A 230686-nucleotide genomic window follows, 5' to 3' on the forward strand; every position below is an offset into this window, starting at 1 on the left:
GGGCCCGGTGGTGGAACTGTCCAGGGTGTCGAAGACGTACCCGGGTGGGGTCAACGCTCTGGTCGACGCGGACCTGGACATCCGGACCGGAGAGCTGGCCGCGATTGTCGGCCCGTCCGGATCTGGCAAATCCACACTGCTCAACCTGGTCGGGACGTTGGACCGGCCCACGTCCGGCGTGGTGCGGATCGCCGGCCACGACGTGACAACGCTGTCCGACCGGCAGTTGTCCGCGCTCCGGGCGAGAACGATCGGATTCGTGTTCCAGCAGTTCCATCTGGCCGCCGGGGTCAGCGCGCTGGACAACGTGGCCGACGGGTTGCTGTACGCCGGGGTGTCCAGGACGCGACGGCGCCGGCTGGCCGGCGAAGCCCTGGACCGGGTGGGACTCGGCCACCGGCTGTGGCACCGTCCGCACGAGATGTCCGGCGGCGAACGCCAACGCGTTGCCATCGCCCGAGCTGTCGTCGGTGCTCCCGCCCTGCTGCTGGCCGACGAACCCACCGGCAATCTGGACACTGCGGCGGGCGAAGGGATCGCCGTTCTGCTGCGGGAACTGAACACCGCCGGGACCACCGTCGTGATCATCACGCATGACGTGGAACTCGCCGCCGGCCTCCCCAGACAGATCAGGGTCCGCGACGGACGCGTTCACGCCGGCACGTCGAATCGGCTGCCATGCGGAACGCAAGAGGAGGCGGTGACCCCGTGACAGGTTCCGACACCCGTGAACGCGGTCACCCGGACAGCTCAGCGTTGTCGGTCAGCCGGCTGACCGTTGGTGACGTGCTGCGGGTCGGGGCGACCGGGCTGCGTACGCGGCCGCTGCGCGCGGTGTTGTCCGCACTGGGCGTCGCGATCGGGATCGCCGCGATGCTGTGCGTCGTCGGGATCTCCGCCTCGGGTCGGGCCGACCTGGAGCGCACTCTCGACGCCCTCGGCACCAATCTGCTGGTGGTCCAGGGCGGCAAGAATGCCGACGGAGACACCAGCCGGCTGCCCGACGCGGCCGTCGCGATGATCGAGCGGGTGGGGCCGGTCCGCGCCGCCGCCTCGCTGAGCAGGCTTCCCGACGACATCCACGTCTATCGCAACGACCACATCCCCGCCGAACGCACCAGTGGCGTCATCGTCTACGCCAGCGACCTCGACCTGCCCACCACGACGGGGGCGGCGATCGCCCACGGCGCCTGGCTCAACCCCGCCGCTGCTGAGCACCCCGCAGTCGTCCTCGGCGCCGAAGCCGCCCGACGGCTGGGCATCACCACTGCCGGGCCGGACGTCCTGGTCCAGATCGCTGACGAGCGTTTCGCCGTCATCGGCATCCTGCGACCAGTGCCGCTGGTGCCCGAACTCGACAGCGCCGCCCTCATCGGTGCCCGCGCAGCCGCCGACTATCTCGCGGCCGACACCGACCCGAGCATCATCTACCTGCGCGCTGCCGAGCATCAGGTCACCGCGGTCCGCGATGTGCTCGCCGTGACCGCCAACCCGGCCGCACCGTACGAGGTCGTCGTTTCCCGACCGTCCGATGCCCTCACCGCGAAACTTGCCACCGAACGAGCCTTCAACGGGCTCCTGCTCGGCCTCGGCGCGGTGGCACTGCTCGTCGGCGGCGTCGGCATCGCGAACATCATGATCATCTCTGTGCTCGAACGACGAACCGAGATCGGCCTACGTCGCGCGCTGGGTGCCACCCGCGGCCAGATCCGCCTCCAGTTCCTGACGGAGTCTCTGCTGCTGTCCACCCTCGGCGGCATCGCCGGTGCCATGCTCGGAGCCACCATCACCATCACCTACGCTTCCCTCCAGCAGTGGCCTCCCGTCACACCCGCGTGGGCGATCGTCGCGGGCATCGGCTCGACGATCACCATCGGTGCGGTCGCCGGCATCTATCCAGCGGTCCGGGCAGCCCGCATGCCTCCCACCGAGGCGCTCGGCAGCGTGTGAGGAAACCTCCCGGCCGGGTGTCCGTCTGATCGGCAGGACGACCTCGCGTGCTGGGTCGACAGCGGTGATTCTCGAGCCCGGTCGGCCGTCCGTGGCGCAGCGGTGCCGAGGAGAACCACCGGGCGCGTCACGGAACGGCCTGGAACGTCCTCGGAGCAAGGGGACGAAACCTTGAAAGGACCTCATGAGAAGGATGCGATTGGGCTTGGCCGCGGCTGTGGCAGTGGCCCTGCTCGCGGTGATGCAGCCGGCAGCGACGGCAGCCGAAGCGTCAGCGGTCGGGCCAGCCTGGACGGCCTCGGACCTGGACTACCACTGGCGCGGCCTCCCTACCTGGAGCCAAGGCTACGGGCCGATGAGAAACCTTGCCCGACAGGCATACAAGAACGACGACTCTCTGCACTATGAGACCCGTAGATACGGGATCAACATCGGTTGGACCGACTGGCCGAGGTCGCAGATCTATGTGTACGGTGAGGGGCTTCCCCGTGATGCGCCGATCACGCCGACGACCAGGGTCGCCCTGTACTTTCCCGGCGGCGGATATCTGAAGCACGGCGCCCGGGAGTGGGGCATCGGGCTGGTCTGGTCAAGCACCCCCGTGTACGAGTGGCTGATCGAGCCGGCCGGATCGTCCGGCGATCAACTGGTTCACAACATCGGCACGCCTGATGCGACTATCGATGCGTATCTGGCGATGGGTCCGGACACCGGCGAGGGGCCGATGCTGCGGTGGGGTCCCGGGCCCGTCCGGTACTAGGAACGGCGTGTTTGTCCACCGGCACCTCGTCGGGTGTTGACGGAACTATAGGAGCAAAGCGTGATGATGGCGCTGAAGCGGTTGGGTGCCGTAGCGGTGGTTGCCGTGACTGCCGCACTGCCCGCCGTGCCTGCGAAGGCGGCCGGCAGTTACGGCCCCGGTTATTGCGAAGCGGAAGATGGCAAGTACTGGCACGGCCTTCCCACCTGGAGTGGGGGCTACGGGCCCATGAGAATAAGCGAGGGGCCCGGCGACAACGCCTTCAAGTACGGCAGCCAGCCCAAGGGAATCAACATCATCCCGACCGAGTGGCCACAATCGCGGGTAACCGTGCTCGGCGAAGGCCTGCCTGATGACGGCTGGGTCAGCCCGGAGACGAATGCTGCGATCTACATGCCGGGGGGAGGTTACCTGAAGTACGGCGTGCGCGAGTGGGGCATCAATCTGGTGTGGTCGGCCACGCCTGTGTATGAGTGGCGGATCGTGCCCCACGAGTGTGGTCAGCGGATCTTCAACCTGACGAGGGGTGCCTACCTGGTCAGTCAGATGCAATACGGCGTCGACTGGGGCTGGGGACAATTCGAGGAGTGGGAGGGCTGACCACGGCCGCCTGCGCCGTGCGGCTCCATGTGCTGCCCACGATCGCCAGGGTGGTCAGGCAGCTGCGGTGGGTGGGCGTCCGCCCCGGCGGACGCCCATCTCGCTGTGGACGCGGACGCGTTCGCGGCGCGGGGCTGGTGCCGTGACCACGAACGTTCAGGGTGCGGGATGACATGCCGTCAGCCCTCGTGGGCCGGGCGACGTCGCGGCGGTCAGGCTGTGGCGGTGGCAGGACCTGTACGCGGGCGGCCGCCGAGCGATCAGAAAGGTCAGCACCTGCGGTGAATCATCCGCCGGGGAACCGCTTCACCGGCGGGTGATGGCCGTGCTCGCTCGGCGGCGGGAACACAGTGCTGGTTGTCGCCCGTCTCGTTCGAGCCGATGAGGACACGATTCGGCAGGTCATCCACCGGGCAACGAGATGGGGATGAGTCACCGGTCGGAGTGCTGCGCTTCGCGGCGCCGTAACCGGCACGGGCGTGAGCGGACGCTCACCGGAACCTGCGGGCTCACGCCCCGGTCGGCGGCCGTGCCGTGATGAGCTCGGCGAACAGCTCGGCGGCGGCGTCCAGGACGTCTCGGTCGCCGGTGATCAGCAGATCCAACAACAGGCCACGTGTCGCGGCGAGACTCAACCGGGCCCGCCGCCTGGCCTCCGGGCCGGCCCAGCCGAAGTGGGTGAACAACTCCTCGACGGGGCCCGCCCAGGCGGCGATGACCGAGGCGCGGAATGAGTCGGTCCAGGACTTCTCGAACAGCGCGTGCGCATAGATCTCGAAGAACAGCCGCTCCGCCGGCGCCAGGGCCGGGTCGGCCAGGCGCCGCCAAAAACGGCGGCTCACCTCGACCGGGTCGTCAAGCTCTGCGGCGAGGGCCGCAAGCGCGGCGCGTTGCTCCGCCTCGACCCGCCGGACGACCTCGGTGAGCAGGCCCTCCCGGCTGCCGAAGTGATAGAGCAGCATGCGATGGCTCGTGCCCGCGCCGGAAGCGATGTCGCGGAGGCTGAGCTGGCTGAACCCGCCCTCCTTCAGGAGACTGACGCAGCGGTCGAGCAGCGCCTCCCGGGCATCACCAGCCACCGGTGCGGCGCACCCCTTCGTCCATGATGTCCCCGGCGGCCTCGTCGGCCGGGGCCGGCGACGGGATGGTCCCTGACTCCGCGGCCGCCTTCAGTGCGGCCGCCTCCATCCGCAGGTACCGTCGCGTCCGCGCCGCGGTCAACAGCGCGACCAGCCAGGCGAGGGCCCCGCTCTGCTCGATGCCGATGCTGATCCGGGTCGTCCCGTCGGGCTGGGCCTCCACCCGGTGATAGGCGAAGGTGTGCACCCCCGGCGCGTGCGCCTCCCAGGCGAACGACACACCCGGTTGCAGGTCGTAGACCCGCCACACGGTCGTGGGGAAGCCGGGTTGGCGGATGCGGAACCGGCTGCCCACGCCCAGTGTCGGCCGGTCGAGCGGCGCCACCTCCGACATGGAGGCCGTCCATTCGGGCCAGCCCGTCACGTCCGCCACCGCCGCCCAGGCGGCCGCGGTCTTCGCCGTGGTGATGATCGTCTCTCCGTAATTCATGTACCAGATGGTACATGCCATTCCGCGAATGGGAAGACCGGGAGCTGGGAAATTTCGCGTATCGCGGGACCGACCGTAGCCCACGGATTGCCGTCGGATACCCCTCCACAACGAGGCCCGACGCATCGTCCCGATCGCAATGGTCGACGCGAGCCCTGTCCTTGCCGCGTTCCATCCTGTTCCACGCAGTTCCGCCCGGTGGGTTCGGCTATCGGTGGCGCGAACGCCCGTGCGGCTGGTCGACGGCGGACCCGGCTGCTCTCCGCGGCCCTCGGCGGCCGATCTCATCGCCGATTGATGCTTCCGTTCGCTGCGAGCTGAGAAGGCATACTCGCATTTGTCGGCAAGGGTCCTCAAATATATCGTCGCCGGTTATGGACGTCATGCAACTGCTACCGAATCTCTACATGTTCCGCTTTCCCGTGGGCCACGCGTACCTGTGGCGTGGTGCGGACTGGCTGACGCTGATCGATTCCGGTGTTCCGGGATCGGCACCCGCCATCGCGGCGGGGATCGAGAGCCTCGGTCATCGACCGGCCGACGTGCGGCGCCTGCTACTGACGCATCATCACGTCGACCACGCCGGCTCGGCGGCGGAAATCACGACGTGGGCGGACGTGACGGTGTACGCACATCAGGCGGACACCCCGGTGCTCGAGGGTCATGAGCAAGGCCGGCCGCCGCTGCTGACCGACTGGGAACAGCGCCTCTGGGACGAGGTCCACGGCGGGAAGCCCCCGCAACCCGCCGCCCCGGTGGTGGTTGACCACCGGCTTCACGACAGTGACGTCATCGATCTCGGTGGGGAGCCGGCCGTCGCGGTGGCGGTGCCGGGGCACACCGCGGGCAGCGTCTCCTTCCACCTGCCCCGGTCAAGGGTCCTCTTCACCGGCGACACGATCGCGCGACTGCCCGACGGGACGGTGATCCTCGGGGTGTTCAACGTCGATCCGGAGCAGGCGACCGAGTCCATGAAGCGGCAGGCCGACCTGGATGTCGAGATCGCCTGCTTCGGGCACGGGGAGCCGCTGACCCACGGGGCGTCGGCTCTGCTGCGCGCTGCTGTGACGCAGCTCGGCGATCGCCGCTCGGGATGACCGAGGCCAGGCCGTAGCGCAGTCACGCATCCGCGCACCGGCGGACCGGGCGCTGGTGCGGAACCAGCTGGAACGGACCGGCACGGCATACCCGAGACATGCAACGTGCCTGGAAGGAGCCGTTAGTGAAGATGCCATCGCACTCCGCCGAAGACAGGGTGAGGCGGTTCCCCCGCCTCCTGATTCTCGCGGCGCTGCTCGGAGCGGGCGCAGTCGCGGCCTACGTGGGCGACACCTCTCCCGTCGAGGCGGGGACGCAGGCCCTCCGAGACTCGTGCCCGGATTGGGCGTGCGGTCAGAACCACAACCAGGTCCTCCTGTGACCGATCCCGACAGCACACCGACAGGGGAGTCATGACGAGGATGTACATGGCGATGCTGACCGGCCTCGCCGCGCTGGCCCTGGTGGTCGGCGCGGTAGCCGTCCACGCCGGCGGCCCGGCCGGCACCGCGCCGACGCCGACCGCCGCCGGAGGGCTCTATATCGGCCCGCACCCGGCCGGTCCACCGGGACAGGCCTAGCGGCGCAGGCGCCGCGGAGATTGTCGTGCCGGCGGACCCGGTCCGCCGGCACGACGTCATGCGCGGCCCTGCAGGGAGACAGCCGTGGATCAGAAGGCAGACAACGCGCTGCACGCCGTCCGCCGCCATGCGGCTGAGGGCGACTACGCCTCGGCCGTATCGACGGCGGCCGCCGCGATCGAAGCCCTCGACGCCGGCCCCGGTGACCGCGACCTGCTGGTGGTGATGCTGAACGAGCTGGGCATGCTCTTCAAGTATCTCGGTCGCCTGGACGAGGCGGAGCACCTGTACGAGCGGTCGCTCTCGCTGCTGTCCACGCCCCCGACGAGGGCAGGCGATCTCGCGGCCGTGTTGCACAACCAGGCGGGATTGGCACACGTGAAACGGGACCTGGGTCGCGCTGAGCGGCTGGCCCGGCTGGGCATCGCCGTGCGGACCGCCCAGCCGCGGTTCGACCGTCGGGCGCTGGTCGCGGACGAGGCGGCGCTGGCGGCGATCCTCATCGACCGCGGTTCGTGGGACGAGGCGGAACGGCTGCTCGAAAGCTGCCTCGACCACCAGCGCCGCGAGTACGGTCCGGTGCACCACGAGGTGGCCGTCACACTGCACAACCTGGGGTCCCTCCTGTTCCGTCAGGGCGATGCCGCAGCGGCGAGCATCGCTCTGCAGGAGTCGCTGAGCATCAAGGTGACCTGTCTGGGCGAAGACCATCTCGACCTCACTCCGACCCTCTACAACCTCGCCTCCTGCTGCGAGGCGGTGGGCGACCTCGCCAGCGTGCGACACCTGCTCACCTGGGCCGTGTCGATCCTGCGGCCCCAGGTGCAGTCGTCGCAGGCGACCTACGCCGCGTGCCTGCGGAAACTGGCGCAGCTTCCGGCCGAGATCCCGGCCGGAAGGAACGGCGTGGAACGCGTCGGCCACGACCGGACAGGCGTGACGAACGCCAGTCACCCGGCGTGACTATGAAGCATCTAGAGAAGGGCTCACGTGAAATCGTCGGAAGTGCGAAGAGGCGCACGTCGTGTCACCACGGCGGTGGTTGCCACGATGATGGCGCTCACGATGGCGACGCCCGCCCGGGCGGACACCCTCGACAAGCTTGAGGAGTACGCCAAGTACGCCGGCTACGCGAAGACCGCATACGACGTCTACAAGACCCTGCTGGGCAACGAGATGACGCTCGAGCAGGCGGTCAACGAGCTGCAGGCCTCGATCGCCCAGGTCGGCGAGCAGGTGGCCGAGGTGCTCGACGAGATCGGTGAGATCGCGGCGGCCGACGTGGAGACCTGCACCCGCAACGCGGTGATCACGTTCGCCGACATCGAGGCGCTCAGCCCCGACAACGCCCAGGCGTTCGCTATTCAGGCGACCGACTGTGTGGCCAAGGCCAGGGCGTACATCAACGTCGTGGACAACCGGGCTGCGGTCGACGTCATGGGATTCGCGGTGAACACGGTCGGACCGATCGCCCTCTTCGCCAGGGCGAACGCCGGCTTCAGCACCAACCTGCTCAAGGACGAGATCATCACGGCGAACCAGCGCAACATGGAGAGGCTGGAACCGACGTGCGGGGCGACGCCGCTGTGGGGTGACCGGCCCGTCGACCCGAATCCGCAGCCGGTGGAGGTGCAGCTGCGCTGCACCGCCTTCAACCACGAGGGCTACGACTTCGTCACCACGGAGTTGCGACGCGGCGATCCGCTTCCGGCGTTCGACTACAGCAAGGCGCGGGACCGCGCCATCGAGGTGAGCAGCTACCCGACCTCGCGTGCGGCGTTGGCCTCGCTGCTGGGGCCGGGCCCGGCCAACGGATCCTCGATCGCGGCGGCGGTCGGCGGCGACGGCCTCGTCCGGCTCTGCGGCGCCTCGATCCACGACTCGGTGCACTGCCGCGCGCAGCAGCAGCCCGGATCGGCGACCTGGAATGCCTGGTCTCAGCTCGACGGGCAGCTCAGGTCCATGGCCGTGGAGAAGAACGACGACGGGCGGCTCGAACTGTTCGGCGTGAACAAGGAGGGCACCCTCTGGCACCGCTGGCAGACCACGAGCGGATGGTCGGCCTGGGCGTCGCTGGGTGGTCCGTTCACGTCTGTCGCCGTGGCGCGCAACGGCGCGGGTCGCCTCGAGCTGTTCGCCACGAACCAGGACAGCCAGGTCAGCCACCGCTGGCAGAACACCAAGAACACGACCAGCGACTGGTCCAACTGGTCGACCCTGGGGATGACCGCTCGCTTCGTGGCCGCCGAGGCGAACGGCGACGGACGCGTGGAGGTCTTCGCGCTCAACGCGTCGGGCGAAGTCTGGCACCGCTGGCAGGTGCTTCCCAGCGGCTGGTCGAACTGGGACCGGCTCGATGGCACACTGAAGACCGTCGCGGTGGCTCGCAACGCGCAGCAGCGGCTGGAGATCGTCGGCACCAACGCGCAGGGGATGCTGTGGACCAGGGCGCAGCGTGCCGATGGCAGCGGCTGGTCGTCCTGGAGCCAGCTGAACGGGACCTACTACGGCGTCGCGGCCGGGTCCAACGCCGACGGCCGGGTGGAGCTGTTCGCGGTGGACGCTGCGGGCAAGGTGTCCGGTAGCCACCAGACCGCCTCCGGTTGGAGTGGCTGGACCGCTCTGGACAACGGTCTCAAGATCAGGCCCTAGGCCGGACACGACCGCCCGACCTTCCTCGACGTGCGGCGCCCGTCTGGCACCCGCTGCCACGGAACGCGATGGAACGTCGGTTGGGTGAGCGAGGACAACCGTGACAAGGCCCTCGGAACACTGTTCCGAGGGCCTTGTCACGCCGTCCCTGAGACAGCACGACAGCCGGCGGCGCGTGGTCGCCCGCCGGGCTCAAGGAGGCAGAGATGGCAAGTCTGCGGGCAAGGGTCCGTGGCTCGGCACGTTCAGCAAGACGGTGTACGGGCTGGGCCGCGGCTGCGGTGATGGTGGTGGCGACCGCGGTGTCGGTGATCGCCGCGCCCGCCTCGCCGGCCCTCGCCGAGCCGATCAGCTTCGACCTCGGTACGCCGGCGCTGACCAGGAACGCGTCGGGCGCGATGGAGCTGTTCGCCACGGACGGTGCCGACCGGGTGTGGCACCGCTGGCAGTCCGGCCCTGGTTCGGCCTGGAGCGGCTGGAGCCAGCTCGACGGGTCACTGCGCTCGGTCGCTGCCCAGAGCAACGGCACCAACCACGTCGAGCTGTTCGGCATCAACGACCAGGGCCTGATCTGGCACCGATGGCAGCTTCCCGCGGGCGGCTGGTCGTCCTGGACCTCGATCGAGGGCGAGCTGACGTCCCTGGCCGTGGCCCGCAACCAGGACAACCGGATGGAGCTCTTCGGCACCAACAACCTGGGCCAGGTCTGGCATCGGGCCGAGACGACCGCCGGGTCGCACACCTTCGGCCCGTGGGCGCTGTTCAACGACGGCCTGATGCGGACCGTCGCGGCGGAGACCAACGAGGACGGCCGGGTCGAGCTGTTCGCACTGAACGACGCGGGTGAGATCTTCCACCGCGCGCAGACGCGCCCCGCCGGCTGGTCGGCGTGGGCCAAGCTCGACGGCACGCTGAAGTCGCTGGCCGTGGCGAAGGCGGCGGACGGCCGCCTGGAGCTGTTCGGGGCCAACGCGGCCGAGCAGATGTGGCACCGCCGGCAGATCGACAAGGGCGGCGCCGAATGGACGGGCTGGGATTCGGTGCCCGGCCAGGCGCGCACCATGGCGGCGGAGACGGACGCCAACGGGCGGATCGCGCACGTCGTCATGAACGGCGCCGGCGAGAGCCTGGTGCGCGTGCAGCAGCAGGACGGTTGGTCGGACTTCACCAAGCTCGCGGGTGACCTCGCCCCGCTGTACTGGATCACCCACAACACTCAGGCCGAGCTGTTCGCGAACGCGGTGACCGTGCCCAACGCGATCATCAAGATCGTCGGCGACGTGAACCTGGACCTCAGCGGCCGCGAGTTCATCCGTATCGCGGCCGGCGTGCAGATCCTCGGCGACACCTCGGTGCATCCGCGCGGTCCCCGCCTGTTCACCACGTCCTTTCCCCGAGTGCTGTTCCAGTTGGGGCACGATCCGGCCCAGGTGACCTCCGACAACGTCCGCATCAGCGGCATTCGCCTCGACGGCGGTCAGGGCGAGGAGCCCGCGGAGACCGAGGAGGAGGACAGCGACGCCATCCGGATCTTCTCCAGCCGCAACGTGCAGATCGACCACAGCGAGCTGTACGGCTGGCGTGGGGCGACCGTCCTGGTCGACGACGGCCAGGGGCGCCTCGGCCGGGACGACGACCCCGCGACCATGGTCCGCGTGGTGGACAACTACATGCACCACAACCAGCACCAGACCGGCGACGTCATCGGTGGCGGTCATGGGGGCGGGTACGGCGTCGCGGTGCGCAACGGCGGCTTCGTCCTCATCGAACGCAACGTGTTCGACTGGAACCGGCACGCGGTGGCGGGCGACGGCCGCGAGGGCAGTGGCTACCGCATGTACAACAACCTGGTCCTGCCCAACGGTGGCTGGAACACGGACGTCTACCACACCCACATGATCGACATGCACGCCCGGGACTCGTGCGGCCTGGGTAGCTACAACTGCGGGCTCGCCGGTGAGTTCATGGACATCAAGTACAACACGATCCTGTACAGCGCGGGCACCGGTATCAAGCTGCGCGGTACCCCGAGCGTCGGCATGTACGTGTCGAACAACGTCTTCACCCATCGCCAGGAGTTCGGCAACTCGATCGACGACGCGGCGATGGTGCAGAACGAGACCGGACTGCACGCTTCGGCCAACGTGTTCGGGTTCACCGCGACGACCGGCACCAGGTCCAACGTCTGCGACTTCGACGGCGACGGCACCAACGACACCTTCCTGGCGTCCGGCGCGAACTGGTGGTACCAGTCCACGACCCTCGGCTGGCACCACCTGCGCCAGTCCACCATCACGGCCGACAAGGTGACGGCCTTCGGTGACCGCAACGGCGACGGCCGCTGCGACGTGACGGCGAACGGCACCGTGCACCCCACCGCGGGCTGACCGCTTTCCGGGCTGGCCCGGAGCCGCACCGGGACCGCCGGGGGTGGCTCCGGGCCAGCTCTCCACGCGTTTCTAGAAGGGAGACAGGGTGAGGAAGTCCATCCGAGGGTCGCGTCGCCTCGGGTCGCTGGTCCTGGGCGCGGTAACCGTCCTGGCCGCTGCGGTGACCATGGTGCCGGCTGCCACGCACGCCGCTACCGACCGGGTTCTCGGGAACGGCACGCTGGCCGTGGCCCGGGACGCGAGCGGCCGGCTGACGTTGTTCGGAAGGGACGGCACCGACCACCTCAGCGTGCGCACGCAGTCCGCCTCGGACGCGCAGACGTGGACCGCGTGGTCGTCGCTGGACGGCACACTACGTTCGATGGCGGCGGAGGCGAACCAGGACGGCAGCGTCGAGCTTTTCGGTGTCAACGCCGAGGGCAAGGTCTGGCACCGGCGGCAGGCGGGCAACGGCTGGTCGGAGTGGTCCGGGCTCGACGGCACGTACCGTTCGCTGGCCGTGGCCCGCAACACCGACGGCCGCCTGGAATTGTTCGGCACTGACACCAACGACCGGGTGTGGCACCGCTGGCAGACCGCGGCCGGGTCGACGACGTGGTCGCCCTGGGCGCCTCTGGACGGATCGCTGCGCTCCGTGGCCGTGGAGGCCAACGCGGATGGCCGTCTGGAGCTGTTCGGGCTGAACGCCGAGGGCCAGGTCTGGCACCGCTGGCAGCAGGCCGGCGGCTGGTCGGCCTGGGCCGCACTCGACGGCACGCTGGCGTCGCTGGCGGTCGCGCGCGACCGCACCGGCTCCATGGTGCTGGTCGGCACCAACACCCGCGACGAGCTGTGGCAGCGCAGGCAGACGACCGCCGGCGCGAACAACTGGTCGTCGTGGGCGGCGCTCGACGGGAGCCTGCAGTCGGTGGCTGCCGATCGCCGCAGCGACGGTCGCATCGAGCTGGTCGGGGTCAACGCCCAGGGCAACGTCTGGCACCGGTGGCAGAGCGACGCCGGCGACTGGTCGGCGTGGGCCGCCCTGCAGGGCGACCTGCCACCAGTGCCGCCGTCGCCGCCGATGTCGAGCCCGCCGAACTGGCGCGCGACGACGACGGTGGACTTCAGCAACGAGGGCTGGACCGAGGAGGCGCAGGGCCTGACCACGGACGGTGTGAACTGGTACGTCGGCAGTAACGACTCCGATCACCGCAGGCTCTACAAGTTCGGGCCGGGCTTCCCGCAGGGTGACGATCGGGTTCTCGGCTACCTGGCGCTGCCGGCCAACAGCGGCAACCACCTGGGTCCGCCGGTCTGGGATCCCGTGCGACGTCGGATCGTGGTGGCCGTGGAACCGACCAACGTGTGGGTGGTCGATCCGGAGACGATGCGCACGGAGTTCATCGGTCCGCTCGGCGGGGACGGGTACCGGCCGCAGGGCACGTCGATTCCCTGGGTCGCGATCAACCCGCGGGACGGTCTGCTCTACAGCTCGGCGTTCGGGCGGAGCGACCAGCCCATCAAGTCCGTCGACCGGGTGAACGTCTACGACCCGGCCGATGGATACCGCTGGCTGCGGTCGATCCCGCTGTCCCGGGAGATCAAGGAGGTGCAGGGCGGCCACATCTCCGCCGGCGGCCACCTGTACCTGACGTCGAACGCGACGTTCGACATCAGCGCCTACGACCTGGCCAACGGCGCGTACGGCGGACGACGTGTGGTCGACTTCGACCCGTCCGACGACGACGAGATCGAAGGTCTGACGCTGGGCCGCTACGAGTGGGACAGCGGAGCCGAGTCGGACGTCGCCGTACTGGTGCTCGAGAACGACATCCTGAGCGAGGACGACGTCGAGCTGAGGTTCTACAACTCCGGCAGCGGCCTGTAGCAGCCGAGGAGCCGAGGGCGGTGGGGCCGTCGGCCCCACCGCCCTCCGTCTTCCGCGCGGGCCCGCGGTCGGGCCGCCTTCCCGGGTCGCCCGGCATCCGTCCCCGGTCCGCCACCTCCGCCACACGCACTGCGGGCCGCTCCCGGAGGGGAACGGCCCGCGGTCGACTCGCGTCAGGTCTAGCGGCTTCCGCCCGAGTACGCGCCGTAGACGACGCTCACCGCCGTGCCACCGGGAACCTGCTCGCCGGCTCTCGGGTTCTGGGACAGTACCCGGCCGCTGTCGTACCGGTCCGGCACCGACGACGGCACCTCGGCACCCAGCAGCAGGCCAGCGCTCAACAGGGCGTTCTTCCCGTCGATGAGTATCTTCCCGACGATGTTCGGCACCGTGACCGACTGTCCCACCGGCTCGGCCGTCCGGGTCCAGGCCGACCACCCCGAGCTGGTCTGGTAGCGCCGCCACACCGCCCCGAGCTCGCTGGTGCCCTCCACCCGGGTGCGCTCGGTGGCGTACACCTCCATCACCCCGGCCGTCGTGGTCGACGCGGCCAGGTGACTCATGGCGCCGATCGATCCGCCGAAGTGCTCCCAGCTCGTCCAGGTGGGGTTGGTGGCGCTGGTGTGGTAGCGGTGGAGGATGGCGCCTGTCCGGTCGACGCCGAACAGTTCGAGACGCCCGTCGCTGTTGGTGGCGGCGGCGATGGAGGCCACCGGGGTGCCCAAGCTCAGGTCGATCCAGCTCGACCACCCGCCGGTCGGCTGCTGCCAGCGGTGCCACACCTTGCCCGCCGCGTTGACGCCGAACAGTGCCAACCGCTTGTCCTTGAGCCGGGTCATGGCCACCTGACGCAGTTCGCCGTCGAAGCGGACCCACGGCTTCCAGGTGATGTCGGTGGGACTCGTGTGGGTGGTCTGCCAGATCTGGCCGTCGATGTCGGTGGCGATGAGTTCGAGCCGACCGTCGCCGTTGCAGCCCGCGGCGACCGAGGTCAGCGGCACGCTGTCGATCTTCACCCAGCCGTTCCAGCCGCCGGTCGTGCGCTGGGCGCGGCTGAACAGCTCACCGCGGCGGTTGATGCCGAAGATCTGGGTGGTGAGCGCGGCGGTCTGCACGGCGCTGACCGAGCGGAGCGCCCCGTCGAACTGGGCCCAGGGAGACCACCCGCCGGAGGTCTGGGTGGCGTGCACGACCTCGTCCCGCCGGTTGACCGCGACCAGTTCCAGGACACCGGACGTGTTGGGCGCGGCTGCCAGCGGGGATCCGTAGGTGGCCGTCATCGGGAACGGCGCCTTCACCAGCAGCTCGGTGTTGCGATCCTCGGGCGTGCCCTCCCGCGCCAGTTTGCCGTCTTCCAGCTTGGCCTGCGGGTCGTTGGCGGCCAGTTCCCGACCCAACGATGCCAGACCGGCCGGGGTGCTGAGGTCGCCACCGTGCTGGAGCGGCGCGTCGATATCGATCATGGTGGTGAAGATCGAGATGGTGCCCGCCTGCTCGGCGACCTCGATGAGGCGGCTCTGGATGGGCCAGTCGATGTGGGAGGGTGTGGTCACCTCCCAGAAACCACCTCGCCAACTGCTGTCCGGGCGAACCGCTTCCGGCCGGGCATGGGGGAGGATGCGGTTCTCGTGCGTGTGCCCGTCCACCATCAGGATGACGTTCGGGTAGCACAGGAGCAGTTCCCGAAGCTGGTCGCCGTTCATGAACGGCGTGCCGGTCGGATAGTCGAAGTCGTTGGTGATGGTGTCCAGCGTGTGGTGGCAGTAGACGACGATCAGCTTGTCGTCCACGTTCGGACGCGTCTCCACCGTGATCCGCTGGTTGGGACTGTCGAAGGGCTCGAAGGAGAGCCACTTCTTCAGATTGCGGGAGCTGTAGGATTGCAGCTTCGACAGGAGCCACTGCCACTGTTCGCCGTCGATGGCGCCCTGTGCGCCGGGAAACTGGGTCCGGCTGGTGTCCAGGCAGAGGAATCGCAGCCGGTCGTCGGCGAGCGCCGGAATCTCGTAGTACACCAGGTCGCTGCCCTGCGTGAAACCGTGTCCGACCGGTAGGCCGGTGGTGTTGAAGTGCTCCTGCACGAACTGCGCCCGCTCCAGCAGCCGCCGGTCGGGATCCGGCGTCACCGTCTTGCTGTGGAAACCGGTCTTCAGCAGCCCGAGGAAGGTCACGAGGTTGGGATCGTCGGGAAGCGGCGCGACGGGCGTCGTCGGCTTGGAGTTCCCGACCGCCATGTCGCTCAGGAAGCCGAGGCCGGGGAAGTCCTTCGGCGCGTTGCCCTGGACCAAGGCGTCGTGGTTGCCGTAAGCCGCGTACCACGGCATGCGGATGCCGTGCGCCTGGAACTCCCGCCGCGCGTTGGTGAAGAGCGTGGGCAGGCTGGGAAAGACGCGCGTGTAGCCGGGGGCGTGACCCATGTAGTAGCGGTCGAGCGTGCCGTGGTTCTCCTCGTACGCGCGCATCGTGGGGTGCCAGTAGTCGAGCAGCGGCGGCCACTGGTCGCCGGAGACGCTCTCCTCCTTGGTGGGGGAGCCCGAGTTCGGGCGGACGGTGTTGCCGTCCATCAGGTCGATGTACCAGCGGAGTTCGTTGTACTGGGAATTGTCCACCGAGTCGCCCGTGACGACCGTGAACGCCAACGGCAGGTTCGTCACCGGACCCTTGCCGAACTTCTGCACCGCACGGATCGCGGCGTCGCTCATGTGCGCCGACAGCATCTCCTGCGGCCGGTACGCGCTGTTGGTACCCCAGTGATGCTCGTCGTCGGGGGCGTCCAGGAACTCGACCCGCACCGGCGACTTGTCGTCGATGATGTGCATGTCGCTCATCTGCGCGAAGGCGATCAGCGGTCGTTTGTAGCCGGGCTGCGGGTAGAGGGCGAGATCGTCGCGGACGAGGTGCGGCTCTCCGGAACCCTCGGCGAGGGGGCGGTAATCGTCGGTGACGAGGTACGAAACGGTCCGGGTGAGAGTCGTGACGACCTCTTGGGTGCTCGCGGCGGAAGCCGGAGTGCCACTGTCGCGCAGGAGTCCCAGGGGGTCCAGCGCGGCCGCGATCACCCCCAGGCCGCCAGCGGCGAGCAGATTCCGACGGGACAGGGACACTTTTGATCCTCCGAGTATTGCCGACGTGTCGGCTCGGAGTGCGTTCCAACCCGTTCCGCTGAGTGGGGCGGGCGGGTGATCAGCCGGTGCGCAGCGCTTCGAGGATGGGCTCGGTCTCGACGTACATGTCCAGGCTGATCACGAGGCCGTCGCGGATCCGCCAGACGTGCACCTCGCGCGCCTCGAACGGCTTGCCGGTCGCCCGCACCACACCGCGGGCCCGACCGCTCTGCACGACCCGGTCGCCCGCCTGGTAGAGCTCCTCGATCTCCACGCGGCTGTCGAGTGCGCTGCCCAGGGCCTGCGCGAAGCGCTGGAAGCCCTCGCGGCCGGTGTAGCGGCCGCCCCACGGCAGCTGCTCCGACTGGTAGACGCTGATGTCCGGGTGGGCTGTCGCCGCGCCCGCCGCCGCGGCCCCTGCGGAGCCCAGCATGGCGTAGATCCGACGGACGAGGTCGAGGTCGGTCGACCCGGACGGGTCGGGCTGCGGTACATCCGATGTCATGTCGGTCCCCTGGGTGCGACGGGCAACTGGCGGGATTGTAGGGCGGCGGCGCGGGGTCCCCGGGGGCGGAACGCATCGGAACGTCCCAAGCGCATCAGGGCCAGGTTCGCCCTCCGTACCGCTGACCGGCACAGTGCGCGGCCCCGGCTTCGGGACACCCGGACATGAAGCGCACATCAGGGCCGAATTCGCCTCAGCGGTACGTCAGCGCGACTTCAGCGGGCTGAGCAAGGGTGCATGGAAATAACGATCGTGGGCCGGCCCTGAACGCCCCTTGTCTGGGACTTCGTACGGGCGGCCGCGACTCCACCGCTGGAGAAGATCCTTCATGGCGCCACCGCAGACGTACCATCACCCCGGCCTCAGCCCGACGCGCGCAGGCGTCACGGCTGCCACCGGCCCACGACCGTGAGCGTAGGAGCCGCTGACGTTCGTCTGCCTGGCCGACGGCTGTCGCCTCATCGCCCGCCCCGGCTTCCGGGCGGCGGACCCCGTGGCTGTCCCACCGGGCGATCGTCCGCAGCTTCCTCCTTGGCCCCCGATAGGGCTCGCCTCGCGTCTGCCAACCGCCCGCACCATCCGAACGGACTGATGATGTATCGCCCACATGTAATGCACCGAATCGCCGAGGTCGCCCTCCGGCCCGAGGAACGGGCAGGCCCAGATGTGGGCCAACTGACAGCTCTCGTCGCCTTCATGGAGCAGCATCCCCGCGTTCACAGGGAGCAGGAGGACGTCCGGTGATCGCCCGTCTACCGTCGCCCCGGTTGGCCGACCGCAGCCGTCTGGCACTCGCGGCGGCGCCCGTCCATGTCTCGGCACAGCGTCGTCCCGCCGCTGGTGAGCTGCACTCGGCGCTGATCAACGGCACGCGTGCCCTTCACCACGACGGCAATCTCGTGGCCAGCCGGGAATGGTTCGACCGGGCCTTCGAGGCGGCCGAGCGCGAGCACGACGGCCCGGGCCAGGCGCTGGCCGCTGTGGGCTACGGGGGCCTGTGGGTGCACGAGCACCGCAGTGTGGCCACGAGGGCGCTGACCGAATCGCGCCTGCGCCGCGCACTGACCCTGGTGGACGACGACTCGCCGCTGGCGGCTCGGCTGCGCGCCCGGCTGGCCGCCGAGGCCGACTACCGCGAAGGAGCACACGGCCGGGTCTTCGCCGCGGTGGAGCACGCGCGCCGGCTGCAGGACCCGGTGGCGCTGGCGGAAGCGCTGAGCCTTGCCCATCACTGCGTGATGGGTCCCCACCAGGCCCACCTCCGCACGCGGCTCGTCGAGGAACTGATCGAGACGAGTCTGCGCACCGGACGTCGCGGCGATCTGCTGGTCGGCCTGCTGTGGCGTACATCGGACCTGCTGCTCGCCGCCGACAGCCATGCCGAACGCTCGTTGCGGGAGCTGCAGGCCATGCTGCAGAACCAGCCGCATGCGGCGGTCGGATTCATCGTGCAGGCCATGGAGGTGATGCGCACGATCCGCTCCGGCGACCTCGCGGCCGCGGAGGAACACGCCAATGCCTGTGCGAAGACCGGGCAGGCGGTGGGCGACGTCGACTCGATCGGCTGGTTCGGGGCCCACATGATCACGATCAACTGGTATCGGGGCAACCTGGCGGAACTGATCCCCACCCTCCGCGAACTGGTCAACTCGCCGCTGCTGAGCACCGTCGACAGTTCACACCTGGCGGCGCTCGCGGTAGCGGCCGCCAGCGCCGGCGACGAGCGGCTCGCCCGTGGCTCGCTGGCCCGGCTCGAGGGCGCTTCGTGGCACCAGCTACCGATGACCAGCAGCTGGCTCGCCACCATGCACGGCGTGATCGAGGCGGCGAACCTGCTCGGCGACACGAGGACGGCAGCCGCCGCCTACGACCAGCTGCGACCGTTCGCGCATCTGCCCATCATGGCGAGCATGGGAATCGCGTGCTTCGGCTCGGCGGAACACGCGCTCGGTGTCGCGGCACTGACGATGGGGCGCGACGACCAGGCCGTCGCACACCTGGAGGTCGCTGTGCACGCCAACCACGCGCTTCAGCACTGGCCGGCAGCGCTCCTGTCGCGCGCCCGGCTGGCCGAGGTGCTATGGCGACAGGGCGAGCACACTCGGGCCCATGAGCTGCTCACCCTGGCCCGTGAGGAGGCTGAGCGGCTGGCGATGGCGCTGCCTCGATCGGTGGAGCACATAGCGCAGCGACCGGTGACAGCGGTCGGGAGAGCAGCCGGAGTGCTCAGCTGTGAGCGGCGCGGACTGCGCTGGCATCTGCGGCTCGGCGACCACCTCGCCGTGCTGGACGGCAGCAAGGGGATGATCTACCTCGCCAGTCTGATCGCCAACCCGGGGTTCGAGATCTCGGCGGTGGAGCTGGCCGCCGGCCCGGGCACCGCAGCAGAGTCGGTCAACGGCAGCCTGACGGCCGGCTCGTCGCAGCCCGTCCTGGACGAGGCCGCGAAGCGCGCCTACAAGGCCAGGTTGTCCCAACTCGACGATGCCATCGAGGAACACGAGGCGAACAACGACCTTGTCCGAGCCGAGCGGGCCAGGGCGGAGCGCAGCTGGCTCATCGAGGAACTGGCGGCCGTGACCGGGTTGGGCGGGCGTACCCGCAACTTCGCCGATGCCGCCGAGCGTGCGCGCATCTCGGTCGGCAAGGCGATCAGGCGTGCCATCGCGCAGGTAACCGCCGTGGATCCGGTGATCGGTGACCATCTTCGTTCCTATGTGCGGACCGGCATGCGCTGTTGCTACATGCCGAGGTGACAGGTCGCCAGGAGCGTGAGGGCCGAATATGCCGTAGTTCGGCGTCTCACGCTCCTGGCGGAAACGACGAGAACACGGGGGAGTTGCTCGCCGTTCGACATCTTCCGGTCGAGACGCCGTCGCGCAACCGTCATCCACCGCTGCGCCGCGTTCTTGCGGGGTTGCAAGAACGGTCCCAGAGCCCGCTGAAGTTCAGCTGACGGGTCGCTGAGGCCCCACGTACCCCTACGACGACCCGTGCGCGCAGATGACCGTCGTCCGTCCAGGACTTTTTTGTGAGGAGCAACAATGCAGACGCACGAATCACCAACAGTTCGACTGAACCGGGTCACCGAGCAGCGCTATTCACCGGTGGGGCCGCCGCGCGAGAGCCGCATCGGGTCGTGGTACCCGCTCGCCAGCACCTACGGCTCACTGCACGAGGGTCTGCTGGTCAGAGGGGCGCCGTTGGCTGATCCAGCTTTCGCCCTTCGGGTGAGCACCCATGTCCGTCAGATCATGGCCGCCCGCGTCCCGGGACTCGTCAAGATTGTCGACTGCCTGTACGACGAGCAGCAGATGTGGCTCATCACGGACACGCCACCCCAGCCGACTCTCGCGCAGTTGGCGACGGCGGCCGGCGCAATCCCGGGACCGGCTGCGATCGCCGTCGCGGCCGCCTCGGGCCATACGCTCAGCGCATTGCACGCCGAGGACCTCAGGCACGGGGGTCTGCACCTGGAGTCGGTCAGCATCGCTCCCTCGGGTGACGTGATGCTGCTCGAGGTCGGTCTCGCCCGCGCCTTCGCGGGCACCGCGCTTCGCGCCGACGACGACGACGCGCGAGGCTGGGCCCGGCTGCTGCGCGAGATCAGCGCCCTGTGCCCGGACCGGCATGTGGCGGCTTCGCTGCGCGCCTCGGCGACCGCCGCCGAGTCGGCGGTCGGGGCCGAGGGCATCCACGCGGGCCTACGCACGCTCGCCGCCGAGCGTATTGCTCGCACGTGGGAGGCCGACCTGGACGCGGCGGCGCGGTTCGTCGGCGGGACGGTGCGGACACCCCTGCCCGGCGTCAACCGTCCCCCTGCGGCAGGGCTCCAGCGCTACAACGCCGCGCCCGGATACCGCAGCTCCGGCGCCACCTACCGACAGGAGATCACCTTCCCTCAGAATGCCGGGCGGGCCCGCGTGGAGGTGATGCCACCCCAGGGGCACCGTCGCACGATCGACCGACCCCTGGTGGCCCCGCCTCAACCGGCGGTGGCGGTCCGCACGGACCCGCGTCGTCGGCGGAGGACGCTGCTCAGGTACGGCGCCCGGCGGATCGCGCTGACGGACCTCATCGCGACCGGTGTTGTCACCGCGACTCTCATCCTCGGGCTCCTCTACTGGATCCAGTCCGGCTGAGGGTGCCCGACATCGTGCCTCCACCCTGGAACGTGACGGAACGCATCCTCTGAGGTGACCCGCGAACGGCAGAGTGCCGACGGATCTTGTGAGAGGAAGTGTCTGCATGAGCACCATCGAATGGCTCTCCGCGAGGGCGATCCGGGTCGTGGTGCCCTGCTCCGATCCCGAAGCGATCCGCGCTCACCTGAGCGACCTGCTCGGCACCCATCGCCTCACGTTGTGCCGTCCGCCCGACATCCACGTGCACGAGGCCGGGCAGGGCGCCGTGACGGCCGAGGTGCGGATGGCCGTCCCACTGCCTGAACTGACGGGGCTCGAGGTCACCGTCGATGCGATGCCCGACGACAGGACCGTCGAGGGATATCTGGCTCACCTACGCGAGCACGCGGCGATCCTGACGCCGCTGCAGCGACCGGCCCGCAGCGGTGACTTCGTGACCGTCGACCTCAGAGCCACCGTGGATGGGCGGGACATCGAGCGGGGCGAGTGGCATGGGGTGGTGCACGAGGTCGGCGCGGGGCACGCCCTCGATGGGCTGGACGAGACACTGCTCGGCATGAGCGCCGGTGAGTCCACCACCTTCGGCACGACGCTTGTCGGTGGCCGGCACCGCGGGCAGGTTGCCGAACTGGCCGTCACCGTCACGCAGGTGTCCAGCCGGACCCTGCCGGAGCTGGACGACTCCTTCGCCGGCTTGATGGGTGACTTTCAGACCCTGGACGAGTTGCGCTCAGCGCTAGCCTGGCGGCTGGCGGCGCGGGCCGCCGCCCGCCATCGGGCGGCGGCCTACGAGAAGGCGGTGGCCCTGGTGGCCGCGAGGGCTGGCATCACGGCGCCGGACGACCTCGTGCAGCGGCTACTGAACGAACAGAAGCGGCACATCTCGCAGTCGCTGGGCGCCGTCGGGGTGGCCCTCGAGGACTACCTGGCAGCCGAGGACACCGCGGAGGACGACGTGGACGCGGTGCTGCGTGCGGCGATCGCCAGACGAATCGAGGCGGAGATGCTGCTCGATGTCATCGCCGGAGAACCGGGCTTCGACGGGCCGGTCGGCGAGCCTGCGCAGCCCGGTCCGGAGGCGCCGTCGGTGGCCCCCGCCGAGGCGGGTACGGCGCGGCGGGGCAGGGCGCTGGCCCACCTCATGAACACGATCGTGCTCAAGGACGGCAACGGTGACCTGCTGTCGGCCGAACAGTTGGCCGACCCCCGAAGGTATGCGGTCGCCGGCTGACGAAAGCACTTGTCGGCACCTTCGGGGCCGGCTGGTGGTCGATCACCGTTTGATGCTTGTTCGAGGCTGTCAATGACCAGCGGAAACGGTCTGTGCCGAATGGGAGGAGACGCATATCAGCGTAGAATTCCCACGGTGTCAACACCGGAACGGCGGGGCCGAGTGGTATGGAATTCCTCCAGACGCGAGCGGGTTCGGCGGTTTGACTGATGAATGCGAGACGGATGATGTCGCCCCTCGAAGGGGCCGATCTGTCGGGGCGGCGGGGTTCTCGCGCCGTCATTGCCGGCGCCGGGTCAGTGGAGCGTGCAGAGGCCCAACCCACCGCGTGGCCGTGCCCCCGGTTGGCGGCCAAGGCCGAGGGTGGACATGAGCGCTGACGTCAGGGTCCGGCTGTTGGGCCCGATCGAGGTGGTGGCCGACGGGCTGCACCGGCCTGTCGCCGGTCTGCGCAAACGTGCCGTGTTGGCGGCATTGGGACTACAGGTCCGGCAGGTCGTCTCCGCGGACGACCTCATCGATGTCGTCTGGAACGGCGCGGGTCCCGTCACCGCCCTGAACGCACTGCAGAGTCACGTCTCGTCGTTGCGTCGAGAGCCGGGGTTACGGGAGGCGATCCTGGCCCGTGCTCCGGGTTACGTGTTGGACCTGGGCGGCGGGTGTACGGACGTGGAGGTGATGGAGGGTCTGCTTCGGTGCGCCGCGGAGGAGGCGGATCCGGCTCGCAGGGCCGGGTTGCTGAGGTCGGCGCTGGGCTGGTGGCGTGGTCCGGCCCTGGCCGGGCTGGCGGATCTGACGTGGTTAGCGGATCAGGCGACGCGGTTGGAAGGGATGCGCCGAGGGGCGTTGTCGTCGTTGACGGAGGCACGCCTGGCGCTGGGCGAGCACGGCGCCCTGGTGGGGGAACTGGAGCACCTGGCGGAGCGCTATCCCTTCGACGAGGAGTTGCACCGGCAGTTGATGTTGGCGTTGTACCGGTGCGGTCGGCCCAGTGACGCGCTCGCGGTCTTCGGCAGGCTGCGACGTCGGTTGGCCGACGAGTTGGGAGTGGATCCCGGGCCGGTGTTACGCGGGCTGCAGTCGTCGATCCTGCGTCATGACGAGGCGTTGACTCTCACGGGGACGACCGAGCCCGGTGGCGCGGGGCGCGTGGTGCTGCCGGCGGCACGGGAGGGGGCGTTGGTGGAGCGCGCGGCGGAGATGGGCCTGGTGGAGCAGGCGCTGGCGGAGGCACGCGCGGGAATCGGGTCGGTGGTCCTGTTCGAGGGCCCCGCCGGTATCGGTAAGTCGGCGCTGCTGGGACACGCGCGGGCTCGGGCCCGGGAGTTGGGGTTCAACCTCGCCGCCGCCGTCGGTCGGCAGTTGGAGACGACATATGACTGGGGGTGCGCGCGCCAACTTTTTGAAGGCTCGCCGACACCGCCAGGCAGTCAGCCCGAGCCGGACCTCGAACGCCCGGAGATCCACGCGTTCTATCGACTGGTGGTCAAGTCGTGTGAGCGGGGGCCATTGTTGGTGACCCTTGACGACCTGCAGTGGTGCGATCTTCCTTCGGCGCGGATGATGGCCTACCTCGCCGCGCGGGCCTACGGCCTGCCGATGGTCCTGCTGGGGGCATCGCGCCCGGGCGTGGCGGAGATCGATCAGGTCCTGGCGGGGCTTGCTCGGTTCACCCGGGTCTTGGCGCCGCTGTCGGTGAATGGTTGTGCTGCTGTGTTGGGTCACGTGGGGGAGGAGTTGGCGCAGCAGTGTCATGAGTTGACTGGCGGTAGTCCGCTTCTGATCCGGGAGATCAGCCGTCACCTGGGCGGGGAGAGTGTGCTGGAGCGGGGCGCGGCGGGCGTACGACGGCTGGTTCAGGCGCAGGTGCGCCAGTTGCCGCCGGGAGCAGCCGGGGTGGCGCAGGCCTTGGCGGTGTGGCCCGGCCCGGCCGGTGCAGAGGCGGTGGCGTCGACGGCCCGGATCGATGTGGCTGAGGCGATGCACCACCTGGCCGCGCTGCGCGCGAACCAACTGGTGGTCGCCAGCGACGGTGGTCGGCGATTCGCGCCGGCGCGTCCGTTGATTCGTGAGGCGGTGTATGAGGGGGTGGGGCCGGGGGTGCGGGCGGGGTTGCATGTGCGTGCGGCGGGGGTGGCGTTGCGGGTTGGTGATGTGGTGGGTGCGGGTTCGCAGTTGTTGCGGGTGCCGGCGGGGTGGGGGGGTGAGGTGGATGCGGTGAGGGTGTTGGGTGAGGCGGCGCGGGTGTGTCTGGCGCGGGGTGCGGTGGATTCTGCGGTGGCGTTCTTGCGGCGGTTGTTGGAGGAGGATCTGGGTGCGGGTCGGGGGGGTGTGCTGACGCGGTTGGGGATGGCGGAGTATTTGGTGGATACGGGTGCGGCGGTGGGGCACTTGACTGCCGGGTTGGCGTTGGAGACCGATCCGGAGACGCGAGCGCGAACCGCCCTGACATTGGCTGCGGCGCTGCACGCCGACGGTCAGCCCGCCGAGGCGATGCAGGTGGCGCAGGACGCCCTGCACCACAGCCCTGACCCGCTCAGCGGCACACACCGAGCGCTGCAGGCCATGCTCGTCGACACTGCTGTCGCTGCTCGTCGACTTCCGCACATCCAGCCACTTGTGAGGGAGTTGCGGGACTGCCCGCCGGGTTCGACATCCGGCGACCTGATGGTGCAGGCCACCCTGGCTCTCCACGATGCCCTTCGCAACGACCGCGTCTCGGCTCTGAACCGGGCAGGCGCGGTGGCGACGGCAGCCGATCTGGGCCGCCAGCCCTTCGCAGTGGCCGCTGCCGCGCGAGCCTGGCAGGTGCTCACGATGTGCGACGCCGCGGAGGCTCTGCCCGCCATCGACGCCTTCCTTGCCCACGTCGGGACGCCCGGCTTCCGGTGGGGGCAGACGCTGGCCAGGTGCCACCGGGGTGCCGTCCTGCTGGCCCACGGCGACGTGCGTGAGGCTGTCGACGAACTGCGCCTCAGCTGGGAACAGGCAGTGCGGCACAAATTGCGGCTCGGCAAGATCCTTGCCGGTAGCCATCTGATCATCGCCTTCCTGCGGCGAGGCGACGTCGAGGCCGCCGACGCCATCCGATCGCAGTTGGCGGACGGCCCGGGGCTCGACGTCACGAACGGCTTGCGGGCGTACGCCGAGGCGAGCCTGCTGCTCGCGCAGGGCAGGACGACCCTCGCCCTGGCCAGGGCCACCGCGCTGCGCGACGAATGCCGCGTCAGCGGCATCACGAACGCGGTGGACCCGGACTGGCGGACCCTGATGATCCGCTGCCTCACCGATCTCGGCCGGGTCGACGAGGCGTTGGAGACGGCCCAGGAGTTCATCAGTTCGGCCACCGCCTGGGGCACCGCCCGGGCCGTCGGGCGGTCCCTGGCGGCCATGGCTGACGTGGAGCACGGACGGCGGAGTACGGAACTCCTGCACGAGGCGGCGAAGCACTTCGAGGCTGCTGAAGCCCGTTGGGAGCTGGCCCAGACCCTCTACCGGCTGGGTGAGTCGATGCGCCAGACCGGGTCACCGACGGAGGCGCGTGAGCACCTGCGCCGAGCGCACGAGATCGCCGTCGCGTGCGGCGCCGAAGCGTTGGCGCGCGATGCCGCCGGTAGCCTGCGCCTGCTGGGCGCCCGCGTTCGCGCGGAGCAGGAAGGCGGCTCGGACCGCCTGACCCCGGCCGAGGAGCGTGTCGTGGAACTGGCGACGGCGGGCCACAGTAACCGCGAGATAGCACAGAGCCTGTTCATCAGGTTGAAAACGGTCGAGACCCACCTCACCAGCGCATACCGGAAGCTCGGTGTCTCCGGCCGTGGGCAACTGACCCGCGCATCGCACGCGTCGGACTCGGAGACCCCGGCACCTGCCGGAGTCGACGACAGGCGATACCGGTAGGCCTGAGGTGACCCGCATGCCACCGACGCCGAGGCGGGCCGTCATTCCCGAGGCTGCTGATCGCACTGAGGTGATGCACGGCCGACCGTGCTGGCACCTGCCGGAACTGCGCCCGAGCATCGTCGGCCGCTTGCGGGCCTCGAATCACCTTCATGGCGCAGCGTCTTTTTCGGTGAGCGGAGCCGTTGGTGCCCAGCCGTCCTTCCGCTGAGGGTGGCCTAACGCTGCAGAGTCTTTCGCGAACCCGAGCCGGTTGCCCGGCAACTCCACGGGGCCTTGACGTCGGTGTGCCACTGGCACAAGATGTCGTCGGTGCTGCCAGCACGTGTTCGGGAGCAGCTGTCGATGGGAGCGCGATGTCGCCAGTCAAGTCGCCTAACGAATCCTCGAATGCGCCGGCGGCCGCGACTCACCGCGCCGGTGCACACCGGAAGCTCGGGGTTTCCGGCCGTGGGCGACTGACCCACGCGTCGGACTCGGGGACCCCGGCACCTGCCGGAGTCGACGACAGGCGATACCGGTAGGCCTGAGGTGACCCGCGTGCCGCCGACGCCGAGGCGGGCCGTCATTCCCGACGCTGCTGATCGCAGTGAGGTGACGGAGGCGCGCACACCACCGGCAAGCCGGGTCAGGCTTCTCGGCGCCCTGGAGGTGGTGGTCGACGGCGTGCCCCGTCCCGTCGGTGGCCTGCGGCGACGCGCCCTGCTGGCGGCGCTCGCCCTGCAACCCGGTGACGCCGTCAGCTCACGCCGGCTGTTGGAGATCGCCTGGCAAGGCCAGACCGCCGCAACCAGGATGAACACGCTGCAGAGCCACCTGACGCACCTGCGCCGGGAGTACGCGCTACGTGGTCTCATCCTCGCCAGAGGCTCCGGTTACGTACTCCAGCTCAGCGATGAGTTCACCGACCTGCAACTCGCCGAGCGGCGAATTCACGACGCCATGCTCGCCGATGATCCCGCGAAGGTCATCGTCGAGCTGCGGGAAGCGCTCGCCGCCTGGCGCGGCCCCTCCCTCAGTGATCTGCGGGACCTCACCTGGTTCAACGACCAGGCCATACGCCTCGACGGCATCCGCCGAGCCGCCACCAACGCTCTCGTCGAGGCCCGGCTGGCAGCGGGCGAGCACCATCAGCTCGTGGCCGAGCTGGGACACGCGATCGAGCAGCAGCCGCTCGACGAGGAACTGCACCGGCAGTTCATGACCGCCCTCTACCGCAGTGGGCGGCAGAGCGACGCGCTGTCGGTCTACCAGCGCCTCAAGCGAACTCTCGCGGCGGACCTGAGTACCGCGCCGCAGGTGGCGACCAACGACCTGTACACGGCGATACTCCGGCACGCACCCGAACTCGACCTGTCCCCGGCGGGCACCACAGCCTCCCTCGGCGGGAAGCTGCCGGCCGCACCGGACTCAGCTGGGGAGGGCCGGGACGAACTCGTCGACCGTGATCATGAGACTGGCCTGATCGATGAGGCGATTCGGGCCGCGACTGCCTCTGCCGGCACTGTTCTGCTCTTCGAAGGGCCCCCGGGAATAGGGAAGACCTCCCTGCTGGAGTACGCCGAAGGGCGGGCCCGGCAGCGCGGTTTCACCGTGCTGAGTGTCAGTGGATGGCCGGTGGAGAGCGAGGCCGCCTGGGCCGGGGCGCGGCAACTGCTCCACGGCGAGACGCTTGCCCTTCGCGAGTCCGGTCGTTCCACCTCCGCAGGCAGCGCACTGGCGCGCGAGGCGTTGCTCGGCTGGGACCAGGAACGTGCAGAGCGCGCCGTCGGCGAGTACGCCCTGCTCGACTCGCTGTACTGGCTGGTCGCCGACGTGGCAGAACACGCCCCGGTCGCACTCATCGTGGATGATCTCCAATGGCTGGATGTGCCCTCGGTGCGCTTTCTGGCCTATCTGAGCGCCCGGTTGGAAGCCCTACCGATCGTCCTGGTCATGGGCCTTCGCAAGGGGGACGACCATCGGGTCGAGCCTCTGCTGTCGGCCTTCACCTCGGTCACCCACGCCCTCGCACCACTGACCGTCTCCGGTTCGGCGCGCCTCCTGACGGCGCTGACGAGCCTGCACCCCGACGATCCGGTGACAGCCCAATGCCGTCGGCTCAGCAGCGGAAACCCGCTGTTGCTGCGGCAGCTCGCCAAACGCATCAACGGCGCCGTGGCCAGCGGAGAGGATCCGGCGTCGGCCCTGGAGGCCGGCTTGCCGGTCATCTCGATGCTGGTCAGAACCCAGTTGGACCACTTCCCGTCCGCCGCCGCGGTAGCGGCCCAGGCCCTGTCGGTGGTGGGTGAGGGCGCCTCGGTCGACGCCCTGGCCCAGGTCGCACAGGCCCGGCCGCAAGAGGTTGTGGAAGGGCTGAGCATCCTTCGCGACAGCGCCTACGTCACTGAGACGGCAGAAGGCTTCGGGTTCGCTCACCCGTTGATCGGTGAGGCGGTGTATGAGGGGGTGGGGCCGGGGGTGCGGGCGGGGTTGCATGTGCGTGCGGCGGGGGTGGCGTTGCGGGTTGGTGATGTGGTGGGTGCGGGTTCGCAGTTGTTGCGGGTGCCGGCGGGGTGGGGGGGTGAGGTGGATGCGGTGAGGGTGTTGGGTGAGGCGGCGCGGGTGTGTCTGGCGCGGGGTGCGGTGGATTCTGCGGTGGCGTTCTTGCGGCGGTTGTTGGAGGAGGATCTGGGTGCGGGTCGGGGGGGTGTGCTGACGCGGTTGGGGATGGCGGAGTATTTGGTGGATACGGGTGCGGCGGTGGGGCACTTGACTGCCGGGTTGGCGTTGGAGACCGATCCGGAGACGCGAGCGCGAACCGCCCTGGCACTGGCCGGAGCCCAGTTCTTCGCGGGTCACGCAGCGCAGGCGGTCGCCGTCTGCCGGAAGGCGCTGGCAGACGGCAGCATCTCGATGTCCGCCCGGCAGGGGCTGGAGTCCTGCATGATCGATGCCGCCTACCCCGCCCGCGATGCTCTCGGCCTGACGCAGATGATCGAAGCACAACGCGAGGTACCCGGCGACGACAGCGAAGGCGGGCTGATGCGCGACGCCGCGCTGTCGCTCTGGGACGCCTGCCGCAACGACCGTCGATCCGCTCAGCAACGCGCCGCGCGCGCCGTCGCCGGCGACGTGCTCATCCGCCAGCCCCTGGCGGAGAGCACCCTGGCCTGCGCGTGGCAGGTGTTGGACGTCTGTGACGCACCGCAGGCGCTGCCCAGCGTCGATGCCGCCATCGCGCACGCCCGGCGCTCCGGTTCACTGCGTGCCCTCGCGCCGGCCATGTGCTTCCGTTCGGCCCTGATGCTCAGCCGAGGCCACCTCGCCGAGGCCGTCTCCGATGGCCGGGCCGGTTGGGAAGCCGTGACGACCTCGTCGATTCACGTCGGTCTTCCGTACATCGGGAATTATCTCGCCCTTGCCCTGCTGCACCGCGGGGACGTCACCGGCACGCGGAAGGTCCTCGCCGACGTCCAGGCCGCCTGCCCCGCGGACATCAGCACCCGGCTGTTCGGCGAAGCACTCATCGCCCTGGCGCTGGCCGAGGACGACATCCCCGAGGCGTACCGCCTCGCCGGCGCCCTGCGGGACGAGTGCGACAACCTCGCCATCGAGAACCCGATCCTCGCCGACTGGCGCTCACCGATGATCATCATCCTGGATACCCTCGGCCGGCGGCGTGCGGCGGAGGACGTCTCCGCGCAGTTCATCGACGTGGCGCGGACGTGGGGCACGCCCCGGGCCGTCGCACGCAGCCTGCGCCTGAGCGCCACCGTGGCGCCCGTCCGGAAGCGACCAGAACTCCTGTCGGAAGCAGCGGAGCTGCTCGGCGGTACGGAAGCCCGCCTCGAACGCGCCCAGACGCTGCACGCACTCGGCGGCGCGCTGCTGCGTCTGGGGTACACGGACGACGCCCGCGAACGGCTGCAGCAGGGTCACCAGATCGCTACCGCATGCGGGGCGATCCCACTACGTGACGCACTTGCTGACCGGTTGCACGAGGTGGGCGCCCGCCCCCGCAAGGGCGACGTGACGGGCAGACGCGGTCTCACTCCGAGTGAGGCGAGAGTGGCCGACCTGGCGGCGCACGGTCTCACCGACAAGGAGATCGCGCAGCAGCTGTACCTGACGACCAGGAAGGTCGAACTTCACCTCACTTCGGCCTTTCGCAAGCTGGACGTCACCACGCGGACCGAGCTGCCAGGGGTGCTGACGCCGGAGCGTCCCTGAGAGCGGTTTGCGCGACGTGAAGCGGCTGCCGGGTGAGCGGTGAGAGCGCGTACCCGCGCCGAACTTCTGGCGGTGACCCGCGCCTGCCTCGTGTTTTCCCCCGCAGCCGACCAGCGGATAGGCCGGTCTGCGGTGTCCCACCGGCGGCCCGGGCGGTCCCACGCCGCGTGGTGGTGGAACTTCACCGGAACCAGGCGGAACGCGAGACGGCATGACAGACCCTGAGAGATTGGGAAAGCATGAAAAGAGGACACGCCAGCGGGCACCGTTGGCGAACGCCCAAGTGGCGCAGCGTCGTGGCCGCCGCCGTCGGCATTCTGGCGGCGGTTCCGGCACTGTCGCTGCTCCCGCAGTCGCAGGCCGCCGCGGTGAGTGGCGACCTGTCGACCAGCTTCGCGTCGAGGACACCTGCACTGGCGGCCAACTCCGACGGCCGGATGGAGTTCGTCCTCACCGACTCGTACGACACCGCGCTGAACCGTTGGCAGTCCACGCCGGGCGGTAGCCAGTGGACCGGCTGGAACGCCTTCAACGGCCAGGTCCGATCCCTGGCCATGGAGGCACGTCAGGACAAGGCGCTGGACCTGTTCGGCCTGAACAAGAACGGTGACATCTGGCACCGTTGGCAGCAGGTCGGCGGATGGACCAACTGGGCCCAGATCGATGGGAACCTGAAGTCGATCGCGGTCGCTCGCGCCGGCAACGGACTCCTCGAGCTGTTCGGCACGAACGCGTCGGGCACGGTGTTCCACCGGTCGCAGGCGAGAGTGAACGCCAACGAGTGGGGCTCGTGGCAGGCCTTCGACGGCCAGCTCGTCTCGGTCGCCGCCGAGACGAACGCCGATGGGCGCCTCGAGGTGTTCGGCGTCAACAAGCAGGGCACGGTGTATCACCAGTGGAAGCAGACTGACGGCACCTGGTCGGGCTGGGCGGCGTTCGACGGCAACATGAGCTCCGTCGCCGTGGCCCGCAACGGCGCGGGACGGCTGGAGCTGTTCGGCACGTCCGTGCGGGGCGAGGTCTTCCACCGCTACCAGGTGGCGGCCGGCTGGTCGCGCTGGGTCAACATCAGCCACACGACCCGGCTGCGGTCCGTTGCCGCCGACGCCAGCATCGACGGCCGGGTGATGGTCGTCGGTGTGAGCACGAACGGCGACGCGTTCTACCGGGAACAGCTGACCGGTGGGGGGTGGTCGACGTGGACTCAGTTGCCCGCCGGCGTGACCCCGCCGTTCCGTGCCGGCGGCAGCATCAGCACCGCCGACGCGCTGCAGACCGTGGGAAGCGCTTCCAGCACCATCGGCTTCGACGGGCTGCCGCTGACCGTGCAGCGGTCGGGCAACTACGCGCTCCGCGCCACCCACTGCAACGATGCCGCGTGCACCACGAGCACCACCGCCGATATCGCGGGTACCCAGAGTTCGGGCACTGTCGCGGCGGTGGAGACCGGGTGGGACGGCCTGCCCGTCATCGCCTTCACCCAGTACGTCAGCTCGGCGCAGCCGAAGGTACTCAAGATCGCCAAGTGCCGCGACCTGGCCTGCACCGCCAGCACGATCTCCGTGATCGACAGCAGCGCACCGGTGCACCCGCAGCTCGACCTCACCATCAGCGGCGACGGCATGCCGGTCGTGGTGTACGCCATCAACGACCCCAACGGTGACGACCCCGTCAAGATCGCGCGATGCAACAACGAGTCCTGCACCAGCGCCACGGTCACGGCGAGCGGGCTGACTTCCGCAGGCGCCGTTCCGGTGCTGACGATCAAGAGCGGCGCCGACGGCCTGCCGAACTTCGCCTTCCAGGGCAGGGCGAACCTCCTGCTCGCGCGCTGCAAGAACGTCGTGTGCAGCTCCTTCGAGAACATCACGATCGAAGCAAGCAACCCTGGCGAACCGCTCGCCGTCAACATCGCCCGTGACGACACGAGCGACCTCACCTATGTCGCGTGGAGCAAGCGGAACTTCAGCAACGGCCAGGCGGAAATCGTCATCGCCCGCTGCAACTTCCGGTTCTGCATCAGCGGTGACCGCAAGACGCTCGTGCCCAGCGGCGAGGTCGTGGACGGAACATTCGGACTCGCATTCGGCGACGACCGCAAGGTCATCGCGTCCTTCAAGGGGACGGGCAACGATCTGAAGGTCGCGCAGTGCGCGGACCAGTTCTGCACCTCGGCCAGCACCTACACGGTGGCGAACGGCGGGAACCAGGGCAACCTCAACTCGGTCCTCATCGGGGCCGACGGACTGCCGATCATCAGCTATCAGAACGGCGACAACAGCCGCCTCCAGCTGGCCCACTGCGACAACCCGAGCTGCTCCGGCTTCCCGAGCACCGGTGAGCCGACCCCGAACCCGACCCCGACGCCGACCCCGACCCCGACGCCGACCCCGACGCCCGGCGCCGGCTACAAGTCGATGGTGCTCTACAACTGCACGCCGTCGGAGTGGACCGTCAGCATCTGGACCCGCGACCTCACCACGGGTGGCGCGTGGCAGAGGAAGACGAGCCTCGACCCGCAGTGGACCTCCGGCGGGACGTGCGGACCCAACGGCTACACGGGCACGCCCTACACGTTCACCATGGAGACCAACCACTACTACGACATCAAGGCGGTGACGATCGAGGCCGCCGGCTGCCCGGACATCCCCGACGGCAACTCCTCTTGCTCGGCACTGGACCTGAAGTACGTACTCGGCAACACCAGCGGTCCCGTAGGCCACCAGATCATCGGAGGCTGAGGCTCACCTCTGCCGGGCGCCGCGGTACCTGACGACTTGTCTGGTGCCGCGGCGCCTGTCGCGTGGCGGCGGATGAGGCGCGCCAACACCTGTGGGTAGTTCGTCACGGTGGCAGCTCATGCCGTGGCGGTCCGACGAGGCACGGCGGCGGATTTCCTCGCCGCGGCTGTTGAGGCGCAAGGCGACCGACCGTAGGCCCACACCGAACTGCGGTACATCAACAGCGAGACCAAGGTGACGATCATGTGGGTGGCCGGAACAGCCGATGGATGTCCGCCTGGCGGTGCCTCGGCGCTGCTCAACATGTCCCATGACAGGTTCACCAACGGGCGTGTGCGGACCGAGGTCGCCGGCGTAGCAGGCAAGCTCAACGTCCTGGTAGGACACCATCGATCATGGTCACCATCGTTACGCGTACGTACTCCGGCACCAGACGACGGCGGCGTTCAGGCGGCCTGCTCATCGTGATGCCGCTCTGACCGGAGTGCAGGTCAAACGAACCCGAGCGGGCACCCGGTACACCTACGATAACTGTGGGGTGTCGCGGGAGGGATCATGACAGACGTTACTGGCGACTTTTTCGCTTCGCTGCCACGGAGAGCAGCGACACTGTGGCTCGCGCCGGTCGAGGGCACCGTGCGATTCGACCTGACAAGCGACGGTCAGGTGGATCACTGGTACGTCACTTTCGCCCGTGATCATGTCGCCGTTACTGCGGAGAACAAGCCGGCCGATCTGGTGTGGGAGTCCAGCCGTTCGTCCTTCCGAAGGATCGTGTCCGGTGCTTCGCCCGCAGCGGCGATCCTGCGGAACGAGGTGCAGATCCAGGGCAGCCTGGACCTTTTCGTTCACCTGGGGGCCCTCTTTCCGAGCGCTCCCGGCTCCCGAGATCCCCGCGAATTTGCCCAGAATTCACGATCTCGCGGTCAGGAAGGAGCCGAGGAGTGAAAGAGCGAGTCAGCATTCTTGACGGAAACAACTTCCTGGTGAGTTCTTCGACCGGTGACGTCGACCCTGACCCGAAGTTTCCGACCGGCCTTTTCTCCTACGACACCCGCTTCTTGTCGACCTGGCAGCTCATGATCGACGGCGGTCGGCTGCACGAACTGTCCGTCGACGACCTGCAGTATTTCGAGGCCCGGTTCTTTCTGGTCCCTGGCGAACCCACCCACTACACCGATGCGCGTACCTCGGTGATCCGTCACCGCACCATCGGTGCCGCCTTCGACGAACACCTGACCGTGCTCAACCACGATGACCGTCCGGTTGACCTGACCCTGCGTGTCGAGATGGCCAGCGACTTCGCGGACCTCTTCGAGATCAAGGACCCGCAGGGGAAGAAGGGCCGCATTTCGGCGGAGGCCAGTCACAACGAGCTTCTGCTGCGCTACCGACGGGACCTGTACCAGCGGGAGACGGTGATCAAGACCAGCACCCGCGGCGCGATCGACCGGCGAGGGATGACCTTCGACATACAAATACCACCGCATGGTCAGTGGGAAACCCACTTCCGGGTGGACATGAGGATCATCGGCGCCAAGGGTAGAGACTTTCGAGAGAGCTTGGCCGCCGCCGGCACTCGGACCACGCAACAGGTCCGGAGCGAACTCGACTCGTGGATGGCATCCGCGCCACGACTCGTGTGCGACTATGAGCCACTGGTCGTGGCCTACCGTCGTAGCCTGATCGATCTCGCTGCCCTGCGCTTCACCTCCACCGTCGGCGGTCTTCAGACGGTGGCGGCCGGACTGCCGTGGTTCATGACCCTGTTCGGTCGGGACAGCATCCTGACCTGTCTGCAGATATTGCCGTTCCTACCCCAAATCATCGCTCCTACCATCCGGCTGCTGGCCGCCAATCAAGCCGTGCGACTTGACGACTTCCGGGACGCCGAGCCAGGAAAGATTTTGCACGAAGCCCGCTACGGCGAGTCGGCCGGATTCGAGGAACAACCCCACTCCCCGTACTTCGGCGCTGCTGACTCCACTCCACTGTTCCTTGTCCTGCTGGACGAGTACGAGCAGTGGACCGGCGACATTCAAGCGGTAAAAGAGGCTGAGCCGTTCGCCCGCGCCGCCCTGGCGTGGATGGATACCTACGCCGATCTTCTCGGTACCGGCTACATCTGGTACCAGACCCGGAACGCGGAAACGGGGCTCGTCAACCAATGCTGGAAGGACTCGCCCGACTCCATCTCGTACCACGATGGGCGAGTGCCCGACTTCCCCCGCGCCGTGTGCGAGCAGCAGGGCTACGCCTACGACGCCAAGATTCGTGCTGCTCGGCTGGCCCGATCCTTCTGGAACGACCCGGCATACGCGGATCGGCTGGAACGGGAGGCCGCGGACCTCAAGGAACGCTTCAACCGCGACTTCTGGATCGAGGACCGAGGGTTCTATGCCCTCGCCCTCGACCCGGACGGCCGGCCCGTCGACGCGCTCTCATCGAACATCGGCCACCTCCTGTGGAGCGGCATCGTCACCACCGATCGGGCCCCCCTGGTGGCCGAGCACCTGATGGGACCGGGCCTGTTCTCCGGCTGGGGTATTCGCACCCTCGCTACCACCGAGAAGCGGTTCAATCCCATCGGGTACCACGTCGGAACCGTCTGGCCGTTCGACAACTCGATCGCGGCCTGGGGGCTGTGGCGGTACGGGTACCGCGCAGAAGCCGCCACCATAGCGAAGGCGATCATTGACGCCTCGCACTGCTTCGGCGGCCGCCTACCCGAAGCATTCGCCGGATACGACCGTGGCCAGACCAAGTTCCCCGTCCAGTATCCCACCGCCTGCAGCCCGCAGTCATGGTCGGCCGGCACGACGCCACTGCTGATCCGCATCATGCTCGGACTCCAGCCCGACCACACTCGTCTCAACAGCGATCCGCACGTGCATCCTGACATCGGCAGCCTCGGGCTTCTCGGGATTCCCGGACGATGGGGGCGGGCGGACGTGCAACCGGCGGCTCAACCCTCGACGTGAGGCCGATCAGCACGAGTCGATATCCTGACGTGCTGCAGGCCTTACCCAGCCGAGCCCACCCGGTGTCCTGGGTCGTCACACGGCCGCAGCATGCGGCGAGGCAGTTCAGGATCTCGTCCGCGGTCCGGGTCTAGACGAACGGCCTTGGCCGGTGTTCCATGCCTCGATCCAGCTCTATACGCCGGATTCGACGTCGGCGAGGCTGCGGCGGCTGGACCGACCGAGCTTGCGGTTGGTCAGCATGGCGAACCAGTGCTCTACGAGGTTGAGCCACGACGCTGATGTCGGGGTGAGTGCAGGTGGAACCGGGGGACGCGTGCCCAGCCAGCGGTGAATGGCCGGTCTTGCGACGCCCAGCGAGACCGCTGCTGGTTCTTGTCAGGGGGCAAGGCCGGCCTGGAGCGCCAGGATGGCGGCTCGTACGCGGTCGCGGCTGCCGGTCTTGGCCAGCACATTGGTGACGTGGGTCTTGACGGTGCTCATGGAGAGGTAGAGGCGTTCTGCGATCTCGGTGTTGTTGAGTCCGGCACCGATCAGGGCGAGCACGTCGGTCTCCCGAGCGGTCAGTTGGTAGGCCGCCAGTTCCACGCGGGTGGCCGGCCCGGTCGCGCGTATCCGGTCGAGGACGGCGCCGGTGACCTCGGCGGAGAGGATCGCCTCCCCGGCCGCGACGGTGCGCACCGCGGCGATCAGGTCGCGGGCGCTGCCCCGCTTGAGCAGGAATCCGCGCGCGCCGGAGGCGATGGCGTCCAAGACATAGGCGTCGTCGTCGAAGGTGGTGACGACGATCACGGCCGGGGCGTGCGGGATCGCGGCCAGCTCGCGGGTGGCTTGCAGGCCGTCGAGTACCGGCATGCGGATGTCGACCAGGGCGACGTCGATGCGGGAGTCGTGACGCACGGCGTCGAGTAGTTGCCGACCGTCGGCGGCCTCAGCTGCGACGTGGATGTCGGGTTGGGAGCGCAGGATCAGGCTGAAGCCGTCGCGGATTAGCTGCTGGTCGTCGGCGATCGCAACGCGGATCACGGGTTCGCCACCGGCAGGTTGGCCTGAACGATGGTGCCGCCGCCCGGTCGCTGGCTCAGCTCCCAGCTCCCGCCGCGAGCGCGCACGCGCTCCTCGATGCCGAGTAGGCCCGAGCCGCGCGTGGGTGCACGGGGCGGCCCGATGCCGTCGTCGCTGACCCGCAGACGGGCGCGGTCGCCGATGCGGACCAGTTCGACGCAGGTGGCCGTGGCTTTCGCGTGGCGGGCGATATTGGTGAGGGCCTCCTGGACGATGCGGTAGACGGTCAACACGCCGATCTCGTCCAGGCCTGGCTCAGGGTCCAGACGTACCTGCACCGTCACGCCCTGCTGGCGCAGCGGCTGCGCGAGTATCTCGTCGATGTCGGACAGGCGCGGCGGCGCGCTCACCGCGATCGCCGCTTCCGGGTCGCGCAGGTGCACGACGAGCGTGTCGAGCTCGCTCAGTGCGGTGCGTCCGCTGTCCGCGATCGCCCGCAGCGCCGCCCCCGGATCGTCACTGAACTGGCCCGCCTCGGCTTGAACCACCATCGCGGTGACGTGGTGGCCGACCACGTCATGCAGCTCGCGGGCCAGGTTCGTGCGCTGCTCGAGCCAGGCTGCCTGGCCGCGCAGCTCGCCTGCTTCCCGGGTGAGGGCGTAGCCGCGTGACCACGACCGGATCAGGATCGCCAGGAGGTAGCCGGCCGTCACGAAGACGATCGGCTGCTCGTACAGCCCACGCTGGTCAAGCAGCGTGACAGCGAGGGCGCCGGCGGCGCCGGTCAAGCCAGCCACCCACCCCAGCCACGGGCGTCGGGCCGGGTCTTCGCAGGTCGAGACGAACACGAGGCCGGCGGCAGCGAGGCCCAACTGCACCGACTCCCCGGTGCTCACTACCGCCACGAACCCGGCGCAGACCGCGAAGACCAGGGCCCGGTAACGGGGCCGCAACGCCACGGCCCCGAGGCCGATGGGCAGCACCAGCGGCGCCCAGCCCGCCGGCACGGAAACGCCCCCCTCGACGGTCGTGACCACGACGGCGACGATCAAGCCCGCGGCGCCGTAAGCGAGCCGGCGCACCCGCTCGGGGTCGCGCCATCCTTCCCGGTTCCTGGTCCTCACCTGCATAGTCTCGGCGATCAGCCCGGTAGCCGGCCAGGTACTCCGGTACCAGATCGGCCGGCACCCCGGTGCCTCCCCCCGCCACCAAATCGGCACCTCGGCACGTTCCGCCCGGAACGCTCACCGCACGATGCTGCAGAGGTGACTCTTGTTGAGCCCCGCACCGCTGTCACCGTCGGCCCTCTCCGTACGGTTCCCAACTACATCACGGCCATCCGCACGATCGTCTCTGTCACCGTCGGTGTCGTCGCCCTCGTCGCCGGCTCCGTCGTACTGCTGGCGGTGGCGTACGGCATCTACTGGCTCGGCGATGTGCTTGACGGCTGGGCCGCCCGCAGGCTCGGACAGGAGACCCGGGCGGGGGCCGTCCTCGATATCGTGAGCGACCGCGCCTGCACCGCGGTGCTCTGCGTGGGTCTGGTCTCACTCGTGCCCGACGTCGCGGTCGTGGCCCTGGTGTTTCTGCTCTCGTTCCTGGTGCTCGACACCATGCTGTCGCTGGCGTTCCTGTGCTGGCCCGTGATCAGCCCCAACTACTTCTACCTGATCGACCGGCGGGTATGGGCGTTGAACTGGTCGCCCATGGCGAAGGCCGCCAACACCGCCGGGGTGATAGGCGCCATCGCGTTCGGGCAGTACCGGCTCGCGCTGGCCGTCGCCGTCGCCGTCGTTGCGGTCAAGCTGTGGTCAACCGCGGCGATGATCCGGCTCCTCGAACGGGACGGCCGGGCATGAGCACCCTCGCCGAGGCGGTGCTGACGCTCGGGTACGGTCTTGCCTCGGCCCTCGTCCCGATCGTCAACGCCGAGGCCTACGCCGTCGTCGCCGGAAACCGTGGCGGCCACGCCCTGGTCGCCGTCCTCGCCCTGGCGCTCGGGCAGACCACCGGCAAACTGCTCCTGTTCGAAGCCGCGCGTCGCGGAACGGGGCGGCTGGCCCAGAAACTCGCACATCGGGGCCGATCAGGTCGCGTTGCGGCCGGGGGCACCCGTTGGGCCGGGCGGATCCAGCGCTGGCTCTCCCGCCGGCGCACCGCCCTACCGATGGTGCTCGCCTCCGCCACAGTCGGGGTTCCACCGCTGGCCGTAGTCAGCCTCGCCGCCGGCACCGCGGGCCTTCGACGGCGCGAGTTCGCCGTCGCGTGCCTACTCGGGCGAGTGCTCCGTTTCGCCCTCCTCGTCCTGCCAGCGGCGTTGGCCTAACCCCCGCCTGTCGTCGAGCACCCCGAAAGAAATGTCGCCGAGGTGCGGAGCTGTCACGGTAGCGGCACCTCTTTGGGTCGAGGCGTCGGCAGCAGAGAGGTCTCCAGCTCAACGCCGCCCTGCACCGCATCGCGATGATCCAAGCCCGCTGCCACCCACCGGCCCGAGAACTCGTCGCACGTTGCAAAGCCGGCGGCGACGGCGGTCTCGAGGCCCTCCGCGTCCGCAGCGGCGTCTCTCCGACGTCATCTACCACGCGCTACGCGCCGACCTCGTCACCCGCCGCCATCTGAGGGTGCCCGCGTCTGTCACAAGGAACGGGCCGCCTGTCCCGCCCCCTCAGTGGGCTCGGGACAGGCGGCCGCCCGTCGAGCGCTCAGTCTCGAGGACCTGTGGAGCGTCCGGGAGATGTGCGGATCGCGATGGCGCAGGCCAGCCCTGCGAGTACGGCTGCCAGCACGAACCCCCGGGCGAAGCCTGACATCACCGCATCATGAACGACTGCCTCAGCAGGAAGACCCAGGGCCGTGGCATCAGCGAGCTGGTCCTCGGTGACCCTGGCTGCCACGGACGCCAGCACCGCCACTCCCACCGTGCCGCCCACCGCCTGGAACGTGCTCAGCAGCCCTGACGCGATGCCCGCCTCATGTTCGGGCACGTCGGTCATCGCGGCAGCGGCGTTGGCCACGAAGGTCGTGCCCACCCCTGCGCCCAGCCCGACGAGACAGGGCAGCAGCATGGTCACATAGGCATCGCCCGCATCCAGCTGGACGAGCCACAGCGCAGCGAGCATGGCGGCTACCGTGCCGCCGACCACCATCCGGCGCGCGCCGTACACCGGCACGAAACGGCGAGTGGCCAAGGCGAAGATGAGCACGCCCACGCCAATGGGGAGGAACTGGAGTCCGGTTTCCATGGGCCGTCGCGCGAAAACGTCCTGCAGCGCGCGGGTGAGGAAGAAGAAGGAGGGGTAGAGGCAGGCGAAGAGCAGCATGGCGATCAGGTAGGCGCCGAGCCGCGTGCGGTGCCGTAGCAGGCCCAGCGGGAGCATCGGCTCTGCGACTGCTCGCTCGACCTTCACGAACACACCGAACAGCAGGACTGACAGCACGAGCGCGGTGTGCGCGGCCGGGTCGTCCCAGCCTTCGCCGCCGGCGCGGATCACTCCGTACACGAGCGAGGTCAAGGCGGCGGTGCCCGAAAGGGCGCCGAGGAGGTCGAGCCGCCGCCGACGTCCGGCGGTGTCGGGCAGCACCTTCGGTGCGGCGACGGCGAGAAGCAGGCCGATCGGCACGTTGACCAGGAACACCCAACGCCACGAAGCCGCCTCCGTGAGGATGCCCCCGAGTACGAGTCCGAGAGTGATGCCGAGTCCCGCCATCGCACCGTACGCGATCATCGCCTTGTTCCGGCGCGGTCCGGGCGGATGCAGCGTGGTGATCAAGGACAGTGTCGTCGGTGTGGCGAGGGCGGCGCCAAGGCCCTGGATCGCGCGCGCGGCCAGCAGCACCGACTCATCCTGGGCCAGGCCGCCGAGCAGAGACGCCGCAGTGAACAGCAGCACCCCGACGACCAGAGTCCGCCGGTGCCCGAAGAGGTCGCCGGCGCGGCCGCCGAGCAGCAGCAGTCCGCCGTAGGTGAGCGTGTAGGCGTCGATGACCCAGGCGAGCGACGCGTTGGACAAGGCGAATTCGGTCTGCACGGCTGGCAGCGCCAGGTTGACGATCGTGACGTCCAGCGTCGCCATGAGCTGCGCCACGCAGATCAACGGCAGCGCAAAGGCGCTCAAACGCGAGGTCGTCACGGAATGACGGGTGGACACGATCACTCCCGAGTATGGATGGCGGCGGCTGAACTGCCGGTATGGCGTTCCGTGATGTTCCGGTCGAACGTCTCGTCCGACCGGCAGCACCTGCCGGAACGCCTGACCAGGCGGCACACTGCCGCTTCATGAGGGAGGAAAGCCGGCATGGCGTTTCGGTTTCCGGACTTCGCTGACCTGTGTTGTGCACGGACGCAGGGGAGATGGGAGGCAACGTTCGACAGCTACGATCAGCGAAACGAGGACGTGTACTACTGGCTCACGCCGCACGAGGCGAGTGCGGGCGAGGAGATCGTCGTGCGGGTCGGCCTGTACTGGGCCGGGGCCGACTGGACGACTCCGCACTTCCGGCTCACGCTGGAGGCTCGTCTCCTGGACGCGTTGAACCGGTCTTGCTGAGGACGGGCGACCTAGCGGTCCGTGCGCGGGTCAGAAGGAGACGACGAGGTCGCCGGTGCGGTCGCTGCTGGCTGCCGACCCGCCGATCAACGAGCCTTTGCAGATCTTGTCAGTGTCGATGTCGGCACGTGCCGATCACACTTCCCGGGCTGTGGTGAACTGCGGCACGAGCGGAACGGTGGTGACCACGTGCAGCGTGGCGCCCGCGCTGAGGCACTCCACCTGGTGGCCGGCGTCGCCGGGAAAACGCGCAAAGTCCCCCTCCGCGAGCACAACTAGATCCTTGAGGGGGCCGGCGCGCACCTCACCCTCGATGACGTAGAGGTGGTGCAGCGTTCCTGGCGTCCCAGCCTCGAAGGACCGGCGATGTTCCTTCTGTGAATGGCGCAGCCGCAGGATCATTGTTCGCACATAGCCAGAGCCGTAGACCTGGTCCATCGCCCGCACCGCCCAAGCCGGATCGACGTTCTCCCAGCCAGCCGCCGCGCCCCGTTGGACGAACACCGGCGTCCCCCATTCGGTCAGGAGCCGCCGGACGGTGAGCTGCAGGGCGTCGGCTATCGCACCAAGCGAGTCGACGGTTGGATTGCCGCTGCCCTGCTCGATTTTTGACAACGTCTGCTTCGAAAGACCGGCGCGCCGGGCTAGGTCGCCGAGCGAGAGTTGACGCTCTTGTCGGAATCGTCGGACGTTGCGAGCCACCATCCGGTTTGTCTCACTCACTGCCCCTCCGTCTGTCACTTTTAATTGCCCTATCGTCATTCTTGACTGGCGACCGAGCGGACGTCAATGATAGTCACCCAGGCGAAACGTCTCCGTCATTAGCCGCTCAGGAGAGGGCATGACCAGCACAGACCTGATTCCCCAAGCCGAGCGGACCGCGGTGGACAAGGCGCTGAGCCTGCTGACGGCGTTCGGGTCGCAGTCGGGTGCGGGACTAGGCGTGTCGGAGCTTGCTCGCCGGGCGGGCCTGACCAAGTCCACGGCCTTCCGCCTCCTCGGCGTCCTGCAGCGCAACGGAGTCGTGGAGCGGGTCGGTTGCAACTACCGGCTCGGCCGAGCACTGTATGAACTCGGCGGTCACCTCTATTCGCCTGCGCATGAACGGCTCGGTGCGCTGCTGACGCCGTTCGTGGTCGAGCTGTACGAGCTGACCCATCAGACGGTCCACCTCGGAGTGCTGCGCGGCACTGATGTCATGTACGTCAATCTGCTCTACGGCCACCAGCGGGTACCGTGCCCGTCGCGACTCGGCGGCGTCGTGCCGGCCTATTGCACCGCCCTGGGAAAAGTGCTGCTCGCCTACGACGCCGATGCCACCGATGCGACCCTCAGCCGAGGGCTGCAATCCTTCACCGAGCAAACGATCGTGGTGCCGGCCGAGCTGCAGGCCCGGCTGGCCGAGATACGTCGGGACGGAATCGGGTTCGACAACGGCGAGGCGCGTGTGGGGCTGACGTGCATTGCGGCTCCTGTCTTCGGGCCGAACGGCCGGCCTGCGGCCGCGATCTCGGTGTCCGGAGCAGCAGGGCGGTTCAATCCACGGATGCACGAAGCGGCGCTGAGGCGTGTCTGCTACGCCGCGAGTCGAGCCCTGGCAGCCGCTCGGGCTCCGCGAGTTGGGGGGGAGTATCCCTCTGGGGTTGGTCAAGCGGCGACCGGGTCGGTTGGGCTTGGCTGACAGGGGATCGTGTCGCGGAGCATGGTGTACAGGACGTCGCATCGGTGGCGGGCGGACGAGGGCCGGCGTTCTGGCCTTTGCGACCAACCTCCCTGGGAGTACACCTAGGCCGCTGGACCAGGCGTCGGACTGCCGGCAGCCTCGTCACGAAGAGACCAACCCCCAAGGGGTGGGACGATCATCTCAGGGCCCAGGTGCCTTACGCCGGGTTCGTGGACGAACAGGCGGAGAGCGGCGTCGCGCAGGTCGACGTCGACGACATAGCGAAAGCCGGCCTGTTCGGCGGCCACGGCGGCGGCGCCATCACCTTCGGCTGCGGCGAAAACGAGCCGCCGGCAGTGTGGGTTGCTCGCCTTGATCGTGGTGATCGCCTCAGCCAACAGTTCTCTGGTTACCCTGCCGGAGACGCGGACCTCGACGTCGTGTGCGCCGACCGGGTAGGCGGCTCGGAGGCGTCCTTCGGCGCACCGCTCTAGCGTGAGCCGTACGTCGCTCACCCTCATTCGGCGTCCCCAGAATGGGTGACGAGCTGGCGGATAGCCTTCTTGTCGAATTTTCCTGACGCATTGCGCGGCATGTCCCGAACAACGGTCAGTCTGGTCGGCAGCTTGTATCGGGCGAGCTTCGGCGCGGCGTGGTCGCGGACATCGTTCAGATCGGCCGACGCCCCGCTGGCCATGGACATCACGGCGACGACGCTCTCACCCCACTGCTGGTCCGGGATGCCGACAACCGCGACATCAAGGGCGCCCGGGAAGTCGGCGAGCACCGCCTCGACCTCGGCCGGGTAGACGTTCTCTCCACCGGAGATGATCATGTCCTTGAGTCGGTCAACGATGAACAGGTAGCCGTCCTCATCGACATAGCCGATGTCGCCGGAGTGGAACCAGCCGTCCGAGTCGAAGGCGGCCGAGGTCGCCGTCGGACTCCGCCAGTATCCCGGTGTCACGTTCGGACCTCGGACAACCACCTCGCCGGCTATACCCGAGGGCACCGGCCGGCCGGTCACCGGATCGACGACGCGGACCTGGGTGTAGGGCATCGGAATCCCGGCGGAGCCGAGCTTGTCGTGGGTCCGTTCGACCGGCAGGTGTGTCGCGAACGGTGCCGTCTCCGTCAGACCCCAAGCCTGCTGCAGCAGGACGCCGTGCCGGGCGAATTCAACGAGAAGGCTCGGCGGCACCGGCGCACCGGCCACGATGATGGACCGCAGGGCCGTAAGATCGGCGTCGAAGAAGCCCGGGACCCGGGCGAGAGCTGCGAACATCGCCGGCACGCCGAACGTCGAGTTCACCCGGTAGCGCACATAGTCGTCGATGGCCTGGTCAGGCTTGAAGCCGCGGCGGACCACGACGGTTCCGCCCCGCACGAGATTCCGCAGGGTGAAGGAATTCAACGCGCCGATGTGGAACAGCGGGGCGGCGGCGTGCGTCACGTCGCCGCGGCGGGTGTCAACCATCGCGTCGACGTTGACGGCGTTCCACCAAGCGTTGCCGTGCGTCAGGATCACGCCTTTGGGCAGTCCGGTGGTGCCGCTGGTGTACATCAGGATGGCCGGGTCGTCGAAGCCGCGATGTGCGATGTCCGGGTACGGGGTGGTGGCGGCGATGGGCCCGGACCACGGCTGCCAGGGGCCGGTCGTCTCCCCGACCGGCACGCAGGGGTCGTCGTCGACGAGGAGGAACTGCTTGAGCGCGGTTCGGGCAGCGACGGCCGCAATGACCTGACAGTGCCCGGGCTCGGCCACGATGACGCGGGCACCGCCGTCCTCGAGGATCTGCTGCAGCTCGGGGCCGGCCAGCCGGAAGTTCAGGGGAACGAAGATGGCGCCGAGCCGGAGCGTGCCGATGAGCGTCACAAGGAAAGCGGCACTGTTCAGGCCGGCATAGGCGACCCGGTCTCCCGGCTCGACCCCCTTGGCCGCGAGGACCGCGGCGAGGCGGGCGGCCCGGTTGTCGAGTGCGGCGGCGGTCAGGTCGCCGCCCTCGTAGCGGATGGCCACCTCGTTCGGAAAGTAGCGGGCGCGGCGGGCGACACCGGCGGCCGGATTGATGTTGACGAACTCCATCGGTGTCCTCCTCACAACTGGCCGCCGCCGGCGGCGGAAGCGAAGCCTCGCACCCCGATGCCACCATCAGCCTGAATGGCGTGGCCCGTTATCGTGCCGCTCTGCTTCCGTGATGCGAGCAGTACGTATGGGCCGGTGAAGTCCTGCGGGTCGGTGCTCGAGTCGTACAACGGGATCGGCGGAGGCGGCGCATCGGCGGCCCGACGGTCGAACGATGCCGCGATCATTCGCTCGGCGAGACCGAGTGCGGCCGGGCCGCGCAGGTCCGTGCGCATCCCACCGCAGGCGACCCCGTTCACCCGGACCTTGGGGGCCAGCTCAAAGGCCAGTTCGCGCATGAGGCCGAGGCAGGCGTGCTTGCTTGCCGTGTAGACCGGGCCACCACCGTTCACGTAGAACGACGCGTTGGAAAGGGTCATCACGATACTGCCGCGGCTGGCGACCAGCTGTCGCCAGGCGGCCTCGGCGGCTAGCAGGTAGCCCTTGACGTTGGTCGCGAAGACCTCGTCGAACACCGCCTCCAGGTCCGCCGCCGACAGGCGGGTGAGCGCGCGCTGGTAGTCCCAGATCCCCGCATTCGCGACGAGCGTGTCGAGCCGGCCGAATCGTTCCACCGTTTCGGTGACCGCCCGGTGCAGGTCCTCACTGGACCGGACGTCACCGACGACACCGTGGATGCGCTCGGGGAACCGTGCGCAGAGCCTCTTGAGCTTGCTGGCGTCGCGACCGAACACGACCACCGAGGCGCCCTCCGCGACGAAACGCTCGGCGACCGCAGCGCCGATGCCAGCTCCGCCGCCGGTGATCAGTGCTACATCCCCCGCCAGCCAGCCGGTCATGAGCCGGCCTCAAGGAAGTCGGTCACCAGGCGTTCGAAGTCGGCCTGCCGTTCCAGCTGGACCCAATGGCCGCAGCGGCCGAAGACGTGCAGCTGCACGTCGCGGAGCTGCTTCAGCATCAACTGGGCCCCGTCGAGGGTTATGGTGCGATCGTCACGGCCCCACAGCAGCAGTGTCGGCGCCGATATCAGGTGGAGGTCACGCCAGAGCGGATCCATGCCGCCGCGTTTGGCGAATGCGGCGTTGTAGTGGTGGTAGAAGGCAACGTGGCTCTCGTCGAGGGACGCCTCGTATCGGGCACGGATGACATCGGCGCCGAACTGCCGATGGTCGAAAACCATGGTTCGGATGAAGTCCGCCATCTTCTTCTCGCTCGGCCCGGTGCCGTTGTAGTACCGGAACATCGCTTTCTGCCCCTCGGTGGGTGTGGGACCGAAGGGCAGCCATCCCCCGCCCGGTGCCATGAGCACAAGTCTGTCGACGCGATCGGGTCGCTGTTGTGCCATCGCAATCGCGGCCGCACCGCCGAGGCTGTTGCCGAGCAGGTGAAACTGTTCGATCCCGAGCAGGTCGAGCGCCTCGAGCAGGGCCTCAACGGTGATCTCGGTGATCGACCGCTCGTCGAGGTCGACACCGGTGGGCCGGTAGCTGCCGCCGAAACCGGGCTGGTCGGGCAGCACCACCCGGAAGTGGCGGACCAGCGCGGAAAGGTTCTGATGGTAATTGCTGACGCCGGAAGCCCCCGGGCCGCCGCCGTGGAGCATGACGAGGACCGGCCCCGCACCAGCTTCGGCGACCGCGATCTCGCCGAGGGACGTCAGCGCTCGTCGGGTGTTCAAGGCAATTGCGCTCGTCACGGTGCTTCCTTCTAGAAAAAAGTGCTGATGTTCTTGGCCAGCAGAACGTTCTGGTCGAGCAGGATGGTGCGGCGCGCGACCAGCAGCGTCCCTTCGGTGCGGCGCAGGACATCGCTGCGCTCACCCGCGAAGACGTTGTTTTCCCGTTCGAGGCGGTTGCGGTAGAGCAGAAAATTCGACCGCGCGGCATACTCGCCTTCGGTTTCCGCATGCCGGACCCGCACATTGGTGATTAGGTGCCGGGTACGTGACGGCGGGTCCTCGGCCCAGGCCATGCCGGAGTCCAAACGCCGGATCCGCCAGGCGAGGCTCTTCTTGGTCTCGTCGTAGAAGGCTGCCTCGCCGGGCGCTGCGACCGACATGGCTTGCTGGCGCCGTAACCGATTACTGCGGGTCGGCATCCAGTAGACAAGGTCTTCAGCGAACAGGTCGAGCCAGTCGGCAAAACGCCCCTCGTCGAGTAGTTCGGCTTCCCGGTAGTAGAGCTGCTCAACCTCGAAGTGGGTCGCCGCGTCGGCGCGCTGCTCCACGCCAACCGCTGCCGCTGCGGTCTGGTCGGTCACGGTGCTCACGGCTCATTCCATCCCTTCGAGAGATGTTCGGCGTAGGGTTCGTGCCGGAGTGCGGCACGTCAGGAGCGCAGCAGGCTACGCAGATGCACGGAGGGGTCCGCGAGCTTTCGCTGGTCCACCGGGACGGCTCGGTCGATCAGGCGGCGGGCGGCGCGTGCCGCGTTGCTGTCGTCGACCGTGGCGGCGGCGATCACGCGGTCGCCACGCAGGCCGAAGACGGCGAACGGTGGATGGTCGAGGACGCCACGTACGACCGTGTGCATGGCGTCCGCCATGCGACCGACCACTTCGAGGTGGTTGCCGTACCGGTCGGACCAGTACCAGGGGGCGGCCGGTGCGGGCCCGGCCCGGTCGAGCAGCGTCGCGGCGGCCCGGATGCCGTCGAGTTGCGCGGCCTCCCAGTGCTCCGCCCGGCCCGCGCCGTTGCGCGCTGGGTCGCCGACGGCGAGCACCGCCGGATTGGAGGTAATCTGCCCGGCGTTGACCAGGACACCGCCGTCGACGGTGAGGCCCGCTGCCTCGGCGAGCGTCGTCTCCGGGACCATCCCGACACCGATCACCACCACGTCGAAGACGCGGGCGTGCTCCTCGCCTGTCAGAACTGCCGCTGTCGTGGCAGGAAAGGCGCGCAGTGAAACCACCCGGGCGTGGATGGTCGTGACGCCATGGACCCGGTGCCGGTCGTGCAGCCATTCCGCGAGCTCAGGACCGACCGCGTGGGCCAGCGGGACACCGATCGGATCCACGACGACCACCTCGCATCCCAGCCCTGCGGCGGTCGACGCGACCTCCGCGCCGATGAGGCCGGCGCCCACGACGAGGACTCGCGCACCCGAGACGAGCACGGCACGTAACCGGTCGGCGTCGTCAACGGTCCGCACAGTGTGCACCTGTACAGCGTCGATGCCGGGGATGGGTGGACGAGCCGCCCTGCCCCCGGTGGCGAGCACCACCCGGTCGGCGGGCAGGGATCGTCCGTCGGCGAGTTCGACGCGGCCTTCGTGTGGGCGCAGCGCCGTTACCGAGGCTCTGGTGAGAAGCTCGACCGAATGTCGGCTGTACCATTCGGGCGGTTGCAGGGCGATCTGTCCGTGATCGGACCGGCCGGCCAGGAAGCTTTTCGTCAACGGCGGTCGATCGTGCGGAAACTCGCCGGCGTCGACGATGGTCAGGCCTCCGTCGAACCCACAGTCGCGCAGCCCCGTGGCGGTGCTGACCCCGGCGATGCCGCCGCCGACGATCACCACGTTCATCGCGGTTCCTCACCCGGGGGTACGCCCGGGAAGAGGTAGACATCGTCGCCGCGGACGACCACCCGATGCGCGACGGTGTCGCGGGTCGCCGGTAGGCATTCCACTACACCGGTGCGAAGGCAGAATCGGCTGGAGTGCAGCGGGCACTCGACCCAGCCCTTCTCGACCCAGCCATCCGCAAGGGACGCTGTTTCATGGGTACATGTGTTATTGAGCGCCCAGACGGAGCCGTCCTCGTCGCGCAGTAACGCTATGTCGTCGTCGGTGCCGGTGACAGCGCGGTTGACGGTGATGCCTGCGCCCTCGGGGATGTCGTTGAGATCCGCGACCCGAATGCCGTCGCTCATGTCTGCTCCTCATGCCAGGCTGGGGTATTCATCAGCTGCTGCCAGCGGCCATAGAAGGCACGGCCGGCCGCGTCGCTGTACAGCTCACTCGTCGTGCCGGGATGGCGGCCGTCCTCGCGCTCGGAGCCGAGGCCCATCTGATAGTTGAGCGCGACCCGGTTGGTGACGAAGCCGTGAGCTATCGCCTGCACTTCGCTCCAGTTCTCGCCGTCGTCCTGCTCGAAGATCCCGCTCGGACCGAAGGTGCGCAGGTTGTACAGGCGCTGCGCCTCCTTGACCTCCTCGGGCCAGGATTTGTCGACGATGGTCCAGGCCCAGACCTCCATCCGGTCAGGGCCTTTCGGGTGCCAGATGCGGAGACTGCCAACTACCGGCAGATAGGAGAAGTTAGGAAAAACGGTGGCATGGCCGTTGGTCAACGGCCCCTGGACTCGGGCCGCACCGAGCCGCTCGTGCAGGGCGGGGTAATCGGTCCACTCGTGCACCGGCTGGGCGTCGAAGCGGTTCTTCGGATGCACCGGGAATCCGGCGCCATGACCCTTCGGGTCGACGTACTGCCGGCCGGTGCGGTGCACGATCTCGTCCTTGGGCCGCTTGCCCGCCGGTGTCAGCACCATGAGCGCCGACGCGTGGCTCATGTTGACGTGGTACCAGTCGGTGGCGAACTGTTCCGCGGCCAGCTTCCAGTTGCCTTCCAGGACCCACTTCTGGACGCCCGCGACGACCTCGGTGCCCTCGTCGTCATGGTCGAGAAGAGCGTCCATGTACCACGTCATCGCGCCCAGGGCCTCGCGCAACGGCGGCGCCTGCGGGTTCCACGTACCGAAGATCAGCCCACGGTAGGTGTCGAGCTGGGCGACCTCGACCAGTCCCCAGTCCGCGGTGTCGAACCCGTCCGGGTAGCCGGTCCTGTTCGGCACGCTGATCAGCGCACCGTCGAGGTCGTAGGACCAGCCGTGGTAGGTGCAGGTGAAGTTGCGGGTGGTTCCGAAGTCGGCACGGCATACCCGAGCGCCGCGATGCCGACACGAGTTGAGGAACGCGCGGATGGTGCGGGTGCGGTCCATCGTCACGATCACGGCGTCCTCACCCATGTACGTGGTGAAGAAGTCGCCGGGCTTCTTGAACTGGTCGGTGTGCGCCAGAAACAGCCAACTCGGCGCGAAGACGCGACGTAGCTCCTGCTGGTAGATCTGTGGGTCGGTGAAAATGATCCGGTCGAGCAGCCCACCGGCAGCGTCGACGAGTCCAGACACGTCGACGGGGCGCGCCAGCCCCTGCGGCCGTGTCAGCGCCCCGGCCGGCTGCCCAGACCGGCCTCTGGGTGCCATGTTCGACGTCATGTGCGCTCCTTGAGTCATCGGACGAGCGGGTGCTGGGGCGAATCCGGATGCCGATGCCGTCGGCGGTGTGCCGGGTGCGATGCCCCCAAGCAAACGGTGCCGGCCGGGCACCCCGCCAGCGGTCGTGCCGTACGTCGGCACGGGCGCTGTCCCACCCGCCGTCGGTTCCGGCACGGTGCTCGCATGCTCGCAGCCAGCGCCGTATCCCAAAGCCCTGTCGATCCCCTCGCGGGTCTCGTGGTCGGCGACGTACCGCCACCGAAGCCCAAGGAGGGCTGGTCGGTGGTTCGCGTTATCGCGTCCTCGCTCAACATGCACGACCTGTGGACCCTGCGGGGCGTCGGTCATCCGGCGGAACGCCTGCCCGTCGTGCTCGGCTGCGACGCTGCTGGGATCGACCAGGATGGCAACGAGGTCATCGTCCACCCCGTGCTGGCCGACCCTGACGCCGGACGCGGCGACGAGACCCTCGACCCCAACCGAGCCTTGCTGTCCGAACGACACGACGGCGCGTTCGCGCAGTTTCTGTCCGTCCCGACGCGCAACCTGGTGCCCAAACCTGACTGGCTGACCTTCGACCAGGCCGCATGCCTGCCGGTCGCCTGGACCACCGCGTACCGAATGTTGTTCACCCAGGCCCGGATCACCGCCGGCGACCGGGTCCTCGTGCAGGGCGTTGGCGGTGGTGTCGCCTCCGCCGCCATCAGCCTCGCCGCTGCGGCCGGCGCTGTGGTCTACGCCACGAGCCGCAGCGAGGCCAAACGCGCCGAGGCGCTCAAGTGGGGCGCCAAGGCAGCGCTGGCAGTCGGCGAGCGGCTGCCCGAACGGGTGGATGTGGTCATCGAGACCGTCGGTGAGGCGACCTGGGCGCACTCGCTGAGGGCGCTGCGTCCCGGCGGAACGGTTGTCGTCGCGGGCGCCACCAGTGGCACCAACCCGCCAGCCGATCTGAGTCGCATCTTCTACCTGCAGCAACGGATTCTCGGCTCGACCGGCTGTACCCGCTATGAGCTCGAATCGATGCTGCGCATGATGAAGGCCACCGGGGTGCGCCCGGTGATCGACCGTGCCCTACCGCTCGGCGAGATCACCAAGGGCTTTCAACTCATGGTTGACGGTCAGCTCACCGGCAAACTCGTCATCCACCCGCCGCAGCCATGAAAGGATCCGATTTGCCCGCCGCGCTCGTGGGCCTGTCCCACTCCCCGCTCATTGGTAGGAACGACCCAGCACCGGACGTGCTCGCCGCCGTCGACGCTGCCACCGCCGATGTCCGCAGCTTTGTCGAACGATTCGCCCCGGACCTTGTCGTGCTGTACGCCCCGGACCACTACAACGGCTTCTTCTACAAGGACATGCCACCGTTCTGTCTGGGCACCGCGGCGAGCGCGGTCGGCGACTTCGGGTCCGCCTCAGGCGAACTGTCAGTCGATGGTGACGCGGCCTCGGCGATCGCCTCGGGCGTGCTTGATCGCGGGGTCGACCTAACCATTTCCGCGCGGATGACCGTCGATCACGGGTTCGCGCAGCCCCTCGAAGTTCTTTTTGGCGGCATCGACAGGGTCCCAGTGGTCCCCCTCTTTATCAACAGTGTCGCCAGGCCACTTGGCCCGGTAGCCCGTATCCGTAGCCTCGGCACCGCCGTCGGCCTGGCCGCCGCCGAACTCGACCGCCGTGTGTTGTTCGTCGGCTCCGGGGGCCTGTCGCATGACCCGCCCGTACCGGTGCTGCGAGGCGCCCCACCCCGCGTCGCCGCCGCGCTCATCGACGGTCACCATCCGACGCCGGAGCAACGGGCGCGCGGCGAGGCGCGGGTGGTCCAAGCCGGCCGGGAGTACGCAGCCGGGCAGACCGGCATGGTTCCCATCAACCCGGCGTGGGACAACCTGGTCCTGGACACGTTCGAGCGTGGCGTCCTACAGGACGTCGACGGGTGGACCGTCGACTGGATGGGCGCCGAAGGCGGTGGCTCCGGGCACGAGGTGCGTACCTGGATCGCGGCGTACGCCTCCCTCGCTGCCACCGGCCCGTACGCCGTCACATCGCGGTTTTACCGCCCCATTCCCGAGTGGATCGCCGGATTCGCGATCACCACCGCGCTGCCGACGTGAGAGGGCCCGGCCCGAGCGAATGGTCGGTAAGCGAGACACGGACGAGGTCAGATGCCTGGTGCAGGCGGAAGGAGTTGCTGCGCAATGTCACCAACAGTGGTCGTCACCGGGGGAGCGCGGGGAATAGGTCTCGCCTGTGCCATGCGGCTCGCTCGGCAGGGCGTGCACGTCGAGTTGTGGGACACCGACCAGCCCGGTCTCGACCTGGCTGGCGAACAGCTTGCCTCTCTACGGCTACCGCATTCAGCGGCGGTGGTGGACGTGGCAGAACGCGACGCGGTCACCGACGCCGTGGCGACGCTGACGGGCCGACGGGGGGCACCACTGATTGTCGTGAATGCCGCTGGCATTCTGCGCGGTACCCGAATCCTGGAGATCACCGACAGCGAGTGGGCCGCCGTGCTTCGTGTTTGCCTCACGGGCGCTTTCGTAGTCTCGCAGGCATGCCTGCCGGCGATGCGCGCTGCGGGATTTGGACGCATCGTCAACATCTCGTCGACCGCCGGGAAGACGGTTTCTACGTTAGGCGGGGCCCATTACACGGCCGCCAAGTCCGGGTTGCTCGGCCTCACCCGTGCCATGGCCAAGGAAGCAGCCGGGTGGGGCGTCACCGTCAATGCGGTCTGTCCTGGCCTGATCGGGACGGAAATGGTGTATTCGTCCATCGACTCCGAGGTTGTTCGAGGATATGCCGAATCTTTTCCCATTCCGCGCCTCGGCACGCCTGACGAGGTAGCGGCCGTGGTGGATTTCCTGGTGAGCGAGGACGCTGCGTACGTCACCGGTGCCGCTGTCGACGTCAATGGCGGCGACCTCATGGTCTAGCCGGGGGTGCGGGCGGGCGGCGACAAAGGGAAACGCTCTCATGCGGAGGTTGTCGGATGTTTGGAGTAGTACAGGAGCAGCTGCGGCAGACCTTGGAGGAGATCCGGGCAGCTCGGCTGTACAAGCATGAGCGGCCGCTTGCGTCGCCGCAGGCGGCCCACGTCTTCGTGGACGGAGCGGAGGTGCTCAACTTCTGCGCGAACGACTACCTCGGCCTCGCCAACCACCCGGCAGTGGTCGCGGCCGCGCACGACGCGCTGGCCCGTTGGGGCTTTGGTATGGCATCGGTCCGATTCATTTGTGGGACCCAAACCCCGCACACGCAACTGGAGGAGCGCTTGTCTCAGTTCCTCGGAACCGAGGCGACAATCCTGTTCTCGTCATGCTTCGACGCGAACGCCGGACTGTTCGAGGTGCTTCTCGATGAGCGGGACGCGGTGATCTCGGACGAGCTCAATCACGCATCGATCATCGACGGCATCCGCCTGTGCAAGGCCCAGCGGCTACGCTACCGAAACCGGGATGTGGCTGATCTCGAGGCCCAGCTCCGCCGGGCTGCGAATGCCCGGAGGAGGTTGATCGTCACCGACGGGGTCTTCTCGATGCACGGCTACCTGGCGCCGCTTGACGCAATCTGCGATCTCGCCGACCGCTACGACGCGATGGTGATGGTGGACGATTCGCACGCCGTCGGCATGCTCGGGAACTCCGGCGCTGGCACGCCCGAGCTGTTCGGCGTGCAGGATCGCGTTGATATCAACACCGGTACCCTGGGAAAGGCGCTCGGTGGCGCGTCTGGCGGATATGTGAGCGGACGGGCTGAGATCGTCACGCTGCTCCGTCAGCGGGCCCGTCCGTATTTGTTCTCGAATTCGGTCGCGCCGGCGGTTGTGGCCGGCTCGCTCGCCGCACTGGACCTGGTGATCGGAAATCAGGCCGATCGTGGCCGGCTCTTTCGCAATGCCGCGCTCTTCCGGCGGCTGATGACCGAAGCCGGATTCGAACTGCTGTCCGGCGCGCACCCGATCGTGCCTGTGATGTTTGGAGATGCCGATCTCGCGGGTCGGATCGCAGAAGAGATGCAGCGCCGGCACGTCTACGTGACCGCCTTCAGCTTCCCGGTGGTGCCGCGGGGAGAGGCCCGCATCCGGGTCCAGCTGTCCGCAGGTCATTCTTCGGACGACGTCGTGAGCTGTGTGCAGGCGTTCGTCGACGCTCGCTCGACCGCGCGGAGAGCACTGGCGGCCGGCCACGACACTCACGATTGACTGTCGCAATGGAGCAAACGCCGCTGGGGGCGGGCCGGCGGCTACCGGCGGCTGCTCGAACCGTGCCCGAGCCTCGGCGCCGCCTGCCGGCACACGATGACTTGAAATCATTTTCATGGCGCAGCGTCCCTTTTGGTGACCGGCGACGCCCGGTGCGGTGGTCGTTCTTCCGCTGTCGTGTCGTGACCTGTAGATCTTTTCGCGCCGAACGGCTTACCCAGCAGTCTTGACACCAGTGTGCCACTGGCACATAATTCCCGCAGTGCCGCCAGAACGCGTTCGGCAAGATCTGATTTCGATAGGAGCGCGATGTCGTCGGTTAGGTCGCCTAAAGAAAACCCGAACGCGTCGGCGCCGGGGCGCAATCGATTTTTGTCCCTGGCCTCCGACGCTGCCGAACTATCGCCGGAATTGGTCGCGCTTCGCCATAAGCTGCATCGTCAGCCGGAGGTGGGACTGGATTTGCCGCAGACTCAGCATGCTGTTCTTGAGGCACTCGCCGGGCTGCCGGTCGAGACGTCCGTCGGTCGGTCGCTCTCGTCGGTGATCGGTGTGATCCGTGGGCCGCAGGCTGCCGACCACAACGCTGACGCCGTTATTCTCCGGGCGGACATGGACGCCATTCCGGGGGCGGAGAAAACGGCCGTCGAGTATGCCTCCACGAATGGCCTGATGCATGCTTGTGGACACGATCTGCACACCGCGATGCTTGTCGGCGCCGCGCACCTTCTCAGTGCACGGACCGCTGAGCTGGCTGGCGATGTGATCCTCATGTTCCAGCCCGGCGAAGAGGGGCATCTAGGCGCACAAACGATGCTCGCGGAGGGGCTTCTTGATTCCGTCCCGGGGTCAGTGGTGGCCGCCTACGCTATTCACGTTTCGTCCGCGCTTATTCCTCGCGGCGTTTTCGCTTCGCGCAAGCACTGCATGATGTCGGGTCTCACATCCATGCGGGTGAGACTCGTCGGGACTGGCACGCACGCTTCGACACCGCACCTGGGCCAGAACCCGGTGCTCGCCGCGTCCGACATGATTCTCAGCCTCCAGGCGATGGTCACGCGTCGGTTCGACGTCTTCGATCCCGTTGTTCTGACCATTGTGAAGATCGAAGGCGGGCAGGCGTCGAACGCAATACCTGAATGTGTCGTGTTCGAAGCGTCGGTACGCGCCTTTTCTGAGAGGTCGATGCTTCAAGTAATTGCAGAGGCTACCAGCGTAATCAAGGGGATCGCGAGCTTGCATGGGGTGGCGGCGGACGTATCCTGCGTTGAAACCTGCGGTCCAGTGATGAACGCCGAGTCGAGCGTCGAACTCGTCGAGAAATGTGTTTCGGAAATCTTCGGTCCAGCGCGGTATCAGGGCCTGCCGAGTCCGCTCACTGCTTCAGAAGACTTCTCTGAAGTTCTCGAACGCGTTCCAGGTGCAATAGTCCTGTTGGGCGCGCATCCTTCGAAATACGCCACCGAGGACGCACCGTTCAACCACTCGCCAAGCGCGGAGTTCGACGATGGAGTGATCGCTGATGGTGCCATGTTGCTCACTGAACTTGCCATTCGCACCCTAGCCGACTCGAAGTCGGCCTGAAAGATAATGGGGAAGTGCGCCGGGCGACTGCACTACGGGCCGACGAGAAGAATCTTCAAGAGAACCGAGGGATACCGATGAGATTCAACCGAAATGCTTCGCTGGTCGCGGCGGTGGTCGCGACAGCCGTTACGGCGGCGGCGTGCACTGCACCGGGCACGGGCTCCAACGGGAACCCAGGGGGCGTGTCCGGTACTGTGCGCATCGGGATCGGGTCCGATCCCAGTACCTTGGACCCGGCTTTGATCAACAACATTCAGGATGCGTACGTCGCCAGTCCGGTCTACGAAACCCTCGTCCGCCGGACCGATTCAGGACAGGTCGTGGGCGGCCTTGCCATAAACTGGGATGTCAAACCCGACAAAGCCACCTTCACGCTGCGCGACAAGATTTTCTGCAGCGACGGCACACCGCTTTCTGCCTCTGCGGTGGCAGCTTCCCTCAATCGGCTCGTCGCGCCGGGCACAAAATCGAACAGCGCCCGCTTCTCGTTCGGAACGGGTACGGCGACGGCGCAGGGCGACGACGCCGCGAACACGGTGACGGTATCGCTATCAAAGCCCTGGTCGGACCTGCTCGTCGGTGTGGCCATGCCATGGACGGCCATTATCTGCCCCGCCGGACTGGCCGATCCGGCCTCGCTCGCTACTCGCTCAGCCGGCACCGGCCCCTACATCCTCGACGGTGCGACACCTGGGCGGAGCTATACGTATGTGCGGCGATCGGATCACACGCCGCCGCCTGATCCCACGGTCACCAGGTCCGGCAAGACGCCGCAAAAGCTGGTCTATGAGGTGGTCAACGACAGCAGCACCATGGCCAACGCACTGCAGACCGGCCAGTTGGATGCGGGGCTGCTGACGGATCCAAACGTCGAACGCTTCTCAGGCGCCGGCGGATTCACCGTCGAGTCGAAGAATGTGGGAAGCTCGCTGCTCATCTTCAACCAGGCCCGCGGAAAGCCAACTGCCGACCCGAGCGTCCGGCGGGCACTGATGGCGACAATCGACAAGAACGCCTTCAACCGCGCCACTTGGGCAGGCAAGGCCGAGGTGATCTCAAGCCTCAGCCCGGCTGGCCCTTCATGCGCTGACAGCTCCAAGGCCGACGCGGGACCCACCTTCGATCTGGCCAAGGCCAAGGAGGACCTTGCCGGGCAGAAACTGAAGATCCGCGTCGTGGGCACCACCCAGGCGGCTGGCGGCGCCGGTACGGCGTACGTCCAGGCCGCCCTGAAGGAGGCCGGAGTGGACGCCACACTGGCCAACACCGACACGACAACCTGGGCGACGACCCTGTTCGGTGGCACCAACAACTGGGACGCGACTGTCCTCTTCGCGATCAACCTGGCCGGAACTCTCGCTGCCGTCGGCGGATACCTGCTCGGTCCGCCCCCACCCGCCGGGGTGAACTTCGCGAATATCGACAACGCGAGCTTCTCCGGCCACTTCGGTGAAGCTACGACGAAGGCCGGGAACGCGTCGTGCGGCGCATGGGCCGACGCCCAACGGGACTTGATGGGCAACTACGACGTCCTGCCCCTCTCCGGTGTGCTGTTCCAGCTGGTCTGGTCGGCGAAGGTCAAGGGCAGCGCGCCGAACGGTGTCATCGACGGGACGTCTCTGCGGTTGCAGTAGAGAATTCGGAGGCGACCTGTGGTGAAGTACATGGCACGTTTGCCGGGGCGCCGGTACGTGGTCGCAGCACGGCGGGGACCCGCCGTGCTCCGGGCCAACCCGTCGCTGCGGTTCTGGGCTACCCGGCTGGCGTTCCTTCCAGGGATCTTGGCCATCTTGCTGGTGGCGACGTTCTGCATTGTCCACCTGATCCCCGGGGACCCCGCGCTGGCAATCCTGGGTACCTCCGCCACACCCGCGCAACTGGCAGAGGTCCGGCACGCGCTACGGCTGGACGAGCCGCTCACCGCCCAGTTCCGGGACTATGTCATTGGCATCGCCAAGGGTGATCTGGGCGTGTCCTTCCGCAACGGCGAACCGGTCGCCCAGGTGATCCTGAAGCGCCTGCCCACCACGCTGGCCCTGGCCGGCTTCTCGCTGGCGCTCGTACTCCTCGTCGGGGTGTCCGCCGGCATCGCGGTGGCGGCCGTCGCTGCCCGACGACCCTCCGTCGACAGCGCCTTCGGGGCCGCTGCGAGCATCCTCGGCTCCCTACCGGAGTACATCTCGGCGACATTGCTCGTGTTGCTGTTCGCGCTCTGGCTGCGGGTTGCTCCGGCCGCCGGCATCCAGAGCTGGGACTCCTACATTCTGCCGGTCATAGCACTGAGTATCGCGCCCACGGCGCTCATGGCCCGCGTCGCCAACCGGGAGGCGTCGGTGGTCCTGCGGCAGGATTACCTGCGGGCGGCTCGTGCCAAGCATCTCTCGCTCGTGCGTATCTATCTTCGTCACGTGCTGCCGAATGTCATGACCGGCGTCCTACCCTTCGCCGGGTTGCTGGTGACCGGGCTGGTGGGCGGCGCAGTCGTCGTAGAGAGCGTCTTCAACCTCCCCGGACTGGGTTCCGTCGTCGTGGCCTCCGTCCAGCAGCGTGACTACCCCGTGATCCAGGCCGCCGTACTGGTGTTGGGAGTTGTCGCGTCGGTCGCCAGCGCCGTCGTTGACGTCGGCCTCGGAGCTCTGGATCCGCGCGCCGCGGAAGGAGAACGCCCGTGAGACAGCATCGAGTTCGGCCGCGCCAGCGGAGACGATGGTCCGCCCCACTGCGTGTGGGCTGCGGCATCCTGCTCGCGGTGGTGGCCGTTGCGATGGTCGCCCCGCCGACCATCGGAGCCGGGGCTGATTCGCTCTCCGGCCTTGCCCGCTCCGGCCCGACCGCCCACCACGTGCTTGGAACCGACGCGCTCGGCCGGGACAACCTCCTGCGCACTCTGGACGCGGCCCGTCTGACCCTGCTCATGGCAGTCGCCGCCACCGCGCTCGCCGCGATCGTCGGGGTCAGCGTCGGCGCGGGCCTGGCCCTGGGTGGGCGGCGTGTCAGGACCATCGGTGGCCGCTTCATCGACCTGCTGATGGCGTACCCGCCGATTGTGGTGGCCGTGCTCGTCACCTCGATCCTGAACCCGGGCGTGACCACCTCGGTCTACGCCATCGGTGTCGCCATGGTGCCGGCCTTCGCGCGGTTGAGCCTCCGGCTCGGGTCATCCGTTGCCGGGCGCGACTACGTCGCCCTTGCGCGACTTGCCGGTGTGGGTCGCGGGCGGATACTGGTCCGACACATCCTTCCCAACGTGGCTGAGCCGCTGTTGGTGTTCACCTCGGTCGCGATGGGGACCGCGGTGCTGGCGCTGTCCGCGCTGAGCTTTCTGGGGATCGGCGTGCAACCGCCGGCGTACGACTGGGGACAACTCCTCAACGATGGTCTGTCCGCGATGTACACGAATCCGGTGCACGTCGTTGGTCCGGTAGTGGGCATCACGCTGGTCGGCCTGGCGTTCGGCCTGATCGGCGAGGGCCTCGCCGCACGATCTGAGCGCCGTCCGCAACGCCGAGCCGCCCTGCCGGCCAGACGTCGTACTCGATCGCGCCAACTCGCCCCGGCGACGCCGTCCGGATCGTCGAAGGACCTCGTCCGGATGCGAGGACTGGTTGTCGAGACGGACGGCGCCTCACCGACCCCGATCGTTGACGGCTTGAACTTGACCATCGGGCACGGAGAGATCGTCGGAATCTGTGGCGAGTCCGGCAGCGGTAAGTCGTCGGTGGTGAACGTCATCGCGGATGTCCTGCCGCCTGGCCTCCGGTCGCAGGCGGCTGAGCTGGCCCTCTTCGGCGTCGACGTCCGGGCGCAACGCTCCACCGCGCTGTCCATGAAGGTTGGCCTGGTCTTTCAGGACCCGTTGGCGGCACTCAACCCGACCATGCGAATCGAGGGGCAACTGACAGAGGCTCTGCTTCGGCATCGGCGGTGCGGTAGGGCCGAGGCGCGCTCGGAAGCACTGGCCCGTCTGACCGAAGTGGGTGTCCCCGACCCCGCTGCCGCGTTACGGCGTTATCCCCATCAGTTCTCGGGGGGCCTGCGCCAGCGAATCGTCATCGCGATGGCGTTGATGATGAACCCGTCGATGCTGATCGCCGATGAGCCCACCACGGCTCTCGACGTGACAACACAGGCAAACGTCCTTCGCCTTCTGGGCAGGTTGCGACGTGAGCGGGACATGTCAGTTCTGATCGTTTCGCATGATCTGGGGGTGCTCGCCGAGATCTGTGATCGCGTCCTGATCATGCGCCGCGGGTGCCTCGCCGAGGAGCTGACCGGTTCGGACCTGGCAGCTCGTCGGGCGTCGAGCGCCTACACCAAGGCGTTGTTCGACGCCACCCCGAGCTTGAGCCGCGCAGATTGGGGCACAACCACGATGGTCAGTTCAACACGACAGGCGTCCCTCTGATGGCTGGCCACGACCTGCGCGTATCGGACCTGACCACGTCGTACAGCAGGGGAGCGCCGCCCATCCTGTCCGCCCTCCACCTCACCTTTCCTGCCGGGGAGAGTTTCGCCATAGTGGGTGAGTCCGGGTCCGGCAAGACGACGCTGGCGCGGGTCATCTCCGGCCTCATGCGTCCGCTGAACGGTGAGGTGACCCTGGGCGGAGAGAGCCTTTGGGCGGACGGTCGTTGGCGGGGCACCAGGCGAGTCCAGTACGTCCCCCAGGACCCGTCATCCTCGCTGAACCCGAGGATGACGGTGGGTGAGGCGATCGCCGAGGTGATCGACCCACGTCGGCCGGGTAGGGCGCGGACGCAAGCTGTCGAGCTGCTCCGGTCCGTCGGACTCTCGGGCACCGAGTACGCCCGCTATCCGCACGAGCTCTCGGGCGGCCAGCGCCAGCGGATCGCGATCAGCCGGGCGATCGCGGTACGGCCGGAGGTGCTGGTGGCGGACGAGATCACATCAGCGCTGGACAGTACGGTGCAAGCCGAGGTGCTGAGCGTCCTGGCCGATCTGCGGCGCACGATGAATCTGTCCCTTGTCTTGATCTCCCACGATCTCGCCGTGGTAAGCGTTGCGTGCTCTCAGGCGGCTGTCCTGTATCGGGGAACCATCGTCGAGGCGGGTCTGACGGCAAACCTGCTCGGCCGGCCCCGACACCCGTACACCCGATTGCTGCTCGATTCCGTGCCGGGCGCCGGACGCAGGCGCCAACCGCCGGTGGGCCCATCGGCGCGCGGGCATGACGACGGGCCGCCGGGCAGGGGCTGTGTGTTTCGGGCACGCTGCTCATCGCTGTATCCCGGTCGGCAGACCACCGCCTGTGAGCGGGTTCGACCTCAGCTAGTCGGTTCCGCGGAGTCGAGAACGGCATGCCACGTTCCGCTCCTGCCCACGATGGAGACCAAGATGGAGGAAAATCGATGAAGCCGCCGGCTCGACCAGAGGACGTGCTGGAGCTCCGCTTCCCGATGGCGGCCACACTCAGCCCGGAGGGTCGTCGTCTGGCCCTTTCGCTGGCCGCCACAGATGCCGCGGTTCCGGCTGACCGGACCTCATTGTGGCTGTTGGACCTCACCACCGACGAGATGAGTCAGATCGATCTGTCGGCGGTGTGGCTGTCCGCGCCGGTGTGGTCACCGGACGGCGGTGCCCTGGCGGTCGTCGCGTTGGTGTCCGGAGTGCCACAGGTCTGCGTGATCTCCGTGCGGGAGCAGCCGGCCACACTGCGTCCTGTGACGACGCTGCCGATGGGTGTCGGAATGGTCACCCCCGACTGGTCACCGGACGGAACGCAGCTGACGTTCTCCGCGCCGGTGAAGCCGCCCCGCAACCCCGGCGCACCATACCGAGTGACTCAGCCGTTGTGGCGCCTCGACGGAGTGGGCCTGATCGACGATTTACGTCAAGAGATTCATCTGGTGGACGTGGACACGTGCCTTGTCCGCCAGGTCACGTCGCACGGCGGTGTGAACGCGGCAGTGTCATTCAGTTTTGACGGTGCTCGGCTGCTGTATACGGCATTCGACACGGATGATCGTAGGCAGCGCTTTGTTGTCCGCTCTGTCGATCTGGCCAGCCGTGACCAACGGACCTACTACGACGAGCAGTTCTACGTGTTCGCGCCCGCGGCGGCATGGCTCGCTGACGGTTCGGTCGTGTTCACCACACTCAACAGTGGCGGTCTGGAACGGATGAGCCTTCTGGTCGAGCGGCCGGACGGGCGCCGTGCCGTTTGCCCGCTCCCGTCCGACGGTTGGCTGTTTGGGATGGTGCAGGGCGACTTCCCGTTCTTCAATCTGCAGTCACCCCGAATTGTCGTCGGTCCAGGCGGCAGGGACGCCTTCGTGCACGTCCAGCACGGCGGGAAGGTCAACGTCTACCGTACCTCGCTGGTCGAGCCCGGGGATTGGCAGCTCGTGGTAGACGACGACGCGGTCAGCGTGCCGTTCGCAGCGACCGCGGACTTCCTTCTCTATGCACGGACGACGATGACTGATCCGCCGGACTTCTGGACGCTGGATCTGCGCGACGGGACGCGACTTCGTCGGACTGCCCTAAACTCCGGCGTCCCCTTCCTGGGCAGCTACGAGATCCACCCGCTGACCGTACAGTCACCGGACGGAACCCCGGTGGAAAGCTGGTACCTGAGGTCGGTGGATGCAGCCGGTCCCTTGCCGACGGTCGTGTCACTGCACGGCGGTCCATCGGTCGCATGTTGGGGCCACGCGTACAGCTTCGATCACCTCCTGCTTGCGGACGCCGGGTACGGGGTGTTTCTTCCGAACACCCGCGGCTCGTCCGGCTACACCGCCGAATTCGTCAAGGCCAATCACGGCAGGTGGGGACAGGCGGAGTTGGCGGACCTTATGGCGGCGGTTGACGGGGCCGTCGCAGCGGGGCTTGCCGACCCGGACCGACTTGCCGCGTTCGGGATCTCGGCCGGAGCGTTTCTCGCCGGCTGGGCCGTGACGCACACCGATCGGTTCGCCTGTGCGGTTCTGGACTCTCCGGCGCTGGACTGGGCGGCGATGATCGGTTCCGACATCGGCCCGCTCTTCATGCCGTGGATCGGCGCGACGTACGGGGCGGGTGAAGCGGCGGCGGGCGTCTACGCTCGGTCGTCGGTGACCACCTACGCGGCCAACTGCCGCACTCCGGTCCTGTTCATTCAGAACGAGGGCGACCAACGTACGCCGGCGAGCCAGTCGGATCAGCTGTACGCGGCACTGCATATCCATGGCTGCGTTACCGAGATGCTACGGGTGCCCGGTACGCCGCACGCGGCGTCAATTGGCTTCGGTCACCCACGTGCCCGAACGGCTCAGAACGAGGCGTTGCTTGACTGGGTGTGCCGATACCTGCCCCCTCACGAGGCGACCGACGGGGCCACCATCCGCAACAGCGCCTCGAACGCCTGACGAGCGGCAGCCTGGTCGCCGGTAAGAAACATGTCCAACAGCAGGCCACGGAACGCCGCCACGAGTAACCACGCCTCGCTCTGCGCGTCATGGTCCGAAAGACCCTCTGCCCGGCCCAGCGCGGCGAGAGTCGGTGTCCAACCAGTGACGACGGTACCGAGAAATGCCGAGTGAGCCTCGAGGTCCTCCATGGCCGCGCCGGCAAGCGAGAAGAACAGCCTGCTTTGAAATTGGTGACCCGGGGTCAGATACAGCTCCCAGGCGCGTCCCAGAAAGTCGGCACGGCTGGTTGCCGACGCGCTCAGTTCCGCAAGGTCGTTTTTCCGCAGCCTCAACATGACCGCGCCGAGCAGCTTCTCGCGTGTGCCGAAGTGATATTGGAGCATTCGGTGGCTTGTGCCGAAGGCGGCGGCGAGTTGTCGGAGAGACGCGTGCGTCGCGCCGGTGGCCTGCACAAATTGGGTGGCTTTGGTGAGGATGCCATCGGCCGGTGTTCCGGGCTCCGGGAGCAGCGGTTCGCTGTGTACGGCAGCAGCCATCGGGCCACCTCGAATCACTCGGCGTCGGGCTGTGGGCAACGTGCTGCACCTTACCCGGGCCGCTATTGGGCAGGTGTCGGCAGGATCGCTGCGGGTCCTCCAGCGGGCAGGTCCTCACCGATCCGTGATCACAATCCCCGGGCAGGAGCGCTAACTTGATCTTTAACCTCCTGAGGTCCCGCGGGGACCCCGAACGCCAATGGAAACAGCCCTTGGTTGATGATCTTCTTGTCCAAGGGACGTCTCGTAACTCGGGGCAGCTCAGACGGGGTGATCCCGGAGCTCCGGGATCGATGGTTGCTGTGTGTTGCTGGATGAACGTGACGCGCGAGGAGACGTCGCTGCGGGGCAGGGTGCTGAGCTGGCTGGCGGCACGCCGCAGCCTGTCGATCAGCGTGGTTTTTGCCGGCTCCGGGTCCGCCGGTGATGACGATGTACTGGCTGCTCACGTCGTCCTCTCTGTGATAGGCGTGTACTCCTCGTGGCCCCGGCGTCTGTCCGTTGGGGATGATCACCGAGGATGCGTGGGTGCAGGTGATCTCCCGTAGCCCGCCAGGAGTGGATCCTCCCTTTCACGGGGGCTGACCCCGCCCAGTTCAGCAAGCTGGTCCGGCTGGTCGCCGAGGTTGGCGGAGACGGAATCGCTGACGGTCGGCCGGGCCGGCAGTGGGCCCTCGACCTGGCCGACCGGGTGCTGCTGGTGGCTGTCTACCGGCGCACGAACCTGACGATGCGGCAGATCGGCCCGCAGTTCGGAGTGTCGCATTCCGCCGCGCACCGAGTCATCGACACTCTCGGTCTATGCCGACACCAATACCGCGCCAGAACAACCCACTACCAGCGGCGACTTCGCGCGTCGCGCCGAAGCCGGCGCCAAGGAGTCGTAGCCGCGCCGGGCGACAACGTACTTGTCAGGTCGTTGGTGGGTGCCGCGGTCGGCAGGTCTACGGGGCTCGTATCGCTCAGCGGTACGCCGCTGTTGCCTTCGCCCGAGCACGACCTCGATCGTGAGGGACGTGGATAACCTGACGACATCAACCGCGACCACCCGGACGGACGACGCCGTGCTGCTGGCGGCGGACCGACTTGCTCGGGCATCGGCCTCCGGCATCGCGTGTGCACCCGTGCGCGATCTCATCGGGCGGGGCGACGTGGACGCGGCGTACGCCGTCCAACGGATGCTGGTGGCACAGCGGATCGCGGCTGGCGCCCGGGCCGTCGGGCGCAAGATCGGTCTGACCTCGCCGGGGGTGCGGGCCCAACTGGGGGTGGACCGGCCGGACTTCGGGGTGCTCTTCGCCGACATGCAGTACGCCTCGGGTGACATCGTGCCCGCCGACGCCGTGCCGCAGCCACGGGCTGAGGCCGAGATCGCGTTCGTTCTCGGGGCGGACCTCGCGGACGGCAACCTCGACGCGGGCCCGGTACGGCAGGCCATCGACCACGCCGTCGCTGCTGTCGAGATCTGCGGCAGCCGGATCCAGGACTGGGACATTACCTTCGCCGACACTGTGGCGGACAACGCCTCAAGCGGTGCCTTTGTCCTGGGCTCGGTGCGACGGGGACTTGATGAGTTCGAGCCCCGTGACGTCTCGATGACCATGTCGGTCGAAGGCGAGGAGGTCTCCGCCGGGTCAGGGGCTGCTTGCCTGGGGGACCCGATCACCGCTGTGGTGTGGCTCGCGCGCCAGCTGCGCGATCTGGGTTGCCCGCTGCGCAGCGGTGAGCTGGTGCTCTCCGGCGCGCTCGGTCCCATGCGTCCGATCCGATCCGGCCAGGTGGTGAACGCCGAGTTCTCCGCGCTCGGCTCGGTGTCGTTCACCTTTGGCGGGGTGGCCCGATGAGGGCGAAGGTGGCGATTATCGGGTCCGGCAACATTGGCACCGACCTGATGATCAAGGTGCTGCGTCTCTCTGAGCACCTCGAGATGTCGGCCATGGTCGGCATCGATCCGGCCTCCGATGGGCTGGCGCGAGCTCGCCGGCTCGGCGTACCCACCACCTCAGATGGTGTCGAGGGACTGTTGGAGATGCCTGACTTCGACGGGATCCGGATCGTCTTCGACGCCACGTCGGCCAAGTCCCACCAGGCGAACGCCGCTCGGCTGATGCCCTTGGGGAAGAGGCTCATCGACCTGACACCTGCGGCTATCGGGCCGTTCGTGGTGCCGGCCGTGAACCTGGCGGAGCACAGCGACGCACCGAACGTCAACATGGTCACCTGCGGCGGTCAGGCCACGATTCCGATCGTCGCCGCTGTCACCCGTGCCGCCCACACGCCGTACGCCGAGATCGTCGCCGCCATCGCGTCGAGGTCCGCCGGCCCGGGCACCCGAGCCAACATCGACGAGTTCACCGAGACCACCGCTCACGCCATTGAGATCGTCGGGGGTGTGGCGCACGGCAAGGCGATGATCGTGCTGAATCCGGCCGAGCCGTCCATGATCATGCGCGACACCGTCTACTGTCTGGTCGACGCCCCACACCCCGGCCAGCACAACGACATCGTTGCCTCGATCGAGTCGATGGTTGCCGAAGTCGCTGCGTACGTGCCCGGCTACCGGCTCAAGCAGCGGGTGCAGATCGCGCAGGTGCCGTCCGACCAGCCGGTGCACACCCTTACCGGCGGTGTGCCGGTGACCCACCAGGTCTCGGTGTTTCTTGAGGTTGAGGGAGCTGCCCACTACCTGCCGAGATATGCCGGGAACCTGGACATCATGACAAGCGCGGCACTTCGGGTGGCCGAGGAGATCGCGCGGGCGACCGCGGGCAGGGGAGCGCTCGCATGACCCGCCTGTTCATCCAGGACGTCACGCTCCGCGACGGTATGCACGCCATCCGGCACCGGCTCGCACCCGAGCAGGTCGGCCGCATCGCCGCCGCGCTCGACCGCGCCGGCGTCGATGCCATCGAGGTCTCGCACGGCGACGGCCTGGCCGGGAGTTCGCTGAACTACGGCCCCGGCTCGCACACCGACTGGGAGTGGCTCGAGGCCGCCGCGGCGAACATTCGCCACGCCCGACTCACCACCCTGCTGCTGCCCGGCATCGGGACCATCGCCGAGTTGCGCCAGGCGTACCGCCTCGGTGTTCGCTCCGTCCGGGTGGCCACCCACTGCACCGAGGCGGACCTGGCCGCCCAGCACATCGCCACCGCCCGCGACCTCGGCATGGACGTTTCCGGGTTCTTGATGATGAGTCACCTGGCGCCGGCTGCCGAGCTCGCCCGCCAGGCAGCCCTCATGGAGTCGTACGGCGCGCACTGCGTCTACGTCACCGACTCCGGTGGCCGGCTGCTCATGGACGGCGTCCGCGAGCGCATCCGCGCCTACCGGGATGTCCTCGACCCGTCCACCGAGATCGGGATACACGCCCACGAGAACCTCTCGCTCTCCGTCGCGAACTCCGTGGTCGCTGTCGAGGCCGGCGCCAACCGGGTCGATGCCTCCCTGGCCGGCCAGGGCGCCGGCGCGGGCAACTGTCCCATCGAGCCCTTCGTGGCCGTTGCCAATTTGCAGGGCTGGAAACACAGGTGCGACCTGTTCGCCCTTCAGGACGCCGCCGAGGAGATGGTCCGCCCGCTCCAGGATCGCCCGGTCCGCGTCGACCGGGAGACGCTGACGCTCGGGTACGCCGGCGTCTACAGCTCGTTCCTGCGGCACGCCGAGGCCGCTTCGCAGCGGTTCGGAGTCGATGTGCGGGAGCTGCTCGTCGAAGCTGGCCGTAGGCAGCTTGTCGGCGGCCAGGAGGACCTGATCGTGGACATCGCCCTCATGCTGGCGCCTCGGGATGACGAGCCGGCCGCCATCCGACAAGGCGGACCTCGGTGCCATGAGGAGTGACGAGGACCAGGCGACCGCGGTCGGTGTTGCGGGGCCGGCCGTCATCAACCGCGTTGATGGTGCCCGGGCTCCGGAAAGCCAACCAGCGTAGGTGGTCGATCGAGGACCGGCGCTCGCCGTGTCACCCAAGATGTCGGGCATGCGCCGGGCGCGGGCGGCGAGGTCTGCCGTGGGTGTCGTTGACCGATTCGCCGACCACGTCATCGACCTCGGACCCGGCGCCTTCAAGTGATCACCCGATGCCGACCTAGTGATCGGCGGCCTGCGGCAGCGGGGCGGGCTCGCCATCCGTGCTGTTCGTGCCCCCCTGAATGCCTGACGGGCTTCGTGCGCCGGACGGATGCGCGTGACTGCCGAGGGAGGGCAAGCGCTCGACGTTGCTCCTCCCTCGGCAGACCTCAGGCGGACTCGGTGGGGAGCCCGGCCTCCACCCAATCCTGGATGCCCTCGCGGTACTTCCGCACGTTGGTGTAACCGAGAGCGGTGAGGCGGTCGGCGACCTGTCCGCTATTGGGGCAGGCCGGGTTGGAGCAGTAGGTGACGATTGCGGCGCCGCGGTCGGGAAGCAGGGCGGACGCCTCGGCTTCCACGTCGGCCAGGACCAGTTCGATGGCGCCGGGCAGGTGCTGCTTGGCGTAGTACTCGCCGCCCAGCGTGTCCAGCACAGCCACCGAGCCGGCGTCGATCGCTGCCTTCAGTTCGTCGCGGGTGATGAGTGCGGTCATGTCACTACCTTCCGAGGGATATGGACTATAGTCCGGTTGTGCTTCACCACGATAGCGGACCGCAGTCCGTTTCTGCAACGCCTCTGGAGTTCCTGCGCACCCCACCAGCCAGGGAGCGCGCGGACGCGGCACGTAACCGCGCCGCCGTGCTGGAGGCCGCGAGCAGACTGTTCGCCCAACACGGCGTCGAAGCGGTATCCATGGACCAGGTGGCGGCAGCCGCCGGTGTCGGCAAGGGCACCTTGTTCCGCCGCTTCGGCGACAAGTCCGGGCTGGCCGCAGCGCTGCTGGACTCCCGGGAGTCCGTGCTGCAGGAGGCGATCCTGCACGGGCCGCCGCCCCTCGGCCCCGGCGCACCGGCCGAGGAACGCCTGGCCGCGTTCATCGAGGCCTACCTCGATTACCTGCTGGAACACCTGGCCCTGATCCGAATGTCAGAGACCTCGACACCCGGTGCCCGGTACCGGATCGGCGCCTACCGGTTCTGGCACCGCCACATGTCAATCTTGCTCGGCCCCACACCCGACCCCGAACACACCGCCCACGCCCTACTCGCCGCCCTGGCCGCCGAACACGTAGCCGCACTCCTGCCGGAACTCGGCGAACAACGGATACGAGCTGGCCTTACCCGCCTCGCCCACGCGGCGATGCGATCCAGCCCGTAAGAATCCGGCCGTGCCCCTGGGTGCCCCGATTCGTCGTACGCGTCAGCGCGCAGGATCGCCCGCGCAGGTCAAAGGCCACTTCTCGGAGACGGGAGGTAGCCTTTCTGCTTCCGCACACCAGCCTGGTTCCTTGGCGTCCCCGACATGGGAGGTGCCAAGGGATTCCTGGGAACTGCGGCGACAGGCCCGCTCGCCGATTTCTATCACTCGATCGCCGGCGTCGGCCTGACCGATGTCCCGTTCATGGGCGCCCTGCTCGCCATCGGCCTCGCGTTGGTCCTGGGCGTGGCGATGCGGCTGGCGGCCGGAGCCGGAGCACTGCTGACCCTGATGATGTGGACCGTCGTCCCCCCGGCGAACAATCCGTTCATGGACGACCACCTCGTCTACGCCGCCGTGCTGGTCGTCCTGGCCCTGTCGGGCGCCGGCAACACTCTCGGCCTGGGCACCTTCTGGGCCCGGATCCCGCTGGTGCGACGCACCGGCTGGCTGAAGTGGACGACGTCAGGTGACGGACGGCCGAGAGGAGTTCGACATGACGGACCAGGCCGAGGAACATGACCGGCGCATCGTGGTCGGAGTCGACGGATCACCGGGCTCACGGATCGCCCTGCGATGGGCGGTGACCCAGGCGGAGCTGAGCAACGCACGGGTCGTCGACGTGGTCGGCGCGTGGCACGACCCGGCGGAGTACGCATTCGCCTACGGGTGGTCGCCGGCGGTGTTCGAGGATGTGAGCATCGCGGCGATCACCCGAGAAGATGCTGGTGGAGGCGGTCGCGGACGTGGCCAGAGGTGGTGCGCCCGTCCAGTTCACCACCCAGGTGGTACGAGGGCATCCGGCTCAGGTGCTGCTGGATGCCGCGGACGGGGCGCAGTTGCTGGTGGTGGGCAGCCGGGGACACGGCGCCTTCGCCGGGATGCTGCTCGGCTCGGTCAGCCAGCACTGCGTACAGCACGCGTCGTTCCCAGCCGCTTCGAGGTTCTCGTCGCGGCCGGGCACGGTGACCGGGCCCGCGCCGTGCACCCAGTGCGCGGCGCGGCAACCCGGCACCGCTGGCCGCACCGGCACCGCCCGCGACGACCCGGGAGGGAGGTCGCGGGCGGCCTGCGCACCGCTGCCACGGCGGTCGTCAGCTCCGGCTGAGGACCACCTTCGATGGCCGGCGCGATGGCGTAGGGTGGGGCGGAACGGCCGCCCTGGTCCCTGGTGGTGCCCCAGCCGCAGGCGCACCACCAGGAGCATCGGATGCCTGTTTCCCCTGTCTATGTCGTCCCCGGCCCAGAATCCGCGAACGACCTCGTCAAGCGGGTCGCCGACCGTGACCGGGCCGCCTTCGGTCGCCTCTACCGCCGTCTCGTCCGCGTGGTCTTCATCCAGGTGTGTGAGATTGTGGGCCGCCCGTCGGTCGCCGTCGCGGTGACCCGGGCGGTGTTCGTCGAGGTGTGGCAGCTTGCGCCGAGGTGCGCCGTTGGTCAGGTCGATGGTCTCGCGTGGGTGGCGGCCATCGCGGATCGCCGGGCTGCGGAACGGCTTCGTGAGATCGATGGCCCACCTCGCCCCTCGGCACCGGATACGACGAGTTCGTCGGTCGCGAACTGATCGCCGCGCTGGACGGAGAGCCGCCGGCACTCCTCGGCGCGTCGGTTCCACCCACCACCGGATGACCGTCCGCCGACGGGCCTCGGCCCGGTGACCGAAGCGGTCACCGGGCCGAGCGTTCACGCTCGGCCTCGGCCTGGCGTGACATGGAGCGTTTCATCGATTCGGGCAGCGCGACGTCCTTGACCTCGAGGCGTTCGACCTTGACACCCCACGGGCCCTCGGTGGGTGTGTCGATGATGCCGGTGGGTTCGGCGTTGAGCTTGTCCCGGTCGGAGAGCAACTCGTCGAGGTCGGCGCGGCCGATCACCGCGCGCAGCGAGGCCTGTGCGACCTGGGAGACGGCGTACAGGTAGTTCTGCACGTTCACCAGTGCCTTGACCGGGTCCACGACGCGGAAGTACACGACCGCGTCGACGCGTACGGAGACGTTGTCGCGGGTGATGCCGTCCTGCGCGGGCACGCTCATGGTGGTGATGAGGCCGGGGCCACGGCTACCCTCGCGCACCCGGCCGAAGCGGAACACCACCCCGAGCTCGTACTGCTTGACGACCCGTACCGCTCGGGCGGCGGCCGATCGGAGCGATGCTGCCGCCCTCGTTGTCCCACACCGCGTCCGCAGCGGAGCCGGTCGCCGCCGCGGCCCGGAGCCCGCCCGGTGCGCCGGCCAGGATGTCGGGCGCGCGCCTGAGGTTGGTCGGGTCGGCGGCGGTCGCCATCGCCCACTCGGCTGCCGCCCGTGGCGTGGCGGGCGGCACCACCAGCAGATCGACCTGGACGTCGCGCCCGGTGGTGACGACCAGCAGGGCGGGGTCGAGGGTGTCGAACCAGCCGATCCGGATCACGTCCGGTCCGACGGTCAACCGGCGGATACGGCTTTCCCAGGTGCGGAGGTTGAGCATGAGATGCCGGATCCGGCCGTGGCGTTCGGACAGGGCGAGGACGAGGCCGGGAAGTTCGGCGGCCGGGTTCCGGGACCGCGGCCACCACCCGCCGTCCAGGACCGCCCGATCCCGGGCAGGGGCGAGGACGAGCCGAGGCGCGGACGGCACCGGCGCGGGGGTCGTGGGGGCTCGTCGCGGGGTGACGGACATCGCTCAACCGTCCTCACGGGATGGGCGGGGCGGCAGCGGGACGCTGGCGACGCCGGTCGTCGACGGGGGAGTCGGGCCGGACCCGGCCGGGCCGCCGAGCTGTGTCCGGGGCCGGCGGTCGAGCATTCTCAGCTGCACGATCCGGGCGGTGCCGGGGAGGGCGACGAGCAGGACCCCGAAGACCGCGGCCAGCAGCAGCGCCACCCCCATCGGCAGGGTGCCGTGTGCGCCGAGGAACGACACCTCGGCACGTTGCCCGTTCTGCAGTACGAAGATCAGGAGCAGCAGGAGGACGAACGCGAACACCACGGCAGCGACCCATACGCCGCCGACCCGTGAGCGCTTCACCGCTGGCCGCCGGGGCGTCGCACGAGAAGCCTCGGTGCCGTCGCGGCCGTCCGGCGGGAGGGGGCGAACATGACTGTTTCGGGGTGCGGTCATCACGAACCGCCGCCTTCCGACGAGGATGTCGCGCGCCCGGACGTCGTGGTCCGTAGGCGCGCCTGGATGAGTGGCGGGCCTGCGACGGGCCGTCGCGGTCCGACGTGCCGCTGCGAGGGAGGCGCCGGGCCAGGACAGCGTCGGAGCTCCGCCGACCTGACCGGTGGATGCGGTGTGGTGAGTGGCCGACACGGGGGGCCTCGATCGGTGGGGTGCGTCCGCCGACGGCGAACTGTCCGCCACCGGGGTCCCGAGCGACACCGCAAGCGTACGCCTCCGCGACCGGCTCGTCAGCCGCCGGAGCCGTCGCGGTCCGGTGGGCCGTCGATCGTGCGGCGGTGTCACGCGGGAGTACGGTGTGATCGTCGCCCGGGACCTCGGCGCGGTATGACAGCGCGTCCGTTCGACTGATCCGGGTCGGAGTCGGCAGTGGGCAAGGACAACCCGGGTCGCGGCGATCCGGTGAACGTCGATCGTCGGCTGCGGCTGCGGGCTGCTCTCGTCGATGCCGCCCGGGGCGGAACCGTCGCGGTCGATCATGTCTGCGCGGCGGCGGTCTCGGTTGCGAGCGTGGACTCCGCCGCCGTCGCGGTGGTCCTCGACGCCACGCCGCGCGAACTGGTGTACGCCACGGACCGGACCGCGTCGGAACTGGAAGAGCTGACCCTGACCCTCGGTGAGGGGCCCTGCGTGGACGCGACCACCGGTGGACCTGTCCTGGTCGCCGATCTGACCGTGCCGGAGTGCCGGAACCGCTGGCCGGTGTTCGCGCCGGCCGCGGTGCTCGCCGGGGCCGGCGCGGTGTTCGCGCTGCCACTACGGGTGGGCGGGATCCGCCTCGGTGTCCTGGACCTCTACCGGGCCCGCGCCGGTGACCTCGGGGCGGAGCAACTGGCCGACGCGCTGGTCCTGGCGGACACGGCATGCGCGGTCCTGCTGGACGACGCGACGCGCCACGGGGTGGACCGGGACGATCAGTGGCCCGAGGGGACCGGCCTGCACCACCCCGAGGTGCACCAGGCGACCGGCATGATCACGGTCCAGCTGGGAGTGACCGCGGCGGTGGCGCTCATCCGGTTACGCGCCTACGCGTACTCCCGGGACCGGCGCCTCCGGGACGTGGCAGCTGACGTCGTCGCCCGGCGACTGCGTCTCGGACCGGCCGGGACACCTGGTGACCGGATCGGGTGAACAAGCAGACCGGCGCCGGGACGGCGCGTTACGGACCATCCCGTCGGGCGACCGGCGGAACCCCTGATTGCCGAGGTGACTGACATGGCCGAGACCCCGCTGGCCGACGTTTTCGTGGAGATGGCCGACACTCTCGTCGACGACTTCGACGTGATCGAGTTCCTGCACGTGCTGACCGAGAGGTGTGTCGAGCTGCTGGGAGTGTCGGCGGCCGGGCTGCTCCTGACCGACCAACGGGACACGCTGCAGTTGGTCGCCGCCTCCTCCGAACGCACCCGACTGCTGGAGCTGTTCCAGCTCCAGACCGACCAGGGGCCCTGCCTCGACTGCTTCCGTACCGGGCAACCGGTGTCGGTCGCCGACCTGAGCCTGACCACTGCCCGATGGCCGAGGTTCACCGCCGCCGCGGCCGAGGTCGGCTTCGCCGCGGTGCACGCCCTGCCCATGCGCCTGCGCTCCGAGGTCATCGGCGCGCTGAACCTCTTCGACGTCCGGCCGGGGGCCCTCGACGAGGACAAGCTCCGCATCGGTCAGGCGCTCGCCGACGTGGCCACCATCGGACTGCTGCAACACCGCGCCATCCACCGGCGTGACATCCTCACCGAACAGCTGCAGACCGCCCTGAACAGCCGCGTCCTGATCGAACAGGCCAAGGGCGTTCTCGCCGAACGCCTACAGGTGGACGTGGGCCAAGCCTTCGCGATCCTGCGCGACGGTGCCCGCAGCCGCAACCGGCGACTGTCCGAGCTGTCCCAGGCGATCGTCGACGGCTCCGAGCAGCTCGCGCCAGGCCCGGTCACCCACCGGTCCGGCTGACGGCCGGGTTCGACACCCGAGTGCGCTTCCCAGAGCCCATCCGGGTGTCGGTCGGGGGGATGAAGGCGTACGGTTACGGTGTCGCCCGGGTCCCCGGTGGCCGCCAGTCTCGCCGCCACCAGCCCGTTAGGGGCATTGGAACAATGGTCACCTCCGCCGTGACATCCACAGCCGTTTCGTCCCCTCCACCGCTGAGCCCGGCCACGGGGGACAGCGAACAACTGTTGCGTCAACGCGCAGCCCTGAACGCCGATGATCCCGACCGCGCACGGCTGCGGAACCGGATCATCGAGGCGAACCTGCCGATGGCGGGTCGACTCGCCCGCCGGTACACCGGTCGCGGGGAGTCCTACGACGACCTGGCGCAAGTCGGCGCGCTCGGCCTGATCAAGGCCGTCGACGGATACGACGGCAGCCGGGGCGTGCCGTTCGCCGCCTACGCCGTCCCGACCATCCTCGGCGGCATCCGGAAGCACTTCCGCGACACGGCCTGGGCGATCCGGGTCCCGCGGGCGGCCCAGGAACTGGGTGCACAGGTGCCCGAGGCCCGGGGCAGGCTGGCGCAGCAACACGGCCGCCAACCGACGGATCGAGAGCTCGCTGACGACCTGGAGGTGACCGTCACCCAACTCGGGGCCGCCGTCGCCGCCTTCGGTGTCTATCGCCTGGCGTCGCTGAACGAGCCACGGCCCGGTGCCGACGGCACCGATCGCCGGACGCTCAGCGGCGCAGCCGACGCGGGATACACGACCGTGGACGATCATCTCACCCTCAGGCTGCTTCTCGCGGCGCTTCCCCCACGCGAACGCCGGATCCTGACCATGCGGTTCTACGGCGACCTGACCCAGGCGCAGATCGCCACCCGGGTCGGGCTGTCCCAGATGCACGTCTCCCGGCTGCTGAGCCGTTCGCTGGCCCAACTGAGAGCCGGGATGCTCCGCTGACCGTTCGCCGGCCGGACCGCTCAAGCAGTCAGGCCGAATCGTCGAGATCACCAGGAGACGATGACGTGGCCGTTCGTCCGATCGCCGCTGCCGGGTCGTCGCCGCCGGTCAGCGGGACATCCACCCCCATGACCTTCGGGGGGCGGGTCAGGCGGGCCCTTGACGTCCGCGCGCTCCGCCTGCGGGTGTTCCTCCTGGTGGCCGTCCTGCTTCTGCCCCTGGTGCTCGTCACGACGTTCGCCGACCGCTGACCACGACCGTCCCGAACGACTGATCGAGGGGATAGACGATGAGGATCGCCAGACACCGGATCGTTGCCGCGCTGCGCGAGCGCGGACAGCAGACCAGAGCCGAGTGGGTCGAGCGGGAGCTGCCGGAGCGGGTGGACCCCGCCAAACACGCGGGGCTGCTCGCCACCCTGCGTCTCGATCCGGCCGACCTCGCCGACGCGCCGTCCCGGTGAGGGTTGCCCTGCTCGGTCCGGTCGCCTGGCGCACGCCGCCCCACCACTACGGTCCCTGGGAGCAGGTGACCGGTCTGCTCGCCGAAGGGCTGGTCACCCGTGGCGTGGACGTGACCCTCTTCGCGACGCTCGACTCCGTCACCTCCGCCGACCTCGACGGCGTGTGCCCCCGGGGGTACGCCGACGATCCGGACCTGGACGGTCGGGTGTGGGAGGCGATGCACGTCTCCCACACGATGGCCCGCTCCGGAGAGTTCGACCTGGTCCACAGCCACCTCGACTGGCTGCCGCTGGCCTTCGCCGAGCACTGCCGCGCTCCGCTGCTCACCACCGTGCACGGCTTCTCCGGCGCGGGGATCCTCCCCGCGTACGCCCGGGCCCGCTCGTCCTACGTGTCCATCTCCGACGCCGACCGCAGCGCCGAACTCGACTACGTCGCCACGGTGCACCACGGAGTCGACCTCACCGGGCTGCCGTTCACCCGCGACGCCGGTCCCGGACTGGCCGCCTTCGGCCGGATCCATCCCGACAAGGGCACCCACACCGCCATCGAGATCGCCCGCCGTGCCGGTCGGCCGCTGACCATCTGCGGCATCGTGCAGGACGAGCGGTACTTCGCCGAACTGGTGGCCCCGCACATCGACGGCGACCAGGTCGTCTTCCTCGGCTCGATCGGCCCTCGCCGTCGTGCGGAGGTGTTGGGCGCGAGCACCGCGCTGCTGCACCCGATCGCCTTCGACGAGCCGTTCGGCCTGTCGGTGGTGGAGTCGATGGTCTGCGGCACGCCGGTCGTCGCCTACTCGCGGGGATCGATGCCGGAGGTCGTCGACGACGGGGTGACGGGGTTCCTCGTACAGGCCGTCGAGCAGGCCGTCGACGCCGTCGCCCGGGCCGCCGGGCTGGACCGGGCCGCCTGTCGGACCCGGGCCGGGCAACGCTTCGGCGCGGACCGGATGGTCACCGACTACCTCGCCGTCTACGACCACCTCACGCGCCGATCGCACCGCTGAACCCGATCACCGCCCACGAACCCGTTCCGCCGGCCACACACGCTGGCCGGCGTGCGCCGACACCGCGTGAGGCCGTCCCCGCACCTCGGGGCGGCCGACAACCGGAAGGCCCGACACCATGCACAGCTACGGATTCCTCAGCACCCACCCGCCGACCCGGTGCGGACTGGCCACCTTCAACTCCGCCCTCGCCGCCCAGCTGACCGCCGGCGATCCGCGCTCCGGCATCGTCCGGGTCACCGACCGCGGCGACGACCTGCGGGCCGGACCCGGGGTCGTGCACACCTGGTCGACCCGTACCCAGGCCGGTTGGCGGGACGCCGCGGCGGCCCTGAACGCCTTCGACGTGGCCGTCGTCCAACACGAGTACGGGATCTACCCCGGCGCCGACGGCGAGGACGTCCTGCCGCTGCTGCGCCGGCTCACCGTGCCGAGCATCGTGGTCCTGCACACCGTGCTCCGCCGGCCCTCGGCCCGGCAGAAGTCCCTGCTGGAACAGATCGTGACCGCCGCCGGAGCGGTCGTCACGATGACCGACACGGCGCGCGACCGGCTGCTCGTCGGCTACACCGTACGTCCGGACAAGGTGACGGTCATCCCGCACGGCGCCGCCGACCATGTCCGCGTACCCGCCGACCGCCGTGCCCGGCCCCACCTGCTGACCTGGGGACTGCTCGGCCCCGGCAAGGGCATCGAGTGGTCGCTGCGGGCCCTCGCACGGTTACAGGACCTCGAACCGACCCCCACCTACACGGTCGCCGGCCGGACGCACCCGAAGGTGATCGAGCACCAGGGGGAGGCGTACCGGGCGGGGCTGCACCGGCTCGGCGCGCAGCTGGGCATCGCACACGCCGTGGACTACCAGGACGTCTACCACGACCAAGCCGGCCTCGGCCGGCTGATCCGCTCCGCCGACGTCGTCGTCCTGCCCTACGACTCCCGCGAACAGGTCACCTCGGGCGTGCTCATCGAGGCGGTGGCCGCCGGGGTGCCCGTCGTGGCCACGGCCTTCCCGCACGCCGTCGAGCTGCTCACCGGCGGCCCCGGCCTGGTCGTACCCCATCAGGACCCGGCGGCGCTGGCCGACGCGATCCGGCGGATCCTGACCGAACCGGGCATGGGCGCGCGGCTGGCCGGCCGCATCCGGCCGCTGGCCGCGGACCTGCGCTGGCCGGCGGTGGCGGCCCGCTACGCCGCGCTCGCCGAGCGGCTCGTTACCGCCCGCCGTCCCGCGGTCAGCGCGGTGCCGGCGTGACCGCGACCACCGGGCTGTCCAGCCTGCCGGGCAGCGGCCGCCGACATCCGACGCCCCGGCCCAGCTTCGCGCACCTGAGCCGGTTGAGTGACGACACCGGCCTGTTCGAGCACGCCCGGCACGCCATCGTCCGGCGCGAGCACGGCTACTGCACCGACGACGTCGCCCGCGGACTGGTCGTCACCAGCCGCGAGCCGGAGCCCGCAGCGGAGGTGCTCCGGCTGGCGGAGCGCTACCTCGCGTTCCTCACCCACGCGCAGGACACCCGGGGCGCCTTCCGCAACCGGCTCGGCCACGACCGGCGCTGGGCCGACGAGCCCGGGCTCGGCGACTGGTGGGGCCGCGCGCTGTGGGGGCTCGGCACCGCCGCGGCCCGCAGCCCCGCGCCGTGGATCCGCGAGGAGGCGCTCGTCGCCTTCAGCCGGGGTGCCACCCGACGCGCCCCGACCCCGCACGCGATGGCCTTCGCCGGGCTCGGCGCGGTCGAGGTGCTGCGCCGCCACCCGGCCCACGCCGCTGCGGCCGCACTGCTGGCGGACGCGGCCAGCACGATCGGCGCCCCCGGAGCCGACCCGCTCTGGCCCTGGCCACAGGCACGGCTGACCTATGCCAACGCGGCCCTCGCGGAGGTCGTCATCGCCGCCAGCCAACTGCGCCACGACGGTCCGTCCCTCGACGGCGGCCTGCGGATGCTGACCTGGCTGCGCGACCTCCAACTGCGCGACGGGCGGCTGTCGGTGGTACCCGCCGACGGTTGGGAACGCGGTGCGCCGCGGCGGCGCCACGATCAGCAGCCGATCGAGGTCGCCGCGTTCGCCGACGCCTGCGCCACCGCCGCCGACGTCACCGGCGATCCCGCCTGGGATGCCGGGGTGCGGCAGGCGGTGGGGTGGTTCCTCGGTGACAACGACGTCGGCACGCGGATGTGGGATCCGGCGACCGGCGGCGGCTACGACGGGCTGACCGCGCACGGACCCAACCTCAACCAGGGCGCCGAATCCACCCTCGCGCTGATCTCCACCCTCCAGCACGCCCGGCGGTGGTCGTGACCGGCCCCGGGGCCGCCCGGCACGGCGTGACCCTCGCCCCGGATCCGCGCCGCGTCGTCGTCAAGCTTCGTCCCGGTTGAGGACGCCGCCCTGGTACGCACCCGCGCGCAGGCGCTCATCGACCGCGCGCCACCGCGCTGGACGTCCTGCTCGACCTGCACCGACCGGAACGGGTCGTCGCGCGGCTCCCCGGCGCGCTTCTGTCACCCGACGAGGCCGACCGGGACGGATACGTACCCAACGTCGTCTACTCCTGCGGCGGGCTCGTCCCCGCCGGCGGGCTGTGGTTGCCGTACGGGGCCCGTGACGCCCGGGTCGGTTTCACCACCGTGGCGGTGGCCGCGCTCACCGGGGCGATGGTGCGATCGCCGGAGCGCCCTGCCGCCCGGGCGGCGGAGTAGGCTGGAGAGACGTCTGCTCCAGACCCCGGCGACGTGCTGAGCGTCCACTGCCGGGAGGATCCATGAGCATCATCGACCAGACCATCGGAGCGGCGCCGCCAGGGTCGCAGCGCCGTCGCGGCAGCGACTACGCCGAACTGTTGAGCCGGGTGCGGCAGGCGGGCCTGCTCGAGCGGCGCCCGACCTACTACCTGGTCATGATCGCCGTCAACGCCGCGCTGGTCACCGCGGGCTGGACGATCTTCGTCCTGGTGGGGGACTCGTGGTGGCAACTGGCCACCGCCGTGTACCTCGCCGTGGTCTTCACCCAGAGCGGTTTCCTCGGCCACGACGCCGGCCACCGGCAGATCTTCCGGACCCGGCGCGCCAACCACCTGGTCGGGCTGGTGTACGGCAACCTGGCCATCGGGCTCGCTTTCGGCTGGTGGGTCGACAAACACCATCGCCATCACGCCCACCCCAACACCGAGGGCCGCGACCCCGACATCGCGGGCGAAGCTCTCGCGTTCACCGGGGCACAGGCCCGCAGGCGGCGCGGCGCGGGACGGCTGCTCGCCCGCCACCAGCGGCTCCTGTTCTTCCCGATGCTGCTGCTGGAAGGCGTGGCCCTGCACGTGGCCAGCGTCCGAGCGCTGTCCCGGTCCACCTACCGGGAGCGCGGCCGGGAGGCGCTCCTGCTCGGGCTGCACGCCGCCGCATACCTCATCGCGGTCTTCGTGGTGCTGTCCCCGCTGCGCGCGTTGGCCTTCGTCGTCGTGCAGCAGGGCCTCTTCGGGCTTTACCTGGGATGTGCCTTCGCCCCCAATCACAAGGGCATGCCGATCCTCGGCGCGGACGAGGAGGTGGACTTCCTCCGCCGCCAGATCCTCACCTCCCGCAACGTCCGCGGCAACCGGCTGACCGACTTCCTGCTCGGCGGCCTGAACCACCAGATCGAACACCACCTGTTCCCCAGCATGCCCCGCGCCGCACTGCGCCAGGCCCGGCCGATTGTCCGCGCCTTCTGCCGCGAGCACGACCTGCCCTACGTCGAAACCGGCCTGCTCGACTCATATCGGCAGGCGCTGCGCCACCTGCACAGTGTGGGGCGCAACGCCCGGCCGGCCGGAGAAACCGCGTCATCCGTCGAGCCGGCGGGACCGGCGGCGCGGCTGCGCGAGGTGGAGAACGTCGATCTTCGATGACGTACCCGTCCAAGTTCCGCTTCAATGTCTGAGGCTGCCCGGCTCGGCGCCCATCACTTCCGCCTTGCGGGCCATGCGGCCCACGCCGCTGCTGTCGCGCAGAGCATCAGGCAACTGAAGCCGCCGCAGAGCACCAGGCCGAGCGCCCAGAGCCCCGATTCCATCATCGGTCAGGATCGTAAGCGGAGTCTGGACCGCTGCTGCCGACAGCAACGGTGACAGCAACGGGCCGGAACTCGGACAGCCGTTGGTGGCCAGACCAGGACAGCCATCCGAGGTCGCAGATGGGGGCGCACTTCACCGGACGATGCGCCCAGAACTCACAAGCGAGGGGTCAAGGGCTCCCGGACAGCGGCGACCTACGTCGCCGACGTGTTGTAGCGGGCAGGTCGTGGCCGCCGTGTTCGTCGTCGGTGACATGCCCACCGGGCACCGCGGCGAAGCCGAGCAGTGAGATGGGTAGCCCGGTGACGACCTCCAGGGCGCGGGCGTAGACGGGGCGGGGCGCGGTGATTGCGCCGGACTCCCATCGCTGGACGAGTCAACGAAGAGCAGTTCATCGTCGAGAGGGCCAACACCCGCCCCGAAACGCTGGGGCGTCTTGCGCTGCCTGCTCCAGAAGCGGCCCTGACCAGCGTCTCCGCTGGTCAGGGCCGCGATCTCAGGTCGAGGCGGGGCCGGTCCGTCGACCGCCACGACGGGACGCGGTGAAAGTGTTACCTCCTGGTCCACTTCTGGTTCGGTTGGCCGTTGCAGGTCCACACGATCAGCGCGGTGCCGTTGCCGGTTCCCCCGCCGGACGCGTCGAGGCACAGCCCGGACCGGGCGGAGACGATGGTGCCGTCCGGCTTGAGGGTCCAGCGCTGGTTGGTCTGGCCGTTGCAGCCCCAGATGCCGACCGTGGAGCCGGGCGTGGTGCCCTGGTTGAGGACGTCGAGACAGACGGACCTGCCGAACGCGCGCAGCTCACCGGCGGAGGTCGGCAGCCACTGCTGGTTCTCGCCGCCGTTGCAGTCCCAGAGTTCGGCCAGCGCACCCCAGGTCGACGTGTTGTCGGTGACGTCCAGGCACCGGCCGGACTGGTCGCCGACGAGCGAGAAGCTGACCGGTGCCCAGTCACCGGTGGCCGTGTCGATGCTCCAACTCTCGTGGAACGACGGCATGGCGGCGCTGCCGGCGGTGAAGGTGATCGGCAACCAGATCGGCAGGGAACTGTTCAGGTCGGCGGCGTTCCACCGGTCGCCGAGGTAGACGTGGCTGGTCCGGGTGCTGCCGACGACCGGGAGGATGAACGACGTCTGCGAGTTGAACGTCTTGCTCCCGGCGGGCGCGAAGGTGGCGTAGCTGCTCCACGGCCCGCTGAGCGAGGTGGCCGAGGCGTAGCTGTTGTCGTTGCTGGACCAGCCGGTCAGGTGTGAGCCGAAGATGAAGTACCGTCCGGCGACCTTGACCATGGCGGGGGATTCGAGCGTCGGCAGCAGCGCTGTCGCGGCGACGGCCCTGGTGTAGTCGGTCGACAGCCGGTCGATGCGCAGCCCGTTGGCGCGGTCCTCGGTCAGCAGGTAGGCGGTACCGTCGTCGTCCTTGAACAGCCCCAGGTCCCGGCTCTGGTAGCCGAGCGGGCGGGACGACCCGAGGTACGTGTAGGGGCCGCACGGGGTGTCGCTGACGGCCACCCCGGCGCGGGCGTCGCCGTAGCTGCTGTTGTCGATGTGCATCCACATGACGTACTTGCCGGTGCCGCTGTTGTAGATCACCTTGGGCCGCTCGACGATCCGTCCGGCGGCCAGATCGCCGCTGCCGTTGTCCGCCTGGCCTCTGACCAGGGCGTTCGATCTGCGGGTCCAGGTGACCAGATCGGTCGAGGAGTAACAGGCGACGGCCGTGAACGTGGAGCCGGCCGTCTTGTCCTCGCCGACCAGGTAGTACAGCGATCCGACCTTGAAGATGCCGGCGCCGTGTGCCTGGAGGCGGGCGCCGCTGGTGTCGTACCAGATCGCCCCGGGGGTGAGGGTGGCGGGCGCGGCCAGTGCCGGGCTCGCGGTGAGCACGGTGACGAGCGAGACGAGTACGGCGGTGACCGCCGCTGCCCATCGTCGTGTTCCTGCCATGGACGGTTCCCTTCGAACGGTGGTGGTGGGTGGTGGTCGGTGGCGCTGGTTCATCTCCCGTCGGACACGGTGGGTGAAGGACCGGAGTGGGTACGGCCTCAGCCGACCCGGACGAGCTGCCAGTGCTGTTGCGGGCCGCCGTTGTCGGTCCACTGGACGGCCCAGCTGCCGTCGCGGTCGGTGTTGCCGTTGTCGAGGGCCTTGCCGCTGCGCTGGCAGACGAGCTTGTGGTAGCCGCCGCCGACGCCGGTGATGGTCCAGTGCTGCGGCCGGCCGCCGTTGTCGGACCACTGCACGACGGTGCCGCCCTCGCCGTCGGTGTTGCCGTTGTCGAGCACCTTCGCGCTCTGCTGGCAGGTGAGCTTGTGGTAGCCGCCGCCGACGTCGGTGATGGTCCACCGTTGCGGTGCTCCACCGTTGTCGGCCCACTGCATCACCGGTGCGCCCTCGCCGGCGGTGTTGCCGTTGTCGAGGACCTTGCCGCTGCGCTGGCAGATCAGCTTGTAGGAGGCGCCGGAGACGATGGCCGGGGTGGCGGCGGGCGCCGGTACCCCGTCGACCTCGACCACCACGACACCGTCGTGGGCGTTGGGGGCGGTGGCGGGAACGGTGACGGTCAGGTAGTTGCCGTTGACGGTGTGGCCGAGTGCGGTGGTCGGGGCGTTGAGCAGGTAGACGCGGCGGATGGTGTTCTGCAGCCGGGGAATGTTCAGTCTGCCGTCGGTGGGCCAGGTGAACACGTGGGCGTAGAGCCTGCCGGGTTTGGCGGTGAACCGGCCCCACCATGGTTCGAAGGTGAACGGGTTGCCGGTGGTGGCGTAGATGCTGTCGCCGTGGGCACCCATCCAGGCGCCGACGGCGGTCAGGATCGTGGTGGAGCCCGCGGTGACCGTGCCGTCGCCGCGAGGGCCGATGTTGAGCAGGTAGTTGCCGTCGCGGCCGACGACGGTGACGAGTTCCTGGATGATCGTGGTGGGGGAGCGGTAGGAGTTCTCGCGGCTCTCGGTGTAGCCCCAGGCGCCGTTCATGGTGCAGTTGGTCTCCCACGGGCGGGCCAGCGCCCGGGGTGGGACCCTCTCCTCCGGGCATTCGAAGTCGCCGAGGCCGAGGTCGCGCTTGACCCGCTCGTTGACGATCAGGTTGGGCTTGCGGGCCAGCAACCAGCTGTAGAGGTCGCGGCCGTCGGCTTCGGTCCACCAGTCGTCGGCGGTGGGGGAGGCGGGGTTGTCGCACCAGTCACCGTCGAACCACATGATCGCCGGGTCGTAGCGGTCGAGCAGCTCCTGGAGGTGGGCCTTCATGTCGGCGAGGTACGCGGTCCGCGCCCCGGGTGAGGCCATGGTCGAGAAGACGGTGCCGGTGCGGCGGATCGTCTGCGAGGGGTGGTTCCAGTCCAGGATCGAGTAGTAGAGCCCGAACCGGATGCCCTGCCGGTCGCACTCGGCCTTGAGCGCGGCCAGCAGGTCGGGCTGGTGTCCGGCGTAGTCGTGCAGGTCGTAGTCGGTGCTGCCGGTGACGTCGGTGAAGCCGGCGACGGTGGAGTTCCACATCGCGAAGCCCTCGTGGTGCTTGGCGGTGATGACCAGGTACTTCATCCCGGCGGACTTGGCCAGGCCGACGATGGTGGCGGCGTTGAACGCCGACGGGGCGAAGTTCGCCGAAACCTGGGGCTGGTAGTCGGCCTTGCTCCAGTACTCGTTGTTGAAGACCCACTCGCCCCGGCCGAGGTAGGAGTAGCTGCCGAAGTGGATGAACATGCCGAAGCGGGCGGCGTACCACCAGGCCATCCGGGACGGCACGGAGTACGCCGAGGCCGGCTGGGGGGTCAGTAGCGCCGGTGCGGCGGTGGCGGCGGCTACGGTCAGCGCGGTGCCTCTGAGTAGTTGCCGACGGTTCAGGTACGGGTTCACGATGACTCCTCCTGGGCAGGCTGCCCGGGGATGCGTACGGCGCCGGGAGGTCGGGCCGTCGCGGCGGGCGGCTCCCCGCCGCGACGGCCCCGTGCCCGGGTGGGTTACGACCGGGCGAGCTTCCACAGCTGGTTGGGGTAGCCGTTGCAGGTGTACTGGACGATGTCGCCGCCGGGACCGGTGGCGGCACCGGCCACGTCCAGGCACATGCCGGTGGCGTGGCTCGGGGTCGCCCGGTAGTAGCCGTCGCGCGCGTACGTCAGGTTCCAGACCTGGTTGGCGGCGCTGCCACAGGTCCACTGCAACACGTTCGCGCCGGCGGAGGTGGCGCCGCCGGCCACGTCCAGACACATGGTGCTCGCGTGTGAGGGCCGCAGGCGGTAGCCGGCGGTGGCCTTCTCCAACGTCCACCGCTGCTCGCTGCCACCGGTGCAGGGCCACTGCACGACATCGGTGCCGGCGGCCGTGCCGCTACCGCTGACCCCGGCGCACTGTTGGCTGTGCATCGCCACCAGTTGGGTGCTGGACACGTCCCGACGCCAGCAGCGTTCCGCGCCCGGCGTGGTGTGCCCGAACACCGTGCCGGTGCAGGCGACGCCGCCGGTGTGCACGCCGCGCACGTAGTCGCCGTCCGCGCCGTAGCGGACCTCGGACGTGCCGCTGAACGCGCAGGTCTGACCATCGGCGGCACAGTCGGTCCAGGCGGAGTCCTCCACCACGAGCCGGTCGACGTTGCCCCACACCCCGCCGCCGGACGTGCCAGGCTGGCCGAGGACCCGTACCCGCACGGTGTGCCGGCCCGCGGTGAGGGCGGGGCTGCTCCACACCTGCACGCCGTCGAGCCGGACGGTGTTGTAGAGGTTGAGGGTGGTCTCCGCGCCGCCGTCCACCGAGACACCGACCCGGCCGCTGGACGGCGCGAGCGTGCCGAACAGCGTCGCCTTCGTGCCCTGGAACGTGTAGGTCGCGGTGGCGCCGATGCTCTGCGACGAGTGCTCGTCCTGGTCCCACAGCCCGTACGCGCCGACGGCGCCGCCGCTGTAGCCGGCGTCCTGCCACGAGCCGGAGTAGGCGGCGGCCGAGTCGTTGACGATCTCCGCCGTGCTGGCGGCGGCGCTGTAACCGACGTTGCTCAGCACGTACGACACCACGGAGTTGGCGGGCACGGAGGCGGCCAGCGTGCCGGCGTTGACGGTGACCGGGGCGAGCTGGGCGAGGTTCTCGGTGGCGGAGGTGCGCCACACCTGTGCGGTGGCGCCGCTGGTGGAGAACCGGTTGAGCTGGAAGTTCACCGGCAGCGTCTCGGTGGTGTCGTTGTAGGTGACCAGCACCAGCTTGCGGCTCGCCGGGTCGTACGCGGCCACCGACTTGCCGTTGCCGGCGTCGATGATCTGGTAGCCGGGCTTGATGAACTTGCTGTACTGGCCGAGGGTGTAGAACTGCTTCTGGATGGCGTAGGTCTGCGCGGACCCGTCCAGCGGGGCCTGGATCAGCCCCCAGTAGCCGGGGCCGCTGCCCCGGGAGCTGTCCTCGACGGCCTGCCAGTAGAGCCAGCCGTTGGCGCCGACGTACGACAGGTCGTTGGTGACCCGGGTGGCCAGTTCCAGCCCGGCGTCGAGTTCTGAGGTGATGTCGTAGCCGCCCCAGCCGGCGGGGCCCCACTCGGACTGCCAGAAGCGCAGGTCGCGGGCGCGGACCCGGTCGCGGATCGGGGCGGCGTCGGAGCCGGCGTACCCGTGGGCGTTGACCTGGCCGAGTTCGGCGCGGGCGGCGTCGGACAGTGCGTCGTACTCCGACACCATGCCGGCGTAGTTGTTGCTGTCGGTGGCGGCGATGTCAGTGTTCATGCCGCGGGTGCGCAGCGCCGACCGGAGGTTGGTGATGATCGAGCTTTGCTCGGCGGCGGTCAGATAGGTGCCTTCCTGGTTGTTGCCCCAGCACCACCAACCGTTGGACGGTTCGTTGAACGGTTCGATGGTCCGGAAATTGACCTTGGGGCTGCCGGAGCCGTTGACGCCGACGGTCGCGAAGCGGTCCGCCACGGTGGCCAGGTAGGCGGCGAAGTCGTCCTGGTACTCGGGTCGCAGGTTGCTGTGCGAGCAGCCCTCGGGGGAGTTGTAGGAGTACCGGCCGGCCGGGTGTCCGCTGTAGGTCATCCACCAGGGTGCGGAGTTGGCGAACAGTTCGAAGGTGCCGACGCCGCGCTGTGCGGCCTGCGCCAGCACCCACCGCTGGTTGGCGTCGACGTTCCAGTTGTAGCTGCCGTCGGCCTGCACGAGGCTGTCGATCCAGGCGCCGTTGCGCGTGGGCAGGTGCGGGTCGACGACCGGGTAGCTCACCCCTGGCTCGCTCGCGCCGACGTTGTAGCGGGCGATGCTGAGGTCGATGCCCTGCACGGTCTGCCCGTCCCTGGTGAACGAGTCGGTGAACAGGTAGTCCATCAGCTGGGAGCGGGCGGGCTCGCTCCACCCGCCGACGACGTCGCTCCACCAGGCCAGCGAGGTGCCGAAGCCCTGGAATTCGTCCTGTAGGACCAGGTTGGGGTTGACCGGGGAGGTGATCGCCGTCGACGCCATCGCGGGGGACGGGGTGAGGGCGACGGCACCCGTGGTGACGGTCAGGAGCAGGGCGCCGAGTAGTGATCGGGTCGTGGTGCGTCTCATCCATGCCTCCGTCAGGAGTTCTGCGTCCGATCCACGGGTGCCCGAGGGCTACGGAGCCGGTGGTCGGGGGATCGGACGACCGCCCGGGTGGGTGGTGGGCGCTGCGGTGCGCGCCGGGGCGGTACGAAGCAGGGTGCATTATTACGACTCAAATAACTAGTCTTGACAGTAGTATTTCCGGTACTCAGAATAAGCAGCCGAACATCGATCAACCGGGAGCCACCTTGCGCACTGCCGCAGACATCCGTCGACGCAACTCGTTCGCCGTCGTCCGGTCGATCCACGCCCACGGCGACGCCAGTCGTCGCGAACTGGCCGAACTGACCGGCCTGAGCTTCGCCACCGTGGCCACCATCTGCTCCGCCCTGCTGGAGCACGGGGTCATCGCCGAGGTGGCCCGGGAGCGGGCCCCGGCGGGCCGCCCGACGGCGAAGCTGTCCCTCAACGGTGAACACGGGCTCCTGCTGGGCATCGACATCGCCGAGACCTACGTGCACGCCGAGGCGTTCGACGCCGCCCTCGAACCGATCTCGTCGACCGAGTGCGACATCGACGTGCACGAGCGAAGCCCCGACCACGTCGTGGAGCGGGTCAAGCAGGTGATCGCCGCCGAGCGCGCCCGGCACGAGGGGCGCCCGCTGCTCGGGGTCGGCGTCTCCGCACCCGGTCAGGTCGACCCGGTCGGCGGCACCTCGGTGTTCGCCCCGAACTGGGACTGGCACGACGTACCGCTCCGCGCCCTGTTGGCCGACTCCGTCGATGCGCCCCTGTTCCTCGACAACCCCCTGAAGTCCCTGGCCATCGCCGAGATGTGGTCCCACCCGGAACGCCGTGAGCAGGACTTCGTCGTGCTCAACCTGGGCACCGGGGTCGGCGCGGGCATCGCGCTCGGTGGCCGGGTGCTGCGCGGGCGCATGAACAGCGCCGGAGAGTGGGGGCACACGGTCGTCGTCGCCGATGGCCGGGCCTGCCGGTGCGGCTCACGCGGCTGCGTCGAGGCGTACGTCGGAGCCCCGGGCATCCTGCAGTCCCTGCGGGAGACGTCCCCGGACAGCCCGCTGCTGCACGGCGACGACCAGACCAGCACGGTCACCGCGATCGCCGAGGCCGCCGACCAGGGGGACCCGACGGCGCTCGAGGTCGTCGAGCGCACCAGCCGCTACCTCGGCGTCGGTGCCGCCTCGATCGTCAACCTGCTCAACCCGGACATCGTGCTGCTCGGCGGCTGGGTGGCCGGCCTGCTCGGCAAGCACCTGCTCGAACGGGCCCGCGTTCACCTGCGGGCCCACGCCCTCGCCGTTCCGATGACGGGACTCGCCCTCGACCTGCAACACCCGCGCGGCAACTCGGTCAGCCTCGGCGCCGCCGCGTTCGCTCTGGAGGGCTACCTCGAATCGATGCCCGACGGCGCGACGGACACCCCGACCTCCTCCCGCCGGCAACCGGCCGGCTGAGCCACCCCCACCACCACAAAGGAATCCGCCGATGTTCGCACCACCGACTGCCCTCCGCCGGGTCGTCGCGGCGCTGCTGGCCGCCGGCCTGGCCGCCGCCGGCCTCACCGCCTGCGGCTCAGACGAGCCCGCCGCCAGCGGCACCACCCTGACCCTGACCATCCGCGGCAACGAGAATGACAAGGCCGTCTTCGAGCAGCGTCTGGCCCAGGCGAAGAAGGCGCTACCCGGAATCGACGTCAAGCTCGTGCAGATCGACAACGACAACTATGACACCAAGGTGCAGACGATGTTCGCCGGCGCCCAGGCGCCAGACGTGCTGATGATCGACGAGGCGGTCAACGTCTACTCCAGCAAGGGCCAACTGGAGGACCTGAAGCCCCGGCTGGCCAGCGCGGGTGTCGACCCGGTCGGCCGCTTCGGGCAGGGCGCCCTGGACACCTACTCCACCGACGGCAAGCTGTGGGCGGCGCCCGACCGTGGCGGCGCGATGGTCGTCTACTACAACAAGGACATCTTCGACGCCCAGGGCGTCGCCTACCCCGACAGCACCTGGGACTGGACGCGGTTCCGCGAGGCCGCTGCGAAGCTCACCGTCCGTGATGGCGGCAAGGTGAAGTCCTGGGGATACGCGGCCGGCGACTGGTGGCCCTGGACGATGACCTGGATGTACCAGAACGGCGGTAGCGTGCTCGACGCCTCCGGCGCCCCGGTGGTGAACTCGTCGGCGAACGTCGAGGCGCTGCAGTTCTACAACGACGTGGTGCTCAAGGACCACTCCGCGCCGTCGCCGATCGACTACGCCAACGCCGGTCTGGACAACGGCAAGCCCGACGCGCTGTTCGAGCAGGGCAAGCTGGCCATGGTGACGACCGGGTTCTGGAACATCGCGTCGCTCAAGGAATCCAGGATCAAGTGGGACATCGCCCCCCTGTGGCATGGCAGGAAGAGCGCGGTGCCCGCCTTCGGCAGCGGCCTGGCGGTGTCCAGCCGCAGCAGGCACAAGGACGAGGCGGCGCGCCTGGTGGCCTACCTGACCTCCGCCGAAGGGCAGTTGCCCATCGTCACCAGCGGTCTCGACGTGCCGGCGAATCTGGAGGCGGTCGCCTCGGAGGCGTTCAAGAAGCCGACCTGGAACACCCGGGGCGTGAACCTGGCGGCGTTCGCCGAGTCCGCTCCGGTGATCTACAGCCCGCCGTTGGTGCCCGAATGGAAGGAAATGCAGAAGGCGTTCACCGACGGCATGACGCCGGTCTGGAAGGGCGAGGACTCGGTGCAGGCCGGCCTGGACCGCGTCCAGAAGTCCCTGGAACGCATCCTCCGCTGACATCGCCATCGATCGGGGGCGGGCAGCGTCCCTGCCCGCCCCCGGACCGAGAAGGGACCATCATGGCGATCGTCGCCGCACCCCCCTCGCGCCGGCCCGTACGACTGCGGCGACGTCGCGAGAAGTGGATCTTCTACGCCTTCGTGTCACCATGGCTTCTCGGGTTCGTGGTGTTCACCGCCGTGCCGATGCTCGCGTCGCTGTGGCTTTCCTTCACCGACTGGGACTCGTTCTCCACTCCGAGGTTCGTCGGGCTGGCCAACTACACCCAACTGTTCACCGAAGATCCGCTGTTCTGGCCGGCGCTGCGGCACACCCTCTACTTCGCCGTGGCGTCCGTGCCGCTGTCGCTGCTCATCGCGCTGGCCCTGGCGAATCTGCTGAGCCGGCCGATGCCTGGAGCGCGCTTCTTCCGCACCGTCGTCTACCTTCCGGCCCTGGTGCCGCTGGTGGCCTCGGCGATGATCTTCCGCTGGCTGCTGGCGCCGGAGACCGGGCCGGTCAACGGCTTCCTCTCCTGGTTCGGTATCGACGGGCCGGCGTGGTTGCTCGACGAGGACTGGGTCATCCCCGCGATCGTGCTGCTGTCGCTGTGGCAGGTCGGTGCCGGCACCATCCTGCTGATCGCCGCCCTGCAGAGCGTGCCGCCGGAGCTGTACGAGGCCGCCCGCCTCGACGGGGCCGGCGGCGCCCAACGGTTCTGGCGCATCTCGGTGCCGCTGGTCACGCCGGTCCTGTTCTTCAACCTGATCACCGGCATGATCGCCGCGTTCCAGGTCTTCTCGCAGGTGTACGTGCTCACCGACGGCAAGTCCGGGCCGTCGAACGCCAGCCTCATGCTCGTGCCCTACGTCTACGACAACGCCTTCCGCTTCTACCACATGGGCTACGCGTCCGCGCTGGCATGGGTGCTGTTCCTCATCATCATGATCTTCAGTGCCGGAGTCCTCCGCTCGTCCCGGGCCTGGGTCTTCTACGAGTCGGAGGTTCGCTCGTGAGCGTACGAGCAGTTCGGGCGAGCCGCGCCGCGACCCGGTATGCCATCCTCACCGTCGTCTCGGCGGTCCTGCTGGCGCCGCTGGTCTTCATGGTGTCGATCGCGTTGTCCAGCGATCAGACCACCCGCGAGATGTCCTTCCGGTTCCTGCCCACCGAGTTCGAGTTCGGCAACTTCGTCCGGGCCTTCACCGCCGACATCCCCATCGGACGGTTCCTGCTCAACAGCACGGTGATCGTCGTCGTGTCCTGCGTCGGCATGACCCTCTCCAGCGCGCTGGTCGCCTACGGCTTCGCCCGGCTGCGGGCACCCGGAAAGAACATCCTCTTCGGCGTGCTGCTGTCGACGATGATGATCCCGGCCGAGGTACTGCTGATTCCCCAGTTCATTCTGTTCCGCCACCTCGGCTGGATCGACACCCTGCTGCCGATCATCGTGCCGAACTTCTTCGCCAACGCGTACAACGTCTTCCTCATCCGGCAGTTCATCACCCGTATCCCCGCCGAACTCGACGAGGCGGCCATGCTCGACGGCCTGGGCCACTTCGGGCTGTTCCGCCGGATCATCATGCCGCTGATGAAGCCCGTCCTCGTTGCCGTCGCGATCTTCACGTTCACCTTCAACTGGGGCTATTTCTTCGGCCCGCTCATCTACCTGAACAGCGAGGAGAAGATGCCGCTCGCCCTGGGCATCCAGGTGCTCTCGGCCACCAGCTCCGGCGCCCAGACCCCGCCCTGGAACATGGTCATGGTAGGCGCGCTGATCCTGATCCTGCCGATGGTGGCCGTCTACTACTTCGGCCAGAAATACCTCTACGAGGCCGGTGTCGTCAGTGGAAGCGCGGGTCTGAAATGAGAAGCATCGAACTTGCCGGCACCGAACTGCGGATCGACGGCGTGCCCCGGGTGCTGCTGTGCGCCTCGCTGTTTCCCTTCCGGGTGCCCCGGGAGCAGTGGCGCGACCGGCTGGCCGCCGTCGCCCGGCTCGGTTACCACGCGGTCGACGTGTACGTACCCTGGAACCTGCACGAACCCGAACCGGGGCAGTGGGACTTCACCGGGCAGCGCGACATCGCGCACTTCCTCGAACTGGCCCGCGACGCCGGGCTGTTGGTGCTGGCCCGCCCCGGCCCCTACATCTGCTCGGAATGGGACGGTGGTGGCCTGCCCGCCTGGCTGACGCTGACCGAAGGGCTACGCGTGCGGCAACACGAGCCGCGCTACCTCGCCGAGGTGGACCGGTGGTACGGGCAGATCATGCCGATCCTCGCGCGGCACCAGTACCCCGACGGCGGCGCCGTGCTGCTCGTGCAGGTCGAGAACGAGCTGGACTTCTTCGACTGCGACGACCCGGCCGAGTACCTCGACGCGCTCGTGCGCTCCGCCCACCGGCACGGCGTCACCGTCCCGCTCGTCGCCTGCGCCGGCCAGGGCGACATCGAGCGTGCCGCCGGCGGCGCAACCCATGCCGTCCCGGCGGTGAACCTGTACCCCGACGACGAGGCGACCGACGTCGAGGCGCACGCCGCCTACTTCGAGGCCGCGCTGCGCAAGCAGGACCTGCCGCTGCTGGTCACCGAGACCAACCGGTTGCACCGCACGCTCAAACGCCTGCTGACCAGCGGTGCGCGTCTGCTCGGCCCGTACCTTCAGGCCTCGGGCTGGAACGGCGAGTACGGCACCTCAGTCAACAACTGGGGCGACCTGCTCGCCTTCATGACCCACGACTACGACTTCGGTGGCGTTCTCGACCCCACCGGGGCCGAGCGGGCCGACGCGGCGGAGGCCCGCCGTCTCGCCGCGCTCATCGACGCGCTCGGCCCACGCCTCGCCGCCGCCGTGCCCGCGGGAGTCGCCGACGACGTGCACGGCGACCTGGCCGTCGCGCCGTACGCCCTCGACCTGCACGGCGGCGGCCAACTACTGTCCCTGACCAACCTCACCGACGCCGACACCACCGGCACGGTCGGCGCGACGGCCGTGACCGTGCCCGCGGCCACCTGCCTGCTCCTGGTACGTGACCTGCCGCTGCCCGGTGTCGCCGGCCGGCTGGTCGAGGCGAGCGCCGAGCTGACCGGCCTGGTCGAGCGGCCGGGACGGGTCACCGCCAGGTTCGCCGGCCGTCCCGACGCGCAACTGCTGCTGCGCGTCACCGGCGACTGGTCGGCGACCCCGGAGGGCGACGTACGGGTCGAGCCGGCCACCGGCCGACCCGACCTGCTCCGGGTGACCGGGTCGGTGGGGTCGGTGGTGGTGGGCACCGCTGCCGGCATCGTCACGCTGGTGGTCGAGCCGGCCGAGCCGCCGCCCCCGCCTCCACCGACCACCAGCCGGGAGGTCACCACCGCCCGGTCGTCGACCACCGACAGCGCCCCCGCCACCTGGCGGACCGTCGCGCGGGACATCGAGGCGGTGCCCCTGGAACGGCTCGGCGTCCACCGTGGCGCCGGCAGCTACCGCACCGTCACGGACCTCCGTGGCGTCACCGGACTCGTGCTGCGGGGCGCCGCCGACGTCATCGACGTCCAGGTCGCCGGCACCTCCCGCGGCTGGGTCGCCAACGGCGGCACCGACCTGTGGATCCCCTTCACCGACATTGTCACCGACCCGGACACCGAGCTACGGGTGACGACCCGGGTCTGGGGCCACTCGAACTTTGACGACGGCCGCCTGCCGTCGCTGCGCCTCGGCGCGCTGCGCGGTGTCGCCGGCGTGCTCGCCGTCACCGACGTCGCCGACCTGTCCTCCGGATGGTTCCTGGACGCCGGTGTGCCGCCAGCGGTCGGGACCACCCCACCACCGCGCGGTGACATCGGAGGTTGGATGTCCGGCCGGTTCCCGCAGACCCTGCGCCACCGGCGCACCCTGTACCGTCCCGGTCCGGCCGCGCTGCGCGCCGTCGGGTGCCAGGCCCGGCTGGACGTCGCGGTCAACGGCATGCCACGCGGCGCGATCACCCCGCTCGCACCGGTGCTGTACCTCGGTGACCTGCACGACGGCGACGAGCTGACCATCGAAGCCCGCCGCATGTGGGGCGAGCCCGTCGGCCGACTCGGCCTGCTGCGGGGACACCTCATCGACCGCTGGGAGATCGCCCGTCAGGCCACCGCCGAACTCCTCGCCGGCCGCCGGGACGCCCGGCTCGGCGACGCTGAACTGCCGCTCACCGTCCCCGCCGGACAGGCCCGGTGGCTGCACCTGGGCACGGCGGACCTGGTGGTCGCCGACGAGGCGAACGTCATCGTCCGGTTCGCCGGTGAGGCGCTGCTGGCCACCGCGCTCGCCGGCGGCCACCACCTCGGCCGCGTCTGGATCGGCGCGCCGCCACCCGGTGCCACCCTCCGGGGTGGGCGGGGCGATCTGCTCATCGTCCCCGCCGCCTGGCTGCGCGACGGACTCGACCTGCTCATCGAGGCCACCGGCGCCGAGCCCGGCCGACTGCACCGCATCACCGCCGGCGGGGCGGTCGACGCCCGGGAAGGTGACCGCGGGTGACGACCTTCGACATCGGTGAGACGGACTTTCTCCTCGACGGCAGGCCCTTCCGCGTGCTCAGCGGGGCCCTGCACTACTTCCGCGTCCATCCCGAGCTGTGGCGCGACCGTATCCGCAAGGCACGCCAGATGGGACTCAACACCATCGAGACGTACGTCTGCTGGCAGGCCCACAGCCCACGGCGTGGCGTCTTCCGCACCGACGCCGGTCTCGACCTGGGTCGGTTCCTCGATCTCGTGGCCGAGGAGGGCATGTACGCCTTCGTCCGCCCCGGCCCCTACATCTGCGCGGAGTGGGACAACGGGGGACTGCCCGCCTGGCTGTTCCGCGACGCGACGACCGGCATCCGGCGCACCGAGCCCCGGTACCTCGACGCCGTCACCGAGTACTACGAGGCACTCGCCCCGATCCTGGTCCCACGGCAGATCGACGCCGGCGGACCGCTCATCCTCGTGCAGGTCGAGAACGAGTACGGCGCATACGGCGACGATCGCGCCTACCTGCGGACGCTCACCGAGCTGACCCGCCGTGCCGGTGTCACGGTGCCGCTGACCACCGTCGACCAGCCGGTCGATCAGATGCTGCGCGACGGCGGACTCCCCGAGCTGCACCGGACCGCCTCGTTCGGTTCGCGCCCCCGGGAGCGGCTGGCCACGCTCCGCGCACACCAGCCCACCGGACCGCTGATGTGCGCGGAGTTCTGGGACGGCTGGTTCGACCACTGGGGCGGCCACCACCACACCACCGACGTCGACCAGGCCGCCGCCGACCTCGACGCGCTGCTGTCCAGCGGCGCGTCGGTCAACATCTACATGTTCCACGGCGGCACCAACTTCGGGTTCACCAACGGCGCGAACGACAAGGGCACCTACCAGCCCGTCGTGACCAGCTACGACTACGACGCGCCGCTGGACGAGGCCGGCACCCCGACCGCCAAGTACTGGGCCTTCCGGGAGGTGATCGCGCGCCACGCCGACGTCCCGCCGGCACCGCCCGCCGCGCCCACCGCGCCCGCCCCACCGGTTGAGGCCAGGTTCACCCGTTCGCTGGCCCTGTGGGACGTGCTCGACCTGCTCGGCCAACCGTCGACCTACCCGTACCTGCCCACCGCCGACGACATCGGCCAGTACACCGGATTCACCCTCTACACCCCGCACCTGCCGCCGTCCGGCCACGGGGTGCTGAGTGTCGCCGAGGTCCGCGACCGGGCGCAGGTGTTCGTCGACCGACGCAGCCGGGGCGTCCTCAGCCGTGACCACGGCGAGCGGATGATCGGCATCCGGGCCGACGACGGCGACCTCGTGGAGCTGCTCGTCGAGGACCTCGGCCGGGTCAACTACGGGCCGCGTACCGGTGAGCCCAAGGGACTGATCGGCCCCGCCGGGCTGGACGGCGCGACGATCGACACCTGGACCGTGCGCCCGCTACGGCTCGACGACATCGACCCGGTGGCGCGGGCAGTGCGCGACGGCCACCCGGTCGAGTCGTCGCTGTCCGGTCCGGTGTTCTGCAGTGCCGAGTTCGCCGTCACGGACCCTGGCCGGGACCTGTTCCTCGACACCTCGTCCTGGGGCAAGGGCGTCGCCTGGATCAACGGGTTCTGCCTCGGCCGGTACTGGAGCCGCGGACCCCAGCGCACCCTCTACGTACCCGCACCCCTGCTGCGAACGCGACACAACGAGATCGTCGTGCTGGAGCTGCACGCCGCGTGCCCGAGCGTCCGCCTCCTCGGGCGACCCGCCCTCGGGCACACCGAGCACTAGCCCCGGTCCCCGCCCCTTCACCGCCTAGGAGCTTCGATGGGTACGAGAACACGCACGACGGCCGCGTTGGTGGCGGTCGTGCTGACGACCCTCACCGTCACCGGCCCCGCCGCCCAGGGGGCCGCGCCGGTGCGCAAGGTGCTCGTCGTCGGAATGGACGGCGTCAACTGGTCGAAGGTGGGGCAGGCCGACGCTCCGACCCTGAACGGTCTGTCCGCAGCCAGCGCCCTCGGCGCCAGCCTGCTCTACTGCGGATCGGTCGCCGCGTCGTTGAGCGGCCCGGGCTGGTCGACCGTGAGCACCGGCGTCTGGCCGGACCGCCACGGCGTGCGGGACAACAGCTTCTCCGGCGCTCGGTTCGGCGCCTATCCGGACTTCCTCACCCGCGTCGAGCAGGTGACTCCGGCCCGTCGCACCCTGTCGATCGTGGACTGGCCGGCATTGCACACGCAGTCGGTCTTCGGGCCCGCCATCGACACCCGGGTGACCTACGACGGCGACACCGGCGGCTATGCCGCCGAGGATGCCAAGGTGACCGCCGACGCCGTCGCCCAGCTGCGCGGCTCCGACGTCGACGCCGCGTTCGTCTACCTCGGCAATACCGACGCGGTGGCCCACGCCGGCGGCACCGGGGACGCCTACGGCGCCGCGATCGAGACCCAGGACGCGCAGCTCGCGCAACTGCTCGACGCGGTCGCCTCCCGGCCCACGTACGCGTCCGAGGAATGGCTGATCATCGTGACCACGGATCACGGCCACCAGGTGCCCTCCGGGGGCCACGGCGGCTGCGGAACCGACGACGAGCGACGTACCTGGATCCTCGCCAAGGGCACCGGCCACGCGGCCGGCGCCCGCCCGGCCGACACCAGGCTCGTCGACGTCGCCCCCACCGTCCTCACCCACCTCGGCATCGCGGTGCAGCCGTCGTGGAACCTCGACGGCCGGCCGCTCGCGGTGCGCGTCGGTGAACCGTTCGACGCCCTGACGCTGCGACCCCGGGTCGACGAGACCGGCATCCCGGACTCCGTGCGGGGCTGGACCCCCACCGGCCCGGCCGGCTGGAGCGTCGACCGCTCCGCCGTGCCGAGCGGTGGCGTCACCGAGTGGCGCGGCTGGTCCTTCACCAACGAGGAGTTCTGGACCCGCGCCCAGTCGGATCAGGAACGGGAGAACGGACTCCGCCTCCGGGGGGTCTTCGCCGTGGCCGATTCCGATGAGTTCGACGACCTGCCGGGTGGATCGACCTTCGACTCCACTCTGGTGAGCCCCACCTGTCCGGTCACCGCGGGCGGTTCACTCTCGATCCGCTACGTCACCCACTACGTGCAGGAGGGCGGTCAGACCGGCGACGTGCTGGTGTCGTTCAACGGCAGGCGCGACCAGGTGGTGAAGCGGTACACCACCGATGCCCGCGCGCGCGTGGAGTCGTTGACCGTGCCCGTACCGGCGAATGCGACCTCGGTGCGGGTCAAGTTCCGCTACTACAACGCCAGCAACAACTGGTTCTGGGCCGTGGACGATCTCCGTGTGACGATGGCGTGATCCCGGGCCGTCGGCACAAGTGGTTGCGGCGCCACCGCCCGCTTCGCCCGCCGCTACCGGCCGCTGGAGCCGCTGTTCGGCGGGCTACAGGTTGTTGATCCGGGCCAGCAGCTCTGCCTCGGTCAGGTTCTCCAGGACCGCGTCCTGCTTGCGGCCCAGGACCGCCAGCAGCTTCTCCTTCTCCAGCTTCTTGGCCGCCGCGGCCTTCGCCGCCTGGTCCTCCGCGAGGCGGACGGCGATGACGTGCTTGACGACCTCCAGCTTGGTCTCCAGGGTCGCCTTGGCCGGATTGGCCTCGGTGGCCACGAACGACTCGGTGTCGACGGCCTTGAGTTCGGCGTTGACCGCCTTGGCCACATCATCGAGGCTGAAGCCGGACTTGGCGGTCAGCGGAAGCTCCCACAGCTGCTCCGTGGTCAGCAGTCCCTTGACCGACGGGTAGCGGAACTTCTCCCGCGTGGCCTGCTCGAAAATGGTCACGGTGGCCTCTCCGACGAATCTGTGTAGGGGTTCAGAACTGGATGCTGATGAGGCGGCGCCGGCCGCCGGTCATGGTCACCTTGGCGACCACGGAGTTGCGGACGGTGGAGCTGAAGCCGAGGCCGGAAAGCTGGTCCGGAGACGGTTCACACTTGGTGCGGTCGCCGAGCACCTCGAAAACCTTGCGATGTGGTTGCAGGTCGCCGCGGAGGAACTCGTTGTAGATCCCCCGCGTCGGCTGGTCGTTCACGCACCCCTTCAGGATGAAGAGGTAGTGCCGGTTGCCGACCTCGTTGTCGTCGAAGTAGTTCGGCGAGTACATGATGGTGGACACCGGTACGAACTGTTCGGTGGTGATGCCCCACAACTCCTTGCTCGCACTGCCCGACTGCACGTCCTCACCTGGTCGGAAAGCGGTGATCACCCCGTTGGTAACCGTCATCCGGCCCACATCGACGGTCTCCTTGTGGCCGACCGCGCGCTCGTGGCGGTAGTGCTCGATCTTCCCGTTGCTCTCGGTCTCGACCACGAAGCCGACCTGGGTGCTGTCCCGCCTGCGGTACTGGTTCACCTCGATCCGGTACTCACCGTCGGGGACACGGTCGGTCCAGGTGACGTTCTCCACCGGCTCGCGGGAGAGCGTCCCGCCGGCGTTCATGTCGACATCCAGCTTGTTGCGCTTCTCCTGGTACCAGATGTGGTCACCGTTGGGTTCGTACACGTGCAGGTCGAGGTCGTCGTGGTTGAACCAGGACAGGCTCACCCGCAGCTTGCCGGTGACGTTGCCGCCGGCCCGCTTGACCCTCTCCCTGATCGAGTCGGTGACGTTGCCGCCGTACGACCAGCCGAAATCGTTGTCCCACTTGAACAACCGCGGAGCAGCCGGGTGCCGGCCGACGGTGAGGCTGACGAAGTGCGGCTCGTAGGAGTTGGCGACCCACAGGTCGATGGCGGCGGCACCGGGCAGGATGTCCTTCAGGAAGGAGGCCACGGGGATCTCCTCCGGCTCGGCGTCGCGAAGGAGCGCACTCGACGACCTGGAGGTGGCCGCCTGCATCAGCAGCCCTTCGATGCCGTCCTTCATCCGTGCCTGCGTGTCGTTGTTGACCCACAGCACGTTGGTGACCGACACGTCGGACAGCCGGGCGAACCGTCGCTGCAACGACTCCTCGATGCCCAACTCGGCGATGGTCTTCATGGCGGCCTTGACCATGCCCGGGGTGATCAACGCCGTGGGGCGCTGGTAGTTCTGCGGCGCCACCTTCGCCTCGAACGACCGGACCGCCTGCTCCAGGTCGACGCCCGCGGAGAGATCCTGGACGAGGGTGCCGATCACCGTGTTGCGGAACCGGGCCGCCGGGTTCATGGCGTTGGCGAAGACGAAGGCACGCCGGTCGGCGGCCTGGGTCCACCGGCTCTGCAGCGAGCGGAACTCGGTCACCGCCCGACGATGCTCCGCGCCGCGGTAGAGGGCGTTGCCGTCGACAAGGTCGACGACGGTGTCCAGAGCGTGCCGGGTCAGCTCGGTCAGGCCACGCTGGAAGACCTGCACCGCGGCGTCGAAGGTGCCCTGCGCCGCGCCGACGTCCTCGGTCCGGTGCCGCCGCTCCACCCGGCCGTGCAGGTGGTGCCACACCTCGACCTGGCCGTCGCGCAGCGTTCGGGTGGTCTTCGTTCCGTACTGCACCTGAGCGGACCGGAAGACGGTGGACAACGGCAGCGACAGAACGAACTCGTCCAAGGCGGCGGCGACGACGGAGAAGACCGGGTCGGAGCCCGACACCCCGGACCAGACGGTACGGACCCGCCCGTCGTGGATCTCGACGACGTTGCCGAAGTGCTTGATGAAACCGCGGCAGGTCGAACAGTCGTACTCGGATCGCTCACGGAAGCGCAGATTGGCGCCGGCGGGGAAGGAATCGAGAAAGGTGAGCCAGAGCGAGTCCCGGTCAAGACCGTCACCCACGAGGTACAACTCACCCTTGGCCATGGTGGACAGACGTGAAGTCACGTCCGTCGCGAAACGCTCGAAATCGCCCACCGCTTCATCCCCCTTGATCGCCGGTGATCCTACGGAGGGAACGCCAGTCGGAGAAACGCGTTTCCGGCTTTCCGCGCCGTCACAGCCGAGCGCCGGCGGCCGGCGGTCAGTCGACCGGAGCGCGTACGGCGGTGAGGCCCGGGCCAGCGGTCAACAGTTTCCGCCAGCTGGCCGGTGGCGCCGTGGAGAACATCCCGGCTCAAGCTGTGGATGCCTTTCCGGCAACGGCAGGCCTGGATGGCCTCCAACCTCAGCGACCGGTCGCACGGTGGTCAGGTCGAGCTGGTCCACGCCCGCTGTCGCGGCCCCTGACAGTCGTCTTCGAGGCTGCACCGTGCCCGCTATTCCAGTCGATCCGTCGGGGCGCTCATGAGCGCGCTACCTCAGCAGGGTCAGTCCCACCAGAAGGTCCAGCAGTTCAAGCCCATGATTGCGTCGGCGTACCTGCGGAAGGTCTCGGTGTGGCTCTGCCAGATGTTGTCTGGGCAGAAGGCGAAATGTTCGGCGGTCACCTGCAGGGCTAGGTGTACTGCCCAGGGAGGTTGGTCAACCTGGTGACGGGCGGTTTGCCGTCGGTTGCGGTGTGGGGGCGGTGGTGATTGTAGTGATGGAGCCAGGCGGGTAGGGCCTTGCGGCGGGCGGCTTCGGATGTGTAGCACCGGCCGAAGGCCCAGCCGTCGGTCAGGGTTCGGTGGAAGCGCTCGACCTTGCCGTTGGTCTGGGGCCGGTAAGGACGGGTCTTCTTCGGGGTGATGCCGAGTTCCGTGCAGGCGTTGCGCCAGGCGTGGGACCTGTAGGCGGAGCCGTTGTCGGTCAACACTCGCTCGACGGTGACGCCCCTGGTGGTGAACCAGGCGACCGCGCGGTGGAGCACGGCGGTGGCGGTGGCGGCTTTCTCGTCCTGGTGGATCTCGGCGTAGGCGACCCGTGAGTGGTCATCGACGACGGTGTGCACGAACGCGGTCCCGATCCGCGGATCCCGATGGTGGTTGCGGGCGCCGGTGCGGCGGGCGGTGGCCTGCCTGTTGTGTTTGCCCTGGGCGCGGCCGACATAGCGCCACCCGCCGCCGTCGGGGATCTGGCCGAGCTTCTTGACGTCGATGTGCAGCATGGCGCCGGGGTGGTCGTGTTCGTAGCGGCGCACGGGCTCCCCGGTGCGCCGGTCGAGGTGCGACAGCCGGTTGATCCGGCAACGGGTCAGGACGGCGTGCACGGTCGAGGCGGGCATGCCGAGACGGCCGGCGATCTGCACCGGCCCCAGCCGCTGCTTACACCGCAGGTGCACCACTTTGCGCACCAGCGGCTGGCAGGTGCGGTTCGGGCTGTGACTCGGCCGGGATGACCGGTCGGCCATGCCATCGGCGCCGAGTTCGGCGTAGCGTGCCGCCCACCGTTTCGCCGTTGGCCAGGACACGTCATAGCGTTCCGCGGCCCGGGCGACCGGCCACCCCTGGTCCACGATCAGACGCGCCAGGCGAAGACGTGCACGCGGGGTCAAAGCGGCGTTAGCGTGGGACACGAAGGCCTCCTGGTTGGCGGAGCGGTTCCTAGACAGCTCCACTCCACAACCGGAGGCCTTCGTCATCACGTCTATCTACGTCGTGTCGTCACACAACCTCAACCAACGTCCCTGGGCAGTACAGCTAGGTCGGGGGTGACAGGTGGCGCGGCGATGCTCAAGTGCAGGGTGTCGAAGCTCAGGCCGACGGTGTTGTTGTCCCAGATGTCGGCGAGGTGGCCGATGCAGGTCACCCAGCGTGCCGCCTCGCGACGTCGGTGACTTCCTGGCACCAGTCGGGCTGGTAGCCGGGGATACCGAAGTTGAACGACATGACGGCAAGATGGTTGTGGTCCGGGCAATCCTCGACGGGTATCCGGCTTTGCCGCTACTTCCGTGCGTTGTGGCTTGATCGGGACTGGGTTTGCTCTTCGGCCTGATCGAGCCAGCCTCGGTACCAGCGCGTGAAGCCCGTCGGGGTTCCGTCGGGCTCGTGCAGAGGCCGGAACCCGCCGTCGCTGGCGGTGTCGTCCGCCCACAACTGACCGCGGGCTGGTCCGCTGATGACGAGGGCTTCGCGGTAGGCGCAGCCAAGGTGACAGAGATAGAGCAGCCCGATGGAGTGTTCGGGTGAGAAGGCGACGGCATCGTGCTGCTGCCAGTAAGCGTCTTCAGCCTCGTTGAACTTGCCCTCGGAGTCGAAGTCCGCCTCATCGGGGGGATCCGGCAGGTCGGCTGCGGGGTTGAATGCGTCGGTGTGCGGGAACGGCTGGCCCAACGTTTCCAGGTCGGTGAGTTCGGCGCCGTCGCCTGCCCAGTGCCAACGGCCGCCGACCCGTTGAACGGAAAAGAGCCCGTACGCCGGGCCCGCGCCCCCACGACCGACCTGTAGAAGAAAGGAACGGTACTCGGCGGGTAGCTCGACAGCCAGCTGCGACTCCAGCTCGGCCAGCTCATTCGTGGTCAGCGGCGGCTCGCGTCGCCACTGATGGCCATTGGCTCCGAAGACCGTGCCGGCAGACGGGTGCGTCGACAATCTGGCCAGGCGATCGGGCACATCCGACCAGTCCGAGAGGATCACGGCAACACCCTAGACGTGGGCTGCGGACATGCGCTCACATCGCGAGCGAAGCGCGGGTGTTGTGCCGGCGATGACGCTGACCGGCCCAGCGTCGTCAGCACCGGCGCGACGGTTCCGGACCCGTACCGGCTTCTTGTCGGTCTGCTCGGCTTGCGGCTCCACGGGAGCGCAGGATCGCGTGAGAGGCAGCCTTCCCGCGATCGGCCGCAGCGTGAGCGTCTACGGGTGGTCTGATCCTTGCCGACCGTGGGCGAAGCGGGCGGCAGGGCTTCATACGTGTCGCGACCAGGGGACCTGCGCGAGGGGATGGCCTCTACTCATCTGGCTGAGGTTCCTGGTGGCTGAGCGACGGTTTTCCCGGATGGAGGGCGTCGTTGGCGTCCGGCGCGGCCATCTGGGTGGCGGCGCGTCCGGTTGAGGCTCTGGTGGTGGTGTCGGATCCGACTTGAGGTAGATCGTGCGGTCGGTTGGAGGCGCGGTCCGGCGGAAGCAGGTGCCGTATCAGCTCGTAGGCGCGGGGCACGTCTCGCAGGCCCGTCAGGTGGGCGATCACTGTTCCCTCAGCGGTTGCCTCCATGCTGTGCCAGCCGACCGACACACGCTTCGTGCGCCGACTGGTGGTGTCGCCTTGAGCGACGTCGACGGTGGTGACCTTCAGTTGGCCGTATCCGAGCACTCTGCCCGGTAGGGACTGCTCGTATCGCAGGTCGGTGATGTGCCGCAACGGCAGCTCGACGTATCGTGACATTGTCGCCACTCGCATGCGGAGGTTCGTGACGGTCACCTGCTCGCTGGAGGCGATGAAGAACGGCACGGCGGCGGTAATGATCAGTCCGATCGCAAGGCATGGCAGGCTCGGGAACAGGAAGAGACATGGAGCGATACTCGCGACGAGGACCGTCACGGCGGGCAGCACCGCTACGGGATGCATAGTCAGTTGAACACACACGTGCTCGCCGGGCAGTAACGTGCCCTGCTTGGCCAGCTGACGCCACGGACCCAACTGCCATGTGTGGGCTGCCTCCCAACCGGTGCTCCAATCGTCGATCGGATCGGTCAGATTCTCGGCGGCGGGTGCACGGGCAGCGAGTTTCGTGGCCAGGGTGGGATCGCGCCAGCGCTGACGGGACCACGGCAGCCGTTGCAGGACCAACGCGTCACGTCTCGGCGCAGTGCGGTGCCGCTCGATCAAGGTGACGAACTGTTCCAAGCGCTGTTGCACACGTCCGTTGGCGTCGGCTTCTGCGAGGTGGTTCTGCAGTCGGAGATGGCGGAACTGGTAGACAGCGCCGATCTGGCGTAACACGCCACGCCGGTGGGCGTCGATCAGAAACGGCATGATCCGCCAGGGCAGGCGGCGCCGGAGCGCGTAGGACAACCGCGTGGCCGCGAAGCGGCTGGAGGCCGGACCGAAGTCGCTGATCAGCGCGGTCACGGCGGTGTGAGCCACGGCGTAGGCGAGGTAGCCGACGAGTGTGACGGGGCCGGCGAGCAGCCAGATGAGCAGCGCGAAGGTGCCGCGTTGGCCGAGCATCGAGATCAGTCCGGCGCGTCTGTCCAGACGCACCAGCTGCGCCGGCCCGACGGCGCGGGAAACGTCCACCGGCTGCACCAGCCAGCCCGGCGCGTTGGCTATGACCACGCCAAGCACCGCCGCTGTCAGCAGGAAGCCGTTGATCTTCGGCACCGCCAGATGCGGATACCAGGTTCGCACGACGCCCAGGGCGGTCAGCCCGGTCAGCGAGACGCCGACCCAGAGTCGCACGAGCGTCCACCGCCAGGTGACGGGGCGCCGCCCAAGGGCCGAGGGCAGCGGCGGCACTTCGACGGAGCGTCCCAGGGCGACAAGACCGGTGCCCAAGATCGCCCAGACCGCCACCCACGAGGCGAAGACCCGCGGGTCGGCCATCACGTCGACGTCGATCATCGGTGGCAGATCAGAGACCTGTAGGGCGTCTATCGTCTCCGTGACCGACGGCGGGAGGTGGACACCGATCGGGCCTGACGAGGCCAGTCGACCCCACTCGGCGAAGAGGTTTCGTCCCGGGGCGGGTGCGGCCAGTGCGATGGCGAGGGCGACGGCACCCCAGAGCAGCGCCGCGCCGACGGCGCAGCGCACCGCCACGACAAGCGACGCCCAGAACCGGCTGGGGTCGCTCATCCGCCACCAGGCGAGGTCTCGGCTGTCCGCGCGGGCCAGGTCGGCGGCCAGAGCGGCCAGCCACCGCCGTGCCTGCTTCGGGCGGCAGCGAAACGGCGTTGGAGCGGACCGGTCACCGTAGACTGCAGGTATCAGGGCTTCCAGCAGGTGCTGTTCCATTGTGTGCGCATCGGAGAAGGTAAGAAGCTCCGCCGGATCGTTGGTTTGGCGCTCGTACACGGTGCGGGCCAACCACAGCATCAGCGGGTTCGTCAGCACCTGCGCCGCCACGCCGGTCGGCGCGGCGGTGACGTTGTCGAAGATGGCCTGCCAGCGGCCCGTTCGCGCGCCCGCGGTGGCGGCGAGGAGGTAGTCGCGCACCTCGCCGGTGGATAGCGGACGCAGGTGCACCGCTGTGGCGAGTGCTATCGGGCGTCCCGCCCGATGCTCGGCGCCTCGGTATTCATCCGGGCGGCTGGTCATCACCAGCGGTCGGTCCGAGCCGTAGGCGTTGATCTGCTCAATCACCCAGGCGCGCTCTGGTGCGGGCAGCTCATCCAATCCGTCCAGGACGGGCAGGATCCTCGCGGCGTCGACCAGCGCTTGAGCAACGGTGACGGGTGCGTGGTCGCCGGCGCGTACCCGCGCGGCGAGCGCGGGGCTGAGGTTCACCAGTTCGTCCGCCAGCCACCGGCTCAGGGTGGCTCCGGTGTGCCAGTTGCCCAGCGGCACGAGAACGGGCAGGGGATCTCCGGCCGATCGTGCGGCCAGGAGGTCGCGGACCAGGCGGGCTACCAGCACGCTCTTTCCCGACCCGGCCGTGCCGAGGATGACCAGCCGTGGTGTGGCCAAAGCCGTGAAGAACGCCGCGACGTCGGTGAACACGCCGGCGCTGGTGCCTGGCGCGTCGTTCGGTTCACCTGTGTCACTGCTGGGGCTGTTGGCGGTTGCCCATCGCACGGGCAGCGGCCACGGGTCGTTGATCCGCCGTAGCCGTTCCTCGTTGGCCCAGATGCGGGTGAGGGCTACGGCAAGGTCCTCGGTGGCCTGCTCGAGATCCGCGTTGGATAGGGGCTTCGCGTCGCGGGTCCACCCCAGTAGCCGGCGCAGGATCGCCGTAAGTGTGCCGGCGGCCAGGAGCACGAATCCGGCGATACTGGCAGCCTTGTCGCCCCAGTCGAGGTCGTTTTCACGCACTGACCAGCCGGCTCGTGCGAGCAGGGCCACGGTTACGCCGACCGCGACGACCGCAAACAGTCGGCGTACCCGCACGCTGCGCACACCTCATCATTGCTGACGGGCCGGTCATGCTCAACGCAGGTCCCTCGATGATGGATCTCTGCGAACCTTTAAGTGGGGCGTCCTGAACGATGACCTCTTCGGCGGCTCCGAAGGTCGCGACTCGTAGGTTGCTCGTCCTGTTCCTCGGTCCAGCCGGCCCACCCCGACGGACACTACGTCCGACACCGATGTCTGCACCCGTGTTGGGCGCCGGACGGTCTGACCGTGTCCGACCCATGCTCGGGCAGTTGCCTCCGTCGATTCCGGCCGGCGAGCGGAATGGACGAACTGGTGTGACTGTCGCGACCGATGGCAGGATGGGAGCGGCAGTCAGCGAATCTGGGTCGCCGTCGCACGGGTGGGGACAGATGAACCAAAGACTCATTGCCGCCACCTCGGTGGTGCTGGGAATCGTCGCCGGTGTCCTGACCAATCTGGTCACCGCAGGTCCCACGCCGCCGCTCGTCGTGGGGCTCGTCGCGGTCGCCGTGCTCTGGGTCGGGCTGACCGCGCTTCAGCGCCCCGGATCACCGCCGCCCGTGGCCCCGACATCCGAGACGCACGGGGACCACAGCCCCATCGTCAACGCGGACAACAACAGCGGACACATCACCTTCCACGCGCCACCGAGATCCGAAATGCCGTCCGGCGACAACGGCGATCCGACTTCATGAGGCGATGGCGACCGTTCCCCCAGCGGCGCCGTACGTCGGAAACGTACGGGAACGACAGCCCCATCATCAACGCGGACAACAACAGCGGCACCGTCAACATCACGGTCGTGACCGCCGCCGGGGCCCATCCGCTCCGGGGTGCTCCCCAGGCGTACGGGGCATACGTCGATTCGCTGACCCGGGCCTACTACCCGGACAATCCCTTGGTCGCGGATTTCCGACGGTTCATGGAAGAACAGGATCGTGGATACTTCGCGGTGGAGGCCGAGCCCGGCATGGGGAAGTCGGCCTTCGCGGCGTGGGTCGAGGCGCGACCGGAGACGGACGCCGCGCACTTCGTGCAGAACGGCGCCGGGGCGGGGCTGACGGCGACAGTCGTGCGCAGCCTGAGCGCTCAACTCATCACCGCGTGGAAGTTGGACGATCTCGCCCCCGGTGGTTGGCTCTCCGACTCCAGCGGAGAGGCCGGATGGCTGGCCGACGTCATCGAGCAGGCGGCGCGCCGGCGGAACGAGCAGGGGCCGACGCGGCCCATCGTCGTGGTCGTCGACGCGCTGGACGCCGCCCACGAGTATCCCGCCACCGAGTTGCCGTTCGGGCTGCCGCAGTGGCTTCCGGGGCGCGTGTACGTCGTCGTGACCGCGCGGACCGGGCGATTGAGGAACCTTCCGTGGGACCAGACACGACGTGTGGCGTTGTTGCCGGAATCGCCGGGGAATGGTGCGGCTCTGGAGGGTTTCCTCCGTGACCGTGCGCGGAACGATCCCCGGGTCGCCCGGGCGCTCCACGGACACGGCGTCACCGAGGAGGCCTTCGCCCTGCGGATCCTGGAACGCAGTCGAGGGTCGTGGGTCTACGCCCACTACGTGATCGAGTCCATCGGTCAGGATCCGCGGAGGATTCGGGATCTTCCCGGGTTACCGGAGGGCTTGGAGGCCTACTACCAGCACCGCGTCCTGTCGCTCTGCCTCGGCGGGGACAGACAGTACGACGAGCGACGCGTCCGACTGCTCGCGGCGCTCGGCGTGGCCGGCGAGCCGGTGGACGCCCACACTCTCTGCTCGCTCGCCGGGCTGGACGAGCCATCACTCGTGGACGCTCTCATGCGCGACGGGCTGCGGCCCTTCTGCACGGTCGTCGGCCCCGGTGCGGACGCGGACGAGCCGGTCCGCTTCGCGCCCCACCACCCGAGTCTCCGGGAGTACCTGTCGGGCGCGTCCGACGGGACCCTCCGGCAGGCGGCCCGGGCCGCTCACGCCCGTGTCTGCGACCGCTACCTGGCGGCGTGGGGTGGTCTGGAGTCCGGGCTCGGGACCCTGGTGGCCCAGCCGGAGCTGGCCGGCGCGGACGGTGGGTATCCCGTCCGGCATCTGGCGTCGCACCTGTTGGCGACGGGCCGGGAAGCGGACCTGCACCGCCTGCTCGCGCTGAGCCGGGGTCGGGAGAATCTGTGGTACGCGGTGCACGCGCAGGCCGGCGATGTCGGCAGTTATCTGCGTGACGTCGAGTTGGCGGAGGCGGCGACCGGGCGGCTCCCGCTCCGGTTGCGTTACCGCCTCATCCAGGCGAGCGTGACCTCGGCGGTGACGGCCATCCCGCCCGGGCTGGTGCGGGAGATGGTCACTCGGGGACACTGGACCGTCGAGCAGGGTTTCCAGCGTGTCGCGATCATGAGCAATCCGGATCATCAGGCGGTGGGGGTTCGACTCCTCGTACCGGATCTGCCGGAGCGGACGCATCCGGACGTGCTCAGCCTCGCCGCCTCGTACGGCAGCCAGGAACGCTCCGCCGTGCTGGAGGCGATCCTGCCGCTCCTGGCCGACGAACTGGTTCCGGTCGTGGTCGAACTGGCTCTCGACACCGACAACGGTCGACTGCTGCCCGGGCCGCTGGCCACCGCGGCCGCCCGGCTGCCGCACGACGCGCTGACGGACCTGCATCACCATCATCTGTTGAAGGATCGGTTCGGCAACAGGAAGTTCGTCCGGGCTGTCGTCGCCCTGTTTCTGAACCCGGACCGGGGGGCCGGGGCGCGCAAGGCGTTACGGATCCTCGGCTCGGGAAGGTACGAGCCGGGGCGGGATCAGCTGATCGCCCTGCTCCAGCACGTGCCCGTCACCGAGGCGGTCTTCGACGACGTGCTGACCCTGCTCGGGAACCGGCCCGAGGCACGGGGCGACAGGCCTTCCGCGCATGGTCCCCGGCCCACGGGCGGCATCGAACGACTGCGGTGGGTGCTGGAGAAGGGCGTGGACATGGAGGTAGCCGCCCGCATGCTCCATGTGGCCGCGCACCTCGACTGGGGCAGGTCGGAAGTGCCCACCCTGCTGGAGTTGGCGCTGCGGTTCAGGTTGGACTTCCGCTCACCGAATCTGCTGTACGCGCTCTGCGAACAACTGTCCACCACCGAGGTGCGAGGCTGGCTGGGCGAGTTGTTCCCGTCCGAGGGAGAGCCGGGTCGACGGCTGCACGTCGGGGTCCGCCACGTCCTGCTCGGCGCGATGCTCGACCGGCTGCCGCCCGAGGAGGCACGCGGCTACGCCGAGCGGGAGATGGCAGCGACACCGGAAATCGAACGGCCACCGGTCCGGATGGACCACCCACTCGTCTCGGACGCCCGGCCACACCTGGTCAGGTATCTCTCTCCGGAGACGCGTCGCCGGTACGTCGCGGAAGCCGTTGAGGCATGGGACGACGACCCCAGGTACGCGCAGACGCTCGCGATCATCGCGCCGCAGCTGGGCGAGGAGGAGCTCGGGGCGGCGCTGCGCGCGGTGAACACGGAGGACGCCGCCGAGTCAGGCGCCCGGGTGACGGCACTCAACGTGCTCGCTCCCCACCTTCCCGACGACGTGCTGCGGCAGGTCGTCGTCGACAGCACGTCGAGCCCGGTACGGCTGGACGACCTGTCCGCCGTAGCCGAGATCGGACGGGTTCTTCCCCCCGAGGCACGTAGCCGGACCGGGCGGCGCGTCCTGACCTTCGTCCGCGGGATCCCGGAGTCGCGGACACTGGCCGACGCGGTGGCGAGGCTCGCCCCGGTGCTGCCCTCGGAGGTCGCCGTGGACGCGCTGGCGCTGCTGGAGTCCGGGTCACGCTCCGTGCCTCTCTGGGCGCGGAAACAGCCGGTGTGGCGGCCGTTGACCATGGCCTCGGCGGACCCTGGCATGAGCACGGCGTTGATCAGCGAAAAGCGGGTGTACGGTCTCGGGGGCGTCGCGCGGGCCGTGGAGGCGCTCAGCGGGGCGCTGCCGGATCAGGCTCTGCCACGGGCGTGGGCCGCCGCGGTGGGCGATGACCAGGAGAGCGCCGCCCAGATGGCGCTCTGGGCACCCGGTCTGGTGTCGCGACTCCGTTCCACCGGCCAGGACGAGCTCCTCGACGGTGTCTTCACGTACGCCGCCGAGCACATGCCGCTGATCGACGAGGACGAGGTGCCGCCGCTGCTCCGTTTCGCGGAACTGGTGCCGGTCGACCAGGTACGACGCGCGTGTGACCTCCTGCTTGCCCGCCGCGACGGTCCGCTGCGCGCGCAGGCCCTCGCGGGTCTGAGCCGTCATCTCCCCGATGCCGAGCGGAGTTCCCTGGCCGGAGCGGTACTGACGATGCTGGCGAGCGCCCGGTGGAAGGGTCGGACCACCGACCGGTCCCACTCGGCGGACGCTCGCACGCTCGGGTACCTGTACCGGGCGGGAGCCACCGAAGCGGCAACCACGGCGCTGCGTGCGTTACTGGCTGCCAGCGGTGAGTGGGACGCGGTCGTCCTTGAGGCGTTCGGTGCTCCGCTGCCGGCGTCCGTCGTCGAGGAGGCTTTGGCGATGACGCTCGCGGACGCGCCCGGGCGGCGCAACTATCAGGTGCTCGTCGTCCTGGCTCCCAGCCTCGACGGGAATCAGCTCCAAAGGGTGCTCCGGGCGATGACGGAGGGCGAGGCGGATGATGGCTTCCGCATCGGGGTGGTCACCGCATTCGCCAGGCGGCTGGCGCCGGACGCCGCAGACGTCCTGGCACCCGAGATGTTCGCGCACGCCCTCCGGATGACGGAGGTGGAGCTCGCGAGTGAGCGGGGCATCATCCCGTTCCTGGCTCGGATGCGTCGGGACGACGCCGTTCGGTTCCGGACTCTGACGGAGCGGCTGATCAGCTGTCATACGCCGGACGCCTCGACCTCCTGGGCGCCGGACTCCGGCTTCGCCTCCGCCGTCGGTGTGCTGGAGCGTGACGATCTCGTCGAGTTGTACGCGCGGGTCACCCGGGCCCGCGGCCCTGCCTCGCGTGCCAGCGCACAGGCCACGATCCTGCGGCGGCTCGGAGACGAATGGCCGGGAACGACCGCCCCGGGCGGCGGCGACCTGCTCCGCACCTGGCCGACCGGGGTGGACCGGAGAACACTGTGCGGGTTGCTCGCGGCGTCCGCCTGGTGGGTACGGCGTCAGGGCGGGAACGACGCCGTCGACGAACTGGCCGGGGCGTTGCTCGACGTGGTCACCTGGTGGCCCGTGACCGGCCAGATCCGGGCGCCGTCCCGCCCCACGCTGACGATGTCGGTCAGGGACGGCGTAGCAGTCGCCCAGCGTGCCGCCTCGTGACGTCGGCGCCTCCCTGGCGCCAGTCGGGCTGGTAGCCGGGGGTACCGAAGTTGAACGACATGACGGCAAGATAGTTCTGATCCAGGCAATCCTCGACGGGTGTCCGGTTCTGCCGCTCCTTCCGTGCGTTCCGGCTTGATCGGGACCGGGTCTGCTCTTCGGCCTGTGCGAGCCAGCCTTGGTACCAGCGCGTGAAGCCGGTTGGGCTTCCGTCGGGCTCGTGCAGCGGCCGGAACCCGCCGTCGCTGGCGGTGTTCCGCCCACATCTGACCGCGGATGCTGTCCGGCCTACAAGAAGCGCTCAGGGTCGAAGCTCTCGAGGTCGATGATGCGAACCCGAGGAAGGACGTTGGTGAAGCAGCCCGCATCCTCCTCGATGTCGAATACATGCAGGCCCGGAAGGTCCGCGAAGCCGGCGTTGAGGAACTCCTTGAACCCGACGACCGCGACCTGATGATCACCTCGTAGGAGCTCGTCGACCTGCGGCAGGAAGTCGCCGTCGTGGCTGGCCAGCATCACATTGCCCGGGCGCCGGGCGATAGCCTCCAACGTCCGCTGGATGCCGATGTCCACCACCTTCTGGTCCGATGATCCAGCGAGCGGAATGGGCCGGTAGTCCATGCTCAGGAGGGCCCGGACGAAGGGCATCGGCAGACCGCCGCCCGAGGCGTTGAGGAAGAACAGCGCCTTCACCGGCTGCTGCCACGTGTCCCGTGCGAAGTCCCGCAGACGCTCCCACCGGGGTCGCTCCGCAGGGGCCGGCCGGCGCTCCAGAACACTGTTGCCGAGAGTGGCATCGATGTTCTCCCCGTCCACGATGAGGTACGTGACGGGTGCGGTGGTACCGGGCATGGGTATGCCTCTCGAGTCGAGCAGCGAGCGCGGACCGGTCGAGCCCGAGTGTTCGACGTGCCGGAGGAAGCCGGGCTCATGGTCAAGGGTATTGCCTGCCAGCACTGCCGGCTCCGCCACGCTCGGGGTGGGCTGAGCAACGTCCCGCGGGGCGTAGATCAGCACGCTACCGCCCGGCGAACACGTGCGGCTTCGCCTGCCCATGCGTCCCGTCGCGGTGCTGCCCGCGGTGACGGTTCTCGCCGTGCTCGTCGGCTCGTGCCTCTTCCTGCTACCGGGCATCCCAGAACCTCAGCCAACCCCGCCGCCACGCAGCTGGCCGGACCGGACCCCACCGAGGACCACCGCTGAGCCGCCAGCCGCCAGGCGCCGGCCGAGGAGGCGGAGGACACCGGCCGGTGAGTACGCTCGCGCCCTGGTCCGTTCCGACCGACGGGAGACGAGTCATGAGCGACGCCGACGCGCCGTTGTCCGCAACCCCCCGCACCCGGCTGCGCCGCATGAGCCAGAAGGGACGCGGCGACCGCGCCGCCCTCTTCGAGGTGCTACGGGCCGGTCTCGTCTGCCACCTCGGCGCGCTGGTGGACGGCTGCCCGATGGTGGTGCCGACCGTCTACGGCTTCGACACCACGCACCTCTTCCTGCACGGCTCGGTGGCCAGCCGGAGCCTCACCACCGACGCCGAGGTCTGCGCCACGGTCACGGTCGTCGACGGGCTGGTCCTGGCACGTTCGGTCTTCGAGCACGGGGTCAACTACCGCAGCGCGATGGTCTACGGGACCCCGCGCAGGATCGTCGACGCCGAGGAGAAGCGGTACGGCCTGCGGTTGCTGACCGAGCACGTCGCGCCGGGCCAGTGGGACTACACCCGCGGGCCGAACGGCAAGGAGCTCGCGGCCACGGTCCTGCTGGCGCTGCCACTGGCCGAGGCGTCGGTCAAGACCCGCAGCGGCCCGCCCGACGACGGCGCCGGCCCGGACGCCGCGCTCGGCCTCTGGGCCGGCGAGCTTCCCCTGGTCGCGACGTGGCAGCAGCCGCTGACCGATCCCGTGCTGCCCGCGACCGTGGCGGTGCCGGCGCACGTGGCCGCCCGCGCCGGGACCCGCGCCGACCGGTCCTGAACGCACCGGCGTGGGCCGGGCGGCCGACCGGCGCCGCTAGCGCAGTTGCCGCGCCAGCTCGGTGAGCGACACCCCGGGCTGGACGGCCGCGCAGGCCGCCACCACCGCCAGCGCCCGGGGCACGCCCTGGCAGTGGGCCACTATCCCGCGCACCGCCTCGGGTTCCGCCGCGAGGCGGTGCGCGCCGAGGCGGGCCCGCAGCAGCTCGTACGCCTCCTCCGGGGCGAGGCGGTCGAGCACGACGGGGTGCGCGACCTCCCCGGCGACCAGCCCGGTGAGCCGGTCCCGGCTGGTCACCAGCACCATGCACCCCGCCGCGCCGGGCAGGAGTGGCCGGACCTGGTCGGCGTCCCGCGCGTCATCGAGCACGATGAGCATCCGCCGCCCGGCGAGCAGGCTGCGGTAGAGCCCGACCCGGGCGTCGAGGCCACCCGGGATGCCGCCGGCCGGCACGGCGAGCGCCTCGATGAGGCAGCCCAGCGCGTCGGAGGGCGACGCCGGTGACCTCTGTGTCCGGTTGCCGCTCAGGTCGATGTGGAGCACCCCGTCGGCGAAGCGGGTCGCGAACCGGTGCGCCCAGTGCAGCGCCAGCGCGGTCTTGCCGATCCCGGGGCGACCGACGAGGGCGCAGACGACCACCGTGGACATTCGCCGGGGGTCACCGTCGAAGAGCCGGTCGAGCTGGGCGAGCTGGGCGACGCGGCCGGTGAAGCCGGGCACGTCCAGCGGCAGTTGCATCGGCCGCGGCCGGGGCGGTGGCGATGACGGGCCGGGCAGGCCGAGCGCGTCGCGGATCAGTCGGACGGTGGCGGGCCGGGGCCGCAGCACCCGCGCCGACTCCAGGTTGCGGATGCTGCGCACGCTCAGCCCCGTCCGGGCCGCCAACTCCTCCTGGGTGAGGTGGGCCGCTGCCGGGCCGCGACGATCTCATCACTCAGGGTAACCTGGTGGTCGATCACCATGCCATCCCCACTCGCCTGCTCCGTGCGGGTCTGGCCGATTCGTGCCGACGGTACGCCGTAGCCGAGGCCACTGATCCGGGAGTCGGCAGCGATGTTGCCGTTGAACTGCCGGTGGTCTGCCTGTTCGCAGGACGACCCTACGCCGACAGTGGCAGTGCCGCCATTCGCCGCGGCGAATCAATCGGAGCCGGGGAGGCGGTGTTTCGAGCAGCGGTCCGCCGTGACCCGTCGTGGCTTGGTCACGCACCGCGCCGCCCGGCGCGCGCCGGGCCCGGGGCCGGTCCCCGCCTCCGGTGGGGACGCCCGTGCCGCCCTCACCGCCCGGGCCGCCCGGCGCGGGCCCCGCCCCGGGCGGTGGCACGCCGTCGACCGGCCCGCGCCACGACGCCGGCGGGACGCGAACCCGCCGTCACGCCGACGACCGCCGCCCCCGGCGGGCCGTCGGCGCCGACCCACGGCCCTGCCGCTCAGGTCACCCGCGATCAGGAGGACAACCATGCGGAAGTACGTCAGCGACACCGCGCAGCTCACCGACGAGTACGGCATCCAGATCGGCCGCTGGAAGCAGTACCGCGACCTGGGGCCGCTGCCGTTCGACGCGATGTGGTGCGTGATCCCGCCCGGTGCCAGCAGCGCCGAGGACGTGCACCCGGAGGTCGAGTTCGCGGTGGTGACCCGGGGCACCGCCATCTACGAGGCGGCCGGGGAGAAGGTGGAGGTGCCGACCGGCGGGGTGATCCTGCTCGACCCGGAGCGGTCCCACGTGATCCACAACCCCTCCCCGGAGGTCCCGCTGACCATCCTGAGCATCTACTGGATGCCCCGGACCGCCGACGCCGACGCCGAGGGCGGCCGGGACGCCGGGGCGGGCCGTGACTGACGGCGCCGCCCCCGCCGGGGTGGTCCTCGTGGTGACGCCGCCGCCGACGCCGAACGGGCCGCTGCACGTCGGGCACCTCTCCGGCCCGTACGTCGCCGGGGACATCGCGGCCCGCGCGCTACGCGCCGACGGCCGCCGGGTCCTGACCCAGTGCGGCCTGGACGCCCACCAGAACTACGTGCCGACCCGGGCCGAGGCGCGCGGCGAGGCACCCGCGGACACCGCCGCGCACTACGGCGCGCTGGTGGGCGAGGCGCTGCGCGCGGCGCGCATCGGGTACGACGTGATGGTCGACCCGCTGGCCGACGCGGGCTACCGCGACGCCGTGGCCCGGTTGCTCACCGAGCTGGTCGAGGCGAAGGTCGTCGAGCTGGCCCCGATGTCGCTGCGCGCCTGCGCCGGCTGTCAGCGGATCCTGCACCACGCCCGGGTCGTCGGGGCCTGCCCGCGCTGCGGGGCCGGGGCGGCCGGCGGTACCTGTGAGGGGTGCGGCAGCTTCCTCGCCGCGGCGGACCTGGTCGACGCCCGCTCGACCTGCTGCTCGGCCGCCCCGGAGCCGGTGACCCACCCGGTGCCTGTCCTCCGGCTGGAGGAGCACCGGGAGCGGCTGTGCGAGTTCTGGTCCCGGGCGGTCCTGCCGCCCCGGCTGCGCCGGCTGGTCGCGGCGTACCTCGACACGGGGCTGCCGGATGTCGCGCTGGCCTACCCGAGCGACTGGGGCATCGAGTGGGGCGACGGCCTGCGGGTGGACGTCTGGGCCGAGATGGCCCTGGCCAACCTGGTGCTGCCGGCCCGCCACCTGCGTCCGGGGGCGGACACGCTGACCGGCTACCTCGACGCCTGGGGCGACGTCGACGAACAGTGGCTGTTCCTCGGCATCGACAACGCCTTCTACTACGCGGTGCTCATCCCCGCCCTGCACCTGGCCGCCGGGCTGCCCGAGCGGCCGACCGGGCTGGTGGTCAACGAGTTCTACCGGCTCACCGGCGCCAAGTTCTCCACCAGCCGGGGACACGCCATCTGGGCGCACGAGTTCCTGGCCACCGAGGACCCGGCGGTGGTCCGGGCGTTCGTGAGCTGGGACCGGCCGGACAGCTACGAGTCCGACTTCCTGCCGGCGGCGTACGAGGCGTTCAAGGCCTGTTACACCGCGGCGCTCGACGGCGTCGGTCCTCACCTCGACGCGGCGCTGGCGGACATCGAGCTGACCCGGGGCGAGCGGGCGTTGCGCCCGGACGCCTTCGACCCGGCCGCCGCGGTCCGCGCGGCGCTGGCCGCCGCCGGCAGCCGACCCGAACGGGCGGCCCGGCTGCTGGGCCTCGTCGGCGGCACCCTCCCGGCGGGCGCGGGTGACTGAGCCGCGGGTACTCGTCGTCGGCGCCGGACTGGCCGGGGCCCTGCTGGCCCGGCGATTGCAGGACGCGGGCGCCGAGGCGGTGCTCATCGGCACCGCGCCCGACAGCCCGACCGGCGGGTACCGGGACGCCACCGCCGCGTCGGGCGGCCTGGTCCGGGCCTTCGAGCCGGAGCCGGCCGCCCGCGCCCTGGCCGCCGCCAGCCTCGCCGAGCTGCGGGGCGACCCCGGCCTGGCGGCGGAGGCCGGCTGGCGGCGCACCGGCTCGCTCTACCTGCTCGATCCGGACACCGTCGCCGGGGGCGGGGGCGGGGGCGGGGTCGGGGCCGGGGCCGCCGCGGTCGACGCCGAGGTGCTCACCGCCGCGGAGGTCGCCCGCCGCTTCGGCGTCGACGGGCTGCCCGAGCACGCCGTGGGGGTCTGGGAGCGCCGGGCCGGCCACGTGGTGCCGGACCGGCTGCGGCGGGCCGTGCTGGCCGGGCTGACCCGGACCGAGGCCGTGCCGATGGCCCGGCTCGACGGCGACACGGTGGAGCTGCGCGACGGCCGGCGACTCGCCGGTGACCTCGTGGTCGTGGCCGCCGGGGCGTGGACCCCGGGACTGCTGCGCGCCGCCGGGCTGGCCACCTGCCTGCGTACCAAGCACATCCAGTACGCCCACCACGCCGTGCGCCGCGCCGACCTGCCGTCGTTCGTGGACGAGACCAGTGGCCTCTACGGCCGGCCCGCCGGCCCCGGGCGCCTCCTGCTCGGCCTGCCCAGCTCCCGCTGGGACGTCGACCCGGCCGCCCCCACGCCCGACGCCGAACTCGCGGCGCGGGTCCGAGCGGTGGCCGCGTTGCGGCTGCCCGGCCTGGACCCGCGACCGGTGGGCCCGCCGGTCAGCGCGGCCGACTGCTACAGCGAGCCCCCTGGCCTCGCGCTGCGGGCCGTCTCCGGGACCGTGCACACCTTCACCGGCGGGAGCGGGGGCGCCGCCAAGACCGCCCTGGCCGCCAGCCGACGCGCAGCCAGCGCTCTGCTGGACCACCCATCGTCCGTCGGGGTTCCGACGGGTTAGCCGAAGGCAGAGAGATGACGCAGACATACCACACCGTGGGGATCGGCGCGGGGCCCGCGAACCTGAGCCTCGCGGCGATGTACGACGTGCTCGCGCCGCACGAGATCGCGCTGTTCGAGTCCCGGGACCAGCCGGGCTGGCACGACGGGATGCTGCACAGCGGCGTGCGGATGCAGACCGGCTGGGTCAAGGACCTGGTGTCGCTCTACGACCCGACCCACCCCCTGTCGTTCCTCAACTACCTGGTCACCACCGGGCGGGTCTACGCCCTGCTGGGCGCCGGTTTCGACACGATCCCCCGGATCGAGTACCAGCAGTACCTGAGCTGGGCGGCGGGCCAGTTGCCGAACATCGTCTACGGCACCCGGATCGACCGGGTCGACTTCGACGGCGCGCTGGTCAGCCGCAGCGGTGACGTGGCCGTCGCCCGCTCCCGGCACCTGGTGCTCGGCACCGGCACCGTGCCGTTCCTGCCGGACTTCCTCGCCGCCCTGGACCCCCGGCACGTCTTCGTCGCCGACGAGTTGCACCACCGCCTGGCGACCGTGGCCGACGAGCCGGACGCGCCGTGGATCGTGATGGGCAGCGGGCAGACCAGCGCGGAGTGCGTGGCGGCGCTGCTGGCCCGCGGGGTCCGGGACATCCGCTGGATCGGCCGGCGGTCGTGGTTCGCGCCGCTGGAGGACTCCCCCTCGGCCAACGACCTGTACCGGCCGGCCTACCAGGAGGCGTTCCTCAACCTCTCCCGTGACGTGCGGGAACGCCTGGTCTCGGGGCAGATCCTCACCAGCGACGGCATCTCCCCCGGCACGTTGCGCGGCATCTACCAGCACAACTACGAGGAGCGGCTGCGCACGGGCCGGTTCCCGGTGACCATCATGCCGAGCCGCACCGTCACCGCGGCCCGGCAGCTCGACGGGGAGATCGAGCTGGAGTGCCTCACCGCCGGCAGCGGCGAGGAGCGGCACCGGGCGGTGCACCTGGTGGTCGCGGCGGGGCGGCAGCAGGCCCCGCTGCCCTTCGACGAGGAGCTGACCGCGCTGGTCGACGTCGACGAGCGGGGTCAGCCCGTCATCGAGTCGGACTACTCGATCCGGTGGAAGCACGCCGACCAGCACAAGATCTTCGTGCTGAACCGGGGGCGTTACGTGCAGGGGCTGGTCGACTCCAACCTGAGCATCCTGCCGGTGCGCAGCGCCATGGTGCTCAACTCGATCGCCGGCCGGGTGGTCTGCCCGTTCCGCGACGAGTTCCTCAGCACCCGGTGGGCGTGACCCCGATGGCCTCCTTCGACTACGACGGCCGGGTCTTCGTCGCCGCCGACCAGGCCGGCACCGACCACGGCACGACCGGCGACGCCGGGCCGCTGACCGGGCACTACCACCAGCGCGGCGACCTGGTCTGGGCCGAGATCACCGGCGGCGCGGTGCGGCACGGCTCGCTGGCCGGGACCTGCGACGCCGAGGGGGTGGTGCGCTTCGCCTACCTGGAGGTGCTCACCGACGGCACCATCGTCGTCGGCGAGTGCGTCTCCCGTCCCGAGCGGCTGCCGGACGGGCGGATCCGCCTGCGCGAGCAGTGGCGCCGGCACGGGCCACGCCGAGACAGCGGCGTGTCGGTCATCGAGGAGGCCGTCCCGGCCCTCGTCGCACAGGAAGAGATCCACCAGCATGTCTGACATCCAGCTCGTCAGCTTCGTCGCCGCGAGTATCCTGATCATCGTCGTGCCCGGGGTGGACTTCGCCCTGGTCACCCGGCAGACCGTGCGGTACGGGCGGCGAGCCGGGTTCGTGGTGCTGGCCGGGCTCTTCGTGGCCGCCCTGGTGCACGCCACGCTCGCCACGGCCGGGCTCTCGGCCCTGCTGGTGTCCTCGCCCCGGCTGTACACCGTGCTGCGCATCGCCGGCGCCCTCTACCTGGTCTACCTGGGGGGCAGCATCCTCTGGGCCACCCGGCCCCGTCGCCCCGCGCCGGTCGCGCAGCCGGTCCCGGTGGGCGCCGGCGGGGGCGGCGACACCCCGAGCGCGCCGCCCGAGCCGGCCCCGGCGGCCGACGAGCCGCACGTGGCCCGCCGCTCGTTCGTCATGGGCATCACCAGCCAGCTGTTGAACGTCAAGGTGGTCATCTTCTACGTCTCGTTCGTCCCGCAGTTCGTCAAGTCCGGCGACGGCGCGGCGGCCCGCACGGCGGTGCTCGCCGCGACGTTCATCGGCCTCGCCGTGCTCTGGTGGGCGTGTTACATCCTGCTCATCGACCGGTTGCACGCCTGGTTGACCCGCCCGGCGGTGCTCCTGGTCATCGAGCGGCTGACCGGGGTGATCCTGATCGTCCTCGCCGTGCGGATCGCGCTGACCCGGTGAGCACGGCGGTGGCCGGCCCCCGCCTCCGGGGTGCCGGCCACCGCCGCCTGCCCCGCCGGGGAGCGCGACGGCGTCCGCGGGGTTCCAGCCGCCGAGGGCCACGGCGATGCGCTCGGCCCCGGCGGCCAACCGCTGTTCCCGGCACCGGCTCAGGGCCTGCGACCAGCGGCTGCGCGCCTGCCCAGCGTCTGGTGCAGCCGCCCCATCCGCTCCGGGACCCCTGACGGCGCAGCTACGTCCCCCGGTCGGGCAGGAGGGGCGACGGCTCCTCGTGGTGGCTTTCTTCGCGCCGAGTCGCGTTACTTGCTCCGAAACTTTCGGCGCTGTGCCGGTCGGGAAGCTGGCCTGCCGTCCGGCGCTCCTGCTGGCAGCGAGCTCATTGACGGATGACCGGGGCACTGAGTAGCCTCAGCAAACGAATCATCACATGTAAATATCTCGATAACTTTCCGAGGCGACGACATGGCCGCGGCTGACCGTCGGTGAGCCCGTCCGTCGGCTTCCGCCCGCCTGCCCCGCTGATGGAAACCCGTCGCCCTGACTCGCCGCGGTCACCCGACCACCGCCGCTCACGATCACCGATGGAGGGCCGTTGAAACGCGTCCGGAGCACCGCAGCCGTCATCGCCACCGTCGCGCTCCTCCTTGCCGGCTGTGGGGGATCGGACGGCACGTCCGACTCGAAGACCTTCGAGTTCTGGTCGTTCGCCAACATCAACCAGAAGGCCGACGTCGACGTCTACACCAAGGCGCACCCGGATGTGCGCGTCAAGGTCACCGAGGTGGGCAGCACGACCGAGACCGCGCAGGCGCTGACCGCCGCGCTGGCCGGTGGCAAGGTGCCCGACCTGGTGCTGATCCAGGCCGACGACCTGCCGAAGTTCATGCAGTCGCCGGACAACTTCGTCGACCTCACCACGCTGGGCGCGGGCGACATCAAGGGCAACTACCTCGACTGGGTGATGGCGCAGTCGACGACCAAGGACGGCAAGATCGTCGGGGTGCCGACCGACGTCGGCGGCTTGGCGGTGGCCTACCGTACGGATCTGTTCAAGGCGGCGGGCCTGCCCACCGACCGGGACGAGGTCACCAAGCTCTGGCCGACGTGGGACGAGTTCATCAACGTCGGCAAGCAGTACGTCCAGAAGACGGGGAAGCCGTTCGTGGACAACACGCCGACAAGCGTCTTCTTCCAGGCCGTCAACCAGGGCAGCCAGCGCTACTACACCGCCGACCGCAAGCTGGACTACGACAACGAGCAGGTCAAGGCGGCGTTCGACGTGACGCTGAAGGCCTTCGGCGCGGGCATCTCCGCCAAGCAGGGGTCGTTCTCGTCCGGCTGGACCGCGGCCATGAAGAAGGGCGACTACGCGGTGGTGTGCTCACCGTCCTGGATGCTCAGCCAGATGAAGACGAACGCCCCCGAGACGAACGGCAAGTGGGACATCGCCACCATTCCCGGTGGCTCGGGGAACTGGGGTGGCAGCTTCCTCGCCATCCCCAAGCGCGCCAAGAACGCGAAGGCGGCGTGGAACTACATCTCCGAGATGCAGTCGCCGAAGGGGCAACTGGACCACTTCCTGATGCAGGGGTCGCTGCCCACCACGCCGTCGGTCTACACGGACCCGCAGCTGGTCGGCAGGACCGACCCGTTCTTCAGCAACGCGCCGATCGGCAAGATCTACACCCAGTCGGTGGTGGGGATCAAGCCCTTCTACTTCGGTCCGCAGGACGGCCCCGTCGGCACCGAGTTCCTCAACACGCTCACCAGCGTCGAGCAGGGCAAGGTGGACCCGGCCAACGCCTGGAACACCGCGCTGACAAACGTCAAGAACGCCGTACGCGAATGACGGAGGGCTGACGCGCGGCGGCTGGGCACTGCCCGGCCGCCGCCCATCGGGAAGGTGACGCCTTGACCACCATGCTCACCCCGGCCACGGCCGCACCGGACGTCCGGCGGCCCGATCGCAGGCGGCGGATCCGGCAGGGCGTACGGGAGTCCCTGGCGCCGTACGCGTACATCTCACCGTTCTTCGTGCTCTTCCTGATCTTCGGCCTCTTCCCGTTGCTGTTCACCTTCTACATCTCCCTGTTCGACTGGGACCCCATCGGCGAGCACCGTTTCGTCGGGTTGGACAACTTCTCCGAACTCCTGCACGACCCGCGTTTCTGGGGGGCGCTGCGGAACACGTTCAGCATCTGGGTGCTGTCGACGGTGCCGCAGTTGCTCCTGGCGCTCGGCCTGGCGCATTTGCTCAACCACGCACGGCTGCGGCTGGCCGCGTTGTTCCGGATGTCGGTGCTCGTTCCCTACGTCACCTCGGTGGCGGCCACGACCATCGTCTTCGCCCAGATGTTCGACCGGGACTACGGCATGATCAACTGGTTCCTCGGGTTGCTGGGCTTCGACCACATCGACTTCACGGCGTCGCTGTGGGGCAGCCACATCATGATCGCCACGATGATCGCCTGGCGCTGGACCGGTTACAACACCCTGCTGTACCTCGCCGCGCTCCAGGCGGTCCCCCGGGAACTGTACGAGGCCGCCGCCGCCGACGGTGCGAACGGGTGGAAACAGTTCCTGCACATCAGCATCCCCTCGTTGCGGCCGATCATCGCGTTCACCGTCGTGACGTCGACCATCGGGGGGTTGCAGGTCTTCACCGAGCCGCTGCTGGCCAACCCGGTGGGCGGGCTCACGTGCGGAGCGGCACGGCAGTGCCAGACCGTCACCCTCTACCTCTACGAGCAGTCCTTCGGGCAGTTCCACTTCGGCTACGGCGCGGCGGTCGGCGTCGCGCTCTTCGTCATCGTGGTGGCCTTCTCCGGACTCAACTATCTGTTGGCCACCCGCATCCGTTCGGAGCGCCGATGAAGCTCACGCCCTCGACCGCCGCGTCCGGGCGGGCCAGGCGGCGCCCGGCCAACCGCGTCCCGCTCCCGGTGTACGCGCTGCTCACCCTCATGGCGCTCGGCAGCGTCTTTCCGCTCTACTGGATGTTCGTGGTGGCGACCACGGACTCCGCCACCGCGACGACTCTGCCCCCGACGGTCACGCCCGGCGGCAACTTCCTGCACCTGGCGGAGATGGTCCTCACCATCGTGCCGTTCGTGCAGTCCCTGCTCAACAGCCTCGTCGTCGCCACCACGATCGCCGTGGGCCAGGCGCTGCTCTGCGCGTTGGCCGGCTTCGCCTTCGCCAAGCTGTCCTTTCCCGGCCGCAACACGCTGTTCCTCATCGTCGTGCTGACCATGACGGTGCCGGCGCAGTTGGCCGTGGTACCGCAGTACCTGATCATCTCCCAGCTCAACTGGGTCGACAGCCTCCAGGCGGTGATCGTTCCGGGCTTGGTCAGCGCGTTCGGCATCTTCTGGATGCGCCAGCACATCGGCAGCACCATCGACGACGAGCTGATGCAGGCGGCGCGGGTGGACGGCGCGACCACCTGGCAGATCTTCTGGCGGATAGCCTTCCCGTTGGTCCGCCCGGCGGCGTACGTGCTGGGGCTGTTCACATTCGTCTACGCGTGGAACGACTTCCTGTGGCCGTTCATCGTCCTGAAGTCGCCGGAGAACTACACCGTCCAGATCGCCATCAAGGCACTGCAACAGAACCGCGACATCGATCTGGGCCTGGCCATGTCCGGCTCCTTCCTGGCCACCATCCCGCTGCTGGTGCTGTTCGTCTTCGTCGGACGACGTCTGGTGCAGGGCATCATGGAAGGCGCGTTCAAGGGGTGAGCGTGCCGGTCCCGTCATCCGGCCGGCCGGTAGTCGAACCAGTCGAACCCGGCGGTTCCCTCGGTGACGTACATGCCGATGACCCGTCCGGTGAAGCCGGAGGCGACTTCGGTGGACAGGTAGCGCCCGTCCAGCTCCGCCAGGTACGACCAGCCGTCTCCGGTCTCGACCTCGAACCTGATCGTGTCACTGCCGGCGGCCACGACGCCCACGTGGCCCGCCCGCGCGAGATCGTCGGACGAGGTGACCGTCGGCGGCAGCACGTCGGTGCTCCGGATGCTCAGTGCCACGGTCACCGCCCCCGCCGGCACCTGACACTCCCCGAACACCTGGCGGAACGGCCCGACCCGGCCGATGACCCGAGCCCGGCCCCGCGCGAGTTCCAGGTCGTAGTGGTGGGCCTCGTCGATCCTGATCGTCAGGCCGGACCGGCCGGAGCCGGGATCGACGCGGGCGCTGACCCGGCAGTCATGGTGCTGCTGGCGACGGCCGACGATGGTGGCGCCGCTCCGGTCGAGGCTGTCGCCGGTCGCGTGCAGGGTCAGCCAGCCGGGCCGGTCGGTCGACGACCAGGCCGAGGCGGGCCGGTCACGGGGAGAGATCCACTGTGCGCCCAGCCGCTCGTCGTCGAAGTCGTCCCGGTCGTCGGCCCCGCTCGTCCCCGCCGAGCCGGTCCCGGACCCGACGGGTTCGACCACCGGCCACCCGTCGACCCAGCGCACCGGCACCAGGAACGTCTCCCGCCCGAGCACGTGGTAGGGCGGCCAGTGCCCCTTGGCCCGGATGCCCAGCAGGACCATCCACCAGTTGCCGTCAGCGGCCTCGACCATGTCGGCATGCCCGGTCGCCTGTACCGGCCGGTCGGTCCCGCGATGCGTCAGGATCGGATTGGCCGGCCCGGGCTGGAACGGCCCGCGCGGCGAGCGCGCGCGGGCGACGCTCACCGCGTGGCCGGTGTGGGTGCCGCCCTCCGAGACGAGCAGGTACCACCAGTCACCGACCCGGTACAGGTGCGGCGCCTCCGGGTACTGGCCACCCGTTCCCGACCACATCGGCACCGGGCCCTCGAAGACCTCTCCGGTGCCCGGGTCGATCCGGTACGACTCGACCCCGGACACCGTCAGCCAGCAGGTGCCGTCGTCGTCCCACGCCAGCGACGGGTCCACGTGCGGCAGGTCCAGGTAGACCGGATCCGACCACGGGCCGGCGGGATCGGTCGCGGTGACGATCAGGTGCCGACCGAGCGTGACGTTCGTCGTGACGACCCAGAACCGGTCGTCGTGGTAGCGGATCGTCGGCGCGTAGATGCCCCGCGAGGCCAGCGTGTCGGGGGGCAGCCGGAGCTGGTCGGCGCGGTCGAGCACGTTGCCGATCTGCCGCCAGCCGAACAGGTCCCGACTGTGGAAGATCGGCACACCGGGCGAGTACTCGAAGCTCGAACACACCAGGTAGTAGTCGTCACCGGCGCGGCAGATGCTCGGATCGGGCCAGAAACCCGGGAGGATCGGGTTGCGGTAGCTGAGGGACTCACCGTGGGCGGACACGGCATGAGTGTCGATGTCGTGAACCGTCTCGGCAAGCCGGTCGTATCGTCGATCACCGCCAGCACCGGGGCTGAGTGATGACGAGCCTCCGCCGCCGACTGTCCGGCCGGCTCCGGCGCGCCCGTCGCCACGCGGCCACGGAGCCGCCGTACGCCTTCACCGTGCGGCGCGGGCTGCGCGTGCCGATGAACGACGGTGTCGAGCTGCGCGCCGACCTCTACCTGCCGCTCGGCACGGTCGAACCGCCGCTGCCCACTGTCGTCGTCCGCTCGCCGTACGGCCGGCACGGCTCGCTCACCCACGCGCCGGCGCTGGCGGGCGAGGGGTTCACGGTTCTGGTGCAGAGCTGCCGCGGTACGGGTGGCTCCGGTGGCAGCTTCCGGCCGCAGCTCGACGAGCAGCGCGACGGCATGGCCACCCACCGGTGGGTACGCCGCCAGCCCTGGTTCACCGGCACGGTCGCGACGTACGGGGAGAGCTACCTCGGCTACGTCCAGTGGGCCGTGGCGGGACGGATGTGCCGGGACGATCCGGGGAACGCGCCGGACGCCCTGTGCCTGAACGTCACGATGGCCGACTTCGGCGCGGTCACCTGGAACAACGGCGCCTTCTCGCTGGGCGGCTCGCTCGGCTGGTCGCGCCGGATGGCGCTGCGGGGCATGCGTGGCGCCCTCATCCGGGCGCGGCTCGCGCGGTGGCCGGACCGGAAGCTGGCCGAAGCCTTCGACGTCCTGCCCCTGTCCCGCGCCGACACCGTCGTGGCCGGCCACCCGATCGCCTGGTACCAGGACTGGCTGGCCCACGAAAAGCTCTCGGACGACTACTGGACCCGGCAGTCGCACACCGCGTCGGTGCCCGACGTCACCGCGCCCGTGTACATGGCCACCGGCTGGTACGACATCTTCCTTCCCTGGCAGTTGCGCAACTACGCCCAACTTGTCGCGGCCGGTCGCCCGCCGCGGCTCACCATCGGTCCGTGGGGCCACCGCGGCGACCGGAGTCCGTTCCTCGCCGAGTCGATCGCGTTCCTCAAGGAACACTTCGCCGGCGTGCCCGCGGCCCGGCCGGCGCCCGTGCGCGCCTTCCTCACCGGCGCGGATCAGTGGCGCGAGCTGCCCGCGTGGCCGCCGCCGGGCACCGTCGCGCAGCGGTGGCACCTGCATCCGGACGGGCTGCTCGACGCGGCGGTCCCCGCCGGGGGCAGCACCCGCTACACCTACGATCCGGACCGGCCCACGCCCGCGCTCGGTGGTCCCGGCCCGGCCCCCGGCCCGGTCGACACCAGCGCCCACGAACGCCGCGCGGACGTGGTCGTCTTCCGTGGTCCACCGCTGGAGCACGCTGTCGTCCTCGCCGGGGAGCCGATCGCCCACGTGCGGTTCCGCTCGACGGCGGCCAGCGCGGACGTGTTCGTCCGGATCTGCGACGTGCACCCCGACGGCCGCTCGATGAGCGTGTGCGACGGCATCCGCCGCCTCGGCGGCGTCGGCACCTCGGCTGCCGACCCGCGGCCCGACGAGGACGGTTTCGTCGAGCTGGCGGTGCCGTTGTGGCCGGCGTTCCACCGCTTCGCCGCCGGCCATCGCGTCGCCGTGCAGGTCAGCTCCGGAGCGCATCCGCGCTACGCCCGCAATCCCGGCAGCGGCGAACCCGCCGCCACCGCGACCACGACGGTACGGGCGCGGCAGGAGATCTCGCACGACGGCGCCCACCCGTCCCGGCTCGAACTGCCGGTGTGGACGTGACCGGGCGCGAACGTGTCGACAGCTACGTGACCACTCGTCAGGAGGGGCTCCCCGGATGACATCCGTATTCCATGTGGCGACCACCGGTTCGGATCGCGCCGACGGCTGCGCCGCGCGGCCGTTCCGGACGATCAACCGGGCGGCCGGCGTCGCGCAGCCCGGTGACACCGTGGTGGTGCACGCGGGGGAGTACCGCGAGTGGGTGAGGCCACGCCACGGCGGTCTCAGCGACTCCCGCCGCATCACCTACCAGGCCGCGCCCGGCGAACACGTGGTGATCAAGGGATCGGAGCGTGTCACGGGCTGGGAACCGCTCGGCGGCACGGTGTGGCGGGTGGTCGTCGACAACGCGCTGTTCGGCGCGTTCAACCCGTTCGCCGAGGAGGTGGCCGGCGACTGGATCGTGTACGGCACGGGTGCGCCGCGCCGGCACCTCGGCGACGTCTATCTGAACGGTGTGAGCTTCTTCGAGGTGGCGAGCCGGGCGGAGGTCGACGATCCGCCCCGGCGCACCGAGGTCGTCGACGACTGGACCAGGGTGACCCGTCCGGTCGGCGACCCCGACCAGACCCGGCTCGTCTGGTACGCCGAGGTCGGCGCGCGGACGACGATCTGGGCCAACTTCCAGGGTGCCGACCCGAACACGGAGCTGGTGGAGATCAACGTACGCCGCAGCGTCTTCTACCCGGAGCAGCCGCACCTGGACTACCTCACGGTCCGTGGCTTCGAACTGGCGCACGCGGCCAGCCCGTGGGCGCCGCCGACCGCCGACCAGCCGGGCCTGATCGGGCCCCACTGGGCGAAGGGATGGGTCATCGAGGACAACGTGATCCATGACGCCAAGTGCGCGGCGATCTCGATCGGGAAGGAGGGGTCGACCGGGCAGAACCACTCGGCTCTGCGCGGCGACAAGCCGGGCTACCAGTACCAGGTGGAGTCGGTCTTCGCGGCCCGCGGGATCGGGTGGGACCGCGAGCACATCGGCTCGCACGTGATCCGACGCAACACGATCTACGACTGCGGCCAAAACGCGATAGTCGGTCACCTCGGGTGCGTGTTCTCCACGATCGAGGACAACCACATCTACCGCATCGGCGTGAAGCGCGAGTTCTACGGATACGAGATCGCCGGCATCAAGCTGCACGCCGCCATCGACGTGGTGATCCGGCACAACCGGATCCACGACTGCTCGCTCGGCACCTGGCTGGACTGGCAGGCGCAGGGCACCCGGCTGTCCCGCAACGTCTACCACGACAACTGCCGGGACCTCTTCGTCGAGGTCAGCCACGGTCCCTACCTGGTCGAGCACAACATCTTCGGCTCGCCCGCCTCGCTGGAGCTGTTCAGTCAGGGAGGCGCCTTCGTCCACAACCTGATCTGTGGCACCGTGCGGCTGGAGCCGGTGCTGGACCGCGCCACGCCCTATCACCGGCCGCACAGCACCCAGGTCGCCGGGTACGCGGTGATCTACGGCGGCGACGACAGGTACGTCGGGAACCTCTTCCTGGGCGGCGACCCGGGCGCGGCCTACGGGGCGGGCGCGGAGGGCGACGGGCCACCGCTGGCCGGCACCGCCGGATACGACGGCCATCCCGCGTCGTTCGAGGAGTACCTGGCCCGCCTCGCCGACCAGCCGCCCAGCGACCAGCAGAAGTACCTCGACGTGAAACAACCGGTGTACGCCCGCGCGAACGCCTACACCGCGGGCGCCCGGCCGTTCGAGGGTGAGCGCGAGCCGTGGGTGCTGGGCACCGCGACAGCGACAGTTGTCGACGAGGACGACGCGGTCTGGCTCGTCACGGATCTCCCCGAGGCGTTCGACGAGGTCCGAGTCGGTGTGGTCACCGGTCGGGAGCTGGAACGGGTCCGGTGCGCCGACGCGGAGTTCGAGGAGGTCGACGGCAGCCCCGCCGTCATGGACATCGACCTGTCGGGCGCACCCCGGCAACCTGGACGAGACGGCGCCGTCGGCCCGCTCGCGCGCCTTCGGTCCGGGCCACGCCGAACGCGCGTCTTCTGACCACGGCGGCCCCGGGTCGCGCGGTGCCGGTCCGCGCCCGGTCCGCTGGGCCTGCTCGTGAACCTGGGTGCGCCGGCTGACGGCCTACCCGAGCAGTGCCACCGCCGCGGCCAGGGTGGCCAGGGACAGCGTCGTGGTCATCACCACCGCCCGATTGGCCACCGCCTCGCCGACGCCGTACTCCTGGGCGATGATGAACGTGTTCTGCGCGGTCGGCAGGCCCGCGCACACCACCACGGCGAGCAACTGCGGCGCGGACAGGTGCAGGGCCAGCCCGGCCGCGTACGCGATGACCGGCTGTGCGACGAGCTTCAGCGCGGTGATCGCGGCCAGCGCGGCCGGCTCGGCCCCTGACGGCGATGCGTGGTGCAGCGACGCGCCGAGCGCGACCAGGGCGGTCGGAACCGCGGCGCCCGCCAGCAGGGTGAGCGACGCGTCGGCCGCCGACGGCAGGCGCAGGCCGGCAGCCGAGCACGCGACACCGAGCAGCGACGCCAGGATCACCGGGTTGCGCGCCGGTAGGGAGGCGATCCGGCGGATCCGTACCCGCCCGGCCGGGTTGCGGTGCCGGTCCAGGGCGACCAGGACCATCGGCGTCACCACCAACACCTGCCACAGCACCACCTCCGCCAGGAACGACACGTCGCCGAGAACCTGCGTGGCGATCGGGATGCCGAGGTTCGCCGAGTTCACGTACCCGGCGACCATGCCCCAGACCGGCCGCTCGCCGCGCCCGCGACCGAACAGCCGGCTCGAGCCGAGCCACCCGGCCCCGACGACCGCGGCCGTGCTCACCCCGAAAGCGAGCATCGAGCGAGCGGCGAAGCCGGACAGCGGCATTCGGGACAGCGTCAGGAACAGGGCGGACGGCATCGCGAGGTGGAACACGAACCGGCCGAGCACCGCCGCCGCCGCCTCACCCAGCAGGCCCTGGCGACAAGCCGCGTAGCCGACCGCGGTGAGGATCCAGATCGGTACGAACGCCGAGATCAAGGTCATGCAAGGGTGTCCTGTCCGCTTGCGGGCCTCGTACAGCTTGACCGACTCCACCGGCCGACCCGGTCCCGGCGCGGCGACGTGAACACCGTGAGAGTCGGGTACGGCTGCCGGTTCGCCGCCGCGGGTGTGCGGTCGGAGCCGGTGATCTGGACGCACGCGCCCGGGCGTCGCCGCGTGCCGCCGGGCGACGGTGGGTGGCACTCCGCAACCAGCCCGGCTGGTAGCCGGGAGGCCGAAGCCAAATGACATGACGCACGGTAGTCCGCTCCGGATAATCCTCGACGGGTCGTGACGCGCCCGGCCCCGTCGGACCGTGGACCCGTGGATCGGCTCGCGGTCGGAGCGGAAGGGAATTCGACGATGACCGACCAGATGACAGCGTCCGGGCGCCGGCCGGAGGTCCGCGTGGCGGCCGGGTCGATTCGGGGCAGTCAGGAGGCGGGGGTGGCGGTCTTCCGCGGCATCCCGTTCGCCGAGCCGCCGGTCGGCGCGCTGCGCTTCGCGGCCCCGCGGCCGGCGCCGGGCTGGAACGGGGTACGGGACGCGATCTCGTACGGCCCGCCGCCCCCACAGGGCGGGCACTTCGGCATGGACGCCCGGGCGGCGGCGGGCGACGACTGGCTGACGGTGAACGTCTGGTCGCCCGAGCCGGACCCCGACGCGCGGCTGCCGGTGCTGGTCTGGATCCAGGGCGGCGCCTACACGATCGGCATGTCCGGCCTTCCCGAGTACGACGGTTGCCGGCTCGCGCGGGACGACGGCGTCGTCGTCGTGACGTTCAACTACCGTGTGGGTGTCGAGGGTTTCGCGCAGATCGAGGGCGCTCCCGCCAATCGCGGGTTGCTCGATCAGATCGCCGCTCTCGAATGGGTACGCGACAACATCCGGGCCTTCGGCGGCGAACCCGACCGGGTGATGGTCTTCGGCCAGTCGGCCGGTGGCGGGTCGATCGCCGCGCTCCTGGCAACGGAGCGCGCGGCGGGGCTCTTCCGCCGGGCCGTCGTGCAGAGTGCGCCCGGCACGTACTTCTCGCCGGAGCTCGCCGCCGACATCGGTGCCGCCTGCGCGGCTGAGCTGGGACTGCGCCCGACGGTGGAGGAGCTGTCCGGGGTGCCTCCGCGCCGGCTGACCCTCGCCGCCGACGCGCTCGTCGCCGGGATGTCTCAGTGGGCGCCCCGGTGGGGCCTGCCCGCGTACCGATCCATCCTCTTCGCGCCCGTCGTCGACGGTGAGGTCCTGCCCGCCGCGCCCTGGGAGGCGCTGGCTCGGGGCGCCGGACGCGCGGTCGACCTCCTGGTCGGGCACACCCGTGACGAGCACCGCTTGTTCACCGCCATCGACGGTCTGCTCGGCGCGGTGACCGAGGAGCAGGCGGCCGAGGCGCTCGACGTGTTCGCGCCGGGCCACGACGGCGCACGCCGGTACCGGGCGGACTTTCCCACCGCGGGGCCGGGCGAGCTGTACGAGATGGTCCACGGCGACTGGCTGTTCCGGATGCCGTCGCTGCACCTGGCAGAGGCCCAGCGGGTCGGCGGCGGCCGCGTCCACGTCTACGAGCTGACCTGGCGGGCCACCGGCATGGGTGGCGTGCTCGGCGCCTGCCATGGCCTCGACGTGCCACTCGTGTTCGGCAACCTGGACCGGGGGCAGGTCGCCATGCTGATCGACGACCCGGAGGCGGAGGAGGTGCGGGCCCTGTCCGCTCGGATGCGTGCCGCCTGGTCGTCGTTCGCCGCACACGGCGACCCGGGCTGGCCCGCATACGAGAGGGATCACCGGCTCGTCCAGTGCTTCGACGCGTCGTCCACCGTCACCGCCTATCCGGAGGAGTCCTCTCGCCTGATCTGGGAGAGCCACACCTTCTCCGCGTTGCCGTTGATCGGCCGGTGACGGTTCGACAGCAGAGCGAGATCCCGTTGGGCAAGCCGGCAGGCGGCCCGTTGGTGCCGGTGGATCGGATGCTGCGGGGACCGTTCGGAGGGTGCCCGCGCGACGCGGGCACCCTCCGAGGGCTGGCGGTGCCGGATTCCCGGCTCGCCCCTCAGCTCGTGGGGCTGGACGCCGCCCCACCGAGAGTCACCTTGAGGATCTTCTCGTTGCTGTTGTTCGGAGTGCTGTCCTTGTCCCCGCCGGTGCTCGTGGTCAGCCACAGGTTGCCGTCGACTGTCGGTTCGACGGTGCGCAGCCGGAAGTACGTCCCGACGAAGTACTGCTGGACGTTGGTGAGCGTGTTGCCGCTGATCTCCGCGCGGTACATCCGGTTGCCACGCAGGCAGGCGATGTAGAGCACGTCCCGGACGATCGCGATGCCGCTGCACGAGGCGTCGGCCACCGGGTACGTCCGGATCGGCGCCCTGAAATTCGGGTTGGCGCAGTCGCCGGAGGTGCCCTCGCAGGCGGGCCAGCCGTAGTTGCCGCCCCTGACGATGATGTTGGTCTCGTCCATGACGTTGTTGCCGAACTCCTGCTCGAAGAGCCGGCCCTGGGAGTCGAAGGCGAGTCCCTGCGGGTTGCGGTGGCCGTAGCTCCACACGTAGTTGCCGAAGGGGTTGTCCGCCGGCACGGTCCCGTCGGGGTTGAGCCGCAGCACCTTGCCGCCCAGGTTGTTGGTGTCCTGGGCGACGTCCGGGTCCTGTCCGTCACCGGCGGCGGCGTAGAGCTTGCCGTCGGGGCCGAAGCGCAGCCGGCCGCCGTTGTGGTACTTGTTGCGCGGGATTCCCGTGACGAGCACCTGCTCGGTGTTGGTCTGCAGCGTGCCGTCGTAGCGGATGCGCACGATCCGGTTGTCGGTCGTGGTGGTGTGGTAGATGTACAGCCAGTGGTCGGTGGTGAAGGTGGCCGAGACGGCCAGCCCGAGTACGCCGCCCTCGCCGTTGGTACCGGCCACGTTCGGCACGGTGCCGATGCTGTGCTTGTTGGTGCCGTCCGGGTTCATGGCGACGATGTCGAACAGGTCGCGCCGGCCGTAGAGGACCGTGCCGTCGGGCAGTTGCACCAGGCCCCAGGGCAGGTCTTTCTCGGTGGTGATCACGGTGGCGCCGCAGATCGGGCTCGTGCAGCCCGAGCCGGTGTGCGCGGTGATCGCGGCGCTCGCCCCCGAGACATTGCCCTGGGCGTCCCGGGCGGTCACGGTGTACCGGTAGTCGGTGTCGGACGTCAGCCCGGTGTCGGTGAACGTGGTCGCCGGCGGGTTGCCGGCGGTGCCGGTGGTGGAGCCGACCGCCGTACCGTTGCGCAGGATGGTGTATCCGGTGACCGCGACGTTGTCGGTGGAGGCCGACCAGGTGAGGGTCACGTCCGTGCCGTTGACCGTCGCGGCCAGGTTGGTCGGCGTGCTGGGCGGAGACGTGTCCTGCTGGCAGAACGGCGGCGTGACCGAGAGCGTGGAGCTGGCCTGCGAGACGTTGCCGGCGGCGTCGCGGGCGTTGACGTACCAGCCCCAGGTGACACCCTGCACGACGCTGAGCGTGGCGGTCAGCGTCCGTCCCGAGACCGACGTGACGAGCTGGCCGTCGTGGTAGATGTCGTAGAAGGCGACGCCGACGTTGTCCCGGGAGGCGTACCAGGAGAGCGTGACGGACTGGCAGGTCAGCCGGGTGCTGCGCAGGCCGGTCGGCCGGGTGGGCGGGCTGGTGTCGGCGGCGAGCCGGGCCGCTGGCCGGCTCCCGGTGGCCGGTGCGGCCGGCGCGGCGCTGGCGGGTACGCCGGTCAGGATGGTGCCGGCGCAGATCAGCAGGGCGAGCGGGACGCGGTGTCGGAGCTTCCGAGGACTCATCCGCACGGGTGCTCTTCCTTTCCGGGGTTCTTGGTCAGTACGGGTAGCCGGGGACGTTGAGTCGCACGCTGTACAGGCCGGAGTCGTTCGTTCGGCCGGAGGTGATGTAGAGGGTCTGCCGGTCGGGTCCGCCGAACGCCGCGTTGGTGGTGCCGGCGCCGCCGGAGCGGATCGTGCCGAGCTGCGCGCCGGCGGGCGAGTAGACGTGGATCAGCCCGTCCGAGCCGGAGGCCCAGTACACGTTGCCGGCGCAGTCGACGGTGACCCCGTCGGGACCGCCGAGGTAGTTCACGAAGACGCTGCGGGCGCCGGTGCTGCCGTCGGGCTGGACGACGTACTTGTAGATCTTGTTCTCGGAGTAGGCGCCCACGTAGAGCGTGCTGCCGTCCGGGGAGAGCGCGATGCCGTTGGGTTGCCGCAGCCGGTCGTCCACCAGCGACACCTGGCCGCCGGAGACGCGGAAGACACTGGTACGTCCGCTCATCTGGTCGGGCCGGTTGCCGCGCTGGAAGTTGGGGTCGGTGAAGTAGACGACGCCGTCGGAACGGACCGCGACGTCGTTGGGTGAGTTGAACGCCCGGCCCTGGTAGTCGGCGGCGACGGTGCTGCGGGCCTGGTCGCTGAGCCGGTATGCGGAGACGTTCCGCTGGTCGTGGGTGGCGGCGATGATCTGCTGGGCGTCGGGGCTGAGCGCCAGGCCGTTGCTGCCGGCGTTGGCGATGAAGGTGTCGAAGGTCGCCGGCGGGGTGAACCGGCGGATCGTGGAGGGCTGCACGTTGTTCGGCCCGGTGCCCGCGGCCATGTCGGACATCAGCAGGTAGCCACGGTCGGCGATCCAGACCGGTCCTTCGAGGAACGAGAACCCGCTCTGGATCTTCGTCGCGGACACGGAGCTGGCCGGCAGGGGTGGGCCGTACCCGGTGCCGTCCGGGCAGACCCCGGGGGGCGCGCCGGGTGGACCGGCGAGCGGGTTGGTGTGAGCGTTCACATCAGCGGCCCGCCGAGGTGCCGTCGGTGCGGCACCGACGGGGCCTGGTGCGGTGGTGAGGGCGAGGCACAGGCCGGTGAGTGCGGCGATGGTTGGACGCCAGGTCATCGGGTACTCCCATCGGGATCGGCGAATGCGAGGCCGGTGGGTTTCGGTGGGATGGCCTCGGTCGCCAACGCTTTTTATTGATGAACGTCGATGTTCACGTGACGCAGCTTAGGCGAGAAAGCAGCGCCCCGCATCAGTTCGCCACGATCACCTTCGGCGCATGCCCCGAAGGCGCCCGATGATCTGGCCGGGTCGCTGGGGGCGGCAGAATTGGTGCGGGCGGTCTCCACGGGCATCGACTGGCGAGAACCCCTCACAGTGGTGTCGTGGCGACGGTCGGGCCAGCTCGAGACGTGATCGTGGTGGGAAAGGGGTTTCCATGGCACTCGCACAGCGACGGATCGGCTCCGCAGGGCTGCTGGTGGTGGTCACCGCGGTGGCCGGGGTGGCGACGAATGTGGTGACCGACAGCGGCGGTTGGGCGTGGGGCGTCGCTCTGGGTGTCGCGGTGGCGTCCGCCGCCGGACTGCAGATGTGGCTCACCTCAGGTGAACACGCCACGGACGAGCCGCCCGAGGTGTCCGAGCCTGCCCCCGGGCCGGTGGTGGCGTCCGGCCCGGCCGCGGTGTCGGTCGGCGGTTCGCTGACCCGCGGCGCTCGCATCGTCACCAACGGTTCTGGTCCGGCGGCGCCACCGGAACCAACGCCGCACGACGGCACCACCGCGCGTGGGCCGGGCGCGGTGGCAATCGGCCGCGACGCCGCCGGCGAGATCCAGGCAACCGGCAAGATCATCGATGAGGGGTCGTGACCGAACCAGCGCGTATCGCCAACGCGTCCGGTGCCGGTTCGGTCGCCGTCGCCGGAGATGTCGTCAACAGCACCATCACCACCTACGCGACGACCGTTCCGGAGCTGCCGATCGAGGTCGCCTTTCTCGATCCCGCCCCGATCTTCGCCGATCTGGAGACCGACCGGTTTGTCGGGCGGGAGTGGCTGGTCGTCGAACTCGATGACTTCCTGCGGCGCCATGCCTGCGGCTACCTCTGGCTCGAGGCCGATGCCGGGGTGGGCAAGTCGGCGGTGGCAGCCCGGCTCGTGTCGGACCGAGGCTGGCTGTGTCACTTCGCGCGGCAGAGTTCCGGCCGTAGCGCCGTGGCGCGGCAGAACCTGGCCGCGCAGGTACTCAGGCGGTTTCCACACACCGGCCTCGCGGCCGCAGGCACTGTCCCGGCCTGGGCGACGACACCGGAGGGTTTCGGTGTGTTCCTGGCCTCGGCCGCGAGCCGCCTGGCCGCCACCGGTGAGCGGATCGTCCTGGTGATCGACGGGCTCGACGAACTGGACGGGGAAGCCCACCAGCTCCCGCTGGGTCTGCCCGCGGTGTTACCTGAAGGCGTCTTCGTCATCGGCACCTACCGCACGGGACATCCACCCGCCGTTGCCGACAGCGCGCACACCACCTTGACCATCGCGGCTCAGGACGAGCGCAACCGCGCCGACCTGCGAACCTTCCTTGACCGAGCGGTACGGGAGCCACCGCTTCGGCACGCCCTCGACGCCGCCGGTGTGGACCGTCAGCAGTTCATCGACCGCCTGGCCGTCGCCTGCCAGGGCATCTGGATATATCTGCGCTACCTGCTGGCCGAGATCAAGCTCGGGCTGCGTGGCTTCGACGATATCGATGATCTGCCCGGCACCCTGTGGGACTACTACCTGCGTCAGATTCACCATTGGCGGGCAGGGCACGGCTGGGAGCACCGTCTCCCGATCCTCGGCGTGCTCACCGCCGTCGACGAGCCGATCACCGCCCAGGCCGTCGCGGATCTGACGGACGGCGAGGTGGCTGCCGTCCGACGGTTCTGCGACGGCCCGCTCCGCCCGTTCCTCACTGTTGCCGGCCGGCCCCGGGCCTACCGCATCTATCACGTCAGCCTCCGCCAGTTCCTGAACGGGCGCCTCCCCACGGGTCCCACGCCGGACGACCGGGAGGTCGTGGCGGCGGAGCTGACCGACGCAGTCCGGCAGGCGCACAGCCGCTGTGCCGACGCCTGTCAGGTGGCACCGGTCTCGTTCGGTGACGGCTATGTGGCCCGGCATCTGGTCCGGCACCTGGCAGCGTCCGGCCGGATGTCCGAGGTCCACGACCTTCTCGCCCGTGGCAGCACCGATGCTGACGGCCGGCCGGCGAATCTCTGGTACGCCACGCACCTGGCAGCGGCGTCCGGCGACACCTACCTGCTCGACGTGGGCTCGGCGCTGGCCGATGCCGTCCGGGCCGTCGACACCGCGCTCGCCGCCGGCCAGCCGCCGCAGCGCCTGCCCGAGGAACTGCGCTACCGGCTCATCCAGGTCAGCGTGCACGACATCGCCAACCGCATCCCCGCCGCACTGCCCGGCGCGCTCGTCGGCGACGGTCTGTGGGAACTGTCCCGGGCGGCCACGCTGGTGCGCTGGATGACACAGCCGACCGACCGCGCCCGCGCCCTCGCCGGGCTCTGCCCGTACGCCCCGGAGCCTGACCGTCCCAGCCTGGTCGCCGAAGCCCTGGTGTCGGCGAATGCCATCCCGGTGACCTACGCGAACGCCTGGGACATCGCGGCGGCGCTGGGCCAGATCGCCGCGGTCGCACCACCCGCGCTGCTGGACCGCGTCTGGGAGGCCGCGTGCCGGATCAGGGACCACGACTTCGGTCCCTGGATACGTGCCGTCGTGCTGCCGCACCTGCCACTGCCCGAGCGCCGGACGGCCACCGCAGAGGCGCTCGGCAGCGACTTCGGCTATCTCGGCGCCCTGATACCGATCCTCGTGGAGACCGCCCCGGACCCGGCGCGACTACTCCGTCCACGGCTCAACTTGGCCGAACTGTCGATCGACGCGTTACGCGAACTGAAGGAGCTTCTGCCGGCCGCGGCACGGCCCGAGGTGCTGGCGGCGTATCACCGCACGGGAAACCTCTCCGAGCCGGCCCGGAGCACGGCGCGCGCCACGCTGACCGTCCTGTTGAACGAGAACGAGCGTTCCCAACGGTGCCGAAAATTGCTGACGGCGTACGGGAATGAGGAAGCAAGCCTCAAGATCGCGCCGGATCTGCTCCGGCTGGTGCCACCCGCCCTGCACCCGGCGTTGTTCGATCGGATCCGCAACGACCGGGGGAGCATGGATATCACCGAAGCCGTGGAAGAGGACATGGCCATGGCGTCCGGGCACACCGCGGACTGGAACGACGTCATGGCCCGGCAGCAGATACTTGCCGAACGCCTGGTCTGCGTCGCGGACCTGCTGCCGGACGACATCCTCGACGAGGCGGTCAGCCGGGTCGCCGCCTCGGCCCGCGGGGGTTCCCATCACTTTCCGCTGCCCCTGCCCCGTCTCGCGCAGGCTGCGGCGGTCCTGCCGGACCGGCATCTGCCGGTCCTGATCACTTCGGCTGGCCCGGTCGAGCTGGCCGTACTCGCGTCGGCAGTACCGGAGAAACATCTCGATGCCGTGCTGCGGCAGGCGCATGACGATCCGGCTGTGGCGGCGGCGGTCGTTCCCCGGATCACCGACCCGGTGCGGCGCCGTACCTTGCTGTCCGACGCGATCAACCGGGTGATGGAACCGCAGAAGCCGAGCCCGGTCTCGCTGGCCGCGTTCCGGAACTCGCCGCCGCCCACGACCGACACCCCCCAGCCGTCCAGCTACGACGAACCGGACCTCGCCGTCATCGCCCGGCTGATCGACGAAGCGCCGAGACTGGACGCCGGAAACATCCTTGACCGGGCCGCCATTCTTGCCCGCACGGCATGGTGGCTCACGCCCTCCGCCGTGGCGGCAGTCGGGCCCGGACTACGGCCAGAGGCGCTCGAGGAGGCCATGCGACAGTTCCAGCCGGACGAGCAGACGAAGGTCGCGCCGGTGATGGTCGGGCTGGCCGCTGCCGCACCCGGCGTCGGCGACTTCGAGCTGCTCGCGTTTCTGCGCCGGATGCTGCCGGAGAACAACCGGGCCACGTTCATGGAAATGCTCGACGTCGCGGCATCGCGGCTGGCCCGGATAGCCGGCCCGGCCCACGCGACCACCTGTGCCACCGCGATCGAGGAGTGTTTCGCCTGGTGGTGACGGCACCCCGCCGGGCGCGTGACGACGCACCCGGCGGGCAGTTCCGGCAGGATCAGGAAGAGATGTTGCGAACGGTGTTGTAGAGGCCGGCCACCTGGTTGCCGTAGTACGGCGAGTACATGTACTGCGGAAGGTTGTTGTACTTGAAGTCGTTGTGCCCGTTGATGAGGCCCCAGTTGCCGTCGAACGCCATGAGCCAAGGGCCACCCGAGGAGCCACCGGTCATGTAGTTCGTCATGTAGATGGTGCCGCCGCCACCGTCGTAGGTCGGGCCGTTCTCGGCCCAGAGGGTCTGCCCGTTGAACGGGGAGGCCTGCGGGTATCCGAAGGCGTAGTCGTACTGGCCGACCGCCTGGTTCCAGGCGATGCCCTGGCCACCGAGGTAGTCGGTGATCCGCCAGCCGTTGACCCGTCCGATGACCGCCGAGCCGACGTCGTTGGCGAAGTCGCCGTTGTTGTTGTACCAGGCGCTGGTGGTCCATAGCCCCGTGGCGTACCAGTAGCCGTACGGCGCCGAGCCGTTGACGTAGTTCGGAACGAAGGCCCAGTTCGTGGCCCACTGGAGGTTGCCGGTCATGCAGTGCCCGGCGCTCCACACCGAGGACTTGCCCTCGGTGTTCACGACCGCGGCCGAGCAGACGTAGTTGAGGCCGCTGAGCGTGAAGAAGACCTTGCCGGTGGTCCGGGCGGTCGGGTGTCCGACCGGGTATGCCGGATCGTAGGCGTTGGTGCCCATCTCGGGCAGGTCAGCTCGGGGCTTGGCCACGGGCGGAGCCGGCGCCACGCGGCCCGCCGTGCCCTGCGGACGGCTCGCAGCACCGGTGACCTGGCCGGGGCGGGCGTTCTTCACCGCCGGGATCTCGCTTTCCGGCAGCGCCGCGCGCATCCGATCCGGGGTCCAGTAGGCGGCCAGCGCGGCGGCGCGGGCGTCGACGCCGGTGCCGTGGGCGGTGCGGGCGACCTCGGGGCTCAGTTGCGCGACGACGCCGACGACGCCCTGGTGGGACGTGTCGGGCTTCGCCTGGGCGGGGCCCGCGGTGGTGAGCGTCACCGCGGACAACGCGGTGACCAGCGCGAGGCTGCTCAGCAGTCTCCGGGACATTCTCCCTGCCTCTCCTGGTGGGGTATGGGGGAGACAGAAAGATACGACGGAGAAGCGGAAAAGCAGTCATCAAAATGCGTCGGATGTCATCTGGAGAAAGACCTCGCCAAGCGAGCAAACATTGACCTGCTTGACTGAGAGGGGTGAAGCGGTGTTACTCCCGACATTACGCCAAGCAAGCAGTGGGAATTAATATCGATGTCATCAATTTTTATCAGAGTTGGCCTCGGTCAGCGCTTGGCTGACGTCATGGTAGATCACTTATGCGCTTGATCCAACCGCCACCTCGGCTTGTGAAGTGCGGCGGCGCCCGTGGCAGTTATCGCATTGATGCAGGTCATCCAAAATGGATCAGGAGGCGGACGGCTGATGACCCACTGCCACAACCCGTACCACGCCGAGACCGGCATGATGATCAACCTCGGGTACCTGGCCTGAACCGGCGCGGTGACCGGGCGCCCACGCGGACCCGGCCACCGCGCTCCCGGTCAGATCCGGGCCAGGATGGACTTCATCGTGTCGATCTCGGCCCGCTGGCTGGTGCTGATCCGCTCGGCGAGGGCCTTCGCGTCGCTGTTGGCGCCCTGGGCGGCCTCGGTCCGGGCCATCGTGATCGCGCCCTCGTGGTGGGCGATCATCATGGTGAGGAACTGCTTGTCGAAGTCCCGCCCCGAGGACGCCGCCAGCCGGGCCATGTCGACGTCGGACATCATCCCCGGCATGCCGTGATCCATCCCCGGCATCCCGGAGCTGGTCGGGCTGGCGCTGTCACCGTGGCCCATGCCCGGCATGCCGCTGTTGCCGTGATCCGTGCCGGGCATGCCACTGCCAGGGGTGGCGCTGCCGCTTCCGGGCGGCACTGGCGCGCCCCAGGCGCGCAGCCAGCCGCTCATCGTGGCGATCTCCGGCGCCTGGGCGTCCTTGATCTGGGCGGCGAGCTGCTTGACCTGTGGGTCGGCGGCCCGGGTGGCGGCCAGGTCGGCCATGGCCACGGCCTGCTGGTGGTGCGGGATCATCATCTGCGCGAACATCACGTCCGCCGCGTTGTGCGCCGAGGCGGAAGCGGCGTCGGACGCGACGGTGGCGGTGGGCGAGCTGTGGCCGCCGCCGGCCGCACTGTGGTCGTCGCTGCCGCAGCCGGTCAGGACGACGGCGGCGGTGGTGAGGCTGACGCCGGCCACGAGGGCACGGCGCAGGATGGTACGGGTCATGACGAGGTAAGCCTTTCGGAGTCGGTGAACGTGCGCGGAAGCGATCGCGCGGACACCCTTGGGGATGTCGCGGCGGAATCGCTCCTATACGCGCAGCACCGACACCGCGGCGACGCGTTGACCCAGCCGGGGCAGCGCGGGCGGTCCTCGGGAGGCGGCCGGCGCCGACCAGCGCAGACGGCCGGGCGCGGAAACCGTCCGCATCACCAACAGCGCCGCGGCGAGCGCCAGCGCCGTCCCGAACGCGCCGATCACCGCGAGGCACACGGCCCAGCCCGGCAGGTGTCCCGGCGTACCGTTCGGCGCGGCGGCCAGCCTGGGGCACCCGTCGCCGGCGCACCCGCTCGGGACGGCGACGCTCATCGCGGCAGCGCCGCCCGTCTGGTCCGCTGCCGGTACCGTCGCCGGAGGCGCGCCCGGGCGCATGCCGTGCCCGGCGTGGCCGCCGGGCATCGCCAACTGGTGACCCAGGCTGTGCATCGCCGCGAGCCCGATCAGGGTGGCGGCCAGCAGCAGGAAGCGGGCGACCCATCCGCCCCGCGCCGCCGACACACCGGTCACGGCCATCACGTTACCGTCACCCGGTCTCGCGTACCGCGACAACGGGTCACTTCTGGTCCTGCGGTCGTAGCCGCACCCGGCGCAGCAACTGGGCGTTGAGCGCCACCACGATCGTCGAGGCCGACATCAGCACCGCGCCGACGGCCGGACTGAGCGTCACCCCGGCCCACGCCAGCGCGCCCGCCGCGAGAGGAAGCGCGACGACGTTGTAGCCGGCGGCCCAGGCCAGGTTCTGGATCATCTTGCGGTAGGAGGCCCGGGACAGAGCGATCACCCCGGTCACCCCACGCGGGTCGGACGAGGCCAGCACCACCCCGGCGGACTCGATGGCCACATCGGTGCCGGCACCGATGGCGATGCCCACGTCCGCCCGGGCCAGCGCCGGGGCGTCGTTCACCCCGTCACCGACCATCGCCACCCGCAGGCCCCGCCGCTGTAGGTCCGCCACCGCGTCGTCCTTGTCGGCGGGCAGCACCTCGGCGTACACCTCGTCCTCACCGGCTCGGAAGCCGAGATCGGCGGCGACCGCGTCGGCGACCGGCCGCGCATCCCCGGTGATCATCACGATCTTCCGTACCCCCTGCTCGCGCAGGTCGGCGATCGCCTGCCGGGCCTCCGGGCGGACCTCGTCCTCCAACGCGAGAGCGCCGACCACGGCGGCCCGACCGTCGTCGAGGCGCAGCAGGTGCAGCACCGCCGCCCCCCGGTCGGACCACTCCCGCTGGCGGCGGGTCAGATCGTCGGGCACCGCCGGGTCCAGTTCCCGCAGCAGCGCCGGACCGCCGACCGCGTAGTCGACGCCGTCGACCTCAGCCCGCACCCCCCGACCGGTGAGGGACCGGAATCCCGACGCGCGCCGGGACAGCTTCCGTTGCTGCGCGGCGGCGACGATGGCCCGAGCCAGGGGGTGCTCGCTGTCGGCCTCGACCGCGGCGGAGATGGCGAGCACGTCGTCGTCGGTGGCGCCGCCGGCTCCGGCGACCCCGGTCACCGCGTGCTCGCCGCGGGTCAGGGTGCCGGTCTTGTCGAACAGCACCGCGTCCACGGTGCGCATCCGCTCCAGGGCGAGCCGGTCCTTGACCAGGATGCCGCCCTTGGCCGCCACGGCGGTGGACAGGGCGATGACCAGCGGGATCGCCAGGCCGAGCGCGTGCGGGCACGCGATCACCAGCACCGTCACGGTGCGGACCACCGCCTCGTCGAGGTTCCCGATCAGGGTCCACACGACGAGAGTGACCACGGCGGCGGCGGTGGCGATGTAGAACAGCCAGGCGGCGAACCGGTCGGCGAGCACCTGTGCCCGCCCGCTGGACTGCTGCGCCTGGGCGACCAGCCGCTGGATTCCCGCCAGCGCGGTGTCCTCGCCGACCGCGTCCACCCGGACCCGGATCGCCGCGTCGGTGGCCACCGTGCCGGCCACCACCCGGTCCCCGACGCCCCGGGTGACCGGCCGGGACTCTCCGGTGATCATCGACTCGTCCAGTTCGGCGCCGCCGTCGACCACCTGCCCGTCGGCCGGCACCCGCCCGCCCGGCCGGACCAGCACCACGTCGCCCAGTCGCAGGTCGGACACCGACACCTGGCGCGGCTCTCCGTCATCGCCGATGCGTTCGGCGTCGTCGGGCAACAGCGCGGCAAGGGCCGCCAGCGCCCCCTGCGCCTGACCGATCGCCTTCATCTCCTGCCAGTGACCGAGCAGCATGATGGTCACCAGGGCGGCCAACTCCCACCAGAAGTCCAGGTCGAACGCGCCCAGCGCGGTGGCCAGCGACGCCACGTAGGCCACCGTGATCGCCATCGCGATCAGCAGCATCATCCCCGGCGCCCGGTCCCGTACCTCCCGCACCGCGCCCTGCAGGAACGGCCAACCGCCGTAGCCGAACACCACCGTGCCCAGCACCGGCCCGACCAGGGCAATGCCGGGAAAGTCGAGCCGGTAGCCGAACCAGTCCATCACCATGTGACTGGTCGCCACGATCGGCACGGTCAACGCAAGGCTCAGCCAGAACTTACGACGGAACGCCTCCGGATCGTGCCCGGCGTGCTTGTCGTGCCCGGACGTGCCGTGCGCCGCGTGGCCCGCAGTCGCCGGGTGGTCACCGTGTTGATGCGTGTCGTGGGACATCGTGTCGCCTCCTCACCATCACCATATACCCCCCAGGGGTATCTCGTGAGTGGCGCACGCCTCTTTGTCGGACTGTCGAACCTGTCGAACCTGACGAACCCAGCATGCCGGACCAACCGCACCTCACCGGCCGCCATTCATGGATCACGACCATCGTCTGGTTGGGGGAGCCGGCCGGGCACGGCGACCGCGGTTCTGCCGCGAGCGAATCCGCTTGTCCTGCGGTGGTGCGCTGGAGAGGATCGGCGGATGGATCTCCATACTGCGGAACGGCAGCTCCAAGCCGCTCAGCGCGCCGGTGATGTCGAGGCCCTCGACGCGCTTCTGCACCCCAGGGTCGTGGGTGCCGGGCCGGACGGCTCGGTCTTCACGAAGGAGGACGACCTGGATAGTCACCGCTCGGGGGCCCTGCGCATCACCAGCCTGGTGGAGGAGTCGCTCGACGTCCAGGAGGACGCCGAGACGGGGGTGACCCGCACGGTCGCCGCGGTGGATGCCGTCCAGGGCGGTGTCGTTGTGTCCGCGCGGCTGCGCTACACCCGGCTGTGGGTGCGTGCGGACGGCAACTGGCGGGTGTTGGCCGCCACCTTCGTCCCGGTCTAGAACCTCGGCGTGTGACGTACGCGTGGAACCCGCCGACGCCAGCGGGACCGCCACCGGTCTCGGCATCGCGCCCTACGCCCCGGGCCTGACGACCGGATCCGAGGAGCGGTACCGCGGGCTATGCCGTCGGTCTGGCCTGGTGCAGGATCCGGGCCAGCTCGGTCGGTCGGCTGAGCATCGGCCAGTGCCACGTCGGCAGTTCCTCGTACCGCCACGAGTCGCCGCCCATGTGCCGACACAGCGGCACGGTGGCTGCCATCCCGCGTGCCTGCTCGACGGTGAAACTCGACAGCACGCCGAGGCGGGGCAGCTTCTCCCACGCCCCGGTGAGCCGCACCGGGCTGGTGGCGGTCGCCCACGGTTGGGCCACCGACCGCTCACCGAGCAGCGCGAGGACCGATTCATCCACGTCTGCTGCTCCCGCCGCCAGGTCGGCCCAGGGTGGGGGTGGCAGCCGCCAGCCGTCGCCGTGTTCGGCGACCACCGCCGCGTTGCGTGCACGCTCCCGGGGTGGGTTGAAGTCGTCGTTCGCCGCCCCGTCGGGCAGTGGGCCGGTGTCGACGAAGACCAGTTGGGCTATCCGGTCGGTCATGCGGTCGGCGGCGGCGGTCGTCACGACCGCGCCGGCGTAGCTGTGCCCGACGAGGACCACGTCGTGCAGGTCCTCGTAGCGCAGCAGGTTGACCACGTCGGTGACGTGGACGTCGAGGTCGGTGTCCGGGCGGGCCAGGTGGGCGCGCTCGCCCATGCCGGTCAGGCTCAGCGGGTACACCTCGTGGCCGTGCCCACGCAGCGCGGCGGTGACCGGGCGCCAGGCCCACGCGCCGAGCCAGAACCCGGGAACCAGTACGAATGTCGTCATGCGGTCCACGCTACGATCAATACCGGACAGATTCCGCCCGGATAAGGAGTCAGATTTTTGGCCCGGCCCACCGCGCGTGTCCTGGCGTTGCTGGAGATCCTCCAGGCCGGCGGCGGCTTCACCGTCGCTGACCTGGCCGGTCGGCTGGGCGTCGACGAGCGCACGGTCCGCCGCTACGCCGCGCACCTCGCCGACCTCGGCATCCCGGTCGAGGCCCGGCGCGGTCGCTACGGCGGGTACCGGCTCGCGCCCGGATACAAGCTGCCGCCACTCATGCTCACCGACGAGGAGGCGGTCGCCGTCATGCTCGGGCTCGTCGCCGCGACCCGGGCGGGGCTGGTCACCGCCGAAGGCGCGGCCGCCGAGAGCGCGACCGCGAAGATCCGCCGGGTACTGCCGGCCGTCCTCGCCCGGCGGATCGACTCGCTGCTGGACACCGTGGACTTCACCGCACCGGTCCGGAAGCCCGCCCCGCCCGGCATCGAGGTGCTGCTGGTGCTCGCCGAAGCGGCCCGACATCAGCAACCGGTGAGCATCACCTACACCAGTTGGCGCGGCCGGGCCGGCGAGCGGCAGCTCGACCCGTACGGGCTGGTCTTCCACGCCGGCCGGTGGTACGTCACCGGTCACGACCACGACCGGCGGGCCGTCCGCACGTTCCGGCTCGACCGCATCGGGACGGCCCGCCCCGCCCAGGGCCGGTTCGACATCCCGGCCGGCTTCGACCCCACCACGCGGGTACTTGCCGGTCTGGCGGCCGTGCCGTACGCGCACGACCTGTCCGTGGTGCTGCACACCAGCCTGGGACAGGCGCAGCGACGGATCCCACCGTCGGTCGGCACGCTCACCGAGGTGCCCGACGGCGTACGCCTCACCGCCCGGGTCGAACGGCTCGACGGGGCGGCACAGATGCTCGCCGGGCTCGGCTGGTCCTTCACGATCGACCGACCGGACACACTCAAGGACGAGGTGCGGGCGCTGGCAGCCCGACTGCTCACCGACGCCGACGCCGGAGGGTGAACGGCTCCGGAGGCGAGGCGCCGATTCCGAGGTCAGCGCGTCCGCGTCCGCCGCGAAGGCGCGCGTACCGCGGAAGCTCACCAGCGGCGGCTGCCGGGCCGACGGCCGACGCCGGTCGCGGACGGCCGGCCGACCGGTGCCGTCGGCGGGGTGTCCAACGCACAGTGCACCAGGTGGGTGGTCGGGGCCGCGGCGGCCGCGCCGGTCGTCCGGCGGAGTGCAGCCTCCACGAGATCCTCGCCGAGGCTACGGGAGGTCTCGTCACTCGGGGCGGCTCAGACGGGTCGACCGGTAGCTCCGTGATCGATGGCTGCGGTGTGCCGTCGGATGAACGTGACGCGTGAGGCGACGTCGCTCCGGGGCAGGGTGTGGAGTTCGTAGCCGAGTTGGGTGTAGGCGGCGACCACCGCGTCATGGGTACGCACGGCTTCGGCGAAGTCTTGGTCTCGTTCGCTGTCGGTGGTGTAGATCCGCGGCCAGGGCGGGGCGACGAACACACGGTGGTGGTAGCGGAACAGCCGTGCTGCGGCTGTCACGTGCGCGGGGACGGGCTGGCCGAGGAGGAGGTGGTAGCCGACGAGGTCCGGGATCCCTCGGTCGAAGAAGACGGGTCCGGGATGCCGGCTGGCTTGGCGGTAGGAGCGGATCTCCCAGCTGAGCATGACCTCGGCGAACAGTCGTGAGTCCCCGGTGTGCAGCGCCTGGCCGCCGATCGACAGCTGGTCCTGGATGATCTGTCGCCCCGCTTCGTCGACGCAGGCGTGACCGGCACGCCGCAAGCTGTCGATCAGCGTGGTCTTGCCGGCTCCGGGGCCGCCGGTAATGACGATGTACCTGCTGCTCACGTCGTCCCCTCTGCTAGGTGCCCACTCCCGGTGCTGCTCGACGCCGTGCCGTCGCAGTGTGGACGTCGGGCACGGAGGAACGCCGTCGCGATCGTGCGTCGCGTGGGCGTGCCGGCCGCGACCAGGGCGGTCATGTACGTGTCGAGACGTGCGCGCTCGTCGTCGGTCAGGGCGGCGGCGATCGCTTCGCCGTACGTGGGGACCAGGGGGTTGGGCGCCACGCGCTTGAGTGCCTCCCAGTCCTCGATCGGGTCGGCGGGCACGTCGACCCGGGCGCGGTAGTCCAGTTCCACCGCCTCGAAGCCGGCGGCCGTCGCCCAGTCGACCAGGTCACGTTCGTCGAAGTCCATCATCGGTCGCGTGGTTTCCCCGCTCCGGTAGACGTCGCCGACCTTGGCGACCAGGTCGTGCACGGGCGAGTTGCCGGTGCCGAACGGATCATCCGGTCGGAGCCGTTCCGCGAAGCGGTTGATGGGCTCGAAGAGGGAGATCCGGCCGCCCGGCCGCAGGACGCGGAGGAACTCCGCGAGGGCGGCGGCCTTGCGGTCGGAGTAGATGAGCACCGACCGGGTGGTCACGACGTCGACGGAGGCGTCAGCGATGCCGGTGAGGTCATCGGCCGGCGCGACCACGAAGCTGCACCGCCCGTCACCGCCGGCGGTGCGCCGGCACTCGTCGAGCACATCGGGTGACACATCGCTGAAGATGACGTGACCGTCCGGGCCGAGTCGATCCAGCGCGCCGAACCCGATCAGCCCGGTCCCGCAGCCCACGTCGAGGACCACGTCGTCGGCCGCCAGGGCGGCTCCGTCCAGGACGCCGTCACGGAACGCCGCCAGATCCCGCGCGTTGCGGGCGCGCAGCCCCGCGCTGTTGCCGTCCCGGCGGGTCAGGAGCCACTGTGCCCACTTGTCCGGCGCCACCGGGGCAGCGTAACCCGCCGCTCGGTTCCGGGGCCTGGACCGGGCCGTGCCGCGGGACCGCACTCGGCTTCGGTGGGGCCGCGACCGGTTGTCTCGTCGGTCCGGCAGAGCGGATCGGCGGCACCGCCGGGCCACCGTCGTTCAGCGGCGGGCCGCGGCGAGGAGTTGCGGCGGCAGCCGGGTCCACCAATCCGCGATCGCCTGGGCCTGCGGTGGGTACGGCCGGCCCGTCGAGCCGGCCTCGACCTCGCGCAACAGGTCCCGGTGGCCGTCGGTGGCCATGCCGTAGGCCAGGGCCCGCAGGATGCCGTCATCCAGCGTTGACGGCGCTCGCCTTGCCTGCTGCCGTTGGGCGGCCAGGACGCGCTGCCATCGTCCGGCGTCCATCCGCGCCCGCCAGTGGGGGGTGGCGCTGGCGGCGGCATGCCGTAGGGGTGGCGTCGCCGCCGGGTCGACCAGTAGCCCGTAGACCAGCTCCCGGTGGTCCGGGGTCTTCAGGAGAGTCAGCATCCGCAGCGTCGAGGCGACCAACCCCGGGCCCCAGTCCTTCAGACGTCCCTGCATCTCCCCGAGGGCGGCTGAGGCCAATGGCCAGCGGTACGGGGTGGCGGCCACCAGCATGACGGAGTAGAGCCTCAGATCGGCGTTGGGGCTGTGCATCGCCTCTGCGATCAGGGCGGGAAACACGTCGTCGGCCTCGGGAGGCTCGACGGGCAGCAGACCCCGGGCCCGACGGACCAGGTTGTCGACCAGGACTCCCGGGTCGGCGGGGACGCCCTGCGGGAGGGCCGGGCCGCCGTCGTGGTGGAGGGCGGCCAGTTGGGCTCGCAGGCCGTTCTCGTGCGGTAGGAGGCGGGCCATCCCGGTGAGAAGTTCGCCGCTGAGTGCTTGCACCTCCGGATCAGGCCCGGAACCGGCCAGCAGACCCCGGGCAGCGGCGGTGAGCCGCCGCCATTCCGGCGCTGTCCGAAAGTGGCCGGCGCGAAGCTTGCGTATCGCGGCCAACAGGGCGCCCTGATGCGCCAACTCGTTGTGCGGATTGTCGAGCTGGTCGAGCACGTAGCGGTTCGCGCGCCGATCCGCGGTGGCGTCCAGCAGGGACAGCGGAGTGATGAACACCGGGACGGCCCGATCGTCGACCATGGCCGTGCAGGTCCGGACCGCCGCGGGGCCTCCGTCCGGATGTCCCAGCAACCGGCTCATCGCCTCCTGTCGCAGCAGCCACTCCCGACCCTCGGCGACGACGAGTTCACCGAGCAGGTGGTGGCACATCTCGTCCCACAGCGTGGGCGGGTGCAGCACCAGGCCGGGACGGCGCCCGATCTCCGCGGTCAGCTCGTCCCAGGCCGCGCCGGTCATCGCGTACGGCACGCGGGCCTGAGCAAGCAGGTCGTGCCACCGCCTCGAAACAGCGGTCTCCGTGACCCGCACGTCACCCTCGTAACGGCGCGCCCCGGTGTCATCGAGGTCACCGTAGAAGCGGTGCACCGCGTCGCTGACCGTGGTGAGGGTCAGCTCGGGCAGCCCCAGGAGGCGTTCGTAGCAACGGAGCACGGTCCGGTTGACCGGCAGGTCACCGCGTTCCCAGCGGGTGATCTGCGAGGGGGCGAGATCTCGCCCGGAGTCCGCGGCGAACGCCCGGGCGAACTCTCGTCCCGAGCGCAGCCGCTGATCTGCCCCCAGCAGCCGGTTGGCTCGCAGCATCCAGCCGATCCGTCGCCGAGGCGCGAGGGGAAGCATGTCCCCAAGGTGCCGGGGGTGGTCACTCGTTGTCAACATCCCATCGCGGTGCGCACGTTCGGGTGCGGCCGTTGCACGGCTGTCTTCGCGCGCAACGGTCCAGAGCGGAGAGCCGGGCGTGGGCGAAGCTTCGACGGAGGGCAGCCGCCGACGCACCAGGGAAGCCGGGTGAACGTGGGGCGGCACAACGAGGAGGAGAAGCAGATGTTCCGGATCAAGTGCCACGACGGAGACGTATCCCGGAGCGGGCGGGCCGGCGACAGGAGCGATGCCGCTGCCGGAGCGACCGCACGGCGCCGAAGCCGTGTCCCGGCGCGGCTCGCCGCGGTGGTCGCGGTTGGTGCCACGGTGCTCAGCCTGACCGCTGCTCCGGCCCATGCCAGCTGGCACGCCGCCAACGTCGGCGGCAGCGGTGTCAACGTCCGTGACTGCTACCACCCGACGAACCCGCCCTGGCCGGGCACCTCATGCAGGCTTCAGGCCACGCTGGCGCCCGGCACCGCCGTGCACGTCGTCTGCCAGTACGTCGGCGAACTGGTCAACGGGGACACCATCTGGGACTACATCGTGTATCCGGGCGGCGAGGGCTACGCCGCCGACTACTACCTCGACACCCACACCACCTGGTACCGGATGCCATGGGTCGACGAGTGCGACTACTGAACTCTCGCGGGCGACGCGGCACGGGCAGCCGGGCCCGGTGAGCACCTGACGGGGCCCGGCACCCCAGCTCGGACGCAGCGGAGGTCCTGCCCGGTCGGACAATGGACTCGAAAGCGCCGGCTCGATGAGGCGTAGCAGGTCGCGCTCCGGGGAATCCTGACGACCATGGCGTCGTACTCGGTGAACAACGCGGCCGTCGCCCGCGCTCGGCGGCTCATCGAAGCTCGGCAGTATGTTCTCGACAGCGACTGGGGTGCCGTGCAACCCCGGGCGAGCGACGAGAACGCCTACCTCGACGCGCACTCGTGGACCGAGTACGGCGAGTGGTTCCTCGCCTGCACGGACGGGGCGAGCGAGGAGACGAAGGGGCGCTACGCCTTCGCCTACGGCGACTTCCGTCGGGTCCACCGCTCCGGGCTCATCGCCTGTGTCTACCGTGCCGCCGAGTGGCGCCACAAGGATGTCGAGCTGGCGGCGCACGAGCTGCTGCAACTGCTCGACCGCACCGCCGGCTGACCGCCCTTCCCGACCTCGCCGCCGGCTGCGCCGGGTACTGCGGGGACTGCCGGCCCCGGCGTGGTCACCTCGCGGAATCGCTGCGCGGGGCAGCGGGCGGTTCGGGCCGTCACTACGGTGCGGAGGATGGACAGCTCCCATCCGCCGGTGGTCGGCGTCGTGCACGAGGCGCCCGGTTCGACCGTACGACTGCGTCCGGTGGCCGAGGACGATCTGGCGATGCTGCGCCGGTTCGCGGTCGAACCCGGGCTGATCGGGCTCGACTGGGCCGGCTTCCGGGACGCCGCCGCCCCGGGCCGCCGCTTCGCCGAGGACGGCTATCTCGGCGAGCAGGTCGGCGGCCTGATCGTCCAGGTCGAGCCCCCGGACGTCCCGGCGGGTTTCCTCAGCTACCAGCAGCGCCAGAGCGGCGGGCGGGCGCCGTACTGGGAGATCGGCATCGTGCTGCTGCCCGAGTGGCGCGGTCGAGGGCTCGGCTGGCGGGCCCAGGCGCTGCTCTGCGACTACCTGTTCAGCCACACCCCGGCGCAGCGCATCCAGGCCGGCACCCATGCCGAGAACGCTGCCGAGCAGCGGTCGCTGGAGAAGGCCGGCTTCCAGTTGGAGGGGGTCCTGCGGGCCTGCGAGTTCCGGGCCGGCGCCTGGCGGGACGGATGGCTCTACAGCCGGTTGCGCGACGACCCGTCACCGCTGTGACCGGATGACTCGGCGTCCCCCGGGTCGACCCCGTGTCGATCTCGCAGAACAGGTTCCATTTCCGTGGTCCTTGTGCTCGGCGGTGAATGCCAGACGGATCATCGGGCCCCGCTCGCGCAGCCACGCCGGATCGGACGATCGACGCCGCCGGCGTGGCAGGACCGGGCACGGGAGGCTGTCGACGCGCAACAGGTCAGCAGAAAGTCAGCGAGGGGCGCACCTGGCCGGACGGACGTCCGGGGTGGACAGGTGTGGTGTGGACCCTCCCACGGAGCCGCGCTACATCGCTCGTGTGTTGTAGCGATCGAGCGTCGCCTTGGATGTCGACGCGTCCTGGAAGACAAGCTCCCATGGACCGGTGTTGACGTCCATGTCCTTGCCGAAGCCGATCCACTTCCCGGCCATCCGTCGGCCGGTCGGCTCGGCGATGAGTTGGATCGCGCCGTGGTATCGGGCGCCCCGGTAGTAGCCGGTGGGGTCGGTCTGCTCGACCCAGGTGCCGGTGACGACGGCACCGTCCACGCTCAGGTCGAGCGAGAGCGACGATGACGCCGAGCCGGGCAGGCTGCGCGCGGTCAGCCTGTCGCCGTGCTGGAGCAGCACGACGAAGTGTTGTCCGGCGAAGGAGTCTCCCCGCCCGCTGGAGTAGAACTGGTAGCGGCTGAGCCACACGCCCTCGTACGACCGGTGGGCCGAGGTGGGCTTGGCCGTCGGTGTGGGCGTGGCCAGGTCGGACACGGAAGAGGTCAGGTCGTGGCCGCCGTGGTCGTCGTCGGTGACGTGCCCGTTGGGCACTGCGGCGAAGCCCAGGAGCGAGATGGGTAGCCCGGTGACGACTTCCAGCGCGCGGGCGTAGACGGGGCGCGGTGCAGCGATCGCGCCGGACTCCCATCGCTGGATGAGCCGCTTGTTGGCGTCGTTGGGTTCGCCGACGCGGTGGCCGGCGGCCTGGAGGGCGCGAGCGAAGTCGTCCTGGCTCATCCGCATTCCGGTGCGGACGGCGCGCAACGCGGTATTGGGGGCGGTCATGACCGCCACCCTAGCGTCATGTCGCCTAAATGTCGCCGGTGATGTGGCCGAGTTGTCGGCTTTTGTGCCCTCGCAGCAGGTGACATATCGACGGCACTGTGGAGCTGCGACGGTCGCTGTGCCGCCGCTTTCTACTGGCGGAGGTGGGGAATGTCGGGTAAGGGCGACGATTCTGCGGTGAGCCGGGGTGAGCAGATCCAGGCGGTCGAGCGGGAGGCGGCGAAGCGTCGGCTGCTGGCCGAGGCGGAGGCGGCTCGCATTCCGGTGGAGGAGACCACCCGGGCCGTACCGGATCGGCGGTGGCGTCGTGGGCAGCGTTGAGCTGTTGCCGGTCGGACGGCGGGTGGCGTACTGGCGAGGTCGGCGGAAGCTGTCGCAGCAGGTGTTCGCCGACCGGCTCGGCAAGTCGAAGAGTTGGGTGGACAAGGTCGAGCGGGGCGTCCGGTCGCTGGACAAGCTCTCGACGCTTCAGGAGATCGCCCGCGTGCTCCGTATCGACACCGCCGCTCTGGTCGGCCAGGACGTCGCATCGGTCGAGGTGGCGAGTCGTGGTGATGGCGTCGGGCGGATCAGGGCGGCGCTGTCTCGCTACGAGATCCCGTTGGGCAAGCCGGGAGGTGACCCGGTGTTGCCGGTGGACCGGATGCTGCGGGATGTGGGGTACGCGTGGACGACGTTCCAGCACGCCCGCTACCCGCAGTTGGTCGACCTCGTGCCGGACCTGCTCACCCATGCACAACGCACCCACGCCGAGGCCCCGGTGGCGGGTCGGGTGCCGCTCGTCGAGGCGTACCGGATCACCGCTTCTCTGTTGCTCAAGCTCGGCGATGCCGAGCTGGCGTGGTTGGCGGTGGATCGGGCGATGCTGGTCGCCACCGGTGACCGGGAGCTGGTGGCCGTCGCGGCCGTGCAGCTCGGCCAGGTGTTACGCACGCTCGGTCGGGTGCGGGAGGCGAAGGCGGTGCTGCTCGGTGCCGCGTACCGGATCGCCCCGCCCGTGCTGGACCACGGCGCACCGGCGGAGCTGTCCCTGTGTGGGACCCTGCTCGTCCAGGCCGGCCTGGCGGCGGCGCAGGACGGGAACGAGGCCGGCGCCGGCGAACTGCTCGACGAGGCCGACGGCATGGCGCAGCGGGTCGGTGACGGGTGCGACCATCACCGCACCGGGTTCGGTCCCACCGCCGTCGACCTGGCTCGCGCCGCCGCAGCCGTCGAAGTCGGCGAGGCTCGGGCGGCGGTCGTGCGACATGAGCGGGCCGTCGCGCGGCCCGGTTGGCGGTGGCTGCCCGCCGAGCACCGTGCCGCGCATCTGCTCGACGCCGCCCGCGCCTACCTGCATGCCGGAGATGCCGGCAACGCGGCTCGCCTGGTGACCGAGGTCGAGCACGCGGCACCGGCCGAGATCACGCACCGGCCCGTCGCCCGGGACATCCTCGCCGAGATTGCCCGCGACCCCCGCGCCCCGACCACGATCGCGAAGCTGTGGAGGGTCAGCGGCGGTGCTTGGTCATGCCGGCCATGACCCCACCCATGACGCGGACGCGGGCCCGGCGCGGCAGCGGGGCGAGGCTGTCCTTGAGGATGCGGGAGAGCAGGCCGGGGAAGGCGGTGGGCCGGCGGCCGAGCGCGTCGAGTGACCGTTGCGCGACGTCTTCGGGGGTCAGGGTCCTGCCCATGCGCATGCCGGCGGTGTCGGCGAAGCCGCTGGCGACCGGGCCCGGCGCGGAGGCGAGCACGTCGACCCCGTGGGGTCTGAGTTCGGCGTGCAGCCCTTCCGCCAGCGTCTGGACGTAGGCCTTGGTGGCGGCGTAGTTCGCCGCGTTGGGCGCGCCCTGGAAGCTGACGATGGAGCTGAGCAGGATGATCCCCCCGCGGCCCCGGTCCGCGAACCGTCGGCCGAACAGCCAGCTCAGGGCCAGCGTCGCGGCGCAGTTGACCTGGAGCATCTCCAGTTCGCGGGGCAGTTCGGCGGCGACGAACGGGCCGGAGGTGCCGAAGCCGGCGGCGGCGACGCAGAGGCCGATGTCGGCGCCGGCGGTCGCGGCGGCGAGCGCGTCGATGCTCTCCGGCCGGGCCAGGTCCAGCGGCAGCACCTGCGCGTCGATGCCGTGCCGCGCGGTGAGGTCGGCGGCCAGTTCCCGCAGCTCGGACTCGCGGCGGGCCACCAGCACCAGATCGAGACCGCGTTCGGCGAGGCGGCGGGCGATCTCCCGGCCGATGCCGGAGGAGGCGCCGGTGACCAGGGCGGTGGGACCGTACCGTTCGAGGAACCGCTGGTGGGCACGGCTGCGGGAGGCGGCAGGGGTGAGGTGGGTCTCGGATGTGGTCATGGCGGAGGTCGCCCTTCCGGCAGAGGTGGCTCGCCGGATGTCGGGCACCGAGCGAGTAGCATCACGCGACTCACCGTAGGATCGGTGGGTCGCTTCACGCAACTCACTGGGTGTAGGGTTGGCCGCCTCATGCTGGGCCAGGACTACGCGCATCAGACCTGCTCGCTCGCCCGCAGCCTGGAGGTGGTCGGCGAGCGCTGGACCATGCTCATCCTGCGGGACGTCCTGGTCGGCCGGCGCCGCTTCGACGAACTCGTCGCCAGCCTCGGGGTCACCCGGACCGTGCTCACCCAGCGGCTCCGCCTCCTCGTCGCCGAGGGTGTCCTGGAACGCCGCGCCTACCAGCAGCGACCCGAGCGTTTCGAGTACCACCTCACCGCCAAGGGCCGGGAGTTGACGCCGGTCGTCGCCCAGTTGATGTGGTGGGGTGACCGCCACTATCCCGAGCCGGCCGGTCCGCCCCGGCTGCTGGTGCACGACGGCTGCGGAGGGCCGGTACGGGCCGCCTACCGCTGCGGCGCCTGCCACGCCGAACTCCACCCCGACCAGGTGGCCACCCGGCCCGGCCCGGGTGCGCCCGCGGCCGACGCCGATCGCCCGGACTGAGCCGCCGGGGCGGCGTCGCACGAGGAACCGGGCGGTCTCCGGTGGCCGCTTCCGGAGGGGCACTGGTGGCAGCCGATTGTCGATAGTGTTCTCAGCCACACTGTCCGCACGTCCGGAAGGGTTGTGCCATGAGCTGTGGTCGTCGGCGGCTGTCGCGAACTGCCGCCGCGCTGTTCCTCCTCGCCGGGGTGGCTGTCCCCGCCGGTCCCGCCGAGGCGGCGAAGAAGGGTCCGGATCTCGCGGTCGACGCGTCCGGGACGAGGATCACGCGGGGGGTCGAGAAGAAGGTCGTCCACCTGAAGATCAGCAACCGGGGGGACGAGACCCCGAGCAGTGTCGTCGTCAGAGTCCGCCAGCCGCCGGAGGGCCTCCCGGAGCCCCTGCCGGTCGCCCTGATCTGGCATCCGGGTGGGGTGGGCGAGTGCGACGGTGATTTCGGGGGGTTCTACTGCGAACTGGTGCCGGAGCTGATCCCGGGGCCGGGGGAAACCGTCGACGTGCCCATCGACGCCACCGTCTTCGGTGCGGCGGGGCCCTACCGGGGCAGGTTCGAAGTCACGGTCACCATCAGGCCGGAGAAGGACGCGAATCCGGCCGACAACACCAGATGGTTCCCGCTGGAGCTGGTCGACCAGCCCAGCGCCGACCTCTCGGTGGTCGCCCGGGACGTGAAGCAGTCCGTACGGATCGGCGCTGGCGGCACGCCCGAGCCCACCGGCACGCTGAACCCCGGTGAGACCGGCGCGGTGTGGCACACCATCGCCAACCAGGGCCGGAAGGCCGTCAACGGAGTACGGGTCACGCTGCGCCTGCCCGAGGGGGTCACCTTCACCAAGCCGCCGACCCAGTGTGTGCTCGCCGACGCCGGGCGGTCGGCGGTCTGCACCTACCAGGGCCTCACCCTGGTGCCGGCCGTCGAGGACACCGACCCGAACGACACGGTCCACTCGGCGGTCGAGCTGTACAACCTGGTGACGACCGCGGCGTCCGCCACCGCGCCGGCGACGTTGCCGGGCGGAACCGTGCGGGTGGAGGGCCTCGCCGAGCGGCCGACGAACGACCGCGCCAAGGCTGCACGGACCGAGCTGCCCGCGAACGCCGTCGCCGCCCGGGTGGCCGACGTGGACCGCAGCGACAATCGGGACGGGTTCGCCGTGGTGCTGGCCGCGAAGAGCGGCGGCAACGGCAACGGTGACGGCGGTAACGGTGACGGCGGCGATGGTGACGCGGACGGCGGTGGTGGCGCCGGCGGCGGTGACGGCGGGTTGCCCGTCACCGGTCCGCAGGCCGGACTGATCGGCGGCATCGGCGTCGCGGCGCTGGCGGCCGGAGGCGTGTTGTTCCTCGCTGCCCGGCGTCGCCGGCTGACCCTGGTCGTCCCCGACGACGAGCGACCAGCGGCCTGATCCCCGGCGGGGCATGCCGCAGGGCGCCGTACGGAACCGGTGGGGTGGCACCGGTTCCGTACGGTGCGGGCACCATCTCAGAGAGGACACCGCCCGCCGATGCGCCGGACCCTGCCGATCGTCGTCGCCCTCACCCTGCTCGGATTCTCCACCGGGTGTGCCGGCGACTCCGGCCCCGTCTCCACCGCCACCACCGCCGTCACCGCGTCTGCCGCAGCCCCGGCCGATGAGGTGACCCCGGACGCCACCTCGCCCGCGCCGGCCGCCGACAGTCCCACGTCGACCGCGTCCGCGCCGGCGAAGCCGGCGAGCGACCCGAAACCGGCCCCACCGAAGGCCGTCCCGGCGCTGACCTGCGGTCAGCTCGCCGGCGCCGACCTGGGCAGCCCGAAGGCGCCGTTCTACGACCACACCGACCACATTCCGCTGCTCGACGGCATCTGGAACGGTGAGGACGGCACCGGCGTCGCACTCCAGAAGCCCTGCGCGATCGGCGACCTGGACGGCGACAAGGCCGCCGACGCCGCCCGCGCGGTGGTCGTGCGCACCGGCGGGACCGGCCAGTTCTGGAGCGTCGTCTTCTGGCACAACGCGGCCGGGAAGCCGGCCTACCGCACGGTGGTCGACCTCGGCGACCGGACCCCGGTCACCTCGATCGGGATCACCGGGCAGAAGGCCACAGTGGTCTGGCTGACCCGGTCCGACGACGCGAGCATGGCCGAGCTCGACACGAGGCGGACCACCGTCTACCGACTCTCCGGCGTCACGGTCACCGAGCTGAGCCACACCGACACCCCGTACACCCCCTGAGCCGTGCCGTCCCGGGTGGACCGGCCCCGCGAGGCCGGTCCACCCGGGACGGTGTCGACACCGCGGGCCGCAGCCGTCGGCACCCGTCACGCAGACTTGATCAAGTGGCCACGAACAGTTGTAGTATCGACGTCCGTCCACTCTTTCAGGAGGCGTCTGTGACGAGGTATGCGCGTTCGCTGATGGCGACGACGATGCTCGGCCTTTCCGTCCTGGCCGCGCCGGCCCCTGCCGGCGCGGCCACCCGGGTCGACCTGAGCGCCCAGGCCGCGGCTTCCGGCTGTACGACGTGGGTGGAGTGGGTGCAGGAGGGCGGCAACAGCTACTACTACGGCCGGGGCAACGTGCAGTGCACCAGCGGTCGATACAAGGTCAAGCTCCGGTGCCGCAACCTCCAGACCGGGGTGGGATACGTCGTCTACGGCGGGTACGCGGTGAACGCGCCCGGCACCGCCACCACGACCTGCTACAGCGGCAACGTCGCCGAGGGCGTGTACCCCGTCGACGATCCACTGCCGACGACCGGCGTCACCGGCTGCGTCTCCTGGGCGGAGTGGGTCCACGAGGGCAGCAACCACTACTACGGTCGCGGCACCGCCCAGTGCGACACCGGCACCTACCGGGTCCAGATCCAGTGCCGCAACGCGCAGACCGGCCAGCGGTACGTCGTCTCCGGCCCGGCCGTGACCGCCCCCGCCATCTCCACCACGACCTGCTACCAGGGCAACGTCGCGGATGTCGTCTCCGGTGTGCCGGCGTGAGGCGGGACGGGCCTGTCAACCGGCCGTGGACGGTTTGTACGCGATGATCAGCTCCCAGGTGCCGGGCAGCACCGCCGTTCGCGCGAAGCCGATCTCGGCGAGCAGCGTGGTGTAGAAGTCGGTCTCGCGGAGCCGGCTGACGCAGGTGTCCACCCCGATGAGGAAGTAGCTCCAGAAGAACTGCATGGCCAGGCGGTCCGGGGTGCGGAACTCCTCGCTGACCACGATCAGCCCGCCCGGCTCCAGGGCGGCGTACGCCTGCTCCAGCAGGCGGCGGGCGACGTCGTCGGGCCAGTCGTGCAGGACGCGCACGAAGGACAGCGCGTCGTAGCCGGGCGGCAGCGGTTCGGCCAGGAAGTCGCCGCCGACGAAGCCGAGCCGGTCCGGATGGCCGCGGGCGACGCGGGTGGCCGCGACGAGGGGCGCCACGGCGGGCAGGTTGTAGACGTCGGCCCGCAGGTGGGGCGCGCTGTCGAGGATGTGCGCGGCGAGCGTGCCGTCGCCGCCGCCGACGTCCAGCAGGCGGCGGCGGTCCGACCAGAGCGCGTCGGCGTGCCGCCCGACGCTCTCGAGCACCGGGCCGAGCCCGACGGCCATGCTGCGCTCGAACTCGGCGGTCTGGGCGTCGGTCCGGGGCGGCCAGGCGAAGTCGTCGTCGCCGATGCTGACCTCGCCGCGCAGGCTCTCGGTGAGCCGGCCGTGCAGCAGCCGCCACGGGTAACGGTCGCGGTCCCGTTCGACCGCGTCCGGGCCGACCACCGCGGCGACCGTGTCCCGCAACCCGGGCAGGGCCCGGTAGGTGGTGGCGCCGATGTCGTCGCCGGCCGCCTGCCGGGTCAGCAGGCCGAGACTCTCCAGACAGTCGAGGAACTTGTACAGCCGCAACGGGCGCATCCGGAACTGCGTGGCGAGCGCGTCGAGGCGGGCCGGGCCGGGCTCCAGCGCGTCGAGCAGCCCGGTGTCGAACGCGGTCGCCAGCACGTCCATGGCCTTCGGGCCGTTCGCGAGCAGGCTCATCAGCGCCCGTGGGGAGAGGGCGACGGTCATCGGGGCAGCTCCTTCGTCAGCGCGTCCATGAACGCGTCGACCTCGTCGAGGGTGTTGTAGACGTGCGGTCCGATCCGCAGGTAGCCGCGCCAGCTGCCGATCAGCCCCTGGGCGGCCAGCCGGCGCTTGACCGCCTCGCCGTCGGGGACGTCCAGGCAGACCACGCCGCCGCGACGCTCGGGCGAGGTGGGGCTGACCACGCGGATCCCGGCCGCCGCGGCCCGGTCCAGGACCCGCCCGGTGAGGACCAGCGAGTGCGCCCGGACGGCGTCGGCGCCGATGCCCGCCAGCAGGTCGAGGCCGACCTGCGAGATCAGGGCGGTGAGCGGGTACGGCGTGCCGCCGGCGAACCGCTGCGCGCCGGCCGCCCATCCGTCGGACGGCTGGAACGTCAACGCCCGGTCCCCGGCCTGCCAGCCGGTGGCCGCCGGTTCCAGTGTCGACGCCAGTTCCGGCCGGACGTAGAGGAAGGCGGTGCCGACACCGCAGAGCCACTTGTGCGCGCCGCCGAGCACGATGTCGACGCCGAGGGCGGTGACGTCCAGCGGCACCACCCCGACGGTCTGGAAGGCGTCGACGACGACGAGCGCGCCGACGTCGTGCGCGCGGGCGACCAGGCGGGCCAGGTCGACCGTGGCGCCGGAGGTGAAGCTGGCGTGCGACACGCACACCAGCAGCGTCCGTTCGTCGAGACGGGCTTCCAGGGCGTCCTGGTCGAGGTGGGGGCCGCCGTCGCCGACCACGTCGAGCCGGGCGCCGTAGCGGCGGAACGCCCGGAAGATGAACGGGACCGTCGGGTACTCCAGGTCGGTGGTGACGACGCGGTCGCGGGGCGGACGGTAGTCGAAGCAGGAGGCCACCCGGGCCAGCAGCGTGCTGAGGTTCCCGTCGGTGACCACGCTGCCCGGTGGCGCGCCGAGCAGGCGGGCCACGGAGTGGGCGTACCGGTCGAGGCCGACGTGCCAGCCCTGCCAGACGTCGTCGCGCCAGGTGCGCAGCGTCTCCCAGTAGTCGCGCAGCACGGTCTCCGCCCCGGCCGGCACCGCGCCGGTGGAGTTGCTGTTCAGGTACACACAGGTGCGCAGCACCGGGAACTCGGCCCGCAGCGCGGCGTGCGTGGCCTCGTCGAGGCACCGTGGCGGGCTGCCGGGTCCCGATTCGGGTGGGCTCATGCGCGCTGCCCTCCCACCGGTTCGAACGGGCCGGGCCGGCGGTCGACGGACGTGAACACCGGCACGTCCCGGACCGCCGCCAGGTAGGGCGTGCCCTCGGTGTAGCCGGTGCCGGAACGCTGCCCGAGCATCCGGGTGGCGATGCGGTGGTGGGTGCGCCGCCACCGGAGCAGGGCGGCGGCGAACTCCTCCATCCGCCGCGCCACCAGCCGCCGGTCCGGGCCGTCGAGTCGACCGTCGCGCACGGCCGCACGGTACGCCTCGTCGATCGTCGTCCGGCCGGCCCGGACCCGCGCCCGCACCTCCGGAACCGACCGGTACGCCACCGAGTCCAGCCGGCCCGGGAGCGGGGTCCGGCAGAGCGACTCCACCCGCTTGTAGGAGCGGGACTGGATGGCGCTGGCCCCCTCGGTGTACTGCCGGAACGTCCGGAACGACTCCGGCTGCATGGTCGCCAGCAGCGAGAACAGCGGACCGGCGTCGTCGAGCAGGTCGCGGGCGTACGCCAGTCGGTCGGCTGCGGGGGTGGGCCGGAGGTCGGCAAGCGCGGTGACGGTGGCGTCGAGTTCGTCGACGAGCGCGGCGAACAGGCACTCGTAGGCCTGTAGGACCCGGATGAACAGGTACTCGTCGTGTGTCACGTGCACCGGCAGCATGCTCAACCGCAGCGACAGGTCCGACGGGGGATCGAGGGTGGCGGCGACGGTGTGCAGTGCGGCTGCGGCATCGGCCGGTGCGGTGTCGTCGGGCCACGTCGGGTGGCCGAGGCGCAGCAGCGCCGGAGCGGCGGCCCGGGTGCCGAGCCGGCAGCGCTTGGTCACCACCGCCCACGCGGGACGCCGGAGCGGGAGCAGGTCGGCGGCGCCCCGGGCGGCGGTGACCTCGAACGCCACCGCGTCGGCGACGAGCCGGACGAACAACCGGTCCCGGTCGCGCCGCGTGGTGGTGTCGTCGCTTCCGGTCGCGACCGGTTCGTCCTCGCCGGCCGGCAACCGCAGCAGACGCAGCGCCAGGTAACTGCGGTAGTCGTATCGCCCGTCCCACTTGTCGAGAGTGGCGTCGAGGAAGTCGTCCAGGAGCCCGGGTGCCGCACCGCTCCCGGTCCGCTCGGGGGCGGCGAGGCGTTGCCGCGCTCCGTCGAGCAGTTCGAGTAGTCGCGGGTCGACGAAGTGTTTGCCGACCCGGTGGAATTCTCGCAGCACCGCCGCGTAGGGAAAAGTGCGGGGGTCCATCGTTCCGGACAACCAGGTGGTCAATTCGCGCACGGGCAGCCCTTCGGGGTGAGGACGACTGTCACGCAGGTGCACCGGAGACCCTGCGTCGGACGCGGGCCGTCAGAGCGGGTCGGTCCCGGGGCCGCCGCCGGGGGTGTGGAGTCGGGCCTGCCACAGATCCGGGAAGAACCGGTGCTCGACGAGCCGGGCGAGCACCGTCGCCGAACTGTTCGGCGCGCCCGCCGGAGCGTGGCCCCCGACCCGCAGCGCCACCTGGTAGTGCCGGAACCGCCACAACGCCACCCGCTCGTCCCACTCCACCATCGTCTCGGCGAGCCGGCATGTCGGATCCGTGCGGTCTCCTGGTCGCAGGTCCACCGCGGTGGTCCCGTGCGCGGCAAGGTGGTCGGCGAAGGCGCGGTCGAGCTTCCGGCTGGCCGCCTGGACGTGCCGCCAGCCCGGCGACTCGGCGCCGGATCCGTTGCCCAGCGCGGGCTGCATCGCCTGGAAGTCCGCGGGGGACAGGTGGTCCAGCATCTCCAACTGGTCGGTGACCAGGCGTACGGCGAGGGTGGCCCGGGCCAGCAGTGCCGCTGCCCCGGCCAGGTCGCCGACGGCCACCCGCGCGCTCGTCTCGGTCACCTCGGCGGCGGCCAGCTTGAACCACAGCTCGCTGGACTGGTGCACCACCTGGAACAGCAACTCGTCGCGGTGAATGACCTCGTCCGGGTTTCGTTGCAGTCCGAGCAGCACGTCGGTGCGCATGTAGCGCGCGTAGTCGGTGGTGCCGGACCCGGGTAGGACGGGCGACTTGTCGCGCTTCAAGGATGGCCTCCACTCGGCGTCGGCACGCCGGGAGTGGCGGTGCGGCGGAGCCATTATGCAATGACGAAAGACGATGCGCCAGCATGCGGTCCACTTCGAATCGACCACTTCACTGACCGGTGGATCAGGCGGTTTTTGCTCGAAATTGGTGGCCAGGGTGTTTCTTTTTCGTTAAGCCGCTGGAGGGCGTGCGGGTGTGCGGCCGGACGTCCGGGCGGGCCACCGCGACGCACCGAACCCGCCACCGAGCCGCCGGCCCCTCCGGACGGCATGCGACGCTCAGGTTCCTCGACCAAGGGAGCAACGTCGCGTGGCCCCGGCACGACCGCATCAGTCGCACAATCTCAGGCATGGCAGCGCGGCACCACCCGACCCCGACACCCCTAGTGCCCGGAGGAACGCAGACCATGGACCACGCATCTCAGCTCATCCAGGAGCGGAGTGCCCCGCCGGCCACGCTGGTGATCTTCGGCGCCTCCGGTGATCTGACCCGACGCAAGCTGCTGCCCGCGGTCGAGAGCCTGGCTCGGCACGAGCGGCTCCCGGACCAGTTCGCGCTGGTCGGCGTCGCGCGTACGCCGATGACCGACGAGCAGTTCGCCGAGAGCGCCCTCGGCGGGCGCGAACTCGCCGGCAAGCGCCAGCTCCGAGGCGGCGTACGCTACGTGGCCGGCGGCTACGACGACCCGGCGACCTACGAGCGGCTCGTCGAGACCCTCGACGAGCTGGACGCGCAGCGGGGCACGTCCGGCAACCGGCTCTTCTACCTGTCGACCCCGGCCGGCGCCTTCGAGCCGGTGATCAACGGGCTGGCCGGGGTCGGGCTCAACCGGCCGCGTGAGGGCTCCTTCTCCCGCCTGGTCATCGAGAAGCCGTACGGGCGCGACCTGGTCACGGCCCGGGAGCTGGACGCCGTCGTGCACAGCGCGTTCGACGAGCACCAGGTCTTCCGGATCGACCACTACCTGGGCAAGGACACCGTCCAGAACGTGCTGGCGCTGCGCTTCGCGAACTCGATCTTCCAGCCGATCTGGGATCGCTCCTGGGTCGACCACGTGCAGATCACCGTCGCGGAGACCCTTGGCGTCGGCACCCGCGGCGGCTTCTACGAGGAGGCCGGCGCGATGCGGGACATCGTGCAGAACCACGTGCTCCAGGTCCTCGCGCTGGCCCTGATGGAGCCGCCGGCCTCGTTCGAGGCCGAGGGCCTGCGCAACGAGAAGGTGAAGCTGCTGCAGGCGATCCGGCTCCCCACCGACCGGGACATCGCCGAGGCCGCGGTCCGCGGGCAGTACACCCGGGGCGGCACCCGTGAGGAACTCATGGCCGGCTACCGCGAGGAGGCAGGCGTCGACCCGCTGTCGCGGACCGAGACCTATGCCGCGCTGCGACTCAACGTGGACAACTGGCGGTGGGCCGGGGTGCCGTTCTACGTGCGCACCGGCAAGCGCCTACCGGCTCGGCTCACCGAGGTGGCGCTGCAGTTCCAGCGTCCGCCGCACCTGCCGATCCCGACCGACCAGCTCACCGGCCTCGAAGCCGATGCGCTGATCCTGCGGATCCAGCCGAACGAGGGCATCTCGCTGCGCTTCGGGGCCAAGGTGCCGGGCCACTCGTTCCGGGTCCGCACGGCCACCATGGAGTTCTCGTACGACCAGACGTTCGTCGAGGAGTCCCCGGAGGCGTACGAGCGGCTGCTCCTGGACGCGTTGATCGGTGACGCGTCGCTCTTCATCCGCAGCGACGAGGTGCAGCAGTGCTGGCGGATCGTCGATCCGATCATCGAGAACTGGGAGAAGGACGACACGCCGATCCCCACCTACGAGGCCGCCTCCTGGGGGCCGACCGACGCCGACCGGCTCATCGGCCGGCACGGCCGCAGATGGCGCAACTCCGCATAGCTCCGCGCTGACGGACGCTCCGCCGCGCCCCCGGCCCCGCCCCTCGACCGGGCGGGGCCGGGACGTGCACGTCCCGGCCCGCGCGGTGGCGGTCGGGGGGCCTACGGTCCGTCGTCCTGGGACGCATCGGTGGTGGGGTCGCCGGCTCGCTTCCGCCATCCGGCGAGGTTGTGGCGGGTGTTCACGGTGTCGGGGTGGTCCGGTCCCAGGACGCGGAGCCGGTCGGTGAGGAGCTGCTCGTAGGCGGCGATGGCGCCGGTGGGATCGCCGGCTTCTCCCCGCCAGTGGGCGAGATTGTGCCGGGTCGTCAGGGTGTGCGGGTGGTCGGGTCCCAGGACGCGGAGCCGGTCGGTGAGGAGCTGCCGGTAGGCGGTGACGGCTCCGGCGGGGTCGCCGGCCTCTCCCCGCCACCGGGCGAGGTTGTGGCGGGTGATCAGGGTGGCGGGGTGGTCGGGTCCCAGGACCCGGAGCTGGTCGCTGAGGAGCTGCTGGTAGGCGGTGACGGCGCCGGGGGCGTCGCCGGCCTCTCCCCGCCGCCCGGCGAGGTCGTGGCGGGTGATCAGGGTGTCGGGATGGTCGGGCCCCAGCACCCGGAGTTGGTCGGTGAGAAGTTGTTCGAAGGCGGCGACGGCGCCGGCGATGTCTCCGGACTTCCCCCTCCAGTAGGAGAGATTGCCCCGGGTGGCCAGGGTGTCCGGGTGGTCGGGCCCCAGCACCCGCAGATAGTCGGTGAGGAGCTGTTCGAAGGCGGCGACGACGCCGGTGGTGTCGCCGGCCTCCACCCGCCACCGGGTGAGGTGGCCCCGGGTGGCCAGGGTGTGCGGGTGGTCGCGTCCCCGGACCCGGAGCTGGTCGGTGAGGAGCTGTTCGTAGGCGGCGACGGCGCCGGTGGGATCGCCGGCTTCTCCCCGCCAGTAGGCGAGGTTGTGGCGGATGTCCAGGGTGTGGGGGTGGTCGGGTCCCCGGACCCGCAGGCAGTCGGTGAGGAGCTGTTCGAAGGCGGCCACGGCGCCGGTGGGATCGCCGGCTTCTCCCCGCCAGTAGGCGAGGTTGTGGCGGGTGGTCAGGGTGTCGCCGTGGTCGGGTCCCAGGACCCGCAGGCAGTCGGTGAGGAGCTGTTCGAGGGCGGTGGCGGCGGCGCTGACCTGGCCCGTGTCGCCGAGGCTTCGGATGCTGCGGAACAGCAGTCGGTGGGGATCGGGCAGCAACAGGCTGTCCCCGCTGCCAGCCCGCAGGGTGGTGGTGTTCGCGCGCAGGATCTGCGTGTACTTGGGATCCCGGTCGATGTCCGGCCAGAGGGCGAGCAGCCCGTCCGCGGCGGCGCGGGCCGCGGCGCCCAGCCGGGCCGTGTCGCCGTGGTCGCGGGTGGCGCGTTGCACCAGGGCATGCACGCGTACGCCGGCGGTGGCGGCGTCCTGGGTGACGAGGTTGAGTCGATGCAGGTTACGCATGGCGTCGGTCACCATCGGTGCTGCCACGTCCTGGCCGGTCACCGCGCCGAGGTGCGCCACGACCGCGTCGGTGGTGAAGACCGCTTCCGGGATCCCGTTGGGGTCGAGCAGTGCGGCCAGGTCCAGGACCGGTCGGGCCAACCCCCGGGGCGGGTGGTTGTCGGCGGCGTCCAGGGACAACAGCCAGGTGGCCGCGACCGTGGCCCGGTGGTCGTCGGGCAGGGCGTCGTCGGGCGGCGCGAGATCAGCCAGGCGCTGACCGGCCAGCCGGTCCCGGTAGGCCGCCGCGTCGATGCCACGATCGCGGATGAACGCCGCGGCCTGCGCGACCGCCAGCGGCAGATAGCCGAGGTCGGCGGCCAACGCCTCGACATCGCCCTGTTGGTCGCCGGAGGTGCCGGTGGACCGGGTGAGATAGTCGACGGCCTCGGCGGGGGTGAACAGGTCGACCGGCACCAGGACGCGACCGTCGGTGTGCAGGACCGGATCTCGACGGCGGGTGGTGACCACCGTGCGGCCGTCACGGTTGGCCGGCGGCCACCAACCAGCGGCATCGCCGGGCGCGTCGAGGTTGTCCAACACCACCAGCCACCGTCGGTTGGCGCGCTCCAACCACACCAGCAACCGCCCCGCCGCCGTCTCCGGCTCCAGATCAGCGGTCGCCACACCGACCACGCGTGCGGCCTCCGCGTAGGCGGCGATGATCGCGTCACGACTGGACGCCGTGACCCAGACCAGCACGTCCAGCTCGCCATTGGTGTCGAGGTGACGAGCGAACTGTGCGGCCAACTGCGTCTTGCCGACACCACCCATCCCCGACAGCACCTGGGTCAAGACCGCGGTCCGCCCGGTCCGGGCCGCCCTCATCAGATCGACGCGGGCCGCGCGGTCCTGGAACCAGGCGGCCTGCTGCGGCACCCGGCCGATCCGGACCACCCCGCCCACCCGGGCCGACCCCGCGGCACGCGCCCCGCGGGCGTCGAGACGGTCGAAGACCAACGACGCCAGCGCGAACACCGCGCCCGCGATCCCGGCGATCCAGCCGGCCTGTTCGGTGCCCGTCCACCCCGGGCGGGGCGACCACCAATCGGGTGGCAGCCACCAGGCCGACACGGCCACCAGAGCACAACCGGCAGCCACCACCGCGAGCACGACCACGCGCCGCCGCAACCGACGCCGGAACACCCGAGTCACCCCACCATCATCGACGGTGACCACAACGCCCTCACGGTGGCCCGGTCGGGCACGGCGGGGGCGGCGTTCCTCCCCGGCCGGTTGGCGTGACGGGCCGGGGTGGCGTCAGCCGATGCCGTCGACGGCGGCCCGGAGCGCGTTGATCGACGGGTCCCAGGTGAAGTTCAGCACGGGCAGGCCGGACGCGGCGGCGTTGCTGTCGCCGCCGAGGACCACCGCCCGCGGCTTGCCGGAGCCCTGCGGGACCACGAGGTACCAGCTGCCTTTCACATTCGCGATGAACACTTCGTCTGCCTCCTGGTCCGGCGGGTCGGGGTTGCCGCCGTCTCCGACGTCGTTCTCGAAATCCGTGGTGGCGCCGAAATTCGTCGGGCTGCCGGTGTTCAGCCAGAGACTCGTGTGCACGTGCGGCCCGACACCCTGGTCGCTGCCGTTCGCCGACGCGCCGGAGTAGGCGATCGTCTGGCCCCGCGACACGCGTTGCCCGGTGGCGACGGCGATCCTCGACAGGTGCAGGTGTCGGGTGTAGTTGCCGTCGTCGTGGGCCATCCCCACGACGCGTCCGGTCGCGGTGGAGGTGTCGGCCTTCACGAGCCGGATCGTGCCGTTCGCCGCGGCCACGACCGGAGTGCCGGTGGCCACCGCGTAGTCGGTGCCCGGCTCGGCCGAGGGCGGCGTCCGGTTCCGGTGGTCCTGCCAGGAGCTGGAGATCCGGACGTTCCCGCAGGGCCGCTGATAGCTGCCCGCGGCCCGGGCGGCGCCGGGCAGCAGCGCGAAGGCGGCCGACACCCCGGAGGCGGCCAGCGCGGCACCGGTGAGGAACCCCCGCCTCGATAGCCCTCGCAGGTAGGCGATGCCGTCGAGATCCTCGGGGCCCGGCTCGCCGTGGCCGGCATTCCGCGCCGGGCCGGGGCGCGGCTCCCCACTGAGGATCATCAATGCAACCTAAGGCCGCTCCCGGCGAAGGGCAAGGGCCTCGCCGCGCGCGCCGGTCGGCGAGGCCCCCGCCGACCGCTCAGCCAGGGCGGCGTCCCCATGCCGAGATCAGCGGCGCGAGGGTGAGGTCGAGTTCGCCGGTCTCGACGGCGGCCAGGTGGGCGTCGATCTCGACGTCGTCGGCCAGCCCCGCGGCGAGCAGCTCGCCACGGACCATGCGCACCGTCGCGGCCTCCAGCCGGTCGCAGGCCACGCCGCCGATCGGGAAGCAACCGGCGGCCGTCACGTCGACCAGGCCCGCCGCCCGCAACGCCCGCGGCAGCGTACGGCCGTAGCGCAGATCGGCGCCGCGGCGGGTCAGCAACTCCCGGACGGCCCGGCGCAGCCGGTTGGCGCGCCGCTGCGCCGGGCCGACCTCGTCGAGGCAGGCCAGTGGCTGCAACTCGGTGTCGGCGTCCTCCACCACCAGCCAACCGCCGGGCCGCAGCGCCGCCGCCATCGTCGCCAACGCCCGCGCCCGGTCGGGCACGTGGACGAGCACGAGCCGGGCGTGCACCAGGTCGAACGTGCCGGGCTGCGGCGGCGGGTCCGCGACGATGTCGTGCCGGCGCACCTCGTACCGGCCGTGCGGGTCCAACCAGGCCGGATCGAGGTCCGTGGCCAGCACGTGACCGGTCGGCCCGACGGCCGTGGCCAGCGCCTCGGGAATGCTGGGGCCGCCGGCGCCGACCTCCCAGCAGCGCCAGCCCGGCCCCACCCCGAGCCGGTCGAAGTGCCCACGCGTGACCCCGTCGAACAGCTCGGCCAGCCAGATGAACCGCTCACCCGCCTCGGCCCGGGCGTTGTCGAGCAGGTAGCGGTGATCCGGGGAACCCATGCCCCCATCCTCCCGCCGGCCGGACGCGGTGTCAGCGCGACACGGGCGGAACCCAGCTATTCGGTGCGAGGCATCGTGGCGACGGGACCGCTGCCGAGGTCCGCCCGCGGACGCAGCCAGAACGACGCGGGCAGGAAGTGCTCGGTCAGCCCGAGACGCCGCCACAGCGGGGCCGCGACCTCGCGCAGTTCCGGGTCGCCGGCCACGAACGCGTTGGGCAGCTCGATCTCCCAGCGCTCCGGCGCGGCCAGCAGGAACGCGGCCAGCAGATACTGCTCGTTGTAGTGCCGGTGGCGCCACTGCGGCGGGTAGTCGCGGGGCAGCATGATGTCGTGCACCTGCACCAGCACGCCGGGCCGCAGCCGGGGCAGCACCTCGAAGAAGAAGACCGTCACGTCCGAGCCCATGAAGCTGCGGTGCGACCCGTCGAAGAAGACCACGTCACCGGCGTCCAACTCGTCGAACAGGCTCAGGTCGGCCCGCTCCAGCGGCGCGCGGACCACGTCGTCGCAGAGCACGTCAACGCTGGCCCGGGGCGCCGGGTCGATCGAGGTGATCCGGGTACGCAGACCGTGGTCGCGGACCGCCCGGCGGGCGAACTTCGTCGAGTTGCCGGAGCCGATCTCGACGTACCGGGCCGGTTCGTGCTCGACCAGGAAACCGTAGAGCGCCAGCGCGTCCAGCGGCGGCAGCCAGCCGTTGCGCCAGTACGGCTCGCCCGAGTCGAGGTCGCCGTGCAGCGGGACGGCGGCGAGCCGGTCGGCGTGACCGAGGAACCGCCGGAGCGTGTCGGCGTACGCGTCTCGCCGCCGGTCGAGCAGCTCGGAGATGCCCGGGTGGTCGGGTCGGCCGTAGCCGAAGCGCGGCTCCGGGCTCACCGGGAAGTCCACGAAGATCGGCCTGCGCAGCCCGAACGCGGAGAGCACCAGCCCGTGCAGCAGAGGGCGGCGCTCCAGCCGCGCCAGCGGGCCGGCGAGGAACGGCAGGGCGGAGAGCACCTCCACCCCGGAGGCGGTACGCACGGCACTGCGCAGCCGGCGGATACCGCCGCGCAGCCCGCCGCCGGTGACGGGGGACGCCGCGGACGGCAGGTCGGTGGCGGTCATGAGGAGACTCCTTCGAGACGGTCGGCAGGGGCGGGACGGGTCGGGGTGGCGGCGTGCGGCGGACCGCCCGGGCGACGGCCGGTGACGGCCAGCAGGGCCAGCACGACGACCGTCGAGCCGATGTCGCCGACGGTCAGCAGCACCCGGCTCAACGCGACGAGGGTCACCAGGTCCGGGCCGCCGACCAGGGTGGCGACGGTGAGCGCGAGCGCGACCTCACGTACGCCGAGCCCGGTCGGCAGCACCACGGCGCAGAGCCCGGCGACCACGGAGAGGGCGAAACCGCCGACGCCCAGCGGCAACGCCGGGCCCGGCGCTGCGCCGAGGGCGACCGCCAGCACGGTGATGTGCAGGCCGCTGATCAGCCAGCCGAGCACCATCAGCCCGGTGGCGCCCAGCAGCGTCGGGCGGCCGGGCAGCAGCGGCCCGGTGTCGCCCCGGCGCAGCAGCCGCGCGGCGGCGGCCAGCAGCCGGCCCAGCAGGCCCGGGGCGAGCACCGGCGCGGCGGCGGCCACGCAGGCCGGCAGCAGCAGCCACCACCACCGGCTCTGCCCGACCAGCCAGGGCAGCGCGAGGACGCCGACGAGCACCCCGGACACCGCCGCGAGTCCCTGGCTGGCGAGGAACGCGGCGGCGAGCCGGGCCGGTGGCTGGCGCAGCGGCCGGGCCATCGCGGCGTGCGCCACCGTCGGCCACACCCCGCCCGGCAGGTAGCGGGTCAGCCCGGCGAGGAAGTAGACCCGGGTGGCGTCGCGCAGCGACAGTCTCGTGCCCAGCCCGGCCAGCAGGACCCGCCAGCCGACGAAGCCAGGTACCCCGCCGACCGCGGCGAGGACCCCGGCGGTCAGCGCCGCGCCCCAGCCGACCGTCCGCAGGCTGTCCGCCATCCCGTGCCGTACCCGCCACACCTGCCAGCCGAGGAAGGCCAGCACGGCGGCGTACCCGACCACGCGCAGCGCGGCCCACACCCGTGCCCGGCTCACCGGGACCCGCCGAGCGAGAGCACGACGTCCTGCAACCGGTGGTCGGACATGCCCCGCGCGTCGCGCAGCCGGTACTGGTGCACGGTCCACCCCGGGGAGACGAACGTCCAGTCCAGCCGCCACCAGCGCCGGCCGGCGATCGTCCACGACGTCGGGTACGCCGACCCGCTGGCCCGGGCCGCGTCGGTGAGCCGGTCGCGGAGCCGGGCCAGGTCGCCCATGGCCGGGCTGGTGTTGAGGTCGCCGGCGACCAGCACCGGGTTCGGGTTGCGGTCCAGGTCGGCCGCGAGCGCCCGGTACTGCGTCTCCCGCCGCTGGAAGAACTCGTGCCGGCGGTCGTAGAACAGCTCGCGCAGCGGGCTGCTCAGGTCCAGCGGCACCAGGATGTGGGTGTTGTAGACCGACACCGTGCGGCCGCCCACCCGCAGGTCGGTGCGGAGCGACTTGACCTCCCAGTAGTCGGTGCGCCAGTCCGCGCCGGGCGGCGGGTCGGCCGGCAACGCGGTCGTCGCGACGACCGGGAACCGGGTCACCGTGACCAGCTCCCCGCGCAGCACCACCTGGTAGCCGGGGAACTCGCGGCGCAGCCGGGCCAGGTCGGCGTCGCGGCGGGCCGGGTCGTCGTCGGGTTTGTACTCCTGGAGGAGGTAGACGTCGGCGTGCCGGGCGGTCAGCGAGGCGTAGAACGTGTCGGGGTCGTCGGTGGCGTTCCACACCGTCGTGTTCCAGGAGACCAGGCGCAACGCGTCCGCCGGCGCCGGCGGCGGGGTGCGCCACACGGCCGGGTTCAGCCCGGCGAGGTCCGCGCCGAGCAGCAGCCCGGCCACCGCGAGCAGCGCCAGCCGGGCCCGGAACCGTCCGGCCAGCGGCACCGCCCCGAGCAGCAGCACCGGTACGGCGACGAACGCCAGCGGCGGGATCAGCTCCGGCGCCAGCCACAGCCACCACCGGCCGCTGAGCAGCCGGTGCGCCACCACCAGGAGCAGCCACGCCGCGCCCAGGCCGGTGAGCACCGCGCCGGCGCGGGCGCCGGGTCGCCGGCCGACCCGACCCGCCCGGCCGGCCGCCGGTTCCGTGCGCGGCGGCGTCCGCACGGCGGTCACGCGATCACCGCCGGCTGCTCGTAGAGGCGGCGGAAGCGGCGGGAGAGCAGCCACTGCACCAGCCCCACCGCCACGCCCACCCCGATGGTGAGGCTGACCAGCAGGTGCAGGCCGGCGAAGCGCAGCGTGTAGCCCAGGCCCCGGACGGCGCGCACGTAGCGGTACATCCGGGCGTCGCTGAGCAGCCAGAGCGCCAGCAGCAGCAGCGGCACCACGGCCCACCCCGGACCGGCCAGCAGCGGCAGCGGCGTGGTGGCGGCGGCCAGCCAGGACGCCAACCCGGTGCCGGACTCGGCGGAGGTCACCACCCCCACCACCCGCCGCCGGTGCAGGAAGAACGGGATGTGCACGCGGGTCCGGGTGAACACCTTGCCCAGCGCGATCCGCAGCGTCGCGTCGTCGTCGTGCCGGCCGATGACCCGGCTGGTCATCCGCACCTCGTACCGGTCGGTGAGCCGTTCGCTGACGTCCGCGCCCTCGCTCTGGGTCAGCCGGGGGTTGAACGGGCCCACCTGCGCCCAGACCCTGGTCGGCACGGCCAGGATCGCGGTCGACAGGAAACCGGTGATGCTGCCCTCGGCGACACGGAAATACCAGTGCCGGTACAGGTTGCGGTAGTCCTTGGTGAAGGTGCCGTCGATCAACGGGACGGTGTCGTAGTTGCCGCAGACCGCACCGACGCCGGGCTCGTCGCGCAGGATCGCCACCGCGACGGCCACCGCGTCCGGGGCCAGCGCCACGTCCGAGTCGACGAACATCAGCACCTCCCCGGAGGCGGCCTCCGCGCCGAGGTTGCGCGCCACCGAGGGCCCGCTGTTGACCGGCGTACGCAGCACCCGCACCTCGGGGAAGGACTCGGCGACCGCCACCGAGTCGTCGGTGCTGCCGTCGTCGACCACGATCACCTCCACCGGCCGGTGGGTCTGCCGGCGCAGCGCCGCCAGGCAGAGCCGCAGCGTGCGGGCGTAGTTGTAGTTGGGCACGATGACCGAGACGAGGGGCGCGGAGACGGCCACCACCTCACCAACCTTTCGAGTCGAGGGGACGGAGGGCGGCACGCGACGACGGGCCGAACGACGGGTCCACCAGGGACCGGACCAGGCCGACCGCGGCCCCGGTGATCAGCGCGACGTTCACCAGCAGGTGGATGCCGAGGGCACGGACCAGGAACGCCCCGCCGCCCCGGCGCAGCGCCACCACCAGCGGCGGGTCGGCGGCGGCGAAGACCGCCAGGCAGAGCACCGGCACGCCGGCCCCGTACGGGCCGAGCAGTGCCGCCGGCAGGGTGAGCACGGCCAGCCCGGCGGCCAGCACACCGAGGGTGCGGTTCAGCGCCAGACCGTGCCGGCGGTAGCGGTTGCGCAGCGACCAGCGGAGCAGTTGGGCCCGCCGGTACTGCTCGGCCAGCAGCGGCAGCAGCCGGTCCGCCTCGTCGTGCCGACCGACGACGGTGTCGGTGAGCCGGATCCGGTACCGGGTCAGCAGCCGCTCGCTGTACTCGTCGTCCTCGGCGCTGCGCAGGTTCTCGTCGAACGGACCGAGGTCGCGCAGCACGGCGCGGGGCACCGCGGCGAGCGCGAAGACGGCGGTGTCGACCGGGCCGACCGCCCGGGTCAGCGCGGAGTGCAGGTGCAGCACCCGGTACCGCTCGACCGGCCCGTCGTCGATCAGCGGCTCGGGGGCGTAGACGCCGTGGACGCAGCCGCAGCCCGGGTCGGCGGCGAGCACCGCCAGCGCGTTGGCGATCGCGTCCGGGGCCAGCGCGACGTCGGAGTCGACGAAGAAGACCACCTCACCACGACTGGCCGCCACCCCGGCGTTGCGGGCCGCGGAGACCCCACCGTTGACCGGCTGCACCAGCACCCGCACACCGGCCGCCGCGGCCACCGCCGCCGACCCGTCGGTGCTGCCGTCGTCGACGACGAGCACCTCCACCGGCGGGTGGGTCTGCGCCGCCACCGCGTCCAGGCAGTGGCGCAGCGTCTTCGTGGCGTTCCAGACCGGGATCACGACCGAGACGGTCGGCGTACGGCTCACGACCCCTCCCCGAGGGTCACCACGGCGGTCTGGGCGCGGTGGTCGGACAACCCGCGCGGGTCGTCCAGCGTGTACCGGTGCACGCGTACCGTCCGGGAGGTCAGCGTCCAGTCCAGCCGCCAGGCCGCCGGCAGCCGACCGGCGGGCCAGCTCGCCGGGTACACGTCGGTGTTGGCGTCCGCGGCGTCGCGCAGCCGGTCCCGCAACGGGCGCAGGTCGCCCATCGCGGCCGTGGTGTTGAAGTCACCGGCGACCAGCACCGGCCCGGGGTTGGTGGCGAGATCGGCCCGCAGCCCGGCGAGTTGCGCCCGCCGGGCCCGGTCGCGTTCCCGCACGTAGCCCAGGAACCGCCTCGGCGCGAGGTTCACCTGCACCGGCAGGTGCACGTTGTACGTGGACAGCACCCGGCCGTCCACCAACAGGTCGGCGCGGAGCACCTTGGCGGCGGCGAAGACCCGCCCGAAGTCGGCGCCCGGGTCGGCCGCGAGGCCCGCGTCGGGACCGACCGCCGGCCGGGCCACCACCGGGAACCGGGACAGGGTGAGCAGCTCGCCACGGGCGACGACGGTGTAGCCGGGGAACGCCCGACGCAGCCGCTCCGGGTCGGGGGCGGGCCGGGCACCGGCCAGCCCGGCCGCGTCGTCCCAGTAGAGATGCTCCTGCAACAGGTAGACGTCGGCCCGCCGGTCGACCAGGAACCGCAGGAACGCCTCCGGGTCGTCGTGCTGGTCCCAGTAGCCGGTGTTCCAGGCCAGCACCGTCAGCGCGCCCGACGGCGGGGCGGGGCGGGACGCCCACGCGTACCGGTTGAGGCCGGCGTCGGGCAGGCCGATCGCCAGCGCGGTGGCCGCCGCCGCCAGCACCACCGTCGCCGCCCGGGCGGGCAGCGGCCGGCGCAGCGCCCGGGCCACCGGCACGGCCGCCGCCAGCGCCACCGGCACCAGCAGGTACGCGGCCGGCGGCAGCAGGTCCGGCAGCAGCCAGAACCACCAGCGCCCGCTCAACGCGCGGTGCAGGCCGGTGAACACCGCCCAGCCGAGCGCCACCGCCCAGAGCAGCCGGGTGGCCGCACACCACCGCCGGGGCCGGCCCGCCGCCGTCGCCGGACCGTCGGCTTGGACAAGGAGACTCATGCGGGCACCTGCGCGGTGGGGCGTGGGCCGCCCTCGTAGAGGTGACGGAAGGAGCGGGAGCAGAGCCACTGCGCCGCGCCGGCGGCGGCGCCGGCGGCGATCGCCAGGTTGATCAGCCACTGCACCCCGACGAACGCGACGAGCAACGCCGGTCCGCGCCGGCGGGCGACGAACCGGTACATGCCGGCGTCGCACGCCAGGAAGAGCAGGAGGGCGGCCACTGACGGCAGCACCCCGAGCGCGCCGGCCAGCAGCGGCAACGGTAGCGCGAGCGTGCCGAGCAGCGCGCTGACGGCGGCCCACATCCGCGACGCGGTCTCGAATCCCTGCGCGGCACGACGCCGGTGCGCGTACAGCGGCATCCGCAGCCGGCTGCGGTGGAACACCTTGCGCAGCATCGGTCCGAGCCGGTCGTCGTCGCGGTGCCGGCCGTGCAGCGCGTCGGTGAGCCGGATCGGGTACCGGCCGGTGAGCCGCTCGCCGTACTCGACCTCCTCGGTCTGGCGCAGCCCCTCGTGGAACGGGCCGATCTCGGCGAACACCCGGGCCGGCATGGCGCAGATGGCGGTGAACAGGAAGCTGACGTCGCCCAGCGAGCTGATCCGCCACCAGTGCGCCTGGAGGCACCGGCACTCCTGGACGAGGCTGTCCCGGACCAGCGGGACCTCGTCGAGGATGCCGCAGATCGCGCCGGCCTGCGGGTCGGCGGCGAGCAGCCGCACCGCCCGGGTCACCGTGTCCGGCGGCAGTTCCACGTCGGAGTCGACGAAGAGCAGGACGTCGCCGCGGGCCCGGGCGGCGCCGATGTTGCGGGCCAGGGCCGGGCCGCCGTTGTGCGGCGTGTGGACCACCGGCACGCCGAGCGACTCGGCCACCGCCACCGAGTCGTCGGTGCTCCGGTCGTCCACGAAGATGATCTCGGTGGCGGGATGGGTCTGCGCCAGCAGCGCCGGCAGCGTCAGCGGCAGCGAGTCGGCATGGTTGTAGTTGGGGACGACGACGGAGACCGTCGGGGTGTGCGCGGTCATGGCTCTCCTTGACGAGGGCGCGGGCGAAGGGCGGGGCGAGGGCGGGGCGCGGGTTCAGGACAGGGCGGCGACGAGCGCCGGGAACCGGATGGCGGCGTAGAGCGCGCCCAGGCAGGCCGCCCAGAGCACGGCGGCGGCGAGCACCGCCCGGTCCCGCGACAGCAGCCGGACCGGGTCGCCGCCGGCCCGCCGGACCAGCGCCAGTTGCAGGTACCGCGACATCAGGTAGAGGACGAACGGGGTGGACAGCAGCATCGCGGCGTCCCCGTACCGGCCGAACGGGGCTTCGGTGCCCAGCCAGACCAGCCCGGCGGTGACCGCCAGGAGCCCATTGAGCTGGAGCAGGTGCCCGGCCAGCTCCACCGACCAGCCGCGCAGGGCGGGCCGGTGGGCCACCCCCGCGTCCAGCAGTTCCTGACGGCGCTTGCCGACGATCAGCAGCAGGCAGCCGGCGAACACGGTGACCAGCAGCCAGGCCGACACGTCCGCGCCGACGGCCAGGTAGCCCTGCACGGCGCGCAGCACGAACCCGGTGGCGACCACCCCGGCCTCGACCAGCGGAACGTGTTTCAGGCCCCGGCTGTACCAGACGTTGAGCACGAGGTAGGTCAGCACCGGCCAGGCCGGTCCGACCGGGCCGGCGGCCAGCAGCAGCGCGAGGCCGAGCAGGAGCACGACGGCGCAGGCGTACGCCAGCGGCACCGGCACCCGGCCGGACGCCACCGGACGGTGCCGCTTCACCGGGTGGAGCCCGTCCCGGTGCCGGTCGACCACGTCGTTGCCCACGTACACGGCCGAGGCGGCGAGCACGAACGCGACGACGGACCAGCCCAGCCGGGTCAGCCCGGCCAGGTGCCAGGACAGCGGGTCCAACAGGGGGAGCGGGACGACCAGCAGGCTCTTCACCCAGTGGCCGGGTCGGACCAGGCGGACCAGGTCGACGACCAGTCGGTGGCGGCGGGTGGCGGGCGGCTCCACGGCCGGCACGGCGGCGGGAGCGGAGTCGAGGAGAGGCATCGGCCGGCGCCCTAGAAGAAGATCTTCGCGAGGGAGAGGGCGCCCTGTCGCCAGGGTTCCCGGCTGGTCCGGCCGGCCCCGGTCGCCGTCGCGCCCCGGTTCGCCCGCCACCACCGGTAGGTGGCGAGGATCGCGTCCCGGTTGGCGAGGCGGGGCGTGAAGCCGAGCCGGTCGCGGGCCTTGTCGATGCTCACGTAGGAGTCCGCGCGCAGCTTGTACAGCAGCCGCCCGTACACCGGGGAGAGGCCGCTGCGCTCCAACGCCCGCAGCGCCGCGAGCGTCGGCGCGGCCGGCAGCCCGACCACCCGCCGGCCGTGCCCGGCGGCGTCGAGCACCGCCTGGAAGTCCTCGCGCAGCGTGCCGAACTCGGCCGCGCCCAGGTTGTACGTGTCCCCGGCGACGTCCTCCGGGGCGGCCAGCACGGTCAGCACGGCGTCGACCAGGTCCTCGACGGCGAACATCTGCACCCGCACGTCACCGCGACCGAGCACCGGGAAGTTCCGGCCCTCCTCGGCCCATTCGAAGAGCATCGCGAACAGGCCCATCCGGCCCGGCCCGAGGAACGTCTTGGGGCGCAGAACCGGCACGCAGAGCCCGTCCGCGCGGAACCGTTCCACGAGTAGTTCCGCCTCGACCTTCGCCCGGGTGTACGGGTCGACCGGCTCCCGCGGATGGTCCTCGGGTGTGGGCACCAGCCGGGGCAGGCCGTAGACGGCGGTGGAGGAGATGTGCACGACCCGGGGGACCTGCACCCGGCGGGCGGCGCCGAGCACCGCGTGCGTGCCGTCCACGATGATCGACCGGATCATCTCGGCCGGGTAGCTGGGCAGCGCGGCGGCGCAGTGCACCACGGCGGACGCGTCGGCGAACACCCGCGCCAGCAGCGCGGCGTCGCGGACGTCGCCCTGGCTGTGGGCCAGCTCCGGATGGGTGTGCGCGGCGGGCAGCAGGTCCACCCCGTGCACCCGGTGTCCCTCGGCGAGCAGCCGGCGGACCAGGTGCGAGCCGAGCATCCCGCTGGCCCCGGTCACCACGACGTGGCCGCTGGTCACCATCGCGACGTCACCCGCTCCCGGACGAAGGCGGTCAGCAGCCGGGGCAGCCCCCGGGACAGCGTCGCGTCCAGGGCGGTGAGGAAGTGTTCCACGTCCTCGGGACTGGCCACCAGGCTCGGCGCGACCATCAGCGGGTTGTCGGCGTTGGGGCTGTAGTAGGTCATGATCCCGTGCTCGCGGAACAGGTGCGCGATCACCGACAGGGTGATGAGCTTGGTGCGGAACTGCGGGTCGTGGGTGAAGCCGGGCATCAGCCGGCCGGCCAGGTCGAGCAGGCCGGGACCACCGCCGAGGAAGACGCCCCACAGCGCGCCGGCGCCGTCGACCCGGCCGACCACCTCGGGGTACGCCTTGGCGATCCGGTCGAGGCCGGGTTGCAGCACGGCCGCCAGCATCCGGGCCCGGGCGGGGTAGTCGTCGTCGACCACCACCGCGACGGCCTCCAGGGCGGTGGCGGTCTCCTCGCCGAAGCCGTAGTAGGTGGTGCTGTGCAGGATGACGTCGGTCAGCCGGTCGTAGGCGCGGCGGAACACCGGCTCGCGGGCCGTGTAGCCGGCGATCGAGGCCTTGCCGCCGCCGAGCGACTTGGAGTAGGTGAGGATGTCCGGCAGCAGCCCTTCGCACCGCATGAAGTTGAAGAGACTGCCGGTCTTGCCCCACCCGGTGTAGACCTCGTCGAAGATCATGATGATGTCCCGCTCACGGCAGAGCCGTTGCAGGGCCAGCAGGTCGTCGTCGCTCCACCGGCGCATCGTGGAGGCGCTGAACGGTTCGACCAGGATGGCGTACACGTCGCAGCCGCCGTCCGGGGCGCGTGCCGCGTCGACGGCCGCGTGGACGGCGGCCAGGTCGCCGTACGGGTAGACGACGATGCCGGGCAGGCCGGGGAAGCGGAACGCGTTCTCCGACGAGCCGGTGAGACTGCCCGCGCCGAGGGTCTTGCCGTGGAAGCTGATGTCGGCGCGCAGCACCGTGTTGCGCCGTCCGCCGTGGTACTTGTAGGCCATCTTCACCGCGCCCTCGTTCGCCTCCGCGCCCGAGTTCGGGAAGTACGAGACGGAGAGGTCACCGGGGAGCAGGGCGGCCAGGTTGTGACTCAGCGCCGCCGTGTACGGCGAGAAGAACGCCTTGTGCACCTCCATCCGCCGGGCCTCGGCGAAACGCCGCCGGGCGGCCAGGATCCGTGGATGGTTGTGCCCGTGGTTCAGCACGCCGACGCCGCCGGAGAAGTCCAGCACCCGGCGGCCGTCCCGGAGATGGATCCACACCCCTTCGGCGTGGTCCACCAGTTCCCGGCCGAAGCCGAACGTCGTCATCAGGGAGACCTGGCTGCGACTGACATGGTCGCGGTACAGCTGGTGCACCTGCTTCGTGCCGAGCTGTTCCGCCTCGTCGATACCGATCAGGTGGGGCATGCGGTGGCCTTTCCTCGGACGACCGGTGGGGGAGTGTCAGCGCCGACGGGACCGGTCCCCCCGAGCCCCCGGGTGACGGTGCGGCGACGCTGTGCGATCTCAAGCTAGCGACGTGTGTCGATCTCGTCATGCCGGATGTTCGGGGGGCGGACCGACCCGTCCGCTGTCCCCCGGGCAGGGGACAGCGGACGTCCGCGAGGACGGCGGGTGGACGTTCGTGGGGTGCCGGCGCCGTCTCAACCGGCCTGGAGACGGTCCTCACGAACCCGGTCGGCGAGGTCGAGCTTCGTGCGGCTGGGCCGACCGAGATCGTGGTACTTGGCCTTGACCCGGTCCAGGTAGGTGCGGGCGGTCTCCGGCTTGATGCCCAGGTGCCGGGCGGTGGCCGTGAGGGTCATGCCGGAGGCGTACGCGAGCAGCACCCCGCGCTCGCGGGGGGACAGCCGGGGACGGGTCGGACGGGCGTCGCCCAGGCAGGCGAACGCCAGTTCCGACGAGAACGCGGGCCGCCCCGCCGCCACGTCCCGGACCGCGGTGGCCAGGGCCCCCAGGTCGTGGTCCTTCGTCACGTACCCGCTGCACCCGGCGGCGAACGTCGCCACCACCTGGTCGGGGCGGGCCCAGACGCTGAGCACCAGCACCCGGCGGCCGGACGTCACCAGCCGCCGCACGTTCTCCGCCGCGTCGCTGCCGTCGCGCAGCACCAGATCCAGCAGGACCACGTCGATCGGCTCGGTCAACGTCCGCAGCAGGCCCTCCACCGTGGCCGCGGTGCGGACCAGCCGCAGGTCGCCGATGCCCGCCAGCCAGGCGCCCAGGCCCTCCAGCAGCATCCGGTCGTCGTCGACGGCCGCCAGCCGGATCAGCCCGCCCACGTCAGCTCCACGCACGTCCCGGCCCCCGGCTCACTGGAGACCCGGGCCCGACCGCCCACCTCGGCCACCCGGTCGACGATCGAGTGTCGGAAGCCGAAACCCGGGGGCGCCTCCTCCGGACGGAAGCCGCGCCCGCGGTCGACCACCGTCACCCGCAACAGTCGGCCCTCCACGGTCACGGTCAGCCAGGCGTGCTCCACGCCGGCGTGCTTGACCACGTTGTTCAGCGCCTCCTGCGCCGCCGCGCGCAACGCGGCCACGACCTGGGGCGGGACGTCCGCGGGCACGGTCGCCCCCTGGTACCGGACCCGCAGGCCGAGCAGGGACGCCTCGCTCACCACGTCCCGCAGCGCCTCGCCGAGCGTGCCGAACTCCGCGTCGGAGCCGTCGCCGAGCAGCCCGCGGACCACCTCCGCGTCGCGGGCGCAGCGCCGGCGTACCTCGGGCCGGCCCGGGTCGGCCACGCCGCGGGCGATCAACGTCAGCGTGGTCAGCACCGTGTCGTGCAGCGTCCGGTGGTGGGCGAGCCGGGTGACGAAGCGGGCGTGGTCGGCGGCGGCGTCGGCCTCGGCCGCCAACCGCTGCGCGTTGGTCCGGTCCAGGTTGCGTCCGGTACGCCGTAGGTAGCGCACGGCGAAGCCGGCGACCAGCGCGAAGCAGGCCACGCCGTTGACCGCGTGGACGAGCGCCGGTACCGAGGGGCCCGTGCCCGGGCCGACGGCGACGATCACCAGCGACTGGATGAGCACCAGCACCAGCAGGTCGCCCGCGACGGCCCAGGGCCGGGCCAGCGCCGCCCCCACCAGCGAACCGCTCGCCTGCACCAGCAGGTTGCCCCAGTTCGGGGCCCCGACGTCGGTCGTCAGGTTCGCGGTGACCGCCACCAGCACCGCGCCGGCCAGCAGGACGTCGAGGTGCACCAGCGCCGTCGGGAACCAGCCCCGCCGCCGGGCCACCCCGAACAGCACCACGTTCCAGGCCGTCGCCGCGACCAGCAGGCCGAGGTTGGCCCAGGCGCTGCGGTACGCGCCGTAGGCGCAGGTGACGACCGCCGGAGCCAGGCAGGTGATCCGATGCAGCGCCAGCAGGACCAGCATGAACCGGTTCGCCCGGCCCTCCCCCGTGACATCGGCCATGGTCGCAGAGTGACCGCGCAATGACACGCCGGTCATTCTGGCAGTCGTTCTCAACGATGGTCATCACTGCGCGGGATGGTCACGGCCGTTCGGCGGCCCGGATCGACCGGCCGGTGCGGGGAGCGACCGCTTCCGCCACTTGACGTCCGTGGCCGTGGGCCGATCCCGCCGGGAGCGTTCCCGCCGTGGGTCGTGCGGCTGTGGTTCTGGAGCGTCACCGGGCCGGTTCGTCACGCCGCGCCGGCGTCTTCCCGCCGCGCCCGGTCAAGACCGGACAGCACCCGTCCTCGCAACAACTCGTACTGCTGCCGGCATCGTCCAGGCGGTCCCGGCGGACGGTGCTGCACCCGGGCGCCGACGACGGTTTCCCACGGGTGGAACTGGTCGGCGGTGAGGTCGACGTCGTCGCCGTCGGGCAGCCGGTTCCAGTAGTGGTGACCGACCTTGACGCTCCCGACGAAGACCTCACCGAGAACGAGTTCGCCGCCGAGAAGGTCCTGGATGACCAGGGCGGTGACCCCGCACTGGCCACGGGCCGGGTTACCCGGGTGCCAGTCCGGCACGTCGTGCGGATCGCACGTGTCCGCACCCCAGCTCGTGCGTAGGACCGGCCGGAGCCGCTCCAGGTCGGTCATCGGGCACTCTCCTCGCCTGCCACCTTCTCCGGGCGTCACCTGTGCAGGGTGGGCCCTTCACCGGGTCGAGGGTCAAGGACCGGGGAGGACCATGGGGGAGATGGCCTGGAACGGTTCGGCGAGGGCGGGGAGGATGTCCGCATGATGACTCTGGTGGACGGCGTCCTGGCCGACCTGGGGCTGGCGGGACTCACCGGGCCCCAGCTCGCCGGAGATCCGCAGCCGGCGGCGCTGGCGTCACCCCTTGCCGTCGCCGAGTGCGCGATCGCGTCCGTGGCCGCCTGTCTCACGGCCGCCGCCGATCTGGCGTCCGCCCGCACCGGTCGGCGGCCTGAGGTCGCCCTCGACACGGACCACGTGGCGGCGGCGGTGCGGAGCGAGGTCTGGCTCCGCGACGCGGACGGGCGGGGGATCGACGGCTTCGCGCCCCTGTCCCGACTGTGGCGGGCGGCGGACGGTTGGGTGCGCACCCATGCGAACTACCCGTGGCATCGGACGGCGCTGCTGGCGTCCCTCGGTGTCGACGACGGCCGGGACGCCGAGGTGCAGACGAAGGTGGCGGACGTGATCGCCGCCCGCCCGGCGGGGGAGATCGAGCGTGCGGTGTACGCCGCGGGCGGGTTGGCCGTGGCCGCTCGTACCCGGTCCCGCTGGGAAGCGGACGGCCCGGACCCGCTGGCGTCGCCGCTGGTCGGCACGGCGCCGCTGAGCCGTGCGCCGCTGCCGGTGCCGCCGGTCGCACCGGGCCGGCTGCCGGCGTCCGGGTTGCGGGTGCTCGACCTGACCCGGGTCATCGCCGGTCCGGTCGGCACCCGGATGTTGGGTGCGCTCGGCGCCGACGTGCTGCGGGTCGACGATCCACGCCGTCCGGAACTGGCGCTGCACGCCGTCGACGGGGTGATCGGCAAGGCGAGCACGACCCTGGACGCCCGCACGGCGGAGGGCCGCCGCGCGCTGCACCGTCTGCTCGACCGGGCCGACGTGCTCGTGACCGGCTACCGGCCCGGGGCGCTGCGCCGGCTCGGGCTGGACCCGGACCAGGTCGCCGACCGGCATCCCGGCACCGTCGTCGTCACGCTGTCGGCCTGGGGCACGGCCGGCGTCTGGGGCGCCCGGCGCGGGTTCGACAGCCTGGTGCAGATCGCCACCGGCATCGGCTGGGCCACCAGCACGGACGGCGTCCGGCCCGGCGCGCTGCCCTGCCAACTGCTCGACCACGCCACCGGTTATCTGGTCGCCGCCGGTGCGCTGGCCGCGCTGGGGCGGCGCGTCCGCACCGGCGACGCCACCCACGTCTCGGTGTCCCTGGCCCGGACGGCGCGATGGCTGCTCGACCAGGGCACCGCCCCGGTCGGGCGGGGCCCGGGCGACGACCCGGCGGCCCGGGCCGACGGCTGGCGGGTCGCGCTGGGCAACGGGTGGAGCGCGATCAGCCCACCGGGTCGTCTCGACGGCCGCGCGCTGAACTGGCCGCACCTGCCGCCCGCCTACGGGCAGGCGCCGCCCGACTGGCGTTGACCGCCCGACGCGGCGTCCGCGCAGGTCAGGGGCGGGGGAAGATCGGCACCGGCTGGTCCTCCGGGTCCAGGTCGAGCCCGGCCGGCCCGATGATGCGCGGATCCGGCGTGCCGACCACGGCCTCGTCCTTGCCGGCGTAGTCGAAGCGGTGCAGCACGTGGCGTATCGCCTCCAGCCGGGCCCGCTTCTTGTCGTTGCTCTTCACCACCGTCCACGGCGCGTCCGCGGTGTCGGTCCAGAAGAACATCGCCTCCTTGGCCTCGGTGTAGTCGTCCCAGCGGTCGAGTGAGGCGAGATCCATCGGCGAGAGCTTCCACTGACGCACCGGATCGACCTTGCGGATGACGAACCGGGTGCGCTGCTCGTTGCGGGACACCGAGAACCAGAACTTGACCAGGCGGATGCCGGAACGGACCAGCATCCGTTCCAGGTCCGGGGCCTGCCGCAGGAACTCCAGGTACTCCTTGCGGGAACAGAAGCCCATCACCCGCTCCACGCCGGCCCGGTTGTACCAGGACCGGTCGAACAGCACGATCTCCCCGGCCGCCGGCAGATGCGCCAGCCAACGCTGGAAGTACCACTGGCCGGCCTCACGCTCGTCCGGCTTCTCCAGCGCGACCACGCTCGCGCCGCGCGGGTTGAGATGCTCCATGAAGCGCTTGATCGTGCCGCCCTTGCCGGCGGCGTCGCGGCCCTCGAAGAGGATCACCAAGCGCTCGCCGGTGTCCTTGACCCAGTCCTGCAACTTGAGCAGCTCGATCTGGAGCAACCGCTTCTGGTGGTCGTACTCCTCCCGGTCGAGACGCTCGTCGTACGGGTAGCCGTCGCGCCAGGTCTCCACCGGGCTGCCGTCGGGCAGCAGCAGGACCGGGTCGTCGTCGTATCCGTCGTGTACCTGGTAGTCGGCGGCGAGGTCCAGCAGCGCGGTGTCGGCCATACCGGTCGTACCTACCCCGCCGCGCCCGCCTCGATGCGGTCGGACCACAACTCCCAGGTGGTGCTCAGGTTGCCCGGCGGAACCGGTGACCCGCGATGGTTTCGGCCCCGGTGCGAGGGGCATCTTCCGGCCGCGGCCCACTCGGGTCGCCACGTCACCGGGAGGGGGAGTTCGCGATGACCATGGGCGGCGAGCCCACGGCTGCCGCGTTCCGATCGGCCGTGCTCGGGGGACGTCTCGACCTGCCGTTGCCCGGTGGCGGGCGGACGGCCGAGCGGTTCGCGCGCCTCGTCGCGCTCGGTCGCGCCGATCCGGCGCTGGCCCGGCTGGGGGAGGGGCACGCCGACGCGCTGGCGATCCTCGCCGAACTGGGGGTGGCGATCGATCCGGCGTGGCGCCGCGAGCCGTGGGGCGTCTGGGCCGCCGTGCCGGCCTCGGTCACCGCGACCCGGGACGGAGACCGGTGGCGGCTGACCGGGGAGCGACCGTGGTGCTCCGGGGCGGGTCTGCTGTCCCGGGCCCTGGTGACCGCGACCGCTGACGACGGCGTACGCCTGTTCTCGGTCGAGGTCGGCGCGGCCGGGGTGACCCCGTTGGCCGACACCTGGCCCGCCGTCGGCATGGCCGCCAGCGACAGTCGGACCGTCCGCTTCGACGGCGTGCCCGCCGACGCCGTGGGCGGACCCGGCCGCTACACCGCGCGGCCGGGTTTCTGGCACGGCGGCGCGGGTGTGGCGGCGTGCTGGTACGGCAGCGCGGTCGGCGTCGCCGACACCCTGCACGACGCGGCGCGGCGCCGCCGCCTCGGCCCGCACGCCATGGCGCACCTCGGCGCGGTCGACGCGGCCCTGACCGCCGCCCGTCGCGTCCTGTTCGCCGCCGCCGACGAGATCGACGCGAACCCCGCCGGCGACGCCGACCGGCTGGCACACCAGGTGCGCGCCACCGTCGAGGCGACCGCCACCACCGTCGTCGACCGGGTCGGTCGGGCGCTGGGGGCCGGCCCGCTGTGCCAGGACGCCGGCCACGCCAGACGGGTCGCCGACCTGACGGTGTACGTGCGCCAGAGTCACGCGGAGGCGGACCTCGCTCATCTGGGCGAGCTGGTGACGGCGGTCGGAGATCCCGGATGGTGAGGCCGATCGTCGGCGCGGGCACGGACGAGCGGACGTGGCGCGCGTGGCCGGCGCCGGCCACCTGGCCCGCGCTGGCCGTGGACGGTCGGACGCCGACGGCGCCGCCGTTGGTCGTCGCCCCGCACCCCGACGACGAGGTGCTCGGCGTCGGCGGCCTGGTCGCCATGCTCGGCGGCGGAGCCGGCGCGGAGATCGCGGTCGTCACCGATGGCGAGGCCTCCCATCCCCGTTCGACGGTCCACTCACCGGTGGAGCTGGCGGCGATCCGGCGGGCCGAGACGGCCACCGCCTGCGGACTGCTCGGGGTCGCCCCCGCCGCCATCGCGCACCTCGGGCACCCGGACGGCGCGGTCGACGGGACGGCCCTCACCGACGCGCTGACCGCCCGGCTGACACCCGGCCGGTGGTGCGTCACGACCTGGCGCGGCGACGGCCACCCGGACCACGAGGCGGTCGGACGAGCGGCCGCGGTCGCCTGCCGGCGCACCGGCGCGACGCTGCTGGAGTTCCCGGTCTGGACGTGGCACTGGGCCGAGCCGGACGACCCCGAGGTGCCGTGGCACCGCGCGCGCCGGATCGACCTGACCGAGGCGGCCAGATCGGCCAAGCGGGAAGCGATCGACGCCTTTCACAGCCAGATCCGGCCACTCGGGCCGGCGCCCGCCGACGCCGCGATCCTTCCCCCGCACGTTCTCGCACGCTTCGCGCGTCCCTACGAAACGGTGTTCGTGCCATGAGCCCACCCGGCACCCCCGCCGAATACTTCGACGACATGTACGCCGGCGCCGAGGATCCGTGGAGTTTCGAGACCCGCTGGTACGACCGGCGTAAGCACGACCTGACGGTCGCCTGCCTGCCTCGTCGGCGGTACCGGTCGGCCTTCGAACCGGGGTGCTCGACCGGCATGCTCACCCGCCGGCTCGCGCAGCGGTGCGACCGGCTGCTGGCGGTCGACATCGCCGCCGCGCCGGTGGCGAGCACCCGGCAACGGCTCGCGGACCAACCGCACGTACGGGTGGAGCGGATGCGTGTTCCCGACGAGTGGCCGGTCGGGGCCGACCGCTTCGACCTGATCGTGCTCTCCGAACTCGGCTACTACTTCGACGACGCCGGGCTGGACCTGCTGACCGCCCGGACGGTGGACTCGCTCGAACCGGGTGGCACGCTGGTCGCCGTGCACTGGCGGCCGGCGGTGGCCGAGCACGCCCGGGGCGGGGACGACGTGCACCGGCTGCTCGACGACGTGGACGGGCTGGTGCGGACGGCACGCCACGAGGAGGCGGACTTCCTGCTCGACGTCTTCCTCCGGGTGCCGCCGCCGGCCCGCTCCGTGGCGCAGGCCGAGGGTCTGTGGTGAACCGGATGGCGGTCGTGGTGCCCGCCCACGACGAGCAGGAGATGCTGCCCGGCTGCCTGACCTCGGTCCTCGGTGCGCTCCGCCGCCTGCCCGTGCCGTCGGAGGTGATCGTGGTGGCCGACGACTGCCGGGACGGGACGGCCGCCGTCGCCGAGCGACTCGGCGCCGTCGTGCTGACGGTGCGGGCCCGCAACGTCGGCCGGGCCCGCGCCGTCGGCATGGCGCACGCGCTGCGCCACGGCCCGCGGGATCTGTGGCTCGCCACCACCGACGCGGACAGCCGGGTACCCCGGCGGTGGGGCGGCTGGCAGTTGCGCCACGCCCGCGCCGGCACCGACCTGCTGGTCGGCACCGTGCGGGTGACCGACTGGGCGCCCCGCTCCGCGCAGGTCCGGGAACGCTTCGAGACCCGGTACCGACGGGATCTGGGCAGCACCTGGCACCGGCACGTCCACGGCGCGAACCTGGGCTGCGCCGCCCCGGCCTACGAGCGGCTGGGCGGGTTCGCCGACCTGCCGCACGGCGAGGACCACGACCTGGTCGAGCGGGGTCGTCGGCAGGCGGTACGGGTCGTCGCCGATCCCGACTGCCCGGTCCGGACCAGCGCCCGGCGCCAGGCCCGCGCCCCGCACGGCTTCGCCCGCTACCTCGACGCCCTCGACACCCCGACGGCCCCGCCGCCGCCGGGAGACCCGGCCGAGACCAGGGGCGCGGGGACGCGCTAAGGGGGCGGCCGGTTGCGGATGTGCGGTCGATAGGGGTCTCCTCCCGACGGATTCACCGGGATCATCGTGCCTGCGACGACCGCCCGGCCCACCAGCCGACCGCGGCTGCCGGCACCTCTCGCGCACCTTCGGGGAAGGAACTGCCTTGTCCACTCGTCGTCAACTGCTGCGCCTCGGCGCGGCGTCGGGCATCGTCGGGGCGACCGGTGGCCTGGCCGGTCTGGCCGGGCAGTGGGGCGGGGCTCCCGCCACGGCCGGGACCGCCGCGCCGACGGCCACGCCCGTGACGCCGTTCACCGTGCCGTTGACGGTGCCGCAGACGCTGCGTCCGGTGCTGCGGACCGCCACCACCGACTACTACTCGGTCACCATGCACCGGCGGCGACTGGAGATCCTGCCCGGCACGCGCACCGAGGTGTACACCTACAACGGCGACCTGCCCGGCCCCACGATCCACGCCACCTCGGGTCGGCGGGTGGTGGTCCGCCAGCGGAACCGGCTGACCATGCCCACGGCGGTGCACCTGCACGGCGGCGCCACCGCCCCCGAGGACGACGGCTCGGGCGACGCCACGATTCCGCCGGGCGGCGAGCGGGTCTACACCTACCCGAACCGGCAGCCGCACGCCACGCTCTGGATGCACGACCACACCCACCACATGGAGGCCGAGCACCTCTACCGGGGCCTGTCCAGCCTCTACCTGCTCACCGACCGCACCGAGGCGGCGCTGCCGCTGCCCCGGGGCCGGTTCGACGTCCCGCTGGTGCTGCGCGACGCGCACCTGGACGCCAACGCCCAGTTGGTCTGGACCATGGACGACGCCGACAACCGCACCACCCTGCTGGTCAACGGACGGCCCTGGCCGCGCTTCGAGGTGCAGGCCCGCCGCTACCGCCTGCGCCTGGTCAACGCCAGCAACCTGCGGTTCTACCTGCTGCGGCTCGCCGACGGCGGGGACATCACGGTGATCGGCTCCGACGGCGGCCTGCTGGAGGCGCCGGTCACCATGCCGTACGTGCTGCTCTCACCGGGTGAGCGGCTCGACGTGGTGGTCGACTTCGCCCGCTACCAGCCGGGCACCTCGGTGGTGCTGCAGAACCTGATGGGGCCCGGCCCGGCCGAGCAGGTGGGCCAGGTGATGCGCTTCGACGTCGTACCGTCGAAGGGCCCGGACCGCACGTCGGTGCCGCAGCGGCTGCGTACGCTGCCGCCGCTGCCCACGCCGACCGTGCGCCGCAGCATCGAGCTGCGGATGGACGAGGCGGGTTCCGGTGGGCACCAGGCGTACATCGACGGGAAGGTCTTCGACCCGGCCCGGATCGACACCACCATCGCCTGGGGCAGCACCGAGGAGTGGACGGTGACCAACGCCAACGTGGTCATGCCGCACAACTTCCACATGCACCTGGTGCAGTTCCGGGTGCTCGACCGCAACGGCGCGCCGGCCGATCCCACCGAGTCCGGGCTGAAGGACACCGTGATCGTCTGGCCCGGGCAGAGCGTGCGGTTGCAGGCGACGTTCGACACCTGGCGGGGCGTCTACCCCTATCACTGCCACATGGTCGACCACAGCGCGATGGGCATGATGGCCAACCTCAAGATCGTCTGATCCGTCCCGGGAGTTCTGGTCCGTCCCGGGGCGGATCAGGGCGCGTAGCCGGGGTCGGCGACCGTCTCGGCGATGCGGGTGAGCCAGTGCAGGTCGTTGGCGCGGGACTCGGCACCGGCCCCGGGGGCGAGAATGCCGGCGAGGAACGCGGCGACGTCGTCGAGGTGCCGTTCGGCGCGGTAGTAGCTCAGCCTGGTCCGGTCCGGTTCCCACGGCCCGTAGCCCCGGCGGAACAGCTCCGCGCGGTGCGCGTCGATCGGGTGGTCCCCGAAGTCACCGCTGAGCACGAACATCAGGTCCCGCTCGCGCGGCGCGAGCACCGGCGCGTCCCAGTCCACGACGTGCAGCGGGCCGTCGCCGTCGGCGATCAGGTTGCCGGGGTGGATGTCGGCGTGGCAGATGACGTGCCGGGCCGGCGTCATCCGGGCGGCCAGCTCGTCGACGGTCGCCGACAACCGGTGCAGCGCGTCGCCGTACCGGTGCCAGAACGCGCCGAGGGCCGCGCTCGCCGCCGCCTGCCGGCCCAGCGTCCGCAGCCGTTCGCCGGCGCTCGACCGGTAGGTCTCGGCCGGCAGGAGGTCGACGATCCCGGCGGTCGGCGTGATCGTGTGCAGGTGGCCCAGGAACTCGCCGTACTCGATCCACTGCTTGTCGGTGAGGCCGCGCCCCCACCGGCTCCCGCCGTCGTGGAACGGGTAGAGCAGCAGGTGGTGGTCCCCGAACGGGTGACCGGTGCCGCCGTCGGGCCGGTCGATCGGCGCGACCACCTGCCGGATGCCCCGGGCCCGGAGAAAGCCGGGCAGCCGGACGGCCGCCGGCGTGAACCCCCCGAGCCGGAGCTTCAGGAACCAGCGCCCGCCGTCGACGGTGTCCACCCGGTAGGCCCAGGCCCGCCCGTCGAGACCGACCGGCAGGAACACGAGAGCGGAGACGTCCAGCGCCCAGGCGGCGGCCACCTCCGCCGCCAGTCGCCGCTCGTCGACGCCGGGCCTGTCGATCACGCCCGGAGCGTGGCAGCTCGCCGTCCGCCCGGCAAGCGCATTCGCCGGTACGCGGGCGGCCCGGGGACCGGACGTCGGTCACGTCCGGTCCCCGGGGTACGTCGGGGCCGGGGCGGCGACGCTCAGGCCGGCGGGGCGCTCGGGGCGTGTGCGCGCGGCTCGCCGAACCAGCGGGACAGGTGCGCGTCCAGGTCCCGCTGGTCGTCGCCGACCCAGGCGACGTGGCCGTCCGGGCGGAGCAGCACGCCCGGGACGTCCAGTGCCGCGGTGGGATCCCCGAGGTGGTCGACCCGGTCCGACCAGCCGCCGACGGTCAGCCGGCCGGTGCGGTCCAGCAGCAGGCCATGGCCGTGGCGCAGCCGGTCGTAGAGGCGGCCCTGCCGCACGTCGACGTCGGGCAGGCGGCGGCCGAGCAGGTCGGGTCCCTCGCCGAGGTCGTAGCGGACGTCGATCGCGGTGATCTTCTCGACCAGGCGGCGGTTCACCTCGTCGATGTCCATCAGCTCGGTGAGCAGCCGGCGGACGGCTCGCGGGCCCGGCTCGGTGGACAGCAGTTCCATCTGGGCGCGCGTGTTGTCCAGCACGTCCTCCGCGACCGGGCGGCGTTCGGCCTGGTAGGTGTCGAGCAGCGTGTCCGGCGCCCAGCCCCGGACCTGCGCGGCCAGCTTCCACCCGAGGTTGAACGCGTCCTGGAGGCCGAGGTTGAGGCCCTGCCCGCCGATCGGCGGATGGATGTGGGCCGCGTCGCCGGCCAGCAGCACCCGACCGACGCGGTACCGTTCCGCGAGCCGGGTGGCGTCCCCGAAGCGGGACATCCAGCGCGGTGAGTGCACCCCGAAGTCGGTGCCGGCGGCGACGCGGAGCTGGCGTCGGAAGTCCTCCAGCGTCGGCGGCCTCGTGCGGTCGCTGACGCCCGGGACGGGCACGATGACGCGGTAGATCCCGACGTCGACGGGCGCCACGAGGAACCGCTTGTCGGTCTCCCGGATCTCCGCCACCCGGGCGGCGACCTCCTCCGGCGGCACGCCCACGGCCATCTCGCCGAACAGCGTCTCGCTCCGCGCGGGCTCGCCGGGGAAGCCGACGCCGAGCAGCTTGCGTACCGTGCTGCGCCCGCCGTCGCAGCCGACGAGATAGCGCGTGCGCAGCCGTTGCCCGTCGGCCAGATCGACGGTCACCCCGTCGTCGTCCTGCGCGAGGCCGGTCACCGCACCACCCCGCCGGACCTGCGCGCCGCGCGCGACCGCGTGCTCTTCGAACAGCCGGACGACGACCGGCTGCGGGATTCCCAGCAGATAGGCGTACGCGGAGTCCAGGCCCGCCGGCGCGGGCTTGTCGATGGCGGCGAAGAAACCGCGGACCGGACGCCGCCGCCCGCGTTCCAGCACGCGCGCCAGCAGCCCGCGCATGGCCAGCAGCTCGATGCTGCGGATGTGCAGGCCGACGATGCGGGCGAACGAGGCGGGCTCGGTCTCCTTGTCCAGGACGAGTACCCGGACGTCGTGCAGCCGTAGTTCGGCGGCCAGCATCGCGCCGACCGGCCCGCAGCCGGCGATGATCACATCGAACATGGTGTTGCCTTTCGGGAAGCGCCGTGGTGGCGAGGGCGCTCCCGGCGACACCTACGTCGATCGCCCGACCGGGACCGGAGGGGGAGCACCCACATCGAAACGGTTCATGGGTCTCACCTCCTCGGGCCGGGTCGCGGTCAGCCGCAAGCTACAAGCCCGGGTGTCGCCCGGTCCAGTCCTTTTTCCCGCGGTCGGGTCGGCGGTGCCGACACCCACGTTCGGGTGGTGCTGGCACCACGGTCGGTGAGCGGGAAGGGGAAACCTGATGGAGAATCTTCCGGTACGGGCGTCGATATCTGATCGTCCTGTTTGGGTAGAGACAGGTGAGGGGTGACCGGAGAGGGTCGCCGGGACAAGGGAGTCATGGCATGAAGCGGTACCTGATCTCGTTCGAAGACGGCGCGATGGACCACATCCCCACCGAGGAGATGGCCGACGTGGACAAGGCCTCGCACGCGGTGATGGAGGATGCCGTGAAGGCCGGCGCGTACGTGTTCGGCATCGGCGTCGAACGCCAGCGGGCGAGCGTCGTGGCCGCGGACGGGACGGTCACCGACGGCCCCGACCCGGACGCCGAGAGGTTCCTCGGCGGGTTCGTGATCGTCGACGCGGAGACCCGCGAGGAGGGGCTGGCCTGGGCGGCCCGGATCGCCGACGCCTGCCGGTGCCCGCAGGAGGTGCGGGAACTCCACTACGACCCGGAGACGGAGAAGATGCTCCGCCGCCACCAGGGCGACTGATCACCCCGGCTCGCCCGGCGCCGCCCGGGCCAGCCGCTCGCGGACCCGGTCGACGTCCGAGTGGCCGAGACCGTCGAGGATGACCAGGGCCCGGCGCCAGGTGCGGAGCGCGCCGGCCCGGTCACCGGAGGAGTGCCGGCAGTCGCCGAGCCGGGTCAGGGTGTCCGCCTCGTCGTACCGGTCACCGATGCGCTGGTAGAGCGTCAGCGCCCGGCCGTAGCACCGGACCGCCCGACGGTGGTGGCCGAGCCGGTCGTGGATGAGGCCGAGGCTGTCCCAGGTGTTCGCCTCACCGTGGCGGTCGTCGGTCCGGCGCAGCAGCGCCAGCGCCTGCTCGCAGTGCCCGCGGGCGGCAGCGTACCGGCCGAGGCGGGCGTACGCCCAGCCCATCGCGTTGCGGGCGCTGGCCTGCCCCGCCGGGTGACCGGTGTGCTCGTAGAGCGCCAGCGCCCGCGTCGCCTGGTGCAGCGACTCCTCGTACCGGCCCATCCCGTCCAGCATCGCGCCGAACGCGCGGTGGGTGCGGGCCTGCCCGCTGCAGTCACCCAGCTCCGCGAAGAGCGCCAACGCGTGACGGTAGTGGCCGGCGGCCTCCTCCTTCCGGTCCAGCCGGACCAGGGCGCGGGCGAGGTCGCGGTGGGCGTTGGCCTGGCCGGCGCGCTCGCCCGTCCGCCGCGCGGCGGTCAGGGCGGCTTGCTGGGCGTCGGCCAGGTCCGACCAGCGGCCCTGGCGTTGCAGGAAGTCGACCAGGGTCCGGGCCAGCCGCCAGGCGTGACCGTCGCACCGGGTGCGCCCGGCGTGCGCCACCGCCGCCAGGAGCACCCGGTGTTCGGCGGTGAACCAGGCCAGCGCCGACCCCTGGCCGGTGATCTCCTCGGGCACCACGCCGGGCAGCGCGTCGGCCGGTGCGACCGGATCCCAGCCCGGCTGCAACAGCACCGCGGCGGCGTGCGCGGAGTGCAGGTAGTGGTCGAGCCCACGACGGATCGCCGCCTGCCGCTGCTCGTCGGGGTCGAGCCGCTCGGTCAGCTCGGCCGCGTACGCGCGCAGCAGGTCGTGCATGCCGAACCGGCCGGGGGCGTGCTCGGTGACCAGGTGCGCGTGGGCCAGCTCTCCCAGCAGCCGGGGCATCTGGTCCCGGGGCAGGCCGGCCAGGCTGGCGACTGCCGGGATCCCGAACTCGGGGCCCGGATGGCAGCCGATCAGCCGGAACAGCCGCGCCGCCGGCGGGGTCAGGCTCTGGTACGACCAGGAGAAGACCGCCTGCACGTCGGTGCCGGCGTCGCCGGTGTCGAACGCGTCCAGCAGCCGTGCCGTCTCGCGCAACTCGGCGGCGAGCGTGGCCAGGGGGAAGGTGGGGTGCGCCGCGCCCCGGGCGGCGAGCACTGCCAGCGCCAGCGGCAGCCGCGCGCACCGCTCGACCATCTCGTCCACGACCTGCGGCTCGACCGCCAACCGTTCGGCACCGAGACGCCGGGCCAGCAACTGCCAGGACTCGCCGGTGCTGAGCAGCCCGACGTCGATCGACCGGGCGCCCTCGGCGGCGATCAGGCCGGCGAGTCGGTTGCGACTGGTGACCACCACCAGGCAGCCGGGGCTGCCCGGCAGCAGGAGCCGGACCTGCTCGACGTCGCGGGCATTGTCCAGCAGCACCAGCATCCGACGGTCGGCGAGCAGGCTGCGGTAGAGGCCGACCTGCGCGGACAGGTGGTGGGGCAGCAGTTCCGGTGGCACCTCCAGTGCCTCCAGGAAGCCCCGCACCGCGTCCGCCGGTGTCACCACCGCCCCGGTGGAGTCGAAGCCCCGCAGGTCCACGTAGAGCTGGCCGTCCGGGAACCGGTCGGCGGCATGGTGTGCCCAGTGCACCGCCAGCGTCGTCTTGCCCACCCCGGCGGTACCGGACAGGACCACGATCGTCGAGGCGGGGTCGCCGGTCGCCGGCCCGCCGCGGTCACCCACGTCGTCCAGTTGCGCCAACTGCGTCTGCCGGCCGACGAAGCCGGGCAGGGCCGGCGGAAGCTGACGCGGTACGGGCAGCCGTGCCGCCCGGGTACGGCCCCGCCCGCCACCGGGCCGGACGGCGGGGGTCCCGTCCGGGCCGCGCTGCCGTCGGGCCTCCTCCACCCGGTCCCGCGCGGTGGCCAGCGCGCCCTGCTCCACGACGGTGGCCCCGAGCAGTCGGATCAGGATGTCGAACCGCTCCGTCGGCGGCAGGATGTTCCCCGCGAAGTACTCTCCGATCACGCCGCGCGACCAGCCGGTCTTCGCGGCGAGCTGTCGGTAGGTCAACGGCGTCTCACCCTGCTGGCGGGCCTCCCGGCGGCGCAGTTGACGCAGCAGGCCGGCCAGCTCCGGCACGGTCCGAGCCGCGTCGGCGGGGTGGGCCAACGGGTGCGCGGAGCGGTCGAGCGTGACGCCCGGTGTCGTTCTCCGGGCACCGCGACGCTCCATCTGGTCGGACATCCGGCCTCCCCCCTGGCCCACCCCGGCCACCCGGGGGTGAGGTTAGGGCCGCGCTCACGGATGGCCATAGACCCACGCTGATGTACGACAGTTCCCCTCCCGAGGAGCGGGATCCGGCCGCCGGTGCGGTGTCCAGTCGGTACCGGGCCGGTACGCGAACCGCGTACCGGCCCGGATCCGTGGCCTACGCCTTGATCGCGGCGTCCAGTGCCTTGGCCAGCTCGTCGTGCCCGGGCAGGTTGGGGTGCGGGCACCCACCGATCAACTTCTTCTGGATCTTGTCGGAGGTGAGGGCCGGCGCCGGCTGGAAGCGGACGATCGGGTCGGCGGGCAGGATGCTCGCCCGGATGGCGTTGTTGACGTCCTTCGTCCAGGTCTGGACCTGTGTCTTCCACGCCGGCTGCGTCACGAGGTCCACCTCGACGTCGGGGATGTTCGGCAGCGCGCCCTTGACCGGGTCGGGCAACTTCGTGTTCTGCACGTACGTCTGGGCGAACGAACCCAGCGCCACCTTCGCCGGCGTGATGTCGTAGTAGCCCATCCAGACGACCTTGTCCGCCCCGGCGCGGACCATCCGGGTCGTGATCGCGTTGGCGTCCGCGGTGATCTTCGCGTAGTTGGCCGGTCCGTCGAAGGCGGGCACCACGAACCGGAGCCGGTCGACCGTCACCTCCTTCTCGTTGCCGGCGTTGACGTTCTCCTGGAGCACCACCTGGCACGCCCCGCCCTTGATGACGTCGTCCCGGCCGATCTGCTTGCCGGTCGTGTCGTACCAGCGCATCACCGCGTTGAGCGGGAGGTTGTTCCGGATGAAGTACTTGACCATCTCGGTGCGCATCAGCTCGGCCATGCCGCACATCGCGATGCCCTGGGCCACCTGGGTCCAGTTGGTGTTGTTGATCCCGCCGGTGGTGACGAAGTACGCCTTGCGTCGATCCTGTTTGGCCTTGGCCACGGCCGCCTCGGCCAGCGCTATCGGCGGCGACGTGCGCGACCAGAGGTTCTCGCAGGCGTCCGGATAGGTCGCCGGCGCGCCGAGGATGTCACCGGTGCCCATGCCGGTGCGCGCGAAGTTGTAGTACTCCACCACGTCCTGGTTGAGCGCGGTCACGTACCGGCCCGCGTAGCTCGACGTCATGTCGTTGCCGGGCAGGCCGCGCTGGTCCGCCTGGGTGTTCTGGTTGACGGCGCACTTCTTGGGTTCGTGGTGGTGCTTCGCCTGGATGTGCGCCGAGGTGACGGAGTCGCCGGTCGCCACCAGCACCGCGGGCGCGGCCGGATTCCGGTTCGGTGGGCAGAGCCGGTCCTTCTCCGCTTCGGGGAGTCGGCTGTCGGTGGGCGCGGTGCCGCCGGTCGCCGCGCACCCGCCGGCGGGCGGTGACGGACTCCCCGAGGGCGGCACGGTGGCGCTGGGCGGCACGGTGCTGCTGGGCGGCGCGGTGCTGGGCGGTGCGCTGCTGCTGGGTGGCACGGTGGCGCTGGGTGGGACCGAGGCGCTGGGCGGCACGGTGCTGCTTGATGGCGCGGCGGTGGTCGGTGGCGTGGCGGACGTGGTCGTGCCGGGTGACGACGGCGGGCCGGACGCCGGCACGGTGGGGCTCGGGGTGACCGGGCACGGGCTCGGCGACACCGCCGAGGCGGACGGGTCGACCGATCCGCTCGGACCCGGGCCCGCGCTGCCGGTGGAGGTCGGGATGCTGGTCGGGGCGCCGGTCGCGGTCGAGGAAGCCGAGGGCGTCGCCGTCAGGGCGACCGCGAGTGGCGTCGTCGAGGGCGCGCCGGTCGGCCCGCACCGGGCCTGCCGGTCCTCCTCGATGCCGGTCCGCACGTCGGGCGGCAACGGCTCGTCCGGTGCGACGCACGGATCGAAGAACCAGTCCACCCCCTCGATGGTGCGGATGCAGGTGCGCTCGTCGACGGCGTCGGCGGGGGTGTGGTCCACGGCCGGCTGGGCCAGGGCGGGCAGCAGCCCGGTGCCCAGGGTGATCACCATGGTTGCGGCCGGCAGCAGGAGCGTGCGGGGTCTGCGCATCGAACCTCCGATCGGTCCCGGGCGCACCGCCCGGGACCCCGCCTCTACCCACTTCCATAGATCGAGATTCCTGGATCTGTTGGTTCGGTCAGCCGCCCGGGCAGCGGGTGTCGCCGCCACTGTGCTCCACGCAGTGTCCAGGAGGGCCGGGCGCGGTCGGGGCCGGCGCCGGTTTCAGGTCCCGGCCGGCGTGCACGGCGATCGGCAGGGCGGGCACGGCGAGCCCGACGGCAAGCACCAGGAAGACGATCGCGGTACGGAACAGTCGCAGGTGGTACGCCACCAGCGCGACGAGAACGGGCCCGGCGACCGCCACCAGGACGAAGGTCAGCAGGGCCAGCGTCGCCCGGCGGCGCAGGTCGGCGACCTCACCCGAGGCGTCGCCGTAGCTGACCGACCACTGCCGCAGGCCGATGCCCATCCACCAGGTGGCCGCCGCGATCAGCCCGCAGACCCAGAGCACGACAAGCAGTCCGACGATCGGTCCGCCCCGGCGGGCGGTGGCGGTGGTGGCAGACGTCATGCGGTCAGCGTGGCCGAGGTCGATGTGGCGGGCATGAGTCGGCGTACTCAGGAGGTGCGGACGGCGGCGCCTGCCGGGCCGGTCACCGGCGCTGGGCGAGGAAGCGCAGGTACTCCACCCGGTCGAACGGATTGCCGTCGGTGCGGGGCCGGCCGGGCGGGTCGCCGACCACCGGCCGGTCCCCGCCGGGCGCCGACGACCACAGCCCCTCGCCGCTGGACAGGTCCGGCAGCCGCCGCTGTGCCTCCGGTTCCAGCCGGGTCGGCAGGACGCCGCCGATCCGCCAGCCGGCCGCGATCTCGTCGGCGCTGTCGATCCGGGCGCCGAGCCGGCCCAGGTACGCCGTGACCGGGCCGAGCCGGTCGGCCGGCACCTCCGCCTCGAACCGGCGGCACGGCTCGAAGACCCGGGTGCCGGCCTCGGCGAGCGCCCGCATGAGGACGTGGGGCGCGAGGTCCCGGAAGTGCCCGGCGGTGGTGATCGGCGACCAGTAGCCGCTGTGGGTGAGCGTGACCCGGATGTCGGTCACCGGCCAGCCGTGGCGTCCCTGGTCGAGCGCGGCGCGGGTGGCCTCCTCGATGGCCCGGTGGAACGACAGCGGCAGCGAACCGAGCTCGACCGCCAGCCGGTAGTCCACCCCGGAACCGGGCTCGACCCGGAACCCGACCGTGCCGAAGAAGCCGTGCCCGATGATCTCCACGGCGCTGCCGGCGCCGACCGGTCGCTCGACGTGCATCAGCCGGCCCGGCCCGAAGTCCGCCTCGATCCCGTACGTCTCGGCCAGCGTCGCGACCAGCACCTCGCGCTGCACCTCGCCGTAGAGCAGCACGCTCGTGCCGCCGTCCGGGGCCACCCGGGTCCGGATGAACGGGTCGGCGTCCGCGAGGTCCAGCAGCGCGGCGTGCAGCGCCAGGGCCCGGTCCGGGTCGCGGGGACGCACCACCGCCTCCAGCGTCGGCGCCGGGAAGTGCGAGCGTCCGTCGAGGCCGGCCGGGCTGCCGAGCTGGTCGCCGAGGCGTACCCCGGTCAGGCCGGTGACCCGCGCGATGGACCCGGCGGTCAGCGCGGCCGGCTGCGGGCGGCCGATGGTCGCGCCGACCACGTCGAGCCGGACGATCCGGGCGCGCGTCGCGGTGATCCGGCCGTCCGGCTCCCGGCGGTACGCGGTGACCGGCTGCCGGGCGCGCAGCCGCCCGCCGTACGACCGCAGGTATGCCACCCGCTCGCCGGTCGGGTCGCGTTCCAGGGCGAAGACGCGGGCCCGTGGCTCGGGCTCGGCCGGCGGCGACGCCGGGAGCAGGGTCGCGACGGCGTCCAGCAGTTCCGGCACGCCGACCCCGGACAGCGCCGAACCGAACAGCAGCGGGTGGACCTGCCCGGCCGCGGTCTGCGCGCGGAGCGCCAGGCCGATCCGGTCCGGGTCCGGCGGCAGGTCGTCGACCAGGGCGGCCAGCAACTCGTCGTCGTGTTCGGCGAGGACCTCGGCGAGCCGGTGGGCGGCGCCGTGGTCGTACCGTGGCTGGTCGGTCCGGAACGTGGCCCCGGGGGTGCCGGGCGCGCGGACCGTGCCCAGCGGGGCGACGGCCGGGGTGAGCAGTCGGCGCACGTCCGCGACCAGCTCGTCGACGCGGGCGCCCACCCGGTCGATCTTGTTGACGAAGATCAGGGTGGGCAGCCGCAGCGACCGGAGGATCCGCATGAGCCGCCGGCTGTGCGGCTGGACGCCCTCGACCGCGGACAGCACCAGGACGGCCGCGTCGAGCACCCCGAGCGCGCGTTCGACCTCGGCCACGAAGTCGCTGTGCCCGGGCGTGTCGAGCAGGTTGACCTGGCGGTCGCGGACGTCGAACGCGGCGACGGCGCTGCGGATGGTGATGCCCCGCCGACGCTCGATCTCGCCGCTGTCGGTGCGGGTGGTGCCCGCGTCGACGCTGCCGAGCCGGTCGATGGCGCCGGTGGCGTGCAGCAGGCGTTCGGTCAGGCTGGTCTTACCGGCGTCGACGTGGGCGACGATGCCGAGGTTGACGGTCTGCATGGGTCGACGGGTCCTCGAAAGCTCGCGTCCGGATGGGCGGGAAGGTTTCGAGTCCTCGCATCGTCGTGCTCCCGTCGGTCGGTTCGGCCCGTCTCCGCGTCAGGCTGGCACAGCCGGCGCGGCCGGTCCACGGAATTGCGCGGTCACCTCCCGGGACGCTCGTCCGGGCCGGCCGGCCGCTCGGTCTCCTGCACCAGGTAGTGCGGTCGGCGTTTGGTCTCGTAGTAGATCCGGCCGATGTACTCCCCGATCACCCCGAGGAGCATCATCTGGATGCCGCCGAGCCCGATCACGCTGACGATGATGGTGGTGTAGCCGGGGACGTCGATGCCCTTCTCGACGGCGTCCGCGACCACCCAGGCCATGTAGGCGACCGCGATCAGGGTGAGGAACAGGCCGCCGTAGATCGCGAGTCGCAGCGGCCGGTTGTTGAACGACAGCAGGCCGTCGAACGCGTAGTTGAAGAGCTTGCCGAACGTCCACCGGCTCTGCCCCGCCTGCCGGATCTCGTTGCGGTGGGTCACCACCGCGGTCCGGAAGCCGATCCAGGAGAACAGGCCCTTGGAGAACCGGTTGTACTCCGGCATGGTCAGGATCGCGTTCACCGCGAGCCGGGACAGCAGGCGGAAGTCGCCGGCGCCGTCCAGCAGGCGTACGTCGATCCACCAGTTGATGGCCCGGTAGAACGACCGGGACGCGAGCGTCCGGACGAAGCGGTCACCACGCCGGTCCCGGCGGGCGATCACCTGGTCGAAGCCCTGACGGTAGAGCGTCACCATCTCGGGCAGCAGCCGCGGCGGGTGTTGCAGGTCGGCGTCCATGATCACGACCGCGTCGCCGGTGGTCCGCCGCAGCCCGGCGAGCATCGCCGCCTCCTTGCCGAAGTTGCGGCTCAGCGACGTGTAGCGGACGTCCGTGTCGGCGGCGGCGAGCCGGCGCAGCGCCGCGAGGGTGCCGTCGGTGCTGCCGTCGTCGACGTAGACCACCTCGACGTCCACGTCGGGCAGTTCGGCGAGCGCGGCGCGCACGGTCCCGTGCAGCCGCTCCACCGACGCCTCCTCGTTGAAGCAGGGCACCACCACGGACAGCCGCACCCGGGTCACCTCGGCCCGCCCCGGTCAGAGGTGGAAGACGAGCGTGCCATCGAGATCCTCCCGGGTGATGCCGAGCCCGTCGACGGGGCGGGCCTCGATGCCCTCCCAGGGTGTGCCGGCGGCGCGGCTCGGGACGGCCACCACCGACCGCACGCCGATCCCGCGCAGGTACGCCACGCTGCCCGGGTCGGGGAAGGACGCGATCGCCGCCTTGGTCTGTGCCTGGCTGACCGGCTCGAAGCCGGCCAGCCCGTTCGTCACCCGGGGGAAGCCGTCGGTCGTCCACAGCATGTACGTCAGGTCGCCCACGCCGCCGGCCGGCAGCACCAGGATCGGATCCCGGGCCGCCCGCATCGCCGCCGGTGGTCGGGGCACCTCCGGGTGGGGCGTGGTGTTGACGCCCTCCACGACGACCAGGGCCAGCGGCGCCAGCAGGAGCAGCGGCATGAGGAACGGCGTCCAGCGGCGGCCGGTGGTGCGGCCCGGCGCCTCGGCCAACGCGGTCACCAGCCCGGCGGCCAGCAGCGCCAGCAGCAGACTCGTCCAGTGCATCATCCGGCCGGGCGTGCGCAACGCGTCCCAACCCGGCAGGTGCGTGGACAACGTCAGGTAGCCGGGATCCCCGTCCCCGCCGAGCGTGGCGCCCAACCCCAGCAGCACCGTGCCGAGCACCCCCACCCCCAGCGCCACCCGGCGCCGCAGCGGGTACGCCGAGACGACCAGCCCCGCCGCGGCCAGCCCGATCAGCGTCATGCCCGGCAGCAGCGCCATCTCCGGCGGCCAGGAGAGCTGCTCGCGTGCGGCGGCGTGCCGCTCACCCCACAGCCACGAGTCCCCGGGCGCGGTGAGGAACCCCATCAGCGGCGGGGAGAACATCTTCGTCCAGTCCAGCGTGCGTTGGGCCTGCGGGTTGAGGTCGACGACGCGCAGGAAGACCAGGCCGAGCAGGAGCGTCACCGCGCCGAACACGACGCCACCGGCCAGGTCCGCCACCAGCAGCCGGCGGCCGAACGGCGGGCGTTCCCGTCGGCGCCACCAGGACCAGCCGTAGCAGCCGGCCGCCACCAGCACGGCGGCCAGCAGGAAGTACACAAGCGGCAGCCCGATGCCGAAGCCGAGGCTGACCTGCCAGGCGGCGACGAGCCACCCGGCGAACGCCCAGCCGGGCCGCCGCCGCTCCGGCCGGTAGCCGTGCCGCAGCGACCACCCGTGGCCCCGGGCCAGCATCGCCAGGCACAGCGCGATGCCGCCGCTGGACAGGATGTTCAGGTGCCCGGAGTGCGCCAGCCGCCACGGCGCGAACGCCCAGGCGACCCCGGCGACCGCCCCGCCCCACCGGTTCGCGCCGAGCTGCCGGGCCAGCACGTACGCCCCGAAGCAGGCCAGCGCGTGCAGCAGCACGTAGAGCACGTTGTACCGGATCACGGCCGCCTCGAAGCCGGTGCCGAGCATCCCGACCGGGGCGTAGCCGAGCAGGGTGTCGCTGTAGGCGTAGGTGTACCGCTCGGGATAGAACGTGTTCGAGTGCCAGAGGTCGAGCGGGCTGGTCAGCAACGCATGCCCCGCCCAGGCCACCTGCCAGGCCTGCAACGTGGGATCGCCGAGGTCGCCGGGGATGGTGCTCGCCGGGTGCCGCAGCGTCGGCCAGGTGAGCGCCACCGACACCAGCAGGCTGGCCAGCGCCGCGAGGACCCATTCGGTGCGGGCGCGACGCCACCACGGCCTGCCCGGGGCTGGGTCGACGGTGGGCTGTTCGGGGGGTGCGCTCTCGGTGCGGTCCCGAGCGTCGGTGGATGGGGCTTCCATGGGATAGATGTTCTGCGATGCGCTGGCCGTTGTCGATCAGCTGTCCGGAGGGTGGACCGCCGGCGCTTGATTGAATAGGGATCTGTCAATAGATTGGGAGTGGGCGCCGCCGAGGTCCTCCGACCGGGCCGTCGGCGGCTGACAGCTCCACCCCGAGCCGGGCACGTCGGCCGTACGCGCCGACCGGTCGCCGTGGCGCACCGCCGCGCCACATCCAGGGCACGTTGCCGCGCCGCGTCCGTCCGGGACGCGCGCCGCCGCGTCGCCTCCGCCCCGCTCGATGGCAGAAGGACCCTCCATGACGATTCTCCGCGCCCGCCCCGCCCCGATCCTGGCGGCCGTCGCCGCGCTGGCCGCCACCCTGGCCGCGACCGGCACGGCCCTGCTCGCCGGCCCGGCCGCCGCCGCCCAGGGCTGCCGGGTCGACTACACGCCCAACCAGTGGTCCGGCGGGTTCACCGCCAACGTCAAGGTCTCCCCCGGTGACACCGCCGTCTCCGGATGGACGGTCACCTGGACGTACCCCGGCGACCAGCGCGTCACGAACGGCTGGAACGCCACGGTCACCCAGTCCGGATCGACGGTGACCGCCCGCAACGTGTCGTACAACGGCAGCATCCCGGCCGGCGGCTCCACCGAGTTCGGCGTGCAGGGCACGTTCTCGGCCGGCGGCGGTGCGCCGACCGGGTTCAGCCTGAACGGTGTGCCGTGCAACGGCGCCGGGCCGACCGGCGCCCCCACCACGATGGTGCCGACCACCGCGCCGCCCACCTCGACGCCGCCCACCAGCGCACCGCCGACGTCGACGCCGCCGACGACGGCCCCGCCGACCACCGCGCCGCCGCCGGCCGGCTGCGCCGGGGCGGCGCTCTGTGACGGCTTCGAGAACCAGACCGGCTCGACGCCGTCCGGCGACTGGACCGTGGTGAACCCGGACTGCTCCGGCGCCGGCACGGCCACCGTCGACACCAGCACCACGCACAGCGGCAGCCGGGCGGTCCGGATCAACGGCGCCGCCGGCTACTGCAACCACGTGTTCATCCGGTCCACGAAGAACCTCGGCAGCCTGGGCAGCGTCCGGTACGGCCGGATCTGGGTGCGGCACACCACCGCCCAGCCCACCGACCACACCACGATGATGGCCATGACCGACGCCGCCGACGGCAACAAGGACCTGCGGATGGGCGGCCAGAACGGCGCGATGCAGTGGAACCGCGCCTCGGACGACGCCACGCTGCCCGAGCAGAGCCCGGCCGGGGTGGCGCAGAGCCTGCCGCTGCCCACCAACCGGTGGGCCTGCCTGGAGTTCATGGTGGACGGCTCCGCCGGTCAGCTCCGTACCTGGCTGGACGGCGTCGCCGTGCCCGGGCTGACCGCGGACGGCGTACCGACGCACGACATCGACGGCCAGTGGTACAACCGCACCTGGCGGCCCCAGCTCACCGACCTGAAGCTGGGCTGGGAGAGCTACGGCGGCGGGTCCGACACGCTCTGGTACGACGACGTCGCGGTCTCCTCCAGCCGGATCGGCTGCTGACCCGTCGGGAATCGCTGGAGGCGTCCGGGGTGTGGTCCGACCGCGCGACCACACCCCGGACCACCCCGTCACCCGCGTCGAAGCCCTGCCGGGCCGGACGACTGACGGGCGGGCGCGTCCCGGCCGACGCCGACGCGGCTGCCGCCGAACCACCGGGCCAGCGCCACGTCGAGCGTCCGCTGGTCGTCGCCGACCCACGCCACGTGCCCGTCCGGCCGGAGCAGGAGCGCCGGCACGTCCACGGCGGCGTCGGGGTCGGTGAGGTGGCCGACCCGGTCGGCCCAGCCGGCCACGGACAGCCGCCCCGTCCGGTCGAGCAGCAGCCCCTGGCCGGTGCGCATCACCTCGAACAGGCGCCCGGACCGGAGCCGGACGTCGCGCAGCCGCCGCCCGAGCAGCTCGTGGCCCGGGCCGAGGTCGTACCGGACGCTGATCGCGGTGATCTTCTCGATCAGGAGCTGGTTGACGGCGTCGATGTCCATCAACCGCGCCAGCAACCGCCGGACCGCCTGCGGCCCGGGCTCGGTGCTCGTCAGGTGCATCTGCGCGCGGGTGTTGTCCAGCACGTCGGCGGCCACCGGATGCCGTTCGGCGTGGTAGGTGTCCAGCAGGTCGTCGGGCGCCCGGCCGGTGACCACGGCGGCCAGCTTCCAGCCCAGGTTGAACGCGTCCTGGAGGCCGAGGTTGAGCCCCTGCCCACCCATCGGCGGGTGGACGTGGGCGGCGTCCCCGGCCAGGAACACCCGCCCGACGCGGTAGCGGTCGGCCTGGCGGGTGGCGTCACCGAAGCGCGACAGCCACCGGGGGGAGTGCACGCCGAAGTCGGTGCCGGCGTACCGGTGGAGCTGGCTGCGGAACTCCTCGATCGTCGGCGGCGTCGCCCGGTCCTCGGCCACGCCCGCCGCCGGCACCACCACCCGGAACACGCCCGGCCGGCCGGACGGGCCCAGCCCGAACCGCTTCTCCGTCCGGCGTACCTCGGTCATCACCTCGACGATGTGCTCCGGGGACGCGGTCACCTCCATCTCGCCCAGCAACGTGTCGACCGTCGACGGCTCACCGGGGAAGCCGACCCCGAGCAGCTTCCGGACCGTGCTGCGCCCACCGTCGCAACCGACGACGAATCGCGCCCGCAACGGCGTCTCGGTCGCGCCGTCGAGGCCGACGGTCACCCCGTCGTCGTCCTGGTCCAGCGCGACCACGGCGTCGCCGCGCCGGATCTCGGCGCCGACCTCGGCCGCGTGCTCGGCGAGCAGCCGGTCGGTGAGCGTCTGCGCAATGCCGAGCACATATCCGTGCGCGGTGTCCAACCCGGCGGGCGCCGGTTTCTCGATTCCCGCGAAGAATCCCCGGATCTCACCGGGACGGATCGGATACGTCCTGCCGTGGTCGAGGAAACGCTCCAGAAGTCCCCGTTGGTCCAGGATCTCGATGCTGCGGACGTGCAACCCGAGCGACCGCACGTACGGCGGCGGCTCGGCCTCCTTCTCCAGCACGAGCACGTCGACGCCGTACAGGCGCAGCTCACTCGCCAGCATCATGCCGGTCGGGCCGCCGCCGACGACGATCACATCGAACATGTCATTCCCCCATGGTGGGCCGATTTCTGCGTCCGGCCGACGATTGTGTGTCACGATCGGGGCCTTGCCGCAAGCCCGGGGGTGCGGTATACGTTAATAGTGGCGAGGAGTTCTGCTCCTTGCCCATTTTCTTGTTTGTTCGACCGGGCGGAAACGGTTCAGCCGTCGACGAGTGCGGCGGGTCTCCGGAGAGATGCCGCGGGGCGAGAGCACCAGCGCGGCCGTCGCGGTCACCGTCAGGACGACCACGGCGGCCACCACCCAGCGCCAGCGCCGCCACCGGCCCGGTCGAGCGGGCATGCGCACTCCTCGCCCGGCCGGCTCAACCGACCTGACTGTTGTCCTTGAGCGCGCCCCACCCGTGCCAACGGTCGATCTCGATGGACGCGCTCACCCGACCGCGCTCCCGCCGCGGGTACGGCTTTCCGGTGTAGTGGCGGGCGAGCCGGTCGATGTCCGCCAGGTCCGTGTCGTCGCGCAGCTCCACCACGTGGCCGACGATGCTGAGGTGGGTGTACCAGCCCTGCTCGTCCAGCACGGTGAGGGTGACCCGGGGGTCGTTGCGCAGGTGGCCCAGCCGGCGCCGCCCCTCGTCCATGTTCACCAGGATCCGGCCGTCGTCCCACAGGTACCAGGTGGCCGCGGAGACCGGCTGGCCGTCGGGGCGCAGCGTGGCGATCACGGCGGGGTTCGGCTTGCCGAGCATGGCGACGGCGGGCTCGGGCAGCGGTGGCTTCGACATGGCTCTCCTCTTCGCGGCAGCGCTGTCTCCGCACTGTACGGACCGGCCGTGTCCCGTGCAGGGGAACCGGGTCCGGAGCCGGACGGCTCCGGACCCGGTCCCGCGCCGTCAGGAAGCGGTGCAGCCGACGTTGCCGGGCGCGGTGCCGCCGTCACCGGTGGCGGTGAACCCGAAGGTGGTCGACGCGTTCGGGGCCAACGTGCCGTTGTAGGGGGCGTTCCGGACCTGGACGGCGCCGGTGGTGCCGGTGTTGACGCCGCCCCAGAGGCTGCTGATGGCCTGGCCGTTGGCCAGGGTCAGGCGGGCCGTCCAGCCGTTGATCGTGGCGGTGGTGTTGTTGGCCACGGTGACCTCACCCTGGAAGCCGCCCGGCCAGGTGTTGATCGTGCGGTAGCTGGCCGCGCAGCCGGTCGGCGGGGGAGTCGTCGGCGGCGTGGTCGTGGGCGGGGTCGAGGTGGGCGGCGTGCTCGTGGGCGGCGTGCTGGTCGGCGGCGTGGTGGTGGGCGGCGTGGTCGACGCGAACTGGCTGAAGAACCGCCAGATCTCCCCGGAGGTCCAGGTTCGCGAGTCGTTCGGGCTGCCCGACCCGTCCACCGGGCTCGGCGTGTGGTCACCGTCAAAGGCGGCCCACTGCACCGGGTAACCCGCCCGGCAGCCGGAGTAGACGGTGGTGATGTGGGTGAAGCTGTTCAGGGCCGGCTCACGAGGGGTCTGCGCGGTGCAGCCGTTGTTGCGGACGAACGTGTCCCGCAACGACCGGCCCATGGAGATGTTCAGCACGCTGTCGTGGGTGCCGTGGATGCCGAAGTAGGGGACCGGCTGGGTGCCGCCGTTGCAGCCGCTCAGGTTGGCGCCGGACAGCACCGCCACCGCGCGGATGACGGTGGGCCGGGCGCAGGCCACCGCGTAGCTCATGGCGCCGCCGTAGCTCCAGCCGAGCGCGAACCGCTGGGTGGTGTCCACGCAGAGGTCGTTCTCGACCTGCCGGGAGATGTCGTCGAAGAGGGTGAGGTCCCGGCCGTTGGTGTTGGCCCAGCCGTTGTCGATGCCCTGCGGCGCGACGAAGATCGTGCTGTTGTTCGACAGCGGCAGGAGTCCGTAGTAGCCGGCCGAGGCGACGTTGTTCGCGGAGCCGTTCAGCCAGTGGAAGCCGAAGACGAGCCGGTAGGGGTGGTTCCGGTCGTACCCGTCCGGGATCCGCAGGATGTAGCTGCGGTTCTGTCCGCCGCTGGAGATGGTGCGCGTCCCGTTGCTGAGCGTGGGGGCCTTGCCGCAGCCGGCGGTCGCCGCGAGCGTGCCGTTCGTCGCGGCCTGCGCCGCGGGGCCGAGGCCGCCGCTCAGCACGCCGCCCGCGGCCGCCGCGAACAGCAGGGCCGCGGCGGCCAGGGATGAGAAAAGCGGGGTACGTTTCACGATTGCTTGCCTCCGTGCCGTCGATGTCTGGTGGCGGTGGTGTGTGCGCGTGGGCGCCCGGCGACCGCCGACGTGCCGCCGGAAGCGGAAGCCGTGCCGGGTCGCCTGCGAGGTGGCGGGGGAGAGCGGTGCGGCCGGGCCGGAACGGGATCCGGCAGCGACCTGCGGTCGGCTGGCGTCGGCGGAACGGCCCGGACCGGTCACCGGCCGGTCGGGCGGCGGAACAAGGCCGGTGCAGCGCCGTGCCGGTCGACCGGATCGTGGAAGCGTGCCCTGCGCTCCCGTGCCGAAAGATAGCAGGTTATCGATAACATCTTCAACCGGAAGCGTTCCGGTAAAAACGCCGCCTCGGCCCGAAACTCTCGCCCGATCCCCCGAAACGTCTGCCCTGGAGGTGTGGTCCTCCACTGTGAGCGATCACAACTCGGACGCGGCCACTAGGGTGCGAGGCGTGCACATCCGTTTCGACGTACCCGCCGATCCCACCTACCCGGGGCGGGTGGCCGCCACGCTCAGCGGCGTCCGGCTGCGCCCGTTCGGCCGTCTCGGCGTGGCGCTGGCCGCGGTCGGGGCGGCCGGTCTGGCCGCCGCGTGGGCGTTCGGGTGGGGCGATCGGGCCGCGCCGCTGTGGACCTCGCTGCTCGTGGCCGGCCTGCTGTCGATGCTGTACGCGCCGTGGGTCCAGTGGCGGGCCCGCCGCCGCTCCGGTGACTACGCCGTCGAGGGCGGCTACGAGCTCACCGACGACAACATCATGATGCGCAGCGGCTCGGAGTCCGCCGGCATCGCGTGGGACGGGGTGAGCCGGGTGACGGACACCCCGGAGTTCTGGATCGTGTACGTCGGCCGGATGCCGGCCACCGTGATCCCGCGCCGGTTGATGTCCGCCGGGGACGCCGAGACGCTGCGCGCGTTCCTGACCGGACGCGGCCTGCTCCGGTCCCGGTGAACCGCCGATCCCGGGACCGGCGGACCCTGGTTGCGCCGGCCGGCGGCGGGCATCGTACGGGTCGTGGGCCGGAGACTCCGGCGTGCGGAAGGGAACCATGACGGACCACGCACTTCCCGGCGGCACCTACCCGGTGGGCGACCTGACCCTCACCCGGGTCGGCTACGGCGCCATGCAGTTGGCCGGTCCGGGCGTGTTCGGGCCGCCCCGGGACCGGGCCGCCGCGGTCGCCGTGCTGCGCACGGCGGTGGAGCTGGGCATCCGGCACATCGACACGGCGGACTTCTACGGTCCGCACGTCACCAACGAGATCATCCGCGAGGCGCTCGCGCCGTACCCGGACGACCTGCACATCGTCACCAAGGTCGGCAACCGTCGCGACGCGCAGGGCGGCTGGCCGCCCGCCCGCACCCCGGCCGAGCTGACCGAGCAGGTGCACGACAACCTGCGACGCCTGGGTCTGGACGCGCTCGACGTGGTGAACCTGCGGGTCGGCGGCATGGACGCACCCGTGCCGGGTTCGATCGCCGAGCCGTTCGGCGCGCTCGCCGGCCTGCGGGAGCAGGGGTTGATCCGGCACCTGGGGCTGAGCACGGTCACCTCGGAACAGCTCACCGAGGCGCAGTCGATCGCCCCGGTGGTGTGCGTGCAGAACTTCTACAACCTCGCCAACCGGGGTGACGACGAGCTGGTCGACCGCACCGCCCGGGAGGGCGTCGCCTACGTGCCGTACTTCCCGCTGGGCGGCTTCTCGCCGATGCAGTCCGACGTCCTGGACCGGGTCGCGGCCCGGCTGGCGGTCACGCCGATGGCCGTCGCGCTCGCCTGGCTGCTGCACCGCGCACCGAACGTCCTGCTCATCCCCGGCACGTCCTCGGTCGCGCACCTGCGCGAGAACGTCGCCGGCGCGGCCCTGGAACTGCCCGCCGACGCGCTCGCCGAGCTGGACGCGGTCGGCGCGTGACCCGGTCGCGACGCCGCAGGGCGGCCGTGGCGCTGCACTAGGGTGTGCCCATGACGGCTCGCCTGGACGGGTTCGCCTTTCCACCCCGCCGCCCGGCCGAACGGTTGGGGGTGGCGGTGGTGAGTGAGCTGGTCGAGCTGATCGTCACCGGGCAGCTCGACGCGGGGCAGCTCCTCCCGCCGGAGGGGCCGCTCAGCGAGCACTTCGGCGTGAGCCGGACGGTCATCCGGGAGTCGGTGAAGCGGCTCGAGGAGAAGGGCCTGGTGGTGGTCTCGCAGGGTCGGGGCACCCAGGTGGCCCGGGTCGGTTCGTGGAACATGCTGGATCCGGTGGTGCTCTCCGCGCTCATCGACAACGACGAGTCGTTGGGCGTCCTGGACGAGCTGACAATCGTCCGGGGCAGCCTGGAGGCGGCCATGGCGGGCACGCTGGCGAGCCGGCGTACGCCGGAGGAGTTGACCCGGGTCGAGCACGCGCTCGCCGTGATGCGCGAGATCCGGCACGAGAGCGACTCGTTCCGGCAGGCGGACGTGGTCTTCCACTTCACCGTCATGGAGCTGTCCGGGAACCGCCTGGCGGAGAACATCTGCAAGCGCCTCTACCGGCGGGCGATGGAGAGCAGCCGCTACCACGGCATGACGTACGAGAGCGCGTTCGAGTCGACGCTCGACGAGCACGCGCGGGTGGTCGACGCCATCGCCCGGCAGGACGTGGCCGCCGCCGAACGCGCCATGCGGGACCACATCGTCACCTCGTGGCAGCGGCGCCGGTTGGCGGGGCCGGGCGGCGGCCCGGCGCGCTAGCTCAGGGGTCGGGGACGAGCCGCAGGCCGGCGCGGTCGGGCCGGACGTGTGGGCCGGTCGCCGAGCGGGGCGCGCGGGTGGGCGCGAGGCGCTGCTCGTCGACCTCGATGCCCAGCCCCGGCCGGTCGCCGAGGACGATGCCGCCGTCCGCGATCTCCTGGTCCACGGTCAGCCCGATCGGCCAGGTGAAGTCCTGGACCTCGCACGACAGGTGGTTGGGCACCGCCGCGGCGGCGGCCGCCAGCGGGTTGGCGTGGTAGGCCACCGGGCTCACCGGCAGGTCCCGCCCGTGCGCGACCGCGGCGGTCCGCAGGAAGTGGGTGATGCCCCAGACACTGCCCACCTGGACGACGTCGACGGCGTCCGCGTCCAGCAGGGGCCGGAACTGTTCCAGGCCGGTGAGGTTCTCGCCGGTGGCGACCGCCGCCCGGACGCCGTGCCGCACCGCCGCGAGGCCGGCCGCGTCCCACCGGCGGACCGGCTCCTCGACCCAGGTCAGGTCGACGGTGCGCTCCAGCGCGGTGACGAACCGGACGGCCTGGGCGCGGTTCCACGCCTCGTTGGCGTCGACCATCAGCGCCGGGCGGCTGGTGTTGTGGCCGAGGATCTCCCGGACCGTCTCCAGCCGGCGTCGGTCCCGCTCGACGTCGTGGCCGCCCTTGAGCTTGGCGGCGGTGAAGCCGCGTTCGGCGAAGCGCTCGTACAGTCGCGCGAGCGCGTCGTCGTCGAGGGCGATGTCGAGCCCGGAGGCGTAGCCGGGGACGAACCGGTCGGCGGCGCCGACGGTGCGCCAGAGCGGCTCGTCGGCCGCCTTCGCCTTGAGGTCCCACAACGCCATGTCGAGCGCGCCGACGGTGCCGAACGTCGCGCCCGCGTGGCCGGTCTTGAAGACCTGGTTCAGCATCCGGTCGTAGAGCGCCGGGGCGGCGCGGGGATCCGCGCCGTCGACCGCGCCGAAGACCCGCTCGACGTCCCCGTGCGGGCCGAGACCGACGCCTTCCAGACCGACGTCGGTCTCCAGGATCAGCACGGGCACGTCGGTCCGCGTCCGCGGCATCACCCCGTTGGCGTCGCCGATCAGTCGTCCCCAGTCGTGCGCGGTGGTGCGGCTGCGGTAGCCGGTGACCTTCACGCTCGTCTCCTCGCCGCCGCCCCGGTCAGCCCCGCAGGCTCCACTGCTGGTTGGCCCCGCCGGTGCAGGCCCACAGGATCAGTTTGGTGCCGTTGGCGGTGCCGGCGGCGTTGGCGTCCAGGCAGAGCCCGGACTGCTGGCCGGTGATGGTGCCGTTGGCGTTGACGGCCCACTGCTGGTTGGGCTGGCCGTTGCAGTCCCAGATGATCACTGCGGTGCCGTTGCTGGTGCCCTGGCCGTTGGCGTCCAGGCACTTGCTGCCGTACACCTGGAGCTGCCGGCCGGCGGTGACGGTCCAGCGTTGCCCGGTGGCGCTGCCGCAGTCCCAGAGCTGGACCTGGGTGCCGTTGGTGGTGGACGAGTTGGGCACGTCCACGCAGCGGCCGGACTGCCCGCCGACGATCTGCTGGGCGGTGCCGCTCGGCGGCGGCGTGGTCGGGCCGCCGGAGCCCTGCGGGCCGGCGGCGTTCATCACGGTCTGCGCGCCGGCCGGCCAGTTGCCGTTGCTGACCGTCGTGTTGCCGTAGACCACGTTGCCCCGGTCGCCGTTGGTGACGTTGGTGCTGTTGTTCGTCGACCAGTTGTTGGTGAGCGTCCAGTTGCCCATGTTCTCGCCGCCCCAGTAGTTGGCGGTGGCCCAGGTGCCGGTGTTCGAGAAGACGTTGTTGGTGACGGTGTAGTACTTGGAGCCCTCGTCGAAGTAGACGCCGAAGTAGCCGTTGGTTCGCAGGCAGTAGTTCTCGCTGATCAACGCGTTCGGGTCCCAGCCCAGTGTGTAGATGCACCCGCCGTCGTTCATCTGCTGCATCACGTCGTGGACGTGGTTGCCGACCACGCGGTTGTTCGACGCGGTGGTCGGGGTGCTGTAGCGCGGCTGGTAGTTGTACAGACCGCGGCGGGTGTACTCGTTGTTGCCGCCGGCGTCGTTGGCGCCCCAGCCGTACCCGATCGTCAGGCCGGAGTACGGCAGGTTGTAGATCTCGTTGTGGCTGATCGTGGCGTTGGTGACGTACGTGGGCAGCACCGAGCTGATGCCGCGGTAGTCCAGGCCGAGGTCGTGGATCCGGTTGTTGCTGACGGTGATGTCCCGGTTGGTCATCCGGGAGTCGCTCGGGTGGTGCGCGTCGGCGCGCACGCCGCCGATGACGAAGCCGCCGGCCGCGTTGCGGGCGATCTCGGACCGGGTGACGGTGATGTTGCTGGCGCCCAGCCCGACGCCGGTGGCGTGCGCGTTGGCGTCGTTGCCGATGCCCACGGCGGTCTGGCCCAGGTTGACGAACTGCGAGTCGCTGAACGTGATGGTGTTGGCGGCCGAGATCTGCACCGCGGCGGGCATCTGGGACCAGCCCGGTCGGGCCGCCTCGAACTGCTGGCAGCCGGAGGTGCAGGAGCCCCATGCGGGCCAGGACCAGTTTCCGGCGATGTAGGAGCCGGTCTGCTGGTCGACCCAGCCCTGGTTGCTGCTGGGGCCCAGCCAACTGGTGCCGGTGAAGGTGAGGCCGGAGAACGCGATGTGGTGCGCCGGGCTGGCGTAGCTGCCGCCCACGGTGACCAGCGACTGCGTCACCGGGAACTCGACGTCCACGGTGGACATGCTCTGCCCGGAGCGCGGGATGTAGTAGAGCGTGCCGGTGCCGGTGTCGACGTACCACTCGCCGGGGGAGTCGAGGAACTCGTACGCGTTCACCAGGTAGAACGGGCCGGCCCGGAACGGGTTCATCAGGGTGTCGTAGCCGAAGTTGTTGTTGTTCCAGGCCGGCTGCGCCATGGTGAGCAGACCGCCGCTGATGCTCTGCACCGGCGAGTACCGGTCGGTGAACGAGTTGATGCCCTCCACCTCGACCCGGTTGGCGTTGGCCAGGTTGTTCAGGTAGTTCAGGTTGCCGTTGGTGATCCGCAGGCCGGTGGCCGAGGCGCTGAAGTCCGACCGGCTCACCGCCGTCCGGGCCCGGGTGGCCAGTTGCCCGTCGACGTAGAGCTGCCGGGTGTTCTGCCCGGCGCCGACGCTCGCCCGCCAGATGTTGCGGCCGGAGTCGGCGACGGACCAGCCGGTCACCTGCTTCGCGCCGCTGATCACCGGATGCGCCCCGGATGCGGCCTGCCAGCGCACGGTGTGGCCGTTGGCGCCGGAGTCGGCCGCGCCGAACGTCAGCGGCGACGTCACCCGGTAGACGCCGTCGGAGAGCTGCACCACGATGTCGTCCGACATGCCGCCGACCAGCGAGCGCACGGTGGCCTGGGCGGTGGACAACGAGCAGGGCTGGGCGGCGGTGCAGCCGCTGCCGGTGCCGCCGGGGGACGCGTACACGGTGGTGGCGGCGGCCGAGGCGGACGTGGCGAGGGCCGCGCCGGCGACGCCGGCGATCGCCGTGGCCAGCGCGAGGCCGGTCACGGCCGACCGTCGCAGGGCGGATGCGTTCACGGAACCTCCAGCGGCGTGTACAGGTATGACGTCTCATGTTAAGCGGGTGTAAATATCGAAGCAAGTCGATTAACTGGGAGGGGCGCGCGTTGACACCCGTCACCGCCCCGACCTAGGGTCGTCCCACCAGGTGAACCGATTCGACGACCGTTGCCGGGAGCGGGATGAACATCGGTGAGATCGCCCGGCGGGCCGGGGTGTCCCGCAGCACCGTGTCGTACGTGCTGAGCGGCAAGCGGCCGGTCTCGGCGGCCACCCGCCAGCGCATCCAGGCGGTCATCGACGAGCTGGACTACCGCCCCAACGCCAGCGCGCGCGCCCTCAAGGAGGGCCGGACCCGGACCCTCGGCCTGGTCATCCCGCCCGCCAGCCGACGCCTCACCGACATGCAGCTCGGCTTCGTCGCCAGCGTGGTCGAGGCCGCCGCGCGGGCCGACCTCGACGTGCTGCTGTCGCCGTCCGGCGGTGACCACGACCGGTCGTTCGAACGGATCGTGACCGGCCGCCGCGTCGACGGCGTCGTGCTGATGGAGATCCGACTCACCGACGAGCGGGTGACCCGGCTGGAGCAGACCGGCCTGCCGTTCGTGACCATCGGCCGCACCGCCCGACCGGCGGGCACGAGCTGGGTGGACGTGGACTACGACGGCCTCATCGCCAGTTGCGTGCACCACCTGGCGGACCTGGGGCACCGGCACGTCGCCCTGGTGAACCGCTCGGCGGAACTCGTCGCCGCCGGCTACGGCCCCGGCTGCCGGGCGCTGACCGGCTTCGCCGCGGCGGTCGCGGAACGCGGCCTGACCGGCGTCGACGTCTGCTGCGGCGACGACGTCGCCGCCGGTGAGGCGTGCATCGAGGAACTGCTGGCGACCCGTCCCGAGGTCACCGCCGTGGCCACCGTCAACGAGGCGGCGCTGCCCGGCATGCAGCGGGCGCTGGAGTCCGCCGGGCTCGTGGTGCCGCGCGACTTCTCGCTCACCGGGGTCGCCGCGCGGCACTGGGCGGAGAACCTCCGTCCGCCGCTGACCGCCGCGGACGTGCCGATCGTCGACATGGGCGCGGAGGCGGTGTCGCTCCTGCTGGAGCGGATCGCCGCGCCCGGAACCGCGCCGCGGCACCGGCTCTACCGCCCGCCGGTCTCGCTGCGCGCCAGCACCGGCCCGGCGCCGGCGCGCCGCGCCGCGTCCTGACCGCACCCCGGGCCTTCCGCTCACCCCCGCCGCCGCCGGTCGTCGCCGGCGAGCAGCAGATAGCCGCTGGCGGTCCAGGTGTACGCCCGGTCCCGCAGGCCCGCGCCGGTCTTGGCGTCGAAGTTCTCGGCGAAGCCGGACCGTTCGCACAGCAGCCGGAACCGCCGGCTGACCTCGTCGGCGAGCGCGACGTGCCCGGCCCGGCGCAGGCCGTCCTCGATCAGGACGGTGGCCGGGGCCCAGATCGGACCGCGCCAGTACCCGTCGGCCACGTGGTGCGGTGAGTCGAGTGGTTCGGTGGCCAACCCGTGCTCGGTGAGGTGGGCCTCGATCCGGCGGGCGAGCGTGGCGGCGACACCGGCCGGGAGCGTCTCGCCGAGCACGATCGGCATGAGGTCGAGCAGGCTGGTGCTGGACCTGGTTCGCCCGGTCCGCGCGCTGCGTGCGATGAACCGCTCCCCGGTCCACAGCTCGTCCAGCAGCGCGTCGCGGACCTCGCCGGCGACGTCGGCCCACCGCGCCGCCTCCGCCGGGCGGTCCAGTTCGGCGGCCAGCTCCGCGAGGCACTCCACCTGCGTCACCAGCAGGGCGGCGAGATCGGGCGCCTCGACCACCCGGTCGTCGTCGAAGGTCGTGGCGTTGTCCCAGCCGCTGTCGTTGCCGTGCTGGTAGTGCGGCAGCCGCCGGCCGGGCGCCCGCCGGTGGTCCAGCCAGAACGTGGTCCACCGGCTCAGCCGCTCGTAGACCTCGACCAGCTCCGCGCGCGGCACCGCCCGACCGGACCGTCGCCGCAACTGCCGCCACGCCCAGCCGTGTACGGGCGGCTTGACGAAGTTGTGCAGGACCTCCGAGTGCGTCACCGAGTCGGGCAGCGCGCCGGCCGGATCCTGATGGTCGAACGGCAGGTGGAACTGGTGCCGGGCGAGGTCGGTCCGGCCGGCCGCCAGCGCGAGCGCGTTGAAGCAGTGGTCCCAGCTCCACACCTTGTTCATCCAGTGCTTCGACATCAGCGTGGCGGGCCGGGTGACGAAGCCGGCCGGCGCCACCGTGGCCGACCACAACACGTACCCGGCCAGCTCGGCGGCCGGGGTCGCCGGACCGCGCCACGGGGCGACCGCCTCGACGAACGCGGTGAAGTCCGCGTCGGCGGCGGCGACCAGGTCGTCGAAGTCCACGTCGGCCGCGTACGGTCGGCGGGCCGTCGCGTACTCCTCGATCGCCACCTCCCACGGCCGGTCGGCCGGCAGGACCAGGCCGCGGGCCGCGGTGCCGAGCGCCTGCGTGCCGACCGCCTCGGCGGCGCCGGTGAGCACGGTGACCCGGTACCGGCGGCCGGTCTCGTACGAGGTGAACACGAACGCGGCGTCCACCGGGTCGTCGTAGAGGTACGTCCCGCTGAACGGGGTCAGGCTGGCGGCGGCGGCGCTGATCCGCAGCCCGGCCCCGCGGCCCCGCAGCCGGAGCGTGTCCGGGCCCGCGTAGGTCACCTCGACCCGGCCGTGCCGGTCGTGCCAGCTCAGCAGCGCCGGTCGGGCCGTCACCTCGGCGTCGGTCGGCGGGGTGAACCGGAGCACCGGGTGCATGCCGTTGCGGTGCGAGACCAGGTGCAGGTCGTCGGCCCAGGTGTGCTCGGCGACCACGGGGGAGACGCTGAGCCAGGACCCGTAGTGGCTGAACGGGATCTCCCGGACGGAGAACGTCGGGCCGGAGGGGGCGACGGTCATCTGCGGTGACTGCCTTTCTGTGGTGCGGACGGCTCGCTCAGTCCTTGACCGCGCCGGCTGTCACGCCCGCGGCGACGTACCGCTGGGCCACGATCAGCAGGACGGTGGCGGGGACGGAGGCGATCACGGCGGTCGCCATGATGGCGTTCCACTGCTGGTTGTTGTTGCCGATGTAGCGGTAGATGCCGAGGGCCACCGGCCGCGCGGCGCCGCCGGCGTCCAGCGTGGACGCGAACAGGAAGTCCGACCAGGCCCAGAGGAAGGCGAACAGGGACACGGTGATGATCGAGCTGCGGCTCAGTGGCAGCACCACGGAGCGGAACGTCCGCCACCGGCTCGCGCCGTCCATCACGGCGGCCTGGAGCACCTCGCCCGGGATGCCGGACATGAACGCCGTGAAGATCAGCACGCCGAACGGCACGGCGATGGTGGAGTCGGCCAGCACCAGACCGGCCGCCGAGTTGAGCATGCCGAGCCGGAGATAGATGGCGTAGCACCCCATCGCCATGATGATCCCGGGAATCATCTGCGCGATCAGCAGCACGAACCGGAGCACGCCGCCGCCGACCGGGCGCAACGTGGCCAGGGCGTAGCCGGCGGGCGCGGCGAGGGCCACGGTCAGCGCCACCGTGCCGAGCCCGATCAGCAGGCTGGTGCCGAGGTACGGCAACTGGTCGCGCAGCACCGCCTGGTAGCCCTCGACGGTGCCGTGCGCCGGGAACAGGTGCGGCGGGTCGGCGCGCAGGTCGGTGTCCCGGGTGAGGGACACGTTGACCATCCAGTAGACGGGGAACAGCATCAACGCGGTGAACACCAACCCCAGGCCGGTACGCCACCAGCCGCCCCGGCCCCGCCCGCTGCTCACCACCGCTGCCTCCGCTGGGCCCGGACGTAGGCCAACCCGAACCCGAGGGCGACCACGATCAGCAGGTTGCCGACCGCCGCGCCCGGCCCGAACTCGGGCAGCAGGCTGCCGAAGCCGAGCCGGTAGGACCAGGTGGCGAACGTCGTGGACGAGTCGGTCGGACCACCCCGCGTCATGATCCAGATGATGTCGAAGACCTTCAGCGTGTAGATCAGCCCGAGCAGCAGGGTGATCGCCGACACCGGCCGCAGCAGCGGGAACGTGATCCGCCAGAACCGTTGCGGCCCGCTCGCCCCGTCCAGCGCCGCGGCCTCGTACACGTCGGTCGGGATCGCCTGGAGGCCGCTGTAGAGGACCACCAGGTTGAACGGGACGCCGATCCAGATGTTCGCGATGATCACCGAGACCAGCGACCACCGCGGCGACGTCAGCCAGTTGACCGGGTCGACGCCGAGCGCGCCGAGCGCGGCGTTGACCACGCCGGCGTCGCTGTTGAGCATCCACGACCAGGTGGAGGCCGAGACGATCAGCGGCAGCAGCCAGGGTACGAGGAACAACGCCCGCAGCGTCGCCGACAACGGGAAGTGCCGGTGGAAGAAGACCGCGAGCGCCAGCCCGATGGCGAATTGGAACAGCAGCGACACCGCCGTGAACACCGCCGTGTGGGCGAGCGCCGGCCCGAACGTCGGGTGGGTCAGCACGTCCCGGTAGTTGTCCAGCCCGGCGAACGGGGCGCCGCCGGAGACGAACGACCGGACCGTGTAACGCCGCAGGCTCAACTCGACGTTGCGGTAGAGCGGGTAGGCGTAGAAGGCCAGCAGATAGATCGTGACCGGGGCCAGGAACGCCCACGCCGTCCACCTGTCGGTGCGGTTTCGGCTCATGGAGCTACTTGGCGACCGCGCCCTGGGCGGCGGACAGCGCCGCCCGTGGCGTCTTCGCACCGCTGAGCGCGCCCTGCACGGCGGTCCAGAGCTGCTCGGAGATCTTCGGGTACCGCGTGCCGAGGTCGTCGCCGGTGCGGCCCTTGGCGGCGTTCACCGCGTCGACCCACACCTTCAGCGCGGGGTCGGCCGCGACCTGTTCGCGTTGCACGGCCGCCACCGGCGCGACGTACGACAGCGTGGTGTCGGTGGTCAGCAGGTTGTCCGGGCTGGTCAGGCAGGACACCAGGCGGCGCGAGACGTCGTACCGGCCGGTGTCGCGCTGCACCGGGACGGAGACGAACTCGCCGCCGGTCGGGGCCGGTGCGGTGCCGCCGGCGCTGGCCGGCACCGGGATGATCCCGTACGCGAAGTCGAGCTTCTCGGCGTTGGCGCGCTGCCAGGTGCCGTTCTCGGCGAACGCGAAGTCACCACCGGCGAACTCCTGCCAACTGGTCGTCTGGGTGTTGTTGATGACGGAGTTCGGCGCGTACCCCCGGGTCAGCCAGTCCTTCCACAGCGTCAGCGCGGACACCGCCGGCGGCGAGTCCAGCGCGGTGAGGCGGGCGCCGGAACCCCAGAACCAGGGCAGGAACTGGAAGCTGCCCTCCTCGGTGCCGATCGCCGAGAAGGTGATGCCCTTCTTGCCGGCGGCCGTGACCTTCGCCAGCGCGGCGGTCAGCGAGGGCCAGTCCGTCACCGACGCGACGTCCACGCCGGCCCGACCCAGCAGATCCTTGTTGTACCAGAGGGCGAGCGTGTTGGCCCCGATCGGGACGCCGTACGCCCTGCCGTCGAGCCGGCCGGCGCCGAGCAGGTTGGGCGCGGACGCGGAGGTGTCCAGCCCGGTCTCGTCCGCCGAGGTCAACGCGCCGGCCTGGGCCAGCGTCGAGATCACCGGGTTGTCGATGATCAGCACGTCGGGTGAGTTGCTCTGCTGGGCCGCGAGCAGCGCCTTGTTGGTCAGGTCGGTGGTGTCGTAACCGGTGCGGCGCACCGTCACGCCCGCGGCGCTGCCGCAGCTCTGGAGCAGCTTCTCCCAGTCGGATCCGGCGGCGAACTGCGGATACGGGTCCCAGATCGTGTACGCGGCCCCGCCGGTGCCGCGATCCGGGCCGTCCGTCGCGGCGCAGGCGCCGCCGGCGAGGACGAGAGCGGTCAGGGCGGCGCCGGCCACGCCCCGCCGCCACGCGGATGTCGTCATGGTGTGCCCCCTCGGCAAGCGGTGGGCGAATCGGTTCGACCGAACATAGGCCGCTCCGGCAAGACGGTCAAGATGTTCGATGCCTGCTCAGGAAACACCGATGTCACGGGCGGGTCATCGCGTTGACATTTATCGATGTCAAAGCCTAAGCTGCGCGGCGAATCGATTCGCCAGGACGTCCTCCGCAGCATCCCCGCCCTGCCGAAGGAGTCACCAGTGGACCTCCCCCGCCCCCGGGCACCCCGGATCCGTGGCCTCGCCGCCCGGATCGCGGCCGGCGCCGTCGCCGTCGTCTGCTCGCTCGCGGTCGTCGCGGCCCCCGCCCGGGCCGCCGACGAGTCGCTCACCGTCACCTTCTCCACCGCGCTCGGTACGCCGACCTACCGTGGCTCGGGCTGGATCTACGGGATGACCGAGAACGGTCAGAACCCGCCGGACAACTACTTCCGGGACGTACGGTTCCGGGCCATGCGCGCCGGGGGCGCCCAACTGCCGGGCCAGGGCTGGGTCGGCGGTGGCTACGACCGCCGGTGGACCGCCACCGTGGCGCAGGCCCGGCGCACCACGGCCCTGGGCGGCACGTTCGTGCTGCTCGACCACGACCTGTGGGGCGCCGACGGCGCCGCGATCAGCCGCTTCCCCGGCGACAACGGCGACTGGAGCGACTACGACCGCTTCCTGGACCGGCTCTTCGCCGACGTGCGCGCGGCCGGCATCACGGTGCAGTGGGACATCTGGAACGAGCCGAACATCAGCCTGTTCTGGAACCGGCCCCAGTCGCAGTACTTCGAGCTGTGGCGACGCACCTACCAACGCATCCGCGCCACGTTCCCGGGCATGCTGATCGTGGGGCCGAGCTGCGCCTGCGTGCCGTCCACCAGCGGGTGGTGGACGCAGTACCTCGACTACGTCAAGGCCAACAACGTGGTGCCGGACATCTTCAGCTGGCACTCGCTGCCCGGCGACCCGGTGGCGAACGTGGCCACCGCCAACCAGACGCTCGACTCCCGGGGGATCCCGCACCCGCGAGCGCACCAGATCAACGAGTACGGCGCGTCCAACCAGCAGAACCCGGCCGGCGGGGCGTGGTACCTGGCCCGGCTGGAACGCGCCGGCGCGGACGGGCTACGGGCCAACTGGGCCGGCGGCCAGAACCTGCACAACGACCTGGCCAGCCTGCTCACCCGCAACTCCAGCGGGCAGTACCAGCCCAGGGGCGAATGGTGGGCCTACCAGTTCTACGGCTCGATGACCGGCCAGGTCGTCGCGGTCACGCCGAGCGCCTCCTACGACGCGTTCGCCACCCGGGACGCCGGCTCGGCGAAGATCCTGGTCGGCGGCAACTCGACCACCGGCAACGTGGCGGTCAACCTCCAGCGGCTCGACGCCACCAGCGGCCTGGTGGTCAACAACCAGGTCCGGGTGGTTGTGCAGAACATCCCGTACAACAACGGCGGCGCCGTGGCCGGCCCGGTCACGGTCCGGGACAGCGTGGTGACACTGGCCAACAACGGCACCACGGTCACCGTGTCGCACGCGAACATCAACGACACGTCCACCGTCACCCTGCTGCCGCCCGGCGGCGGCGGACCCACCAACCAGAACGTCCAGATCGTCGGCGGCCAGTCCGGCCGGTGCGTGGACGTGCCCGGCTCCACCACCACCAACGGCGCCCAGGCCCAGCTCTGGGACTGCAACGGCGGCGCCAACCAGCGCTTCAGCTACACCTCGGGCAAACAGCTCACGGTGTACGGCACCAAGTGCCTGGACGCGTCCGGTCAGGGCACCGCCAACGGCACCGCGGTGGTCATCTGGGACTGCAACGGCCAGGCCAACCAGCAGTGGAACCTCAACGCCGACGGCTCGATCACCGGCGTGCAGTCCGGGCTGTGCCTGGACGCCAGCGCGTTCGGCACCACCAACGGCACCAAGGTCCAGCTCTGGCAGTGCCTCAACGGCGCCAACCAGCGCTGGACCCTCCGCCCCTGACGTAAGGCGGGGCCCCTTCTTAGAGGTCCTAACTTAATGATGGTGGGCGTAACCGAACTTAATGATGGTGGGCGTAACCGACCGGACGTGAGGGTCGTTTCCTCTGAACGTGAGGAGGGGTGAGCAGCCGCCGTGGATCGTCTCGGACGAGTTGTGGGCCGAGATCGCACCGCTGCTGCCACCCCGCCCACCACGGCGCAGCCGGTATCCAGGGCGTAAGCCCTTCGATGACCGCAAGGTGCTGTGCGGGATCTTGTTCGTGCTCTACACCGCGATCCCCTGGGAGTACCTGCCTCAGGAGCTCGGGTTCGGCTCCGGAATGACCTGCTGGCGCCGGTTGCGGGACTGGAACAACGCCGGCGTGTGGCAACGGCTGCATGAGGTGCTGCTGGCCCGGCTGCGCGGCGCGGGGCAGTTGGACATGTCCAGGGCGGTGATCGACGGCTCCCACATCCGGGCGCTCAAGGGCGGCCCAAAACCGGCCCGAGCCCGGTCGACCGCCGCAAGCCTGGCTCGAAACACCACGTCATCACCGACGCCAGCGGCATCCCCCTCGCCGTCACGCTGACCGGCGGCAACAGGCACGACTCCACCCAGACCACCGCCCTACTCGACGCCATCCCGCCCATCGGCGGCCGGCCAGGACCACCGAGGCGGCGCCCCGACCGGCTGTACGCCGATCGGGGCTACGACTACGACAGCCACCGCCAACAGATCCGCGCCCGCGGCGTCACCCCCGTCATCGCCCGACGCGGCACACCCCACGGCTCCGGCCTCGGCACCCACCGATGGGTCGTCGAACGCACCATCGCCTGGCTGCACTGGTTCCGCCGCCTACGCATCCGCTGGGAAATCCGCGACGACATCCACGAAGCCTTCCTCAGCCTCGCCTGCGCCCTCATCTGCTGGCGCCAACTCCAACGTTAGGAGTTCTTAACGCATTCTGCATAGAAGGGGCCCCGCCTCACACCTCAGCGCCAGCTCCACCGCTGGTTGGCGCCGCCGTTGCAGGACCAGAGCACCAGCCGTGTGCCGTTGGCCGTGCCCTGGCCGTTCGCGTCCAGGCAGAGCCCCGACTGCACGCCGGTGACGGTGCCGTTCGCGTTGACGTTCCACTGCTGGTTGGGCTGCCCGTTGCAGGTCCACACGATCACCGCGGTGCCGTTGGCGGTGCCGGCGCCGCTCGCGTCCAGGCAGAGGTTGCCGGCGAGCTGCAACTGCCGGCCGGAGGTGGCGGTCCAGAGTTGGCCGGACTGCCCGGCGCAGTCCTGCAACTGCACCTGCGTACCGGAGCTCTGGCCCGGTGCGGTCACGCACCGGCCGGACTGCTCACCCGCCAGTTGCCGGGCGGACGTCGGCGGCGAGGTGGTCGGCGGCGGCGTGGTCGGCGGGTTCGTCGGCGTGGTGCCGTCGAACTGGGTGAAGAACCGCCAGACCACCGCCTGGGTCCAGGACCGCTCGCCGGGTGCGAACGGGTCGGCGGTTCCGTCCACGGCGTTGGGGGCGTGCGGCCCGTCGAACGCGGCCCAGGCGACCGGGTAGCCGGCCCGGCAGCCCGAGTAGTAGGTGACGACGTGCGTCAGGCTGCCCTGCGCCGGCTCGGGCGGACTCTGCGGGGTGCAGCCGTTGTTCCGGACGAACTGGTCGCGCAGCGAACGCCCCGCCGAGATCGGCAGCGTGCCGTCCCGCAGCCCGTGAATTCCCAGGTACGCGATGGGCTGGGTGCCGCCGTTGCACCCGCTGAGGTTCGCGCCCGAGTAGACCGCGACCGCGCGGAACACGTTCGCCCGGGCGCACGCGAGGGCGTAGCTCATGCCGCCGCCGTAGCTGAAGCCCATCGCGTACCGCTGCGTGGTGTCGACGCAGAGGCCGGCTTCGAACGTGCGGACCATGTCGTCGACGAAGGTCAGGTCCTGACCGTTCGGGTTGGCCCAGCCGTTGCCGTTGCCCTGCGGCGCCACGAAGATCGCGCTGTTGTTCGCCAGCGCCCGGACCCCGTAGTAGGACCAGGGATAGCCGCTGGTCCCGCCGGAGTCGACGTCACCCGCGGTGCCGCCGTTCCAGTGGAAGCCGAAGATCAGCTTGTACGGGCGGTTGTTGTCGTAGTTGTCGGGGATCCGCAGGATGTACGAGCGGTTCTGGCCGCCGCTGGAGATCGTGTGCGAGCCGCTGGTCAGCGCCGGCGCCTTGCCGCAGCCGGCGGTCGCCGCCAGCGGGCCGACGCCGACGGGCCCTTGCCCGGCGGCGAGCGCGGCGCCGCTCATGGCGAGCACGAGCCCCGCCACCCCCGCGACGACGCCGACGACGAGCCGATGTCTCGGCATGACGTACTCCTTCCGTCAAGAGTGAGAAGGGGCCCCTTCTATGCCGGAGGCGTTAAGAAGGGGCCCCGCCTTTCAGGTCAGCTGCGGGGGGTCCAGAGCTGGTTGGAGCCGTTGTGGCAGTCCCACAGGTTGATCCGCGTGCCGTTGACGGTGCCGTAGCCGGCCGCGTCCAGGCAGCGGCCGGACTGCACGCCGCTGATGGTGCCGTTGGCGTTGAGGTTCCACTGCTGGTTGGCCTGGCCGTTGCAGTCCCAGATGATGACTGCGGTGCCGTTCGCGGTCCCGCGCCCGTTCGCGTCCAGGCACTTGTTGCCGAGCACCTGCAACTGCTTGCTGGCGGTGTACGTCCAGCGCTGCATGGTGCCGCCCCAGCAGTCGTACAACTGCACCTGGGTGCCGTTGGTGGTGCTGCCGTTCGGCACGTCCAGGCAGCGACCCGAGCCGGCACCGACCAGTTGCACGTTCTGGTAGGTGCCGCCGCCGGTGCCCGGGGTGCCGATGCTGCCCGACACCGACTGCAACGCGGCGTACCAGACGGCGGCCATCTTGTCGTAGCCGGTGGCCGTCGGGTGGATGCCGTCGATCAGGTCGGCGGTGGTCAGCGCCGCGTGCTGGTCGACCAGGTGGACACGCTTGCCGGCGTTCACCTTGGACTGCACGATGCCGGGGAGGGCGGCGTTGAACGTCCGCACCGCCGACTCCTGGCCGGCGTTGGCCAACGGGATGATCTGCGCCACGAACACGTCGGCGTTGGGCGCCGTCGTGGTGATCCGGTCGATCAGTGTGGAGAGCCGGTTCGGCGCGGTGGAGACGTTGTAGTTCTGCAGGATGTCGTTGGTGCCGATGTGCAGCAGCACGGTGCGCGGCTGGTAGGTGTTGAGCCAGCCGGTGATGTTGGCGTCGATCTGGTCGATCCGCCAGCCCGGGTGGCCCTCGTGGTCGTGGTCGCCGAGGTTGCCCGGCCCGTTGAACTGGGAGCCGACGAAGTCGATCCGGTAGCCACCGGCGGCGAGCCGTTGCCACAGCCCGATCCGGGAGCCGCCCGGGACCTGGGTGCCCTCGGTGATCGAATCACCGAGCGGCATCACCCGCACCCCGCCGTTGGACTCGGCCGCCGCCGGGCCGGCCGGGGCCAGCACGCCGGTGACCGACAGGGCCAGCGCCGCAACCGCGGCGAGCCATTTTCCGGTACGCAATGTCTACTCCTCTCAGGGGCTGGTGCAGGTCAGGGACGGGGTCGACGGCGAGCCGTTGGCGAGGAAGCCGAACGTGGTCGAGCCGGCGGCCGGCACCGAGCCGTTGTAGGACACGTTGCGGACCGTCGCCGTGGAGCCGCTGGTGCTCAGCGTCCCGCCCCAGATCTGGCTGATGCTCTGGCCGCCGGCCAGGCTCCAGCCCACCGTCCAGCCGTTGATCGCCGAGGTGCCGGCGGTGACCGTCACCTCGCCCTGGAAGCCACCGGACCAGGTGCTGGTGGTGCGGTAGCTGGCGGTGCAGGGGCCGTTGGTCGGCGGCGGCGTGGTCGGCGGTGCAGTGGTGGGCGGCGGGGTCGTCGGCGGCGGGGTGGTGGGCGGCGGGTCGGTCGGCGGGGTGCTGGTGCCGGAGCTGAACCGCCAGTGGTCGAGGTTGAACAGCGAGCCGCTGCCGCCGGTGAACCGCAGGTACAGGTCGTGGGTGCCGGTGGCGCCGCTGACCCCGCAGGTCGTGTCGGCCCAGGTCTGCCACCCGCCGGTGCCGGACACCCGACAGGTGCCCACGAGCGGGCCGCTGGTGCCGTCCAGGCGCAGCTCGATGCTGCCGCCGCTACCGGCCGAGGCCACCCGGGCGGTGTACGAGGTCGCACCGGTGCCGAACGCCACGCCCTTGACCTTGATGTAGTCCCCGTTGTCGATGTAGCCGACGTTCATCCCGCCACCGCTGGCCACCTCGGTCTCGACGCCCTGCCCCCAGGCGATCGTCTCGGCCTCCTGCCGGACGTACGGGTTCAACGTGCCGACCTGCGGCGCGCCCGTGGTGGTCATGGAGATGGTCGGGATCGAGCCGTCCGCGCCGTAGGTGAACTTCTCCACCGCCACCGACCTGGTGAAACCACCGCCGCCCGGTAGCGCGCCGTTGTGGTAGAAGAGGTAGGAGCCGCCCTTGTAGTCGACGATCCCGGGGTGGTTGGTGAAGCTGCTGCCCTGGGTGGGCATGACCGTCCCGCGGTAGGTCCACGGCCCGAGCGGGCCGGGTGCGGTCGAGTAGGCGAGGAACTCCGAGCAGCACTTGGCGGCGAACACGTTGTAGTAGAGGTTGTTGCGCTTGTAGACCCACGGCCCCTCCTCGTACAGGGTGGGCCGGTTCGCGTCCCCGGTCCGCGTACCGAAGCCCGCGGTGGTCAGCGGGATCTGCGTGGGGCTGCCCGAGTACGAGGTCATGTCCGCGTTGAGCTTGACGTACCACAGCTTCGGGTTGCCCCAGTAGAGGTACGCCTGGCCGTCGTCGTCGATGAACACGGTGGGGTCGATCTCGCCGTTGCTCACCAGCGGACGGCCGATGGCGTCCCGGAACGGGCCGGTCGGGCTGTCGGCGACCGCCACCCCGATGCCCATCTGGCCGGTCGCCCGCACGACCATGGGTACGTACCAGTAGAACTTGCCGTTGCGGTAGATCGCCTGGCCGGCCCACGCGTCCTGCTTGGCCCAGCTGAAGGTGGCGAGGCTGAGCGGGGAACCGTGGTCGGTCCAGTTGACCATGTCGTCGGACGAGTAGACCCGCCACTCCTTCATGGTGAACCAGGTCGAGTTGTCCTCGTCGTGGCCGGTGTAGAGGTAGACCCGGCCGTTGTAGACAAGCGGTGCCGGGTCGGCCGTGTAGATCGTCTGCACGATCGGGTTGTCCGCCCGGGCGATCGCCGGGAACAACCCGATCATCGCGAGCAGGCTGGCGATCAGCGCGAGCCGGCGTCGGCCGGCTCGCTTTGATAGCGCTAACATTGTTTTCCTCTCGGTGGTGGGGGGTGCGGGGAGATCTCAGCGGTAGCCGGCGGCCACGACGTTGGCCTGGACCGCGTTCTCCGTCGCGTCGGACGGATAACCGGCGACCATGGCGCCCTCGTAGAACGTGCCGGCGCTCAGGTTGGCGCCACCGCCGGGCTTGCAGCAGTCGCCGCCGCTGCCCAGGATGATCGCGCCCTGCTTCTTCATCGGGCTGTAGCCGGGGGGCAGCGACCCGTCGTAGAGCGTGTACAGGTTGCCGGACTGGGCGTTGCTGCCCTTGATGGCGAACCGTGAGGTGCCGTTGTTCTTCAGCGTGGCGGTGACGAACTTGCTGGTGAAGGCGCGCTGGTTGGGGTTCCAGGTCTGGCTGCCGCCGGGGTAGAGGCCCCACTCCAGGTCGGCCTGGACCCAGGGGCCGCTGCCGGAGCAGCCGCCGAACCAGCAACTGGTGCCGAAGTAGATCGCGTCCATCGCGCCGGCGGCGTCCGCGCTGCGGGTGGTCTCGCTGTTGCCGTAGTCGAAGCAGCAGCCGCTGTTGACGTGCGTGCCGCTGGTGACCATGTACATGCCCTCCGGCGCGCTGCCGGTCGGCACGCCGGTCAGGTGACCGTCGCGCCAGTAGCTGTTGCCGGGGTTGATGTAGAGCGAGTACGCCTTCGCGCCGCCGACGGTCAGCGCCTCGCTGGTCGCGGTGGCGGGCCGGCTGGACGAGGAGCCGGGGACCTGCGCGGAGCCCTGGTACCACAGGTCGTTGCCGCGTCCCGACTGGTCGTAGACGACAGTGATCACGCAGGTCGTGCCGCCGCAGAACGCGTCCTGGCCGGCGGCGTCGGCGTAGCCGCCGGCGCCCAGCGCGCCGATGTTGCGGGTGGCGCTGTCCGACGAGCGACGGACCTGGTAGAGGTTGCCGCCGTACGCCGAGAACAGCGCGCGGGTGGTGCTGTGCGCCGCCACACAGGGCGTGCCGCCGGCGGCGTAGATGTCACACGGCCGGCCACCGGTCGGCGGCGGCGAGGTGGGCGGCGGGGACGACGGCGTGGTGGACGTGGTCCACCGCTGGTTGGCCTGGCCGTTGCAGGTCCAGAGGATCAGCTTGGTGCCGTTGGCGGTGCCGGCGGCGTTGGCGTCCAGGCAGAGCCCGGACTGCTGACCGGTGATGGTGCCGTCGCCGTTGACGGTCCACTGCTGGTTGGCCTGGCTGTTGCAGTCCCAGATGATCACGGCGGTGCCCGGGCTGGTGCCCCGGCCGTTGGCGTCCAGGCACTTGGTCCCGTAGACCGTGAACTGCCGCGCCGACGTGTAGGTCCAGGTCTGTGCCGCCGCGCCGGTGCAGTCGTACAGCTGGACCTGGGTGCCGTTGGTGGTGCTGCCGTTCGGTACGTCCACGCAGCGTCCGGACTGCACGCCCACGACGGCGCCCGGCCCGGGGGCGGCGACCGCCGTCCGGGCCTGGGCGGTCAGGACGGTGCCGCCGGCGGTCAGGACGAGGGCCAGGGTGGCGACCAGCAGTCGTGGTCGTCCGGAGCGGAGGGATCGGGGACGGGGGATGGCCATGACGGCTCCTCGGGTGCGCAGGCTCCGGGGCCGTCCGTACCGGCACGGAGCCTCACGGGTGGTGACCGTCGGTGAAGCGCTAACACCCGCTGCGCGCACTCGGCCGCCCGTGCGGCGCGCGAGGTGTCCGGCCCGGCACGAGGCGGCGCTCCCGGAGGTGCCTCGGTGGTGGCATACCGGTCGCTGA

General features: G+C 70.8%; 184 protein-coding genes and 6 pseudogenes. 101 read left to right on the forward strand and 89 right to left on the reverse strand.

The features are described 5' to 3' along the window. The first annotated feature begins 7 nt into the window (after positions 1–7). The 4 genes from OG767_RS10160 (at position 8) to OG767_RS10175 (ending at position 3310) form a co-directional block, all read left to right on the forward strand. Positions 8–712, forward strand: a complete 705-nt coding sequence (locus OG767_RS10160; RefSeq protein WP_405094183.1) for an ABC transporter ATP-binding protein — start codon at positions 8–10, stop codon at positions 710–712. Beyond that, positions 709–1950, forward strand: a complete 1242-nt coding sequence (locus OG767_RS10165) for an ABC transporter permease (RefSeq protein WP_405093150.1) — start codon at positions 709–711, stop codon at positions 1948–1950. Before OG767_RS10160 ends, OG767_RS10165 begins: the two co-directional genes overlap by 4 nt. A 223-nt stretch (positions 1951–2173) precedes the next feature. Beyond that, positions 2174–2710, forward strand: coding sequence for a hypothetical protein (locus tag OG767_RS10170; protein WP_405093151.1), 537 nt, complete (start codon positions 2174–2176; stop codon positions 2708–2710). A gap of 60 nt (positions 2711–2770) precedes the next feature. Further along, on the forward strand, positions 2771–3310 hold the full coding sequence (locus OG767_RS10175) for a hypothetical protein (protein WP_405093152.1): 540 nt from the start codon (positions 2771–2773) through the stop codon (positions 3308–3310). Positions 3311–3819: 509 nt separating this feature from the next. Here OG767_RS10175 and OG767_RS10180 read toward each other — a convergent pair. Together OG767_RS10180 and OG767_RS10185 are read right to left on the reverse strand one after the other, a co-directional pair. Then, the gene (locus OG767_RS10180) at positions 3820–4389 is read right to left on the reverse strand and encodes a TetR/AcrR family transcriptional regulator (protein WP_405093153.1); all 570 of its coding nucleotides are present in this window, start codon (positions 4387–4389) and stop codon (positions 3820–3822) included. Beyond that, entirely contained in the window at positions 4379–4879 is a 501-nt protein-coding gene (locus tag OG767_RS10185; protein WP_405093154.1) for an SRPBCC family protein, read from the reverse strand. The genes OG767_RS10180 and OG767_RS10185 overlap by 11 nt, the downstream gene beginning before the upstream one ends. A 374-nt stretch (positions 4880–5253) precedes the next feature. Between OG767_RS10185 and OG767_RS10190 the strand changes: the two genes are divergently transcribed. From OG767_RS10190 to OG767_RS10215, 6 genes are all read left to right on the forward strand, one after another. After that, complete coding sequence (locus OG767_RS10190) at positions 5254–5976, forward strand: MBL fold metallo-hydrolase (RefSeq protein WP_405093155.1); 723 nt, start codon at positions 5254–5256, stop codon at positions 5974–5976. Between the two features lie 354 nt (positions 5977–6330). Continuing rightward, positions 6331–6498: a hypothetical protein gene (locus OG767_RS10195; protein WP_405093156.1), complete on the forward strand. Its 168-nt coding sequence runs from the start codon at positions 6331–6333 to the stop codon at positions 6496–6498. An 84-nt stretch (positions 6499–6582) separates the two neighbouring features. Beyond that, on the forward strand, positions 6583–7461 hold the full coding sequence (locus tag OG767_RS10200) for a tetratricopeptide repeat protein (RefSeq protein ID WP_405093157.1): 879 nt from the start codon (positions 6583–6585) through the stop codon (positions 7459–7461). Between the two features lie 87 nt (positions 7462–7548). Then, positions 7549–9150 carry a hypothetical protein gene (locus OG767_RS10205; RefSeq protein ID WP_405093158.1) on the forward strand — a complete coding sequence of 534 codons (1602 nt, stop codon included), beginning with the start codon at positions 7549–7551 and terminating at the stop codon, positions 9148–9150. A gap of 290 nt (positions 9151–9440) precedes the next feature. Then, on the forward strand, positions 9441–11537 hold the full coding sequence (locus OG767_RS10210; RefSeq protein ID WP_405093159.1) for a tectonin domain-containing protein: 2097 nt from the start codon (positions 9441–9443) through the stop codon (positions 11535–11537). 88 nt (positions 11538–11625) lie between these two features. Further along, positions 11626–13407, forward strand: a complete 1782-nt coding sequence (locus tag OG767_RS10215; protein WP_405093160.1) for a tectonin domain-containing protein — start codon at positions 11626–11628, stop codon at positions 13405–13407. 179 nt (positions 13408–13586) lie between these two features. Here OG767_RS10215 and OG767_RS10220 read toward each other — a convergent pair whose 3' ends face one another. Further along, positions 13587–16511, reverse strand: a complete 2925-nt coding sequence (locus OG767_RS10220; RefSeq protein ID WP_405093161.1) for a TIGR03767 family metallophosphoesterase — start codon at positions 16509–16511, stop codon at positions 13587–13589. A gap of 79 nt (positions 16512–16590) precedes the next feature. After that, positions 16591–17016 (reverse strand): nuclear transport factor 2 family protein, encoded by a 426-nt coding sequence (locus tag OG767_RS10225; RefSeq protein WP_405093162.1) that lies wholly within the window; start codon positions 17014–17016, stop codon positions 16591–16593. A gap of 767 nt (positions 17017–17783) precedes the next feature. Between OG767_RS10225 and OG767_RS10230 the strand changes: the two genes are divergently transcribed. The 8 genes from OG767_RS10230 (at position 17784) to OG767_RS10265 (ending at position 36223) form a co-directional block, all read left to right on the forward strand. Continuing rightward, complete coding sequence (locus tag OG767_RS10230; RefSeq protein ID WP_405093163.1) at positions 17784–19772, forward strand: hypothetical protein; 1989 nt, start codon at positions 17784–17786, stop codon at positions 19770–19772. A 288-nt stretch (positions 19773–20060) separates the two neighbouring features. Next, entirely contained in the window at positions 20061–21158 is a 1098-nt protein-coding gene (locus OG767_RS10235) for a hypothetical protein (RefSeq protein ID WP_405093164.1), read from the forward strand. Positions 21159–21264: 106 nt separating this feature from the next. Next, the gene (locus tag OG767_RS10240; protein ID WP_405093165.1) at positions 21265–22392 is read left to right on the forward strand and encodes an FKBP-type peptidyl-prolyl cis-trans isomerase; all 1128 of its coding nucleotides are present in this window, start codon (positions 21265–21267) and stop codon (positions 22390–22392) included. A 369-nt stretch (positions 22393–22761) separates the two neighbouring features. Continuing rightward, complete coding sequence (locus OG767_RS10245; RefSeq protein WP_405093166.1) at positions 22762–26289, forward strand: BTAD domain-containing putative transcriptional regulator; 3528 nt, start codon at positions 22762–22764, stop codon at positions 26287–26289. Between the two features lie 540 nt (positions 26290–26829). Further along, positions 26830–30501, forward strand: a complete 3672-nt coding sequence (locus OG767_RS10250) for a BTAD domain-containing putative transcriptional regulator (RefSeq protein WP_405093167.1) — start codon at positions 26830–26832, stop codon at positions 30499–30501. Positions 30502–30797: 296 nt separating this feature from the next. Beyond that, the gene (locus tag OG767_RS10255; RefSeq protein WP_405093168.1) at positions 30798–33242 is read left to right on the forward strand and encodes a tectonin domain-containing protein; all 2445 of its coding nucleotides are present in this window, start codon (positions 30798–30800) and stop codon (positions 33240–33242) included. A gap of 555 nt (positions 33243–33797) precedes the next feature. Next, the gene (locus OG767_RS10260) at positions 33798–34190 is read left to right on the forward strand and encodes an SCP2 sterol-binding domain-containing protein (protein WP_405093169.1); all 393 of its coding nucleotides are present in this window, start codon (positions 33798–33800) and stop codon (positions 34188–34190) included. After that, positions 34187–36223 (forward strand): glycogen debranching N-terminal domain-containing protein, encoded by a 2037-nt coding sequence (locus OG767_RS10265; RefSeq protein WP_405093170.1) that lies wholly within the window; start codon positions 34187–34189, stop codon positions 36221–36223. Before OG767_RS10260 ends, OG767_RS10265 begins: the two co-directional genes overlap by 4 nt. A 378-nt stretch (positions 36224–36601) precedes the next feature. Here the strand turns inward: OG767_RS10265 and OG767_RS10270 are convergent, their stop codons facing one another. Continuing rightward, positions 36602–37249: a response regulator gene (locus OG767_RS10270; RefSeq protein WP_405093171.1), complete on the reverse strand. Its 648-nt coding sequence runs from the start codon at positions 37247–37249 to the stop codon at positions 36602–36604. After that, positions 37246–38352, reverse strand: coding sequence for a sensor histidine kinase (locus OG767_RS10275; RefSeq protein ID WP_405093172.1), 1107 nt, complete (start codon positions 38350–38352; stop codon positions 37246–37248). Before OG767_RS10275 ends, OG767_RS10270 begins: the two co-directional genes overlap by 4 nt. Before the next feature lie 141 nt (positions 38353–38493). Here OG767_RS10275 and OG767_RS10280 point away from each other — a divergent pair, with 141 nt between their 5' ends. After that, positions 38494–39087 carry a CDP-alcohol phosphatidyltransferase family protein gene (locus OG767_RS10280; RefSeq protein WP_405093173.1) on the forward strand — a complete coding sequence of 198 codons (594 nt, stop codon included), beginning with the start codon at positions 38494–38496 and terminating at the stop codon, positions 39085–39087. Then, entirely contained in the window at positions 39084–39554 is a 471-nt protein-coding gene (locus tag OG767_RS10285; RefSeq protein ID WP_405093174.1) for a hypothetical protein, read from the forward strand. Before OG767_RS10280 ends, OG767_RS10285 begins: the two co-directional genes overlap by 4 nt. A 376-nt stretch (positions 39555–39930) precedes the next feature. Here OG767_RS10285 and OG767_RS10290 read toward each other — a convergent pair whose 3' ends face one another. Next, positions 39931–41382, reverse strand: a complete 1452-nt coding sequence (locus OG767_RS10290; protein WP_405093175.1) for an MFS transporter — start codon at positions 41380–41382, stop codon at positions 39931–39933. 240 nt (positions 41383–41622) lie between these two features. On the opposite strand from OG767_RS10290, the gene OG767_RS10295 reads away from it, so the two are divergent. After that, on the forward strand, positions 41623–41775 hold the full coding sequence (locus tag OG767_RS10295; RefSeq protein WP_405093176.1) for a hypothetical protein: 153 nt from the start codon (positions 41623–41625) through the stop codon (positions 41773–41775). Positions 41776–41910: 135 nt separating this feature from the next. On the opposite strand, the gene OG767_RS10300 is transcribed toward OG767_RS10295, so the two are convergent. Further along, complete coding sequence (locus tag OG767_RS10300; protein WP_405093177.1) at positions 41911–42498, reverse strand: helix-turn-helix domain-containing protein; 588 nt, start codon at positions 42496–42498, stop codon at positions 41911–41913. A 118-nt stretch (positions 42499–42616) separates the two neighbouring features. Between OG767_RS10300 and OG767_RS10305 the strand changes: the two genes are divergently transcribed. Both OG767_RS10305 and OG767_RS10310 read left to right on the forward strand, forming a co-directional pair. Then, positions 42617–43456, forward strand: coding sequence for an IclR family transcriptional regulator (locus OG767_RS10305; RefSeq protein ID WP_405093178.1), 840 nt, complete (start codon positions 42617–42619; stop codon positions 43454–43456). 212 nt (positions 43457–43668) lie between these two features. Beyond that, positions 43669–43932, forward strand: coding sequence for a hypothetical protein (locus OG767_RS10310; protein ID WP_405093179.1), 264 nt, complete (start codon positions 43669–43671; stop codon positions 43930–43932). A 23-nt stretch (positions 43933–43955) separates the two neighbouring features. Here the strand turns inward: OG767_RS10310 and OG767_RS10315 are convergent, their stop codons facing one another. From OG767_RS10315 to OG767_RS10345, 7 genes are read right to left on the reverse strand one after another with little or no spacing between them, the layout of a single operon-like run. Beyond that, complete coding sequence (locus OG767_RS10315) at positions 43956–45524, reverse strand: AMP-binding protein (protein ID WP_405093180.1); 1569 nt, start codon at positions 45522–45524, stop codon at positions 43956–43958. Between the two features lie 11 nt (positions 45525–45535). Then, a complete protein-coding gene (gene hcaB, locus OG767_RS10320; protein WP_405093181.1) occupies positions 45536–46363 on the reverse strand; it encodes a 3-(cis-5,6-dihydroxycyclohexa-1,3-dien-1-yl)propanoate dehydrogenase in 828 nt (275 codons plus the stop codon). Continuing rightward, the gene (locus tag OG767_RS10325; protein WP_405093182.1) at positions 46360–47220 is read right to left on the reverse strand and encodes an alpha/beta fold hydrolase; all 861 of its coding nucleotides are present in this window, start codon (positions 47218–47220) and stop codon (positions 46360–46362) included. The genes hcaB and OG767_RS10325 overlap by 4 nt, the downstream gene beginning before the upstream one ends. Before the next feature lie 11 nt (positions 47221–47231). Next, on the reverse strand, positions 47232–47792 hold the full coding sequence (locus OG767_RS10330) for an aromatic-ring-hydroxylating dioxygenase subunit beta (protein WP_405093183.1): 561 nt from the start codon (positions 47790–47792) through the stop codon (positions 47232–47234). A 59-nt stretch (positions 47793–47851) separates the two neighbouring features. Then, positions 47852–49045 (reverse strand): NAD(P)/FAD-dependent oxidoreductase, encoded by a 1194-nt coding sequence (locus tag OG767_RS10335; RefSeq protein ID WP_405093184.1) that lies wholly within the window; start codon positions 49043–49045, stop codon positions 47852–47854. After that, a complete protein-coding gene (locus OG767_RS10340; protein ID WP_405093185.1) occupies positions 49042–49392 on the reverse strand; it encodes a non-heme iron oxygenase ferredoxin subunit in 351 nt (116 codons plus the stop codon). The genes OG767_RS10335 and OG767_RS10340 overlap by 4 nt, the downstream gene beginning before the upstream one ends. Further along, on the reverse strand, positions 49389–50735 hold the full coding sequence (locus OG767_RS10345; RefSeq protein ID WP_405093186.1) for an aromatic ring-hydroxylating dioxygenase subunit alpha: 1347 nt from the start codon (positions 50733–50735) through the stop codon (positions 49389–49391). Before OG767_RS10345 ends, OG767_RS10340 begins: the two co-directional genes overlap by 4 nt. A gap of 183 nt (positions 50736–50918) precedes the next feature. Here OG767_RS10345 and OG767_RS10350 point away from each other — a divergent pair, with 183 nt between their 5' ends. From OG767_RS10350 to OG767_RS10395, 10 genes are all read left to right on the forward strand, one after another. Continuing rightward, positions 50919–51896 (forward strand): zinc-binding dehydrogenase, encoded by a 978-nt coding sequence (locus tag OG767_RS10350; protein ID WP_405093187.1) that lies wholly within the window; start codon positions 50919–50921, stop codon positions 51894–51896. Then, positions 51893–52846, forward strand: a complete 954-nt coding sequence (locus OG767_RS10355) for a 3-carboxyethylcatechol 2,3-dioxygenase (protein ID WP_405093188.1) — start codon at positions 51893–51895, stop codon at positions 52844–52846. The genes OG767_RS10350 and OG767_RS10355 overlap by 4 nt, the downstream gene beginning before the upstream one ends. Positions 52847–52930: 84 nt before the next feature. Beyond that, on the forward strand, positions 52931–53671 hold the full coding sequence (locus tag OG767_RS10360; protein WP_405093189.1) for an SDR family oxidoreductase: 741 nt from the start codon (positions 52931–52933) through the stop codon (positions 53669–53671). Positions 53672–53727: 56 nt separating this feature from the next. Then, on the forward strand, positions 53728–54939 hold the full coding sequence (locus OG767_RS10365) for a glycine C-acetyltransferase (protein WP_405093190.1): 1212 nt from the start codon (positions 53728–53730) through the stop codon (positions 54937–54939). 309 nt (positions 54940–55248) lie between these two features. Beyond that, entirely contained in the window at positions 55249–56523 is a 1275-nt protein-coding gene (locus OG767_RS10370) for a M20 family metallopeptidase (protein WP_405093191.1), read from the forward strand. A gap of 185 nt (positions 56524–56708) precedes the next feature. Beyond that, positions 56709–58160, forward strand: coding sequence for an ABC transporter substrate-binding protein (locus tag OG767_RS10375; RefSeq protein ID WP_405093192.1), 1452 nt, complete (start codon positions 56709–56711; stop codon positions 58158–58160). An 84-nt stretch (positions 58161–58244) separates the two neighbouring features. Next, positions 58245–59198, forward strand: coding sequence for an ABC transporter permease (locus OG767_RS10380; RefSeq protein ID WP_405093193.1), 954 nt, complete (start codon positions 58245–58247; stop codon positions 59196–59198). A gap of 77 nt (positions 59199–59275) precedes the next feature. Then, positions 59276–60931 (forward strand): ATP-binding cassette domain-containing protein, encoded by a 1656-nt coding sequence (locus OG767_RS10385; protein WP_405093194.1) that lies wholly within the window; start codon positions 59276–59278, stop codon positions 60929–60931. After that, on the forward strand, positions 60931–61899 hold the full coding sequence (locus tag OG767_RS10390) for an ABC transporter ATP-binding protein (RefSeq protein WP_405093195.1): 969 nt from the start codon (positions 60931–60933) through the stop codon (positions 61897–61899). Before OG767_RS10385 ends, OG767_RS10390 begins: the two co-directional genes overlap by 1 nt. Beyond that, the gene (locus tag OG767_RS10395; protein WP_405093196.1) at positions 61896–63893 is read left to right on the forward strand and encodes a S9 family peptidase; all 1998 of its coding nucleotides are present in this window, start codon (positions 61896–61898) and stop codon (positions 63891–63893) included. Before OG767_RS10390 ends, OG767_RS10395 begins: the two co-directional genes overlap by 4 nt. Here the strand turns inward: OG767_RS10395 and OG767_RS10400 are convergent. Beyond that, positions 63842–64432, reverse strand: coding sequence for a TetR/AcrR family transcriptional regulator (locus tag OG767_RS10400; protein ID WP_405093197.1), 591 nt, complete (start codon positions 64430–64432; stop codon positions 63842–63844). The two genes, OG767_RS10395 and OG767_RS10400, sit on opposite strands and share 52 nt — an antisense overlap. A 528-nt stretch (positions 64433–64960) precedes the next feature. Here OG767_RS10400 and OG767_RS10405 point away from each other — a divergent pair. From OG767_RS10405 to dmpG, 4 genes and pseudogenes are all read left to right on the forward strand, one after another. Continuing rightward, positions 64961–65231, forward strand: a pseudogene (locus OG767_RS10405) (transposase family protein); the annotation flags it as partial. 217 nt (positions 65232–65448) lie between these two features. Next, positions 65449–66276 carry a 2-keto-4-pentenoate hydratase gene (locus OG767_RS10410; protein ID WP_405093198.1) on the forward strand — a complete coding sequence of 276 codons (828 nt, stop codon included), beginning with the start codon at positions 65449–65451 and terminating at the stop codon, positions 66274–66276. Beyond that, on the forward strand, positions 66273–67220 hold the full coding sequence (locus OG767_RS10415; RefSeq protein ID WP_405093199.1) for an acetaldehyde dehydrogenase (acetylating): 948 nt from the start codon (positions 66273–66275) through the stop codon (positions 67218–67220). The genes OG767_RS10410 and OG767_RS10415 overlap by 4 nt, the downstream gene beginning before the upstream one ends. Continuing rightward, a complete protein-coding gene (gene dmpG / locus OG767_RS10420; RefSeq protein WP_405093200.1) occupies positions 67217–68272 on the forward strand; it encodes a 4-hydroxy-2-oxovalerate aldolase in 1056 nt (351 codons plus the stop codon). Before OG767_RS10415 ends, dmpG begins: the two co-directional genes overlap by 4 nt. 398 nt (positions 68273–68670) lie before the next feature. Here dmpG and OG767_RS10425 read toward each other — a convergent pair whose 3' ends face one another. Then, positions 68671–68997 carry a rhodanese-like domain-containing protein gene (locus OG767_RS10425; protein WP_405093201.1) on the reverse strand — a complete coding sequence of 109 codons (327 nt, stop codon included), beginning with the start codon at positions 68995–68997 and terminating at the stop codon, positions 68671–68673. 38 nt (positions 68998–69035) lie between these two features. On the opposite strand from OG767_RS10425, the gene OG767_RS10430 reads away from it, so the two are divergent. From OG767_RS10430 to OG767_RS10450, 5 genes and pseudogenes are all read left to right on the forward strand, one after another. Continuing rightward, complete coding sequence (locus OG767_RS10430; RefSeq protein ID WP_405093202.1) at positions 69036–69662, forward strand: TetR/AcrR family transcriptional regulator; 627 nt, start codon at positions 69036–69038, stop codon at positions 69660–69662. Between the two features lie 144 nt (positions 69663–69806). Then, entirely contained in the window at positions 69807–70223 is a 417-nt protein-coding gene (locus tag OG767_RS10435) for a hypothetical protein (protein WP_405093203.1), read from the forward strand. Next, positions 70198–70308, forward strand: a pseudogene (locus OG767_RS10440) (universal stress protein); the annotation flags it as partial. The gene OG767_RS10435 and the pseudogene OG767_RS10440, both read left to right, overlap by 26 nt. 115 nt (positions 70309–70423) lie before the next feature. Next, positions 70424–70573, forward strand: a pseudogene (locus OG767_RS10445) (universal stress protein); the annotation flags it as partial. 338 nt (positions 70574–70911) lie between these two features. After that, positions 70912–71265 carry a hypothetical protein gene (locus tag OG767_RS10450; RefSeq protein ID WP_405093204.1) on the forward strand — a complete coding sequence of 118 codons (354 nt, stop codon included), beginning with the start codon at positions 70912–70914 and terminating at the stop codon, positions 71263–71265. A 106-nt stretch (positions 71266–71371) separates the two neighbouring features. Here the strand turns inward: OG767_RS10450 and OG767_RS10455 are convergent. From OG767_RS10455 to OG767_RS10465, 3 genes and pseudogenes are all read right to left on the reverse strand, one after another. Then, a pseudogene (locus tag OG767_RS10455) lies at positions 71372–71887 on the reverse strand (SPFH domain-containing protein); the annotation flags it as partial. A gap of 97 nt (positions 71888–71984) precedes the next feature. After that, positions 71985–72359 (reverse strand): annotated as a pseudogene (locus tag OG767_RS10460) (DUF5994 family protein); the annotation flags it as partial. A 3-nt stretch (positions 72360–72362) separates the two neighbouring features. After that, entirely contained in the window at positions 72363–72668 is a 306-nt protein-coding gene (locus OG767_RS10465) for a lipopolysaccharide assembly LapA domain-containing protein (protein WP_405093205.1), read from the reverse strand. A gap of 594 nt (positions 72669–73262) precedes the next feature. On the opposite strand from OG767_RS10465, the gene OG767_RS10470 reads away from it, so the two are divergent. The 10 genes from OG767_RS10470 to OG767_RS10515 all read left to right on the forward strand — a co-directional run bounded on the left by OG767_RS10470 (position 73263) and on the right by OG767_RS10515 (position 81113). Further along, entirely contained in the window at positions 73263–73991 is a 729-nt protein-coding gene (locus OG767_RS10470) for a GAF and ANTAR domain-containing protein (RefSeq protein WP_405093206.1), read from the forward strand. An 84-nt stretch (positions 73992–74075) separates the two neighbouring features. Next, a complete protein-coding gene (locus OG767_RS10475; RefSeq protein ID WP_405093207.1) occupies positions 74076–74807 on the forward strand; it encodes a GAF and ANTAR domain-containing protein in 732 nt (243 codons plus the stop codon). A gap of 143 nt (positions 74808–74950) precedes the next feature. Then, entirely contained in the window at positions 74951–75751 is an 801-nt protein-coding gene (locus tag OG767_RS10480; RefSeq protein WP_405093208.1) for a SigB/SigF/SigG family RNA polymerase sigma factor, read from the forward strand. Positions 75752–75816: 65 nt separating this feature from the next. Next, a complete protein-coding gene (locus tag OG767_RS10485) occupies positions 75817–76002 on the forward strand; it encodes a hypothetical protein (RefSeq protein WP_405093209.1) in 186 nt (61 codons plus the stop codon). 38 nt (positions 76003–76040) lie between these two features. Then, entirely contained in the window at positions 76041–76214 is a 174-nt protein-coding gene (locus OG767_RS10490; RefSeq protein WP_405093210.1) for a hypothetical protein, read from the forward strand. Beyond that, complete coding sequence (locus tag OG767_RS10495; protein WP_405093211.1) at positions 76211–77224, forward strand: glycosyltransferase family 4 protein; 1014 nt, start codon at positions 76211–76213, stop codon at positions 77222–77224. The genes OG767_RS10490 and OG767_RS10495 overlap by 4 nt, the downstream gene beginning before the upstream one ends. Positions 77225–77342: 118 nt before the next feature. Next, the gene (locus tag OG767_RS10500; protein ID WP_405093212.1) at positions 77343–78479 is read left to right on the forward strand and encodes a glycosyltransferase; all 1137 of its coding nucleotides are present in this window, start codon (positions 77343–77345) and stop codon (positions 78477–78479) included. Then, positions 78476–79528 (forward strand): glycosyltransferase, encoded by a 1053-nt coding sequence (locus OG767_RS10505; protein ID WP_405093213.1) that lies wholly within the window; start codon positions 78476–78478, stop codon positions 79526–79528. Before OG767_RS10500 ends, OG767_RS10505 begins: the two co-directional genes overlap by 4 nt. 155 nt (positions 79529–79683) lie before the next feature. Continuing rightward, a complete protein-coding gene (locus OG767_RS10510) occupies positions 79684–79929 on the forward strand; it encodes a hypothetical protein (RefSeq protein ID WP_405094184.1) in 246 nt (81 codons plus the stop codon). Between the two features lie 62 nt (positions 79930–79991). After that, positions 79992–81113, forward strand: a complete 1122-nt coding sequence (locus tag OG767_RS10515; RefSeq protein WP_405093214.1) for a fatty acid desaturase family protein — start codon at positions 79992–79994, stop codon at positions 81111–81113. A gap of 385 nt (positions 81114–81498) precedes the next feature. Here OG767_RS10515 and OG767_RS10520 read toward each other — a convergent pair. The 4 genes and pseudogenes from OG767_RS10520 to OG767_RS10535 all read right to left on the reverse strand — a co-directional run. Next, positions 81499–81654, reverse strand: a pseudogene (locus OG767_RS10520) (XRE family transcriptional regulator); the annotation flags it as partial. A gap of 175 nt (positions 81655–81829) precedes the next feature. Further along, a complete protein-coding gene (locus OG767_RS10525) occupies positions 81830–83224 on the reverse strand; it encodes an RICIN domain-containing protein (RefSeq protein WP_405093215.1) in 1395 nt (464 codons plus the stop codon). 98 nt (positions 83225–83322) lie between these two features. Then, positions 83323–85134, reverse strand: a complete 1812-nt coding sequence (locus OG767_RS10530; RefSeq protein WP_405093216.1) for an alpha-L-fucosidase — start codon at positions 85132–85134, stop codon at positions 83323–83325. Positions 85135–85238: 104 nt separating this feature from the next. After that, a complete protein-coding gene (locus tag OG767_RS10535; RefSeq protein WP_405093217.1) occupies positions 85239–87797 on the reverse strand; it encodes an RICIN domain-containing protein in 2559 nt (852 codons plus the stop codon). Positions 87798–88021: 224 nt separating this feature from the next. Here OG767_RS10535 and OG767_RS10540 point away from each other — a divergent pair, with 224 nt between their 5' ends. The 7 genes from OG767_RS10540 to OG767_RS10570 all read left to right on the forward strand — a co-directional run bounded on the left by OG767_RS10540 (position 88022) and on the right by OG767_RS10570 (position 98374). Then, entirely contained in the window at positions 88022–89251 is a 1230-nt protein-coding gene (locus tag OG767_RS10540; protein WP_405093218.1) for an ROK family transcriptional regulator, read from the forward strand. 31 nt (positions 89252–89282) lie between these two features. Beyond that, positions 89283–90578, forward strand: a complete 1296-nt coding sequence (locus tag OG767_RS10545; RefSeq protein WP_405093219.1) for an ABC transporter substrate-binding protein — start codon at positions 89283–89285, stop codon at positions 90576–90578. A gap of 62 nt (positions 90579–90640) precedes the next feature. Continuing rightward, on the forward strand, positions 90641–91576 hold the full coding sequence (locus tag OG767_RS10550; protein ID WP_405093220.1) for a carbohydrate ABC transporter permease: 936 nt from the start codon (positions 90641–90643) through the stop codon (positions 91574–91576). Beyond that, positions 91573–92430, forward strand: a complete 858-nt coding sequence (locus OG767_RS10555) for a carbohydrate ABC transporter permease (protein ID WP_405093221.1) — start codon at positions 91573–91575, stop codon at positions 92428–92430. The genes OG767_RS10550 and OG767_RS10555 overlap by 4 nt, the downstream gene beginning before the upstream one ends. Continuing rightward, a complete protein-coding gene (locus tag OG767_RS10560) occupies positions 92427–95069 on the forward strand; it encodes a beta-galactosidase (protein ID WP_405093222.1) in 2643 nt (880 codons plus the stop codon). Before OG767_RS10555 ends, OG767_RS10560 begins: the two co-directional genes overlap by 4 nt. Further along, the gene (locus OG767_RS10565; protein WP_405093223.1) at positions 95066–96832 is read left to right on the forward strand and encodes a glycoside hydrolase family 35 protein; all 1767 of its coding nucleotides are present in this window, start codon (positions 95066–95068) and stop codon (positions 96830–96832) included. Before OG767_RS10560 ends, OG767_RS10565 begins: the two co-directional genes overlap by 4 nt. A 36-nt stretch (positions 96833–96868) precedes the next feature. Next, complete coding sequence (locus OG767_RS10570) at positions 96869–98374, forward strand: alkaline phosphatase family protein (RefSeq protein ID WP_405093224.1); 1506 nt, start codon at positions 96869–96871, stop codon at positions 98372–98374. Between the two features lie 84 nt (positions 98375–98458). Here the strand turns inward: OG767_RS10570 and OG767_RS10575 are convergent, their stop codons facing one another. From OG767_RS10575 to OG767_RS10600, 6 genes are all read right to left on the reverse strand, one after another. Then, positions 98459–98854 carry a hypothetical protein gene (locus OG767_RS10575; protein ID WP_405093225.1) on the reverse strand — a complete coding sequence of 132 codons (396 nt, stop codon included), beginning with the start codon at positions 98852–98854 and terminating at the stop codon, positions 98459–98461. A gap of 31 nt (positions 98855–98885) precedes the next feature. After that, positions 98886–100895: a YfaP family protein gene (locus tag OG767_RS10580; protein WP_405093226.1), complete on the reverse strand. Its 2010-nt coding sequence runs from the start codon at positions 100893–100895 to the stop codon at positions 98886–98888. A gap of 392 nt (positions 100896–101287) precedes the next feature. Next, positions 101288–101407 carry a DUF4253 domain-containing protein gene (locus OG767_RS10585; protein ID WP_405093227.1) on the reverse strand — a complete coding sequence of 40 codons (120 nt, stop codon included), beginning with the start codon at positions 101405–101407 and terminating at the stop codon, positions 101288–101290. A gap of 8 nt (positions 101408–101415) precedes the next feature. After that, positions 101416–102414, reverse strand: a complete 999-nt coding sequence (locus tag OG767_RS10590; RefSeq protein ID WP_405094185.1) for an IS481 family transposase — start codon at positions 102412–102414, stop codon at positions 101416–101418. A 367-nt stretch (positions 102415–102781) separates the two neighbouring features. After that, positions 102782–103474: an SMI1/KNR4 family protein gene (locus tag OG767_RS10595; protein ID WP_405093228.1), complete on the reverse strand. Its 693-nt coding sequence runs from the start codon at positions 103472–103474 to the stop codon at positions 102782–102784. A gap of 313 nt (positions 103475–103787) precedes the next feature. Continuing rightward, positions 103788–106895: an NACHT domain-containing protein gene (locus tag OG767_RS10600; RefSeq protein WP_405093229.1), complete on the reverse strand. Its 3108-nt coding sequence runs from the start codon at positions 106893–106895 to the stop codon at positions 103788–103790. 358 nt (positions 106896–107253) lie between these two features. Between OG767_RS10600 and OG767_RS10605 the strand changes: the two genes are divergently transcribed. Next, positions 107254–112158 carry a hypothetical protein gene (locus tag OG767_RS10605; RefSeq protein ID WP_405093230.1) on the forward strand — a complete coding sequence of 1635 codons (4905 nt, stop codon included), beginning with the start codon at positions 107254–107256 and terminating at the stop codon, positions 112156–112158. A gap of 288 nt (positions 112159–112446) precedes the next feature. Here OG767_RS10605 and OG767_RS10610 read toward each other — a convergent pair whose 3' ends face one another. Next, positions 112447–113175, reverse strand: coding sequence for an NYN domain-containing protein (locus tag OG767_RS10610; RefSeq protein ID WP_405093231.1), 729 nt, complete (start codon positions 113173–113175; stop codon positions 112447–112449). 281 nt (positions 113176–113456) lie between these two features. Between OG767_RS10610 and OG767_RS10615 the strand changes: the two genes are divergently transcribed. Next, positions 113457–114131, forward strand: a complete 675-nt coding sequence (locus OG767_RS10615) for a pyridoxamine 5'-phosphate oxidase family protein (protein ID WP_405093232.1) — start codon at positions 113457–113459, stop codon at positions 114129–114131. Between the two features lie 36 nt (positions 114132–114167). Here OG767_RS10615 and OG767_RS10620 read toward each other — a convergent pair whose 3' ends face one another. Next, positions 114168–114992: an NB-ARC domain-containing protein gene (locus OG767_RS10620; protein WP_405093233.1), complete on the reverse strand. Its 825-nt coding sequence runs from the start codon at positions 114990–114992 to the stop codon at positions 114168–114170. A gap of 597 nt (positions 114993–115589) precedes the next feature. On the opposite strand from OG767_RS10620, the gene OG767_RS10625 reads away from it, so the two are divergent. The 9 genes from OG767_RS10625 (at position 115590) to OG767_RS10665 (ending at position 124487) form a co-directional block, all read left to right on the forward strand. Further along, the gene (locus OG767_RS10625) at positions 115590–115973 is read left to right on the forward strand and encodes a cupin domain-containing protein (RefSeq protein WP_405093234.1); all 384 of its coding nucleotides are present in this window, start codon (positions 115590–115592) and stop codon (positions 115971–115973) included. Next, the gene (locus tag OG767_RS10630) at positions 115966–117330 is read left to right on the forward strand and encodes a class I tRNA ligase family protein (RefSeq protein WP_405093235.1); all 1365 of its coding nucleotides are present in this window, start codon (positions 115966–115968) and stop codon (positions 117328–117330) included. The genes OG767_RS10625 and OG767_RS10630 overlap by 8 nt, the downstream gene beginning before the upstream one ends. After that, a complete protein-coding gene (locus OG767_RS10635; protein ID WP_405093236.1) occupies positions 117323–118387 on the forward strand; it encodes an FAD-dependent oxidoreductase in 1065 nt (354 codons plus the stop codon). Before OG767_RS10630 ends, OG767_RS10635 begins: the two co-directional genes overlap by 8 nt. Positions 118388–118401: 14 nt before the next feature. Beyond that, positions 118402–119661, forward strand: coding sequence for a lysine N(6)-hydroxylase/L-ornithine N(5)-oxygenase family protein (locus tag OG767_RS10640; RefSeq protein WP_405093237.1), 1260 nt, complete (start codon positions 118402–118404; stop codon positions 119659–119661). Between the two features lie 5 nt (positions 119662–119666). Beyond that, positions 119667–120065 carry a hypothetical protein gene (locus OG767_RS10645; RefSeq protein ID WP_281935036.1) on the forward strand — a complete coding sequence of 133 codons (399 nt, stop codon included), beginning with the start codon at positions 119667–119669 and terminating at the stop codon, positions 120063–120065. Continuing rightward, entirely contained in the window at positions 120058–120747 is a 690-nt protein-coding gene (locus OG767_RS10650) for a LysE family translocator (RefSeq protein WP_405093238.1), read from the forward strand. Before OG767_RS10645 ends, OG767_RS10650 begins: the two co-directional genes overlap by 8 nt. Positions 120748–121339: 592 nt before the next feature. After that, positions 121340–122596, forward strand: a complete 1257-nt coding sequence (locus tag OG767_RS10655; RefSeq protein ID WP_405093239.1) for an ABC transporter substrate-binding protein — start codon at positions 121340–121342, stop codon at positions 122594–122596. A gap of 71 nt (positions 122597–122667) precedes the next feature. After that, positions 122668–123621 (forward strand): carbohydrate ABC transporter permease, encoded by a 954-nt coding sequence (locus OG767_RS10660; RefSeq protein ID WP_405094186.1) that lies wholly within the window; start codon positions 122668–122670, stop codon positions 123619–123621. Beyond that, positions 123618–124487 carry a carbohydrate ABC transporter permease gene (locus OG767_RS10665; RefSeq protein WP_405093240.1) on the forward strand — a complete coding sequence of 290 codons (870 nt, stop codon included), beginning with the start codon at positions 123618–123620 and terminating at the stop codon, positions 124485–124487. The genes OG767_RS10660 and OG767_RS10665 overlap by 4 nt, the downstream gene beginning before the upstream one ends. Positions 124488–124501: 14 nt before the next feature. Here OG767_RS10665 and OG767_RS10670 read toward each other — a convergent pair whose 3' ends face one another. Continuing rightward, complete coding sequence (locus OG767_RS10670; protein WP_405093241.1) at positions 124502–126031, reverse strand: glycoside hydrolase family 43 protein; 1530 nt, start codon at positions 126029–126031, stop codon at positions 124502–124504. A gap of 77 nt (positions 126032–126108) precedes the next feature. Between OG767_RS10670 and OG767_RS10675 the strand changes: the two genes are divergently transcribed. Both OG767_RS10675 and OG767_RS10680 read left to right on the forward strand, forming a co-directional pair. Further along, entirely contained in the window at positions 126109–127776 is a 1668-nt protein-coding gene (locus tag OG767_RS10675) for a CocE/NonD family hydrolase (protein WP_405093242.1), read from the forward strand. Positions 127777–127831: 55 nt separating this feature from the next. Continuing rightward, positions 127832–129796: a right-handed parallel beta-helix repeat-containing protein gene (locus OG767_RS10680; protein WP_405093243.1), complete on the forward strand. Its 1965-nt coding sequence runs from the start codon at positions 127832–127834 to the stop codon at positions 129794–129796. A gap of 84 nt (positions 129797–129880) precedes the next feature. Here OG767_RS10680 and OG767_RS10685 read toward each other — a convergent pair whose 3' ends face one another. Further along, a complete protein-coding gene (locus OG767_RS10685) occupies positions 129881–130795 on the reverse strand; it encodes an AEC family transporter (RefSeq protein WP_405093244.1) in 915 nt (304 codons plus the stop codon). A 360-nt stretch (positions 130796–131155) separates the two neighbouring features. Here OG767_RS10685 and OG767_RS10690 point away from each other — a divergent pair, with 360 nt between their 5' ends. Beyond that, complete coding sequence (locus tag OG767_RS10690) at positions 131156–132685, forward strand: carboxylesterase/lipase family protein (RefSeq protein ID WP_405093245.1); 1530 nt, start codon at positions 131156–131158, stop codon at positions 132683–132685. Positions 132686–132836: 151 nt separating this feature from the next. On the opposite strand, the gene OG767_RS10695 is transcribed toward OG767_RS10690, so the two are convergent. Further along, entirely contained in the window at positions 132837–134570 is a 1734-nt protein-coding gene (locus OG767_RS10695) for a PQQ-dependent sugar dehydrogenase (RefSeq protein ID WP_405093246.1), read from the reverse strand. A 34-nt stretch (positions 134571–134604) separates the two neighbouring features. Continuing rightward, positions 134605–135666, reverse strand: coding sequence for an SMP-30/gluconolactonase/LRE family protein (locus OG767_RS10700; protein ID WP_405093247.1), 1062 nt, complete (start codon positions 135664–135666; stop codon positions 134605–134607). 319 nt (positions 135667–135985) lie between these two features. Here OG767_RS10700 and OG767_RS10705 point away from each other — a divergent pair, with 319 nt between their 5' ends. Both OG767_RS10705 and OG767_RS10710 read left to right on the forward strand, forming a co-directional pair. After that, a complete protein-coding gene (locus tag OG767_RS10705) occupies positions 135986–136417 on the forward strand; it encodes a hypothetical protein (protein ID WP_405093248.1) in 432 nt (143 codons plus the stop codon). Next, positions 136414–139710 (forward strand): hypothetical protein, encoded by a 3297-nt coding sequence (locus tag OG767_RS10710; protein ID WP_405093249.1) that lies wholly within the window; start codon positions 136414–136416, stop codon positions 139708–139710. Before OG767_RS10705 ends, OG767_RS10710 begins: the two co-directional genes overlap by 4 nt. A gap of 52 nt (positions 139711–139762) precedes the next feature. Here OG767_RS10710 and OG767_RS10715 read toward each other — a convergent pair whose 3' ends face one another. The 4 genes from OG767_RS10715 to OG767_RS10730 form a co-directional block, all read right to left on the reverse strand. Continuing rightward, positions 139763–140812 carry a trypsin-like serine peptidase gene (locus OG767_RS10715; RefSeq protein ID WP_405093250.1) on the reverse strand — a complete coding sequence of 350 codons (1050 nt, stop codon included), beginning with the start codon at positions 140810–140812 and terminating at the stop codon, positions 139763–139765. Positions 140813–141300: 488 nt separating this feature from the next. Further along, on the reverse strand, positions 141301–142023 hold the full coding sequence (locus OG767_RS10720; RefSeq protein ID WP_405093251.1) for a DUF305 domain-containing protein: 723 nt from the start codon (positions 142021–142023) through the stop codon (positions 141301–141303). A gap of 84 nt (positions 142024–142107) precedes the next feature. Further along, positions 142108–142584, reverse strand: coding sequence for a hypothetical protein (locus OG767_RS10725; protein WP_405093252.1), 477 nt, complete (start codon positions 142582–142584; stop codon positions 142108–142110). 46 nt (positions 142585–142630) lie between these two features. Further along, entirely contained in the window at positions 142631–144709 is a 2079-nt protein-coding gene (locus tag OG767_RS10730; protein WP_405093253.1) for a heavy metal translocating P-type ATPase, read from the reverse strand. A gap of 249 nt (positions 144710–144958) precedes the next feature. Between OG767_RS10730 and OG767_RS10735 the strand changes: the two genes are divergently transcribed. Next, complete coding sequence (locus OG767_RS10735) at positions 144959–145312, forward strand: nuclear transport factor 2 family protein (protein WP_405093254.1); 354 nt, start codon at positions 144959–144961, stop codon at positions 145310–145312. A gap of 118 nt (positions 145313–145430) precedes the next feature. Here the strand turns inward: OG767_RS10735 and OG767_RS10740 are convergent, their stop codons facing one another. After that, complete coding sequence (locus OG767_RS10740) at positions 145431–146174, reverse strand: alpha/beta fold hydrolase (RefSeq protein ID WP_405093255.1); 744 nt, start codon at positions 146172–146174, stop codon at positions 145431–145433. A 57-nt stretch (positions 146175–146231) separates the two neighbouring features. On the opposite strand from OG767_RS10740, the gene OG767_RS10745 reads away from it, so the two are divergent. Then, on the forward strand, positions 146232–147194 hold the full coding sequence (locus OG767_RS10745; RefSeq protein WP_405093256.1) for a helix-turn-helix transcriptional regulator: 963 nt from the start codon (positions 146232–146234) through the stop codon (positions 147192–147194). Positions 147195–147271: 77 nt separating this feature from the next. Here OG767_RS10745 and OG767_RS10750 read toward each other — a convergent pair whose 3' ends face one another. From OG767_RS10750 to OG767_RS10765, 4 genes are all read right to left on the reverse strand, one after another. Next, positions 147272–147424, reverse strand: coding sequence for a hypothetical protein (locus tag OG767_RS10750; RefSeq protein WP_405093257.1), 153 nt, complete (start codon positions 147422–147424; stop codon positions 147272–147274). Positions 147425–147469: 45 nt separating this feature from the next. Continuing rightward, complete coding sequence (locus OG767_RS10755; RefSeq protein ID WP_405093258.1) at positions 147470–148039, reverse strand: AAA family ATPase; 570 nt, start codon at positions 148037–148039, stop codon at positions 147470–147472. Then, on the reverse strand, positions 148036–148962 hold the full coding sequence (locus tag OG767_RS10760) for a class I SAM-dependent methyltransferase (RefSeq protein ID WP_405093259.1): 927 nt from the start codon (positions 148960–148962) through the stop codon (positions 148036–148038). The genes OG767_RS10755 and OG767_RS10760 overlap by 4 nt, the downstream gene beginning before the upstream one ends. Before the next feature lie 141 nt (positions 148963–149103). Continuing rightward, the gene (locus OG767_RS10765; protein ID WP_405093260.1) at positions 149104–150666 is read right to left on the reverse strand and encodes a hypothetical protein; all 1563 of its coding nucleotides are present in this window, start codon (positions 150664–150666) and stop codon (positions 149104–149106) included. A 384-nt stretch (positions 150667–151050) separates the two neighbouring features. On the opposite strand from OG767_RS10765, the gene OG767_RS10770 reads away from it, so the two are divergent. The 3 genes from OG767_RS10770 to OG767_RS10780 all read left to right on the forward strand — a co-directional run bounded on the left by OG767_RS10770 (position 151051) and on the right by OG767_RS10780 (position 152577). Then, positions 151051–151365, forward strand: coding sequence for a hypothetical protein (locus OG767_RS10770; protein WP_405093261.1), 315 nt, complete (start codon positions 151051–151053; stop codon positions 151363–151365). 165 nt (positions 151366–151530) lie between these two features. Beyond that, positions 151531–151881 (forward strand): hypothetical protein, encoded by a 351-nt coding sequence (locus tag OG767_RS10775; protein ID WP_405093262.1) that lies wholly within the window; start codon positions 151531–151533, stop codon positions 151879–151881. A 126-nt stretch (positions 151882–152007) separates the two neighbouring features. Further along, the gene (locus OG767_RS10780) at positions 152008–152577 is read left to right on the forward strand and encodes a GNAT family N-acetyltransferase (RefSeq protein ID WP_405093263.1); all 570 of its coding nucleotides are present in this window, start codon (positions 152008–152010) and stop codon (positions 152575–152577) included. A gap of 279 nt (positions 152578–152856) precedes the next feature. On the opposite strand, the gene OG767_RS10785 is transcribed toward OG767_RS10780, so the two are convergent. Next, positions 152857–153615: a helix-turn-helix domain-containing protein gene (locus tag OG767_RS10785; RefSeq protein ID WP_405093264.1), complete on the reverse strand. Its 759-nt coding sequence runs from the start codon at positions 153613–153615 to the stop codon at positions 152857–152859. Positions 153616–153783: 168 nt separating this feature from the next. Between OG767_RS10785 and OG767_RS10790 the strand changes: the two genes are divergently transcribed. Next, positions 153784–153927, forward strand: coding sequence for a hypothetical protein (locus OG767_RS10790; protein WP_281934984.1), 144 nt, complete (start codon positions 153784–153786; stop codon positions 153925–153927). Then, positions 153914–155128, forward strand: a complete 1215-nt coding sequence (locus tag OG767_RS10795; protein ID WP_405093265.1) for a helix-turn-helix domain-containing protein — start codon at positions 153914–153916, stop codon at positions 155126–155128. Before OG767_RS10790 ends, OG767_RS10795 begins: the two co-directional genes overlap by 14 nt. Here the strand turns inward: OG767_RS10795 and OG767_RS10800 are convergent. Then, the gene (locus tag OG767_RS10800; RefSeq protein WP_405093266.1) at positions 155097–155936 is read right to left on the reverse strand and encodes an SDR family NAD(P)-dependent oxidoreductase; all 840 of its coding nucleotides are present in this window, start codon (positions 155934–155936) and stop codon (positions 155097–155099) included. The genes OG767_RS10795 and OG767_RS10800 overlap by 32 nt on opposite strands. Positions 155937–156065: 129 nt before the next feature. Here OG767_RS10800 and OG767_RS10805 point away from each other — a divergent pair, with 129 nt between their 5' ends. The 4 genes from OG767_RS10805 to OG767_RS10820 all read left to right on the forward strand — a co-directional run bounded on the left by OG767_RS10805 (position 156066) and on the right by OG767_RS10820 (position 159519). Beyond that, on the forward strand, positions 156066–156542 hold the full coding sequence (locus tag OG767_RS10805; protein ID WP_405093267.1) for a winged helix-turn-helix transcriptional regulator: 477 nt from the start codon (positions 156066–156068) through the stop codon (positions 156540–156542). A gap of 128 nt (positions 156543–156670) precedes the next feature. After that, on the forward strand, positions 156671–157948 hold the full coding sequence (locus tag OG767_RS10810) for a hypothetical protein (protein WP_405093268.1): 1278 nt from the start codon (positions 156671–156673) through the stop codon (positions 157946–157948). 99 nt (positions 157949–158047) lie between these two features. Beyond that, complete coding sequence (locus OG767_RS10815; RefSeq protein WP_405093269.1) at positions 158048–158758, forward strand: hypothetical protein; 711 nt, start codon at positions 158048–158050, stop codon at positions 158756–158758. Positions 158759–158916: 158 nt separating this feature from the next. Continuing rightward, on the forward strand, positions 158917–159519 hold the full coding sequence (locus tag OG767_RS10820) for a hypothetical protein (RefSeq protein ID WP_405093270.1): 603 nt from the start codon (positions 158917–158919) through the stop codon (positions 159517–159519). 15 nt (positions 159520–159534) lie between these two features. Here the strand turns inward: OG767_RS10820 and OG767_RS10825 are convergent, their stop codons facing one another. The 4 genes from OG767_RS10825 to OG767_RS10840 form a co-directional block, all read right to left on the reverse strand. After that, positions 159535–160566, reverse strand: coding sequence for a methyltransferase (locus OG767_RS10825; protein WP_405093271.1), 1032 nt, complete (start codon positions 160564–160566; stop codon positions 159535–159537). Then, positions 160563–161738: an aminotransferase class V-fold PLP-dependent enzyme gene (locus OG767_RS10830; protein WP_405093272.1), complete on the reverse strand. Its 1176-nt coding sequence runs from the start codon at positions 161736–161738 to the stop codon at positions 160563–160565. The genes OG767_RS10825 and OG767_RS10830 overlap by 4 nt, the downstream gene beginning before the upstream one ends. Then, entirely contained in the window at positions 161735–162970 is a 1236-nt protein-coding gene (locus tag OG767_RS10835; protein ID WP_405094187.1) for a tryptophan 2,3-dioxygenase family protein, read from the reverse strand. Before OG767_RS10835 ends, OG767_RS10830 begins: the two co-directional genes overlap by 4 nt. Positions 162971–163072: 102 nt before the next feature. Continuing rightward, a complete protein-coding gene (locus OG767_RS10840; RefSeq protein ID WP_405093273.1) occupies positions 163073–163777 on the reverse strand; it encodes a tryptophan 2,3-dioxygenase family protein in 705 nt (234 codons plus the stop codon). Positions 163778–164184: 407 nt separating this feature from the next. On the opposite strand from OG767_RS10840, the gene zwf reads away from it, so the two are divergent. Beyond that, on the forward strand, positions 164185–165678 hold the full coding sequence (gene zwf / locus OG767_RS10845; protein WP_405093274.1) for a glucose-6-phosphate dehydrogenase: 1494 nt from the start codon (positions 164185–164187) through the stop codon (positions 165676–165678). A 101-nt stretch (positions 165679–165779) separates the two neighbouring features. Here the strand turns inward: zwf and OG767_RS10850 are convergent, their stop codons facing one another. The 16 genes from OG767_RS10850 to OG767_RS10925 all read right to left on the reverse strand — a co-directional run bounded on the left by OG767_RS10850 (position 165780) and on the right by OG767_RS10925 (position 183659). Continuing rightward, positions 165780–168323: a tetratricopeptide repeat protein gene (locus tag OG767_RS10850; protein ID WP_405093275.1), complete on the reverse strand. Its 2544-nt coding sequence runs from the start codon at positions 168321–168323 to the stop codon at positions 165780–165782. Between the two features lie 105 nt (positions 168324–168428). Then, a complete protein-coding gene (locus OG767_RS10855; protein WP_405093276.1) occupies positions 168429–169259 on the reverse strand; it encodes a M23 family metallopeptidase in 831 nt (276 codons plus the stop codon). A 79-nt stretch (positions 169260–169338) separates the two neighbouring features. Then, positions 169339–170136, reverse strand: coding sequence for a methyltransferase domain-containing protein (locus OG767_RS10860; protein ID WP_405093277.1), 798 nt, complete (start codon positions 170134–170136; stop codon positions 169339–169341). Between the two features lie 56 nt (positions 170137–170192). After that, positions 170193–171242 (reverse strand): class I SAM-dependent methyltransferase, encoded by a 1050-nt coding sequence (locus OG767_RS10865; protein WP_405093278.1) that lies wholly within the window; start codon positions 171240–171242, stop codon positions 170193–170195. Next, positions 171239–172225 carry a hypothetical protein gene (locus tag OG767_RS10870; RefSeq protein WP_405093279.1) on the reverse strand — a complete coding sequence of 329 codons (987 nt, stop codon included), beginning with the start codon at positions 172223–172225 and terminating at the stop codon, positions 171239–171241. The genes OG767_RS10865 and OG767_RS10870 overlap by 4 nt, the downstream gene beginning before the upstream one ends. Continuing rightward, positions 172222–173328, reverse strand: coding sequence for an endonuclease/exonuclease/phosphatase family protein (locus tag OG767_RS10875; RefSeq protein ID WP_405093280.1), 1107 nt, complete (start codon positions 173326–173328; stop codon positions 172222–172224). Before OG767_RS10875 ends, OG767_RS10870 begins: the two co-directional genes overlap by 4 nt. Next, positions 173325–174347 (reverse strand): glycosyltransferase family 2 protein, encoded by a 1023-nt coding sequence (locus OG767_RS10880; RefSeq protein ID WP_405093281.1) that lies wholly within the window; start codon positions 174345–174347, stop codon positions 173325–173327. The genes OG767_RS10875 and OG767_RS10880 overlap by 4 nt, the downstream gene beginning before the upstream one ends. A 1-nt stretch (position 174348) precedes the next feature. Next, a complete protein-coding gene (locus tag OG767_RS10885) occupies positions 174349–175365 on the reverse strand; it encodes a glycosyltransferase family 2 protein (RefSeq protein ID WP_405093282.1) in 1017 nt (338 codons plus the stop codon). Beyond that, positions 175362–176498, reverse strand: a complete 1137-nt coding sequence (locus OG767_RS10890) for an endonuclease/exonuclease/phosphatase family protein (protein WP_405093283.1) — start codon at positions 176496–176498, stop codon at positions 175362–175364. The genes OG767_RS10885 and OG767_RS10890 overlap by 4 nt, the downstream gene beginning before the upstream one ends. Beyond that, a complete protein-coding gene (locus OG767_RS10895; RefSeq protein WP_405093284.1) occupies positions 176495–177526 on the reverse strand; it encodes a glycosyltransferase family 2 protein in 1032 nt (343 codons plus the stop codon). The genes OG767_RS10890 and OG767_RS10895 overlap by 4 nt, the downstream gene beginning before the upstream one ends. 54 nt (positions 177527–177580) lie before the next feature. Next, positions 177581–178543 carry a UbiA prenyltransferase family protein gene (locus tag OG767_RS10900; protein ID WP_405093285.1) on the reverse strand — a complete coding sequence of 321 codons (963 nt, stop codon included), beginning with the start codon at positions 178541–178543 and terminating at the stop codon, positions 177581–177583. An 11-nt stretch (positions 178544–178554) separates the two neighbouring features. Next, positions 178555–179598, reverse strand: a complete 1044-nt coding sequence (locus OG767_RS10905) for an NAD-dependent epimerase/dehydratase family protein (RefSeq protein WP_405093286.1) — start codon at positions 179596–179598, stop codon at positions 178555–178557. Continuing rightward, the gene (locus tag OG767_RS10910; RefSeq protein WP_405094188.1) at positions 179592–180914 is read right to left on the reverse strand and encodes an aspartate aminotransferase family protein; all 1323 of its coding nucleotides are present in this window, start codon (positions 180912–180914) and stop codon (positions 179592–179594) included. Before OG767_RS10910 ends, OG767_RS10905 begins: the two co-directional genes overlap by 7 nt. Before the next feature lie 335 nt (positions 180915–181249). Then, positions 181250–181888: a response regulator gene (locus tag OG767_RS10915; RefSeq protein WP_405093287.1), complete on the reverse strand. Its 639-nt coding sequence runs from the start codon at positions 181886–181888 to the stop codon at positions 181250–181252. After that, positions 181876–183024: a sensor histidine kinase gene (locus OG767_RS10920; RefSeq protein WP_405093288.1), complete on the reverse strand. Its 1149-nt coding sequence runs from the start codon at positions 183022–183024 to the stop codon at positions 181876–181878. The genes OG767_RS10915 and OG767_RS10920 overlap by 13 nt, the downstream gene beginning before the upstream one ends. Positions 183025–183254: 230 nt before the next feature. Then, positions 183255–183659, reverse strand: a complete 405-nt coding sequence (locus OG767_RS10925) for a hypothetical protein (RefSeq protein ID WP_405093289.1) — start codon at positions 183657–183659, stop codon at positions 183255–183257. Positions 183660–183800: 141 nt separating this feature from the next. Here OG767_RS10925 and OG767_RS10930 point away from each other — a divergent pair, with 141 nt between their 5' ends. After that, complete coding sequence (locus OG767_RS10930; RefSeq protein WP_405093290.1) at positions 183801–185177, forward strand: CoA transferase; 1377 nt, start codon at positions 183801–183803, stop codon at positions 185175–185177. Between the two features lie 25 nt (positions 185178–185202). Here OG767_RS10930 and ppk2 read toward each other — a convergent pair whose 3' ends face one another. Continuing rightward, positions 185203–186114 (reverse strand): polyphosphate kinase 2, encoded by a 912-nt coding sequence (gene ppk2 / locus OG767_RS10935; RefSeq protein ID WP_405093291.1) that lies wholly within the window; start codon positions 186112–186114, stop codon positions 185203–185205. Positions 186115–186290: 176 nt separating this feature from the next. Between ppk2 and OG767_RS10940 the strand changes: the two genes are divergently transcribed. From OG767_RS10940 to OG767_RS10960, 5 genes are all read left to right on the forward strand, one after another. After that, positions 186291–187250: an acyl-CoA dehydrogenase gene (locus tag OG767_RS10940; RefSeq protein WP_405093292.1), complete on the forward strand. Its 960-nt coding sequence runs from the start codon at positions 186291–186293 to the stop codon at positions 187248–187250. Beyond that, a complete protein-coding gene (locus OG767_RS10945; protein ID WP_405093293.1) occupies positions 187244–187987 on the forward strand; it encodes a PIG-L deacetylase family protein in 744 nt (247 codons plus the stop codon). Before OG767_RS10940 ends, OG767_RS10945 begins: the two co-directional genes overlap by 7 nt. Continuing rightward, positions 187984–188607, forward strand: a complete 624-nt coding sequence (locus tag OG767_RS10950) for a class I SAM-dependent DNA methyltransferase (RefSeq protein WP_405093294.1) — start codon at positions 187984–187986, stop codon at positions 188605–188607. Before OG767_RS10945 ends, OG767_RS10950 begins: the two co-directional genes overlap by 4 nt. Positions 188608–188612: 5 nt before the next feature. Continuing rightward, positions 188613–189332, forward strand: coding sequence for a glycosyltransferase (locus OG767_RS10955; RefSeq protein ID WP_405093295.1), 720 nt, complete (start codon positions 188613–188615; stop codon positions 189330–189332). Positions 189333–189477: 145 nt separating this feature from the next. Further along, entirely contained in the window at positions 189478–190941 is a 1464-nt protein-coding gene (locus OG767_RS10960; protein WP_405093296.1) for a multicopper oxidase family protein, read from the forward strand. A 35-nt stretch (positions 190942–190976) separates the two neighbouring features. On the opposite strand, the gene OG767_RS10965 is transcribed toward OG767_RS10960, so the two are convergent. Continuing rightward, positions 190977–191942 (reverse strand): phosphotransferase enzyme family protein, encoded by a 966-nt coding sequence (locus OG767_RS10965; RefSeq protein ID WP_405093297.1) that lies wholly within the window; start codon positions 191940–191942, stop codon positions 190977–190979. A gap of 122 nt (positions 191943–192064) precedes the next feature. Continuing rightward, positions 192065–193513 carry a rifampin monooxygenase gene (gene rox / locus OG767_RS10970; RefSeq protein ID WP_405093298.1) on the reverse strand — a complete coding sequence of 483 codons (1449 nt, stop codon included), beginning with the start codon at positions 193511–193513 and terminating at the stop codon, positions 192065–192067. 368 nt (positions 193514–193881) lie between these two features. Between rox (OG767_RS10970) and OG767_RS10975 the strand changes: the two genes are divergently transcribed. Beyond that, positions 193882–194253 carry a YciI family protein gene (locus OG767_RS10975; protein ID WP_405093299.1) on the forward strand — a complete coding sequence of 124 codons (372 nt, stop codon included), beginning with the start codon at positions 193882–193884 and terminating at the stop codon, positions 194251–194253. Here OG767_RS10975 and OG767_RS10980 read toward each other — a convergent pair whose 3' ends face one another. The 6 genes from OG767_RS10980 to OG767_RS11005 form a co-directional block, all read right to left on the reverse strand. After that, positions 194254–196716 carry an ATP-binding protein gene (locus tag OG767_RS10980; RefSeq protein ID WP_405093300.1) on the reverse strand — a complete coding sequence of 821 codons (2463 nt, stop codon included), beginning with the start codon at positions 196714–196716 and terminating at the stop codon, positions 194254–194256. Between the two features lie 184 nt (positions 196717–196900). Beyond that, on the reverse strand, positions 196901–198748 hold the full coding sequence (locus tag OG767_RS10985; protein WP_405093301.1) for a hypothetical protein: 1848 nt from the start codon (positions 198746–198748) through the stop codon (positions 196901–196903). 88 nt (positions 198749–198836) lie between these two features. Next, on the reverse strand, positions 198837–199271 hold the full coding sequence (locus OG767_RS10990) for a DUF6234 family protein (protein ID WP_405093302.1): 435 nt from the start codon (positions 199269–199271) through the stop codon (positions 198837–198839). Between the two features lie 82 nt (positions 199272–199353). Continuing rightward, a complete protein-coding gene (locus OG767_RS10995; protein ID WP_405093303.1) occupies positions 199354–201306 on the reverse strand; it encodes a GTP-binding protein in 1953 nt (650 codons plus the stop codon). A gap of 143 nt (positions 201307–201449) precedes the next feature. Further along, positions 201450–202409, reverse strand: a complete 960-nt coding sequence (locus OG767_RS11000) for a glycosyltransferase family 2 protein (RefSeq protein WP_405093304.1) — start codon at positions 202407–202409, stop codon at positions 201450–201452. 15 nt (positions 202410–202424) lie between these two features. Then, positions 202425–204206, reverse strand: a complete 1782-nt coding sequence (locus tag OG767_RS11005; RefSeq protein ID WP_405093305.1) for a hypothetical protein — start codon at positions 204204–204206, stop codon at positions 202425–202427. Positions 204207–204504: 298 nt separating this feature from the next. On the opposite strand from OG767_RS11005, the gene OG767_RS11010 reads away from it, so the two are divergent. Continuing rightward, the gene (locus OG767_RS11010) at positions 204505–205743 is read left to right on the forward strand and encodes a cellulose-binding domain-containing protein (protein ID WP_405093306.1); all 1239 of its coding nucleotides are present in this window, start codon (positions 204505–204507) and stop codon (positions 205741–205743) included. A gap of 68 nt (positions 205744–205811) precedes the next feature. Here OG767_RS11010 and rox (OG767_RS11015) read toward each other — a convergent pair whose 3' ends face one another. From rox (OG767_RS11015) to OG767_RS11025, 3 genes are all read right to left on the reverse strand, one after another. Continuing rightward, positions 205812–207323: a rifampin monooxygenase gene (gene rox / locus OG767_RS11015; RefSeq protein WP_405093307.1), complete on the reverse strand. Its 1512-nt coding sequence runs from the start codon at positions 207321–207323 to the stop codon at positions 205812–205814. Between the two features lie 322 nt (positions 207324–207645). Beyond that, positions 207646–208065 carry a PPOX class F420-dependent oxidoreductase gene (locus OG767_RS11020; protein ID WP_405093308.1) on the reverse strand — a complete coding sequence of 140 codons (420 nt, stop codon included), beginning with the start codon at positions 208063–208065 and terminating at the stop codon, positions 207646–207648. Between the two features lie 108 nt (positions 208066–208173). Then, complete coding sequence (locus OG767_RS11025; RefSeq protein WP_405094189.1) at positions 208174–209481, reverse strand: cellulose binding domain-containing protein; 1308 nt, start codon at positions 209479–209481, stop codon at positions 208174–208176. A 448-nt stretch (positions 209482–209929) separates the two neighbouring features. On the opposite strand from OG767_RS11025, the gene OG767_RS11030 reads away from it, so the two are divergent. The 3 genes from OG767_RS11030 to OG767_RS11040 all read left to right on the forward strand — a co-directional run bounded on the left by OG767_RS11030 (position 209930) and on the right by OG767_RS11040 (position 212194). Beyond that, a complete protein-coding gene (locus OG767_RS11030; RefSeq protein ID WP_405093309.1) occupies positions 209930–210427 on the forward strand; it encodes a YcxB family protein in 498 nt (165 codons plus the stop codon). A gap of 97 nt (positions 210428–210524) precedes the next feature. Then, a complete protein-coding gene (locus OG767_RS11035) occupies positions 210525–211391 on the forward strand; it encodes an oxidoreductase (protein ID WP_405093310.1) in 867 nt (288 codons plus the stop codon). A gap of 50 nt (positions 211392–211441) precedes the next feature. Further along, on the forward strand, positions 211442–212194 hold the full coding sequence (locus OG767_RS11040) for a FadR/GntR family transcriptional regulator (RefSeq protein WP_405093311.1): 753 nt from the start codon (positions 211442–211444) through the stop codon (positions 212192–212194). Position 212195: 1 nt separating this feature from the next. Here OG767_RS11040 and OG767_RS11045 read toward each other — a convergent pair whose 3' ends face one another. Further along, positions 212196–213326, reverse strand: a complete 1131-nt coding sequence (locus OG767_RS11045; protein ID WP_405093312.1) for a mandelate racemase/muconate lactonizing enzyme family protein — start codon at positions 213324–213326, stop codon at positions 212196–212198. A gap of 25 nt (positions 213327–213351) precedes the next feature. Beyond that, a complete protein-coding gene (locus tag OG767_RS11050) occupies positions 213352–215748 on the reverse strand; it encodes an RICIN domain-containing protein (RefSeq protein ID WP_405093313.1) in 2397 nt (798 codons plus the stop codon). A gap of 164 nt (positions 215749–215912) precedes the next feature. On the opposite strand from OG767_RS11050, the gene OG767_RS11055 reads away from it, so the two are divergent. Continuing rightward, the gene (locus OG767_RS11055; RefSeq protein ID WP_405093314.1) at positions 215913–216938 is read left to right on the forward strand and encodes a LacI family DNA-binding transcriptional regulator; all 1026 of its coding nucleotides are present in this window, start codon (positions 215913–215915) and stop codon (positions 216936–216938) included. A gap of 20 nt (positions 216939–216958) precedes the next feature. On the opposite strand, the gene OG767_RS11060 is transcribed toward OG767_RS11055, so the two are convergent. The 4 genes from OG767_RS11060 to OG767_RS11075 all read right to left on the reverse strand — a co-directional run bounded on the left by OG767_RS11060 (position 216959) and on the right by OG767_RS11075 (position 221654). Beyond that, positions 216959–218662 carry an amylo-alpha-1,6-glucosidase gene (locus OG767_RS11060; protein WP_405093315.1) on the reverse strand — a complete coding sequence of 568 codons (1704 nt, stop codon included), beginning with the start codon at positions 218660–218662 and terminating at the stop codon, positions 216959–216961. Between the two features lie 37 nt (positions 218663–218699). After that, entirely contained in the window at positions 218700–219461 is a 762-nt protein-coding gene (locus OG767_RS11065) for a carbohydrate ABC transporter permease (RefSeq protein ID WP_405094190.1), read from the reverse strand. 62 nt (positions 219462–219523) lie between these two features. Then, entirely contained in the window at positions 219524–220411 is an 888-nt protein-coding gene (locus tag OG767_RS11070) for a carbohydrate ABC transporter permease (protein WP_405093316.1), read from the reverse strand. Between the two features lie 4 nt (positions 220412–220415). Then, the gene (locus tag OG767_RS11075; protein ID WP_405093317.1) at positions 220416–221654 is read right to left on the reverse strand and encodes an extracellular solute-binding protein; all 1239 of its coding nucleotides are present in this window, start codon (positions 221652–221654) and stop codon (positions 220416–220418) included. Between the two features lie 216 nt (positions 221655–221870). Here OG767_RS11075 and OG767_RS11080 point away from each other — a divergent pair, with 216 nt between their 5' ends. Next, entirely contained in the window at positions 221871–223643 is a 1773-nt protein-coding gene (locus OG767_RS11080) for a ricin-type beta-trefoil lectin domain protein (protein WP_405093318.1), read from the forward strand. Positions 223644–223779: 136 nt separating this feature from the next. After that, positions 223780–224570 (forward strand): IS5 family transposase gene (locus tag OG767_RS11085; protein WP_405094181.1). Its coding sequence is split into 2 segments (ribosomal slippage): positions 223780–224116 and positions 224116–224570, totalling 792 coding nucleotides; the frame shifts between segments, so codons are not numbered across the junction. Between the two features lie 44 nt (positions 224571–224614). Here OG767_RS11085 and OG767_RS11090 read toward each other — a convergent pair. From OG767_RS11090 to OG767_RS11105, 4 genes are all read right to left on the reverse strand, one after another. Further along, a complete protein-coding gene (locus OG767_RS11090) occupies positions 224615–225967 on the reverse strand; it encodes a ricin-type beta-trefoil lectin domain protein (protein ID WP_405093319.1) in 1353 nt (450 codons plus the stop codon). Between the two features lie 77 nt (positions 225968–226044). Continuing rightward, the gene (locus OG767_RS11095) at positions 226045–227163 is read right to left on the reverse strand and encodes a ricin-type beta-trefoil lectin domain protein (protein WP_405093320.1); all 1119 of its coding nucleotides are present in this window, start codon (positions 227161–227163) and stop codon (positions 226045–226047) included. 12 nt (positions 227164–227175) lie between these two features. Then, complete coding sequence (locus OG767_RS11100) at positions 227176–228879, reverse strand: family 43 glycosylhydrolase (RefSeq protein WP_405094191.1); 1704 nt, start codon at positions 228877–228879, stop codon at positions 227176–227178. Between the two features lie 99 nt (positions 228880–228978). Next, positions 228979–230499, reverse strand: a complete 1521-nt coding sequence (locus tag OG767_RS11105; RefSeq protein WP_405093321.1) for an arabinofuranosidase catalytic domain-containing protein — start codon at positions 230497–230499, stop codon at positions 228979–228981. Between the last annotated feature and the right edge of the window lie 187 nt (positions 230500–230686).

Source organism: Micromonospora sp. NBC_01392 (assembly GCF_045040125.1).
GTDB lineage: Bacteria > Actinomycetota > Actinomycetes > Mycobacteriales > Micromonosporaceae > Micromonospora.

Bases quoted from the DNA above. Each gene is read 5' to 3' on its own strand.
- OG767_RS10185 (WP_405093154.1), bottom strand. From the start codon at position 4,879: ATGAATTACGGAGAGACGATCATCACCACGGCGAAGACCGCGGCCGCC.
- OG767_RS10190 (WP_405093155.1), top strand. From the start codon at position 5,254: ATGGACGTCATGCAACTGCTACCGAATCTCTACATGTTCCGCTTTCCC.
- OG767_RS10195 (WP_405093156.1), top strand. From the start codon at position 6,331: ATGACGAGGATGTACATGGCGATGCTGACCGGCCTCGCCGCGCTGGCC.
- OG767_RS10205 (WP_405093158.1), top strand. From the start codon at position 7,549: ATGATGGCGCTCACGATGGCGACGCCCGCCCGGGCGGACACCCTCGAC.
- OG767_RS10225 (WP_405093162.1), bottom strand. From the start codon at position 17,016: ATGACATCGGATGTACCGCAGCCCGACCCGTCCGGGTCGACCGACCTC.
- OG767_RS10235 (WP_405093164.1), top strand. From the start codon at position 20,061: ATGCAGACGCACGAATCACCAACAGTTCGACTGAACCGGGTCACCGAG.
- OG767_RS10240 (WP_405093165.1), top strand. From the start codon at position 21,265: ATGAGCACCATCGAATGGCTCTCCGCGAGGGCGATCCGGGTCGTGGTG.
- OG767_RS10245 (WP_405093166.1), top strand. From the start codon at position 22,762: ATGAGCGCTGACGTCAGGGTCCGGCTGTTGGGCCCGATCGAGGTGGTG.
- OG767_RS10260 (WP_405093169.1), top strand. From the start codon at position 33,798: ATGACAGACGTTACTGGCGACTTTTTCGCTTCGCTGCCACGGAGAGCA.
- OG767_RS10285 (WP_405093174.1), top strand. From the start codon at position 39,084: ATGAGCACCCTCGCCGAGGCGGTGCTGACGCTCGGGTACGGTCTTGCC.
- OG767_RS10305 (WP_405093178.1), top strand. From the start codon at position 42,617: ATGACCAGCACAGACCTGATTCCCCAAGCCGAGCGGACCGCGGTGGAC.
- OG767_RS10315 (WP_405093180.1), bottom strand. From the start codon at position 45,524: ATGGAGTTCGTCAACATCAATCCGGCCGCCGGTGTCGCCCGCCGCGCC.
- hcaB (WP_405093181.1), bottom strand. From the start codon at position 46,363: ATGACCGGCTGGCTGGCGGGGGATGTAGCACTGATCACCGGCGGCGGA.
- OG767_RS10335 (WP_405093184.1), bottom strand. From the start codon at position 49,045: ATGAACGTGGTGATCGTCGGCGGCGGCATCGCCGGGGTCAGCACCGCC.
- OG767_RS10340 (WP_405093185.1), bottom strand. From the start codon at position 49,392: ATGAGCGACGGCATTCGGGTCGCGGATCTCAACGACATCCCCGAGGGC.
- OG767_RS10345 (WP_405093186.1), bottom strand. From the start codon at position 50,735: ATGACGTCGAACATGGCACCCAGAGGCCGGTCTGGGCAGCCGGCCGGG.
- OG767_RS10350 (WP_405093187.1), top strand. From the start codon at position 50,919: ATGCTCGCAGCCAGCGCCGTATCCCAAAGCCCTGTCGATCCCCTCGCG.
- OG767_RS10355 (WP_405093188.1), top strand. From the start codon at position 51,893: ATGAAAGGATCCGATTTGCCCGCCGCGCTCGTGGGCCTGTCCCACTCC.
- OG767_RS10360 (WP_405093189.1), top strand. From the start codon at position 52,931: ATGTCACCAACAGTGGTCGTCACCGGGGGAGCGCGGGGAATAGGTCTC.
- OG767_RS10365 (WP_405093190.1), top strand. From the start codon at position 53,728: ATGTTTGGAGTAGTACAGGAGCAGCTGCGGCAGACCTTGGAGGAGATC.
- OG767_RS10370 (WP_405093191.1), top strand. From the start codon at position 55,249: ATGTCGTCGGTTAGGTCGCCTAAAGAAAACCCGAACGCGTCGGCGCCG.
- OG767_RS10390 (WP_405093195.1), top strand. From the start codon at position 60,931: ATGGCTGGCCACGACCTGCGCGTATCGGACCTGACCACGTCGTACAGC.
- OG767_RS10395 (WP_405093196.1), top strand. From the start codon at position 61,896: ATGAAGCCGCCGGCTCGACCAGAGGACGTGCTGGAGCTCCGCTTCCCG.
- OG767_RS10400 (WP_405093197.1), bottom strand. From the start codon at position 64,432: ATGGCTGCTGCCGTACACAGCGAACCGCTGCTCCCGGAGCCCGGAACA.
- OG767_RS10415 (WP_405093199.1), top strand. From the start codon at position 66,273: ATGAGGGCGAAGGTGGCGATTATCGGGTCCGGCAACATTGGCACCGAC.
- dmpG (WP_405093200.1), top strand. From the start codon at position 67,217: ATGACCCGCCTGTTCATCCAGGACGTCACGCTCCGCGACGGTATGCAC.
- OG767_RS10425 (WP_405093201.1), bottom strand. From the start codon at position 68,997: ATGACCGCACTCATCACCCGCGACGAACTGAAGGCAGCGATCGACGCC.
- OG767_RS10435 (WP_405093203.1), top strand. From the start codon at position 69,807: ATGGGAGGTGCCAAGGGATTCCTGGGAACTGCGGCGACAGGCCCGCTC.
- OG767_RS10450 (WP_405093204.1), top strand. From the start codon at position 70,912: ATGCCTGTTTCCCCTGTCTATGTCGTCCCCGGCCCAGAATCCGCGAAC.
- OG767_RS10475 (WP_405093207.1), top strand. From the start codon at position 74,076: ATGGCCGAGACCCCGCTGGCCGACGTTTTCGTGGAGATGGCCGACACT.
- OG767_RS10480 (WP_405093208.1), top strand. From the start codon at position 74,951: ATGGTCACCTCCGCCGTGACATCCACAGCCGTTTCGTCCCCTCCACCG.
- OG767_RS10490 (WP_405093210.1), top strand. From the start codon at position 76,041: ATGAGGATCGCCAGACACCGGATCGTTGCCGCGCTGCGCGAGCGCGGA.
- OG767_RS10500 (WP_405093212.1), top strand. From the start codon at position 77,343: ATGCACAGCTACGGATTCCTCAGCACCCACCCGCCGACCCGGTGCGGA.
- OG767_RS10515 (WP_405093214.1), top strand. From the start codon at position 79,992: ATGAGCATCATCGACCAGACCATCGGAGCGGCGCCGCCAGGGTCGCAG.
- OG767_RS10525 (WP_405093215.1), bottom strand. From the start codon at position 83,224: ATGGCAGGAACACGACGATGGGCAGCGGCGGTCACCGCCGTACTCGTC.
- OG767_RS10535 (WP_405093217.1), bottom strand. From the start codon at position 87,797: ATGAGACGCACCACGACCCGATCACTACTCGGCGCCCTGCTCCTGACC.
- OG767_RS10545 (WP_405093219.1), top strand. From the start codon at position 89,283: ATGTTCGCACCACCGACTGCCCTCCGCCGGGTCGTCGCGGCGCTGCTG.
- OG767_RS10550 (WP_405093220.1), top strand. From the start codon at position 90,641: ATGGCGATCGTCGCCGCACCCCCCTCGCGCCGGCCCGTACGACTGCGG.
- OG767_RS10560 (WP_405093222.1), top strand. From the start codon at position 92,427: ATGAGAAGCATCGAACTTGCCGGCACCGAACTGCGGATCGACGGCGTG.
- OG767_RS10570 (WP_405093224.1), top strand. From the start codon at position 96,869: ATGGGTACGAGAACACGCACGACGGCCGCGTTGGTGGCGGTCGTGCTG.
- OG767_RS10615 (WP_405093232.1), top strand. From the start codon at position 113,457: ATGAGCGACGCCGACGCGCCGTTGTCCGCAACCCCCCGCACCCGGCTG.
- OG767_RS10625 (WP_405093234.1), top strand. From the start codon at position 115,590: ATGCGGAAGTACGTCAGCGACACCGCGCAGCTCACCGACGAGTACGGC.
- OG767_RS10640 (WP_405093237.1), top strand. From the start codon at position 118,402: ATGACGCAGACATACCACACCGTGGGGATCGGCGCGGGGCCCGCGAAC.
- OG767_RS10645 (WP_281935036.1), top strand. From the start codon at position 119,667: ATGGCCTCCTTCGACTACGACGGCCGGGTCTTCGTCGCCGCCGACCAG.
- OG767_RS10650 (WP_405093238.1), top strand. From the start codon at position 120,058: ATGTCTGACATCCAGCTCGTCAGCTTCGTCGCCGCGAGTATCCTGATC.
- OG767_RS10660 (WP_405094186.1), top strand. From the start codon at position 122,668: ATGCTCACCCCGGCCACGGCCGCACCGGACGTCCGGCGGCCCGATCGC.
- OG767_RS10665 (WP_405093240.1), top strand. From the start codon at position 123,618: ATGAAGCTCACGCCCTCGACCGCCGCGTCCGGGCGGGCCAGGCGGCGC.
- OG767_RS10675 (WP_405093242.1), top strand. From the start codon at position 126,109: ATGACGAGCCTCCGCCGCCGACTGTCCGGCCGGCTCCGGCGCGCCCGT.
- OG767_RS10680 (WP_405093243.1), top strand. From the start codon at position 127,832: ATGACATCCGTATTCCATGTGGCGACCACCGGTTCGGATCGCGCCGAC.
- OG767_RS10685 (WP_405093244.1), bottom strand. From the start codon at position 130,795: ATGACCTTGATCTCGGCGTTCGTACCGATCTGGATCCTCACCGCGGTC.
- OG767_RS10690 (WP_405093245.1), top strand. From the start codon at position 131,156: ATGACCGACCAGATGACAGCGTCCGGGCGCCGGCCGGAGGTCCGCGTG.
- OG767_RS10695 (WP_405093246.1), bottom strand. From the start codon at position 134,570: ATGAGTCCTCGGAAGCTCCGACACCGCGTCCCGCTCGCCCTGCTGATC.
- OG767_RS10700 (WP_405093247.1), bottom strand. From the start codon at position 135,666: ATGACCTGGCGTCCAACCATCGCCGCACTCACCGGCCTGTGCCTCGCC.
- OG767_RS10705 (WP_405093248.1), top strand. From the start codon at position 135,986: ATGGCACTCGCACAGCGACGGATCGGCTCCGCAGGGCTGCTGGTGGTG.
- OG767_RS10715 (WP_405093250.1), bottom strand. From the start codon at position 140,812: ATGTCCCGGAGACTGCTGAGCAGCCTCGCGCTGGTCACCGCGTTGTCC.
- OG767_RS10720 (WP_405093251.1), bottom strand. From the start codon at position 142,023: ATGACCCGTACCATCCTGCGCCGTGCCCTCGTGGCCGGCGTCAGCCTC.
- OG767_RS10730 (WP_405093253.1), bottom strand. From the start codon at position 144,709: ATGTCCCACGACACGCATCAACACGGTGACCACCCGGCGACTGCGGGC.
- OG767_RS10735 (WP_405093254.1), top strand. From the start codon at position 144,959: ATGGATCTCCATACTGCGGAACGGCAGCTCCAAGCCGCTCAGCGCGCC.
- OG767_RS10740 (WP_405093255.1), bottom strand. From the start codon at position 146,174: ATGACGACATTCGTACTGGTTCCCGGGTTCTGGCTCGGCGCGTGGGCC.
- OG767_RS10765 (WP_405093260.1), bottom strand. From the start codon at position 150,666: ATGCTGCGAGCCAACCGGCTGCTGGGGGCAGATCAGCGGCTGCGCTCG.
- OG767_RS10775 (WP_405093262.1), top strand. From the start codon at position 151,531: ATGGCGTCGTACTCGGTGAACAACGCGGCCGTCGCCCGCGCTCGGCGG.
- OG767_RS10780 (WP_405093263.1), top strand. From the start codon at position 152,008: ATGGACAGCTCCCATCCGCCGGTGGTCGGCGTCGTGCACGAGGCGCCC.
- OG767_RS10800 (WP_405093266.1), bottom strand. From the start codon at position 155,936: ATGACCACATCCGAGACCCACCTCACCCCTGCCGCCTCCCGCAGCCGT.
- OG767_RS10805 (WP_405093267.1), top strand. From the start codon at position 156,066: ATGCTGGGCCAGGACTACGCGCATCAGACCTGCTCGCTCGCCCGCAGC.
- OG767_RS10810 (WP_405093268.1), top strand. From the start codon at position 156,671: ATGAGCTGTGGTCGTCGGCGGCTGTCGCGAACTGCCGCCGCGCTGTTC.
- OG767_RS10815 (WP_405093269.1), top strand. From the start codon at position 158,048: ATGCGCCGGACCCTGCCGATCGTCGTCGCCCTCACCCTGCTCGGATTC.
- OG767_RS10825 (WP_405093271.1), bottom strand. From the start codon at position 160,566: ATGACCGTCGCCCTCTCCCCACGGGCGCTGATGAGCCTGCTCGCGAAC.
- OG767_RS10830 (WP_405093272.1), bottom strand. From the start codon at position 161,738: ATGAGCCCACCCGAATCGGGACCCGGCAGCCCGCCACGGTGCCTCGAC.
- OG767_RS10835 (WP_405094187.1), bottom strand. From the start codon at position 162,970: ATGGACCCCCGCACTTTTCCCTACGCGGCGGTGCTGCGAGAATTCCAC.
- zwf (WP_405093274.1), top strand. From the start codon at position 164,185: ATGGACCACGCATCTCAGCTCATCCAGGAGCGGAGTGCCCCGCCGGCC.
- OG767_RS10855 (WP_405093276.1), bottom strand. From the start codon at position 169,259: ATGATCCTCAGTGGGGAGCCGCGCCCCGGCCCGGCGCGGAATGCCGGC.
- OG767_RS10860 (WP_405093277.1), bottom strand. From the start codon at position 170,136: ATGGGTTCCCCGGATCACCGCTACCTGCTCGACAACGCCCGGGCCGAG.
- OG767_RS10865 (WP_405093278.1), bottom strand. From the start codon at position 171,242: ATGACCGCCACCGACCTGCCGTCCGCGGCGTCCCCCGTCACCGGCGGC.
- OG767_RS10890 (WP_405093283.1), bottom strand. From the start codon at position 176,498: ATGAGTCTCCTTGTCCAAGCCGACGGTCCGGCGACGGCGGCGGGCCGG.
- OG767_RS10895 (WP_405093284.1), bottom strand. From the start codon at position 177,526: ATGACCGCGCACACCCCGACGGTCTCCGTCGTCGTCCCCAACTACAAC.
- OG767_RS10900 (WP_405093285.1), bottom strand. From the start codon at position 178,543: ATGCCTCTCCTCGACTCCGCTCCCGCCGCCGTGCCGGCCGTGGAGCCG.
- OG767_RS10905 (WP_405093286.1), bottom strand. From the start codon at position 179,598: ATGGTGACCAGCGGCCACGTCGTGGTGACCGGGGCCAGCGGGATGCTC.
- OG767_RS10910 (WP_405094188.1), bottom strand. From the start codon at position 180,914: ATGACGACGTTCGGCTTCGGCCGGGAACTGGTGGACCACGCCGAAGGG.
- OG767_RS10920 (WP_405093288.1), bottom strand. From the start codon at position 183,024: ATGGCCGATGTCACGGGGGAGGGCCGGGCGAACCGGTTCATGCTGGTC.
- OG767_RS10925 (WP_405093289.1), bottom strand. From the start codon at position 183,659: ATGACCGACCTGGAGCGGCTCCGGCCGGTCCTACGCACGAGCTGGGGT.
- OG767_RS10930 (WP_405093290.1), top strand. From the start codon at position 183,801: ATGATGACTCTGGTGGACGGCGTCCTGGCCGACCTGGGGCTGGCGGGA.
- ppk2 (WP_405093291.1), bottom strand. From the start codon at position 186,114: ATGGCCGACACCGCGCTGCTGGACCTCGCCGCCGACTACCAGGTACAC.
- OG767_RS10940 (WP_405093292.1), top strand. From the start codon at position 186,291: ATGACCATGGGCGGCGAGCCCACGGCTGCCGCGTTCCGATCGGCCGTG.
- OG767_RS10945 (WP_405093293.1), top strand. From the start codon at position 187,244: ATGGTGAGGCCGATCGTCGGCGCGGGCACGGACGAGCGGACGTGGCGC.
- OG767_RS10950 (WP_405093294.1), top strand. From the start codon at position 187,984: ATGAGCCCACCCGGCACCCCCGCCGAATACTTCGACGACATGTACGCC.
- OG767_RS10955 (WP_405093295.1), top strand. From the start codon at position 188,613: ATGGCGGTCGTGGTGCCCGCCCACGACGAGCAGGAGATGCTGCCCGGC.
- rox (WP_405093298.1), bottom strand. From the start codon at position 193,513: ATGTTCGATGTGATCATCGCCGGCTGCGGGCCGGTCGGCGCGATGCTG.
- OG767_RS10975 (WP_405093299.1), top strand. From the start codon at position 193,882: ATGAAGCGGTACCTGATCTCGTTCGAAGACGGCGCGATGGACCACATC.
- OG767_RS10980 (WP_405093300.1), bottom strand. From the start codon at position 196,716: ATGTCCGACCAGATGGAGCGTCGCGGTGCCCGGAGAACGACACCGGGC.
- OG767_RS10985 (WP_405093301.1), bottom strand. From the start codon at position 198,748: ATGCGCAGACCCCGCACGCTCCTGCTGCCGGCCGCAACCATGGTGATC.
- OG767_RS10990 (WP_405093302.1), bottom strand. From the start codon at position 199,271: ATGACGTCTGCCACCACCGCCACCGCCCGCCGGGGCGGACCGATCGTC.
- OG767_RS10995 (WP_405093303.1), bottom strand. From the start codon at position 201,306: ATGCAGACCGTCAACCTCGGCATCGTCGCCCACGTCGACGCCGGTAAG.
- OG767_RS11005 (WP_405093305.1), bottom strand. From the start codon at position 204,206: ATGGAAGCCCCATCCACCGACGCTCGGGACCGCACCGAGAGCGCACCC.
- OG767_RS11010 (WP_405093306.1), top strand. From the start codon at position 204,505: ATGACGATTCTCCGCGCCCGCCCCGCCCCGATCCTGGCGGCCGTCGCC.
- rox (WP_405093307.1), bottom strand. From the start codon at position 207,323: ATGTTCGATGTGATCGTCGTCGGCGGCGGCCCGACCGGCATGATGCTG.
- OG767_RS11020 (WP_405093308.1), bottom strand. From the start codon at position 208,065: ATGTCGAAGCCACCGCTGCCCGAGCCCGCCGTCGCCATGCTCGGCAAG.
- OG767_RS11035 (WP_405093310.1), top strand. From the start codon at position 210,525: ATGACGGACCACGCACTTCCCGGCGGCACCTACCCGGTGGGCGACCTG.
- OG767_RS11040 (WP_405093311.1), top strand. From the start codon at position 211,442: ATGACGGCTCGCCTGGACGGGTTCGCCTTTCCACCCCGCCGCCCGGCC.
- OG767_RS11055 (WP_405093314.1), top strand. From the start codon at position 215,913: ATGAACATCGGTGAGATCGCCCGGCGGGCCGGGGTGTCCCGCAGCACC.
- OG767_RS11060 (WP_405093315.1), bottom strand. From the start codon at position 218,662: ATGACCGTCGCCCCCTCCGGCCCGACGTTCTCCGTCCGGGAGATCCCG.
- OG767_RS11065 (WP_405094190.1), bottom strand. From the start codon at position 219,461: ATGCTGTTCCCCGTCTACTGGATGGTCAACGTGTCCCTCACCCGGGAC.
- OG767_RS11070 (WP_405093316.1), bottom strand. From the start codon at position 220,411: ATGAGCCGAAACCGCACCGACAGGTGGACGGCGTGGGCGTTCCTGGCC.
- OG767_RS11075 (WP_405093317.1), bottom strand. From the start codon at position 221,654: ATGACGACATCCGCGTGGCGGCGGGGCGTGGCCGGCGCCGCCCTGACC.
- OG767_RS11090 (WP_405093319.1), bottom strand. From the start codon at position 225,967: ATGCCGAGACATCGGCTCGTCGTCGGCGTCGTCGCGGGGGTGGCGGGG.
- OG767_RS11100 (WP_405094191.1), bottom strand. From the start codon at position 228,879: ATGATCGGGTTGTTCCCGGCGATCGCCCGGGCGGACAACCCGATCGTG.
- OG767_RS11105 (WP_405093321.1), bottom strand. From the start codon at position 230,499: ATGGCCATCCCCCGTCCCCGATCCCTCCGCTCCGGACGACCACGACTG.